Consider the following 178,099-nt stretch of genomic DNA (forward strand, 5'->3'; position numbering starts at 1 on the left):
ACCGCCAAAAATTACTTTGCCGTCGTCACTATTGCCGCAACTCTGCTTTGGTTGCGGTAACTGTCCACACGACCTAGCGCGGAATTCTCGGCGGCCGGCGGCGATGGTCGCCTGGGGACTGGTCATACTGCGGCGCATAGATGATGGGCGGCGCATCGACCGGCGGATTGGACTGCGCCGGCAGCGGCATCGACTGCGCGGACCAGGATTGGTGATAGCTTTCGGCCGGCTTCGGCAGGCGCCGGTTCGACGGCGGCTCGATCTCCAGTCGCCCATAGCCCGGCATGTGGCCGAGGCTCGGATAATAATGGCCGACATTGGGCTCGGGATCGATGTAGCGGCCGCCATAGATGGTTGGCTGCACGTGGACGTTCTTGCCGAGACCCCATTCGCCTTCGATCACGGCATAGGAAGCGTCGATGCCGTTGATGATGATCGGCACGCCCCGGCGATAGGGAACGACGATATCGAAGCCGCCGCCGGAGCCGCCACCGGCAAAGGCCGTTGACGTCATCGCCAAAAGAATCCCCGCTGTAATGCCAACGCGCATTGGTTGCCTTCCTGTCTCGTTCAGCAACCTAATCGAATGCGCGCAGCCAAAGGTTAAAGCGACAGGCCAAACTGCCGGTAAGCCTAACGCGTGAGCATGCCGGCTCGCTCAATTGCGGGCGATCGTGATCAGCATTTGTTAACGCCGTATGCGCGGGCGCTTACACCAGCAGTGTTTCGACGATGGTGTTGATACCGATCGCGATGGTCACGAGCCCGACCGCGCCTTGCAGGCCGCGATTGGCCCAGGTGAGCCAGCGCGCGGAGGCCGCGATCGGCACTGCAATCACCGTGGACAGCGCGCCCATGCCGATCATCGAGCCAATCCCGAACAGCGCGACATAGCCCAGTCCGACGATCGGGCTTGCGGCCTGCGACACCGCAAGCACCAGCAGCGCCGCAGAGCCGGCCATGCCGTGCATCAGGCCGACCAGCAGCGTGCGCCAGCGAAAGCCGTGCGCGTGGACATGCGTCGCGGCACGATGGGGCGTCGTCTCGCCGGCATGGCTGTGGGCGTGGAAATGCACCGTACCGTCGCCGTGGCCATGGCGGTGGAAATGGACGCGGTCGCGCCACAGACGCCACAGCACGTGGACGCCAAGCCCGACCAGCATGATGCCGACGGCTCCTTCGATCGGCTGGGCCACCGTCTCCGGGATCGCGTGTCCGAGCAGGATGGCGGCGCCCGCGAAGCAGAACAGTGTCAGCGTGTGACCGAGTCCCCAGGTCAGCCCGTGCCTGACGATGTCGCCGACATGGGTCCGGCGCGCGGCTATGCTGGAGACGGCGGCGATATGGTCGGGCTCGAGCGCGTGCTGCATGCCCAACAGAAAACCAAGTCCCAGGATTCCAAACATTCCGCCCCGTCCGCTTGATGCCCCTATTTGACACGAAGTGGCGACCCTTGTCAGGCCACTCCTTCCACAATCGGCGGCGTATCAACGTCCGCGAGTACCACTCTCTTGATGCGCTTGCTGCGATCACTTCGGTTTGAAATCGTGTGAACAGGATCGTTGGAACAGGCCCGCCGCGCGGCCGCTTGGTGTCGGTTGCGACTTCAAGGAGAGCTCACCATGAGACCACTCGCTATCGTCGGCACCGCCGCGCTGCTCGCTTCCGCCCTGGCCGCTCCCGCCGGGGCGCAACAGGTGATCTACAATCCCGGCTATTGCGCTCAGTTCTATCCGAACGCCAATTGCCAGAACCAAGGACCGGGAAATCCCTATACCGGCAGCTACCAGCAGCGTCGCGCCGCCGCCTATCAGTACAACAATGGCTGGAACAACAGCTACGCCCGCTGGGACGATCGCAGCGGCTTCTGGCCGGGCAACGTCGCCGCCGGGGTTGTCGGAGGCGCCGTCGGCACGGCGGCCGCTGTCGCCACTGCGCCATTTGCCGGTTTCGATAACGGCTACCGGGGCGGCTACTACACCCAGAGCTACGCCGAGCGTAACGGCCTCGTCTGCACGCCCGGCACCTGGTTCCGCGGCGAGGATGGCCGCCGCCACCCCTGCCAGTAACCCAATCGACCAGTTGGGGAAAAGGTGGCCACCCGGCCGCCTTTTTCCTGCATGCGTCTCGCCTGGCTGCCCTCAGGTTCTGGCCCTCCGCTCCCAAGTCTGATATGCGAGCGGCCGAAATCGCCGGCTTAGCTCAGCGGTAGAGCAGCAGTTTTGTAAACTGAAGGTCGGGGGTTCAATCCCCTCAGCCGGCACCATCCGCTTCATCAAAGCGCCGTGTTTTGCGCCAAGATTGTTTCAATTATTTCCGTTGTCGGAGCGCGTATTTCAGCCGAACAGGATTTTAAGAATGACCTATTTCATCTACGCCCGCGACGGCACCGGGCAGATCGTCCTAAGACGCGAGAGCGAGGATGCCGCGCTGAAGAAGGCGCACGAACTCAAGGAGATGGGCTGGTTCGACGTCGAGATTCGACAGGACAAGAAGCCTGCCGCTGCCTGATGAACCTTTGCGGTTGGTGCCGGACATACGTTCGAGGTACCCACATGTCCGACACGCAGCACTACCGGTTTCAATCCGAGCAAGCGAAGCGGCTGGCCTATCAGGTCATCGATGCAGACGTTCGCGAAAAACTGCTCGAAATGGCCGATGAATATGACCGCTACGCCGACCTGATCGAAGCAAAGGCCGCCGAACGGCTGGCCGAGACGACCGCAACACCACTTCCCGCGAGCTAGGCGGGCCACAAACATTTGATACGTGATGAAGCGGGCCCCTGCCCGCTCTGGCGGCGTCGCCGTGGACCGGGTACATCATCCGCACAATGGCGCATCACGAAACGGCTTATCGGCCCGATATCGACGGGCTGAGGGCAATCTCCATTCTGCTGGTCGTCGGTTATCATGCCCAGCCTTGGCTGGTGCCGGGCGGCTTCATCGGCGTTGACGTCTTCTTCGTCATCTCCGGCTTCCTGATCACGCGGATCATCCTGACGAGGGTCGATGCCGGCACCTTCTCGTTCGGCGATTTCTATGCGCGGCGCGTTCGCCGCATTTTTCCAGCCCTCGTCGTCGTGCTCACCGCGACCTATCTGGTCGGATGGTTCGCGCTGCTGCCCGATCAATTCACCCTGCTTGGCGAGAACATTGCTGCCGGCGTTGCCTTTGCGGCCAATCTGTTCCAGCTCAGGCAGACCGGGTATTTCGCGCCTGCCGCCGCGGACAATCCGCTGCTGCATCTGTGGTCGTTGGGCGTCGAAGAGCAGTTCTATATCTTCTGGCCGCCGCTGATCCTTCTTCTCTCCGCAACCGCAATCCGCGGCCGATGGATCGCGGTCATCGCGCTGGTGTCGTTTGCGTTCAGCCTGAGCATCTTCTTCGGCTACGAGACCGTCGCGTTCTACTCACCGCTCACACGCGCCTGGGAGTTGCTCGCGGGCGGACTTCTTGCCCACCTGGTGCTCGTACGGAAGAGCGTTAGCTGGGACAAGCGGATCGGCGAGTATCTTGCTCTGTTGGGCCTTGCCGCGATCCTTGGCCCGGCGCTGCTGTTGGATCGCGCCAGCGCATTCCCAGGCCTCTACGCCCTGCTGCCGGTGCTCGGCGCGGTACTCCTGATCGCCACGCCAAATTCGGCGGTGAACAAGATGCTGCTGTCGAACCGGCCAATGGTATGGATCGGCCTGATCAGCTATCCGCTCTATCTCTGGCACTGGCCGGTCCTGTCCTATCTCGGCATTCTGCGCAACGGCGTGCCGAACGTGATGGAGATTTGGGCGGCGGTCGCCGTCTCCGTGATTCTTTCCTGGCTGACATTCCGCTTTGTCGAAATTCCGCTTCGCCACTACGACCGGGCAGTCAAGAGACTAGCGCTCGGTCTCGCGCTCGTCGGCCTTGCCGGTATCGTGACCATCGCCGCGGCCGGATTCGATTTTCGTTTTCCTGTGGAGGTGCAGGCGATCGCGCGGACCCAGGCGAAGGACAATGCGGGATTTAGCGACAGGTGTTTCCTGGAAACGCCGGGCGCTGAATTCAACGCAGACTGCATCGAGCAGGGAACGCAGCCGCTCGTATTTTTGTGGGGCGATTCGACGGCGGCAGCGCTCTATCCGGGCTTGAAGGAAGCAGAGGCTGCGAGCGGATCGTTCCGCCTGGCGAGGTTCAGCGCGCCGGGCTGCGCGCCGATCCTGGATTCGGGCGCGAACGCACGCTGCGACGAAGTCCATCGCACCGCCTTCGGCCTACTTCAGTCCGCGCATCCGGACGTCGTGCTGCTCCATGCGATGTGGGGCACGAACAACGATCTCGGCAAGCTGCACGAAACGATCGCGCGGCTGCGCGCCAGCAAGGTCCGGCGCATCGTCATCCTGGGTCCACTGCCGGTCTGGAAGCGAACGCTTCCCCATACGCTCGTCAATCACTACCGGATTTGGCACGAGATTCCGGAGCGGATCGCGGCGGGCGTATCAGGCTTGGACAACGATCAGCGGATGGAGGCTTTCAGCAAAGCCGAAGGCATCGAGTACATCTCTGCCTGGCATACGCTATGCAATGCTGCGGGCTGTCTGACGGGGATCGGGACCGATGCCAACCAGGTGCTGATAACCGATATCGTGCACCTCTCCGACGCCGGCTCGAAGTTTCTCATCAGAGCGATCGGCAAGGAATTGCTGCCGTCTCCATCGCGCCCGTGAGGACTTGCCATCACCCTGTTATGGTAAACGATCTCTTCCGATTGACGCGGTGTTACTCTTTTGTCACCTCGGTGGAAATTGGGACTGCCATAACTTGGGATGCTTGATTCCGAAGGCAACCTTTGCTGCAGTCGAGTAAGGCCGAGGTGTGCCATGAAATGGATGAAGGAACGCGATCTCCTGATCGCTCAGACAATGGCGTTCGTGCAATCGGTGACCGGCAAGAAGCCCGACGCCGAGTTGTTGTCGCCGGCCACCGAGACGACCGTCCGCGCGACCATAACCACCGCCGTGGTTAACGTTGAAGCCGTGCTCGCCGAACCTCCACCGCTCCCGATCGCCGTCCCGCCCAACCCGGCTCAGACGATGCCTGCTCAGACAATGCACCCTGAGGCAAGGCTGTCTCAGGCGAAGCCGCCTCAGATCGCGGGTCTCGACCTCCCCGCCGATTTCCAGGCCGAAATCCGTGCCCGGGTGGCAAGCTTCCGCGCCCACCAGGAGCGGTTTACCCGGGAGCGCGAGGAATACTGCCGTGCCACCATGGCCAAGGTCCGCGCCACCCTGAGCGAGGGTACCTAGCCGCCTCGCTCCGCCGAATAGAATAATCCCCCCGGCTGTCCCGCCAGGTCTTGGCGGTCAGAGCCAGGCCCATACCAGCAGCATATTGGCCACAGAGGCGACCAACAGCGCCGCGGTGAGCGTGACATGCACGCGTTCGCTGGATGTGTGCAGAACCGTTGTCATGGCCTGGAGCATCCGGCGATTCTAGCACCGGAGTCTTGCGGATTCTTTTTTGGGGGATTCACCACTTATTAGGGACTCAAGACGGGGTGACGGACGCCCTCACCTGGGCGTGAAACAAGACGGTTGGCGGTGCTGAAACCCGGGGGCGGGGTTGGCGTTGACTGCCTTTGCGGAGCCACGAGCTAAGAATGCCGTACGCGCTGTTTTCCAACGATGCCAAGCTGAGCAAGGCCTATCCGACCGAGGCGGATGTCTGGAAGGTCGCCCGGAAGAGCGGCCTGGTCGTCGATGTCGCCACGGACGAGGACAAGGCCGCCCCGCGTCCGGTCCTGGACAATGATTACGAGATCAGGCCCTGCCAGGCGGAGCCGAACGAAGATCCCGCCAAGAACAAGGCCGATGCCGAACGCGAGGCGCGGAGCGAGCCGCAGCTCTCGCCGCCCGAGCCGCCGCAGGAAAAAGCCTTACGGCGTCGCGCTCACCAGTGAGGCCTGCTCCGAGGCCAGCGTCACGCACGCCTTACGCCGGTGCAGTCCCCTGATCGCGCCGGTGACCTTGAGCACCTTGCCGACCCCGCAGGCCGGATCCTGGACAAAGGCGACCTCGTAGGGCGCGAGAATCAGCGGTTCGGATTTCAGCACGGTCTGGGCAAGGCATGGCGATATCGCCGCAGAAAAAATCAACGCTAACGCAAAAGCACGCATGTTCGTGTGTCCACCTGGCCCGGCGGCCGGCATAATAAACCATCGAGCGTGAAAGTTCCGTGCACCGCAAAAAAATATTTTCCGCGGCGCCGGTAGCCCTGCAGCAAAAGGGCCGGCGGAAAGCCGGCCCTCGCCCCCCGCGGAAACCCGCGGTCAGTATTTGGAAGCGACCGGCCCGCCCCAGCCGAAGCGGTAGTTCACGCCGACCTTGACCGTATGCTCGTCGTCCCGGAAGCGGGAGCCGACGATCTCGGCCGGACCGGAGGTGAAGGTCGTGTGGCCGAAATTGTAATACTGGTACTCGGCCTTGGCCGACCAGTTCGGCGCGAACATGTATTCGAGGCCTGCGCCCACCGTGTAGCCGTCCTTGCGGTTGCCGTCGGTCGTGAAGGGCTGCGGCACGCCGGCGAAGGCGACGCCGATATTGCTATTCTCACGCCAGGCGTAACCGCCCTTGGCGTAGAGCAGCGCCGGACCCCAAGTGTAGCCGAGCCGGCCGGTCACCGAGCCGAGCTGGTCGGTATTGCCCGTCACCACCGTTCCAGCGGGGAACACGAAGCCATTATTGCTGTTGCCCGGCAGCCAGCTGTATTGCGCCTCGACGCCCACCACCCAGTTCGGCGCGAATTGATAGTCGAAACCGCCCTGCACGCCGCCCAGGAAGCGCGCGTCGCTGCCGAGCAGATTGTTGCCGTCGGTGAAGCCGCCGCCGATATGGCCGCCGATATAGAAACCGGTCCAATTGTAAACCAACGCCGGCGCCGTATAGGCCGGCGGTGCCTTGGTATAGGGCCGTGCCGGCATGTCAGCCGCGAAAGCGGGGCCGGCGAATGCGGCCAGGGCGACTGCGCCAAGCAAAAACTTCTTCATGGTACTTCCCCGTTCACTCCACGACGCGACATCAAACCAAACAACGTGACTTCAATTAGGTTGCTTTGGGGCACCGCCAGAGCATCACTTGTTCGTCACAGTGACAGCGCCGCAACACCCGTTGGTTCCATTGCATGGAAGAATTTTCCCTCCGGTTAATCCGGAGCCGGCCACCAGAACGGATGTCGGATCTGACTAAGCAGAGGTTCACCCCTCGCCGAAAAGTGATCCCATCCCGGTAACCCTGCGGCCACCGAGCCGCCGCTACCGCGACATCTTCTCCAGCTCAGGAAATGGCGCGTAGGTCGCGCTGGCGCAAGGCTCGGTAGCATTTTCCATCATGCGGTCGAGCCGGCCATCGACGTACACGATCGCGCGCTCCCGCGTCGGCCGATAGGCGCCGTCCGAGTCGCGGGCGCTGAAGCGCAGGCAGGTGACGTAGCGCTGCCGCCCACCGACCGTCCGCTGCACCGGCTCAGCCATGGCCGCGTCCCGTACGCCGGTGGGGTCGTTGAGATAGGTGTGCATGAACGCCAGGGTCTCGGCGCGGTAATTATTCGGATACGGCTGGTCGGCGACGCCGCGGTCATCGGTGAAGCTGATCGACCTGTTGTCGTCGCTGCTGAATGCGGAGCACGCCCCGAGCGCGATCGGCAACAGCAGGATTGCCGTAAGTCTTGCTGTCTTCGCCAAGTTCCCTTCGCCCCAAAGTCGACTGCATCGGTCCCGGCAGTTTCTTAGACCGGCCAGCGGCGAAAGGGAATTCGCATCTCGGCGTCGCCTCAATGCACCATCCCACGGCCATTGGGGATGCAATGGCCGTGGGTGGGCCTGATATCCGCCGGCGCGGTGGGGCAATGTGGATCAAAGCCGCGGCGGACGGACCAGTCGTGGAAGTCAGGATTCAGCCGCGCTTGGCGGGCCGCACGATGGGCTTGACCGCGACCTTCGGCGTGACATGCGTCTTGATCACACCGATGTGCTTGTGGTGGCCATGATGGCGGACGTAGCGCTGGTGCTTATGATGATGGCGCGCCATCTTGGCGTTGGCATGCAGCGCCTTCGACTTCGTCAGTTCGGACTTGATCACCGGCGCCTGGGTCGTCTTGCCATAGTTGCCGGCAAACGCGGGCGCCGCCATCACGGAAACTGCAAGCAGCGCCGCGGAAATGGTCTTGAGCATGGTTGTCTCCTCTTCCAGGGATCGCTGAGACTTCCGGTCGGATGGCCGGGCTCGCCGATCAGTGATGACGACCTTAAGTCGGCGGCGCTGAACCCACGCTGAAACGCGCGGACGGAATTCGTTCATCTCCATGACATCCTGTTCATGTCCGCGACCGCGTTAAGTCCTGACCGCGTCACGTCTGCGAGGCGTGAGTTTCAAAATGGCGTGCCGAAGCGGGAATGTTTCCGAGCACTGGGTGTTCAAGGAAACGGGCCGCGGTATAGGATCGCCGGGCTGACCATCAGGAGAGAGGCATGCAGAAATTCGCGATCAGGCTGTTGACGCTCGCCATGTTGTCGCTGACGCTTGCGGCAGCGCCCGTCGTTACCGCGGTCTATGCCGCGCCGGATAACGATCCGCCCCCGCCGCCGCCCAAGGGCAAGAAGAAGTCGGAGATTCGTCCGAACGTCGAACAGGCCGCCTTCGAGAATGGCTATCACACCGCCTATGCCACGATCTACGACCGCCACGATTATGCCAACGCGATCGAGCAATTGAAGGCGCTGCACCGCGACGACACCGCCGCTGTCGCCAACCTGATCGGTTATTCCTATCGCAAGCTCGGCGACTACAAGCTGTCGCAGGTCTGGTACGAGCGCGCGCTGAAGGCCGATCCGAACCACGTCAAGACCTGGCAGTATTACGGTCTGTGGCAGGTCGAACAGGGCAACCGCGACCAGGCACAGTATCATCTCAACCGCATCGCCCAGCTCGCCGGCACGAGCAGCGAGGAATACCGCTCGCTCGCCGCCGCGCTGGAGAAGCCGCCCGGCACCGGGCTGGTGTATTGAGGCGATAGTTGCCGTGTCACGGGCAACGGCGCACGCGCCGTGCCCACCATTCAGTGCCGCGCCACCGAATGATCCCGTAGGATGGGTAGAGCGCAGCGAAACCCATCGCGATGGAGCAGGCGGCACGAATGATGGGTTTCGCTGCGCTCTACCCATCCTACGATGTCGTCCCTGCGAAAGCAGGGACCCATAACCACAAGGAGTGGTTGTGGCGCGAGCAAGCGGTGCGGAGCCGTAGGGTGGGCAAAGGCGCATCAGCGCCGTGCCCACCATCCAACGCCCTGCTCGCGATGGTGGGCACGCTTCGCTTTGCCCACCCTACGGCCTCGCCGCGAGTTGTGATTCAAATTTCAAACAGCGTGGGGATGTGAGTTCGCATTCTCGCGGCATGAGTTGCCCGAGCTTTGCACTAGTTCCCACCCTCCTTGAAGACAGAGGGCGCAGGGAAAGCCGGGTGCCGGCTGCACCCGTGGGTCCCGTGCAACAAAAAGCACGGGGGTAGGACCACAGGTTCAACCGAAGCATTCCGGCTTTCCCTGCGCGGTGGTTTACGGCTTACTTCGTACTCTCCCCGGTGACCGGGCTTTCTTGCCACCGTCATCTCTCGCACGAACTTCTTCGCACAAAAAACTTAGCGCCAGCGTCGGGGCGCCAGGACCACACGACTTCGCCGTCCGTGAGTATCACGCTCGTCAGTCGTGACACCCGCGTCCACCGCATCTCACCGCAACGTTCGTGACGATCGCGAGCCGCCCCTCATCCGCCGTGAGACGCGCGGAGTTAAATCACTGATTTGCCCGACGGCGAAAGCGGAATGTTTTTCGTGTGGGGGCTGGACAGGGTCTTGCTGATTTGCCCCGACGGGTTGATTTATCGCAGCTCGCGCCTCAACACACGCTGTCATTCCGGGGCATCGCGCAGCGATGAGCCCGGAATCCATCGAGCCGCGGGTGCAGGTGGAGAACTGGATTCCGGGCTCGCGCTACGCGCGTCCCGGAATGACGACGGTGGGGCTTGCGGCGAAACAGCTTCGCCAAAAATAAACGCCACCGAGCGCAATGAGTATTGCTTGGTGGCGTTGGTCGTCACTGGGCCCTGAAATCCCCAGCACTGAATTGGTCAGTGCCGCACGTTCTCAGGTTCAATCACGACTCTCAAAAACGTGAATTTTGCATCAGCAAAATGATGCGCGTCATACGACAGAAGCGCTGCCCGATCACGCGAGGCGGCAACTTCAAGTAGACTGCAAAATATTGTCACGTCCCTTGCGCGATGAATGCGACGACCCTCATCCCGAGGAGCCGCGCAAGCGGCGTCTCGAGGCATGGCGCGGGTGAGATCGAGGCCTCATGGTTCGAAACGCGCGAAGACGCGCTCGTCACCATGAGGGTCTCCTAGAGAGCGCGCTGTTTGAATACGCAGGCGGAGAACGTCAATCGCTCTCGCCTACTTCATCACCGCTTCGACCTCGCCTCTGAATGCCTGGCGTGAGGTGTCGCGGGAATAGAACATGTGGCCGCCGGGATAGACGACGAGTTTGACACGGTCCGGGCTCGCAAAGGCCGGCAGTTGGTCGAGCGCCATCGCCGAGCCGAAGTAAGGAGTCGCGAGATCGAACAGGCCGTGGCCGACCAGGAGCTTCAGCTTCGGATCGAGCGCGAGAATCTGCCGGAGCTGTGAGACCGACTCGGCAGGGTTTGTCCCGCGGCCGAAATCCCAGGAGCCGGCGACGCTGCCGTTGAGAAGATGATAGGATCCGTCCGGCTGCCAGTTCAGCCTGCCCCTGGTGAGGTCGACAACCGCGCTCGTCAGCGGCGCAATCAGCGGATCGCCGGACGGATCGCCGAAGCGGGATACGCTCGAATCCGGATTGGGATCGAAGCCTTCGACTGACGCGTCGTAGCGGCCGGTCACTTTGCCGTTGCGGCGATCGAATTCCCTGCGGAATTCGGAGATATCGAAACGCCCCGCGAGGCGGCGGCTTACCGCCGGATCGATATCGGTCAGGGCCGCCACCCTGTTGGCGAGCCGTGCCGTGGCCTCGCTGTCGGCCTGCCCCTTGACAAGGTCGACCAGGAAATCGCCGCGCGCGTATTGTTCGACATCGGCGACGTCGCTGCGCGTCACCGGGCCCTTCCTCTGCCGCGCGACCGCGGCCATGCTCGGAAGGCTCGCGACATATTGCAGCAGGCTCGTGCCCTGGAATTCACGGAAATCGAGCAGCGGCGAGAGCAGGATCAATCCCTTCACGCCGACGCCCTGCTCGGTCTGCAGGTTATGCACGATCTTCGGTCCGCGGATGCCGCCATAGCTTTCGCCCACGACATATTTCGGCGACAGCAGCCGCTCGTGCTTCTCGAGCCAGCGACGGATCACCAGCGCGATCGCATTGACATCGCCGTCGACGGAGAAGAAGCGCTTGCGCACGTCGTCGCCGGTCGCGACAAAACGGCTATAGCCGGTGCCGACGGGATCGATGAAGACGAGGTCGGTGAAGTCGAGCCAGGTTTCCGCATTCGGCACCAGTTCGGGCGACGCCGACGACACCGCTCCCTCGCCGCCCAGCGCAATCCGCCACGGTCCGGCGCTGCCGAGCTGCAGCCAGGCCGACGATGCGCCCGGCCCGCCGTTGAACAGGAAGGTGACCGGGCGATTCGTCCGATCGGTGCCGTCGAGCTGATAGGAGGTATAGGCAATATCGGCCTGCGGCTCGCCCTTCTGGTCGAACAGGCGGATCGAGCCCGCGGTGGCCGTGAACTCCAAGCTATGTCTGGGCAGCGCCAGCGTCTGCTTGGTCGTGGAGTCAGGCGGCAAGCGGTGCTGCTCGGACGCCGACGGTGGATTGGCTGCCGCACTGCGGTCTGCGCCGCCTTTACGACCCGCCGGTGCCTGCGTCGTCGGCGAATCTGACTGTGATGACGGTTTGGGGGTATCGCCCGCGTCCTGCGCCCACGCGCCGCTCACGACTGAAAATGCGAGCAGCGCGACCATCATGCGCGTGCGCGCGTTGCGCTGTGTTCCGACCCAGCTTGCCATGTCCCAGTTCCTTCGTAGCCCGGGTGCAGCCAAGCGAAACCCGGGACATCTGCGTCAACATAGAGAGCGCCCCCGGGTTACGCCGGCGCTCCACCCGGGCTACGACGCGAATTGCGGCGTCCATCGGGGATGCAGCTACACAACGGGAGGAATTGTGTGGAAATCACAATCGCGCCAGCCGGTTTGCACCGCGATGAATGCGACAGGCCTGCGACAATACGCGCCGATCAGGTTGTCCGCGGCGACAATTGAGTGATATCCGTCACATCCACAAGGTTGCCAACCCAACCATTCGATCCACAGAACCAAAACGGCGCCACCGCGACTAACGAAATTCTATCTTCGAGGGGGGTTCCCGAAATGAAACGAGCGATTGCCATTTGTGTCGGCCTGCTTGCGCTGGCTTCGCCGGCGGCGGCCGAGTCACCGGTGGCCGTCGTCGAGGACGTGCAAGGCAAGGTCACCGGCGCCGAGTTCATGGATTATGTAGCCCCGAAGACCGTAATCAAGATCGGGGACGGTGGTTCGATCGTGCTGAGCTATATGACCTCTTGCCGGCGCGAAGCGATCTCCGGGATCGGCACGGTGATCGTCGGCACCGAGGAGAGCGTCGTGCATCTCGCTGACCTCAAGGCCGAAAAGACCGATTGCGATTCCAACCAGACGCACGCCACGACGCAGGCGACCAGCGCGGTCGCCGCCACCGTGTTGCGCAGCGTCGATGCGAACAAGACCTCGTTGCCGCAACCGCAGCTCACCCTCTACGGCGCTTCGCCATTCGTGGAGGCAAGAGGACGCGGCACGCTGATCGTGAAGCGCCTGGACATCCCCGGTGAGCGTCAGCAGGTTGATCTCGGCGGCACCCAGCTCAAGGGCAGGTTCTTCGATTTCGCCCGCGAGAACGGTGCATTGGTCCCGGGCGGCCTCTACGCCGCCACCTTCAAGTCGTCGCAGATCGTCTTCCGCGTCGACCCGCAAGCCAAGCCCGGCCCCACGCCGATCGTCGGCCGCCTGCTGCGGATGAATTAGCTCGTGATGAAACTGCCTTGGGGCCACTGCTGGCGCTTCTCCCTCTCCCCGTTCTTACGGGGCCGAGACGAGCGAAGCTCGCTCTGTGAGGGTTGGGGTGAGGGGCTCTCTCCACGGACACGGTGACAGACGTGTTCGCCGAGATTCCCCCTCACCCGAAATTCAAGCGGAGCCTGTCATCGGGCGGCGCTTCGCGCCGACCCGTTGGCTTGAATTTCGACCTCTCCCCGCACGCGGACCGAGGTGAAGTCGAACACGCCTCACTGTTCGAGAGAAAATCTTCCCGCGCCAGCCAGGATCAGCGACCTTGAGCATCGGGCGCACCGCGCACGAGGTGATCACGATCGCCGCGATCGCGCTCGTCTGCGCCGCCATTTCTATCTCGCCCGCACTCGAGCCGATCCGCGGCCTCTCGCTCGACATCCTGACCGCGCTGCGCTGGAGGATATTCCAGAGCGCACCCGACCCCACCGCTTCCCCCACAGTTGTCGTCGCGATCGACGAGGAAAGCTATCGCGCGGCGCCGTTCAAGGGATCGCCCACGCTGACCTGGACCGGCGAGATCGGCCACGTGCTCGGCGCGATCATCGATGGCGGTGCCAAGGTCGTCGGCTTCGACCTGGTGATCCCGACCTCGATCGAGCTGTCGCAAATTCCGTTCGGCGACGGCGTGCTGGGCGAAAAGGTGCGCGGCTTCGATCGCGACTTCCTGCGCGCCCTCGCCTCCGCCTCCACATCCGGCAAGGTCGTGCTCGGCGAGATCCTGCGCGGGGATCAGCCGATCCTCCCCTCCCCCGGACAGCGCGTTGCCGTCCGCCAGCAGCAGAACATCCGTCCGCTCAATGTCCACACCGACAGCGACGACACGGTGCGGCGGGTGCCGTTGACCTTTGTCGTCGGCGACGCAAGGGTTTCCGGCATGGCGCTCGAACTGGCATCGCGTGCGCTTGGTGCGACGGCCGACAGCGACGCCAGTGGCAACGTGACGCTCGCCGGTTACCGGATTCCGAGCCCGGTGCCGAACACGATGACGCTGAACTTTGCCGGCGGCGCGGACGACATCCCGACCTTTTCCTTCGCCGACCTGCGCGCCTGCGCGGCCAAGGGCGGGAAGGATTATTTCCGGCGTTGGTTCGACGGCAAGATCGTCCTGATCGGCACCGTGCTCGACATCGAGGACCGCCAGGCGACATCCAAACGATTTGCCACCGCAGGCGACGGGAGGCGCCCTCTGCCGCGCTGCGCGCCCGACGCCAGTCCGCCGGCCGTTCCGGGCGTGGCGCGCAGCACCATCGCGGGCGTGTATATCCACGCCACCGCCGTCAACAACCTGATCACCCGCAACGCGGCGCGCGAGCCCGGCCTCCTGCCGACGTTCCTGATCGCCTTCTTGTTTGCCGCGCTGGCCGCAACGGCGGCGCGCCTATTCAGGCCATTCACCGCCGTCCTCTGCTGCGCAGCGGCGAGCGCGCTCGGGCTCGTCGGCGCCACGTTCGCCTTCACCCACGCACTGGCGCTTCCGCTGGTCGAGCCTTTCGCGGCAGGCACGGCTGCGCTCGCGGCGATGGTCGGCCTTCGCTTCGCCGTCACCGATCGCGACCGCCGGCTGTTGCAGAAGAGCTTTGCGCTCTATCTCGCCCCACACGTCATCAACGGCATGCTGTCGTCGAAGAAATTGCCCGAGCTCGGCGGCGAAGCGCGCGAGGTCACCGTGTTCTTCTCCGACCTCGCGGGCTTCTCCGCGATCGCGGAAAACATGCCGCCGGACCGGCTGATGTCGCTGATGAACGAATATCTTTCTGATATGACCGATGTCATCGAGGCCCATGGTGGCTATGTCGACAAATATATCGGCGATTCCATCGTCGCGGTGTTCGGCGCGCCCGCCGACGATCCTGACCATGCTGCGAACGCGGCGCGCGCGGCGCTCGACTGCTGCACACGACTTGCAGAGCTCAACGCCACCTCGCCGGCCTTCCGCGACCATCCGCTCGCGCAGCGCATCGGCATCAATTCCGGCGAGGCGCTGGTCGGCAATTTCGGATCGCGGCGGCGCTTCAATTATTCCGTGATGAGCGATGCGGTGAACCTCGCCTCGCGCCTCGAAGGCGCCAACAAGTTCTACGGCACCACCATCATCGCCTCGGACGCGACGGTGGCGCTCGCAGGCAGCGGCTTTGCCTGGCGCGAGCTCGACGAAGTCCGCGTCAAAGGACGGAATCAGGCGCTGAAGATCTACGAGCTGGTGGCGCGGGCGGATGCGCTGTCGGAAGCGCAGCAGGCGCTGATCAAGACTTACGGCGAAGGACTCGCGCATTGGCGCGCCGGCGAATTCCACCTCGCCACGGAGGCTTTCGGCCGCTCGGCCGCGACCGATAAGCCGGCCGCATTGTTTCGCGAGCGCGCCGAGCAGATGGCCGCGCAGCCGCCGGGCGGGGACTGGGAGCCGATCCGCACGCTGCAGGAGAAATGAGGCACATAGCCCGGGTGGAGCGAAGCGGACCCCTGGTAAACGCGGATGCAGAAGTCCCGGGTTGCGCTGCGCTCCACCCGGGCTACGAGGCCCGATCATTGCGGAATTGTGTCGGGCGGCCCTGCCGAGCGGCCACCCGAGCCGTTTTGTGACCCCGAAATGCCGGTCTTCTGATCTCGACAAGCGCGGCCAAGCTGTATAGACGGGCGCGGCGCGGAACGGCGCGCAACCAGAGCCGAGCTTGTCGTGCCATGACCAGTCCCGAGCGATACGAGAAGATCGCCTTCGTTGCCAGCAGCGGCACCGAGGCGCAGGCGGCGCTGGCGCAACTGACCGCGCTCTACGGCAATTGCGACGCGGCGGACGCCGACGTCGTGGTCGCACTCGGCGGCGACGGCTTGATGCTGCAGACGCTGCACGCCAACATGCGTTCGGGGAAACCGATCTACGGCATGCATCGGGGCACCGTCGGCTTCCTGATGAACGAGTACGCGACCCACAATCTGCGCGAACGGCTGGCGGCCTCGCGGGAATCTTTGATCAGCCCCCTGCTGATGCGCGCCACCGACATTCACGGCGCGGTGCATCTGCATCACGCCATCAACGAGGTCGCGCTGTTCCGCCAGACCTATCAGGCCGCGCGCCTGCGCATCCTGATCGACGAGCACGAGCGGATGCCTGAACTGATCGCCGACGGCATCCTGGTCGCCACCCCCGCCGGCTCGACCGCCTATAACCTCTCGGTGCAGGGCCCGATCATCCCGATCAACGCCGCCCTGCTCGCGCTGACCCCGATCAGCGCCTTCCGCCCGCGGCGCTGGCGCGGCGCGCTGTTGCCGAATTCGGCGTTCGTCGTGATCGAGGTGCTGGAAGGCACAAAGCGCCCGGTGGCGGCGGTCGCCGACCATGACGAAGTGCGCGACGTCAGCCGCGTCGAGGTCTTGACCGACAAGACCATCTCGATACGCATGCTGTTCGATCCCGGCCACAGCCTGGAAGAGCGCATCCTGCGCGAGCAGTTCGGGTACTGATCCTCCCCCCTCCTCGCAACCTTTCCTTAACCGCCACAGCGATATGGTTAACGTCGGGTAATGCCGTTTGGGCCGGGCGGGACATGTATCGCATCGATTTCAACAAGCTGCGGTTTCTGATCTGCGATGACAATCCGCACATGCGCCGCATTCTGCGGACGCTGTTGCATTCGTTCGGCGCGCGCGAAGTCTACGAGGCGGAAGACGGCGCCACCGCGCTGGAAATGTACACCCACTACGTCCCGGACATCGTCATCACCGACTGGTCGATGCCGATTTTCGACGGGCTCGAACTCGCACAGATGATCCGGCAGCCGGAATCCAACGCCAATCCCTACGCGCCGATCATCATGCTGACCGCGCATTCGGAGAAGCGCCGCGTCACGGTGGCGCGCGATGCCGGCGTCACCGAATTCCTGGCCAAGCCGATCTCGGCCAAGGGACTTTACCAGCGCATCCTCAATGTCGTTGCCAACCCCCGCCCCTTCATCAAGACCAAGACCTATTTCGGCCCGGACCGCCGCCGCAACACCAGCAACACCTATATCGGGCCCGAGCGCCGCATCGGCGGCGAGATGGAAGTGATGCAACAGCCGTCGCTGCTCGATAAGGCACGTTCCGCGATCTAGGCGGCGAGGAGATCATCATGGCGCAAGAGAAACCGGGCGCGGTCGAGATCAAGACCTTCGCCACGCATCATGTGATCACGCAACCCAATCCGTTGCGCGGAGTCTTGCGCCGCATCCCCCCGGACATCGATCATGACGACCCCGTTGCGCGCGCCGAGCAGGCGCTTGCGGATCTCTCCGGCGAATTCAAGCAGTGGATGACAATCGAGGCCGACCGGCTGTCGGCCGCGCACGCCACTGTGCTGCGCCACGGCTTCTCGCATGAAACGCGCGAAGAGCTGTTCCGCGCCGCTCATGACATCAAGGGCGACGCCGCGACCTTCGGCTTTCCCTCCGCCGGCGCCGCCGCCGAAAGCCTGTGCCGCATCATCGAGCACGCCCCCGATCTCGACCAGGTGCCGGCGGAGCTGATCACCCACCACATCAACGCGATCCAGGCGATCGTGCGCGAGCGCACCAAGCTCGACACCGCCGTGATGGCAAGCGCGCTCAGCAGGCAGCTCCGCGGCATCGCCGATGAATTCCTGGTCAAGGTCAACCACGACCGCCCAGAACATCTCGAAGCCATCCTCGCGCCGAGCATCGCACCGGCGGAATAGCTCTCTGTCGTCCCGGCCTTGAGCCGGGACCCATAACCACAGGCGCTCATTGGGAAGCGCGCAAGCGGTTGCAGCGGAGCAAACCACAAAGACTCGTGGTTATGGATCCCTGCTTTCGCAGGGACGACATCCGATTTGTGGCGACAGCGCAGCCTACGCCGCGATCAAATCGTGCTCGAGCGGTGCAAGCGCTTCTTCCGCGACCAGCTCTTCGCAGAAGACGCGTGCTTCCTCGCGCGCGGATTCGGTGGCGAAGCGGCGGAGCAGGATCAACAGCGGTTCGGCGGCCTGCCGATCGGTCTCGCAATGGGTCAGCACGCGCTCGACCATGCGGCGGCGCAGCCTGACCGCGCCGTCGATGCTGTCGACATAGCCGGCTTCGTGGCTTGCCTCGAGCGCGGCACGGAAGGCGGCAAAGGTAGATTCCGGCAGGCCGGCGCGGATCAATAGCGCGTCGAGACTGGCGGCGCCGCGGTCATGCAACAGCGCGGCGATGCGCGCCTGCGGCAGATCGGAGAGTTCGGCGAGGGCTGCGCGGAACAGCTCGATATTGCCCGAGAGCAGCGCACGCAGGATCAGACCCGCGGTCAGTTGGCAGGTCGCGCGCAGATGCGCGACGAGGCCGCGCATCTCCTCGCCGCGCGAGCGCGCGGCGATGTGAACGGTCGAGCGCTCGCGCGCTTCGCTGGCGATACGATCAGCCCGATCGGCGGGGAGCCAGTTGCGGGCGACCACGAATTGCGCCAGCGTCTCCGACAGCTTTGCCACCAGCGCCATGCGGGTCGCGGCCGGCAGGCCTTCCAGCACCAGCATCGCCTCGCGGATCGCGGCAAGATGGCCGTGCCGTTCGACGATGCGGTCCCATGAGAACGGCGCGAGTTCCGCATTCGCGTTCTCGATCAATTCGAGCGCCGCGGCGGCACAGCCGACTTCGGCAATCGCCGCACCGACGGATGCAGGCAGATTGATCCGCCGCGCGATCGCGCATTGCATCTCGTTGTTGCCGGTCGCGACAATGTCGACGAGATCGGCATCGATCAGGAGTGGCGAATGTTCCAGCACCGGCATCGCGATTGCGGGCTGGTCGACCGCGAGCGCCTGCACGATGGCCGCCGGCGCCTCGGCGCTGCGCGCGAACACCTCGGCCATCGCCTGCCGCACCAGCGGCGAGGGATCGTCGAGCAGCATCAGCAGCGCGCCCTCGGCGGCGATGCGGTCGTCCTCGGAAAGGTCTGAAATCAACCACGCCCGCGCCAATGCCCGGGTGGCCTCGGCCCGCTCCCCTGCCGAAGCGGTCCTGATCCAATTGATGAACTGCCGAACGATCATGGTGCTTCCGGCTTACGCAACGAGACGACACGGTGATGCAGTGCCAACGTAACCAAAGATAAACCATGACGCTTAACAAAGCGTTCACCATAACTCTTTGGGTTTATTGACGTTTCGTTAATGATGAGCGGCTGCCTCCAAGTACACCGACCTCATCCTGAGGAGCCTGCACGGCAGGCGTCTCGAAGGATGGCCGCGGGCGAGATCGGGGCCTCATGGTTCGAGACGCGCGTGCCGCGCTCCTCACCATGAGGGGCAACCACCCGTGCGGAGCGTCAGCCCGAGAACATGCCGTTGCGGTCGCTGAAGAGGTCGAGGCGGCCAGGCGGCCGCACTTCGGGAGTCTGGCCGGAGAGCGAGGCGACCTGTGACGAGCGACCCCATAGCTCCTGCACAGTCGGCGAGATCGGCTCGGCGCGGTCGCCGGCCTGGAACAGCGAGCGGAACATCGGATCGCCCGGAGCGGACGCCGTCTGCGAGCCGGCCACAGGCGACACCGCGCGGGAATCCGGGAAGCTTGAGAGGTAGGCGGCGTTGTCGATCGCCGGCGCGGGCGCAGCGCTCGCGATCTCGCCGCCGGCCGCGGCAAAAGCAGTGCGGGTCGCGCTGGAATTGGCAGCGCCGGCATAGCGCGCGTTCAGCACCGAATAGACTTCCGACACGCTGAGGGCGCGTCCCGAACCGTCGTAGAAGATCGAACTGTTGGCCGCGGCCGCCTTCGGGAACATCTGCGCGGCACTGGCGTTCGGATTGCCCTCGGCACTCGAGATCAGTTTCGCTGCGCCGCCGACGCCCATGAAATGCGCCATGTAGAGCTCGGCATCGGTCGGGCGACGGCCGATGCTGCCGGTGAGCTTGAAGCTGTTGGACTGCGTCAGCACGCCGGCCATTGCCGACGCGGCATCCGGGTCGTCGCGCAATCGCATGATCGCGGCCCGCGCCTGCGGATCGCTGACCGAATAGCTGCCGTCAGAATTCTTCGTGATGGCGTCGGCATATTTGCCGTAGCCGAGCTTATCCCCCGCCTCCTTCACCGTGCCGAGCCAGGTCTGGTCGATGAATTGAAACAGCCCGCGCGCGGATGAGGTCGACGCGGAAGCCCGCGGGTTGAAGTTGGATTCCATCTTGGCGGTCGTGAGCAGGTATTGAAAGCTCGTGCCGGTGGTGGACGCCGCCTGCTTGATCGAACCCGCGATCTTCGCGCGCGTCGGGTCGACACCTGCCGCCGTCCCGGCGTTGAATGTATCGATCGCCATCGATTGATGCCCCGCTCCTCGCGAAACGCTCGCGTGGGCTTCATGAACGCCGGTAATCGGCGCAGCTCCCTTCAATACCCTGCGGCAGTTATGGTTAATGGGAAGTTAAGGAGGCGGAGCCTTACGGCTGCGCCTCGTAATACCGCGCGACCTGATCGATCTCTTCCGCGGTCATCTGGCGGGCGATATTGCGCATCTGCTCGCTGATGTCGTTGCGGCGGGTGCCCGATGCGAAGGCCTGCAACTGCGATTTGATATAGACGGCGGACTGGCCGCCGAGCCAGGGGCTGCCGGCCTTGATGTCGATTTCGCCGTGGCAGGAGCCGCAGGGCGGGATGTTGCGCATCGGCGCGCCCGTCACCACGATCGCAGGCGGCGGCAGGTTCGGATTGACCTGACTGGAAGGCACACGCGGCAGATAGGCGTAATAGAGCGCGACATCGCGCATGTCCTGGTCGGTCATATTGGCCGCGAACGGGCTCATGACGACGTTGACCCGCGCCCCGGTCTTGAAGTCGTTCAATTCCTTGTACGTCACCGCGGCGTACTGCCCGGCGAGGTTTGGCGAGTTGGCGTCGCTGACGCCCTGCGGCCCATGGCAGATCGCGCAGCGCTGCGCGAGCGTCGCGCCACGGCCGATCGACACCTGATCCTGCCGTGTCAGCATTTCCGGAGTGACCACGACATTCGAGGTCTTGAACGCAGGCGGGACCGCCGCGGCGGGCCTCGGCAGGTTCGGCACGCCGGCTGCGCTGCAGATCGCATCCCAGATGCCGGCAAGCTTCAGATTGGGCTGCAGCAGCGGCAGCCAGATCAATCCCACGACCGCGGACAGCACCGCGATGGCGGCGGTGACGCCGACGCTGATGCTGAACCAGGGGTTACGCGGCGAATAGAACTCCTCCTCGCTCATCTGCTGGCTCCGACATAAACGGCAGGCACGCTGGTATTCTTCACGGCCATCAGTTGGCCCATCGGATAGCCGTAATTGACGACCGTCAGCCCGATCATGAGCGCCAGCCACAATCCAAAACTGTTGAGCGCAACCGGAATGCGCACAGGCATGTGCAAGGGGATGGCAAAGCGATAGGCGCCCGCCTCGCCCCTCGGCGCGAACTGGCCGCGGATCAGCACGATCAGGAACAGGATACCTGACGTCAGCAGGATCAATCCTCCGAACGCCGACATCGTCACCGAGAGGGCCTGCGGCGCGATCGCGGGATTGGCGTAGTCATAGAACGCCATGCGACGCGGCATGCCGAGGATGCCGACATAGTGCCACGGGAACGTTGTGACGATCATGCCGATGAACCACAGCCAGAGCTGGGTGCGCATCATCCCGTAACTATCCAGCGTGCGGCCGGTCAAATGCGGCCACAGGTCATAGGCGATCGCGAAATACATGATGACGATGGCGCCGCCGAAGATCAGATGGAAGTGGCCGGTGATCCATTGCGTGTTGTGGATGCTGGTGTTGAGCTGATAGCTCATGTTGATGAGCCCGCCGGCGCCGCCGAAGCCAAGCATCACGAGCGACAGCGCGGTCGCGAGCATGATCGGATTCTTCCACGGCAGCGCGCCGATCCAGCCGAACGCGCCCCTGCCCCCGCGCAGCCGGCTCGCGATCTCCGCAGACGCGCAGATCGTGAATACCGTGAGCAGCGTCGGCAGCGCGACGAGACCGGTGAACACCGATTGCATGAACTTGAAGCCGGCGCCGACCTGCGGATCGGCAAACAAATGATGCACGCCGATCGGCATCGCGACCACGACGAACATGATGAAGGCAACCCGCCCCATCGCGTCGCTGTAGAGCCGGCCCCCGATCGCCCGCGGGAAGATGGTGTAATATGCGATGTAGGTCGGGATCAGCCAGAAATAGACGATGGCGTGCAATGTCCAGGAAAAGAATACGCGCGCCAGTCCGGCATCGATGGTGGTGGTGAGCCCAAGCGCGGTCGGAATGATCTGGAAAATCAGCTCGACCGCGGCGCCGACCGCGGTCCAGGCCCAGAGATAGGAGCCGGCGACATTGGCGAACATCGCGAGCGGCACCGGCTTGTCGCGGTTGTCGCGCTTCCAGACCGCGAGATTGATCGACATCAGCGCGACCCAGACCCATGAGCCGACCACGACCAGGACCACGCCGATGTAATAGAAGGGATTGCCGATCATCGGCGGATAGAAGGTGTAGAGCACGGAGGCGAGTCCGAGCGAGACCGGGATCATCGCCATCACGCTGCCGATCGCGACCAGCGCGATGCCGGCCCAGGCCCAGCGCCGCCCGATCAGCGGCCGCTCCAGCGCCGCTTCGCTGATGGCGTAGCCAAAGCCCATCGCGATCAGGGTCGGGAAGACATAGCCCATCACCGTGCCGTGCGCGGTGACCGAACGATAATAGAATTCCGGATTGAAGTGCCAGGCGTTCAGTGGGCTGCGCACGAACATCTGCCAGGCGCCGAGCACCAGCGCCGCGCCGAAGACGATGAAGGCGAGCCAGAAATGCGCCAGGATCAGCCGCTTGTTAATCAACACAGGTGAGCCTCCGTTTGCTCGCCGCCATGTTGCGGAACGTAGTCTGGTCGACCACCTTGACCTTGCCCCACATGCCCTGATGGCCGATGCCGCAGAATTCCTGGCACGGCATCATGTGTTCGCCCGGCGTCTTGAAGCTGATCGGCAGATCCGAAACATAGCCCGGCACCAGCATGATGTTGATGTTGGTGCCCTCGATCAGGAAGCCGTGCACGACGTCGGCGCTGGTGGCGCGAACGGTGATCGGCGTTTCCGCCGGCACCACGAGGCATTGCGGGGTGAATGAATATTGCTGCCCGATCGCGCGCACCGTGACGGAGCCGTCGGCCTCCAGCGCGCTGCCCAGGTTGCTTTCGACGAATTCGCCGGAAAGATGCAAGGTCGTGGGATCGGCGGTCTCGACGCGACCCTGCGGCATCGTCGTATGGTAGATGCCGAAGAAGGCGGCCAAGCCGACGAGCACGCCGATGATCACGATCGACAACGTTGCCCAGCGCCGCTCGATGCGCGCGGCAACCGCCTCGCCGAGGCCATGCGCGCCGTGACTATGATCGGTCTCACTGGTCACGATCAGGCGCTCCGCGGCAGGAAGACGAAGAGATAGAAGGCGAACCATAAAGCGACCACGATCGCGGTCGCGATGCCCGCCACCGCAATCGCACCGCCGGGACCTGCGCGCACGATCGCGTCGACCGCCTCGTCATCGGAATGCTGCGCCCGCCCTTGCGAGGATGAATCCGTCATGGCGCACCCCTTCTCCAGATCATGCTCTACTTCAGCGTAGCCGTGCGCAATTCGTTGGCCTGCCGCGCCGATACCGGCGCACCGCGATTGCCCCAGGATGTCCTGATGTAAGTGACGACGGCGGCGACCTCATCGTCGGAAAGGCGCTGCGCGAAGGGCGGCATGCCATAGGGCATCGGGTTGCCCGCGGTGCCCGGCGGATAGCCGCCATTGAGCACCATGCGGATGGCATTCACCGCCGAGGCCATCTGGATCGACTGGTTGCCGGCGAGCGGCGGATAATGCGGCGGCATGCCGAGCCCGGTCGCGCCGTGGCAGCTTGCGCAATCGCGGTCATAGATCTGCTTGCCGAGCGAGAGCAGAAGGCTGCTCTCGGCAGTCGGCAGCGCCGGCGGCGGCTTGTCCGGCGAGGTGCCCTGCGCGAGGCCCTTCAGGTAGACCGCCATCGCGCGGATGTCCTCGTCGTTGAGATATTGCAGGCTGTTGTAGACGACTTCCGCCATCGGCCCGTAGACCGCGCCACGGGCGGAGACGCCGGTGCGCAGATAGTCGACGATTTCCTGGATGCTCCACTCGCCCAGCCCCGCTTCCTTGTTCGAGGTGAGCGACGGCGCGTACCAGTACTGCATCGGAATCAGGCCGCCCTCGAACGCCTGCGATTCCGAGCTGCCGCCGAGCGCGTTGATCGCGGTGTGGCACATGCCGCAATGGCCGAGACCTTCGACCAGATAGGCGCCCCTGTTCCATTCCGCCGACTTGGTCGGATCGGGCTTGAACTCGCCTTCGTTGAAGAACAGCGTGCGCCAGCCGATGATCAGAGAGCGATTGTTGAAGGGAAAGGTCAATTCGTGCGGTTTGTTGACCTGCTTCACCGGCGGGACCGAACGCAAATAGGCGTAGATCGCATCGGAGTCCTCGCGCGTCACCTTGGTATAGGAGCCGAACGGCATCGCGGGATAGACGAGACCGCCGTCCGGGAAGCGGCCATCATGCATCATCCGGTAGAACTGGTCCGAGGTCCAGGTGCCGATGCCGGTCTGCGGATCGGGCGTGATGTTGGAGGTGTAGAGCGTGCCGAACGGCGTCTTCATCGGCAGCCCGCCGGCAAAGGTCTTGCCTTCGCGCGCGGTATGGCAGGCGATGCAGTCGCCGGCGCGGGCGAGATACTCACCCTTCTTGAGCAGCTCGGCATTGGCGGGCGGGTTCTGCTGCGCAGTTGCCGGTATCATGCCGGCGAAGCACAGCGCCAGAAGGAGAATCAGCTTGGTCGAGAGGCGTTGCATCGGCGAGCTCCCTTCAACGCGGCTCGCTGCCGCATGCAAGCGGCATCGGCAGACTGCCTTGCGGCGCGAACGACGGGTCTGCCGGCGCCGGACGCGATGAGAGATAGGCGGCCACCGCCTTCACATCGTCTTCGGTAAGAAGGCTTGCGACGATCTGCATGCAATCGGGGGCGGCCGCGGTGCGCGTGCCGTAGCGCCAGCCGCCGAGCTGGGCGCTGATATAGCTTGCACGCAGACCGAGCAGACCGGGAATCGCGGGCTCCATGCCGCCGAAGCTCGGGCCGTGGCAGCTCGCGCAGGGCGGAATGCCGCGCTGGATATCGCCATGCTTCACGATCGACTCGCCGCGCGCGAGAATCGCATCGCTGACGATCGGAATCGCAGGCTCCGGGAACGGCGGCCGCAACGAGGCGAAATAGTCGGCCATCTTCTTCAGGTAGTCGTCGGGCAAAAATTCCAGGAGATAGTTCATCGGCGGATATTTGCGCCGGCCGTCCCTGAACGCGACGAGCTGATTATAAAGATAGCCTGCGGGCTTACCGGCAAGACGCGGGAAATAGACGTCGCTCGTCCCCTCGCCTTGCGCGCCGTGACAGGAGGCGCAGGCGAGCACGCGCGCGGCCATCGTGTCGGGTGCGCGCTCCGGTGTTTGCGCCACCGCCGGAAGAAATGGCAGCGTGAAAAAAACAAAACACGATCGGATCAGAGAAACGTAACGCGCCACCGCCGCGACCCCCATCTCGACGAAGAGTGGGAACTTTCGCACATCACGCGCGCGCTGGCAACGCAGCCCGCGCGCTGCAGCGCGCCAATGAGAAGTATTGAGTCTATTTGCGATAGACTTTGTATGGATCGACCAAGCGTTCGGCGTCAACGAATGACAATTGTATGTCGCCGGCTTCGCCTTTGATGGCGCGATAGAAGCAGGAACGGCGACCAGTGTGGCATGCAGCGCCAGTCTGCTCGACGCGAATCCATACAGCGTCCTGGTCACAATCCATACGCATCTCGATCACGCGCTGGGTGTGGCCGGAGCTTTCGCCCTTGCGCCACAGCGCATTGCGCGAGCGGCTGAAATACCAGGCTTCGCCGGTCGCAATGGTCTTGCGCAGCGCTTCGTCGTTCATGTGCGCGACCATCAGCACGTCGCCATTGCCGGCGTTGGTCGCGACACAGGTCACGAGACCTGACGCGTCGAATTTGGGCTGGAATGCCAGCCCTTCCTCGCGGTCGTGATCATGTGCTGACACGGGATAAGCCTCGCAATGTTGTGCGAGGCTACCGGGTCGGTCCTCGCACCAGGGACAGGAAACGCTGCTGCTCCGCCGGATTGTCGCGGAACATGCCGGTGAAGCGGCTGGTGAAGGTCGACGCGCCATGCTTGGCGACCCCGCGCACCGACATGCAGGTATGCTCCGCCTCGATCAGGACGGCAACGCCGCGGGGCTTGAGGACCTCGTCGATCGCAGCCGCGATCTGGGCGGTGAGATGCTCCTGCGTCTGCAGCCGGCGGGCAAAGATGTCGGTGAGCCGGGCGAGCTTGGAGAGGCCCACCACCCGCTCGACCGGCGTATAGGCAATATGTGCCTTGCCGTAGAACGGCATCATGTGGTGCTCGCACTGCGAGGTGAACTCGATGTCGCGGACCAGCACGAAATCGTCATAGCCGGCGGTCTCGCCAAAGGTGCGGTCGAGCACCTCGGCCGGGCACTGGTGATAGCCCTGGTAAAGCTCGTCAAAAGCCTCGACGACGCGGCGTGGGGTGTCGAGCAGCCCCTCGCGATCCGGATCCTCGCCGATATAGCTCAGCAGCGTCAGAACCGCCTGCTCGGCTTCAGCACGTGACGGGCGCGGCTGGTCGGCACGGACGGCGGCGGCAAGGAATTCGGACGGATCGAGCTCGGCCGGCCGGGTTTCGACCTTTTTGGGCTCGTTGCTCTTGGCAGGGCGGATCGATTTGATTGCAGCGTCCATTCGACGTCTCTCCGTTCGACCGGTCCCTTCTCGGACCGGGTGTGTCACCGGGCAGACGGCGCGGCCTGGTGCCGCCGGACGCCTGGAGTCCCTTCATCCTAACACCGGCAGCATAGCATTGGCTTCTGAACTGGCCCGCGCCGGTGGCATGGCCGGACTGTATTTCGGCCGATACGGTTCATATATAGGACCATAGAACCCAGCCGCCAAGGGTGCCTTACCCCTCTGCCCACGAGCTCTATTCGCATGCTGAATGACATCTACAACAAGCGGATCATCGAACTGGCCGGGAATATTCCGCGTCTCGGACGCCTTCCCGACCCCGATGCCAGCGCCACCGCGCATTCGAAACTCTGCGGCTCGACCGTGAAGGTCGACCTCAAGATGGACGGCCCCGTCGTCACCGACTTCGCCCATGACGTCAAAGCCTGCGCACTGGGGCAGGCCTCCTCCTCGATCATGGCAAAGCATATCGTGGGCTCGACCGCCGATGAACTGCGCGAATTGCGCGAGATCGTGCGCAAGATGCTCAAGGAAAACGGCAAGCCCCCGGAAGACGGCAAATGGGCCGAGATCGCCCTGCTCGAGCCGGTGCGCGACTACAAGGCCCGCCACGCCTCCACCATGCTGACATTTGATGCCGTGGTTGATGCCATCGGCCAGATCGAGGCGAAGGCCAAGCAGCCGGCGTAAGGGCGGAACGTCGAGGGACTACTTCCCTTCTCCCCTTGTGGGAGAAGGTGGCGCGCATGAAATGCGCGACGGATGAGGGGTTGTCTCCGCGGGCAAGGGTGTTCGTGGAGAGAGCCCCCTCACCCCAATGAGTTAGTTGCCGGCATGGGAGTAGCCCTCTCCCACAAGGGGAGAGGGCGCATCAAGCAGCATCGCGAGGCGTGGCGCGTCCGATACCGTCGTCTCAACGGCTTTGGGTTCATTTCCCCGGCGGGGCCGGGGGCGGCGTGGCGGAGCCGCCGGTGGGAACCAGGGCTTCCGCGGTCTTGGTTGATATCGACTTCGCGGGCTGCGCCGTCGTCTCGCCCTCAGCCGCGCTGGTGGCGAAACGGTCCTGGTTCGGCTTGGTTTTCGCATCCGCGACCGGCACGGTGGCCGCATTATCCTGCGGCGGCAGCACGTCGGCGACCTCTTCGGTGGTGACAAGATTGGTCAGCCGCAACTCGTCGCGCGACAGCTCGTGCAATTCTTCCCAGGGCGGAACGCTCAGCGCCAGCGACAACAGGTCGCCTGCGCCGCCCATGTCGAAAGTGTACTTCGCGAGCCGGCCGATATCGCGCTCCACGATCATCATGTCCTGCGCGGTGTAGTTCGCGGCACGCGCGTCATCGGCGCGGTCGCCCATCCAGATCTGATGAACGCGGACATGCGCGCTTTCCGGCACGTAACGGGTCGTACCCGATAACAGCAGGAACACGCACATCGACTCGCAATAGGCTTCCGGCCTGACGCCGGCGCGCTGGCCCTTTGAGGTCTGGTTGATGACCGTCGTGCCGACGGTGGTCAATGCGCCCAGGCCACGGAAGCGGCGGCCGAGCGTGATGGCGTCGTTGACCGAGCCGCCGCTGGAATCGAGTACGATGGTGGCGCCGCCGAGCTGGCGGCCGCGGGCGAACTCATCGAAGTCGCGCGGGCTGTCGGCGGTGATGATGCCGACGGCGGATACCCAACCTCTGCAGTTGGGCTCGCAAGCCACCCAACTGAATCGCATCGGCGTCTTGCGTTCTTCCAGACTGGCGCCGGCACGGGCCGAATTGCCCAGCGTCGTGACCGAGCCAGGCAGTGTGATGCAAAAGGCGGCGGCGCCGAGAAGTGCCAGACCGCGAAGACGAAGCGACGTCACGAGCCTCAATTTGGTTCCTTCCCCCTAGCCCCATGGGTGAGCAGTGGCAGCGGCCCCATCGCAACGTGACATGATGGTGTCATCGAAGCGTTATCAAAACGGTAACCGTACTGACCTGTGCCGTCCATAGGACCTTTGCTGCAGCGCCGCCCGTGCGGTGCAATAGTTGCGAACTGTGGCGTAAATATCTGCAAAAATTGAGTTCCTTGCTTGGGAACCCCCGCAAGACCACGTAAGTTTGCGGCATGATGCCCATGGAACATCGAACATCACATCAATTTCGATGCACAGACTGTGCCAGCGCAGCCCAGCGGCTGCCACGCAATCTCGGTCGCGCGCTGATCTGGATCTACCGTCATACGCTGTCACCGCTGGTCGGCTACAATTGCCGGCACCTGCCGACCTGCTCAGTCTATGGCGATGAGGCGATCGAGCGCTTCGGCTTGTGGGCAGGTGGTTGGATGACGCTGGCGCGCCTATTGCGCTGCCATCCCTTCGGCACATCGGGCATCGACAACGTGCCGGAGCGGGCGCCGCCCGGCGCGCGATGGTATCTGCCCTGGCGCTACGGCCGCTGGCGCGGCGTCAACGCGCCTTAGACTAGAGAGATCGCCTTCTTCGCCGGTGCTTTCAAGTTATGCATGCATCGCTGGCGTGCGGGAACTGTGGCGGCAGTGCGGCATTGACCTCTTGCGTCCGCAGGAAGGACAGCAACAATGCGCTGGAAAATCAGCCGCCACGGTCATGACCCCCGCCAGATAGATTTACTGGCGATCATCGCACTACTCATTTTGATCGTTTCCGCTTACCTCTATTTCACCCACAAGCCGAACATGGCTAACAACAGCGCCTTCATCGTGCCGAGCCAGAGCGTGCACTGGTGATGCAATGCGACGTGGGTGAATTAGAGCGGCTCACGCAGCCTCGAGCGCCTTGGCAGCTTCGCCTTCGTACACGGGTGTTGCTATTCCGGCCTGCCGGGCTTTGATCTGCAGGGCGAGGATGCGCGAGTAAAATCGCCCCATCCCAACTCCGGCACTGTGAAACCACAGTCCTTTCTGTCGCGTGGGCTTCCACATGTTTCGCAGCTCACCCTGCCACGGGCCGGGATCGCGGCGCGTGCCTGAGCCAAAACCCCAGAGCGGGCCAACCCTTTTTGCCGTCTCCGGCGTCAGGATGGATTCGAACGAGCTGCGTTCGTAGCCGGTTGCGTAGAAGATGATATCCGCGGGAAGTTCGCTCCCGTCGCTCAGAACCACGCTTTCCTCGCGAAGCGCCGTGATGCCGACACCACTTCTCAGCTTTATGCTGCCGTTCGCGACCAGCTCTGATGCGCCGACATCGATGTAGTAGCCACCGGGATCGCGCAGGACCTGAGGAAACACGCCGCTCTCGTCCTCACCGAAAGTTAGTCGAAAGCCGACGCTCTCCAATCGCCGGTAGAAGGCCGCGTCCTTCTCCTTCACGTGCTTCACCAGCTTCTGGTGCACGGCCACCACGGTGCGCAAGGGTGTCGCGGCGAGCAACAAGTCCGCCAGATCGGTCGTCATGCCCTGCGCCTTCGGCTCGCTGCCGTAGAGCCTGGCAAATCCTTCGATCAATCTCTCCAACTTCATCACGATGGTCGGACTGCGCTGAATCATCGTGACATCAGCGCCACCAGCGAAGAGATCCGCAGCAATATCGTGCGCCGTGGTGCCTGATCCCACCACAACGCATCGGCAGTTCCTGTGATGAGGATTGCTACGATACAAGCTTGCATGTTGTTGCGGTCCCTTGAACCGCTCCTTCCCGGGTATGTCAGGGATCTTCGGAGTCCCGAATAGTCCGGTAGCGAGCACAAGCTGCTCCGGGTTGAGCTCGATCGCGCGGTCGCGGCGTTTGACCTGCAGGCGCCATTTCCCGCGCACATCATCGTATGCGGCCCCTACGCACTCTGCCCCGGTCATCACGTCGAGTTGCCCTCCAGCCAGTCGGCGAAGCGTTCCTTCGAGGGATGCAGCGGCCAGTCGTCGGGGTAGGAGAATCCCGGCATCTGATCAAAGTATGAGGGGGTGTGCAGCAACAACGAATCGTGGCGGTTTCGCCAGGTATCGGACGGTCGTTCGCGGCGATCGATGATCAGCGTCGGGACACCCAGCTTTCGGAGCTGCACGCCCAATCCAAGCCCGCAATGTCCGGCTCCAACGATGACACAGTAGGGTTGCTTCGCCATAGCGGCCATATCGCCGCCGCCGTGGCTGACATGGTCGAGGCTCGGCGATGCTTCGAGGCCATTGAGCTCCGCCATCGACGTGAGCAATGTCCAGACCTTGCCCTCTCTCAAGCGGATGACTGCTCGGCAGCGCGCGACCTTCGTCTCGAACTCGACGATTCCTTCGACGATGCCATCTTCGAGACGCGCGGGTCTCGTTTGCCGCCATGCCGTGGGGGCCGTACGCGCAAGGCACGCATCCAACATCTGTCGGATTTCGCCATGACCTTCGACCGTGCGCACGTTCCAGGTGAATGCCAGCAGGTCGCGCCAGAATGCGTCCGGATGGAACAGGATCAGCAGCGCATCAACGTCTTTAGCCGCTACAGCGACATTGAAGAAGCCTAGCCACTTGTTGAATCGGTCGTCGACGTCGGTAGCGATCATATCGATCCCTCGGAACTTGGGTGACAGATCACGAACCTGACGAGGCGCCGCTACGGATGGATTACAGGACGCGCGGTCGATCCCGCTAGTGAGTTACGATCGCAATATTCACTGGATGTTGAAATGCGACCGGAGCTCTAGCGCCCAAACCAGAAGAAACCGCCGGGCTGCGAACTGAAGAATGGCGCCGGCTGCCGGGGCGCCCTGGCACGCGGCGGCGCCGGTTTGGGAGCTGGCGCATCCTGAGCCACCGCATCGGCGGTGCCGAAGCCATCACCCGGCAATTGCACGGCAAGCAGCAGGTTGGTTTCGTGCGTGCGCCAGCGATAGCCGATGCCGAAATCGATCGGCTGCGCGCGGTGGAACAGCTCGGCGTAGGATTCCTGGTAGCGGCCCGGGAATTCGGCGATCGGGCCGGCATAGCGGCCGAACGGGAAGAAGCGCCAGCGGCTGTGGTTGAAGTACACGAGCGGAATCCCGGAATCGTCCTGGATGATGGTGGCACTGTTCTTGAGGATGAAGTCGCGCACAACAGTGAAATTGCCGGCGTGCATGAGATAGGAGGCGCTCTTGATCAGGCTGTTGCCGGGCGCAAGCGTCTCGCAGAATTTCAAAAAGCCGCTCGCCTTGACGCCTGAATTGGAGAGATCGGTCGAGAAGTAATAGAGCGTGCGCTCAACGCCATCATTGCCGGCGAAGGTGATGCGCGCGCCGCGCACCGCGCCCTTCCCTGCCCCTTCCGTGCCGACGATGCCGTTCTCGTCGAGCGCAACCGGCGCGACGCTCCGGATGGTCTTGCCCGAGCGCGCCAGGAACACATAGAGGATCGGCAAGGTGCCGCTGATCTCGCCCGCATGCAGGTCGACCTTCATCTTCTTGGTGATGAAGAAGGAGAAGCTCAGGACCGAAGATAGCGAGCGCTCGACACTGTAGAGCGCGGCACCGACGTCGCCACGCGACAGTCTTGTCAGGTCCGGCACCGAGCCGGCCGGCTCAAGCGCGCTGAGCACATAGGTCGTCGCGCCGGAATAGAAGGCGTCGGCGTAGATGAAGTCGGGCCCGGAGAACATGTAGAACATGGTCGGCCGCGGCGCGGCGAGATTGGTCTCCGCCCAGGCGCGGATCTTCGACAGCTGGCGCTGCTCGAGCTGCGCAAAGGCCTGGTCGAAGAATCGGGCATGCTGTTGCCAGGCAGGATCCCTGGTCAGCGGGACCAGCGGAGAGTCCGCTGACGGCATCATCCCGGCAAGGAAGCGCGCGGTATCGTCTGCGGTCGCCGTGTCGGCGGCACGCGCCGGCAGCGCCGCGAGCAGAATCGCGAAAGCGAGCGCGACAGCTTTCAATGGCAAGAACTTCCTCATTTGCGACCCGATGCTCCGGCGGCCGCCGGGCGCGCCGCCCCTTTGCGGAAAACGGCGTAGATCAAAAGGCCGGAAAGCATGATCAAAGTGCCAAGCGCCGACTGCAGCGGACGGTCGGTCAACAGATAGTACATCATGAAACCGGTCACGAGCAGGAAAACCACGGGGGTGACCGGGTATCCCCAGGCGCGGTAAGGCCTCGGCAGGTCGGGGCGCGTGATGCGCAGCTTGATCACGCCTGCTACCGTGAAGAACGAGCAGAACAGCAGCGCGAACTGGATGAAGTCCAGCACCGCCTCGAAGCTGCGCGTGAACAGCATCAACGTCGCCACCGCAAGCTGGAACAGAATCGCATAGGCCGGCGCGCCGCTGGCCGAGTGGCGGGCGAAGATCCGCAGCGCCGGGATGTCCTCGCCCATCGTCATCATCACGCGCGGACCGATCCACATCATCGCGCTGATCGAGGAGATCAGCCCGACACAGATCATCGCGCCGACAATGCGGCCGCCGAGCTCGCCGAAGATATAGCTGCCAGAAATGCGGGCGACGTCGATCTGGCCGGCAAGCTGGTCGATTGGCGCGGTGTGGAGGAACACCGCGTTCAGGGCGACATAGAGCACGAGCACGATCAACGTTCCCGAGAGCATCGCGCGCGGCAAATTGCGCTCCGGCAGGTGCATCTCGCCGATGATGTAGGTCGCCGCGTTCCAGCCGGAGAACGAATACATCACGAACACCAGGCTGATCGCGAACGGCGCGCTGACGATATGGGAAAGATCGACTGAGGTCGGCGCGAACGAGATCGGCTGCGGCGTCGCGATCAAATATCCGGCGACGAGAAACCCGACGATCAGCACCACCTTCAGGATGGTCGCGACCAATTGGAAGGTCGAGGAATGCTTGACGCCGGTGAGTTGGACGATCGACACCAGCCACACCACGCCGAGCGCCAGCACGAGCGGCGGCGCGTCCGGCAAGACCGACTTGCCGTATTCGCCGAACGCCATGGCGGCGAGCGCGACCGGTGCGGCGAAGCCCACGGTCGCCGACACCCAGCCGGCGACGAATCCGAACGCCGGGTGATAGGCGCGGCTCAGGAAATTGTACTCGCCGCTCGAGCGCGGAAACATCGCACCGAGTTCGCCGTAGGAAAATACGCCGCACAGCGCGACGATGCCACCGACGGTCCACAGCAGGAGGATCGAGAAGCCCGACGGGATGTCCTTGACCTGAAAGCCGAGGCTGGTGAAAACGCCGACGCCCACCATGTCGGCAACCACGATGGCCGTGGCCACGAGGACCGAAACGGTCGAACCGCTGCCGGGGAGCGAACCGGACCATGTCGCGCTGCCCGTGTGTGATGCCGCCATATCGGACCGTACCTTCAGCGCTACGCGCTTCGACGATTCTCATCGTGCAGGCGGAAAACGGCCAATTCAAGCAACGTTAACAAGCACCTAACTCCGGCCAAGATTTGGGTATCATAATACCTAATTGTTGCCTTCAAAGGGCCGACCTTTGTGTAAACACGAGAGACGACCCACAATCGCGACACGATTGGATGGTCTTCTTGCACCTTCCGGATGGGGAAATTTTCCGGAAGCTCAACGTCACCTAAACACCGGTGCGCTCAGATTCGGCGTTTGCCGGGAGTTCGGGGTAGCGGGTGGATGATCGGGGCAGCGAACCCAACATTCCAGAAGTGTGATCGCGCGAACCGGCCAATGCCCCCGGCCGCGCGGTCGCGCTGGCCGAGGTCTCCGTGGCGCTGGGTCGCGACCGCCTCGCTGCTTCTACCGCTTGCGACCGTGCTGGCTCAATGCGGCAGAGCGCCCAGCGCCTCGGCGCTCGCCGCGAACACACACGCGGTTGCGAGCGATACGTTTGTGGATCGCTTCCCGGCACCATCGTTCAAGGAACGCTTCCCGACCGAGCAGGAAAGGCTCGTGCAGCGCCAGGCCACTGCGTCGGCGTCGGCATCCGAGCCGCAGCCGCAGCGTCCCGCGCCGGTCCGGACGGCTTCGCTGACACCCACGCTCAATCTGCCGAAGCCGAGCGAGCGCGAAGAGCTGACCACGCTGGTCAGCATGAAATCCTCCGCCTTCCCTTATTTCGGCAACAACCCGCGCTCGGATGCGCCGTTCCTGAATGTCACGGACGGCGGCCGCAAGGGCCATCGCAGCTATTCGGGCCGCGTCTATTGGCAGGACGAGACCTACAATGACAGCCGCGTCCTGATGCACGTGCCCGAGAATTTCGACGTCAGTAAGCCGGGCGTGATCGTGGTGTTCTTCCACGGCAATGGCGCAACCCTCGAGCGCGACGTGCGCGACCGCCAATTGGTGCCGCAGCAGATCTCGGACTCCGGCGTCAACGCGGTGCTGCTGGCGCCGCAGATGGCGGTCGATGCCGCCGATTCCAGCGCCGGAAAGTTCTGGCAGCCCGGCGGCTTCAAACGTTTCCTCGACGAATCCACCTCCCACCTCGCCCGCCTCTATGGCGATCCCAAATCGGCGGCTGCCTTCGCCAACATGCCGGTCGTGATCGTCGGCTATAGCGGCGGCTTCCTGCCGACCGCCTGGAGCCTCGAGGTCGGCGGCGCCACCAGCCGCGTGCGCGGCGTGGTGCTGCTGGATGCGGTCTATGGCGAACTCGACAAGTTCGCCTCCTGGATCGAGAACAACCGCAGCGGTTTCTTCGTGAGTTCGTATACCCGCTATACCAAGCGGCATGATCAGGAACTGATGACGATGCTCAGGAACAAGGGCATCCGCGTCCGCGAGAGCATGGACGGGCCGTTGCAGCCCGGCAGCGTCGCGTTCGTGCAGACCCCCGACGGCGTCACCCATCGCGATTACGTCACGCTGGCCTGGACGCAGCACCCGGTGAAAGAAGTGCTGGTGAAGATGGCGGGAGGCGCATCGCTTGCGCGGATCGCAAGCGCTCCGGCATCGGCGAGTCGCTAGAGCGTGACGACTTTTCTTCGAATCGTCATCCCGCTCTGGCTCTTTGTTTGAGCATGATCTTTTTCGGAAAACCGGTCTCCACTTTTCCGGATCATGCTCTAGTTCATCACTTCGCCGCCGCGTGGCGCGGCCTGGTCAGCAAGATGGTCGCAAGGGCCAGCGCGACGAAAGCCGCGGACACATAGCCTGCGCCGTGCAGCCAGCCATTTGCGAACAGCGCGCCGCCGATCGCGGAGCCGATCGCCTGCCCGATGTAGAGCACCGAGGTGTTGAGCGACACCGATGCCGATGCAAGCGCCGGCGCCGCCGCGACCAGCCGCACCTGCTGCATCGAATTGGTGGAGGCAAAGCCGAGCCCCCAGATCGCAACCGAGGCGGCCATCAACGCATAGATCCCCGCGCTCAGCGCCCATCCGGCAACGCCGGTCAGCATCAGCGAGGTAAACAGCACCGACGTCCGATACGGCCCCCAGGAATCGACGATGCGGGTTGCGATCATGACGCCGATGAAGCCGCAGACGCCGTAAAGGCCGAAGACGAGCCCGATGGCGTTGGGGCCGGCTCCAGTCAATCTTGCAAGCAGCGGCCCCATGAAGGTGAAGATGACGAACTGGCCTGACATGTGCAGCGTTGTGATCGCCAGGAGCACGAGCACCATCCGGTTGCGGCCGAGCTCGATCCAGGTCTTCAGATCGACGGGCGCGCCGAGCAATTCGTGCGGCAATCGCCACAACAGCAGCGCGCAGCTCACGCAGCCGATCAGCGCGATGCCGCCATAGGCGGCGCGAAAGCCATAGTGGCTTGCAATAAAAGTGATCAGCGGCAGCCCGACAGCAGCCGCGAGCGACCAGCCGAGGAAAATGTAGGCGATAGTGCTGCCGCGCCGCTCGACCGGTACGATCAGCGCGCCGGTGCCGGCCGCTTGCGGCGTATAGAGCGCGCCGATCGCCAGCATGATGAGGCGAATGACCAGAAGGCTCGCGTAGTCAGGCGCCAGGGCGGAGGCAAGATTGGTGACCGTGAGCACCGCGAGCGTGACGCCGAGCAAAGTGCGGCGATCGATACGGCTGGTCAGCCATGCCGTCAGCGGCGAGCCGATGCACAACACCATCGCACCGAAGGTGATCAAGAGCCCCGCGGCGTGGATCGAGATATCAAGTGCACCGGACAGTTCCGGAAGCATCCCCGCCGGCGCCAGCACGGAGCAGCCGGTGACGATATTGCCAAGCATCAGGGAGGTGGGCGCAAAACGGCGCGTGGCGGGCATCCTTTTCATGCAAATGCATGTAAACCAGGCGGGCGAAGAAGAAAAGGCCAGATGTCAGCGCTGGCCATGAAGTTCGTCGATCGGTCACATTCGCGAACGAACTCGCGGCGCGGTTGCTGGAGCGCCATCGAAAACCTCGCAATACCAGCGATTGAAGCGCTCGCGAGCGCGACAATCCGGCCGATTGCCCGCCGATTTCTTGATATTGCCGGATTGCGTCGGCCCAATCGCCTGCTATATCGCTGCTTCAGCTTACCTGCGCTCGTTCGCAGGAGTGAGCCACAGGAGAATGTCATGCCCGACGAGCACAAGTCCGAGTCCGGATTCCAGTACAGCCTCAGCAACCTGAAGCCCGCCCAGCCCGTGGAAAAAGTCACCCTCACCTTCCCTGACGGGGCGAAACGCGAATTCCCCAGGAACACCACCGGGCTCGATATCGCCCAGGGCATCTCGCCTTCGCTGGCCAAACGCACGGTGGCGATGGCGCTGGATGGCGTTCTGTATGACCTCAAGGATCCCATCACCGAGGATGCCAAGATCGAGCTGATCTCGCGTGACGACGCGCGCGCGCTGGAACTGATCCGGCATGATTGCGCCCATGTGCTGGCGGAAGCCGTGCAGTCGCTGTGGCCGGGCACGCAGGTCACGATCGGCCCCGTGATCGAGAACGGTTTCTATTACGACTTTTTCCGCAACGAGCCGTTCACCCCGGAAGATTTTGCCGCCATCGAAAAGAAGATGCGCGAGATCATCGCGCGCGACAAACCCTTCACCAAGGAAGTGTGGTCGCGCGAGAAGACCAAGGAAGTGTTCCGCGACAAGGGCGAGGCGTTCAAGGTCGAGCTGGTCGACGCCATTCCCGGCGACGAGCCGATCAAGATCTATTTCCAGGGCGACTGGTTCGATCTCTGCCGCGGTCCGCACATGACCTCCACGGGGAAGATCGGCAACGCCTTCAAATTGATGAAGGTCGCGGGCGCCTATTGGCGCGGCGATTCCAACAATCCGATGCTGACCCGCATCTACGGCACGGCCTTCGCGAAACAGGACGATCTCGACGCCTACCTCAAGCAGATCGAGGAAGCCGAGAAGCGCGACCATCGCAAGCTCGGCCGCGAGCTCGACCTGTTCCACTTCCAGGAGGAAGGCCCGGGCGTGGTGTTCTGGCACCCCAAGGGCTGGACCATCTTCCAGCAGTTGATCGCCTATATGCGCCGCCGCCTTGCCGGCGACTACCAGGAGGTCAACGCGCCGCAGATCCTCGACAAGGTGCTGTGGGAGACCTCGGGCCATTGGGACTGGTACCGCGAGAACATGTTCGCGGCGCAGTCCGCCGGCGACGAGGCCGAGGACAAGCGCTGGTTCGCGCTGAAGCCGATGAACTGTCCGGGGCATGTGCAGATCTTCAAGCATGGTCTGAAGAGCTATCGCGACCTCCCCTTGCGGCTTGCCGAATTCGGCGTGGTGCATCGCTACGAACCGTCAGGCGCGATGCACGGGTTGATGCGCGTGCGCGGCTTCACGCAGGATGATGCGCATGTGTTCTGCACCGAGGAGCAGCTCGCCGACGAGTGCCTGAAGATCAACGACCTGATCCTCTCGACCTACGGCGATTTCGGCTTCGAAGGCGAACTCACCGTCAAGCTCTCGACGAGGCCGGAAAAGCGCGTCGGCACCGACGCGATGTGGGACCATGCCGAACGCGTGATGGCGACCGTGCTGTCGGAGATCAAGGCCAAGGGCAGCAACCGCATCAAGACCGAGATCAATCCGGGCGAAGGCGCGTTCTACGGGCCGAAGTTCGAATATGTGCTGCGCGACGCCATCGGCCGCGACTGGCAGTGCGGCACGACCCAGGTCGACTTCAACCTGCCGGAGCGGTTCGGCGCGTTCTATATCGACCATGACGGCTCGAAGAAGGCGCCGGTGATGGTGCACCGCGCGATCTGCGGCTCGATGGAGCGCTTCATCGGCATCCTGATCGAGCACTATGCGGGCAATTTCCCGCTCTGGCTGGCGCCGGTGCAGGTGGTCGTCACCACCATCACCTCCGAGGCCGACGAATATGCCAAGCAGGTGGTGGCCGCGGCGCGCCGCGCCGGCCTGCGGGTGGAGATCGACCTGCGCAACGAGAAGATCAACTACAAGGTCCGCGAGCATTCGCTGGCGAAGATCCCGGCGCTGCTCGTGGTCGGCAAGAAGGAAGCCGAGACCCATTCGGTCTCGGTGCGACGGTTCGGCAGCGAAGGCCAGACGGTGATGCCGACTGCGGACGCCCTCGCCGCACTGGTCGACGAGGCGACGGCGCCCGACATCAAGCGGGCGAAGTCGCTGTCCTGATGCTTTAATCCGTCTAAACTCGCTTCCGGTCGCGGGCGTTCGCCCCTATCTCGTGGCAAGAATGTCCGCGACCCGCCAGTTTGAGGAAAGCAGCAGTGCCCGACGCCATTGAATTGTTGAAGACCCGCCGCTCGGTGAAGCCGCGCGAAATGACAGGCCCCGGCCCCTCGCCGACCGAGCTCGAGACCATCTTGACGATCGGCGCGCGGGTGCCGGACCACGGTAAGCTCGCGCCCTGGCGCTTCATTGTGTTCGAAGGCGAGGCGCGCAACCGCGCCGGCGATGTCATCGCGAGCGTGTTCGCCAAGAAGAACCCGGGCGCGCCGACGGCCGATATCGAGGTTGAGAAGCGGCGGCTCACCGATGCGCCGCTGGTGATCGGCATCGTCAGCTTCACCAAGCCGCATCCGAAGGTGCCGCCGTGGGAGCAGGAACTCTCCGCCGGCGCCAGCGCGATGAACATCCTCACCGCGGCGACCGCGCTCGGCTACGGCGCGTGCTGGCTCACCGGCTGGTTCGTCTTCGACCGCGATGTGCTCGACGGTCTGGGCCTCAAGCCCGACGAGAAGCTCGCAGGGCTGATCCATATCGGCAAGCCGACCAAGCCGAACGAAGACCGCCCGCGGCCGGCGCTGTCGGATATCGTGACGCGGTTCTAGCGCTTGAAGTCGAATTGTATCCGCCATGGGCGCTGCCGCTCTTCACCTCTCCCTACGGGAGAGGTGAACCTGGGCCTCGGGCCGATTCAACCAAGTACCATCACGCTCCAGCGCTGCGCGCAGCGCGTCAGAACGAGTTGCGGGTGCAGCCCTTTGGCGGCGGCTCGCCTCCGAAACGCGCCGCGGTCCATGCCATGAGTGGCTCCTCGAGCTTTGAGCCCGGCTGCACCATGCCGTGGTCGAGCCCCACGAAGGTCCAATATTCGAGCCGTTGGCCGGCGGCGCAGCGCTCCTCGACATAGCCTGCGGTCGCCGCCGGCGGCACCACGTCATCCTCCGCTCCTTGCGCGATCACCACAGGCGCCGCGATCGGATGGTCGGCGCCATTCTGCGCAAGCCTTGCGGCAAGCGCCGGGTTGCTGCGTGTCGCCAACGCAGGCCCCTCGAACGTTGCGGTGAGCGCCGCCGCCCGCACCGGCTCCTCCTCCGGCAGGAACCCGCACAGGCCCGCAATCTCGCGCGCGGCCGCAAGCGCCTCCGGCCGAACCGCCTGCTCGAAGCTAATGTCTGGATAGAAGCGGCTATAGGACAGCGCGACATACGGCCCGAGCCGCTTGTCGACCTCCTGGTTCATCGCAAAAATGTCCAGCAGATTGGTGCCCGGCGCGATCGCGGCAACGCCCGCGATCTCGATCTCCGGCGCGTAGCGCGGACCGATGATGCCGGTCCACAACGCGGAGTGTCCGCCCTGCGAATACCCCCACACCACAGTGCGCGGATCGAGCGTCAGTTCGGGCATCTGCCGTGCGGCGCGGACCGAGTCGAGCGCGGCGCGCGCCTCGCCCTCGCCGATGAGATAGGGATGCGGGCCGCCCTTCTCGGCAAATGAGTAGTCGGTGGCGACGATCACCCAGCCTGCTCGCACGATCCGATTGAGCGCCGGAATCCCCACGGCCGGGGCCGATAGCAGCGACGGCATGCATTTCTGCTGCATTCCGATCGTGCCGTGCTCCCAGGTGATCACGGGGCGCGGGCCCGCGGGCGGATCGATCGGCGCAAACACGGTCGCGACGGCGGTTGCACGCGTGGTGTCGTTTACCGTCGTCGTGTGGAGGATGCGCCAGCCCCGCATGCCGGCCGGCAGCGTGACGTTCCGGAGCGGCTCGCTGCGCAGCAGCGCGCCTGGTTTATCCGGCACTTGCGCCGGCGGATCATAGAACGCATCGGGCGCCCGCACCGTGACGCCGGCAAACATCTCTTGAGCCGAGGCTTCGAGCGGCGTGCCAACGGCGCCCGCAAGCAAAAGCAGCGGCACTGCGAGCTGGATTACGCGAGCGATGGTCATGGGCCCGCGCCCAATATCGCCGCGAGCCGACAAATTTGCGGCGGAGGCGGCCACGCGACAAACGGCGTCAGGCCGCCTTCGATGCGCGCTCCGCGAACCCGACCAACAGCGTTGCGATTTCGTCCGCCGGCCGCGCCGCGCTGAACAGGAAGCCCTGCACCTCGTTGCAGCCTTCGGCGCGCAACCAGTCGAGCTGATCAACCGTCTCCACGCCCTCTGCGGTGGTGGTGATATTCAGGCTGCGGCCGAGGCCGGAGATTGCGCGCACGATCGCCACGCAGTCGCTGCGGCGCGCCAGATCCTTGACGAAGGAACGGTCGATCTTGATTTTGTCGAACGGAAAGCTGCGTAAGTAACTCAGGCTGGAATAGCCGGTGCCGAAATCATCCATCGAGATACTGACGCCGAGCTCGCGGAGCTGGTGCAGGATCGCCAGATTGGCCTCGGTCTCGGCAAGGAACACGGACTCGGTGATCTCGAGCTCGAGCCGTCGCGGCGACAGGCCGGAATGCGCCAGTGCCGAGATCACCGCCTGCACCAGATTGCGGCTGCGGAACTGCACCGGCGACAGGTTGACGGCGACCTTGATCTCCTGGGGCCATTTCATCGCTTCCGAACAGGCTTCGCGCAGCACCCATTCGCCAAGCTGGACGATCAGGCCGATGTCTTCGGCGACCGGCACGAACTCGGCCGGCGAGATCATGCCCTTTTCCGGATGGCGCCAGCGCAATAGTGATTCGAACCCGCTGATCTTGTCGGCGGCGATGTCGACCAGCGGCTGGTAATGCAGCTCGAATTCACCGTTGGCGAAGGCGTGGCGCAGGTCGCGCTCAAGATCGCGGCGCTTCTGCGCCTGGCGGTCCATCTCGTGCTCGAAGAAGCGATGCACGCCGCCGCCGTCCGACTTGGCGCGATAGAGCGCCATGTCGGCGTTGCGCATCAATTCCTCCGAGCTGGTGCCGTCGCCCGGCGACAGCGCGATGCCGACGCTCGCGCCGACCACCACTTCGATGCCGTCGATGTCGTAGCACACGCTCAGCGCCCCGATCAGGCGTTCGGCGAAGTCGCTCGCCTCGTTCGGTGTGACATCGGAGAGCACGATCGCGAATTCATCGCCGCCGAGCCGCGCGGCCAGATTGTCGCCGGTGATATCGGCCGTGAGCCGCTCCGCGACCTGCTTCAGAAGCCGATCGCCCATCGCGTGGCCGAAGGAATCGTTGACGTTCTTGAACAGGTCGAATCGACGCACAGCACCGCGACACGCTTGCTCCCCGACTTGCTCCGCTGCAGCGCCTCGCGCAGGCGGTCCTGGAAGAAATCGCGGTTCGCCAGATTGGTCAGGCCGTCATGATGGGCCATGTAGGCGATGCGGGCCTCGGCCTTGCGCCGCTCGGTGATATCGACCAGAGCCACGAGGTAGCCGTCGCGGCCGTCGAACGAAACGCGGCGACCGAAGGTCAGCACATGGATCTCGCTGCCATCCGCCTTGATGTGCCGCCAGTCGCGGCTGGAATGGTAGACGTCGCCGATCTCCTGCAGCGCCTTGCTGTGGGAGGCCCATTCGTCCTCCGGCCAGATCTCGCGCAACTTCATGCTCAGGAATTTCTCGCGCGGATAGCCATAATGCTGAACCGCGGCGTCATTCACCCCAAGGAATTCCATGGTGGCGGCGTCGAACACCCACATCGGCATCGGGTTGTTCTCGAACAGCAGACGGAACGAGACCTCGCGCTGCTTCAGCGCCGTGATATCGGACAAGGTCAGCGACAGCATGTCGCCGAATGCCGTGACGGCAAGCCGCAGGCAGCGGTCCTCGCTCTCGATCTCGAACTGGGTGCCGCTGGTCCTGCGGAGGGTCTCGCGCAGCCGCTCGGTCACGTCGGAGGCGCCGAGCAGGTTTCCACCTGCGCTGAGCCGCTGCCACAACAGCTCGTGCTGGGGCCGCTTCAAGAGCTTCGCCGCGCCCTGATTGAGATGGATGATCTGGAAATCGAACGGCTCGCCGCGCGGATCGCGAATGGCGGCCAGCGACAGCACGCCTTCATCGGTCGCCGCAAAAATCGTATCGAGCAGATTGTACTGGGCGCCGCGCTCGTTGACGTAGGCCCCGATCAGCGTGCCGCCCCAGCGCGAGCAGGTCGGCAGCGCCAGCACGTCATAGGTGCGGACCAGGCCGTCGCGCACGCAATGCGCCGTGGCAAGATAGGGCCGGTCATTGAGGGCCGCGTTGGCGGCGGCTTCGCCGAGCGCGGTCGCGCAATCCGGCGGCAGCTCGTTCAGCGCCATGTCCCAGCGGTCGTCATTCAGCCACTGCTGGATGTAGCGGCCGGGTTGCGAAACGGCGAGCGTGCCGCCCCTTTCTTTGAGCAGGACGATGTGGTCGGCGAGCCGGCCGAGGCTGCCGAGCATCACGTCCTCATAGCGGGGCAACCTGTCGCCCGGACGCAATGCGGCTTGCCACTTGCGCTTGAGCACCGGGACGTCGCCGAACATTTCTGTGTTGAATTTTCCCGACGACTTCTTCGCCGCACTCATGACGCGCCCCGAACCACCAGATCATGGTCCGACGAAGATCGGATCACGACCTCACTTCACATTCGAGCATGATCACGGCGCAAACGCTCCGCGTTTGTCGCGAGGGAAAACCGGCTTCCCCTGTCCGATTTCATGCTCCAGTCCCCGCCCGCATCCAAATCAGGCTCGCTTAAAGCAATGTAAAGATTGCGCGGGCGACGGGACGCCGGCGCTATTATGACAGTTCAAAGTCAGATCTTGGTTAGTGCGCGTTAGAGACTATGACAGTCGCTCAAAATTTTACTCGTATCTAGCGCGCGATGACTTCCACCTCGCCGTCGACGCCGTTGACGACGTTGAAGGGCCGTTCGAACACCTTGCCCTCGTTCTTGGCAATGGCGCGGTACTCGCCTTCTGAGAGCACGACGCGGGGGAAGGCGCCGATCGATTCCTTGATGACGTCGCCGCCCGGCGTGATCACCGACCATGCGGTATTCGCCAGCGCCTCGCCGCCTTTTTCGCCGACGAGCTTCAGCGTGATGACGGCCGCGCGATGCATGACGGTCGCGTCGGTGAGCTTGCCGGCCTGGACGCGGATGTCGGAACGCACCACCGAATTGGCGTCGCCATAGTTGGAGACGATGTGATAGGTCCCCTCCGGCAACAGCGCGACGTCGCCGGCGGCGACATTGGGGACCAGGGCGCCGCGGTCCGCTCCGTCGAACTGGCTGCCCTTGTAGATCGCAAACGAAATCTGGTTCGGCGGAATCTTGCTGGAGCCGACCCGGCCTTCGATCCGCAGGCCGCCGGCCGGCAGGATGAAGGACTCGCGATCGGTCTCCGACTTCAGGCTCACGGCACGCACGGCGCTGACCAGGCCGAGCGCCACATGGACCACGTAATTCCCCGGCGGCAACACGATGTTGGGGGTGGCGCCGCGGTCCTCACGGATCAGCTTGAAGGTGCCGTTGTCATCAGGCTTGTCGGCAAAGACCCGCCATACCAGGCCATTGTTGATAACCGGCAGATCCTTGCCATAGCGGGCGGTCAGCGAGAGCACCGCCTGGTTCGCAGTCTGCACCCCCGGCGGCGGCCCGGCCGGCGGGGCCGCGGCGGTCGAGGGCTGCATGATCGTCGGCTGGGTCAATGGCGCCGGCAGGCTCGGCGCCGATCCCGCCCCGGATGGCGGGGCCAGGTTGATCGCGGGCCCGGCATCGGGGACCGCGGCCGGCGGTACCGGGGGCGGCCGCTCACCAAACCATTGCGCTGAAACGGCCGACGGAACCGCCAAAATCAGGATTACGGCAAGCCAAATTACCGAGCGAAGCAGCACGCCCCGCCCGCATCGTCCGATGCGATCGCCCCAAACAGTCATGGAATGATGCTTTTCAACGAAAACGCGGCAAATTCAAGCCTCCGTAGTCCTGCAGGGTTGCTGTTGTGGAACCCACGCTTCCACCTGGCCTGGCGGTCGCGCTCAAGTCACAATCCCTCCCTACGCGCTATGCTCCTAGGGCATAAACCATGCATGCGAACGATTCTGGCGGCGCCTCGTCGCGGAGCCTAATCTCGCGTCGGCAGGAGAAGTCAGAGTGTTGGATAGCTGGATGGGCCGGAGCCAGAAGAGCGCCGATGGCTCCGAGAAGCTAGGCCTTGGCGCCCAGCGGCGGCCCGTGATCGGGCTGGCGCTAGGCGGCGGCGCCGCACGCGGCTTTGCCCATATCGGCATCGTCAAGACGCTGATCGCGCACGGCATCATTCCGAATGTCGTGGTCGGCACATCGATCGGTGCCGTGGTCGGCGGCGCCTACGCGGCCGGCCATCTCGATACGCTGGAAGCCTGGGCGCGCAGCCTGCAGCCGCGCAACATCTTCGGCTATCTCGATATCCGCCTGAACGGCTCGGGCCTGATCGGCGGCACCAAGCTTGCCGCCGAGCTCGAAGCCTCGATCGGCCAGACCCAGATCGAGGATCTGCTGGTGAAGTTTGCGAGCGTCGCGACCGAGGTGCGGACCGGCCATGAGATCTGGCTGACCCACGGCCGCGTCGTCGATGCGATGCGCGCCTCCTACGCGCTGCCCGGCATCTTCGCTCCGGTCCTGGTCGGCGACCGCTGGCTGGTCGACGGTGCGCTGGTCAATCCGGTGCCGGTCTCGGCGGCGCGGGCCTTTGGCGCGGAGATCGTGATCGCCGCCAATCTTTCCAGCGACGTCTTCAACCATTCCACGACGATCTATTCGCACGGCCAGCCGACCGAGGTCACCGTCGTGCCCGAAGTCGTTCCGGACCCGGTCCCGCCGAAGCGACGCTTTGGCAAGTTCTTCTCGGCCGAGCGCACCATGAAGCGCGAATTCTTCGGCAGCGGCACGCGGCCCGGCATCTCGACCGTGATGGTGGACGCCTTCAACATCATGCAGGACCGCATCACCCGCGCGCGGCTCGCCGGCGATCCGCCGGACCTCTTGATCTCGCCGCGGGTCGGCAAGATCGGATGGTTCGATTTCCATCGCGCGGATGAGCTGATCGCGCATGGCGTTCGCGCCGCCGAGCGCGCGATCGAGTCGATCCAGGAGGCGATCGACATCCTGGTGCCGCCGGCAGCGACTACGGCTACCGGCGCAGCCCCCGACGAGACCAAGGAATAGAGCGTTTTCGAGCGAAGCATGCCCTCGGACTTGATCCGAGGGTGGACACCGGTTCGCATAGCAATCAAGTTTACGCAGATTGCGTAGACTTATCTGCGCAGAAAACGCGTCAAGACAAAAACCTAGAGCTTCGGTTCTGATTCCATCAGAACCGAAGCTCTAGATTTCAGGCCGTCTTGATGTAGTCGCGCAGCGCTTCCTGCTCGGCTTCGTATTCCTGGACCCGGCGCTTGACGATGTCACCGATCGAGATCAAGCCGACCACGCGACCGTCCTCGAGCACGGGCAGATGGCGGAATTTTCCGAGCGTCATCATTTCCATGATGCCGGCAACGGTGTCGGACGGACGGCAACTGACGACCTTCTGCGTCATCACCGCGCTGACGGGCTCCTCGAGCACGCCGGCGCCGCGCTCGCCGAGCACGCGAACGATGTCGCGCTCCGACAAGATGCCTTCGATGCCGCCTTCCTTCATGACCAGCACGGCGCCGATCTTGCGCTCGCCGAGTGTCTTGATCGCATCGGTCAAGGTCACGTCCGGCGGGACGCTCGTGATCTGATGACCCTTGGAATCGAGAATGGAACGTACCGTCATTGCCGCCTCCTGAATCCCTGCCGCGCCTCGACCAGGAGGCGCGACATCGTTCGCGAGTCTTCAATCAACAGTTCCGCGCAGTTTTCGTTTCCGGCGCGGTGGGCAACAAGCGCGGCCATCATGCAGCGCAAGAGGCGGCAGCTTGCGTCACAACTTTCAATCAATGATGGATGAAATCGCCCTCAGCCGCAAGCGGCTATCAGACGCGGTCCGGTCCGTCAGGCGACAACGCATCTGCAGCATGACGGCGTTCCCGCGGCACCGGATCGAACAACGAGAACAGCACGAGCCCGGCCAGAAACCCGCCGATATGCGCCTGCCAGGCTACGCTGGCGCCGTCGGCTCCGATCGCGATCGAGCCGATCCCGAAGATGAGATTGACGCCGAACCAGACCGCGAGAAAGGCGAGCACGCGACCATCGCGCAGCGCGCGCGACAGCGACAGCGCCGGCACCTTTGCCGCCGCCTCCGCGTCGCCGCGGCTGAAGGAGAGGAAGCTGCCCTTCACGAAGGCAAAGCGGATCGCGGCCGCCATGGTGCCGGAGACGGACGCGGATGCGCCGATCATCGGCGCGATCGCATGCTCATGCGTCAGGAGATGCGCGAGCGCACCGGCAGCCGCCGTGACCGCCATGAACAGATAGAAGCGCAGCGCGCCGAACCGCCGCGCCAGCGCGCTGCCGAACGGCAACAGCCAAAGCACGTTGAAAATGATATGGGTGAGGTTGGCGTGCAGCAGCGAATAGGTAACGAAGGTCCAGACCTTGGCGCCCTCGCCGCCGGGGAAGGTGATGTTGAGCAGCGTGGAATCGTAGCGCTTCGGAATGAAGCCGAAGACGTCGATGGTCCAGTTTTCCCACTCCGGCGGCAGCAGCACGCGCAAGTGGATGAGCGCGATCAGCGCGATGTAGGCGGTCAGCGCCGGAGGCAAGGTGAGGATCGGCTCGTGCGGACGATCCGGCGGCGCATCTTGCGGAGGTTCAAACTGCGATTCCAAGGGACTGATGACCTTAGCGCGGCGCGGATGGGCGATCATCCCAGATAGGCGGCTTTGGCCGCATTGTGCAAGTGCACAGGTAAGAAAGAATAAGAGCGGGCCCTGAGAATGCTAGCCTACCCCTGAAATCATTCCACGATTCTAGAAAAACCGGCGGCCTTGGCCCCAACCAGCGCTCATCCCGCACGTGATCGCCAAGGGTTGCGGTGGGGTATGAGCCGATCATAGTTTGGGGTACTCTCTCGAATACCTTGATTTCCTGGAGCTGTGATGGCCAGCACTCGCCTAACCGACACCATTCTCGAAACCTCCGCGGCGGCAATCCCCAATCTGGGGGCGTCGAAAGCCGAGATTCAGGCCCACTACGACCGCGAGCCGCGGCTTTACGAGCGGTTTCTCGGGCCCAATCTTGCGTATTCGGCTGGCATTTGGAACGAGCCCGGAAATCGCGACACGCTTGAGGCGGCGCAACTGCGCAAGCTCGATTGGCACATCGATATGTCTGGAGCGGACAGCGCGCAGCGTGTGCTTGACGTCGGGTTCGGCTGGGGCAGCCTCATCAAGCGGCTGATGGTGCGCAGGCCGGACATCGACTATGTCGGCCTGACGCTTGCCGACAACCAGGCCGAGTACGTGCGAAGCTACGCCCCGCGGAACTTCGTGACCGAGATTTCGGCTTGGCAGGACTATCAGTCGAATCGCCCGTTTGACGCGATCGTGAGCCTCGAGGCGATGGAGCACTTCGCCGGCAAGGCGGCGGATCGTCAGCAGCGTATCGAGGCCTACAGTCTGTTCTTCGAGTTCTGCGCCCGCACGCTCAGGGTCGGTGGCCGGGCTTCGATCCAGGTCAACGGTTGGGGCAACATCGAGCTCGGCAGCGAGGCCCGCCACATCAGCCAAAGCGGAATCGACGGTTTCTGGCTCGAGGGCAACTTGCCTCACGCCAGTGAGATGCTGCTCGCCAGCGAACGCTGGTTTGACCTCGTGCATCTCGAAGGAAAGCCGCGCGATTACATCTACACGCTGCGAGCCTGGTTAAGGAATCTGCGGAGCCAGGAGGCCGATCTGGTTGCGCTCGTGGGGCGCGAGATGGTGAGCGATTACATGCATAATCTCAAGACGTGCCTGGACGCCTATCTCGCCGGCGCCGTGACGCTCTATCGCTTGGTGCTCGAGCGCAAGGGATCGGTCGTCGGCTGAGCGGCCCGCGCTGCAACGAGGTGCTGGGCAGGCACACGCACCTTTGTCGCCCAGCCCATGGCCTCGAAACCACGCAGCGCCCAATAGCCGGGGTCGATCTCGCCCGGGAAGAGCGCGAAGCTTGCCGACCAGGGGAAGGCGTGATGGTTGTTATGCAGCCCCTCGCCGTTCATGGTGAGAGTGTTGACCAGCGCGCTGTTGCGGCTGTCCTCGCGTGTCTCAAAGCGCCGTCGGCCGAAACGATGCGCGATCGAATTCACCGCCCAGGTGCAATTGAGCTGCCAGAGTGTGCGCAGCGGACCGCCCGCGAAGAAGCCGGCCCAGAATCCATCCATCGTCCCGTACCAGGCGAGACCGATGAAGCCGGGTATGATCCAACTGGTGGCAACCCACAGCCAATACCAACGATCGACCCAGCGAACGACCGGATCACGGCGTAGATCGCGCACGTAGTCGACGTACACGCAGTAGGCGTCGGACATCACCCATCCAACATGGCCCTGGAAGAAGCCTCGGATGGCGCCGACAATCCCGGCTCCGCGCGGGCGCGGTGAATGCGGGTCGCCGGGCCGGTCGCTGTATCGATGATGCTTGCGATGGATCGAGACCCATCCCAGGATCTGGCCCTGCATGGTCATCGCACCAAGAATTCCGAGCGCCGCCGCGAGCGGCGCACGGGCGACAAAGGCGCGATGGCAGAACAAGCGATGGTAGCCGAGCGTGATGCCGAGGCCGGTGACGAAGGTCACGGACAGCAACAGCAAAGGCTCAAACCAGGTGATGCCGTGGACCGAGAACCACCATACGCCTGCGATGCTGCCCGCCGCCACCAGGACGAGACTGAGGATCGACAGGACCTGCAGCAGCTCGATGCGCAGAACGGGCCCCCTGGGCGTGCGGCCAATCACAATCGTGGGCGGCCACCGGCGCTCAGCGGCAGGATATATCTCCGATGTGTCCATCATTTGAGTGTTCGCATGAAGCGCGCTCGGTGTCACGCTGCTTTGTGTCGCGCTGTGCTCTCGACGACTTGTCGCAGGTTCCGGGTGCGCTACAGCTTCTTAGAATAACTTCAACTTGACGCGTGGCACTTCAAGCCACCGAATCGTTCAATTCCCCACCTTGGCTATCGAAGATGGCAGATTTCGTTCAACGGAACGCCCGCCACGTTAGCGTGCCCACACCCAGCTCTCCACAATCTGCGGCTCGTAGATTGTCTAGATCGGCATCTGGCCGCACTGCACCGCGTCCTGTTGGTTCTCCAGAACAAACTCGACGGCCTTCGAGATGTCGCTCACAGCTCGTCTTCGTCTCGGAGGTTATAGATCCGCTTGGAACGGCGCTCCAATTCGTCGTACGAACAGACGTGTCGTTGCTGGGTTGTGTGGAGGCACTCACGTTCCCAACTGTGTGCGCCTGCCCCCTGAAGCGCCGCACCGACAACGGCGCAGTACCCGGTACGTCCGGAACGGGGCGAAGGTCATCTGGGCGTTCCCGAGATCGGTTCCCGCCAAGAAGGCGTTCTGGAAAACGGCGGTCCAAACCGGAAACGGAGCCAGGATCGAAGCCAGAAAGTCAGGGAAAAATCAAGCAGATAACGCCTGCTAAAGGCATTGAGGGCGAGCCCTGAGAAGGCCCGCCCTCTGCTGCTGTCGGTCTTGTCGCGCCCAGAGGGAACGGGAGCACATCCCACCCCTCCCCGCCCGATGACCTGATTGTTCGACGCCACCTGTGTACCAACCCGCCGGCCCCTGGAGAACGGCCGGCAAGAACGGGAATGAGCGGACAGTAGAGGGGCATGCGGGCGGCGCCAAGCTCATAGTTAACTTAACGTTAACGCCGCAAAGCTGCCGGAAAGCTTGCGAAAACGTGGCCGCGGCATGGACGCTGCAAAAGTTCCCCTGCACTACTGAGAATGAATGCGCTTGCGCAAAAACCGGGACAGATGTGTCCCGGCGCAGCGAGCGCGAGGCAAGGTTCTTGAATGAAGCATCCGGGAAGCCGCGAATTCTTCGCTTGTTGGGACAAGACGCGTGGCAACGCGCGCGCGCCTGATCGCTGCGACCTCGATCCCGAGGCCGTTCGCGAGCGGCTCGGCGACATTTTTGTGCTGTCCTACGAGCATGAGGCGGGCTTTCCCTTTCGCGTCGCCGGCACGCGCGTCTGCGCGCTGCTCGGCCGCGACCTCAAGGACAAGAGCTTTTCGGAGCTGTTCACCGGTGAGAGCCGCCGCCAGGTCGAGGATGTCGTCGCCTTTGTCGCCGAGGAGATGCTGCCCGCCGTCGCCGGCGTCACGGCTTCGAGCCAGGCCGGCACGCCGGCGCATCTCGAATTGCTGCTCCTTCCCTTCAACAACCGCGCGCACGTGCCGGTGAGCCTCACCGGACTGCTGGCACCATTCGAGACCGTTGCGACCACGCTCTCCGATTTCACATTGACCTCGTGGCGCTATCTGCACCCGCCGGAAAGATTTGTGCCGCGCGCGCTGCGAAAGCTCGCGATCGCGCGCGGATTCATGGTCTATGAGGGACTGCGGTAACCGCTGACGCGGCTGCGCGATCCGGCTATCATCCCTTTGGTTCAACGAAACCGGAGGAACGCCATGGACGCTGCTACGCCGCAGGCGCATCAGACTGCCGACACGCATTCCCATCTCGTGCGCCCGCAGGAAATGGACTGGCAAAAGACCCGTTTCCCTGGCTGCGAGGCCAAGACGCTGCTGTTCGACCGCAAGACCGGCTTGATGACGGCCTTGATGCGCTTTGCGCCAGGTACGGTGCTGCCCGACCACGAGCACGTCAATATCGAGCAGACCTATGTCATCGAGGGTTCGCTGGTCGACAAGGAAGGCCCGGCGCAGGGCATTGCCGCGAAAGCGGGCGAGTTCATCTGGCGTGAGGCCGGCAGCCGCCACGTCGCCTGGTGCCCCGAAGGCGGATTGATCCTCGCGATCTTCCAGGTGCCGAACAAGTTCTTCGAGGCCGACGGCCGCGTCGTCGACGCGGCTGGTGCGGACTGGGACGAGGCGTGGGGACACACGAAATAACGGCCCGCCGACTTCTTTGCATCCCCGCGCGAGGCAGGTGTGCAAGCCAACTAGCGTGAACGGCGGATCATGCTGCGCTGATCCGCCTCTCGCATTATTGCGAGCTCAGCTCATCACGGCTGCGCAAGATGCCAGGCGCCGTTGAGGAAGCCGTCGCCGGTGATGTCGCCGGGCTTCTGATCCTTGGCGAAGGTGTAAAGCGGCTTGCCCTTGTAGGCCCACTGCTTGGAGCCATCATCACGGGTGATGATGGTGTAGCCCTCGCCCGCCTTGTCGCTCGCCTCAGCCTTCAGCACCGGCCAGTTTGTCGCGCAAGGACCATTGCAGGCAGACTTGCCGTCAGTGTCCTTGTCAAAGGTATAGAGAGTCATGCCCTTCGCATCCGTCAGCACACTTCCCTTCGCGGTGGTTCCGGTCTTGGTCGGCGGTGCGGCAAACGCCACGGAGACCGTCGCCAGGGAAATGGCGGTGGCGAGTGCGAAACCAATCGATGGGTTCTTCATGATAGCTCCTGTAAGGAAATAGCTTGCATGAGTAGGACATACGGAGGCGCGTTCTATTCCGCCGGAGAGCACGAGGAATTTTTTCGCTACGTCTGCTTGACGAGGGGAATAATTCGGCAAGTGGCTTTCGACGAAATTCACCGATCCGCCCCTGTCCATTCATTGCCCCCTGTGTCGGTTTTTGCCGGATTTGCGTCATTTCGGAGCGCGGCGTGAGCGAGTAAGTTGCGCGGAGGGGGCGAGGTGACGAATTCGTTGAGCGACGTAAGCAATGAACTGGCGGCTTTTCGCGTGGGGCGGTGTTGCCGCCGCCGCGCTTTTCTTGACCATTGGTGGTGGCTGGCTTCTGACGCTGCCCTCGCGAGCTGCGTCTGCAAACGCGCCGCCGATCGCAAGCCAGGAGGGTGATGCGACCATCGCGGCGTTGAAGCCGCCGAAGCGGCAGCGACCGCTGATCGCGATCGTCGGCATCAATGAGCAGACCGAAACCACCGACTATCTGATGCCCTATGGCATCCTCAAGCGCGCCGACGTCGCCGACGTGGTGACGCTTGCGACGAGACCCGGACCGGTGACGCTGTTTCCGGTGCTGAAGGTCGAGCCGGATGCCACCATCGCAGCGTTCGATGCCGAGCACCCTGATGGCGCCGACTATGTCATCGTCCCCGCCATGAGCCGTGACGACGATCCGGTCGTCGTGCAATGGATCAGGCAACAGGCGCAAAAGGGCGCGATCGTCATCGGTGTCTGCGTCGGCACCATGGTGGTCGCCAGTACTGGACTGCTCGACGGCAAGCGCGCGACGACGCATTGGTACTCCCTGAAAGACCTGCGCGAGAAGCATCCGACGATCCATTACATCAGGGACCGCAGGATCGTGGTCGACCAAAGCGTTGCGACCACAACGGGGATCACAGCTTCGATGCCGATGTCGCTCACGCTGGTCGAAGCGATCGCCGGCCGCGAGAAGGCAGAAGCCGTTGCCCGCGACATCGGCCTGCCCCATTGGGATGCCCGCCACGACAGCGGCGCGTTCCAGTTCACACGACCGTTCGCGCTCACGGCGATCGGGAACACGCTCGCGTTCTGGAACAAGGAGCAGCTCGGCATCGCGCTTGCGCCCGGCATCGACGAAGTCTCGCTCGCGCTCGCCGCCGACGCCTGGTCGCGGACCTATCGTTCGCGCACCGTGACCTTTGCCGCGACGGCGGAGGCGCAGCCAAGCCGCAACGGCCTGCGCATCCTGCCCGATCAGGTCGCGGCCCAGTGGCCCGCCGAGCGATTGCTGCAACCGGTCGGATCACTGGCGCCGGCGCAGGCGCTGGACCAGACCTTGCTGCGGATCGAAGCACGCTATGGCGATCGCACGGCCGATTTCGTCGCCATGCAGCTCGAATATCCGAGGCAACGCGCACCGGATTGAAGCGGCGTCGGCTCGCCACCAACAATTTTCCCCCGCGGGCGCCACCGTCATCTGCCTGTCACGAAATGTGCCGACTTCTCGCTCGGATCATTTCGAGGACACCGATGGACTATTTCCGACGCTTCACCTTCCTGTTCGCGGCGCCCGTATTCGATCCGGAGGATCTCGAGGGCATCCGCTTCAACCAGATCATCGACGAGATCCAGCGCTCCGGCTTCGAGGTCGTGCGCGCCCGCAAGCTCGAGGATGCCGAGATCGCGGTGCAGACCGACGCGGCGATCGGCTGCATGGTGGTGGACTGGGGCAAGAAGGGGCTGGAGGGCAAGACCGCATCGCTGATCAATTTGATGCGGCGGCGCGGCCTCGACTTCCCGATCATCCTCCTGATCCGCCGCAAGCGGTTCGAGGACCTGCCGGTCGAGGTGCTCGACTTCATCGACGGCTACGTGTTCCTGTCCGAGGAAACGCCGCCGTTCATTGCCAAGAATTTGATCAGCCGCCTCAAGCAATATGCCGAGACGCTGAAGACGCCGTTCTTCGGCGCGCTGGTCGACTATGCCGAAGAGGGCAACCAGCTCTGGACCTGCCCCGGCCACAATGGCGGCGTGTTCTACAGCCGCAGCCCGATCGGACGCGTGTTCGTCGAACATCTCGGCGAAGCCGTGTTCCGCGACGACCTCGACAATTCCGTGCTCGACCTCGGCGACCTCCTGACCCATGAGGGCCCGGCACTGCGGGCGCAGAAGGAAGCCGCCAGGATCTTCGGCGCGGAGAAGACCTATTTCGTGCTCAACGGCACCTCCACCTCCAACAAGGTCGCACTCGGCTCGCTGGTTACTGACGGCGACCTCGTGCTGTTCGACCGCAACAATCACAAGGCCGCCCACCATGGCGCGCTGCTGCTCGGCGGCGGCATCCCGGTCTATGTGCCGACCGTTCGCAACGCCTGGGGCCTGATCGGGCCGATGCGCTGGGACATGCTCGACGAGACATCGCTGCGCGAGCGCATCCGCAACCATCCGCTGGTCAAGGACAAGGAGGCCTGGAAGCGGCCCCGTCCCTTCCGCGTCGCCGTGGTCGAGCAGTGCACCTATGACGGCACCATTCATAGTGCGGAAATGATCCTCAAGCGCATCGGTCATCTCTGCGACTACATCCTGTTCGACGAAGCCTGGGCCGGCTTCATGAAGTTCCATCCGATCTATGCCGGCCGCTTCGCGATGGGCCTTGCCGACCTCGGCCCCGAGGCGCCCGGCATCATCGCCACGCAATCGACCCACAAGCAGCTCGCCAGCTTCTCGCAGGCTTCGCAGATCCATGTCCGCGACCGCCACATCAAGCGCCAGAAGCGCCGGGTCGAGCACCGGCGTTTCAACGAGAGCTTCATGCAGCACGCCTCGACCTCGCCATTCTATCCGCTGTTCGCCTCGCTCGACGTCGGCGCGCAGATGATGAAGGGCCGCTCCGGCGAGGTGCTGTGGGACGACACGATCCGGCTCGGCATCGAGCTGCGCAAGAAAATCCGCGCCACCCGCCGCGAGTTCGAGGAGAACGAGGCGCGTCCCGAGCGGCGCTGGTTCTTCGAGCCGTTCGTGCCGGATCGCGTGATGATCCCGGACGTCGCGCGCGAAGGCGGGGCGCACAATGTCGCCTGGGAAACCATCTCTACCGACCAGCTCGCGACCAACCCTGCGTTCTGGCAGCTCAAGCCCGGCGATAGCTGGCATGGCTTCCCGGAGATGACGGCGGGCTTTGCCATGACCGACCCGAACAAGCTGACGCTGCTCACGCCGGGATTCGATCATGCCACGGGTGCGTGTGCCGAACACGGCATCCCCGCCCCGGTGGTAGCGCAATATCTGCGGGAGAACCGCATCGTCGCCGAGAAGAACGACCTCAACTCCCTGCTCTTCCTGCTCACCCCCGGCGTCGAGGCGAGCAAGGCGGGGACGCTGATCTCCGGGCTCGTCGCCTTCAAGAAACTGCATGACGACAATGCGCTGCTCGAAGACGTGATCCCCGAATTCTTCCGCCGCCGGCCTGCCCGCTATGCCGGTGTCCGCCTGCGCGACCTCTGCGGCGACATGCACCGCTTCTTCCGCGCGGCCGATGTGAGCGCGCTGCAGCGCAAGCAATTCCTGCCCGAGCATTTGCCCGAGATCGCGATGTCGCCGCGCGAAGCGTCACGCTACCTCGTGCGCAACGACGTCGATTATCTCCCGATTGGCGAAATTTCGGGCCGCATCGCCGCGACGCCGTTCGTGGTCTACCCGCCCGGCATCGCCACCATCGTGCCCGGTGAACGGCTGTCGGAACAGACGCGGCCGATGATCGATTACCTCAAGATGTTCGAGGCATCGTTCAATGCGTTCCCGGGCTTCGAGGTCGAGATCCAGGGCGTCTACAAGGAAATCGACGATGCGGGCCGCGTGCGCCTGTTCACCTACGTGATTTCCGAGTGACGGCCGATGAACGAAGAGCGGATCATCGTCAGGGCCTCGCGCGAGGCCGATGTCGAAGCCATGCTATCGATCTACCGCCGCCACATAAGGCGCGGCGTCGACGACAGCGTCGAGGACAGCGGAGTGCCGGAGCCGGATGATTTCCGCGACCGGCGCAAGAATTTCCGCAACCATCGCCTGCCCCATCTGGTCGCGACTCGTGACGGCGAGGTGGTCGGCTACGCCTATGTGGTGCTGTTTCGGAAGCGGCCGGCCTATCGCTATGCGGTAAAGCATTCGATCTATGTCCGTCACGACCAGGTCGGCCGCGGCATCGGGCGCCTGCTGCTCGGCGAATTGATCGACGCGTGCGCGGCGGCCGGCTTTCGCCAGATGATCGGCTATATCGACAGCGACAACGCCGCATCGCTGGCGCTGCATCAGCGTTTCGGCTTCGCCCGCGCCGGCCTGTTGCCGGGCGTCGCCTATCGCTTCGGCCGCTGGGCCGACACCGTGATGGTGCAGCGCTCGCTCGGCCCCGGCACCACCGAGCCGCCGCCACCAGCCCCGCTGTCGCGACGCTAAGCTGCGACGGCCGGCTATGTCGGCCGCCAGCGCACGGGGAAGCTCCGCGCCACCGCGAGCGCCGAGCGCTCGTTGGCCTCGAGCGCGATCTTCTGCGCCAGCATGACGTCGCCGGCCACCAGCGTATCCCTCGGCACGAAACACCAGCCCGCATGCAGCCGGCCGAGTTCGTCCAATTCATAGATGTTCATGCCGGTGCCGTGCCGGATCCGGTAGCGTTTGCCGGAGTGGCAGCCAACGACGTCGAAATAGCCGCTCGTCTCGTACTGCACGAGCTGCTCGGGCGTCAGCCATTCCTTCAGCAGCGCCAGACCGCGCGACTGGCTGTCATCCAGTACGCAATATTCGACGAACCGCCGCCAAGCCGCGCGCGAGAGCCGCGCGGCCTCGGCGAACGCCCGCGACAGCCTGCCGGACATGACGGACCGGCCTAGCCGCCGACAAGTCGCGGATAGAACAGCGTCTCTTCGGCCTTCGGATCGAAGGAACGGACCACGGTCGGCTGTCCCGACACGTCCCGCACCGCAGCGGTGTAACCGCTCTTCATCAATGCGTCGAAGCGCAGTTGCGCTTCGCGCAGGGCCTTCTCGTCGGCGGGATTGAAATTGTGCCGGCTGTCGCCAGTGTGATCCATCACGATTTGCGTCGCCATCCCCGCACTCCCTTGCTGGATGAAACTGCAAAGCTAATGAGAGATTAGGGCGAAAGTTCCGACAGCGCCAGTGCAAAGTCGCGAGAGACCTTTCGATTTCGCACGCCGGCATGATCGCCTCAATTTTAGCCACCGCCGAACCGGCCGCGGCGCACCGCCTCATAACGGTGGCGGGTTTGTGGCTTGATGAACAGCGAGACCACTTCGGGATGCGCCGCGCGGATCCGCTTCTCCAGCGCCTCGACGCAGCGCTCGATGTCCGGAGTGCGCAATTCGTCGGAAAATTCCAGGCTGAGGCTTGCCACAATCTGGTCCGGGGCGAGGTGAACGGTGGTGACGCCGTTGACGCCCTCAACGCACGGCTCCTTCTCGGCGAGCGCCACGATCGATGCGTTGATCGCACTGTGTGCGGGTTCGCCGATCAGGAGCTCCTTGGTTTCGCGAGCCAATAGCCAGGCGGTTGCCGCCAGCACCAGGCCGATCAGGATCGAGCCGACACCGTCGATTTCGGGCCGTTGCAGGCGGACCGACAAATAGATGCCGAGCGCGGCGACCGAGATGCCGACCAGCGCGGCCGTATCCTCCAAGAGCACCATGAAAGACGGCGGATCCTTGCTTTTCCGCACTGCCTCCAAATAGCTGCTGCCGCCCTTGGAAGCGCGAAATCCCTTCAGCGCGAACCACCATGAGGCGCCCTCGAACAGAAATGACAGCGCCAGCACGACATAGCTCGCCATCACATTCTCGATCGGGATCGGGGTCATCACATGCGAGACGCCCTCATAGAGGGAGACGCCGGCGCCCAGCGCGAACAGCAGGATCGCGACCACGAAGCTCCAGAAATACAGCTCGCGGCCATAGCCGAGCGGATGGCTTGCATCCGGCTCCAGGCTGGACCGGTGGTAGCCGTAGAGCAACAGCGCTTCATTGCCGGTATCGACCAGCGAATGCACCCCTTCGCTCAGCATCGAGGAGCTGCCGGTGAACAGCGCCGCGGCAAACTTTGTCACGGCGACCAGGAGATTGCCCGCCAGGGCCGCATAGACAATTTTCTTTGATCGCGACGAAACCCGGGCCATGGTTCTCTTTACCGCAATTCCAAACTGCGGATGCCGCAACGCGTTCCGCAGGCTAGAGTGATGTTCCTGGAACCGGCTTCCCCATCGCGGATTTCTAGTGGCGGTGACGGCGAAGGCGGATCGGAAGCGGCGGTACGATGTCCCTCGAAGATTCCGCCCGGCATGTCGTCGAGTTCGTCAGGGATCACCGCGCCTGGGCGGCGCCGATCGTGTTCGCCCTCGCCTTCGCTGAATCGCTCGCCTTCCTCTCGCTGCTCGTGCCGGCCTGGGCGGTGCTGGTCGCCATCGGCGCGATGATGCGGAGCGGCGGCATCGCCTTCCTGCCGATGCTCCTCGCCGGCGCGCTTGGTGCAGCGTTCGGCGACTGGCTGTCCTACTGGATCGGCGGCAAGTTCAAGCATTCGATCGCCAGGATGTGGCCGTTCTCACAGCACCCGCATCTTTTGGTGCGCGGCGAGGCCTTCCTCAAGAAATGGGGCGTGCTCGCGATCTTCATCGGCCGCTTCTCCGGCCCCTTGCGCGCCTCGGTGCCGATCGTCGCCGGCATGCTGCGGATGCCGCAGCAGCCGTTCCAGATCGCGAATTTCGTCTCGGCGTTCATCTGGGTCGCGGTGCTGCTGCAACTCGGCGACATCGGCGGAATCGTGTGGGCGTGGCTGTGGGAGCATGTGCTGCAGCGGTTTTGGCGGTGAGCGGCGCGCTCGCTGACGCCGTCATTGCGAGCGGAGCGAAGCAATCCATCTCGCCACTTGCGGAGGCATGGATTGCTTCGCTCCGCTCGCAATGACGGGTGGTGAGTTCCGATACAAATTTCAAACAGCGAGAGGATGTGCGTTCGCATTCTCGCGGCGCTTTGCGTCCGAGCTTTGCATCACGTTCCGCCCTCTCGAAACACAGAGGGCGCAGGGAAAGCCGGGTGCTGGTTGCACCCGTGGGTCCCGTGCAACAAAAAGCACGGGGGTAGGACCACAGGTTCAACCGAAGCATTCCGGCTTTCCCTGCGCGATGGCGTTACGGCTTACTTCGCGCTCTCCCCGGTGACCGGGCTTTCTTGCCACCGTCGCCTAGTGCGAACTTATTCGCACGAAGCTTAGCGCCAGCGTCGGGGCGCCAGGACCACACGACTTCGCCGTCCGCGAGAAGCTGCGTTCGTCTGTCGCAGCAATCGCGTCCACCGCATCTCACCGCAACGTTCGTGACGATCGCGACCCGCCCCTCATTCGCGTGAGACGCGCGGAGTTAAATCACTGATTTGCCCGACGACGGAAGCTGAATATTTTTGCCAAGAGGGATGGACAGACTTTCGAGTGATTTGCCCGACGGGCACTTTTTGCATAGCTCGTTGCATAGCTCGATAAAATTGCTGACGTGGTTGGAACGTCGCCGCTGCAGCCGCAGTTGAAGGCCAGCGCGCAAGGCACGCCTGAAGCGCGATCGGAAGATGATGCGGTTCAACTCTTCAGCCAAGGTGCGCGCAGCTATGTCTCTGCTCCCCCCAGCCATCGATCGCTCGACTCTCGGTCTGCATTCACTCGAACATTACGCGCCGCTCATCGGCGCCGCGACGGCGGAACGGATCGAACGAAAGGCCGACCGCGTGCGCATGATGCAGGTCGCGCATATCAGTTCGACCTTCTACGGCGGCGGAGTCACGGAAATCCTCACGCCGCTGACGCTGATGATGAATGCGATGGGGATCGAGACCGATTGGCATCTGGTGCAGGGTACGCCGGGCTTCTTCGCCTGCACCAAGAAGCTGCACAATGCATTGCAGGGACAGGAGCTGGAGTTTTCCGAACAGGAAAAGGCGATCTACGAAGAGGTGGTGTTCGAGAATGCCACCAGGCTGCATCTGGAAAAATGCGATGCGGTCATCGTGCATGATCCGCAGCCGCTGCCGCTGGTGCGACACTTTGCCGAGCGGGAGATGCCATGGTTGTGGCAGTGCCACGTGGATCTCTCCTCGCCTCACCCGCCGGTGTGGGATTATCTGCGTGGGTTCGTCGAACCGTACGACGCCGCCATCTTCTCGCTGCCGGAATACGGGCAAGCCCTCGGCACCGATCAGCGGTTCATGACGCCGGCGATCGATCCGTTTTCCGCCAAGAATGCCGAACTGTCCGAGCAGGAGATCAAGGACACGCTGAAGTACCATCGCATCCCGACCGATCGCCCGCTGGTGACGCAGATTTCGCGCTTCGACCGGTGGAAGGACCCGATCGGCGTGATCGAGGCGCACCGGAAAGCGCGCCGGCAGGTGGACTGCACGCTTGTGCTGGTCGGCAACAATGCGAGCGACGATCCCGAAGGCCACGTCATTCTCGAAACCATCAAGCGTTCGATCGACGATCGCGTCATTGTGCTCGCTGTCGATGATCCGATCCTGGTGAATGCGCTGCAACGCCACTCCGCCGTGGTGCTGCAGAAATCGACACGCGAGGGATTCGGCCTCACCGTGACCGAGGCGATGTGGAAAGGCGCCGCCGTGATCGGCGGCGATGTCGGCGGCATCCGCCACCAGATCACGGATGGCGAGAACGGCTTCCTGGTCAGCACGGTGGACCAGGCCGCCGATCGCATGGTGCAACTCCTGAACGATCCACAGTTGCGCCAGCGCCTCGGCGCACGCGCCAAGGAAACCGTGCGCGAGAAATTTCTGATGAGCCGCCTGCTGGAGGACTGGCTCGATCTGCTCACGCGCTACGAACGGCCGGTTTGCCAATAATTCCCGAAAATATCGGTAAGCGCTGGAACGGCATCTGGTTCGTGCAGTTGACGCTTCGGAATTTTGATGGCGGACCCCGGGGGTTGCTGGAGTCGGACGCAACATGCGGATTGCGCAGATCGCGCCTTTGGCTGAGAGCATTCCCCCGAAACTTTACGGCGGCACGGAGCGCGTCGTGGCGTGGCTGGTCGACGAACTGGTCAAGCTCGGACATCAGGTGACGCTGTTTGCCAGCGGCGATTCAAAAACGCTGGCCGAGCTAGTGCCTGCCTGCCCGCGCGCCTTGCGGCTTGGCCGGCCGCGCGTCGACCCTGTGGCGGCCCAGACGGTGCTTCTGGAATCCGTCGCGCGGCGCGCAAGCGAGTTCGACGTGATCCACGCTCACATCGACTGGCTGCCGCTGCCGCTCCTGAAGCGCCTCGGCGTGCCCTTCCTCACGACCACGCACGGACGGCTGGATCTTCCGGGACCTGCCGATGTCGCGCGCCTGTTTCCCCAGGCTCCCTACGTTTCGATCTCGGACAACCAGAACACGGCGCTGCGCGAGGCCAACTGGATCGGCACCGTCTATCACGGGCTGCCCGCCGACCTGTTCCGTCCCTCCTTCGACGAAGGCCGATATCTCGCCTTTCTCGGCCGGCTCACCGCGGAGAAAGGGCCTGAGGTCGCGATCCGCATTGCGCGCGCCGCGAACATGCCGCTTCGTATCGCGGCGAAAGTGCCGCGCGGCGAACGCGCGTATTTCAAGGAGCGGCTCGAACCCCAGATCGATGGCAACAAGGTGCGGCTGACCGGCGAGGTCAATGACGAGACCAAGCAGAAATTTTTGGCCAGCGCCTCGGCGCTGCTGTTTCCGATCGACTGGCCCGAGCCGTTCGGCCTCGTCATGATCGAAGCGATGGCCTGCGGCACCCCCGTCATCGCTTTCCGCTCCGGCTCGGTGCCGGAGGTGATCGACGACGGAATCACCGGGTTCGTCGTGGACGGCGAAGCTGAAGCCATCGAGGCAATCGGCCGGCTCGGCGAACTTGACCGCCGCAAAGTGCGCGCGCGGTTCGAGGAGCGGTTCACCTCCGAGCGGATGGCGAAGGAATATCTCCGTCATTACGAAGCGCTCGCGCGAATGAAGCCCGCCTACGGCCTTGCAGCCCAGTGAGCACAGGGCGGGTGTCTTGCGACGGACGCCCGGCTCGTCGTTCAACCTTCGCCGCCGCGCCGACTTCACATGGAGCAGCGAACATACGGCATTTCCACCGGCACCGGCTGCTTGGAGCTGAGGGTGATCTTGTTCTCTCCGGAGATTTTCACGTCGAACTCTACGTCCGAAATCGCGACGCCGTCCGAGCACGCCGCAATCATTCGCACATTCGATCCATCATCGTGCAACGACTTGATCGTGCATTTTTCAAATGTGCCGGTGATCTGCCTTCCCTGGACGATGATGCCGCCCGCGTGGAGATCGGCATCCGGCTTGAAAGCAAGCCTGTTATTCTCTTTGGTAAACACGTCACCGCAGGCCGAGGCGTCGATCGTCCAGGCTCCGTTCAAATCCGCAGCCTGGGTCGCGGCCGATAGCGTGACGAGAAGGACTGACAGCACCAATCGATTGAAGGTTCTCATGAGACTCTCCGATTAAATGGTTACAAGCGTGATGACTTTTCTTCGAACCGTCATCCCGCTCTCGCTCTTTGTTTGAGCATGATCTTCTTCGGAAAACCGGTCTCCACTTTTCCGGATCATGCTGTAGGTTACCGGGAGCCCGTTCGATCGGACGTGGAATCGTCGCCAAATCGTCTCTTCGACGCGGACGGGCGTAGCACCCCCGACATGGCCTTTCGGATCGCTTTTGCGCAGTATCCGAGTGCGACGAGATGGCGGACCTTTTGTTGATCTAAGTCAATAGTTCTGCCGAGCGCCTGGTCCGGCCGTACCGCGCGACATCTTTCGCTTTTGTGCGGCAGCGCAAAACATGTAGAGATGCACGACCAACAAAGAACAAGCTCAAAGGGAGGCACGACTTGAAACGACTGGCCATGATTGCCGCTGTGCTTGCGATGGCAAGCTCGGCGGCCTCCGCGCAGACCTACCCGGCCCGGCCCATCACCCTGCTGGTGCCATTTGCGGCCGGCGGGCCGACCGACACGGTGGCGCGGATGACGGCGCAATCGATGTCGAAACTCCTGGGCCAGACCATCATCGTCGAGAACGCCACCGGCGCCGGCGGCACCATCGCCACCGCGCGCGCCGCCCGCGCCGAGCCCGACGGCTATACCCTGCTGGTCCACCACATCGGCATCTCGACGGCGGCAACGCTATACCGCAAGCTGCCCTACGACACCAAGACGGCGTTCGCGCCGATCGGCCTCGTCACCAATGCGCCGATGACCATCATCGCCCGGCCCGACCTGCCGCCGAACAATCTTGCCGAGCTGATCACCTACATCAAGGCCAACGGCGACAAGATGACCTTCGGCAATGCGGGCTTAGGGGCCGCCTCGGAAGCCCTCCGCGACCCCGACCTCGTGAAGCGCTTCAACGAGATCAACACCGAGCCGGTAGCCCAGGACGAAGCCACGCCCGAAGCGCTGAAGGTGAAGCTGGTGAGCGAGGTGGACCGGTGGAAGCCGATCATCGAGGCGGCGGGGCAGTTCGCGGATTGAGGTCTATTGGATCAACGCTTTCGATGAGGCGAACAGACGAATCCGGCACCCATAATGCCGCAAGTAAGTAATCGATCACGCGTCGTGCCCTGACCGATCGGCTGCAAAATACATTTGAAAAGTCACGCCGGCCAGATCTTTGGCCGAGTGGATATGTGTCGTCAAGCCAAACTCCTTCTTAATCCTCTCCATCATGTGATAGGGCTCCAATTCCCGAGCAGACAGCAGAATAACGCGACGTTGGTATGGGCCATTCAGAGATCTGGCAAGCGCCACCTCTTCTGAGGAGAACGGCGAAAGCCGTGCTAGCAAGATAAATGTGTTAAACCGATGCTCGGGGATGGCATCAGCGATACGTCGAAGATTCTCAATATCGCGCTGGTCAATCCTATCACCCTCGTCCTTGCACTCACCGATTATCAACTCCGCCTTATCGGGATAGGTTTGCGATCGCACGAGAACAAAATCGACTTCACATGCGGGAAGCTGGACATTGGGAAGGGGTTCGAGGTCGTGCGATGGCAGCTCAATGAGATCGCTTCCGATTCCTGTAAGATTGATTAGAAGCTGTTGGAGAAGAAGCACCACCGGAATCGCGCCTTTAACATTTTTTTCGATCCCGAGCACCCCGGTACGGCGATACTGAAATTTTCGACCGATCATTGCCCTTGTGGCGTCATGGACATTGCCACACAGCTCGCAAACATTGGTTTGACGCAACGCGTCGAGTGGATACCAGCTGGGCAAGTTGCAAGCTGGGCAAGTCAATTCCAAGCCCGTTCGAAAGAGCCCTTTCTCGACCAAATAACCGAACACCATATCTTTGGTCAGTCGTTCGCCGTTTTTGCGAGGCTCAATAAACAAGTGCGAATGATCACTAAAACCGGGTGTTCGGCCTATAATTTGAAGGGCGACGTTTTGTGTAAAAGACTTGTTTGGCCCGAAAGTTTTTAGGAGCTTACGTACTCCTGGAATTTTGAACACGCGTGCGCCATCGATTCCCCCGAGCCGGGCAATCAATTGCCTTGCGATCAGTCCGCTATCACTCAACTTGGACCGCAGACCTGCCAACTCAAATATCTTCTGAACCAAGCCGTACGTCGAAACCGCATTAAGCGTGACGTTATGATCTAGCGCATCAATAATTATCCCGACCCTCTCCGGTTCTACGCGAAGCTTATCGTAGTCAAAGCACATCTTTCTTGCGAGATACTCATTCAATTCGGGCACATACGGAGGTCGGAAGGTCGAGTCTTCACTACGTGGCCCGCCGTAGAAATTCACGGACCCAACGAGACGCTGCGTTTGGAACGATATATTTTCATGAAAAGGTTTATTGTTTAGACTAAACGATACGCGTGGCCGTCCGTCGTACTCTCCAAGCACTCCCAGCGACTGTGCGTCACCGAAGATCATCATCGGCGGCCTAACATTTAAACCATTCCAGGTTTCTGGCGCTACTCGATGATGTGTGCGCTGTACCTCGCCGAAATGATCGCCCGCTCTCTTGAGGAGATCGTCGTTTATCGCCCAAAACATCAATCCTGACGCATCACCTTCGAGCGTCCGTTTCTGCAGATCCCTGCTAAGAACGGGGAGCAAGTGCTCATAGCGGCTAAAGTACGCAAGGTCGATAAAATGGAGCGCTGTGTCCGCTGCACGCAAATTCCAAAATGTGGCGAGATCGTCGATGTTTGCAGCGTCTCCAATGTAGAAGCCAGGAGACTGCGAACCGGGGCGGACCGAGTAATGACGTCGCAGTCCAATTCGAGATAAGAAGCCGAGGCTTGGATGCTCAAGCACGGCCTTGGGAATCGGTTCTGCCGGATCGAGCCGTTCAACCTTAGCTAAGGTAGCGGCGGCCAGCTCTGTTGTATAATCACGTCCGGTATCTACAGCATCGGGAAAAGCGCCGTACTGAACCAGCAGCGAGTCGGCCAAAGGATCGTCTGCCTCCCAGACGATACGCCGGAATCCCTTTTCCTTCAGAGACTGCCACTCAGGCTTATCACGCCAATGCAGCAACGCGTTGTAGACGTCCAAGATGTACGACCTACCGGGAGACCCTCGACTCACTATGAAGAGATCATCCCCAAACAAGGGACTTATCAGATGTGGAAACGCGGCGACGAGCGCCTTCACCTCATCAGAGGTTCCAAAAGGCACAATGAAATCGACTCGGAACACCTCGATTAATCTGCGCGCATCATCGATCTTATCTGCAAAGACTATCGGATTAAACCGACCTCCCGAGAAAGCGAAATTTATGCGAACCGCTCGGCGAAACGAGTCCAAGTCACTCGAATGTACCGCCATTGCAATGCGCAACGGCCGATAGCAGATATTGATCGAGACTGTATCCATCCAAGAGAATCTGATGCTTTGATTTGATGCGATGGTCGCAAGATGTTCGCGGAGAATAGCTTGCGGCCCTCTCCGACACAAACGTCGACTTCCGCTGCACCATGAATCCTATCCTGTTGAACCTAACTCGCGGCTCGGCAGCGAGTGACGGGGTGAGGATTTCGCTCCGGAGGGTCCCGTTATTTGATTTAGCTCACAGGGCGGATTAGCCGAAGGCGTCGTCCGCCGCCTTGTGATACCTGAGTGGCGGATTACGCTGCGCTAATCCGCCTACGCGGTGAGGTGTAGCTGTGACACGCGGGCCCCCATTCCGTGAAGCCCTGCACGCGGTAACGCCTGACTTGATCGTGGACCTTTATCTTTATCCGGTCGAGGCAGGTGGCAGAACTGCGCCGGTCCGTCTTGGCTGGGGCTGCGCGTGCACCAAGGGCAGAAGTGTTGATGAGGGCTGGGATGGTTATCCGCTGCTCGAACGCGCCATGATGCCGGGCGAACGGAGGCGTCTGGGTGTTCTTGTGTCGCGAAGAGGCGACGCGCAGGGCGAATTGGCCGAAGGCGCAATCCGCCGCTTTGTGGTAGGTGAACGGCGGATTACGCTGCGAATCCGCCCTACGGACTGCCCTCCTCCCCGCCAATCCGCGGACTACGCGGAGGCTAGCTTCACTCACCACCTATCCACTCCCCCTTGGTCCAAACATGTCCGCTCAATCTGAGAACACTCGGCCGAAGTCGAATTGGGCGCAAATCGCATCCGCGGTCATTGCTGGCTTCGCCTTCGTCATCGTCGTGGCTCAAGTCTACTTCATCAGCAAGAACTTCAAAGAAGTCGCGGCCCGCCAAGTCTACATGTCGTACAGCGAATCTGCGTTGCGGCACCCGGAATACGCTGAGCCTGATCTGTTGGAGATCAAGGCAGACCGAAAGAAATTCGCCCAATACAAAAATTACGTCGCGCATCTGCTGTTTGCGTACGACGAGATGCTGGAAGCATTCGACAAGCCGGAATGGCGAAAAAGCTTTGATGAAGAGATCAAGTACCATCACCAATACATCTGCGAAGACATGCCCCCGGCTCTCGACGAAATTTACTTTGAGAATATGCGAAAGCTTCTCGGAGAGATTCGGGCCAAGTGCCCCGCCAAGAACTGAGACCTTCCTGCGAAGCGGCGTGGCGGCGCGCAGGGCGGATCAGCCAAAGACGTGATCCGCCGTTTTGTGGTACGTGAACGGCGGGTTACGCGGAGCCTGTCATCGGGCCGCGCGAAGCGCGGACCCGGTGGCTGATCCGCCCTACGCGTTGAGGTGTGGCTGTGACACGCGAGACCGCATTCCGCGAAGCCTTGCACTCCGTAACGCCTGACTTGATTGCGGACCTCTATCTTTATCCGGTCGAGGCAGGTGGCAGGACTGGGCCGGTTCGTCTTGGCTGGGGCTGCCCGTGCACCAAGGACAGAAGTGTCGATGAGGGCTGGGATGGTTATCCGCTGCTCGAACGCGCCATGATGCCGGGCGAGCGGAGGCGGCTGGGTTTCGTGTTCTTGTGTCGCGAAGAGGCAGCGCAAGCGCTCGGGGCAACCGATCGCTTTTATCTCTGGGAGGGACGCTGGATCGGCGAGGCGGCTGTCGTTCGATAGCCGTGCGCGGGCCTTTTCAGGATTTACCAAACGCTGCCGATCGGCGACGCGGAACATCGTCGCCGACTTGCGGGCGGACGGCGCCGCCCGGCAGGTCGTCAAGCTTTGTCTTTTAGCGGTGAGGTCTTGACCCTAGCACCAGCGGCAGCGTCCCCAGCGGGCGCAGCAGCCGCCGCAACCTCCGCAGCCACCACAGCCACGCCAGCCTACTCCGCAACCACGGCAGCCACGGCAGCCGCGGCAACCACCGCAACCTCGGCAGCCTCGAACGACAACGGCGGCCAGTTGCACGCCGGGGTCTGCGTTTTCCTTATCGAACAGATAGAACGTGGCGAGACTGACGTCGGCCATTTCCTCTTCACCAAGGACCAGGCGCTGATTGGGCGAGAAGTCGTCGGACTGCGGGATGTCAGCGGTGGGTATCGCGGACGCAGACGCGCTCCCCGCCAGCGAAAGACCGAGGCCCGCCGTACCGAACGCCGTTACGGCGGCGGCTTTGGTTGTACGCGCCTGCTTTGTAGCTTGGTTCACCCGTGGCATTTTCGCACCCTTTGTAAGTTGTTGTGCAAGGGTCAACTTGCCGCAGCTATGTGCCTGCAGGCCTAGAATTGCGATCTTGCGCATCCGGTTCCCGTCGCGCCGGGCTTTTCTTGATACGCCACCGGCGGGAGGGGAGCGGGAGGGATATTGAGGCAGCAGTGCTGTCCAAACGTGGCGCGCCGAGCCCGCGTCTTCTACGCGCTCGCTCCTGACTGACGACATCGCGCGCTTTCGGATCGGCAAGCCTTGCGGAGAGCGCGCGGCGGGTTGGCTTTAGCGTCATCCGCGCCGCCCGGCACCCGTCCCGGACTTCCATCCCCGCCCAACCTTCTGCTAGGAACATCTTCTGCGAAGCGGCGCCGCAGCGGAATGAACGTCGCGCAAAGGGAGGGACAGGTAGAATGTTCTCGCATGTGATGATCGGAACCAACGACCTCGACAAGTCCAAGGCGTTTTATGACGCGCTGCTCGGCACGCTCGGCGTGAGGCCGGGATTTGTCGACCGGCATCGGGTGTTCTGGCGCACGAAGACGGGGACGTTCTCGGTGTCGAAGCCGATCGACGGCAAGGCGGCGACCTTTGCCAATGGCGGGACGATCGGCTTCAATGCGGAGTCGCCCGCGGCGGTCGATGCATTCCATGCGGCGGGACTTGCCAATGGCGGCACGACCTGCGAGGACCCGCCCGGCATCCGCGAAGGCAACGGGATGAAGATGTATATCGCCTATCTGCGCGATCATGACGGCAACAAGCTGTGTGCCGTGCATCGGATGGCGTAACGTTGATGGGTTTCGCTTCCGCTCTACCCATCCTACGCGCATGATAGCCGCAGCGTCATTGCGAGGAGCGCAAGCGACGAAGCAATCCATCTCTCCCCAAGCGGTGAAATGGATTGCTTCGCGGAGCCTGTCATCGGGCGGCGCTATGCGCCGACCCGGTGGCTCGCAATGACGGTGCGAGCGGATTGACCGCCCTCCCCAGCTACTCTGCCGCCTGCTGCACCGGCTCCTCCAAGCCCGCCAGCACCTTCGGCGGGGACATCGGCAGGGCGTAAAAGCGCTTGCCTGTCGCGCGGTAGATCGCATTCGCTACCGCCGCCATCACTGGCACCAGCGGCACTTCGCCGACGCCCTTGACGCCTTGGGGGTGTTTTGGGTTCGGGACTTCGACCAGGATGGTGTCGAGCATCGGCAGGTCGGAGCAGACCGGCATGCGGTAGTCGAGGAAGCCGGGGTTATCGACCTTGCCGTCGCTGCGGTAGATGTATTCCTCGTTCAGTGCCCAGCCGATCCCTTGCGCGACGCCGCCCTGGAGCTGGCCTTCGACATAGCCGGGGTGGACGGCGCGGCCGACGTCCTGCACCGCCGTGTATCTGATGACACGGGCGATGCCGAGCTCGATGTCGACCTCGACGTCGCAGATGTGGGTGCCGAAGCCGCCGTCGGCGCCTTGGGTGTTGAGCTGCACGCCGGCGCCGATCGGGCCGCCCTGCATGGGGGCCTTCTCGGCGAGCTGTTCGAGCGTGAGCGGCTCGAACTGGCCGGCGTTCGGGCTGGCAGGATGCGCGGTGCCGTTCTCCCATTTCACCGCTTCGGGATCGATCTCCCAGATCTTTGCGGCGCGTTCGCGCAGGGTGTTGATCACCTTCTCGGTCGCCTGCGTCACCACCATCGAGGAAGCAAACAGCACGCGGCTGCCGCCGGTGAGGTTGGAGAAGCCGACCGTCTGGGTGTCGCCGATGATGACGGAGACGCGGCGGTAGTCGATGCCGAGCAGTTCGGCGCAGACATTGGCGATGCCGGCGCGCGAGCCGCCGATGTCAGGATGGCCGGTCGTGACGACGACGTTGCCGTCCTCGGTGATGTTGACCTGCGCCGAGGATTCACCGCCGGCGTTGAACCAGAAGCCGGAGGCGACGCCCCTGCCCTGCAGCTTGCCGAGCGGGATGCTGTAGTGCGGCGAGGTCTTCGCCGCCTCCAGCGTCTCGATATAGCCGATGCGGGGGAAGACCGGGCCGTGCGCGGCTTTCGTTCCTTGCCTCGCCGCGTTCTTCAGGCGGAAGTCGAGCGGGTCCATGTTCAGGCTTTCCGCGACCTCGTCGAGCACGCATTCGACCGCATAGGCGCCGATCGGCGCGCCGGGCGCGCGATAGGCCGCGACCTTGGAGCGGTTGGAGCAGACATCAAAGCCGACCGAGAGCACGTTCGCGATGTCGTAGGGCGCAAAGCTGCAGCCGGCGGCGCCGCGGATCGGCGAGCCCGGGAAGGCGCCGGCCTGCAGATAGAATGTGCCTTGCGCGGCGACGATGGTGCCGTCCTTCTTCGCGCCGATCTTCACTGTGCTCCTCGAGCCTGACGTTGGGCCGGTGGCGCGCATCACCTCCTCGCGCGTCATCACCATCTTGACCGGGCGGCCGGATTTCTTGGCGAGCAGCGTCGCCAGCGGCTCGAGATAGACGATGGTCTTGCCGCCGAAGCCGCCGCCGATCTCGGCGGGGATGGCGCGGATGTCGCTCTGCGGGATGCCCGTCAGCATCGAGGTCATCGCGCGGACCATGAACTGGCCCTGGCTCGAGCTCCAGATCGTGGCCTTGCCGTCGGCGGTGACCGAGATCAGGCAGGCGTGCGGCTCGATATAGCCTTGGTGCACCGGGCGCGTGGTGAAGCTGCGCTCGATGATGATATCGGCCTGTTTGAAGCCCTCTTCGATATCGCCCTTCTTGTGCTCGAGGGTGCCGACGATGTTCGAGGGCCTGCCTTCGAACTTGTTGAACTCGTGCAGGATCGGGGCGTCAGGCTTGATCGCATCCTCGATCTCGATCGAGAAAGGCAAGACCTCGTAATCGACCTCGATCAATTCGCAGGCCTTGGCGGCGATCGCCTCCGTGGTGGCGGCTACCGCGGCGACGGGATGGCCGGGGAACAGCGCCTTGTCGCGCGCCATCACGTTCCGGCACATCCAGCGCATGTCCTGGATGCCGAGCATCACGGATTTATCCAGCGGGAAGTCGACGACGTCGCGCGAGGTGACGACGGCTTTCACGCCGGGCAAGGCTTCCGCCTTGGAGGTGTCGATCGAGCGGATGCGCGCATGCGGGTGCGGGCTGCGCAGCACCTTGCCCCAGATCATGCCGGGCATGGTGGTGTCGGCAGCAAAGGCGGCGCGTCCCGTGACCTTGTCGACGCCATCGGGACGGATGGTGCGCTGGCCGATCCACTTGTTGTTGACGACGATGTTCATTGTGCGGCCTCCCGCATTTCGGTTGCGGTCTCAAGCACCGCGCGGACGATCTTGTCGTAGCCGGTGCAGCGGCAGAGATTGCCGGCGAGCCAGAAGCGGACTTCCTCCTCGCTCGGGTCCGGGTTCTTGGCCAGCAGCGCCTCGGAGGCGACCAGCATGCCGGAGGTGCAGATGCCGCACTGCAGCGCGGCCTGCTCCAGGAATTTCTCCTGCAGCGGATGCAGGCGGCCGCCGCGCGCCATGCCCTCGATGGTCCTGATCTCGCGCCCCTCCGCTTCGGCGGCGAGCATCAGGCACGAACAGACCAATCGATCATCCAGCGTGATCGAGCAGGCGCCGCAATCGCCGGAGGCGCAGCCTTCCTTGGAGCCGGTGAGCGCGAGCTGGTTGCGCAGTGCGTCCAGCATGGTTTCAAAGGGCTCGCAGAGGAATTCCAAGGGCTCGCCGTTGACGGTGGTGGAGACGTGCAGCTTTGCCATTTGTCATTTCCCTTGCGCGCGTTCTGCGGCGATCTTCACGGTGCGCTTGAGCAATACGCCCGCGATTTGGGTGCGGTAGGCGATGGTGCCGCGCTTGTCGTCGATCGGACGGCAGGCGGCGCGGCAGGCATTGGCGGCGGCATTCAGCGCGGCGTCATCGAGGCGGGAGCCGATCAGCGCCTGCGCCGCCGGCGCGACCAGCAGCGCGGTCGGCGCCACGGCCCCTAAGCCGACGCGGGCGTGAGTGCAGACGCCGTCCGTCAGCGTCAGGCTCACGCCGCAACCGACGACTGCGATATCCATCTCGGTACGCGGGATCATGCGGAGGTAGGCGTCGCCGGAGCCTGGCGGGCGCGGCGGCAGCGTGAAGGAGACCAGGATCTCCCCTGGCTTGAGACTGGTGCGGCCGGGGCCGGCGGGAACATCCTCGACCTTCAATTCGCGGCGGCCGCTTGGGCCCTGCACGGTGACGACGGCGCCGGCAGCGATCATCGCCGGGACGCTGTCGCCGGCCGGCGAGGCGTTGCAGAGATTGCCGCCGGCTGAGGCGCGGCCCTGCACCTGGGTGGAACCGATCAGGTTCACCGCCTCCAACACGCCGGGCCAAATCTTGCCAAAGCGCGGATGCTCGGCCAGCACGGCGCCCGGCACCGCGGCGCCGAAGCGGAAACCACCATCGGAAAGTTCTTCGACGGCAGTGAGTTCTTTGATTTTCTTGATGTCGACGATCAGACCCGGTTGCACCGCGCCCGAGCGCATCTGCACCAGGAGATCCGTGCCGCCGGCCAGGATGCGCGCGGCGCTGCCCGCCGCGGCATAAGCGCCGACCGCTTCATCAAGCGTCTGCGGCGCGACGTATCGGATATCGGTCATGCTCGTGTCCGATGCCTCCCTCGTTCCTTGTTGCCTGCCCTCTACGGGGCCTGATCAAAGACTACACGCCGGCACGCCATCGGAACAGCCTCCGAGCCCGGACGAAGCGGCGGGTCCCCATGCGCAAAGGGAATTTGCAGGGACGATCGGCAGGCGTTGACGCTGCGTTTCCCCTCCGCTTCCCCGTTCGTGGAGGCAGGATCCCCACCCGGTTTGTGCGTAACCGCGCAAACCGACCTCCCCTTTTCAAGGGGAGGTGAGATGTCGCCACCTGCGCCGCTGCGCTCCTTCCCCCTGCGGGTCAGCCGCGAGTCACACTGTTCGTGCGTGGGCAGAGAGCGCTCCGGATTGCGCTCATCGGTCGCGTGCGTGCCCATACTTGATGCAACCGCGGCTAACCGCTCATTAACCCTGTCAGCCGTAGGGTCGTGCCGCGCCGGAAGGCCGGTTGTCGGGTGGCGGTGATGTCGTTTGCACAAAAGAAACCTACGGTCTTCCCGGCACAGGAGGAACGGCGGCGCTTCCAGCGCGTCAAGGTGCACCTGCTCGGCCGCTACATGCTGCCCGATCGGCGCGAATTTCCTTGCCAGATTATTAATATGTCTCCCGGCGGGCTCGCGTTGCTGGCGCCCGGCATCGGCAATGTCGGCGACCGCGTGATCGCCTATCTCGACCATATCGGCCGCGTCGAGGGCAAGATCACCCGCATCATCGACAACGGCTTTGCGATGACGATCATCTCGACGCCGCGCAAGCGCGACAAGCTCGCCGCACAGCTCACCTGGCTCGCCAACCGCGACATCCTCAATCTGCCGGAAGACCGCCGCCACGACCGTATCGTGCCGCGCAATCCGATCGCGCTGCTCACGCTGGAGGACGGCAGCAAGATGACCTGCCGCATCATCGACCTCTCGCTGTCGGGTGCGGCGATCGCCGCCGAGAACAGGCCACCGGTGAAATCGCTGGTGATGCTCGGCCGCGTGCAGTCGCGCGTGGTGCGAAACCTCGACGACGGCTTCGCGCTGGAGTTCGTCCACGAGCAGGCCGCCGAGACGCTCGAAGACGCGGTTACCGCGCGGTAAAGCGCGCGAGGCTCAAATCCCCTGATTTTCAGCTCGAACGAGGCGGCATCCGCGATGGCGGACGCCGCCTTTCCCTTGTCTGGCGCCCACTGCGCGCGGTTAACGCGGGCGGATTTGGAGACGCAAAAGACCTTCTGGCATAGCGTCAGGATGTTAACGCGTAAAATTTGAATCAATTGCAGTTGTCTCGAATTTTAGTCGAGTTTGCTTCAAGTATAGATCGAATTCGCTGCTAGCTTTACTTGCATTCGCGTCAAATCACCTTTGCTGACTTAGCCGCACCGCAAAACCTTTGTGCGAAACGTGGTCCCAACGAGAAAAACGGGGGCCACAATGGTTTTCAGGGGACAGGGGAAAGGATGGGCGGTTGCGGCCATCCTGTTCGGACTAAGCGTCACTACCAGCGTCGCGGCGAAAGCGGGCGACGTGGTCTATGCCAGCCTCGGCGACACCACGCGTTCGCCGATCGGCTGGGTCGAATTCTGCGCCGACAATCCGGTCGATTGCCGCGGCGGCGCGACACAACCGCGCGACATCGTGCTGTCGCAGACGGCGTGGCGCGATCTGCTCCGGGTCAACAAATGGGTCAACGAGACCATCAAGCCGATGACCGACATGGATCATTGGGGCGTGATCGAGAAATGGTCGTTGCCGACCGACGGCTACGGCGACTGCGAGGACTACGTGCTCTTGAAGCGCAAGATGCTGATCGATGCCGGCTGGCCGCGCGAGGCGCTGTTGATCACTGTCGTGCGCGACAAGAAGGGCGAAGGCCACGCGGTGCTCACCGTGAAGACCGACAAGGGCGAGTTCATCCTCGACAACCAGAACGAGGACGTCGTCGCCTGGACTGCAACCGGCTACCGCTTCGTCAAGCGGCAGTCGCAGAGCGACCCTAACGTCTGGGTCTCGCTCGGCGACAACCGCCCGGCGGTCGCCACCGCCAGCTCGCGGCAATAAGGGACCATCGAACACGCGACCCGGTCACATCCCCACCCCTCCCCGTCCCAGACCGGTTCGCGCGCGGCCAGGCTTCCCCCAAAGCCTGGCCGCACCTTTTTGGCCCGCACGTGTGTAACGATCACGAAACAATCGGTACGGGTGACGAAACCGTTTTCCGGTTGATCGAAATTCTGCGGAAACGGGCGCGGACTATGTTGGTGTTGGGTGCTGGAGAACGACGATCAGAAGGTATTGCGGGGACTGCTTTTTGAGGTGCGCCATGCGTGAAGAATTTGCCTCTTACAGCTTTCTCGCCGTCACCATTGCCGGGATCGTCCTGTTGTGCTCTGGCCTCGTCGCGCTTGCGCTGACGTGATTGGCGCTGGCGCGCCCTGGGTCAGGGGTCGATGGCGCCAGCCAGATGCGTCGCCCCTGCTGGGGCAACCATCGCCGTACCAAGCCGTGCTTTGATGCTGCCGGACTCAACAAGGCGGTTTGGCGCGCGTGCGCACGATAGCGCTTAGCTGAGGCGCCATTGATTGCAGGAAATGACCGCTTATCCCGCGAAGGCTGGCGGTCGCAATCCCTGATACCGCCAGCCCAATAAAAGCAACCTTCGGGTTGGCAATATTTATTACCCCTTTCTTTTCATTAAACAATTAAATGCTCTTTTATAATAACAACGACCAAGCAGCACGAAACTCTGGTTTCACGGCGATATTCCTGGCGATGCACCTTTCCGTTGAGATTCCAGGGCTCAATCAAACCACCCGCTCCCCAAACCGCGTCCGGACCCAATTGACGGACGCACAGCTCAACAGCCCACGCCGGGATCCGCGTGATTTAATTTGACTTTAAATTATAGTTAAATGATGTTTTTCTTCTTGCGACGTTTGGGGCGCCGCGACCGCCCGAATTGCTGCGGCGTCAGTGCGATTGCACGTGGTCTGATTGAATACCAAGACATGCGAAGGCGTCATACATGCGCCGGCCAATTGATACTGCACCAAGGGACGGACAGGATATCTGGCTCGAGAGCGCGACCGGGACCTTTGACATCGCTCATTGGTCACGTGAGGCAGGCGCATGGGTTTGGAAAAATGGGCATCCCATCAGAATCGCGCCGGCGCATTGGTATCCAATAACCGACGATGTGTTTCAAGAAGACGAATCGAGCAGTCGGTTCCAGATCGGTCGTGCGGGCCAATGGTTAGCGGGTTCTTTGATCGCCGCAATCCTCGTTGCAGCTGCGCTGATCGGTGCGTTCGACCAATTCAGCGGCGCCGAGGTCTCGAAGACGATCGAAGCCGGGCGCGCCGTCGGGCTCAACCTGAAGCCTGAGGTCGCCGAGTGGCAAACGCTCGTCCAGCGCGGAACGACGGCAGTCTTCATGCAGGACACCGACCTTTCGCGACAGGAGCCGTTGGCGGGCACAGTGCAGCGTCGCCAAGCGCTCGGCGACGAGACTTTCTACAGGGACGTACCGGCGCGCGAGCCGGCGACGGCCACGTCCGCGGAATTGCAGCAGTCGCTTGACCAAGAACGCGAAAGATCCACCGCACTGACGGCCGAGCTCACAAAAGTCCGCGGCGACTTGGAGACGATGCTGGCGCTGTCGAGCAAGTTTCAGCACGACGCGATGCAGCGCTGGGAAGCTGCGGAAATTGCAGCAGAAGAGCTGCGGCAATCCCTTCAACAGGAACAGGCCCACGCTGCGACGCTCGCGAACGAACTTGCCGGAACGCGCCGCGAGACCGAAACCCGGGACACACAGTCGCGCAATCCTGACGATGCGACCGCGCAACAGAGACAGACGACGGAGCGCGAGATCGCGGAACTGCGGCAGTCGCTGCGGCAGGAGCAGGAAAAGACCGCCGCCCTCACCCAAGAAGTCGGCGCGGCGCGCCAGGCGATGACGGCGAGTGCCGAGCAACAACGCCGCGCGCTCGACGAGGCGCAAATGCGTGCCGCCGCACTCGCGAGTGAACTTGCCGCAACGAGCAGCGAGATCGAGACCCAGGCCGCGCAGTCGCAGAAGGCCGTTGATGAAGCCGTCCAGCAGAAGCAGACGGCGGAGGCCACCATCGCGGAACTATGGCAATCGCTGCAGCAGGAGCGGCGCAGAACTGAAGCCATGGCACGGGATCTTGCATCGACGCGGCGCCCCGTCGATGAGAGCGTGACCGTCGGCCGCGCAATTGAAGGCCCGATGGTGCCGGTGACACAAACCGTGGCAGCCGCCGTATCGGAGCCGCCAACAGCCGCAGACCAGGACAAGGCGGAGGCGGCCCGATTGATCGCGCGCGCCAGTGCGTTGCTCGGCCAGGGCAATATCGGCGCAGCAAGGATAGTGCTCGAGCGTGCCGCCGAGAACGACAATGCGCGGGCAAGTTTTATGCTCGCGGAGACATATGATCCCGCGGTTTTATCCGCCTGGGGCACCTATGGAACGCGCGGCGAAGCGGCCAAGGCGCGAGAGCTCTACGAGAAGGCGCACAGCGGCGGTATTCGCGAAGCCAAGGACCGGCTCGACGCGTTGCCCCGGTGAGAGAATGAGATTGTTGCGTTCCACATGATGACGCTGGCTGTTGCAGTTGGTGATCAAGAGGGGGACTGACATGAACACGCTGCCAAGGTCACGCTCGTTGCTCCTGCTTGCCGCGCTGGTGCTGGCCGCCATGATGCTTCAACCGGCTGACTTGGACGCACAGACCGCGCAACCCTCCAAGGGCAATGCACAAGTGGCTCGACGGCCCTTGCCGCTGGGGACCGAAAAAGACCGCATGAACGCTTGGACCGTCGGGCTCGCTGGCGGCTTGCTGGAGGGAGCACCAATTCGCCTGGCTGCGGAAATGGCCCGCGTCGTCGATGACGGAGCAAACATGCATCTGCTACCGATCGTCACCCGGGGCGCCACCGAGAATCTGAACTCGCTGCTCTATCTGCGCGGCGTCGATACCGCGATCATCAACTCCGACGCGCTCGAAGAGTACAAGATTCAAGTGCCGCAGATCCGAAACCGCATCACTTACCTGCTCAATCTCTTCCCGTCCGAGCTGCATATTTTCGTCCGACCGGAAATCACAGGTCTGCAGGATCTCGCCGGCAAGAAAGTGAACTTCAACACGAAGGGCACCGCAGCCGCCTATTCGGGACCGCTGATCTTCAGTCGTCTCGGCATCGAGGTCGAGAAGACGTTCATTCCCCATCAGCTCGCCCTCGAACAGATGCGCAAAGGTGAGATGGCGGCGGTGGTGTTCATCACGTCGAAACCGGTCGACGCCTTCGTGCGCGGCCGGTGGGAGGCAGGATTCAGGTTTCTCCCGGTCCAATACGACAGCAAGTTCGAGGACTACTACCTGCCCGCGACACTGGAGACAAATGAGTATCCCAATCTGATCAAGCAGGGCGAGCGGGTGTCGACGATCGCGGTGCCGACCGCGCTTGTCGCGTTCAATTGGCCGCCGCGGTCGAACCATTATCAACGCGTCGCGCGCTTCGTCGACTACCTGTTCTCGCGAGTAGACCGCCTGCAGGCGCCAGGCTTTGACCCGAAATGGCAGTCGATCAATCTCGCAGCGACCGTCCCCGGACTGACCCGTTTCCCGGCCGCGCAGGAATGGCTGGATCGCAAGGCGCGCAGCGCACAGGCGCCTCGATGAAGGTCGCTGCTTTTCCCCTCGCCGTCACGTTCAAAATGGCTTGCAAAATGGCTTGCGGCATCGCCTACGCTCAAAGCACGAACGATCCGATGACAAATCTTCGGGCGTGCTCGGTGATGGAGGGGCCGGCCCGGCTACAATGTCTGGACGATCTATCACGTAAGATAGCGCCGCCTGGTCGCCCGGCGCCGTACGACAACTGGCTGCTCAGCGAGACCACATCGCCGGTGGACTATTCGCCGATCGTCACCGCCACCACATCCGCTCACGGTGAGTCGGATAGCACCGCGACGCAACTCGCGATCCACTGCCGCAAAGGCCGCACCGAGCTCGTGCTCGCAGGACCGGCGGTATCAGGCCGTGCCGAGGAATACACCATCTCCTACCGCGTCAATGCGAATCCGCCGGTGCAGCTTGCGGCCGCCTCGCCATCATTCGGGCCCGGTGCCGCTTTCCGGGGTGACGTCGTGCGCCTGCTGCAATCGTTGCCCGAAGAGGGCGACATCGCCGTCCGTCTTTCCACCCGCACCGGCGCGGCTCAGGAGGCGCATTTCCTGCTCGGCGGATTGAAGACTGTGCGCGAAAAACTCGCGGCGGCGTGCAGATGGCCACATGCCGTCGCCAGACCAGGCGACTGATGGTCATGGGACAGGGAGAAGCAAGATGATCAGAATTGGAAATCTGGCGGTAGCAGCCATTGCCAGCTTGGCGATGTCGCTCCTGATCGCGCCGACCACGCAAGCGCAGCCAGACGATCACGTGAGGCCGCAAGCAAGTAAGCAGTACCGGCTGAGCACGCAGAAGCAGGCGAGCAAGCAGAAACTGGTGCTGATGACAAAACCCACCGAGATCCCCAAGAAGCCGCATCAGCTCCTGCTGCAGGTCAATTCCAACGACCCTGCGATGATGAATCTCGCACTGAACAATGCGACCAACGTCGCGCAATACTACCGCAATCTCGGTGAAGACGTGTCGATTGAGGTTGTCACGTTTGGCCCTGGCCTTCACATGCTGCGCGATGACACCTCTCCGGTGAAGGCGCGCATCGAGGGGCTCGCAATGAGCAACCCGGAAATCTCCTTTAAAGCCTGCGGCAATACCCGGGAAAACATGCGTAAGGCGGAGAACAAGGATATCAATCTCGTTCCACAGGCGACGATTGTGAAATCCGGCGTCGTCCGCGTCCTGGAGCTGCAGGAACAAGGCTGGAGCTACGTCAAACTGTGAGACACCGTCTTGCGTTGACGTGATCGCCGCCCCGGGGCCACCGCTCACGCACTCCATCGTCATGCCCCGCGAAGGCGGGGCATCCAGTATCCGGCGGCCTCTCGGCTTAAGCTCAGTCGCCTCTGGGATACTGGATCGTCCGCCGGAGCCTGTCATCGGGCGGCCATTCGGCCGACCCGGTGGCGGACGATGACAGCGGAGAGCTGTTCACCAGCTATATTTGAGGACGCCCTTGCCGGCGCAACTGGTGACGTTGCCGGAGAACTCGCCTTCGAAGGTTGCGGCGAACGAGAAGCCGTTCAGCCAGTTCTGCTCGGCGCTGGCGCTGACGAGCGCGGAATCGGGAGCCGGCCGCGCGCCGTTCACGACGAAGCTTCTGCCCGGCAGCGACTGGAAGATCGCACTCACCGCGCGATCGGGATTGTAATCATGCGCCCACGCCAGCCGGCCGCGCAGCGTCAGCACGCCGTCCATCATCGCGAGCGATTTGTCGGTGCGCAGCCCGAGCTCGGTGCGGGTGTCGGTCGTGGTCTGGGCGGCATAGTTCAGTGCGAACAGCCCGCCGCCGACAAGGCTCCGCTCGGCGTAGGCCGGCAGGTCAAGGCTGCAATGAACGGCGATCTGGTCACTACCCTAAAGGGTAGATGACCCCTGCCGTGAGCGATTACGTGGACCAGCGAGGCTTTGCTGCAATAGCGGGTTGCCCACGCGGATTCGATAAAGTTCGAAGGAATGGATTCGTGTTTGGAATTGCCATGTCGCCTATGTCGCTTCATGACCCGACTCAGTTCGGCCAGTGTTTCTCCGGCAGGCGCCACGACGTCGGCGCATGTTCGGCGAAATTGGAACCGTCATAGCCGTAGGAGTCGGATCTTCCATAGCCTGTCCCTGATCCTTAGCGTCTGAGTGCGGGTCGTCCTTCCCTCCTCGTCCATAGCTTGCGAGCTGACCAGGCGTCTGCGTTACCGAGCCGTTGCGGACACGGCACGCTTGTTAGGTCCCTCGCGTGCCGCCAGTAGTGGCGGGCAGCACTTGCGGATGCTTGCTCGGGACTCTTTCCTTTTTAGGTGGCGCGGCAATGAGCCCCTCGCGAATGGCCTGTTTCCGAGCAAGCTTGCGGGCACGACGCACGGCGTCAGATTTCTCCCTGGCCTTCTTTTCCGAGGGCTTTTCGTAAGAACGACGACGTTTCATTTCCCTGAATACGCCCTCGCGCTGCATCTTCCTCTTCAGAACTCGAAGCGCCTGGTCGACGTTGTTGTCGCGAACGATTACTTGCACGGTTATTGCTCCATCAAAGTTGCTGCGCCAAGTTGGCCGAAGTCGCGGCAGCCGAAGCGTTACGACGACTCCGTCGAGGTAAATCCCGACCATCTAGCACGCACAAAAGCCCGCTCAATCCCGAGATCGAGCAGGCTGCACAGTCATCCCAGCACGTCCGTGGAATGACGAAAGCTACTTACGCCAGCGAGAGGTTCTCGGCGCTGACCTTGCCACGCTTCGGGTCGGTCTTGACTTCGTAGTTCACTCGCTGCCCTTCAGCGAGTCCAGAAAGCCCGGCCCGCTCGACCGCACTGATGTGAACGAACACATCGTTTCCGCCGTCATTGGGCTGAATAAATCCAAAACCCTTTTGCCCGTTGAACCACTTCACAGTACCTGTAGCCATAACATTTCTCCAAGGCGCAAACGCGCGTCCCGCGTGCATTCGCACGAATCCCGAATTCAATCCGACGATGTCTCTGGAAAAGGGCCGCCTGGACCATTCAACAAGGCACAACGGCTAATCGAACAACAACAACGTATACAGTTTCTCCGAGAACACAAGGGTCCCTTCAAGGGTTCCTTTTCGACTGCGCGAGGGTTGTACGGTTGATGCCATGCATCGCGACGAGCCCATGCGCTCGCCACGCCGGGCAACGTGTGAAGCGCATGCCAAAGGCGGATGTCCGCCATCACTCAGCGTTTATGGATTCAAGCCCTACGTCAACTGCCGCAGCAGCTCATCCGCCTGTCGCAGATCGGCCGATGTCTCGGCAGACGGGAACTTTGCTCGCGCTGACGCTAGCACCTCGCGTGCCTCGGCCAGGCTGCGCCGCCTGTCTTTTCGGTCCATCAGGAGGCGTGCGAGGTCGATTGCGGTCCGCAATTCCCAGCCGACGGCTTCGAGCTTCTTCGCATAGGCGAGCGAGCGCCTGAACAGGCGGAGGGCGGCAGCGTCGTCGCGATGTGGTTCGGCGTGCAGCAGCGAACCGTGGATCCGGTAGATCTCCGGGGCGTGCCAACGTTCGCCGGTCTGCTTGATCAGGGACTCGGCCGAAGTCACCAATGCAAGCGCCCTGTCCTTCTGCCCGATCCGTCCGAGCTCGGTGGCGAGCAGAGCCTTATAGAGCGGCATCTGAATACATCGATTCTCCGCCGGCAGTCTGCCGATCAGGCCGGAGAGCTTCTCGAGCACGACCGGCGCAGGGCCGCGCGCCGCCAGCGCCGAGGTCGCCCATAGCGGACCGATGACCTGGTACATCGGATAGCCGTAGTCGGCGGCGACCTTCATCCCGTGCTCGACGCAGGCCAGATTGGCTGCGAGGTCTCCGTCATACCAGTGATCGCCGACGCCAAGTATGTGGGCGAGCGCGATCATGAAGGGATGACCGATCTCGTTCGCCAGCCGCCTTGCTGATTCACAGCACTCCCTGGCCCGGTTGGGCCGGCCGAGCAGCCATTCGATATGTCCGGAATAGACGAGCGCAACGACCAGAGGATCGTGCTGATAGGTTTGAACCAGCTTGCCGTGCTCACGCGGATTGTAGCGCGCTTCAATCGCGACAGCCAATTCGCGTGCTTCCTTCAAACGGCCGGTGAAGAAATTGACGATCAGTGCCGCGGTGGATGCCATGAGGATGGCCTCACCGTCGCGCCACTCCTCGGCTCGCCGGAGGAAGTCCTGCGAATGCTCGAGCGCTTTGGTGAGTTCGCAATTGACCAGCTCGGCCACCGCGACACCCCAGAGGACAGCGGTCTTCTCGCGGATCGTGCCATGGCTGCCGGAGAGCTTCAGCGCCCGATGATAGGGCTCGTAGACGTTCGGATCGGACCAGCCCGCAATCGCGGTGTAGGCCATCGCAAGGTTGGATTGCAGCGCGATCTCGGCCTCGTAGCGGCGTGACGAAGCTGACAGCTTCGACAGCAAAGAGAGGCCCTCGCGCAGATGCGCCACCGCCTCCTTGGTGGCCGATCGGCTGAGCGCGGACTTGCCCGCCTGCAGCCAGGCATCGATGGCTTCCGGAATGTTTTCTGCCTGCGCGTAATGATAGCCCAGCACGGCAGGATCGCTGCTCTCCCCGATGTCGGTCTGCTGCCGCAGCCAGGACGCCGCGCGCGCATGCAGCTTGCGCCGATCCTCCTTCAGCAGCGAGGAATACGCCGCTTCCTGAATCATCGCGTGCCTGAAAGCGTATAGCGTGCCTTCGTCTTCGTTGATGCGGTACACGATCCCGGCCCGCTCCAGAGCCTCAAGCGCTGATATCAGCGACTCGTCCTGATCCGGAAGCAGGCTGAAAATGCCGCGATAATCGAACTGCCGCCCGAATACGGAGGCGATCTGGGCCACGCGCTTGGCGGTACCCAGCCGGTCAAGACGCTCCATCAGGGAATCGTGGACGCTCGCCGGCACCAGCGGCCCTGGCAATTTGCCATGGTCGGTGGCGCTCTCGATCGCCCCGGAATCCACCACCGCCCGCGTGAACTCCTCGATGAAGAGAGGCACGCCGTCGGTCCTCTCGACGATCTGGCTGGTGATCCGGGGAAGAAACGCGACGCCGGCAACGGCGGCAACCATCCGCTCGCATTCGTCTGCTGCAAGTTTTTGCAGAGTGATGCGCTTGATGGATGGACCCGACAGCCAGCCAGCCTCGTAGTCGTCGCGATGCGTGACCAGGTACAGCACTCGCTCGCGCGCGCAGCGAGTGATCACCCGCGAGAGAAGGTCGACGCTCGTCGGATCAATCCACTGGACGTCCTCGACGATGAACAGGACGGGCTTCCTTCGTGACGCCGCAACGAGAACTTCTGTTATCACCTGGAAGGCACGCGCACGCTCGGAAGGAGAACGGAGATCGGCAGGCTCGTATCCTTCGCACGCCGGGATCGACAGCAGTGACCCGTAATAGGGAAGCGCCTGCCCGACATCGAAACCGGCTCTTCCCAGCAGGTGACGCAATTTCGCCAGCGACAGCCGCGGGTCGTCGGTTTCGTGGATGCCCGTTGCGCGCTTCAACCGCTCGATTTCCGGCGCAAGCGGCGTATTGACGTGGAACGGCGAACACTGAACGGAGAGAACATCAACCGCGGACCGGTCGAGCGAGCTTCTGAACTCGCGGATCAGGCGCGACTTGCCGATGCCAGGCTCGCCGGAGATGACGCCGACGCGTCCTGCTCCGCCGAGGCTCTGCTCCCACAGCTCGGCCAGCAGCGCGCGTTCATCGTATCGGTTGATCATCGGCGGCAGCGGCAAGGTTCGCGCGCGGTCGAACCTGCTTTCGCCCGGCGAAACGCCGTTCACGCGCCAGGCCTCGGCCGGCTCCTCGACGCCCTTCAGCCGGCGCTTGCCCAGGGGCTCGCAATCGAACATGCCGCGGATCAACTCATGGGTGCCTGAACCGATGACCACCGCGTTCTCGCCGGCGAGACCTTGAAGCCGGGCTGCGACGTGCACCGAGCTGCCGAACACTTCCCGCCGCTCGGAGGGCTCGCCCGGCACGCTGCCGACGACCACCGGCCCGGTGTTGACCCCGATCCTCACCCGCAGCCGGAGGAAGCTGCCATCCGACATCTGGAATTCCCGCTCCTTGATGGCGGCGGTGATGGCGAGCGAAGCGCGCACGGCACGCTCGGGATCGTTTTCGTGCGCCTGGGGGACGCCGAAATAGGCGAGCAACCCGTCGCCGATCATTCTGGCGATGTGACCGCCATAGCGGCAAATCTGCTCGTTACAGAGATCGCGATAGGTTCGGATGACCGCGAAGAACTCCTCGGGATCGATCCGCTCGCTCAGCGGCGTCGAGCCGATGAGATCGACAAATACGACGGTAAGCTGTCGGCGCTCAGCGTGGAGCCCTGCCATTTCGTTGTTTGGCAGCGCCGCAACCAGCCGAGGTCCATCAAATTGGTCCGGTTTCGCCTGCCCGCTCAAGGTCCAACCATGTTGAGCTTCCGCCGTACCTGCAGGGATGCAAGGTACACGGCAAGCCGCATCCGGTTGATGCTACCGAGAGGTCGGTGCTGCTGCAAGCAGTTCCACGGGCTGAACATCATGCGTTCGCCATCGAAAACCCGATCCGGCGTCAGGAAATTCTGCCTTGGAATCCTGATCTCTCCGATCGACACGGTCCGATCCTGGGGACGGGTCCACTGCAGGAGAGCGTTCTCGACCTCTTCCGGTTTGGCCGAATGGCGCACCCGCACCGCGAAATCGAACACGATATCATCTCCAGGTGGCGTCGGCCTGAGATCGCGAAGCATCGCCTCCTGGAGAAACTTCTCCGATAGCGATCCGAAAAGGAGACGCCACCACGACGGGACGTCATCCTGACGCTGCACCGGACCGACCATATAGCGCATGACATGCTCCTCACCTAACAAATAAGGTGACATGCTGTGATAGGTCGCAGTCAGCGGATTGCCGATCCTGACGAGAGCGGTGCGAATAAACGTGGCGAACTGGCGACGATTGCGAATGGCAAACACAATCCATTTGAGGAGCCGCTTAAACTTTTCGCGCGAGGTCCCGCTCGGCGCCGCAACGGCTTCCATCAACTCGGAATAATCGACCACATTCTTGCAGAAGAACACCGGGAAGCTGCTCAGCAAGAAATCGTGCTCGCCGGCCCGCGTTCTGCCGGGCTCGAGACCGCGCAGAATGGACTCGCCCGCGACATCGAAGAGTTTGATGGACATGCCGCGACCGTCAGGCTTGCGGTCGCTCTGTGGCTGGCCCTGTCCGTTGGAGAACCGGACAATCGTCGGGTACCGGGCGCCCGGTCGAAACAGCGGTGTCGAGAACTCTGCCGGAAGATCGTCGCGGACGATAAACTCCGCATCGACGCAACCATGGGCCTTTGCATGCTGGTCGCGCATCGCACAGGCGGAAGCGTCCGATGCCTTCATCTCACAGTAGTTCTTGATGACAAGGTTTGCGGCAATACGCGCCATGTTGGCGATCAGGGTTGCCTCGCCCGGCACGGCGCGCTCGAATTTCGTGAGCGGCATCGGTCGATCCTGCAGCTCCAGCGCGTTCGCGAGCTCTTCATATCTTGTCGGCGTCGCCTCCGAGCTCCGCGCCGGCGCCGGAGCGGATTGCGCTGATCCGCGGAGCATTTGCCAGAATCGCTGGAAATCGCGCACCACCCGGAACGACTGAACAGTCGGATCTTCGCGCGGCGCCTGCGCGAAAAAAACCTCACCGTCTCGGCGGCGGCCGCGCAGCCAGTGTTGGATCGTGTCCCGGTTCATGCGACGACTCGGCCAGACGCCAATAGGCCGAGCGCGGCCAGACTCGGAACGAAGAAATAGTCGCCGCCCTTGGTCGTGACGAAGCGCGGGATGTCAAAGCAGATGAAGGGGCGTCGTCCCGTGGCTTCGTCGCCCGGGATCATCATTTGCGCGCTTTGACGACCGCCGATGGTTGGACGATTGCCGGCGATCGGGTCGGTATCGTTGCCCTGCTCGAAATCGTCGCCAAAATTCATCCATTTCTGCTGCACGAACTCGAACTGGTCGAATCCGGAATTGAGCGCAATGAAAATGATGCCACGCTTTTCCTGGCTCTGCGGGCTCTGCTCCTCGCCCTTTGGCAGGAATTTGCCATAGGCGATTCCGCGCCGGATCAAGCGGTGTCGGCTCATCGTCTTGCCGCCGAAGCCAAACGCATCGCGCGGGTTGGCACGCCGCACATGTGCACCAAGCGGACAGCGTGCGCCTGCGGGATCGCCGGCGTAGCCGAATGCATTGCGCCTGTCCTCGCGAGGGGCGTCGGGGTGTTCGATCAACGAAGAGCCATCCTGCCATCGCCCCATCATCTTGGCGGCAAGAAACTTCTGCGGGCTGACGCCATCCGGCAGAGGACCGGGAATGGTGCGGGCAAATGCGTCCGCCTGATCATCAAGGTAGCGACGGAAACGAACGACGTCCTGCTCCAGCTTGCGGTACACGAGATAGGTGCCATCGTGCGCGAGAAGGTGCGGCAGCGGCATTGGAGCCATCTCGCCGCCCTCACCCGGGTGGCCGAGAAGAAACTCCCCAAGCGGGATCTTGCGAAATCGCCCCTTCTCATCCGGATTGCCAACGTCCTGACGATCCCTGCCACCGTCGTCAGGAACCCCCTCGATCGCGGGTTGCTCAAGCCGTCGAGAAAACCGAAGTGCTCCTTTCGAGTCTGTTCACCGTTGATGTGCAGCAGCCCCGCCGGCTGACTGTCCTTCAATTCCTGCACGCCGTGCGGCAGCGAATCCCTGAGCTGTTGACAGTGCGCCGCGAGCGCCGGCTCTGTCCGGCCGTAGATCGAGATCAGCACATGAACGCGATGCGTCTTCCAGGGATCGTCCCAGTGCTCCGGTGAACTTTCGTCGATGTCACCGAGTTCGTTCGCACGAGGTTTCATGCCCTCCTGAAACTCGCAAGGAAACGTCGCGAGACTTTCCGTAGGCAGGCCAAGGGCGCGGAGGCCTTCAAAGGTGAAGGCGATGTTGAGGGTGGCGTCCGGCTTTGCGCGCCAAAGTGCCGGCGTGACGGCGTTGGTCTCGAGCAGCCGCTGGATGAACGCCCTGGCATCATCAGCGTTTTGGATCTCGAAGAACAAGAACTGCGCGTGCGGAAACGAGGCGTAACCGCGAAGAATGTTGCCTTGAATATTGGTAAGGTTGAGCATCGCCAGACCCCTGCTCTGATCGTTGCGTACTCACAAATCTCCCGGGGACAGCCTCTCGTTCTGGAGACCCTCCCACATTTGCCTGAACTCTCGTTGGAGCACTTCGGGAGGCCGTGGATTGGTTTGAACAAGCCTGACGAACTCGCCGAGGCGGCGTCGGCACAGCAGCGCCATGAGAATCTCGCTTACGCTCGCCTCCGGCTGGTCCGCCAGAAACAGAGTGGTCTTGAGCTGGCACCGCCCGAAATATCCGGAGAGCAGATCGCGCCGATGGATACCTGGGAAGCCAAGGCAGCGTCCCCAAATGGTCGCGACTTCGTTCGGGATATTGCCGGCCAGGGCCAGGACCAAAGGATCGACGCTCTCGCCATCGAATTCGCACATGAACACCAGATAGTCCGACTTGAGCGCATCGAACTTCGCCGGCGTGCCTTGATAGGCGAGACGGTCGACAATGAACATTCGCGCCATGTGGATGATCGGCACATGGCTCAAAGGCGAGCCGCGCGGATAGGCTCGCGGGTCATCCAGCGTGCGCAGAAATGCTCTCAGATCGTCCGATTGATTGGTTGCAATCGGAAACAGGCCTGTGAAGCCGTACTTCTCACCGTTTTGATTAGCCACGTCGCGAACTCCGTTCGACCGGCCTGCTACACTGGTCCAAATGTACCGAGCTTGTTCTGCACGCTGATCAGCAAGCGATCGAACTCGACCGCAAACCGTTCGGGAGACAGTCCGCCCGAATTTTGAAAAAGCTTCTCGACTTCGTTGCGCAGTTCGAGTGCTGCGCGCACATCGCGCACGGATGCGCCCGGATAGGCGCTATAGGAATGATCCGACTCGATCTGATTGCGCTGGATATAGGCCTTGAGCGGCCCGACCGGACGGGCGAACGGATATCCGACGCTCCAGAACCAGACCAGGTCGAGCGGTTTGTAGAGCACGTCGGCGAAGGCTTCGATGTAAGGTCCCCAGGGACCGTTGAAGGTGCTCAGAAAGAACAAATAATCGTAGTGCAAATCTTCCGCCGGCTGGCTGTCGCTCACCCGCGGAAAACTGTCGCGCTTGACGACAACCCAGTGAACAAAGGGCAGAAACGCCAGCTCCTTGGCCGTGACTTGGGTCGATTTGAAGCGATCGAAGATCGACAGCAACACTCCGACGACAAGGGTGCCGAAGCGCGTCATCGGCGTTATCACGTTGAAAGTTACGGCTTTGCCCAATCCATACTGATTACGTGCGCGATCAGCCATGCAACGTCTCGCCATGAATCATTGTGGACTCGGCGAGACACGACGCCGGGTCCACCTGTATAACAATACCTTAGGGAATAGTACAACGTCAGGTAATAACGTTATTACTATTATCGAAAGTCACTGCTCCGTCCAGTGCAATGAATGGTGTCGTGCACAACTGACTCTCGCACATTCGTCATGGCTTGCTAATGCCGGCAAGCATCAAAGGTCTGTCATACAGCGTGACTATCCATGTGATCGCGCAGTTCATCGAGAGCGTACCGACAGCTTCGATCACGTGAGCAATCCCGTCTGCGACTGCGCGATGCCGCTCCGGTGAGCAACCTTTCCGGCGCTGGCGTGACCAACCATAGACGTGGTCGGCGCAATCAGCAGGAAACAAGCCGTGGCAACCAATGAAATCGACGCCATTCGCGCGCTGCTTTCGTCAAAACCGCGGCCGGTCGGATGGGCCGAGCGGCGCGAACGCCTCGATGAAGTGGGTTCGGTCTGGCCGGTGGCCGATGACGTGAAGCTTGAAACAGTCGATTGCGACGGCGTGGCAGGCGAATGGTCGCTGACGCCAGGCAGCGAGCCATCGCGCGTGCTGCTCTATTTCCATGGCGGCGGCTACTGCTCCGGATCGATCCTGAGCCACCGCAGATTGGTCAGTGAAGCCGGGCGCGCCGCGCGCGTTCGAACGCTCGCCATCAATTACCGCCGCGCGCCCGAGCACCCCTATCCCGCCGCGCATGAGGATGCGATGAAGGCTTGGCACTTCCTGCGCAGGCAGGGCATTCCGGCGCACTGCATCGCCGTCGGCGGCGACAGTGCCGGCGGCAATCTTACGCTCGGACTGATCGGCCACTTGCTGAGAGACCGCGAGGACTTGCCCGGCTGCGCCTGGCTGCTCTCGCCATGGACCGATCTCACGATGTCCGGCGCAACCCTTGGCACCAAGGACGCTGTCGATCCGCTCATCCACAAGACCTATCTGGAAGAGCTTGCGGACGCCTATGTGCCTGTCACCACCGATCGCAGTTCACCGCTGATCTCGCCCTTGTTTGGCGATTTCACTGGCTATCCCCCGATGCTGATCCAGGTCGGATCGGCGGAGACGTTGCTGGCGGATGCCACGCGGCTCGCTGAGGCGGCCGGCGCTGCCGAGGTCGAGGTGACGCTGGAGATCTGGCCCCACATGATCCACGCGTGGCCGCTATGGAATGCGAAGCTTAGCTCCGGCCGCCACGCCCTTTCCAGGGCGGAGCAATTCATCCGTGCCCGTTTGGCATAGCGCGTCTGGTGGTCGCTTGAGCCAAAAAACCTCGATTTCGCAGGTTTTTAGCGCCAATGCGTACCAATACGGGACAAATCACGGGGTTTTAGGCGCGCTGAGGTTGTGGTATTCGGAACCTTTAGAATTAGTCCGGTTTGGTGTCGAATGATGGACCTCACCCCCGGGAATTCCACCAGCGCCTTGCGCATTGGTGTGCAGCCGATTGCGGTCACCGCCGTCGGGCTCTTTCTGGTCCTGTTCGGGATCGGCGCGATCGCGCTGTACCGGGTCACTACCGGCACATCGCCGGAGTCCGATCGGGTCATCGCCAGCCGGCAATTGCAGGCCCGCACCGCGCAGGTGTCCGAGCAGCTCGTCGAGAAAACCAAGGGGTTGGAAGCGACCCAGCAGGAATCAATCGACCAGCTCCAGATGGTGCAGGACCAGTTGCAGGCCATGCGCCGGATGCTCGCCTCCCAGCAGGCCGATACGAAGAAGCTGTCCGAGCAGGTCACGGCACTGACCGAAGCGGTCGAGGGCTTGAGGCAATCCTTCGCCAGCGCCCAGGCCAATGAGCCGGCGGCCGAACCCGTCCGCAAACGATCCCGGTCGCACGCGATTCGCAGCGGACGCAAGCGCCGCGGCTGAGTCGGTCGAAATCACCGCCAAACCCCTGACCCGCGGGACATATCCACCGTCGCTGCCGAATCTCGATACGGTTTTTTTCGCCGACTTTGTGAACTAGTTCACATTCGGGAACCTGATTCCGGGGCAAGGTGCCGCCTACCGGATGGCGTGAGCCGATTTCAATATCCGGGGCTGGCAAGGTCGTTGGCGGTATACTGCGTCAACGGCCTTGTTCTTTTAGAGGGCCCCGCTTCCGCCACGGGTGGCCCTTTTCACCGATCGCTTTGGCCGCCTCTCACGCTGGTGACTTGCCAGCGGCAGGCTTTGCTTGCTGAATGCCGCCGCTTTTGAACCCGGTCTCGCCCACCCCTCGATCGGGTCGATGGTCTGCAAAACATTTTGAAATGAGGCCCCGCATGCGCGCTGAATCCCTGCCTTCGGATATCATCGGACTGACAAAAACCGCCCCCTTCTCGCGCCGCGGCTTCATGACGGCTTCGGCCGCCGTTGCAGCCGGCTACACCCTCGCCGCCGGTCCCGTGCGGGCCGACGTGATCAAGACCGATCCCGCCGGCCTCACTGCGGGCGAGGCCAAGATCAAGGTGGCCGATGGCGAGATGCCCGCCTATTTCGCGCGGCCAGCCGGCGTCAGCAATCCGCCGGTCATCCTGGTCGCGATGGAGATTTTCGGTCTGCACGAATACATCAAGGACGTGACGCGCCGGCTCGCCAAGCTCGGCGCGTTTGCGGTGGCGCCCGACTACTATTTCCGCAAGGGCGATCTCACCAAGATCACCGACATTCAGCAGCTCCTGCCGCTCGTGAACGCCAAGCCGGACGCCGAGCTCCTGTCCGACCTCGACGCCACCGTGGCCTGGGCGAAATCGCAAGGCGGCGACACCTCCCGCCTCGGCATTGCCGGCTTCTGCCGCGGCGGACGCACGGTCTGGGAATATGCCGCTCACAACCCCGCGCTGAAGGCGGGCGCCTCGTTCTATGGTCCGCCGGTCGATCCGCAGAACCCGGTTTGGCCGAAGAGCCCGATGCAGCTTGCACCCGAGATGAAGGCGCCGGTGATCGGCTTCTATGGCGAAGCCGACACCGGCATCCCGGTCTCGCAGGTCGAAGCGTTCAAGGCGGCGCTCGCCGCGGACAAGAAGACCGCGGAGTTCAAGATCTATCCGGGGGCACCGCACGGCTTCCATGCCGATTATCGTACGAGCTATCGCAAGGAAGCCGCCGAAGACGCGTGGGCGCAGATGCAGGCCTGGTTCAAGAAATACGGCGTGCTGAGCTGAGGCCGCCATCTGCAAAGCGGTGCGCCAAGAGGCGCAGCGCGTTGGCGGTGACGAGCACGGTGGCGCCGGTATCGGCGAGGATGGCCATCCACAAGGTGGTCACGCCGAACAGAGTGGTAGCAAGGAACACCGCCTTCAGGCCGAGCGCGATCGTGATGTTCTGCCAGATGTTGCCGAGCGTCGCTCGCGACAGGGCGATCAGCTCGGCAACACCGACGACACGGTTCTTGAGCAGGGCCGCGTCCGCGGTCTCCAGCGCCACGTCCGTTCCGCCGCCCATGGCAATGCCGACGGAAGCCGTAGCGAGTGCCGGCGCATCGTTGATGCCGTCGCCGACCATCGCAACCGGACCGGCCTCCTTGAGCCGCCCGATCTCCGCGAGCTTGGCGTCGGGCAGAAGCCCGGCACGCGCCTCAAGCCCGACATGACCGGCGATGTCATCGGCGGTGCGGGCATTGTCGCCAGTCAGCATGATCGTGCGGACACCGCTATCGGTCAGCCGTTTGACGCCTTCATGCGCATCCTCTCGCGGCTCGTCGCGGAGCGCGATCAGCCCCTCGACCACCTTGCCGGACAGCAGGACGACCACCGTCTTGCCCTCGCCTTCGAGCGCGCTGATCCTTTCGACGACGCCGGGATCGACGCTCGCCTGCTCGCTCGCGAACCGGGGCGAACCGACCGAGGCGAAGCCGCTTCTCAGACGTGCCGTCACCGCTTTGCCAGGCGTCACGACACCGCCGCCGAAGGTGGCGGGAAGGTCCAGCCCGCGTCTCTCGGCTTCGTCGATGATGGCGCGCCCGAGCGGGTGACTGGTGCTGCGTTCGACCGCCGCCGCCTTGGCCAGAACCATGTGCTCGTCCGCAACCATCGCGACGACATCCGTCACCTGCGGACGACCACGCGTAAGTGTGCCCGTCTTGTCGAAGGCGACCGTCCTGACCTTGCCCAGCGTCTCGAGCGCGGCTCCGCCCTTGATCAACAATCCCTGCCGGGCACCGGAGGCGAGGCCGGACGCGATGGCGGCCGGAGTGGAGATCACCAATGCGCAGGGACAGGCGATCAGCAGCGTGGCGAGGCCACGGTAGGTCCAGGTCATCCAGTCGCCACCGAAGACGAGCGGCGGGATCAGGACGACAAGCAGCGCGACGAGCATGGCGGCGGGCGTATACCAACGGCTGAAACGGTCGATCATGCGCGCCGTCGGCGCCTTCGACTCCTGCGCTTCTTCCACCATGTGGATGATGCGGGCAATGGTGTTGTCGGTGGCGACACGCGCGATCTCGACACGCAGTTCGCCATTGGCATTGATGCTGCCGACATACACGTTCGCGCCGATTTCTTTGAGAACGGGGACGGACTCGCCGGTCACCGGTGACTCATCGACCTCCGAGGAGCCGTCGATCACGGTGCCGTCCGAGGGCACGCGATCACCGGGGCGAACCACCACGACATCGCCGACCGCGAGATCATCGACCGGAACCTCCTCGACATCGAGAGAAGCCGCGCGCTGACGTCTGGCATTGCGCGGCACGAGATCGATCAACGCTTCGATCCCGGCCCGCGCGCGGCGGGCGGCGACCGTCTCGAGCAATTCGCCCACCGCGAACAGGAAGACGACAACAGCCGCCTCCTCGGCTTCGCCGATGGCAACCGCGCCGAGCGCCGCTGTCGTCATGAGGGTCTCGATGGTAAAGGGCGAGCCGGACAAGGTGCCGGCAACCGCGCGCCGCGCAAAAGGCAGGACACTGACCACCGCCGCCGTCGAATAGAGCCAACGCTCCAGCCCTGGGAACAGGCTGGCAAGCACGAATGCCGATGCAAACAGGACGCCTGTGCCGAGGACGAGCCTGCCCTTGGCTCCCCGCCACAGGGGTTGCCGTTCCCGCTTCCGCGGCGCCTTCCCTCCCAGTGACGACGGCATGCCGGCCGGCGTATAGCCCAGCGCCCTGACCTTATCCTCGATGAGACGCGGCGCAGTGCGGTCCTCGTCGAGCCGGAAGGCGAGCGTTCCGGTCGTAAAGCTGACCTCTATGTCGGTGACTCCAGGCAGCCGACGCATCGCGTTCTCGATCTTGAGCGCACACGCGGCGCAATCCATGCCCTCGATACGCAGTCTGTAGGGATTGGCGGTCGGCACAACGTCACCTCGACGAGTTCTAGCCGAGACGATCGCGGTTGCGCGGCCTAGTCAATTGCCGTTCGACTTCCCAGAACATCAGGACAAAGGCGGCGCCCAGGCCGATGACGATGCCCAGGAAGACGAAGGTGAAGGCGGCGGTGGTGAGCGTGTTCAGCATTTCGAAATCGCTGCAATCGACGTTCCAGCCCCTATGCAGAAACGATGCAGCCTCGATGTGGAAAACACCGAGGCTGCAATCATCATCCCGATAAATTCGCTACAGCGCGCCAGGTTCAGTCACAGACATCAACCGACCTGATGCGCCAGCCATATGACGTCAAGACGCGCTGCTGGGCGACGTAGCAGCCGCCGTAGCCGGAATTGTCGTAATAGCCGTAGTAGGGATCGCCGTAGCCGTAAGAGTCATAAGGCCAGTCGCCATAGAGCCCGTAGCCGAGGCCAACACCAACCGCTGCGGCGGCGAACGGAAATCCACGACGATACCCCCAGCCGGAACGATACCCCCAGCCCGGCCGGTAGAAGCCGCCACGAAATCCGGCCGCACGGAAGCCGCCGGCGCCGATCGCGGCCGAACGGAAGCCGCCTCCGCCGAAGGCCGCGCCGCGGAAGCCTCCACCACCAAAACTGCCGCCGCGGAAACCACCGCCGCCAAAACCGCCACCACGAAAGCCACCGCCGCCAAAGCCGCCTCCGTGAAAGCCACCGCCGCCGCCAAACCCGCCGCGCGCGGACGCCGTATCTATCGTCAAAATTCCAAGCGAGGCTACCGCCAGCAAGGCAACCATCGTTTTACGCAACATCACTGCACCTCCATCACGGCCTGCCAATACCGGCGCGGCCTGCGCCAGCCATCGCAAGCGCCCGCCACAATCTAGAGCGAGTTCCGGGAGTGCGGTTGAACAATGCGCTCACTTCTGCGCGACCGAAAGGCCGGGCAGAAGTGATCTAGCAGCCTTTGCAGATGCCCTTGATCTTGCGATCGAGCGGCGCGTCCTCAGCATCGATCGCTGAATCTTCCCCGGTCCTCTGCCGGCCGGCTGCAGAGCCGGTCGTGGTCCCCGGACCGGAGGAGGATTGTGCAGTGCCAGCGCTGTTGGTCCCTGGCGGTGGGTTCGCAGTGGTATTGGTGTTGCCGGGGTTGATGGCCTGGTTGCTCTGGCCGCCGACCGAACCGGACGGCGAGCCACCGGTGCCGGTGGTCCCTGTGGCGCTGCCGGTGCCTCCGGAAGGTCCGCCCGCCGCACCTCCCGCGCTTGCGCCACCGGCGCCACCACCACCTGCTCCGCCCCCACCGCCCCCGCCCCCGCCGCCTCCTCCGCCTTGGGCAAGCGACATCGCGGGCGCCGCGAGAACCGCGAGAGCGGTGATGAAGATCGCAAGCGATTTCCTGGTCATGAGCGTCTCCCTTATCCTGTCGTGCTAACGATGGGATAAGCCGGCCGTTCCTTACCGGAACCAAACGCTCCGGGAGCCATTGGGCCCGGCGCAGTGCGAGGTGCGAGGATGCGCAAACTGATCGCTTTCGACGAGGATACGTTCGACAAGCTCAAGCAGCTCGGGCGCGACAGGATGGCGACATTTCAGGAATTGGCCGATGAAGCGTTCGCAGACCTGCTCAAGAAGCACGGCATTCCGATCGATCTGCGCGACGCGTTACGTAAAAGCGCCGCGAAGTCGAAGACAGATACCGCCAAGTCGGCAGCGCCGAAGTCAAGGAAAGGACGTTCCGAAGCGTGACGCCGCTCGGACCGTTAACCGATCTTGCGGAGGCCCTTTTTGAAGCGCGGCCCGTTGAGCTGATAGAACTTCGCCGCGCTTCCCATCTTCGCGACCTGCGCAGGATCCAGCGCCCGGATCACCCGCGCGGGCGAACCGATGATCAGCGAGTGCGGCGGAAACTCCTTGCCCTCGGTGATCACAGAGCCCGCGCCGACGATGCTCTCGCGGCCGATGCGTGCGCCGTTCATCACGATCGATCCCATGCCGACCAGGGCGCCCTCTTCCAGAGTGCAGCCGTGCAGGATCACATTGTGGCCGACGGTGACGTTCTTGCCGATCACGAGCGGAAAGCCGAGGTCGGTGTGGCAGGTGGAATTGTCCTGGACGTTGGCGCCTTCGCCGACTTCGATCCACTCATTGTCACCGCGCAGCACCGCGCCGAACCACACGCTGGCCCCGCTGAGCAGGCGCACCTTGCCGATTACGGTTGCGGTGTCCGCGATGAAATAGTTGCCGTCGGCCGGCAGATCGGGCCCCTGCCCGTCCAGTTCATAGATCGCCATGGATGTCTCCTCTTTCGAGGCGACATTGGCACAGCGGTCAAAGGCTTTTCAAGCGAGCGACCAAGGCGTTTTCGAGCGAAGTGGATACCGGTTCGCGTGAAGAAAACGCGTCAAAACAAAAATCCAGAGCTTCGGTTCTGATTCCATCAGAGCCGAAGCTCTAGGGAACAATGGTAAAGCAGCGCTCAGACGAGAACGCCGGCGGCGCGCAATGTCATCAGGAAGAAGGTGCCGGACATCAGGCTCCAGAAGCCGGCGATGATGGTCGCCATCATCACGAATTCGAAGCGGCGGCTTTCGATCTTGGCGCCACGCAGCGTGTTGCGCATGATGATGAAGGGCGCGGCGAACACCAGGAACGGCACCGCGGCGAAAGTCCTTGGCGCCGCGCCTTCCTGCAACAGGCCGAAGCCGGCCGGCCGCTGCGCCATCGCTTGATAGCCGCTGGTAAGTGCGCCGGCGAGCGCGAAGCCGAGGCAAAGGGCGAAGAACGAGTTCAGCGCATCGGGCGACATGGCAAACTTCCGCTACTCAACAGACCGCGCGCTTCCTTTGGCAAAATTGCCGCTCCGCCGCCACATCATCCTTAAGAAAGGGTTAACATGGAAGCTACATTGCTACCTTTACGCATGACTCACCGCTTGCCGGATTCCCTGAAATCGTACGGAAATTGGCCGCCGCGTGGCATATTCGCCGGATGATTCGGCATCACGCGAACCCATCCATTCTCGTTCGATGACATTGCTCTCGACGGCCCAGCACCTTGCGCGCGACACGCGCAGGAATCCGCGCGCGCACATCGTGCCGATCCTGATCGCAGCCGCCCTCGCCTGCGGCGCGATCGCGCTGGTCACCTACCTGTTGTGGCCGACCTGGACCACCGTACCCTCAAGCGATCCGTCGAGACTGCCGGTCAGTGTCGGCGGCACGCTGTTCAACGTGCCGACGGCGGCGGTGCGCATGAAGATCCAGCGCCACTCGGGCGCGCAGGAGCGCGTCGATCTCAGCTTTGCCTATCCCTCGCTCGAACCGCCGGCGCGCAAGCATGTCACCGCCGAGACGGTGGAGGACAAGGTGCAGCCGATCGACAGGATCTTTCTTTCGATCGCGGCACATCACGATTCACTTGCGCCCGACACCCGCCTGCGCACAATCTATCCGCGCTATCTCGATCAAGCGGCAAGCACGGACGACGACCTGACGATGCGCGCGTTCCGCGACGGTTCGCCCTATGGCGGCGAGGATTTATTCACGTCGACGTCGCCCACCTTCAGCGCCCGCTGCACGCGCGACGCGCCGACGCCCGGCATGTGCCTGAGCGAACGCCGCGTCGACGGCGCCGACTTCACTTATCGCTTTCCGCGAAGCTGGCTCTCACGATGGCGCGACGTCGCCGCCGCCATGGACCGCCTGACGACGCAATTGCGCGGCCCGAGAGGGTAATGGTGATTTCGTAGAATCTTGTAGGGTGGGCAAAGCGCAGCGTGCCCACCTTTCTTGCATCGCCCGTGGATGGTGGGCACGCTGCGCTTTGCCCGCCCTACGGACTACAGGCCGGCGCAGGCCTACTCAGCCAGATCCTCTTCGAGGATCGCCATCTGGAATTGGAATGAGCGATCGTCGTCTTCATCGTCGACGAAGAGGACGCCGACGAACTCCTCGCCAATATAGACTTCGGCGGAGTCGTCTTTCTTGGGCCGCGGCACGACGCGGATCTTCGGATTACCGAAGACGCGCTTGAGATATGCGTCAAGTTTCCTGACTTCCTGAACGTCCACGGGCGGTCTCCAATCGGATCGATGATTTGGGACGGAGTTTTAGGACGGGACGGCGGCAATCGCCAGAGCCTTTTCGGCTCTGGCACAATCTAATATTTGCAATCGAAACGATCGCGAAACACGAGTGAAATCAAAGCCCGATCGCGTTGAGCATCTGGTCCATGGTGCGCGACGGCTCGGCGCAGCCGGCCTCCCCCACGATCTTCGCCGGTACGCCTGCGACCGTGACATTGTGCGGTACCGGCTTGACGACGACCGAGCCCGCGGCGATGCGCGCGCAATGACCAACCTCGATATTGCCGAGGATCTTGGCGCCGGCGCCGATCATCACGCCATGGCGAATCTTCGGATGGCGATCCTCGTTCTCCTTGCCGGTGCCGCCGAGGGTGACGCCATGCAGGATCGAAACATCATCGTCGATCACGGCGGTCTCGCCGCAGACAAAACCGGTAGCGTGGTCGAGGAAGATACCGCGGCCGATCTTGGCGGCTGGATTGATGTCGGTCTGGAAGACTTCCGACGAGCGGCTCTGCAGATAAGAAGCAAAATCCTTGCGGCCCTTCAGATGGAGCCAGTGCGCGAGCCGATGCGTCTGCAGCGCATGGAAGCCCTTGAAGTAGAGCAAGGGGTCGATGAAGCGCGAGGTCGCGGGATCGCGGTCGTAGACGGCGACGAGATCGGCGCGGAAGGCGTTGCCGATATCGGGCTCATCACGCAACGCCTCGTCATAGGTCTGGCGGATCAGATCGCCCGACAGCGCCGAATGGTCGAGCCGCTCGGCCAGCCGATGCACGATCGAATCTTCCAGGCGCTCGTGATGCAGCACCGCGGAATAGATGAAGGTGGCAAGCTCCGGCTCGCGGCGAACGATCTCCTCGGCCTCGCTCCTGATCCGGTCCCAGATCGGATCGAGCGCGGCGAGCTTGCCGCCTTGCGGATTGACCTGATGCACTGCCATGGCTGGCCTCGCGTGATCTTTGCAGAGCATGATCTTCTTGGAGAACCGGTCCCCACTTTTCCGGATCATGCCCCAGTTTCGGTGTGCGCTATAGCACGGTTGAGCGACGCTTGTCCCGGTGCGGTTCGGCAAAGGATAAGCCTCGCTTAACCGCTATGCGGAGACGTCACATCCAATTGGTCGGCATTTGCCGGAAATCAAGCAGGCTTAAGTTCGATTTCCGTAGAAGAACATTCTCCTGGCGTAGAAGATCATTCTCTTTGCGACAGGAAGTCGATCACGCCGGTCTTGTAGACCTTGTCGCCCACCGCCCGCATGTGATCGCGGTTCGGGATGGCAAGCACTTGCGACCGCGGGATGACGCGGCCGAGCGCTTCGGCCGAGCCCGCGATCTCGTCATTGCTGCCGACCGCGATCAGGACGGGCACGTCGATGTCGGCGGCCTCCTGCCGTGTCATCAGCCGCCTCGAGCCGCGCAGGCAGGCGGCGAGCGCAGAGCGGTCGGAGCGGGTCTGATCGGCAAAGGCACGGAAGGTGCGACCGACCGGATCGGTGACATCCTCCAGCGAGGGCGCCTCCAGCGCGACAGCGACATTCTCCCCGGGACCGCCGCCCTCGATCAGGCCGATGCCGATGCCGCCGAGAATCGCCGAGCGCAACCGCTGCGGCTCGTTGTGCGCCAGCACCGCCGTCATCCGTGAGCCCAGCGAATAACCCATGATATCCGCGCGCGGGATGCCAAGATGATCCATCAGCGCGATCACGTCGCTTGCCATGATGGCGATGTCGTACTCTGCGGGATCGTAGAGCTTGGCGGACTCGCCGTGGCCGCGATTGTCGAGCGCGATCACGCGGCGGCCATCCTTGCGCAGTTCCGAGACCCAGCCGGGATAGACCCAGTTCACGTTCTTGCTCGAGGCAAAGCCGTGCACGAGGAAAATCGGATCGCCCTCGCCTTCGTCGAGATAGGCGATCTCAACAGCGCCGTGATGAAAACTCGGCATCGCGCCTTCCGTTGTTTGAGGGATTTTCTTGGATTGACGACCGGCGAACGATCGCAGAGCTTAGCGGCAGGCGGTAGCGCCCGCCACCGCAGCCTCGGATGCCGCTTGTGCCATCGCGAGTTGTTTCCGCAAGCGCCGCGCCTTGCTCCGGCGCAGCCATGCCAGCGTCAGGCGTTCGGTGGTTGCCTTGATTGAGGACAGGAAGCCGAACAGCGTCAGCAGCGCGCCGAACAGCCACATAGTGAGGTTGAAGGCGCCGGCGGCAAGCAGCAGCGCGCCGCGGCCGAACAGTTTCAGGATCGCGCGGGTCTGGCTGCCCTTTGCTTCCGCGAGCCGCGCGGCGCGCGCGACATCCTTCGGTCCCTCCGCGATCTTGAGCGTCTCCAGCGCGCCGCGGGTGCCGGCTTTTTCGCCGATGCGCCCGACATCCTTGGCAAGGCGAACCAGAGCCCCGGCCTTTTCCACGCGGAACGCCGCCTTGATCGCGGTCATGGTCTGGCCCGGACGGAGCGCCGAAGCCGAGGCCACCGCCTCCTGCAGCATCGGCGCATCCACGACCTGGCGCGCGGAGCGGCCAGCCCAGGCCGAGAGCCCCTCGCTGATCCGGCCGACCTTGCGCGCATCCTTCACCAGCGACAGCCCGGCGCGCACCGGCGCGACACCGCCGACGGAAACATAGGTCGCAGCCGTCACTGCAAGGCCGGCGGCGGCGAGGCCAAGAATGAGATGATCGGTCTCCTCGCCCATCGCCAGATGCTTGCCTTCGCGCACGACATCCCTGACATCGCCGAAAACAAAAAGATCACCCGCGACCGTGCCGGACAGGCTGGCGAGATCGTCCGCGGTGCCGGTGACGAGGCCCGTGGCAAAGCGCTTGGCGACATGCGAGGTCGAGCTCGCTTCCGCAACCGCATCGTTCACGCGCGTGGTCAGTCCATCGCTGATTGCGACATTCTTCTCACGCGCGAGTTCGAGAAAGCTGTTGGCGAGATCGGCGTCATCAGCAGCCAGCGCCTGCTCGATATTCTGCTCGATCAGGCGCTCGTCATTCCGTAAAGCAGAACTGATCTGCAGGTCGGCCAATTGCGCCGGCTCGTCTTGTGCGGCCAGCATGGCATACGCGTCGCTGGCATACGGCCACAGCGCGACGCCGGCGGCGATGCTCACCAGCATCCCTGCCACCCCTATACTGACCCGCGCTCGCTTCATTCGATAAAACCCAGGGTTTTGCTCAACTTGGAAATAGTGTGCCGTTTTTAAGACACAACAGCCCCGACGAAAGAAGGGCTTCTCTCCGACGACAAGATTGTGTCGAATTTGCATGAGCAAATGGATGGTCGGGGCTCTAGGAATCAACTCCACCCGCCAGTATGGTGCCGGGCATTTCGCAGTGCCGCATCGCGTTAATTGCGTCCGTCCGTTATTGCCATCCCAAGGTGAAGATATGTCCGACCACGTCGTCCCGCACTTCCATAACGATGCCGGAGTCTCGGTGATCGAGATCGGCTCGCAGGAGTTCATGTGCGTGGGCGCGAACCCGCCGTTCGACCATCCGCATGTATTCCTCGATCTCGGCAATGACAACGAGATCATCTGCCCCTACTGCTCGACGCTGTATCGCTTCGCGCCCGATCTCGCGGCCGGCGAAGCCCGCCCGCCCGAATGCGTGCTGAAGGACAAAGTCGCCTGACTGCTCATGGCTGATTGATCCGTGGCGATCACGCGCACCGTTGTCGTCGCTGGTGCCGGGATCGGAGGACTGACAGCTTCGCTGGCGCTCGCGGCGAAGGGCTTTCGTGTCGTCATCCTGGAAAAGGCGCCGCGGCTGGAGGAAGTCGGCGCGGGCCTGCAGCTTTCACCCAATGCCAGCAGCGTCCTGGTCGGTCTCGGCCTCGAACCGCGGCTTGCGCCGCGCGCGGTGACGCCGGAAGCGATCAGCGTTCTCAGCGCGCGCGCGGGTGGCGAGATCGCCCGCCTGCCGCTCGGCGAGGCCGCGAGCACGCGCGCCGGCTCACCCTATTGGGTGGTGCATCGCGCCGATTTGCAAGGAGCGCTGCAGGCAGAGGTTGAGGATCATCCCGACATCGAACTCCGCCTGGGCTGGCAGTTCGAGGATGTCGCCGACCACGCCAGAGGACTGACGGTGGCCGCGCGGTGCGGCGACGCGCGGCAGCATGAGTTGGCGGCGGCGCTGATCGGCGCCGACGGCATCCGGTCGTCCGTGCGCAGCCGCCTGTTCCCGGAACTGCATCCACGGTTTTCCGGGCTGATCGCCTGGCGCGGCACGCTCGATGCGAAGGCGCTGCCGCGCGAATCCGCCTCGCCGCGGGTGCAACTCTGGATGGGACCGAACGCGCATCTGGTCGCCTATCCGATCGCCGCAGCACGACGGATCAATGTGGTCGCGATCGTGCCGGGAACCTGGAACCGGCCGGGCTGGAGCGAGGCCGGCGATGCGGGCGAGATCAAGAACGCGTTCTCCGCCGATTGGCCCGACAGCGCGCGGACGCTGATCGGCGCGGTCGAGGAATGGCGGCGCTGGGCGCTGTTCACGATGCCCGAGGTCAGCGAATGGAGCGCGGGCGCGGTCGCCCTGCTCGGCGACGCCGTGCACGGGATGCTGCCCTTTGCTGCGCAAGGCGCGGGCATGGCGATCGAGGACGCCGCCGTGCTTGCCAACTGCCTCTCTGGCTGCACCGGCGAGGACATCTCCGGCATTCCCGCGGCGCTGAAGCGCTACACCAGGCTGCGCCGCGGGCGCGTCGATCGGGTGGCGCGCACCGCGCAGCGACAAGGGCGCATCTATCACCTCACAGGACCGATGGCGCTGACGCGCGATCTCGTCATCCGGGCGATGGGTCCGCAGCGAATGCGGGCGCGGCAGGACTGGATCTATGATTGGCGGGCGTGAAGGCGCGATTCAGCGCGAACGCGCGCCTCGGGCGGGCGCCGGTGGCACGATCGGCGCCGGCGCCGCCACGATCGTCTCATGGCATCTGTTGCGTCGCCAGTTTTCCTCGGCGAGCTTCTGCTGCGCGCGCACCGCGACGTAATCGTTGCGGTAGGCCACCTCCGCCACCACGGCGCCGCCGACCCCGGTCTCCGCCTTCGACATCAGCCCCTGCAACTCCGCCGCGCGCGACGTCAGCGCCGCGCGCTCCGTTTCGAGTTGCTTGCAGTCGTAAAGATCGTATTTCGCGGGATCGACGAAGGCCGGGCTGAGCGTCTCGCCCATCTGGGCGCAGCCGCAAAGCAGGCCGCCAAGCGCAAGCAGCGCGGCGGTCACGGCCGCGCGCGGCGGCAGGTGGCGGAAGGTGCGGATGGACATAGCGCCTTGATAAACGGTTAAGTGTTGAGATTGGCTAAAGCAGCGGGAAATGTCGGGATTGAGGCTGGGCGGCCACCGCGCAGTGCGATACGCAAGACGTGGCGTCGTCGCATTACGCGTTAAACTGTTGAAATAACGTGTATTCGGCAAACAATTATCCTGTTTCCACTTCGTCACCAAACGCGCTAGATATCCTTCTCCCGACGAACGCGGACGTGGCGGAATTGGTAGACGCAAGGGACTTAAAATCCCTCGATGGCAACGTCGTGTGGGTTCGAGTCCCACCGCCCGCACCAATCGAATCAGACGAATCTCGCTTTGGCTAGGACGACGACGACACGACCAGAGCCGGCAAGTCAGCCGGCACATGGCGGTCTGGACCGAGACCATAACCTACCAGGAACGAGGATATCATGATGCGCATTCTGGCTTTGGCTATCCTGGCAGTCGTTATGCTCGGCAAGACAACGCCAGCCCAGGCCCAGACTTACGATCCGAACTATCCGGTCTGCCTGCAGATCTACCAGGGCATGGTGGATTACTACTTCGAATGTCGCTACACCTCGATACCCCAGTGTCAGGCATCAGCCTCCGGCCGGGCGGCTCAGTGCGTGGTCAATCCTTACTATGCCAAGCCCATTCCGCGCAAAAAGCGGCGGACGAGCAGGTCGTAGAGATGAACGTGCGTGCGGTCGCTTGAGCCAGATTTTTTTGAGCGCGCCTTGAGACCATGATGCATCCGATCGCATCACTGCACGCCACTCTCACAAGATCGTCCGAAACAACTCGACGCAAAGCGTAAATCAGCACCGTTTGATTGCTGGCGAGAGCACGAGAACGTTCGAGTTGCGGTGAGGCAACAGCATGCTCGCGCGCGCTCACTCATCACGTTCCCGTCAGGTGTGGCTGGGATCACATCAACGCCTGCCACCGAAACCTAGTCTTTGCGCGCCGACCGCAATCTTGCGGCTGTCAAATCTCAACGCGTATGGATTGGAGATGTGACGATGGCAAGTTCGGAGCGGGATCGGCTTGCGGTGAAGACGGCCTGGATCGGCCGCGTAGCGATCATCATTGGTGTTCTGTTCTTATCGAGGCTGTTTCTCGTCGCGTTGTACGCCGCCTCGATGTCGCCAGGCACGGCACTCGGCGATTTCGCGACGATGACTGTGTTCCCGTAAATTCGGACATTAGAGACCATCGCCGTGCGCGCAGCGGTGCGGAACATTCTCTCGCCGAAAATGTTGTACTGCAGCATTGGAGTGCGATGACATGGCGAAAGACTATCCAGGGGAACAACGGGCGGCGGAACAGCATCCGGAACCGCAAGAGCAGAAGCAGGAGACGCGCGGGCCGGCTTCGCTGCCGGAACCCGCTCCGCCGCTTCTGAACGAAGGGTTGGAACGCGTGCGCGAGAGTCACTGCTGAGCGCGGACGAAACCCGCTCGCTCAATGAAAATGGCCGGGGCTGAGCCCGGCCATTTTGCTTTATCATTCGATGCAGCCCTACTCGCTCTTGTCGATGTTCCAGAAGATCGGGGTCGCCGGGCCGTCGAGCACGCCGGTGAGCGATTTGCGCCAGGCGCTCGGATTCAGGTACTGGCCGAGCGGGATATAAAGCACCTGGTCGTAGGCTTCCTTCTGAAATTCGGCGATGATCTTCTTCTGCTCGTCGAGCGAGGAGGCGCGCGCGAACTTGTCGCGCAGGTCCTCGATCTTGGCGTTCTCAGCCCAGCCGAACCAGCCACCATTCTTGCCGCGGCCGTTGACCGAGGCATTCACGATCGGATTGGCGATGTCGGCCGCGACCCAATTGGTGAAGAACATGTTCCAGCCGCCCTCTTTCGGTGGCTTCTGGCTGGCGCGGCGGGTCACCACGGTCTGCCAGTCGGTGGCCTGCAAATCGACCTTGAAGCCGGCCTCGCGCAGCAACTGCGCGGCGACGATCGGCTGCGCCTTCAGCGTGCTCACATCGCCGGGCGCCATGATCACGATCGGCGTGCCGTCATAGCCGGATTCGGCCAGCAGCTTCTTTGCCTCCGCCATGCCGTTGCCCTTCACCAGCGTCTCGGCACCGACATCGGTCTCCAGCGGCGTGCCGCACCCGAAGATGGCGCCGCAGATCTTATAGTACTGGGGATTGCCCACCAGTGCGTCGAGCACATCCTTCTGCTTCATCGCCAGGAACGCCGCACGTCGGACCTTGACGTTGTCGAAGGGCGGATAGAGGAAGTTCATGCGCCCCAGCGTCTGATAGCCGAACTTGTTGAGAACCTCGATCTTGAGATCCTTGTTCGCCTCCAGCACCGGCAGCATGTCGAGCGGCGCATTCTCCATGAAGTCGATGTCGCCCGACTGTAGCGCGTTCATCGCGGTTTGCGCGTCCGGCATCGTGATCCATTCGACGCGGTCGACCTTCACGACCTTGCCGCCGGCGATCCAGTTCGCCGGCTCCTTGCGCGGCACATAGTCCTTGAACTTCTCATAGACCGCCTTCACGCCGGGCTGGAATTCGGCCTGCACGAATTTGAACGGACCGGAGCCGATCTGCTCGGGGATCGGCTTGTCCGGCGGTGTCTCGGCAAGACGCTTCGGCATCATGAACGGCACGCGCGAGGACGGCTTGCCGATCGCATCCAGCACCAGACCGTAGGGCTCCTTTAGCTTCAGCGTGATGGTCTTGGCATCGGTTGCGGTGAGGCTTTCGGTAAAGTCCTGCAGCTTCTGGCCCATCCCGTCGACCTTGCCCCAGCGCTGCAGCGAGGCGACGCAATCTTCCGCCGTCACCGGCGTGCCGTCATGCCACTTCAAGCCGTCGCGCAGCGTGAAAGTATAGGTGAGCTTGTCGTCGGAGACCTTCCAGTCCGCCATCTGCGGCTGGATCTTGAAATTGGAGTCGGTCGCGAGCAGCGTGTCATAGACCATGTAGCCGTGATCGCGGGTGATGTAGGCCGTGGTCATGATCGGATCGATCACGCGCAAGTCCGAATGCATCACCGCGGTGATGGTCTTGCCGGCCGCGAGCGCCTGCGCGCTCAGCGCCACCGAAAGCGCAACGATTGATAACGCTGACGACAGCGCCCTGCGCTTCCAACTGGACGTTTGGAACATTCCTGTCTCTCCTGACGTGAAACTGATCAAAGCCGGCTTATTCGTTGTGCAGTCGGTCCGTTATTTAGGCGAACCTAACATGCTGCAAGACCTGCAAATTTGAGACTTGCACCAAGCGTGTATTGCGTCAATCCGGTTTGGTCGAGATCGGATGTACACAAACGAATGGTGCGGCTCACCGCGTTTGACGCTACAACTTCGAAAGGCCGATTTCGCCGGTCGCGATCTGACGGCATTACGCGCCTGCAGCAACGAACAGAGGGACCTCATGAATCCAGCCAATCTTCCTTTTGATTCCGAAGTGATGCTGCAGGGCCTGCGTAGCTGGGTGGAGTGCGAAAGCCCGACCTGGGACGCCGCCGCCGTCGAGCGCATGCTCGACCTTGCGGCGCGCGAGATGGCGATCATGGGTGCGACGATCGAGCGCATCGCCGGCCGCCAAGGCTTTGCCGGCTGCGTGCGCGCGCGCTTTCCCCATCCGAAGTTCGGCGAGCCCGGCATCCTGATCGCGGGCCATCTCGACACGGTGCACCCGGTCGGCACCCTCGAGAAGCTGAAGTGGCGGCGCGAAGGCAACAAATGTTTCGGCCCCGGCATCTTCGACATGAAGGGCGGCAATTATCTAACCTTGGAAGCAATCCGGCAATTGATCCGCGCCTCCTTCACGACACCATTGCCGATCACCGTGCTGTTCACGCCGGACGAGGAAGTCGGCACGCCGTCGACGCGCGACATCATCGAGGCCGAAGCCGCGCGCAATAAATATGTGCTGGTGCCGGAGCCGGGCACCGCCGACAACGGCGTTGTCACCGGCCGCTATGCGATCGCCCGCTTCAACCTGGAGGCAACGGGACGGCCGAGCCATGCCGGCGCGACACTCTCTTCCGGCCGTTCGGCGATCCGTGAGATGGCGCGGCAGATCCTCGCGATCGACGGCATGACGACGGAGGACTGCACCTTCTCGGTCGGCATCGTGCATGGCGGCCAATGGGTCAATTGCGTCGCCACCACCTGCACCGGCGAAGCGCTGAGCATGGCCAAGCGCCAGGCCGATCTCGACCGCGGCGTCGAGCGCATGCTGGCGCTGTCGGGCACGTCGAATGACGTCACCTTCACGGTGACGCGCGGCGTCACCCGCCCGGTGTGGGAGCCGGATGCCGGCACCATGGCGCTCTATGAAAAGGCCCGCGCGCTTGCGGAAGGGATGGGCTTGAAGCTACCCCACGGCAGCAAGGGCGGCGGTTCCGACGGCAATTTCACCGGGGCGATGGGCGTGCCCACGCTCGACGGCCTCGGCGTGCGCGGTGCCGATGCACACACGCTCAATGAACATATAGAAGTGGACAGCCTTGCCGAGCGCGGCCGGCTGATGGCAGGGTTATTGGCAACCTTGCAGTGACCTGTAGCCCGGGTGAAGCGAAAGCGTAACCCGGGGGAAGCGAAGACCCCGGATTGCGCTGCGCTCCATCCGGGCTACGCTACTAAAGTGTGGCGGGTCATTCCGGAGCCATCCCGGAATGACGGGAGTTTGAAGACGCATCGGCGCCCGATGGCATGGGAATTGCTGAAATGCTACGCAGGTGACGGAACTCAGGTTAACGGCCGACGTCACTCTTAACTGACCCTAATCTGACGGATCGACATTGCTGGGATATCTGCTTCGCCGAATCCTTGCCGCTATTCCCGTGATGGGCGTGGTGGCGCTGTTCGTGTTCCTCTTGCTGCGGCTGACGCCGGGTGATCCTGCGGCGATCCTCGCCGGCGACAATGCGACGCCGGAGCAGCTCGAACGGATCAGGACCTCACTCGGGCTCAACGAGCCGCTCCACATCCAGTTCTTCACCTGGATCGGAAAACTCCTGCACGGCGATCTCGGCGTGTCCCTGATCTCGAACGTGCCGGTGCTGAAGATGATCAGCCAGCGCATCGAGCCGTCGATCTCGATCGCGCTCTCCACCATTGTGCTTTCGATCGTGGTTGCGGTGCCGCTCGGCGTGATCGCGGCCTGGAAGCACGGCACCTGGATCGACCGCTTCGTGATGGGACTGTCGGTGCTCGGCTTCTCGGTGCCGGTGTTCGTGATCGGCTATGTGCTGATCCAGATCTTCGCGATCGACCTTCGCTGGGTGCCGGTGCAGGGTTTTCGCAGCATCACCGCGGGTTTCGGTCCGTTCTTCGAGCGCATCATCCTGCCGACTTGCGCCCTCTCCTTCATCTATGTCGCGCTGATCGCACGCATGACGCGGGCCTCGATGCTTGATGTGATGGGTGAGGATTACATCCGCACCGCCCGCGCAAAAGGCATCGGCGAGATGGGCGTGCTGCTGCGGCACGGGCTGCGCAACGCCGCGGTGCCTGTCATCACAGTGATCGGCAGCGGCTTTGCGCTGCTGATCTCCGGCGTCGTCGTCACCGAGAGCGTGTTCAATCTGCCCGGCATCGGCCGTCTCACCGTCGATGCGGTGCTGGCGCGCGACTATCCGGTGATCCAGGCCATGATCCTGTTGACGTCGGGCATCTATGTCGCCGTCAACCTGCTCATCGACCTCGCCTATACCCTGCTCGATCCAAGGATCCGCTACTGATGGCGATCGATACCCTTCCCGAGTCGTCGCTTCCGATCACGACACCGCTGCGGCCACGATTCGGATTTTTGACCTCGACGCCGATCATGACGGGCGCCACGATTTGCCTGTCGCTGATCATCCTGATGGCGATCTTCGCGCCATGGCTTGCGCCGCATGACCCGGTGCAACTCGCACCGGCACTGCGACTGAAGCCGCCCAGCGCTGAGTTTCCGCTCGGCACCGACGCCTATGGTCGCGACCTGTTGTCACGGATCATCTATGGCGGCCGGATCTCGCTTCTGATCGGGCTCGGTGCCGCCGTGTTCTCGATCAGCATCGGGCTCGTGCTCGGCCTCGTCTCCGGCTTCTTCAAATGGGTCGACGCGGTGATGATGCGGATCATGGATGGCCTGATGGCGATCCCGAGCATCCTGCTCGCGATCGCCGTGGTCTCGCTGTCGGGCGCAAGCGTCTGGACCGTGCTGGTGGCGATCACCATTCCCGAAGTGCCGCGGGTGGCGCGATTGGTGCGCTCGGTGGTGCTCACCGCACGCGAGGAGCCCTATGTGGAAGCCGCGATCTCGCTCGGCTCCAGCCTGCCGAAGATCATGTGGCGGCACCTGATGCCGAACACGATCGCGCCGCTGATCGTGCAGGGCACTTATGTCTGCGCCTCCGCCGTGCTGACCGAAGCGATCCTGTCGTTCCTCGGCGCCGGCATCTCGCCGGAAACGCCAACCTGGGGCAACATCATGGCCGAGGGCCGCGCCTACTTTCAGATCAAGCCGTCCCTGATCTTCTGGCCCGGCCTCTTGCTATCGATCGCGATCCTCTCCGTGAACCTGATCGGCGACGCCGCACGCGATGCGCTCGATCCGCGCATGAAGCAGCGGGGGAGTGGGAAGTGACGAAGCCATTTGCTCCGTCATTCCGGGGCGCGCGCAAGCGCGAACCCGGAATCCATTTCTCCGCTTGCACTTGTGGCCCGATGGATTCTCTGATGTGCAATTGCACATCATAGCTCGCGCTTCGCGCGCCCCGGAATGACGAGAGAGTAACTGAATGACCGACATCGTCCTCGACATCGACAATCTCGTCGTCGCCCTCGGCAAGAAGCCGGGCGCAAGCCGCATCATCGACGGCATTTCGCTGCAGGTCCGAGAAGGCGAGACGCTGTGCCTGGTCGGCGAAAGCGGCTCCGGCAAGTCGGTGACCTCGCTCACGGTGATGGGCCTGTTGCAGAAGGGCTCGCTGATACCAACCGGTGGCAGCGTCAAGCTGGTGGGCGAGGAATTGCTCACCGCAAGCGACCGCCGCTTGCGGCAATTGCGCGCCACGCGGATGGCGATGATCTTCCAGGAGCCGATGACGGCGCTCAACCCGGTGGTGCCGGTCGGCCGCCAGATCGACGAAGTCCTGCGCGTGCATACCAATCTCGACGCCCGCGCGCGGCGGCAGAAGATCCTGGCGATGATGGAGCATGTGCGGCTGCCCGACGTGGAGCGCATCTTCGCCTCCTACCCGCACCGGCTCTCCGGCGGACAGCGCCAGCGCATCATGATCGCCATGGCGCTGGTGCTGGAGCCGAAGCTTCTGATCGCGGACGAGCCGACCACCGCGCTCGACGTCACCACGCAGAAGCAGATCCTCACCTTGATCCGCGACCTGCAGCGCGATCACGGCACCGCCGTGCTGTTCATCACCCACGACATGGGCGTCGTCGCTGAGATCGCCGACCGCGTCGCGGTGATGCGTCACGGCCGGCTGGTCGAGAGCGGGCCGCTGGACGGCATCCTGCGCAATCCATCGATGGAATATACCCGCAACCTGCTCGCTTCGGTGCCGAGCCTGGTGCCGCGGCCGCCGCGCGAGGAGACCAGGGAGCCGGTGGTGCTGGAAGCCAACGAACTCTGCAAGGTCTATCGCGAGCGCTCCCTCCTCGGCAAAATCCGCGAGGTCGCGGCCGCCAAGGATGTCACGCTGACCTTGCGCAAGGGTCGCACGCTCGGCATCGTCGGCGAAAGCGGCTCGGGCAAATCGACAGTGGCGCGCTGCATCGTGCGCCTGATCGACCCGACCTCCGGCGGCGTGCGGCTGGTGGGCCGCGAAATCTCCGAATTGTCGCGGCGGCTGTTGCAGCCGCACCGCAAGAAGATCCAGATCATCTTCCAGGATCCCTACCGCTCGCTCAACCCGCGCGTCACCGTCGGCGAGTCGATCGCGGAAGGCCCGATCAATTACGGCATGCCGCACAAGGAGGCGCTGAGCAAAGCGCGCGAACTGCTCGAGCTGGTGCATTTGCCGGCGGACGCGATCTCGCGCTATCCGCACCAGTTCTCCGGCGGCCAGCGCCAGCGCATTGCGATTGCGCGCGCGCTGGCGCTCGACCCTGAGGTGCTGGTGGCAGACGAGGCGGTGTCCGCGCTCGACGTCTCCGTGCAGGCGCAGGTGCTGGATCTCCTGGATGAGATCCAGAAGCGGCTCGGCATCGGGCTGCTGTTCATCACCCACGATTTGCGCGTTGCGGCGCAAATCTGCGACGATGTCGTTGTGATGCAGCATGGCCGCGTCGTCGAACAGGGGCCGGCGGCGGAAGTGCTCACTCACCCGAAAGAGGCTTACACCAGGGCGCTACTTGATGCCGCACCCGGCCGCGGCTGGGATTTTGCCAATTTCCGGCCGGTAGCTGAGGCTGCGGAATAGTCGCTATACGCTGTCATTCCGGGGCGCGTCGCAGACGCGAACCCGGAATCTCGAGATTCCGGGTTCGATGCTAGCGCATCGCCCCGGAATGACTGTGTCTTGACCGCTGTCCTTGCAACGACAGCTTGGCCACTTCCCAACGCCCATGCGGCATGCAAATCCGGAATGCTTCGCGGCTTGCGCTGGCCGCAGCGACACGCTTAACGTCGCGCCCCACGACCTCTTTACGAGACCCTGATCAATGACCCGTATCGCCGTCGGCGGCTTCCTGCACGAGACCAATACCTTCGCGCCGACCAAAGCGACCTATGATGATTTCGTGCATGGCGGCGGCTGGCCATCGATGGCGCACGGCGCCGACGTGTTGAAGGTGATGCGCAAGATCAATGTCGGGCTAGCCGGCTTCGTCGAAGCCGCCGAAGCCAATGGCTGGGAATTGATCCCCACGATCTCCTGCGGCGCCAGCCCGTCCGCCCATGTGACCGAAGATGCGTTCGAGCGTATCGTCAAGAAAATGATCGACGGCATCGCCAGTGCAGGCCCGCTCGATGCTGTCTATCTCGACCTGCACGGCGCGATGGTGACCGAGCATCTCGACGACGGCGAAGGCGAGATATTGGCGCGCGTGCGCAACGTGATTGGCAAGGACGTGCCGCTTGTCGCAAGTCTCGATCTGCACGCCAATGTCACGCCTGAGATGGTCGAGCATGCCGATGCGCTGATCGCCTACCGCACCTATCCTCATGTCGACATGGCCGACACCGGCCGCGCATCCGCAAGACATCTCGCGCTGCTGCTGAAGACCAGGCAGCGCTTTGCAAAAGCGTTCCGGCAACTGCCGTTCCTGATCCCGATCAGTTGGCAGTGCACCAATGACCAGCCGACCAGAGGCATCTACGAGAAGCTCGCCGCGATGGAGAGCGATGCGGTGCCGACCCTGTCCTTTGCGCCGGGCTTTCCCGCGGCCGATTTCGAACATTGCGGCCCGAGCGTGTTCGCTTACGGCAGGACACAGGCCGACGCCGATGCCGCCGCCGACAAGCTTGCCGCGCTGATCGCGGACCATGAGGACGATTTCGACGGCCGCATCTATTCACCCGACGACGGTGTGCGCCATGCGATGGAATTGGCAAAGACCGCGACCAGGCCGATCATCATTGCCGACACCCAGGACAATCCCGGCGCCGGCGGCGACTCCGACACCACAGGGATGCTGCGCGCATTGGTGCGCAACAATGCGATCCGCGCCGCAACCGGCGTGATCTACGACCCCCAATCGGCGAAGGCGGCGCATGCCGCGGGCGTCGGCGCCACCGTAACGCTCGCGCTCGGCGGCAAGTCGGGCATCCCGGGCGATGCGCCCTACAAGGAAACCTTCGTCGTCGAGCAGCTCTCGGATGGAAAGTTCGTGGCGCCCGGCCCCTATTATGGCGGCCGCGACATGGACATGGGACCATCGGCGTGCCTGCGCATCGGCGATGTCAGAGTGGTCGTCAGCTCGCACAAGGCGCAGCTCGCCGACCAGGCGATGTACCGCTATGTCGGTATCGAGCCGACCAAGCAGGCGGTCCTCGTCAACAAGAGCTCGGTGCATTTCCGCGCCGATTTCGAGCCGATCGCCGAGAAGCTCTTGATCTGCGCCGCACCCGGCGCGATGCCGGCCGACACCACCTCGCTGCCGTGGACCAAATTACGGCCGGGAATCCGTATCAAGCCGAACGGCCCCGCCTTCACTCCTGTCAACACGTCACGTTCAACCGGATAAGGACCAAATGCCCACCATCGAACGCATCGAAGGCTTTGCCGACGAACTCACGGCGATCCGTCGGGATTTCCATGCCCATCCCGAGATCGGCTTTGAGGAGGTCCGCACCTCCGGCATCGTCGCCGAGAAGCTCGCGAGCTGGGGCATCGAGGTGCATCGCGGCCTCGGCGGCACCGGCGTCGTGGGCGTGCTCAAGGGCAAGGGCAATGGCGGCAAGCGCATCGGCCTGCGCGCCGACATGGACGCGCTGCCGATGGAGGAAAACACCAACCTGAAATGGCGCTCGACCATTCCCGGCCGCTTCCACGGCTGCGGCCATGACGGCCACACCACCATGCTGCTCGGCAGTGCGCGCTATCTCGCCGAAACCCGCAATTTCGACGGCACCGTGCATTTCATCTTCCAGCCGGCAGAGGAAGGCCTTGGCGGCGCCCGCGCCATGATCAAGGACGGTCTGTTCGAAAAGTTTCCCTGCGACGAGATCTATGGCCTGCATAATGCGCCAGATCTGGACCACGGCGAGATCGCGGTCCTGCCGGGGCCGGCAATGGCCGGCGCTGATTTCTTCGACATCACCATCCAGGGCTATGGCGCGCATGGCGCGATGCCGGAGCGCTCCAAGGATGCTGTCGTGATCGCGATGACGCTCGGCCAGGCGCTGCAGACCATCGTCAGCCGCAATGTCGATCCGCTGCAGGCAGCGGTCCTGTCGATCACGCAAATCCACTCGGGCTCGGCCTACAACGTCATTCCCGGCGATGCGAAGCTGTGCGGCACCGTGCGCGCCTTCTCCGACGAGGTGCGCGCGCTGATCCGCGAACGCATGCGGGCGATCTGCGCCGGCATTGCCGCGACATTCCAGGCCGAGATCGCCGTCGACATCCGCGACGGTTTCAGCGTGCTCGTCAACCAGGAGGAACAGTCCAGGGTGGTCGAGCAGGTCGCGCGCACGGTGGTCGATCCGTCGAAGGTGATCACCCACTCGCAGCCGAAGATGGGCAGCGAGGATTTTGCCGACATGATGATGGCGGTGCCCGGTGCCTATTTCTGGGTCGGCCATTATGGCTCGGTGCCGGTGCACAATCCCGGTTATGTCCTCGACGACAAGATTCTGCCTGTTGGCGCCAGCATGTTCGCACGCATCATCGAGACTCGTTTGCCGGTAGGTGCCCATGCATAAACCAGCCCCCGAAGAAGCCGTCACCTCGCTGCACGACCTTTCCGCCACCGACCTGATCGCGGGCTACCGCGCCAAGCAGTTCTCGCCGCTGGAGGTGCTGGACGAGGTGATCGCGCATGTCGCGCAGTGGGAACCGCACATCAAGGCGCTCTACCTGTACGACCCGGATGGCGCGCGCGCAGTGGCCAAGGCCTCGACCGACCGCTGGCAGGCCGGCGAGCCGATGGGCACGCTCGACGGGGTGCCGGTCACGATCAAGGACAATATCGCCACCAAAGGCCAGCCGGTGCCGCTCGGTGCCGCCAGCGTCAAGCACGTGCCGGCGGAGAAGGATGCGCCTCCTGCGGCACGCTTGCGCGAAGCGGGCGCGGTGATCTTCGCCAAAACCACGATGCCGGATTACGGCATGCTGTCCTCTGGGCTCTCTTCGTTCCATCCCCTCACCCGCAACCCCTGGGACCTCAGCAAGAATCCCGGCGGCTCGAGCGCGGGCGCAGGTGCGGCCGCTGCGGCCGGCTATGGGCCGCTGCATCTCGGCACCGACATCGGCGGCTCGGTGCGCCTGCCGGCATGCTGGTGCGGCCTGGTCGCACTGAAGCCGAGCCTCGGGCGCGTCCCGATCGATCCGCCCTATGTCGGCCGCGTCGCGGGCCCGATGACCCGCACCGTCGACGACGCCGCGCTGATGATGAGCGTGCTGTCGCGCCCCGATCGCCGCGACGGCATGAGCCTGCCGGCGCATGAGATCAACTGGAAGACGCTGGAGAAGTCGCCGCGCAAGATGCGCCTCGGCCTGATGCTCGATCTCGACGTCGGCCAGGCGCTCGAGAAGGAAGTGCGCGACGTCGTGGTGAAGGCGGCGAAAACCTTCGAATCCGCAGGCGCCGTCGTCACCGAGATCGACGGCTTCTTCACCCGGCAAATGCTCGAGGGTCTCGACAATTTCTGGCGCGCGCGGATGTGGGACGATCTTTCGAAGCTCTCGGCGGAAGAGCGCGCAAAGGTGCTGCCCTATATCTACAAATGGGGCGAGGCCGGCGCGAAGCTGTCGGGCGTGGACGTCATCCGCGGCTTCAACCAGACCATGGCGATCCGCGCCGCCGCAGCCAAACTGTTCTGCGATTTCGACTACATCATCTCGCCGGTCTCGCCGGTGGTGAACTTCGCGGCCGAGCTCCCCGCTCCGCTCAACGATCCCGACAGGCCGTTCGAGCACATCTGCTATACCGTACCGTGGAATATGTCGGAGAACCCGGCGCTGTCGATCAACGGCGGCTACGACAGAAACGGCTTTCCGATCGGTGTGCAGATCATCGGCCGCCGCTTCGACGACATCGGCGTGCTCGGCATGGGCAAGGCGTTCGAGGCCCTGCGCGGCCCGCAACGCCCCTGGCCGCAGCCGCCTGAGAAATAATCTCCGCACTCCGTCATGGCCGGGCTTGTCCCGGCCATCCACGTCTATACGCTTGCAAGAAAGCAAGAACGTGGATGCCCGGGTCAAGCCCGGGCATGACGATGACTTGCGCTGGGACGCAACGAACAGACACAAGGAAGGAAACAACCACCATGGCGTATGAGACGATCAAGTACGAGGTCGCCGAGCAGATCCTCACGATCACGCTGAACCGGCCGGACAAGCTCAACGCCTTCAACGCGACGATGCAGCAGGAGCTGATCGATGCCTTCGATGCCGCCGACAAGGACGACGACATCCGCGCCATCATCGTCACCGGCGAGGGCCGCGCCTTCTGCGCGGGCGCCGATCTCTCCTCCGGCGCCAACACCTTTGACCGCGATGCGCGGCGCGGACCGGTGAAGCGGCTGCCGAGCGGCGCGGTCGATTACAGCGATCCCAATGTGCGCGACGGCGGCGGCCAGGTGACGCTGCGCATCTTCAAGAGCCTGAAGCCGGTGATCGCGGCGGTGAACGGGCCCGCGGTCGGCATCGGCGTCACCATGCAGCTTGCGATGGACATCCGCATTGCGAGCGAGGCCGCGCGGTTCGGCTTCGTGTTCTCCCAACGTGGCATCGTGCCGGAGGCGGCCTCGAGCTGGTTCCTGCCGCGCATCGTCGGCATCTCGCAGGCGCTGGAGTGGTGCTACACCGGCCGCGTCTTCCCCGCGCAGGAGGCGCTTGCCGGCCGTCTCGTCAGCAAGGTGGTGCCGCCGGACGAGCTGTTGCCGACCGCCCGCGCGCTGGCCAAGGAGATCGCCGCCAAGACCGCGCCGGTCTCGGTGGCGCTGATCCGGCAGATGATGTGGCGCATGCTCGGCGCCGACGATCCGATGGAAGCGCACAAGGTCGACAGCCGCGGCATCTACGCCCGCGGCCGTTCGGACGACGTCAAGGAAGGCGTGGTCTCGTTCCTGGAAAAGCGCCCCGCGCAATTCAAGAACAAGGTCTCGTCCGACATGCCCGACTATTTCCCGTGGTGGCAGGAACGCGAATATAAGTGAGCACACTTGGGACGACGCCAGCACGGGACGGCGTCGTCCTCCTGCACGGCATCAGCCGGACCGCGCGTTCGTTCCGCAAGATGGAAAGCGCGATCGAGCGCGCCGGATATACAACGCTCAATCTCGACTACGCCAGCCGCCGCAAACCGCTTGAGGCGCTGGCGGAAGACATCCATCCCGCGATCGAAACTTTCGCAGGCCGTCTTGGTGGCCGAGTGCACTTCGTCTGCCATTCCATGGGCGGACTGCTGGCGCGCGTCTATCTCGCCAAACACCGGCCGCACAATCTCGGGCGCGTGATGATGCTGGGGACGCCCAACGGCGGTAGCGAGATCGCGGACCGCTTGAAGAATGTCGTGCTGTATCGCGCCTTCTTTGGCCCGGCCGGGCAGCAGCTTGGCACGCTGCGCGATCTTGCGACCATGGCGCTGCTGCCGCCGATCGACTATCCGGTTGGCATCATCGCCGGGAACCGCTCAATCTACCCTGTCGCCTCGGCCTTCCTGCCGCGGCCACATGACGGTCGTGTGTCGGTCGCGAACACCAAGCTCGACGGCATGACCGATCATATTGTCGTGCGCACGTCACATCCATGGCTGGTGCGCAATGACGCGGCGATCGCGCAGACGATTGCGTTCCTGCGGGAGGGGAAATTTACGGCGCATTGGTAAAGTGGGCGTCGATAACGTGCCACCTCGGCTTTTGATCCATGCCGGCCGCGCATGGAGGCGAGCAGCACGTCCACTGCAACGCAAATTCGCAACGCGATATCGTCGCTGCAAATCCAGTCACTGAATCGGTACCGATGCGACTTCGCCTGCGGATGCTTATCCTGGCACCCCTCGTCCTGGCCGGCTGTGCCGAACGGGACGCCGAATGGGCGCGGCGCGGCCGGGAAAGCCTGATCGGACTTAATCAATCGAACATCCGGATGTGCGCGGGGCTGCCGACTGGAACCACCAAGGACGGCACCGGCGAAATCTGGATGTATGAGCATGCCGCCAGTGCGCCCGGCGGTATAGCGCCGCCAGCCCTCACGATCCCACCCGGGCTGAACATCGGCGGCCAGCCGTTGAACGGCTATTGCCGCGTGCAGCTCCGCTTCGTCGGCGGCAAGGTCGCGGAGGTGCAATACGCCGGGAATACCGACATCGGCGACGCGCGGGATGCCGTCTGCGGCCAGATCGTGCGGACATGTCTCGGCTACGCGCAGGCGGGGAAGTAATACTCGTAGGGTGGGCAAAGCGAAGCGTGCCCACCATTCCAAGCGGAGTGTCGATGGTGGGCACGCTTCGCTTTGCCCACCCTACAGGATCTCGCTCGCAATGACGGCTAACCCATCATCAGCGCCACGCGGCCGATCGCCTTGCGCTCCAGCAGCAGGCGCATCGCTTTCGCGACATCCTCCAGCGGCAATCGATGCGAGATGTTCGGGCGCACCTTGCCGGCTTCCGCCCATTCGGTCAGCGCCTTGATGCGCACCTCGCCCAGCGCCGGATTCCGCCGCACGGCTTCGCCGGCGCGGATGCCGAGCACGCTGGCGCCCTTGATCATCAAGAGATTGGTGCGGGCAAGCCCGATGCCGCCGGTGAAGCCGATGACGAGCAGCCGCGCGCCCCAGTTGATACAGCGCATCGAGTTCTCGAACACCTCGCCGCCGACCGGATCGAACACGACATCGGCGCCGTTGCCGTCCGTGATGCGTTTCACGGCATCGCGAAACGGCTCGCGATCGTAGAGCGCGAGATGGTCCGCTCCCCTCGCCTTGGCGATCGCAAGCTTCTCCTCGCTTGACGCGGCAGCGATCACGACGGCGCCGAGCAGCTTGCCGATCTCGACCGCGGCCAGTCCCACGCCGCCGCCGGCTCCATGCACCAGCAGCACCTCGTCGGGCCGAAGCTGGCCGCGGTCGATCAGCGCATGATAGGCCGTGCCGTGCGCGGCAAGAAAGGTCGCGCCTTCCGCATAGTCGAACGTCGACGGCATCCGCGTGAGCTGCGATGGCGTGGCCACCGCCTCGTCGCTGAAGGCGCCGTGGCGCATCTTGACGATGACCTTGTCGCCGACCTTGACGCCCGCGGCATCATTTACCTCGACCACGTCGCCGGCGGCTTCCATGCCCGGCGTGAACGGCAATGGCGGCTTGAGCTGATATTCGCCGGCCGCCATCAGCACGTCGGGAAAATTGATCCCCGCGGCGCGGATCGCGACGCGCACCTCGCCTGCCTTCAATGGCGCGGACGAAAATGTTTCCAGCCGCAGGCGCTCAGGCGGGCCGAGCTCGCGGCAGACAACGGCTTTCGGCATCAGGCTGCGCGCTCCTTCTTGCGCTCCAGCACCTCGCGGATCAGCGGCAAGCGGTCGTTGCCGAAATACATGTCGGTCTCGTCGACGAAGATGGTCGGCGAGCCGAAGCCGCCGCGCGCCATCACTTCATCGGTGTTGGCCTTGAGCTGGTCCTTGATCGCCTGCTGGCTGATGCCGGCGAAGAATTTTGCCGGATCGATGCCGACCTTGTTGCAGATCTCGGTCAGCACCGCATCCTGCGAAATGTCCTTGTCGTCGCCCCAATAAGCCTCGAACACCGCGCGCGCGAACGGCACCATCTTGTCGCTGCCGAGCCAGATGCAGCCGCGCATCGCCTTGACACTGTTCACGGGAAACACGCTTGGCGGCATCTTGATCGCAAGGCCTGCCGAGCGCGCCCAGTCGGAGAGATCCTTCTTCATGTAGCGCGCCTTCAGCGGCACCGGCGTTTCGCGCGAGGCGTAGACGCTCGGGTTGACGGTGTTGAAGATGCCGCCGACCAGGATCGGGCGCCAGGAGATATCGATGCCGAACTCCTTTGCCAACGGCTGGATGTTGTGGAAGGCGAGATAGGTCCAGGGGCTGGAGCAGTCGAAGAAGAATTCGATCATGGTGGCGTTTCCTTTGTTCCTTTTGCTTTCACTTGTGATCACCACTTGCGATGACCTCATCCTGAGGAGCGCGGAACGCGCGTCTCGAAGGATGAGCCACGGGTGAGACTGGGGCCTCATGGTTCGAGATGCTTGCTTCGCAAGCTCCTCACCATGAGGGGTTGGAGTGGTCATTGCTTCTCCAGCATCTCCTTGGCGCGCTGGCCGAACATGTTCTTGCGTGCCTCCTCGTCGAACGGTTCCTTGACGAACTTGCCGATCGCGAGCCCCGCCTGCACCTGCGGCCGGGCGCGCACCTCGGCGTACCAGCGCTTGATGTTCGGGTAGTCGTCGAGCGTAAAACCCTGCGCCTTGTGGGTCATGGTCCAGGGGAAGCAGGCGATGTCAGCAATGGAGTAGTCGCCGGCGATATAGGCGCCGGTCTTGCCGAGTTGGCGGTCGAGCACGCCATAGAGCCGCGCCGCCTCGTCGCGGTAGCGCTCGATCGCATAGGGGATCTTGTCGGCGGCATAGAGCGCGAAATGGCCGTGCTGGCCAAGCATCGGACCGAGCCCGCCCACCTGCCACATCACCCACTGGATGACCCTGGAACGGCCGCGCATATCCGCAGGCAGGAAGCGGCCGGTCTTCTCGGCCAGATAGATCAGGATCGCGCCGGTTTCGAACACAGCGAACGGCTCGCCGCCATCGGCGGGCGCGTGGTCCACGATTGCCGGGATCCGGTTGTTCGGGCTGATCGCCAGGAATTCCGGGCGAAACTGCTCGCCGGCGCGGATATTGACCGGGATGACCTGATAGGGAAGCCCGAGTTCCTCCAGCATGATCGAAATCTTCCAGCCGTTCGGCGTCGGCGCGTAGTGCAGGTCGATCATGGTTTCCCCAAAGGTCGCGTCATAAAGACGCTTGTTGTTCTGTACCTCGATCATAAGACATGGCAGACAGGCGCTCAATCCGAACCGAGGGAGGCCAGACATGCTGTTTCCGACCACGATCGCAGGCTCCTTGCCGAAACCGGAATGGCTGGCGGAGCCCAACACGCTGTGGGCGCCCTGGAAGTCGCAAGGCGACGAGCTGGCGCGCGCCAAGCGCGACGCCACCCTGCTCGCGCTGAAGCTGCAGGAGGATGCCGGAATCGATCTCGTCACCGAGGGCGAGCAGGCGCGGCAGCATTTCGTCCATGGCTTCCTGGAGAAGGTCGAAGGCATCGATTTCGCCCACAAGGTCGAGATGGGTATCCGCAAGGACCGCTATAAGGCGATGGTGCCGCAGGTGGTGGCGCCGCTGCAGCTCAAGGGCCGTGTCCATGCCACCGAGGCCCGTGTCGCCCGCACCCACACGACGCGCAAGCTGAAATTCACCCTGCCCGGCCCGATGACCATCATCGACACCATCGCCGACCAATATTACGGCGACCGGGTCAAGATGGCCTTCGCCTTTGCCGAGCTCCTGAACGAGGAGGCCAAGGCGCTGCAAGCCGACGGCGTCGACATGATCCAGTTCGACGAGCCCGCCTTCAATGTTTACATGGACGACGTCCGCGACTGGGGCATAAGTGCGCTGGAGCGCGCCGCCGAGGGGCTGACCTGCGAGACCGCCGTGCACATCTGTTACGGCTACGGCATCAAGGCCAATACCGACTGGAAAGAGACCCTGGGCAGCGAATGGCGGCAATATGAAGAGACGTTTCCTGTGATCGACAAGAGCACGATCCAGCAGGTCGCGATCGAATGCCGCAACTCGAAAGTGCCGATCGAGCTGCTCGCGCTATTGCCGGGCAAGATCGTCCAGGCCGGCGTGATCGATGTCGCAAGCGACGTTGTCGAGACCGCCGAAGACGTGGCCAATGTGATCGAGGCGGTCGCGAAATTCGTGCCGAAGAGCAACATCGTCGCGACGACCAATTGCGGGATGGCGCCGATGCGGCGCGACATCGCGGAAGCCAAGCTGATGGCGCTCGGCGAAGGCGCCAAGCTGGCGCGGCAGCGGCTCGGCTGATCGCTTCACCTCTCCCCAATGGGGAGAGGTGGTCCTCGCGGCCGCATCGATTCAAGCAAATGAGGTCGCGCTTGGATGCAGCACGGGCCGATAGCCGGCGGCGAATGCGCGAACCGTCGATGGCGGCGTCAGCAGCAGCGCAGCATCGGCGTCGATGTCGGCGCGTGCGTAGCCAGCGAACGACCAGCGCAGCGGTTCGCCGCTTACGATGAGAAAGCTGCGCTCGCCTTCCTGCACCATCGCTCCGTCTGGCAGGCTCGCGAGCGGTATCGGCAATGGATGCAGCCGCTTCCGGCTGCGGTCGAGGCGCTCGCGATGCAGCACGGCGTCGATCTCGGGCGCGTGGAGGTTGTTCGCGCCGTTGCCCTGCTCCCAGGCGGCGCGAAAGCGGTTGGCATCGTCGCGGCGGCAGAAGAAGCAGGGGCGATGGCCCGCGGCGAACGCGGTGGCTTCATCGAGAAAGAACAATTCGGTCCAGCTTCGTCCGCCCATCACCTTGCGACGCCGGCCGCGGAATTCGCACACGCATGTCAGCCAAGCCGGGCTTGACCAGCGCTTTTTCAGGAGCGTTTTGGTCGCGGGATCATGGATGATGCCGCGGTTGCCGGTAAACAACCCGCGGTGCGGCGTGGCGACGATCTCGCCGGTTGGCGTGACGCGGTTCTGCAGGGGCATCTTGCTTCTCCTTCTCCCCGTTCTTACGGGGAGAAGGTCGGGATGAGCGGCTCTATCCGCGAATACGAAAGCAAATGTACTCGCGGAGACTCCCCCTCACCCGGATCGCATCTTCGATGCGATCCGACCTCTCCCCGCAAGCGGGGCGAGGTAAGGACTACGCCGCGCCATCGCGGATCGGAGGTTGGAACGAGAGCGCGGTGTCCCAGGGGAAGAAGATCCAGGTGTCCTGCGACACCTCGGTGATGAAGGTGTCCACCAGCGGCCGGCCCTTCGGCTTGGCATACACCGTGGCGAAATGGGCATCGGGCATCATCTCGCGCACCATCTTGCCGGTCTTGCCGGTGTCCACGAGGTCGTCGACGATCAACAGCCCCTTGCCGGTGCCATTGCCAAGCTTGGCGGTTGCTTCCGAAATGCCCTTCAGGACTTGCAGGTCGCCCTGTTTGTTGTGGTCGTAGCTCGCGATGCAGACGGTGTCGATCACGCGCACGCCGAGCTCGCGCGCCACGATCGCCGCCGGCACCAGGCCGCCGCGGGTGATCGCGATCACCGCCTGGAATGGCCCGACCTCATTGAGCCGCCAGGTCAGCGCCCGGCAGTCCCGGTGGAACTGGTCCCAGGACACCGGGAAGGCCTTGCCTGCCCGTTCCTGTGCGCTGAGGTTCGTATCCGCCATTTTTCTCTCCGAGAAGTCCTTCTCGCCGCTTTAACGCGTCACCTGCAGGTTCGCCAGCATCTCCTTCACCGCCCCCATTGCGGCGGCGAGCTTGTCCGGATCGCGGGAGCGGACGACCAGATTGGTGTTGGGACGCTGCTCTTCGTCCATGAACGGATAGCTGCCGATGATGGTGTCGGGATGGGCGATGGCGATCTCCTTTAAGGGTCCGCCGATGTCGCCTTCCCGCGCATTGGCGCGGACCGAATCAGAAAGCATCCGCACGCCCGATTTCAGGCGCGGCGCGACGATGTCCATCATCGCCTGCATGATGGTCGGGATGCCCGCCATCACGATGACATTGCCGAGCTTGAAACCGGGCGCGAGGATGGTCGCGCTCTGGATCAGGTCGGCGCCGTCGGGGATCCGCGCCATGCGTAGCCGCGCCTCGTTCAGGTCCTGGTCGCTCCAGCGCTCGCGGAAGCGCGCCACCACCTCCGGGTGATGATCGATGCCGACGCCGAACGCCTTTGCCACGGCATCGGCGGTGATGTCGTCGTGAGTCGGGCCGATGCCGCCGGTGGTGAAGACGTAGCTATAGCGATGGCGCAGCGCATTCAGGGCTGCGACAATGTCATCCTCGTCGTCGGCGACGACGCGCACTTCCTTCAGGTCGATGCCGATATTGGTCAGGTATTCGGCAATGAAGCCGATATTCTTGTCCTTGGTCCGGCCGGACAGGATCTCGTCGCCGATCACCAGAAGGCCCGCCGTGACGATCTCGCTCATGGTCTCTTCCTCACCCTTTTCCGCCCCCCGGGCCCTGCCGACGCAGCGCCTTGAAGTCGCAGGTTGTTGCTGCCGAAATAAGCAGGTGGCAGCCGGTTTTTCGAGCAGCCCCTTGAGACACCCATACCAAATGTCGCCAGCCAATGCATATCCTGCTGGCCCGCCCCTTGCTACCATCCCGGCAAGTCATGCACTGTGGCGTATGGTTTCGGAGGACGTTCAGGATTTATGGCAGTTGCATTCGATGAGATGAACGGCCAGGGCGGCACCGAAATCCGCCAAGCCTACCAGGAGCTCTCCCGCTGGCTGACGGAGACGCCCCCGGATGCGCTGGAATATCGGCGCCAGGAGGCGGAGCTCCTGTTCCGCCGGATCGGCATTACCTTTGCGGTCTATGGCGACGCCGCAGCCCAGGAGCGGCTGATCCCCTTCGACGTGATCCCCCGCATCCTGTCGGCCAGGGAATGGGCGCTGCTGGAAAAGGGGCTGAAGCAGCGCGTGCTCGCGCTCAACATGTTCCTGCGCGACATCTATCACGGCCGCGACATCCTGCGCGCCAACATCATCCCGGAAGACATGATCTTCCAAAACCCCGTCTTCCGCCCGGAGATGAACGGCCAGGACGTGCCGCACGACGTCTATGTGCATATCGCCGGCATCGATATCATCCGGACCGATCCGGAAAACTTCATCGTATTGGAGGACAACGCGCGCACGCCCTCGGGCGTATCCTACATGCTGGAAAACCGCGAGATCATGATGCGGCTGTTTCCGGACCTGTTCGCCCGCCACCGCGTCGCGCCGGTGGAGCGCTATCCGGACGAGCTGCTGGCCGCGTTGCGCTCCGTCGCGCCGCGCGGTGCCGCGGCCGAGCCGACGGTCGCGCTGATGACGCCCGGCATCTACAATTCCGCCTATTACGAACATTCCTTCCTAGCCGACAAGCTCGGCATCGAGCTGGTCGAAGGGCGCGACCTCATCGTCAAGAACGATGAAGTCTTCATGCGCACGACCGAGGGATTGAAACGCGTCGACGTGATCTACCGCCGCGTCGACGACGATTTCCTCGATCCCCTGACCTTCCGCCCGGACTCCGCGCTCGGCGTGCCCGGGCTGATGTCGGCCTATGCCGCCGGCAATATCACGCTCGCCAACGCAGTCGGGACCGGGATCGCCGACGACAAGGCGATCTATTCCTACATGCCCGACATCGTGAGATTCTATCTCTCCGAAGAGCCGATCCTGAAGAACGTGCAGACCTGGCGCTGCCGCGAGCCGCAGGATCTCGCCTATGTGCTCGACCATCTCGACGATCTCGTGGTGAAGGAAGTGCACGGCTCCGGCGGCTACGGCATGCTGATCGGACCGGCCGCGACCAAGGCGACCATCGAGGCGTTCCGCGACAAGCTCAAGCGCGAGCCTGAAGGCTTCATCGCCCAGCCGACATTGGCGCTGTCGACCTGCCCGACCTGCACCGAAAAGGGACTGGCACCGCGCCACGTCGATCTGCGCCCGTTCGTGCTGACCGGCAGCGAGCGCGTCACCATCGTGCCGGGCGGACTGACGCGGGTGGCGCTGAAGGAAGGCTCGCTCGTGGTCAATTCCAGCCAGGGCGGCGGCACCAAGGACACCTGGATACTGGACGAGTAGAGGGTTTAGCTTTCGCATGCTGTCGCGCACCGCCGAAAACCTGTACTGGCTCGCCCGCTACGTCGAGCGCGCGGAATATCTTGCCCGCACCATCGACGCCACCTTGCGCGTCACGGCGCTTCCGGCGGCTTATATCGGCAAAACCAATGAATGGGACTCGGCGCTGCTGACCGCCGGCGTCGGCGAAAGCTTTTACGGCCACTATCAGGAAGCCAACGAGGCCAACGTCGTCGAATATCTGTCGTTCGCACCGGACAATCCCTCCTCGATCAGGAACTGCATCGAGGCGGCCCGGCTCAATGCGCGCTCGGTGCGGACAGCGCTGACCAGCGAGATGTGGGACACCATCAATGCCGCCTGGATCGAGCTGCAGGCGGTGTGGTCGAAGGGCACCGGAAATCGAGAGGATCTGGCCAAGTTCCTGCGCTTCGTGCAGGAGACGTCACTGCGTTTCGACGGCTCCGCCTATCGGACCATGCTGCGCAACGACGCCTACTGGTTCTCGCGGCTCGGCGTGCATCTGGAGCGCGCCGACAACACCGCCCGCATTCTCGACGTCAAATACCACGTGCTGCTCCCCGAGGAGGAGCATATCGGCGGCCCGCTCGACTATTATCAGTGGACCTCGATCCTGCGCTCGGTGTCGGCGCTGACGGCCTATCACTGGGTCTACCGCGAGACGCTCAAGCCCTGGCTGATCGCCGACCTCCTGATCCTCAACGACACGCTGCCGCGGTCGCTGGCAAGCTGCTACGGCAATCTGGTGCGCAACCTCGACCAGATCGGCGTCGCCTATGGCCGCCAGGGCGCCGCCCAGCGCCACGCCCGCGGCATCCGCAACCGGCTTGAGCATAGCCATATGGACGATATCTTCCAGCACGGCGTGCATGAATTCATCCAGGAGTTCATCGCAGACAATTCACGCCTGGGTGAGATCATCACCAAGCAATATCTGATTTGATGGGCTAAGATGCCCGCAATCACACGCCCGTCATGGCCGGGCTTGTCCCGGCCATCCACGTCTTGCTATGCCGGCCAAATGACGAGGACGTGGATGCCCGGGACAAGCCCGGGCATGACGATCCCAACCTGATGTTGGTACGCCATGCGCCTGCGAATTGCCCATACCACGACCTATCGCTACGAGCCCCAGGCTTCCGGCGTGATCCAGATCCTCCGGATGACGCCGACGAGCCATGACGGGCAGTATGTGGCGGACTGGCAGATCGACGTCTCGACCGACTCCAGGCTCGACATGCATGAGGACGCGTTCGGCAATGTCACGCATGTGCTGACCCACGGCCCGCTCGCCGACCTCACCATCCATTGCGAGGGGCAGATCGAGACCCACGACACCGGCGGCGTGCTGCGCGGCACCGACGAGCGCTTTCCGCCGAGCCTGTTCCTGCGCTCGACCGCGCTGACCGAGGTCAATCCGGCGATGGCGGCCCTCACCCGCGAGTCGCGCTCGGAGGCCGATGGCGACGTGCTCGGCTTCCTGCACGCGCTGATGGTGCAGATCTATGAAGGCATGGCGTTCGACGAGGACCCGACCAACAGCGGCACCACGGCGGCGGAGGCCTTCGCGCTGAAGCGCGGCGTGTGCCAGGACTACGCGCATATCTTCATCACCTGCGCGCGCTCCGGCGGCGTGCCGGCCCGCTTCGTCTCCGGCCACTTCTTCCGTTCCGATGGCACGGTCAACCAGGCCGCCGGCCATGCCTGGGCGGAAGCCTATGTGCCTGATCTCGGCTGGATCGGTTTCGATGCCGCCAACGGCATCTGCACCACTGATGCCCACGCCCGCGTCGCCGTCGGCCTCGACTATCTCGGCGCCGCCCCGGTGCGCGGCACCCGTTATGGCGGCGGCACCGAGACGCTCACCGTCGCAGTCAAGGTCGAGCAGGCCGGCCGTCCCAGCCAGTGGCAATCGCAGTCGCAGTGAGAGACTCGAGCGGGACTTGATCGATTCGCGCATCGTCGAACTGCTCTCGCGCGACCAAAAATTCCCGCAGTTTTTGCTGGTCATTCCCGACAAGAATCGTGGACGCAAGCATCGTAATACCTGCGCGCACGGCGCCGCCGTGTTCCATGCGCAACAGCGAGCGCCAATTGAGCGCGGTTGCATCACGGCTCGTCTTCTAGCGCGCGAGCCTGCATTCGAAGGATTCAACAGCGTCGTCGATCAGTTAGCCGACATATTAGAAGTCTTCGAAAAAATGTTCTGCCGCAAACTTCGAGCGATTCAAAAACGCGACAACTCGACGCGCGCTGCGTTGACACATAACACGCGTACGGCTGCGATCGTCGCGTGAGGTCAGAACATCAACTCCACCCACGGCGTTCGCCGGATGGGGCACTGACATATGTATTGGAATACGCGCGGCGTTGCGCGCCGTACTATCTCTTTTTCACAACTCACGACTTTCAAGTGTACCGCAAGCATACTGGCGTTAGGCGGCTTGCTGATCGCCGGCTCGCCGGCGGGGGCGCAGAGCGCGGGGCAATCGGGCGCATCGGCGCTACCGCCCGTCAATATCGACGCGCCTGCGCAGCGCGCGCAGCGTCCAACCCAAGTCCGGCGCAACACCGCGGCGCGGCGCGATCCTAACCAGCGGCCGAATCAACGAGCCGACCACGCGGGGGCACAACAGCAGCAGGCGACGCCCGCGCTGGTCTCGACGGCCCAGCGCGTCAACGCCGGCACCAACGGCTTCGTCGCAAGCCGCGCCTCCGGCGCCACCAAGACCGACGCGCCGATCATGTCGACGCCGGGCTCGGTCGCCGTTATCACCCGCAGCGAGATGGATGTGCGCCAGGCGCAGAGCATCCGCGATCTCCTGCGCTATGCGCCCGGCGTCTATTTCAGCAACGATACCGACTTCCGCTTCCAGCCGGTCAAGGCGCGCGGCTTCGACGTCGAGCAATATCTCGACGGTTTGCGCCTGCAGGGCGGGCCGTTCGGTACGCCGCGCGTCGACCCCTATCTGCTCGAGCGCGCCGAGCTCATCACCGGCCCGGCGTCGATCCTTTACGGCGCAGCTTCGCCCGGCGGCATTCTCAATCTCGTCAGCAAGCGCCCGACCGAAAATCCGTTCGGCGAGGTCCAGTTGCAGACGGGCACGTTCGACCGCATCCAGGGCGCGTTCGACGTCGGCGGCCCCGTGGACAAGGACAAGACCCTGCTCTACCGCGTCACCGGCATCGGACTTAGCGCCAACACCCAGGTCGACAATATCGGCGAGGAGAAATACGCGATCGCGCCGGCCTGGACCTGGCGGCCGGATATCGACACCACCATCACCTTCCTCACGAGCTATCGGCAGGACCCGAAAGGCGGCGCCTTTGCGCTGCTGCCGATCCAGGGCACGCTGGTGCCGGGCACCTACGGGCAGATTCCCCGGAACTTCTTCGCCGGCGACTTCAACTATGAGAGCCTGAAGTACAAGCAGGCGACTATCGGCTACGAATTCGAGCACCGCTTCGACGACATCTTCACGGTGCGGCAGAACGTGCGCTATCTGCATAACGAGCTCAACTACATCGAAGTGCAGCCCGGCGCGTTCACGACAACGGGCGCCGGCCCCACCCTCCGCCTGGCCGACGGCCGCACCATCACGCGAAGCTATTTCTCGACCAACGAAAACCTCAACACCTTCGCGGCAGACAACCAGCTTCAGGCCAAGTTCAACATGGGCCCGTTGCAGCACACCGTGCTCGCCGGCTTCGACTATCAGCGCTTCGACTTCAACAACCTGGCGCGCTACGCTCCCACCAACACGCTCAACATCCTGGCGCCGAACTACACCCAGAACATCGCAGTCCCGACGTCGGTGTTCCAGAACCTGGATCAGCACCTGGAGCAGCGCGGGGTCTATGTGCAGGATGAGGCGAAGCTCGGGAAGCTGACCGTGCTCGGCGGCATCCGCTACGACTGGGCCGAAGGCAATACGCTCAATCTCGGCACGCGCGTCCTCAACAATGATGAGAAGTCGAGCGGCCGTATCGGCGCGATCTACAATTTTGACGTCGGGATTGCTCCTTACGTCAGCTATTCGACCTCGTTCCAGCCAACCACCGTGGGCTCGCTGCTCAACGGTCAGCCCTACAAGCCGACCATCGGCGAGCAGATCGAGGCCGGCGTCAAGTACCAGCCGGTGGGCTACAACCTGATGTTCACCGCCGCGGTCTATGACCTGAAGCAGCAGAACGTGGTGAGCGCGATTGCCGGACCTGGCATCCCGCCCAACTCCAACGCCCAGGTCGGCGAGGTCACCTCGCGCGGCTTCGAGGGATCGGTGGTCGGGAGCCCCCTGCCCGGCTTGAGCCTGCGCGGGCAATACTCCTACCTCGACAACCGGATCTCCGCGCCACTGGACGTCAATTACGGCAAGGTGCTCGCCAACACGCCGATGCACACGGCCTCGCTATGGGCCAACTACGTCGTGCAGGATGGTCCGGCGGTCGGCTTCGGCTTCGGCGGCGGTGTCCGCTACATGAGCGAGATGTACACGACCAACGCCAACAATCTCACGGTGCCGACTATCGTCGCAAACAGCCCCGCGCTGGCCAACATCATTCCCGCCAGCACGACCTTTGACGCGGCCCTGTCCTATGATTTCGGGATGCGGTTCAAGGAGTGGAAGGGATTGAGCGCGGCGGTGAACATCAATAACGTGTTCGACAACAGCTACGTCTCGATCTGCACGGCGGCGGGCTGCCGCTGGGCGGTCGGTCGCACGGTGCTGGGGACATTGACCTACCGGTGGTAATGGGATGACTGCGCAATCCGTGAAATGGTGGTCGCTGGTCCATAAATGGACCAGCCTCATCTGCACGCTGTTCATGCTGATGCTGTGCATCACCGGGCTGCCGCTGATCTTTCACGACGAAATCGATGAACTTTTCGAGCCGGAAATTGCCGCGCGAGATTTTCCACCCAACACGCCCGAAGCCCCGCTAAGCAGGCTGATCGAGGCAGCGAAGGCGCGCTTCCCGGAACGCTATATCCAGGTCCTGAACTGGGACGATGACCACGCCAATGTCGTCAATGTCTTTCTGTCCGATGTTCCGACCCCACCGCCAGGACAGCGCTTCTTCAAGCTGTCCTTCGATTCGCGGACCGCCGAGATTCTCGGAGAAGACGCGCAGCAAGGCGGCCTGATGCGGACCATCCGCATCTTCCACCGCGACATGCTGATGGGATTGCCGGGCGAACTGTTCCTCGGCGTTATGGGCTTGTTGTTCGTGACCGCCGTCGTCTCGGGCGTCATGCTCTACGCGCCATTCATGCGGCGGCTCGATTTCGGCGAGGTGCGACGCGCCCGTGCGCGGCGGATCAAATGGCTCGACCTGCACAATCTGATCGGCGCGGTGACGCTGGTGTGGGCGTTCGCCGTTGGCCTCACCGGCGTCATCAACACCATATCGCTGCCGCTGTTCAACGCCTGGCGTGCGCAGGTGATGCCGGAATTGATCGCGCCGCATCTCGGCAAGCCGCCGCTTTCGAAATTCGCCTCCATCGATGACGTCGTTGTCACGGCGCGCCAGGCGCTCGGCGACAACACGCCCGTCAGCCTCGTGCTGCCAACCGAAGCGCGATTCGGCACGCCGCGCCACTTCATCGTCTGGACCAAGGGGACGACGCCGATCACCTCGCGCCTGTTCACGCCGGTGCTCATCGATGCCGAGACCGCGCAACTCGTCACCGCAAAGGGATTGCCGTGGTACTTGCGGACGCTGCAGGTGTCGCGCCCGCTGCATTTCGGCGATTACGGCGGCCTGCCGCTCAAGATCATCTGGGCGCTGCTCGATCTCGCGACCATCGTCGTGCTGGCGAGCGGCATCTATCTCTGGCTCAGCAAACGCAAGCCCGCCCGGGCCGTCTCGGCGGTCTCGCCCCGGCCGGCTGTCGCGGCGACATCCGGGCTTCCCTCGTGAAGCGGCGGCATCACGTTACAACCGTAATCGAGAGCGATCTCGCTGAAACCATGCGGTAGCGCCGCGTCTCCATTCTCTCGTGCGACACCTTTGCCGCAAGAGAGATCGAGACAGATGCTCCATCAAGACCAATTTCGTGACCTTCGTACCCTGACGGCGCCGGACAGCAACAAAACGGTGCTCGCCGGCATCCGGAAACTCGCTCCGGAGATCGCGGCTCGCGCCGCCGAGATCGAAGTTGCACGCTGCGTCCCGCCCGACCTGATCGATCGGCTGAAATCGATCGGTATCTTCAGGATGTTCGTGCCGAGAAGCTATGGCGGATTGGAACTTGCCTTGCCGGAAGGGTTGGAGGTCATCAGGGCTCTGGCCCGGCTTGACGGTTCGATCGGGTGGACCGCGATGGTAGCTACCGGGGGCAGCCTTTTCGCGACCTGGGCAGTACGTGAAACCTACGAGCGCATCTATCGGAATGGACCTGACGTACCCATCTGCGGATCCGCGCAGCCGGGCGGAAAAGCGGAGCCGACGGCGGGCGGCTTCCGGGTGAGCGGCCGATGGCCATTCGCGAGCGGCTGCAAGCATGCCGATTGGATGGCGGGGTTCTGCATCATCACCGACGACGACGGCAAACCGCTCCCCGGTCCGCAAGGGCAGCCGGTGGTTCGCGGCTTTGCATTGCCGGCGCAAAACTGGGAAATCGAAGATACCTGGCATGCGGCCGGTCTCAGGGGAACCGGCAGCCATCACATTGTACTGCGCGATGCACTGGTTCCCGAGGCCAACTTCTTCGATGTCGCAAACGGCACGCCCTGCGTACCGGGCCCGCTCTATCCGGCGGTGCCGCAATTGGTGCCGATGTTTCACGGTGCGAACTCCGTCGGCATTGCCGAAGGCGCCGTCGACGAATTGGTGGCGCTGGCCCATACGGGACGGCAGCAGTTCCGGGCAACCACGCCGATGCGCGACTCCGAGATATTCCAGCTCGAACTTGGCCGCATTTCCGCTGACGTCAATGCAGCGCGGGCCGTTTGCGAAACGCAGATCGCAAGCCTTTGGCACCACGCCTTGGCTGGAACGCTGAACGACGAAAGCCTCGTCGTCGAGAGCACGCAGGCCGCGACCTGGATCGCCGCCACCTGCGTCCGGATCGTCGACGCGTGTTTCGCACTTGCCGGAAGCAGCGCGGTCTATGAGACGTCGCCACTGCAGCGGCGCCTGCGCGACATGCACGTCGCCGCCCAGCACGCCGCTGTGCAGCAACGACAGTATGTCGCGGTCGGCAAACTGCTCCTGGCACGCTCCGCGCAGGATGCCGGACAGACATGATGGTGATAGGCTACGCCGAACACATATCTGTCATCACCATCTGGCTGCAGGGCATCAGGAGCGCGCATCGATCATGAATTTGAATCGACGTCACTTTGTCATCGCTGCTCTCACCAGCCTGGCGGCGCTTAACCGCGCCGCCGCTGCCGAGCGGTGGAAAAGCCTGCCTGCGACACCGCCGCCGGTTGCGGGGCGCAGCGCGCGAGCGCAGGTGAACGGCATCAGCCTCTATTACGTCGAACTCGGCGAAGGAAGCCCGGTGGTCTTTCTCCATGGCGGGCTTTCCAACTCCGATTATTTCGGCCTGCAGGTGCCGGAGGTCGCGCGCCGGCATCGCGTCATCCTGGTCGACAGCCGCGGCCATGGCCGCAGCACGCGCAACGCGCAACCGTTCGGATACGACCTGATGACGGACGATGTCGTCGCGCTGCTCGATCATCTGCAGATTCCGCGCGCCGCGATCGTCGGCTGGAGCGACGGCGCCATCATCGGATTGGACATGGCGATGCGCCATCCCGATCGGGTCGGTCGGGTGTTTGCGTTCGGCGCCAACACCCAGACGTCAGGCCTGAAGCCTGACGTCGACAAGGACCCGACCTTCGCGCAGTTCATCGCACGCGCAAAGACCGAGTATGAGCGCCTCTCGCCGACACCTGGGGAATTCGACCAGTTCCTGCACCAGATCGAGAAGATGTGGGAGACCCAGCCGAACTGGACCGACGATCAGTTGCGCGCGATCCGCGCCCCCGTGCTGATCGCGGACGGCCAGTATGACGAGGGCATCAAGCGCGAGCACACCGAATACATGGCCGCGACCATTCCGGGCGCCGGCCTGCTCATCCTTCCCAATGTCAGCCACTTCGCCTTCCTGCAGGATCCCGTGCTGTTCAACGCGGCGCTGCTAGATTTCCTGGAAGGCTAGCGGCCGGTTGCTTCACCTCTCCCGCTTGCGGGAGAGGTCGACGCGCGAAGCGCGGCGGGGTTCTCTCCCCACGGAAAGTCCCATCGTGGAGACACCCTCACCCCGGCCCTCTCCCGCAAGCGGGAGAGGAGCGCAGCCTCCATCGCGGAGGCAACGCCGTTCCCTGGGGAATTGGGGTTGGATCACATCCCGAAATTGGCTACTAGTTTGGCGCCGAGACGTTCGGACTTTCGGGGACGGAAATGACCTATTGCTGCGGAATCCTGGTGCGCGACGGCCTCGTCATGATCGCCGACACCCGCACCAATGCCGGTCTCGACAATGTCTCGACCTTTCGCAAATTGCACATCTTCGCCCAGCCCGGCGAGCGGATCATGGCGGTCGCGAGCGCCGGCAATCTCGCCATCAGCCAGTCGGTGCTGTCGACGCTGACGGAGGGTATGGAAGATCCTGAAACCGGCGAGGTCGAGACGCTCCTGAACGCGCCGACCATGTTCCAGGCCGCGCAGCGCATCGGCCGCGCCATCCGCGCAGTGCACGCAACCGAAGGCGAGGCGCTGAGGTCGGAAGACGTCTCTTTCGACGTCTCGTTCCTGTTCGGCGGCCAGATCAAGGGCTCGCGGATGCGGCTGTTCATGATCTACACCGCCGGCAACTTCATCGAATGCACCACCGATACGCCGTATTTGCAGATCGGCGAGCACAAATACGGCAAGCCGGTGCTCGACCGCGCCATGCATTACGACGTCGAGCTCTATGAGGCGCTGAAGACCGGATTGATCTCGATGGATTCGACGATGCGCTCCAACCTCGGCGTCGGCCTGCCGATCGACGTGCTTGTGGTGCGCAACGATGCCTGCGAGGCCGACCTCAATCATCGGATCGAGGCCGGCGAACCCTATTTCCACGATCTCCGCTCGCGCTGGTCGGCGGCGCTCCGCGCGGCGCATCAGAACATCCCGAGACCGCCGTACAAGACCGAAACCGAATCCAAGAAACAATAAGGAAGGAAACGATGGCCGAAGCAGGAAAGAGAATAGCCGTGGTCACAGGCGCCGGCACCGGCGTCGGACGCGCCGCATCGCTGGCGCTGATCAATGCCGGCTTCACCGTGGTGCTCGTCGGCCGGCGGCTGGACATGCTGCAGGAGACGCAGAAGCTCGGCGGCGATGCCAGCAAGAGCCTGTGTGTGCAGGCCGACATGACCGATCCCGACTCGATCGCGGCCCTGTTCGCCAAGGTGACAGACAGCTATGGCCGGCTCGACCTGCTCTTCAACAATGCCGGCATGGGCGCGCCGCCGGTGAATTTCGAGGATTTGCCGCTGGCGCAGTGGCAGGCGGTGGTGAACACCAACCTCACCGGCCCGTTCCTGTGCACCCAGCACGCCTTCCGCATCATGAAGGACCAGACCCCGCGCGGCGGGCGCATCATCAACAACGGCTCGATCTCGGCACACGCGCCGCGGCCGTTCTCCGCCGCCTACACCGCGACCAAGCACGCGATCACCGGCCTGACCAAGGCGTCCAACCTCGACGGCCGCATGTACGACATCGCGGTCGGCCAGATCGACATCGGCAATGCCGCGACACCAATGACCGACCGCATGGTCGACGGCGTGCTGCAGCCCGACGGCCGCAAGATGCCGGAGCCGCGGATGGACGCGAAGGCCGTCGGTGATGCGGTGGCCTATATGGCGAACCTGCCGCTGGACGCCAACGTGCTGTTCATGACGGTGATGGCCAGCAAGATGCCGTTTGTGGGACGGGGTTAGACACCCCACTCACCGTCGTTGCGAGCCAACGGGTCGCGCGAATGCGCGCCCGATGACAGGCTCCGCGAAGCAATCCATCTCTCCGCCTGCGGATACAGTGGATTGCTTCGTCGCTTTGCTCCTCGCTATGACGGTGGCGGAAGCAGCGCCCACAGAAACCACATCCACAAGACGAAGTTCACCGCACCTGAACGGAGCGGCATTGCACTTGCAGATCGTGCTGCCATAATCGTTCGGGAGACCTGTGAATGTTACAACTGCAATCGGCGTTCGGCGTGGTGGCGCTGCTTCTGATCGCCTGGGCTTTCAGCGAGAAGCGCAGCGCGGTGTCGATCCGGCAGGCGATCGTCGGCCTCATCGTGACGCTGGTCACTGCGCTGGCCCTGATCAAGGTGCCGCTGGTGGCATCGGCTTTCGGCGCCATCAACGAGGCCGTCGGCGTCATCGCCGCCGCCTCGCGTGCCGGCACCTCCTTCGTGTTCGGCTATGTCGGCGGCGCGCCGCTCCCGTTCGATGTCAAGGCGCCGGGCGCTGATTTCATCCTCGCCTTCCAGGCGCTGCCGATCGTGCTGGTCATGAGCGTGCTGACCACGCTGCTGTTCTATTGGCGCGTGCTGCCGCCGATCGTGCGCGGCATGGCCTGGCTGCTCGAACGGACGCTCGGCGTCGGCGGCGCGGTCGGGCTCTCCACCGCCGCCAATATCTTCCTCGGCATGGTGGAAGCGCCGCTGTTCATCCGGCCCTATCTGGCGCAGCTCACCCGCGCCGAACTGTTCCTGGTGATGACGGGCGGCATGGCCGGGATCGCCGGTACCGTGCTGGTGCTCTACGCCACCCTGCTGGCGCCGCTGATCCCCGATGCGGCGGCGCATTTCGTCATTGCCTCGGTGCTAGGGGCGCCGGCGGCGATCCTGGTGAGCCTGATCATGGTGCCGGAGACATCAGGCGAGCGCACCGGCGGCGCGCTCGACGATCGCAGCGATCCCGAGATGCAGGCGTCCTCGACGATGGATGCCATCGTCAAGGGCACCGCGGCCGGGCTTGAACTGTTGCTCAACATCGTCGCGATGCTGCTCGTGTTGGTGGCGCTGGTCTATCTCGTCAACGCGATGCTCGGGATCCTGCCGGACATCGGCGGCGCCAAGATTTCTCTGCAGCGTCTGCTCGGCTATATCATGGCCCCGGTGTGCTGGCTGATGGGCCTGCCGTGGTCGCAAGCCATCACTGCGGGCAGCCTGATGGGGACCAAGACCGTGCTGAACGAATTGATCGCCTATGTCGATCTGTCGAAGCTTCCCACCGACGCGCTGGATGCGCGCTCGCGCCTGATCATGCTCTATGCGATGTGCGGCTTCGCCAATTTCGCCAGCCTCGGCATCATGATCGGCGGCCTCAACACGATGGCGCCGACGCGGCGCGAGGAGATCAATTCGCTCGGGCTGAAGTCGATCGTGTCGGGCACGCTGACAACCTGCCTGATGGGCGCGATCGTGGGGCTGTTGACGTAGGCGCCTCCGCCCTGCCCCGGGGCAACACCGTCATGCCCGGGCTTGACCCGGGCATCCATCATTCTGCAAAGACTCCTTGCGAAGCAAGATGGATGGCCGGGTCAAGCCCGGCCATGACGAGAAGAGTGGCTTGTCGTTCGGCGGTGGTTACGTCGTCAACTCTACCGTCTTGAACTCGGCGGGCAGGATGATCTCGAGCAGTTCGACATCATCCGAATAGTCGAGGATCATGTGCTTGATCTTCGGCGGCTGGGTCCAGGCGCTGCCTTGCTGCATCAGAGTCTCGCCCTGCCCTTCCATGTAGGTCTTCACCCAGCCCTTGAGCACATAGACCATCTGGAATTGCACGTCGTGATAATGCAGTTTCGAGACCTCTTCCGGATTGCACGGCCCGACCAGCCGGATCACATGCGCCTGCGCAAGCCCGTGCGTGGCGTCGGCAAAGCCGAGATCGCGATATTGCGCATAAGCGCGCAGCCCGTCGGCCTTGAAGTCTTCTTCGCGATGATGGCTCACCGCAATGCGTTGCTTCGGCTGCGCCTTATGTGCCGCCTTGGATACGCGGCCCTTGGACTTGATCGCCTTGCGGGCGGTGGATTTGGCGGCGGTCTTGTGGCCCGTCCATTTCTTCCGGACCGCCGTCTTGGCCGCGGGTCTTGATGTCACCTTCTTAGCCATGGCCTGCCTCCCTGTTGCAGGCGTCCGCGACGCGGACGCGTCCAGGGAACGTTACCACCGTTCCGCCCGGCAGCAATTGGTCTTGGCGCCTCAGTGCAAGCGGAAGACGCCGTCGACGGCACGCAGCTCCGCCGGCTTGATCAGCTTGGAATGCGCAACGGTCACCGAGTGCAGCGGCCCCTCGAGCTGCTCCTGCCAGAAGGCGAGGAAATCCTGCAGCGCAGGGAATTTCGGGAAGAGGTCGTAATTCTGCCAGACGTAGGTCTGCAGCAGTGAAGGATGGTCCGGCATTCGGTAGAGGATCTGTGCCGTCGTCAGCCCATAACCCAGCATCTGCTTCCGGAAATCGTCGGAAGCAACCCCACCAACCCGCGAGACCATATGCCAACCTCCGTTTTTTCGAAGGAGCGCATTCACGGGATGGCCTGCTAGTCGAGCCACCCCCGCGGAGATGCGCTCACATGAGGGAATTGTGACGCATAGGGCCAACTCATCACAAGCCCAAATGTTTAGGTGGCTGTTGAAAAATCGTGCATTAGCAGCAACTTAGCGCATCTGCTAATGCAGGTCTCGCCGTCGCTCGCTGCCCAGGTTAATGATGATAAACGATACTGGCAGGCGGCGATTTCGAGTGCCAATTTTTCTGCTACAAACCCTTGCTCCCACACAAAGTCTGGCCTATCTCCATCGCGGCTGGCTTGGCACTCGCCAAGACAGACTGCTAACGCTCCAGAATTCTACAGCATCCAGAATAGCTTAGGAGGACTGCATGAGTTTCCGTCCGCTTCACGACCGCGTCGTGGTCAAGCGCATCGACGCCGAAGAGAAGACCGCTGGCGGCATCATCATTCCAGACACTGCCAAGGAAAAGCCCTCCCAGGGCGAAGTCGTCGCCGTCGGCCCTGGTGGCCGCGACGAGGCCGGCAAGCTGATCCCGATCGATCTCAAGGTTGGCGATCGCGTGCTGTTCGGCAAGTGGTCCGGCACCGAAGTCAAGATCGACGGCCAGGAGCTATTGATCATGAAGGAAAGCGACATCATGGGCGTCCTCGACGTCCCCGCTTCCAAGAAGAAGGCGGCCTAAGGCCCTCCCTCCCAGGATAAATCCCTCAAGGAAAAACTCACATGGCAGCTAAAGAAGTCAAATTCTCCGTCGAGGCGCGCGACAAGATGCTGCGCGGCGTCGACATCCTCGCCAATGCGGTGAAGGTCACCCTCGGTCCGAAGGGCCGCAACGTCGTGCTCGACAAGTCATTCGGCGCTCCCCGCATCACCAAGGACGGCGTCACCGTCGCCAAGGAGATCGAGCTCGACGACAAGTTCGAGAACATGGGCGCCCAGATGGTGCGCGAAGTCGCCTCCAAGTCCGCTGACGCGGCCGGCGACGGCACCACCACCGCCACCGTGCTGGCCCAGGCGATCGTGAAGGAAGGCGCCAAGTCGGTCGCCGCCGGCATGAACCCGATGGACCTGAAGCGCGGCATCGACCTCGCGGTCGAGGCTGTGGTTGCGGACCTGCAGAAGAACTCCAAGAAGGTCACCTCCAACGACGAGATCGCCCAGGTCGGCACCATCTCCGCCAACGGCGACGCCGAGATCGGCAAGTTCCTCTCCGACGCCATGAAGAAGGTCGGCAATGAGGGCGTGATCACGGTCGAGGAAGCCAAGTCGCTGGAGACCGAGCTCGACGTCGTCGAGGGCATGCAGTTCGACCGTGGCTACATCTCGCCCTACTTCGTCACCAACGCCGACAAGATGCGCGTTGAGATGGACGACGCCTACATCCTCATCAACGAGAAGAAGCTCTCCTCGCTGAACGAGCTGCTGCCGCTGCTCGAGGCCGTGGTGCAGACCGGCAAGCCGCTCGTCATCGTCGCTGAAGACGTCGAAGGCGAAGCCCTCGCCACCCTGGTCGTCAACCGCCTCCGTGGCGGCCTGAAGGTCGCAGCCGTCAAGGCTCCGGGCTTCGGCGATCGCCGCAAGGCCATGCTGCAGGATATCGCGATCCTGACCGGCGGCCAGGCGATCTCGGAAGATCTCGGCATCAAGCTCGAGAACGTCACGCTGCAGATGCTCGGTCGCGCCAAGAAGGTGATGATCGACAAGGAGAACACCACGATCGTCAACGGCGCCGGCAAGAAGGCCGACATCGAGGCGCGCGTGGCGCAGATCAAGGCGCAGATCGAGGAGACCACCTCTGACTACGACCGTGAGAAGCTGCAGGAGCGTCTGGCCAAGCTCGCGGGCGGCGTCGCGGTGATCCGCGTCGGCGGCGCGACCGAGATCGAGGTGAAGGAGCGCAAGGATCGCGTTGATGACGCGATGCACGCGACCCGCGCGGCTGTGGAAGAAGGCATCGTTCCGGGCGGCGGCGTCGCCCTGCTCCGTGCTTCCGAGCAGCTCAAGGGCATCCGCACCAAGAACGACGACCAGAAGACCGGCGTCGAGATCGTGCGCAAGGCGCTGTCGGCTCCGGCCCGCCAGATCGCGATCAACGCTGGTGAAGACGGCTCGGTCATCGTCGGCAAGATCCTCGAGAACAAGACCTACGCTTACGGCTTCGACTCGCAGACCGGCGAATATGCCGATCTGGTCAAGAAGGGCATCATCGACCCGACCAAGGTCGTGCGCGCCGCGATCCAGAACGCAGCCTCCGTGGCGGCACTCTTGATCACCACCGAGGCGATGGTCGCCGAGCTGCCCAAGAAGGGCGGCGCCGGCCCCGCAATGCCTCCGGGCGGCGGCATGGGCGGCATGGACTTCTGAGCAGTCCTCGCGTCCAGTCCACGAAATGCAAAACCCCGGCAGCAATGCCGGGGTTTTTGTTTTGCGGGATATCTCTCCACGCGTGGACTCATTTCGGCGGCTGCAGCTCGACGTCGTAGCGGGCGTAGATTCGCGCGAGTGTGCCGTCGGCCAGCAAGGCCTCCAGCGCAGCGTCGATGCCTTGTCGCAGCTTCTCGTCCGGACTGAGTATCCCGACGGCGACATTCCAGTTCAGGTCCGGCTCGTCCTCGAAGGCAGGGATGCGGCGGACGCGTGCGTCGGGATGGGTGTGGTTGAACCAGCCGATGGTGGCGGGCGTGACCGCCGCGGCATCGATCTCGTCTTTGGCGAGAGCTTCCATGATGTCATCCTCGAACGCAAACGGCGACGCCTTGACCCCTCGCTTGCCGAGCATCATGGACACGATCGAGCCGACCTGCACGCCGACCCGCTGCTCCGATCCCAACTCCGCCAGTGACGCCGCGGTAGAGTTCGGTCCCACCGCCAGCACGACGCCGCTGCGGTGATAGGGCCGCGACATGCGTAAGCCCACCTCTGCCAGCACCGCGCGGTCGGCGATCGCATCGAGGATGACGTCGCAATCGGCGCGGCGGTACTGGAAGCTGTTGATCACCCAGTGCTGCTCCAGCGAGACCTCGAGCCGTTTCGCCAGCTCCCTGGCGATTTCGACCTGGAACCCCGGAACGTCGCCCTGCCTGCTGGCAAACGGCAGCGCGTTGGGATGCGCACAGAGCGTGAGCGCACCGCGCTGCCGGATCGCGTCAAGCGGGCGCGCCGCGGCGTCGGCGGCGCCGCACAAGGCCAGCAGGCTCGCGAGAACGACCAATCGCATTGCCGGCATCACTCCTCGAGCGCCCGGATATAGGCCACGATCGCCATGATCTGGCTCTCCGAAAAAGCGCCGCCGAAGGCCGGCATGGCGCCGGGCTTACCTTTCCTGATCCGCTCCGCGAGGAAGTCGTCGTCACGTTTCGTGCCGGCGAGCTTCGGTCCCCTGCCGGCGGAGCGGCCTCCGTTCTGGTGGCAAAAGCCGCATGAGGTCGCGAACATTACCCCGCCCTCGATGTCGCTCTCCTTGGCCGACTGATCTTGATTTTGAGCCTGGCTTTGCTGCGCGCGGACGCCCAAAGGCCACAGCGACGGCAACAACAGCGCAATGCCAATGGCGAGAATGATTGACTTCGACATTCGCATCAGGATTGCAGCAGTGGGACGCCACGGCGCCCCACCGCCTCCCCGTTCTTATTGTTGTTACTTCAGCGAAAAGACGACGAGCGCACCGGCATCCTTCGGCATGCTCTTGTAGGGTTCGCCGAACAGCGCCGGAAATTCATCGGCCACCATGCCGCCCCATCCGGCCGGCACCGCGATGTACTGCTTGCCGCCGGCAGTGTAGCTGATGATGCCGCCATTATGGCCGACGCCGTTATAGTGCGACCACAATTCCGACCCGGTCTCGGCATTGTAGGCGTGCAGCACGCCGCGCGAGTCCGGCACGAATACCAGATTGCCGCCGGTTGCGAGCACGCTGGCGAGCGGCGGCTCGCTGAAGGTGACCTCCCATTTCTTGTCGCCGGTGACGGGGTCGCGGGCACTGAGATGTCCGCGCGCAGGTCCATCCGGCGGCGGGACCAGCTTGAAGTTGGCGCCGATGTTGAGCTGCGCCATCGGCTCGGTGATCGGCGTGGTCTTCACCACGTCCACGTCCATGCACCATTCCTGTCCGAGCTTGTACCAGAGGCCGGTCTTCGGGTTGTAGGAGCCCGCGTTCCAGCTAATGCCGCCGGCGATCGCCGGGCAGAGCGGCGAGCTCGTCTGGCCAAGCGACAGATCGCGCCGACCGATGAGTTCGCCGGTCTTTGGGTCGATATCGTTCACGAAGTTGATGTTCTTCGCGAGCCGCCACACGTTCTGCACTTTCCCATTGGTGCGATCGTAGACAAAGACGAAGCCGCCCTTGTTCGGATGCACGACGAGCTTGCGACCGTCGCGGTCGATCATCAGGAATTCACCGACCGCCGAATCGAAATCCCAGGCGTCGTGCGGCAGCTCCTGGTGATAGAACTTCAGCTTTCCGGTATCGGGATCGAGCGCGATGACCGAGGTGGTGTAGAGGTTGGTGCCGGGCCGCGGCCCGCTCTTCTGCCAATCCGCGCCCGACCAGTCATACAGCGGTGCGGGGTTCGCCGTGCCCCACCAGATCGTGTTGCTCTCCTGATCGTAGCCGCCCGGCATCCAGGCGCCACCTCCGCCGGTGCGCCAGGACTCATTGCCCCAGGTCGCCTTGGCGTCCTCGGTGCCGGCGACGGTGAAGAACTCCCATTTCTTCTGGCCGGTCTTGATATCGACGCCGAACAGCGGCCCGCGCGAGGTCCACTCGCCGCCCTGGCTGCCGATGATGACGGTGTCCTTCACCACCAGCGGCGCGCCCGTGAAGCCCACGGTGAGCTTCTTGGAATCGACCAGCTTGGTGTCCCACGCTGGCTTACCGGTTTTCATATCAAGCGCGATGAGACGGCCGTCGACGGTGCCGACCAGCACCTTGCCATCGCCGAGCGCGACGCCACGGTTGTACGGCGAGTGCGTTTGCATCGCCACCAGTTGTTCGTCGAGCTCGGGGAAATACGACCAGATCAGCTTGCCGGTCGCGCCATCAAGCGCGTAGACGCGGCTGTAGGAGCCCGAATAGTACAGCACGCCGTCAGCAGCGAGCGGCATCGACTGCAGGCCGCGCGTCGAGCGACCCGGCATGTGGATCCACGCGACCTGAAGATTCTTGACGTTATCGGCGTTGATCTGATCGAGCGCGCTGTAGTGATACGACTTGTAGCCGCCATGGTAGGTCAGCCAATCGTTCGGCGTCTGCTCGGCCGCCTGCAGGCGCGCCGGATCGATCGCCAATGCGGGTGACACAACAGCCACAGCGGCCAGCGCGAATGCCGCACCGCACGTAAGGTACTTGATACCGATTGCCATTGGATTCCTCCCCTTTGATTTTTGGTTTTCATTGATCTCTGCAGCTTATACGCGGCGGTGAATCTTGCCGATCCGCTCGCCGCTTGCTTCTTGCAGCGGTCTCCTCCTCCCTCTTGCTATTGCCGATTGGTCTTGTTGCCGATTTGTCGCCGCGGCGCGCTAGCGAGATATCCGTTACGCGTGCGCGTCAACAACACTCAGGAGCCCGGTCATACGCCAGCGCCCCTCTCAACGCTTATCTCAAGCCTTGCGCGTCCAGATACGGTCGCGACATATCTGTCCTGCGCGAGCCACTCGCGCAAAAGCTATTGTTCACCGCAATCTTCGCGAAATCCTGTGGAGGCGATCTTGTTCCTCCTCTCTATCCCTGGTTGATCAGACCATTCGCTAAGCGACAATGTCGAAGTGCACCCATGGATGGAAAACAGCCTAGATTTCTCTCCGGAACTGTCAAGCTTCAACACGGCCTCTAAGGCGCGGCCTTTTATGTTCCCCGCCGAGATGCGCACCAGCGCCTGCCTCGGTCATGGTTGGCAGCCGGTGTTGCGAGTAACGGGCCGCGCGCAGACGACCCGCCTTGGTTCACACACTCTCCGCGGGCTTCGGCGTGACCAACGATATCATTCGCCGCATCCATGAGCACAAGACCAAGGAGGTCTCCGGCTTCACCAAGCGATATGCGGTCGACAGGCTGGTCTGGTTTGAAATCTACGACGATCCGATTACAGCCATCACGCGTGAGAAAGAATTGAAGAAGTGGCGAAGAGACTGGAAGATTCGGCTCATCGAGGAGAAGAATCCCGAATGGATCGATCTTTACCCGGAAATTGCGACCTGAATTCTCGGATAAATGGATTCCGGGCTCGCGCTACGCACGCCCCGGAATGACGCGGGGATGGGCTTGCACCTCACTCACGCACCAGCGCGTCACTGCACCTTCGCCAGCACCGCGAGCCGGCGAATACCCTTATTCCGGTACGCATCCAGGAACGCATAGTAGTTCTTGAAGGAAACGCAGCCGTTGGAATCGCCGTCGGGTCCGAGCATGTAGGTGTGCGCGAGCAGGCCGGAGCGGCCGTAGATCTTGTCCTCGCCGCCGATCGGCGTCAGGCGCAGCGCGGGCACGCCGTGAAACAGCGCTTCGCGGGGCTTGAGCTCGTAGATGTGCGGCGGCGTCACGCCCTGCATGCGAACGTGCGCATAGCGGACGTCGTCGATCTTGGAGCCGAGGCCGGAATGCGCCTCGAGCCTGGTACCGTCGGGCAGATACACCGTCGCGGCGGAGATGTCGTAGACCGCGGTCTGGCGGTCATAGGGCGGCGAGCCGCCGTTCATCGGGTTCTGGCTCAGCGTCGAGGGAATGCTGGCGGTGACGTTGGCATCCGCAGATGCGAACGACAGCAGCGAGCCCGAGGACTCGCGCTTGCCCCAGAGCTTCTCGACGATCGACTGTTTCTCGCCTGAGGCGATCGACATCACCGCCGCCTTGGCGCGTGCCGCCATGTCGCGGACGCCGGACGATTTTGCCGCGGGCTTGGTGTCGACGGGCGCGGCCGGCGTGTTGAGCGCGACCTGCAATGAGGTCGCCGCTTCCTTCTTCGCCGCTTCAACCCCCTTCGGCGCAGCACCTGACTTGGCTTCAGCGAGTTTGGCCGCGGCGGCCGGCTTCGACGCTTCCGCAACCTTCGGCGCTTCCGCGGGCGGCGCGGCCTCGGCCGCCCGTGACTCCACGCCCTCCGGAGCGGCGGCCGCAAACCTTTCGTTAAACATAATCGAAGCCGAGCTTGGCTCAGGCTTCGACAAGGTCGGCGGCGGTGGCGGCAGCGACGCGAACACGTCGTTGAAGGATGGCGTCGGACGCACGGCGACCGCAGCCTCCCGGTTCACTGCGGGCGTCTCATAGGCGGCACCGCCCATCGTGGGATAGACGTTCGCCGCGAAGATATTGGTGTAGACGGTCCAGGCGCAGCCGACCACGAGCGCCGCGACCGCGGCGCTGCCGATGAAATGGTGAGGGAGGACTTTCCGGGAAGATTTTTTGCGGGAGGGCGCCGCAAAGCCAAACGCACCGATACTCGTACTCATTCGCCTTGCGTCCAGAACAGTTCCACTTCTTCCTCGTGTGAGAGTGCGGGACAAGTTTCGCCGGAGCATCTCGCAGAGGCGCGGAGCGTCATTAAGGCGACTTTTAGTTAAATGCGGATTAAACGCGGGCAGATCTGAGGCGTGAGGAACGGCGGGGAATTTCCTTGTGAATTACCCCGGAATCTTGCGGAAATAAGGCAGGATTTATCTATGTCCCAAAGCGGGATTCGACGGCCCAAGTCGCTGCCCAAGTCGCTGCCCAAAGTCGCTCGCTTCTAAGTCGCGCGCTCAGTAACTCAACTTCGGATACCAGTCCGTGCCGCGGCCTTCTGGCGTGGTGTCGAGGATGGTCCAGAGCGGATCGATGTCGGGCGCGCCGCGCGGGTCCTGGCCCGGGTCGGACATCTTCGATCCCATCTCGCCCGACCAGAAATGACGGATGGTGCCGTCGCGCCGCGTGAAGACGTTGTAGGCGGGCATATCGGCATCATCAGCGCTGACGTAATCGCGCGTGTAGTCGCCGGACATATCCGAGAAGATCTTGTGCGGCGTCCAGCCGCGCGCCTGCTTCGCCGCGACCAGACGCTCGATCGGCGAGCGCGCCACGAACACGAAGGCGATGCGCTGCTCGACATCGGGCAGCTTGGCCTGCCACGTCCCCATGAATGAGGTGCACATCGGGCACGGCTTCTCACGCTGCGGCCCGAACATGTAGCTGTAGATTACGAGCGTCTGCTTGTCGCCGAACAACTCCGGAAAGCCGACCTTGCCGCGCTCGCCGACGAACTCGTAAGCCTTCGTCACCTCGCCGCCCGGCGGCAAGGCCCGGCGCAGCGCGGCGACACGCTCGATCTGGCGGCGCAACTCGATCTCCTCGACGAGCAGCGCCTGCCGCGCCTGGCGATAGTCCGCGCTCTCGTTCGGCTGGCGCGTGGTGTTGGTTGCGGCAAGCTCGGCGGCGGGTTTGAGGATGGAACTGGTCATGACGGAACCTCGCTGGTTGGCGATATCTTCTAGAAGACGTTCCTGGAGGCGCGAAGACGACGTGCGGGCTGAAGTTTTTTCGACCCGCCGCTAACTCACAATCGTCATACGCGGGCTGGACCCCCGTATCCATCGATCTTCAAAGAACTCTTGAAATGATGGATTGCCGGGTCAAGCCCGGCAACGACGGGGCCAGCTCTACTGCAGTTCCGGCGGCGGCGAGCGATCGAAGACATCGCCCTTCGGTCCGTCCAGAACATACAGCGCGTAGCTCTCGATCACGAGCGGGCCGCGCTTGCGCTGCACCTCGGCGATCCTCTCCACATGGGAGAACATCTCCTTCAGGAACGGCGGATCCTCGGGCCTGATTTCATGGACATAGAGCAGCTTTCCGGCAAGCTCCGCCGCGCTCGGCTCTGATGCGTTGACCCAACGGTATCGCTGGGTCTGCTGCGCGACGCACGTGCCCTTCGGCAGATAGAAGACGAGCCAGCTCGTGGTGCCGTAATCCGGCGCCAGCACGCAGGTCGCGCGAGTACGTGCGCGCGCCGCTTCGATTTCCGCCGCCGTCTCGTGCCAGCCGACGCCGACGCTGCGCACGGTGGCATCGCGGCGATAGAGCGAGAGCACGCCGGAATTGGCCTGCACGATCAGCAGCACGAACATCACGATCCCGGTCGGTGCCGCCCAGCGGCGGCAGAAATCGGCAAGCCGCTGCCAGCGTCCCTCCCACGGCACCATCGTCGCCGCTACCGCGGCCGCGACCATGAAGGGCGGATAGACCGGTGCGAACCAGTTGGCTTCGACGCGCGCATGCAGCGAGTGCCAGATGAAATAGACCACGATAATCCAGAACATCAGATTGACGAGCAGGCGCGAGGCGAAGGCGCCCGTGCGGCGGAACGCGAGCGCGTGCAGCCCCATCGCACCGAGGATGAAGACGAGCGGCGTCGCGAACGCGATCTGGGTCGGAATCAGTTCACCGATGAAGGCCAGCCTGAAATCCTCGATGCGCGCCCGCCCCATCTGCTTGATGAAGGAGACCCAGTGGTGATCGGCATTCCAGAGGATGACCGGCGCGAACATCAACAGCGCGAGAAGGCCGCCGAGGTAGAGCCAGGGCGACAAGAACCAGCGCCGCAGCTTCGGCACCACAGCGAGCCAGATCAGGATCGCCGGACCGAAGAACAGCGCGGTGTATTTTGACAGCAGTGCAGCGCCGGCAGCAGCGCCGACCGCAAGCCACCATGCGCCCTGCCCGGTCTGAAGCACCTTCGCGAGCGCGAACAACAAGAGGCTTGCGGAAACCAGAAGCGGCGCATCCGGCGTCACGATCATGGTCCCGACCGCGGCCAGCAGGGTGGCGTTGAGCAGGATCGCCGCGCTCGCCGCCACGCGCGTGCCGCCGAACAGGATTTCCGCCGAGCGATAGACCGCCCAGCTCATCGGCAGCGCCAGCAGGATCGACACCAGCCGCACGCCGAGTTCGGTATCGCCGGCAATCAGCGTGCCGGCGCGGATGACCAGCGCAACCATCGGCGGATGGTCGTAATAGCCGCCGGCGAGACTCTTCGACCACATCCAGTAATAGGCTTCGTCGAAGGTGATCGGCGTAAGAGCGGCGGCGAGCAGCCGCAACAGGACGAGCCCGACGACGGTTACGACGGTCGTGCGGACGAGACTCGTCTCGTTCGGATTCATGTCCCAATCATCGCTTGCGCCAGACGAACAGTCCGGACATCGCGTAGTTCCAGACCACGCCCATCAGCGCACCGGCCGCGCCCGCAAGCCACCAGATCGGTTCCTGGTCATAGACCGAGAAGGCGACGCCGACATTGGCGAGCAGGCCGACGCTGCAGACGAGGTAGAACAGCAACAGGCCGCGCAGGATCGCAAAGCCCTTCAGCCGCTGGTCGCGATAGGTCAGGAAATTGTTGAGGACGAAGTTGCTGGTCATCGCGACGATCGCGCCGGTTGCCTGCGCTTCAGGAAACGGCGCGCCGAATACTTCCAGCGCAACGTATAACGCGGCAAGATGCACGAGCAGACCGACCGAGCCGACCAGGCCGAACAGCACGAAGCGGAGCGAGATGACGTCATGCGTCAGCTTCGCGAGCACGAGGCCGAGGAAATCCAGCGCGACCATGGAATCGAGCTTGCTCTCGCCATGCTGCCGCGAGCCGAACGTATAGGGAATCTCCACCGCGCGCAGCTTGCCCTGGGCGGTGGCGACGACGTCGAGCAGGATCTTGAAGCCTTGGGTCGAAAGGTCTGGCGCCAGCTCCTCGAAGCGGTCGCGGCGGATCGCGAAGAAGCCGCTCATGGGATCGGCAATATCGACCCGCAGCAAACGGCGCGCGATCTCGGTGGCGAAAGCGCTGGCGCCGGCGCGCTGCTTGTCGAACCCCTCGGCGCGGTAGCCCTCGATATAGCGGCTGCCGACCACGAGATCGGCCTTCCCGCTCCGCAGCAGCTCGACCATCTTCGGCAGTTGGGTCTCGTCATGCTGCAAGTCGGCGTCCATCACCACGGCATAGGGGGCGCTGGAGGCGAGGATGCCCTCGATGCAGGCGCCCGACAGCCCGCGCCGTCCGACCCGGCGGAGGCAGCGCACGCGGGAATCCTGCCGCGCCAGGCCGCGCACCACCTCCCAGGTTCCATCAGGGGAATTGTCGTCGACGAAAACGACCTCCCAGGGGATACCAGCGAGCGTCGTCTCCAACCGCCGGTACAGGACGGTGACGTTGTCACGCTCGTTGAAGGTGGGGACGACAACCGAAACAAGTGGCAAACCAACGGCCTGCGACGGGATTTCGGGGCCCGGTTTGATGGCGTCATTCATGGCGGCCAAGCGTATATCCGCGCCGCCAAGCCGCGGGAAGCCCTAAACGCCGGCTGGAATGCGGGAAAACGGGCCTGGGGACGCCCAAAAATGCCAACGACCACGAACAACAGGCGCGCGTACATCCGGCGCTGCCGTGCTATTACGTGGTCGTCCCAGCGCCAGAGCCCTTGCAGGCTGCGACGGCGCCGTTGTCACCTAGATAGGAACCGCTATGCGTTTCCGCAAGGGCTCCTAGGGCGCTTACGCTAGTTCGGCACCTCCCGAATCACCGGCCCCCTCGGCGCCGGCTCGGCGGGTGCCGGTTGCGCCGCAGCCGGGGGCTGCTCCGCGGGCGGCTTAGGGGGCTTGCCCATCTGCCCGATCGGCCCATACACGACCGCCGCCCCCAACACGATGACGGCGACGATGGCGCCCAACAGGCCCCCGACCGATTGCGATGTCATACCCGATTGTCCCAGCAACTGGAGCGCGATCGCCCGACCGCGCCATGGCGGTTCCTGATATCATGAAAGAGGCCGGTCGCGGAATAGGCCGCCTATTTCGCCGCCGCCTTGCGTCGGACGAAAGCGGTGATGATGTCCTTTTGCGCAAGCTCGATGGCGCGGTTGGCGGTGGCCAGATGCGCACTCGCGTCCTGGTTCGGAAATTGCTCGGTGAGGAAGCCGATCAGCGAGGCCCGGAAGTTCTGCCGCTCCGAGGGACATGCGCTCGCCATCAGGGAAGCGAACTCCTGGTCCGACATGGTCTTGTTACTGTCGCGGGGATATTCGCGGGCGAGGCAATTCCAGTAGGCGTCGCGGCCGATCACGGCGAGCTTGTGCGCATCGTCGAGATCGTCATCGGCGATCGCGGCGGAGGATATCAGAATCAGAAGGGCCGCGATCATCATGCGCATTGTTGTTCTCCTTTTTGGGTATCCTAGCGCGGATGACCTGGATCGATAAGCGTGGAAAGCTTGCCGCCGGCCAACTGGCCAATCACGATTTATTTGACTACTCTTGGATGGTCCCCTCCTCACGATGAGTTCTTCTCGTGGCCAAAGCCCCAAAGAAAACTGCAGGCAGCATCTATATCGGCATCGGCGGCTGGACCTTCGAGCCGTGGCGCGGCGTGTTCTATCCGGAAAAGCTCGCGCAATCGAAGGAGCTGTCCTATGCCGCATCGAAGCTGACCTCGATCGAGATCAACGGCACCTATTACGGCTCGCAGAAGCCGGAGAGTTTCCGCAAATGGGCCAGCGAAGTCCCTGATGGATTCGTGTTCTCCGTGAAGGGCCCGCGCTTTGCGACCAACCGCCGCGTGCTGGCGGAGGCCGGCGATTCCATCAAGCGCTTCTATGATTCCGGTGTGCTGGAACTCGGCGACCGGCTCGGGCCGGTGCTCTGGCAATTCGCGCCGACCAAGAAATTCGATGGCGCCGATTTCGGCAAATTCCTCGAGCTGTTGCCGCGCAAGCTCGACGGCCGCGCGCTGCGCCATGTGGTCGAAGTCAGGCACGACAGTTTCTGCGTGCCCGAATTCGTCGCGCTGATCCGCGAGTTCGAGACGCCGGTCGTATTCGCCGAGCACGGCAAATATCCGGCGATTGCCGACGTCGCGAGCGACTTCGTCTATGCGCGACTGCAGAAGGGCAATGACGAGATCAAGACCTGTTATCCTCCGAAGCAGCTCGACGCGTGGGCCAAGCGGTTCGAGGAATGGGCCGGCGGCGGCGATCCGGACGACCTGCCGCATGTCGAGAAGACAAAACCGAAGAAGGCGCCGCGCGATGTGTTCGCCTATGTGATCCACGAAGGCAAAGTGCGGGCGCCGGCCGGCGCGATGGAATTGATCGAACGCGTGAAGTGATCGGGACGCCGGATGGCCAGGGCCAAGAAGCTCTTCACGATCGGCTACGAGCAGACACCGCCCAAAGCGGTGCTCGATGAGCTCGAGCATGCCGGCGTGAAGCTTCTGGTCGATGTCCGTGCGGTCACCTCATCCCGCCGGCCAGGCTTCTCCAAGAAGCAGCTTGCGGCGGCGCTCGACGAGCGCGGCATCGCCTACGTCCATCTCGCAGCGCTCGGCACCCCCAAGGAGGGACGCCTTGCCGCGCGCAGCGGCCAGCACCAGCTTCTCCGCACGATCTACGGAAAGCACCTGAAGACGTCGCAGGCAAAAGAAGAGCTCGACGAATTGTCGTCGCTGGTGAAGAAGGCCGGACCGGTGTGCCTCATGTGCTATGAGCGCGACCACACGCATTGCCACCGCCAGATGATCGCCGAGATCATCGAGGACCGCGACGGCGTGAAGGTGGAGAATTTGGCGGCGCCGCAGGTGTAGGCCGCCTCCCCCGTCATGGCCGGGCTTGTCCCGGCCATCCACGTCTCTCCTCTCGCGACCAAGAACGTGGATGCCCGGGTCAAGCCCGGGCATGACGGCAGAGCGTGGATTATCCCTCCCCCTCCAACTCCAACGTCCCCTCCATCATCTTCACGCAGCCGCCGCCGACATGCACGGACGCCACCGTGCCGCCCTGCTTGCGGACACGGGTGAGCAACAGGCTCGGCCGGCGCATGTCGACGCCCTGGCCGATGCCCAATCTCAATTCACCGTCACGCGTCTCGTCGAGATCGGCAAGGAATGCAGCGGCGGCCGCGGTCGCGCTGCCGGTGGCAGGGTCCTCGGAGAGGCCACTCGAGCCCGGATGGAACATGCGCGCCTGCAGGTCGAGCGGCTGCTCGCTTGCGGGCACGTCGCGCGTGTAGAAATAGACAGCATCCGAACCGTCGCAGGGAAACGTCCGCGCGAAGGCCCCAGCATCCGGACGTGCCCGCTTCAGCGCATCGCGCGAGGCGAGCTCGACCATCAGGAACGGCAGGCCGACCGAGACGATCTGCGGTGGATGCCGGTCCGTCTTCACGTCACTCGCCGAAAGCGACAGGCAGGCCGCGGCCTGTTCGACATCAACGCGCGACAGCCGCTGCAGCGGTTGCGGCGCGGTGAGCTCGGCGCCCGTGACCCTGCCCTGCTCGCTCAGGATCTCGACCGGCACAAGCCCCGCCTTCTCCTCGAACCGCAGCCGCGCCGGCGGCTTGGCCGCGAGCGTCGCCAGCACGAAGGCGGTGCCGACATTGGGATGACCGGCGAACGGGATTTCGGATCGCACCGTGAAGATGCGGACCTGCGCGTCGTTCGCGCTGTCCCGCGGCGGCAGCACGAAGGTCGTCTCGGAATAGTTGAACTCGGTCGCGATCGCCTGCATCTGCGCGGTCGACAGCCCGGCGGCATCGAGCACCACGGCAAGCGGATTGCCGCCGAACGCGCTGTTGGTGAAGACATCAACGGTGATGTAGCGACGCTGCATGAAATCCTCCTATCCCAGTTGCCACACCGCAACCGGCTTCTCGTAGCCGCGGATCGGCACCTCGCCGCGCGACACTGCATCGCCAGCCGCCTCGCCGATCGCCTCGCGCACTTCGGACGAGATCAGGAACTGCGAGTTGAGCTCCTTGTTGAGCGCCTCCAGCCGCGCCGCGAAATTCACGGTATCGCCGATCACGGTGTATTCCTTGCGCCTGGGCGAACCGATATTGCCGGCGACGACCTCGCCGATATGGATGCCGATGCCGATGCGCAGCGGCCAGCTCGTGGTCGCGTTGAAGTGCTCGTTGGCGAGCAGCATCTCGCGTGCCGCGGCCACCGCCTGATGCGCCGCGTCCTCGGCTTCGAGCGGCGCGCCGAACAGCGCGAGGAAACCGTCCCCCAGGAACTTGTTCACGATGCCGCCGTGGCGATCGAGGATATCGACCAGCATGGCAAAGGCACGGTCGAGCCGCTCGACCACTTCCTGCGGCGAGCGCGTCCGCGCACCCGCGGTGAAGCTGCGGAAGTCGACGAACATCACCGCGACGCGGCGGATATCGCTGTCGGTCGAGGCGCCCTCCGTCATCAATCGTTCGACCACCTGCGGCGAGACGTGCTGGCCGAACAGGTCGGTGATGCGGTCGCGCGCCGTCGCCGCCGCGATGCTGGCTTCGAACTGCCGCCGCAACTGCATGCCGACCGCGCCCGCCAGCATGCCGCAGATCAGCACGATGAAGCTGCGCGCCGCATGATAGTAGAGGTTCGGCTCGGCATCGGGATGAAAGAACATCGCCAGACAGAACAACTGAGCTGCGGCAACGAACCCGGTGAAGGTCGAGAGCCAGAAATCCAGTCGCAGCGTCGAGAGGATGATAAAGATGAAATAGAGAAACGGCGCAGCGAATCCGAGCGCAGCGACCGATCCCATGCTGTCGATATGGAGCGCCAGCGCGACCGTGGGCAACGAGGTCTCGATCAGCGCGCCGATGTAGCGCCGCACCACGGGCAGGTCGCGCCCTCTGCGCATATGTCGGGTGATCGCACCATGCACCCACAATTCGAACAGGATGAACGGCACAGTGATGTAAAAGAGAAATGATACCCTGAGATTGCCGTGCCAGACGCGGCTTACGGCCTCGGGCGCAAAGAAGTCGATGCCCAAACCGATGACACCCAGCAGCACCGCTGTCCCGATCAGCGCCTTGATCCGGAGCAGCTCGGTCGTCATCACCTCGCGCATCAAGATCTGGTGGAATTCGGCCGATATGGCCGAATCCTGCGCCTCTTTTTTTCGTCCCCAGAAACCGGCCATTATCTCCGCCTGTCATTCCGGGACGGTCCGAAGGACGGGACCCGGAATCTCGCGCTTCCGGGTTCGATGCTTCATCGCCCCGGACTGACGTGGATAAATTGAGATCGATATATAGCCTCAATCGAGCGTGCGACGGAAGCGTGTCACGGCGATCGTCATCGCCACCAGCATCAGGACAATGAGTGCAATCGTGTCGTATTGCAGGTTGGCTAGGCCGGCGCCCTTCAGCATGATGGCGCGGACGATGCGGACGTAATGGGTCAGCGGCAGGCCCTCGCCGAGATATTGCGCCCATAGCGGCATGCCCGCGAACGGAAACATGAAGCCGGAGAGCAGGATGCTCGGCAGGAAGAACATCATCGAGAGCTGCATCGCCTGCAACTGGTTCTGCACGATGGTGGAGAACGTATAGCCGATCGACAGGTTGGTGGTGATGAATAGCGTGGTCAGCGCCGCCAGGAGCAGCACGCTGCCGAGGATCGGTACCCCGAACAGCAGCACGCCGATGCCGACGATCAGTGACGCCTGGATGAATCCAACGATCACGTAAGGAATGATCTTGCCGAACATCACCTCGATCGGCTTGATCGGCATCGACAAGAGGCTCTCCATGGTGCCGCGCTCGATCTCGCGCGTCACCGACAGCGCGGTGAAGATCAGCATGGTCATGGTCAGGATGGTGCCGACCAGGCCGGGCACGATATTGAGCCGCGACTCGGCGGCGGGGTTGTAGCGGGCGTGCGTCCTGATCTCGAACGGCATGTCCGGGGGATCGCCGACGTGCAGATCGTGCACCAGCGCGGTCTGCACCAGGGCGCCGAGCGCACCGAGCGCCGCGCTTGAGGCGATCGGATCGGTGGCGTCGGCGGCGACCAATAGCGCCGGCTTGTCGCCGCGCCTGACCGCGCGCTCGAAGCCGCGCGGGATCTCGACGCCGAACAGCACCTTGCCGGACTTCAGGAGGTCGTCGAACTCGGCGACGTCGTGCACCTCGCGGGTGAAGCGGAAATAGGCGGTGTTCTCCATCGCCTTCAGGATCGAACGCCCGAGATCGCTGTCCTCCTGGATCAACACCGCCGTCGGCAGATGCCGAGGCGTGGTGTTGATGGCGTAGCCGAACAGCAAAAGCTGCATCACCGGGATCATCACGATCATGGCGAAGGAGACGCGGTCGCGGCGGAGCTGGATGAATTCCTTCACCAGCATCGCATAGCTGCGCTGCCAGAAGCCGAAGGCCGGCTCCCTCGTCTCAACAGCAGGATGGATCGCCTCTATCGCGCTCATTGGAAGTTGTCCCTGGCGCGGCCCATGAGATCGATGAAGACGTCTTCGAGCGACGGCTCGCTGTCCTGCCAGTGCCAGCGCGGATCGTCACGATAGGACGCGACGGTCGCGTCCAGCGCCGCCTTGTCGCGACCGGAGACATGCAGGCTGGTGCCGAACGGCGCCACCATGTCGATGCCGCCCTTGCCGGCGAGCTCGGCGGTGAGAACGTTGAGATCGTCGCCGGTCACCGTATATGTCGAGAGCGCCGAGCCCGCGATCACCTCTTCCACTGTCCCATGTGCCAACAGATGACCATAGGCGATGTACGCGATCTCATGGCAACGCTCGGCCTCGTCCATGTAGTGCGTGGAGACCAGCACGGTCAGGCCGTCGGCGGCGAGCGCATGGATCTCGTTCCAGAAATCGCGCCGCGCCTTGGGATCGACGCCGGCGGTCGGCTCGTCAAGCAGCAGAAGTTTCGGATTGGGCAGCGTGCAGGCGCCGAGCGCAAGCCGCTGCTTCCAGCCGCCGGAGAGATTGCCGGCAAGCTGCTCCTCCCGGCCGCTCAAGCCAATGCGCCCGATCATCTCGCGCGCCGCACTACGTGCGTCAGGCATGCCGTAGAGCCGCGCGACGAATTCCAGATTCTCGCGCACCGAAAGGTCCTGGTACAGGCTGAAACGCTGGGTCATGTAGCCGACCAGGCGCTTGATGCGGTCGGCATCGCGGCGGATATCGTAACCGAGGCAGGTGCCATTGCCGCTGTCGGGCGTGAGCAGGCCGCAGAGCATGCGGATGGTCGTGGTCTTACCGCTGCCGTTCGGCCCCAGGAAGCCGTAGATCGTGCCGCGCCTGACCTGCATCGACAGATCATGCACGACCTCGCGGCCGCCGAACGATTTGGTCAGGCCATGGACATCGATAGCGATCTCAGGCGTATGGTTCGCGACCGTGCTCATCGCCGATCCGCCACCGGCGTCTTCGGATTGAGATAGACGCTGATCGGCTGCCCGACGCGCAAGGCATCGGGCCGGCTCGGCCGTGCCTGGATCAAGTAGACCAGCTTGTTGCGCTCATCGAGGCTGTAGATCACCGGCGGTGTATATTCCGCCGTGGTCGCGATGAAGTAGATCTTGGCGGTGAGATCGGCGGCGCAATTGTCGCAGACGACGCGCACCGGGTCGCCGATCGAGAGCTTCGGCAGTTCGGCCTCGGGCACGAAGAAGCGCAGCTTCATGTTGCCCGGCGGCATGATCGAGAGCACCGGCCGCTGCGCCGCCACCATCTCGCCCTCGCGGAAATAGATCTGCTGGATGGTGCCGGCGACCGGCGCGAAGCCCTTGCGCCGCGCCAGCCGCGTCTCCGACGTGTTGACCTTGGCTTCGGCCACGCGCAGCGCCGAGACCGCGGCGTCAAGATTGGCCTGCGTGCCTGCGCCCGTCCCCCGCAGCGAAGCGGCGCGGTCATAGGTCTGCTGCGCATTGGCAAGCGTGGCCTTGTTCTGGTTGAGATCGGCCTGCTGCAGGTCGTCGTCGACGGAGTAAAGGAGGTCGCCGACCTTCACCTCGTCGCCTTCGCGCACGTTGAGCTTTACCACGCGGCCGGCTTCATCCGGGCTGACAAAGATCATGTCGGCCTCGACCCACCCCTGGAAGCCGGGATCGCGCCGCTCCTGGCAGCCGGCCAGCGCCGCCGCCAGCGCGACCATCGCCAGGATCTTCGCGAGGCGCGTCGAAGTCATGTCGTCCTCCGCTCGCCGAAGATCAGATCGAGATGGACGCGAAACATCTCGATCGCATCCAGTGGCGAATGCCGGCTGAACATGCTCTGCCAGATCACCGCGATCAGTGCCGGCGCGATCATGATCTGCGGATAGTGCGCCAGTTCCTTGTTGCGAATCTCGCCGCGCGTGATCGCAAGATCGATCAAGGCGCGCATGCCGGCCATCCCGCGCGAGACCACTTCGCGGAAATAGAAATCGGCGATTTTCGGAAAGCGCGGCCCCTCGCTGACGATCAGGCGCACGATGTCGCCGCGCGATGTCGAAGCGACCTCCCGGATGAACATTTGCGCAAAGCTCTCCACCGCCTCGCGCACCGATCCGCTCAGCGGCGCCGGCGATGCCATGCGGTCGATCAGCGGCACCAGCGCGGTCCGGATCAATTCCTCGAACATCGATTCCTTGTCCTTGAAATGCAGATAGATCGTGCCCTTGGCGACGCCGGCGCGCTTGGCGATATCGTCGAGCCGGGTCGCGGCAAAGCCGCGCGCGACGAACTCTTCCATCGCCGCCTCCACGATCGCGGCCCGCCGCTCCGCCGCGCGCTCGGCGCGGTTCGCCCCGCTGCCCGCGATCTTCGACGAGACCACTTTTGACACCTTTGCGCGCGCCGCCCTGCTGGCGGTCCGGCGCGCCTTGGGCGGAGCGGATGGTTTGGGGCGCTGCTTCATGCTCAAATAATGACTGACTGGTCAGTCATTGTCAAGAGCCCGTAGCCCGGGTAGAGCGGAACCCCGTCATTCCGGGGCGTGCGCAGCACGAGCCCGGAATCCATTCATCCACGCGTTTTGCGGCCCGATGGATTCCGGGCCTGCGCCTTCGGCGCATCCCGGAATGACGAGGGATAGGCCCTAACCGAAATCAAGCACCATGCGGCCGTCGATCGCCCCTCGCTTCATCCGGTCGAAGATGTCGTTGATCTTCTCCAGCGGCACCTTGGTGATCTCGGCGTGCACCTTGCCGTCGGTGGCGAAGGCGATGGCTTCGTCGAGATCGCGGCGGGTACCGACGATCGAGCCGCGCACGGTGATGCGCTTCAAGACGACGTCGAAGATCGGCGTCGGGAATTCGCCGGGCGGAAGGCCGACGAGGCTGACCGTGCCCTTGCGCCGGACCATCCCCAGCGCCTGCGCGAACGCAGCCGTCGATACCGCCGTCACCAGTACGCCGTGCGCCCCTCCCCCGGTCGATGCCAGCACCTTCTCCACCGCCCTGTCAGACAGCGCGTTGACGGCGAGATCGGCGCCGGTGATGCGAGCGAGCTCCAGCTTGTCCTCGGCGATGTCGACCGCGGCAACCTTGAGCCCCATCGCCTTGGCATACTGGATCGCGACATGGCCGAGGCCGCCGACGCCGGAGATGACGACCCACTCGCCGGGCCGCGCTTCGGTCTCCTTCAGTCCCTTGTAGGTCGTGACACCAGCGCACAGGATCGGCGCCACCTTTGCGAAATCGACATTAGCCGGCAATCGCGCAGCGAAGGCGGCCGATGCGATGACATATTCGGCAAAGCCGCCGTTCACGCTGTAGCCGGTGTTGTGCTGGTGCTCGCACAGGGTTTCCCAACCGGTCTCGCAATATTCGCAGCGCATGCAGGCATCGTGCAGCCAGGCGACGCCGACGGCGTCACCGACCTTCAGATTGGTCACGCCGGGGCCGAGCGCGGCGACGATGCCGGCAGCTTCATGGCCGGGAATGAACGGCGGAACCGGCTTCACCGGCCAGTCACCGGACGCGGCGTGAAGATCGGTGTGACACACGCCGCAGGCTTTCACCTTGACCAGAACTTCGCCCGGCCCCGGTTCCGGCACCGGCACATTCTCGATCTCGAGCGGCTTGCCAAAATTTCGGACAACAGCGGCTTTCATGGTCGGCATCTGTCTACTCCTTCGCTTTGGAAAGCAGACTAGCGGTGACCATCCTCTCGCCCTTTGATCGGTATCAAAGGGCGCGCCGAATGTGCGCGTGTGTCAGCGCGATGACAACTGCGACAAGTTGTAGCCCGGGTGGAACCAAGCGCAACCCGGGAAACTGTACCAGCGGCTCGAGCGCCCCCGGGTTACGCTGACGCTCCACCCCGGGCTACGACGCCACAACGGCCACGCTAACCTTTGGCGTCGCAGGCCCAGGCGCGGATCACGCATTCCTTGCCGCCATATTCATAGCACTTGCGCGTGGCGGCGTTCAGCGAGCGCGAGATCTTCGGCTCCACGGCGTAGCCGTGGGCGCCGCACGGATTCATCATGTCGATGGAGAGCGCAGCGCAGGCCCGCTTCATCGTGACGGTGGTGCATTCGCCCTTGCACTGCTTCAGCGCCGCGGCGCGCGCCTCTGCTTCGGCGGGATAGTCATAGGCCTGACCGTAGGCGCCGCATTTGCCAACGGCAAATGCGCCCGCCGCCCAGCTCTCGGTGATGAAACGCGTTAGTGCCAACAGCAACGTCAGCGCAAGAATGAACAGCGCGCGGCGTTGCGCGCGCCTCGTCGAGACAATCACTTTCCCCATCCCCCAGACAGCCGGCGGAACTCTAGCCGCCGGACGTTTCCACTTGGTGAACGGGAGGTTGAGAGCGGCGCTCGCAATGATGTGGAGAGAGCGGAGACCCGCACGCGGAATCGTAGGGTGGGCAAAGCGAAGCGTGCCCACCATCAAGAGCACAGCGTGTGACGGTGGGCACGGCGCTGGCGCGCCTTTGCCCACCCTACGCAGCGGCGCTTATCCGCCGCGCGCGGCTTCGAGGGCTTGCGGGGTGTCGATGTCGAGAAAGGCGCTTTGGCCGTCGACGGGCACTTCGGCTACCGCTTCGGCATGCTTGGCGATCAGGTGGCGCGCGCCGATGTCGCCGTCGAGCGTCATCAATTCCTTGAAGAAGCGCCGCGACCACAGCACGGGATTGCCGCGCCTGCCTTCGCTGACGGGCACCGCGATCAAATGGCCGCGGTCGGGTGCAAAGGTGTCGATGAGCCGATCGATCAAGGACGCGTCGATCAGCGGCATGTCGCCGAGGCAGATCACGGCGCCGTCGACGCTGTCGGATACCGCCGAGACACCCGCTTTCACTGAGCTCGCGAGCCCGCCGGCGAAATCCGGATTGCGCACGAATTTCACCTTCAGCCCCTGCAGCGCCTGCTCGACCAGTTCGGCCTGATGGCCGGTGACGACGATCACCTCGGAGGCCTTCGACGCCAGCGCCTGCTCGGCCGCGATACGCACGAGCTTCTTGCCGTCGATCTCCGCAAGCAGCTTGTTGGGGCCGCCCATCCGCGTCGAACGGCCGGCGGCGAGCACGATGGCGGCGACGTTGCGATTGCCTTCGGTGTCGGAGCCCGTGCGCGGCTGCGGCCGCGTCACGATCTCCATCAAGAGCCCGCCGACGCCCATGCCGGTGAGCTCGGCCCGCGTGACCTTGATGCCCGCAAGCAGGCGCATCAGCACCCAGTCAAATCCGTTCTCGACCGGAGAGCGCGCGCAGCCCGGCGCACCCAGCACCGGCACCTTCCCCGCGCTGCCGATCAGGAGCAGATTGCCCGGATCGACCGGCATGCCGAAATGCTCGACCGCGCCGCCGATCCCGGTGATCGCGGCCGGGATCACGTCGCGCCGGTCCGCGATCGCGGAAGCACCGAACACGATCACGAGTTCGGCGCCAAGCGCGAGCAATTCCTTGATCGAGGCGGCCAGGGCCTTCTCCTCATGCGGCACGCGGCGCTCGGCGATAATGCCGGCGCCCGCGGGGGCGAGCCGCTCGGCGGTCACGCGGAGCGTCTTCTCGATCACCTTTGGCGACAGGCCCGGCAGCATCGTCGAGACGATGCCGACCTTCTTGATGACGTAAGGCGCAACCCGCAGCGTCTCACGCGCGGCGACGGCGACTGCCGCGTCGCGCAAGCTCGCTTCGACACCGAAAGGAATGAGCTTGACGGTGGCGATCATCTCGCCTTCGACCACCGGCTTGAACGCAGTCAGCGTGGCGAGCGTGATCGCCTCGTCAACGCCATTGATGCGATCGACTGCGGCACGGTCGACCACCAGCACGCCGGCGCGTCCCGCGAACAAATTGGCGCGGCCGGTAAAGGCGCGCTCGACATTGACGCCGTCGCCGGCAATGGCCTGCGCGATGCTGGCCGCGGCAACATCTTCGGAGACGTCACCCTCATCGAGCCGCACGACGACGATTTCCTTCACCCCGGCCTTATCCAAGGCCTCCACTTCGGCAGGGCCGATCGTGGTGCCCTTCTTCAGCACCAGCGATCCCTGCCGCAGGGTGTGAACGGTGACGCCGCCAATCGCGTCACGCGGACTGGCAGGCCCGAACTTCATGCTGCAACTTCTTTCTCTTTCGGCGGCAACCGCAGCGTCGCGGTGATCTCCGCCATGATGGCGACCGCGATCTCCGACGGCGATACCGCACCAATGTCGAGTCCGATCGGCGCATGGATGCGCGCGATGTCACTTTCCTTCGCGCCCTGGGCGCGCAGCCGTTCGCCGCGCTTGGCATGCGTCTTCCGCGAACCGAGCGCCCCGATATAGAAGCACTCGCGTTCGAAGGCGTGCAGCAGCGCGGGATCGTCGATCTTCGGATCGTGGGTCACCGCGACAAAAGCGGTGTAGTGATCGACATTGAGCGGCGGCAGTGCGACGTCGGGCCATTCCGCGACCAGGGGCACGTCAGGAAAACGTTCGGGGCTCGCAAATGCCGTGCGCGGATCGACGACGGTGACGTCATAATCCAGCGACCGCGCCAGCGGCGCCAAGGCCTGGCTGATATGGACGGCGCCGATGATCACGAGCTTTGCGGTCGGCGCATAGACGTTGAGGAACAGCTTCTTGCCGCCGACTTCGACATTGGTGCTCTTGCCCATGCGCAGTGCTTTGGAAAGCTCGGCATTGAGCGGATCGGCGGCAAAGTCCTTTGCCTTCACCAGCCGCTGCTCGCCATTGGCGGTATCGGTGACGACGATCACCGGGCGCCGCGCGGCGCGCTCGGCATTCAGCTCTTTCAGGGTTTCGAGCTTCACGGCTAGCCCACCTTCTCGACGAAGACGCGGATGGTGCCACCGCAGGACAGGCCGACATTCCATGCGGTCTCGTCAGCCACGCCGAATTCCAGCATCCTCGGCTGGCCGCTCGAGATCACGTCGAGCGCCTCAGTCACCACGGCGCCTTCGACGCAGCCGCCCGAGACCGAACCCAGGAACGTACCCTCGTCATTGATGACGAGGCTCGATCCAGCCGGACGCGGCGCCGAGCCCCAGGTCTCCACCACGGTGGCCAGCGCCACCCCATGGCCGGCCTTCTGCCAGTCCTCAGCCGCCTTCAGGATGTCTTCGTCGCGATTGAGCATTTGAGAACCCTCTTCAAGCTACGGAGCGGATCAGGCTGCGATGATGAGGCGGCGGCGGGGCCGAAAGCGCCTCGATCAGCCCCTGGATGGAACTCAAGTTATGCACCGGGCGGAATTCGTCAACGTGGGGCAGCATCATTTTGATGCCCTGCGCCTTGGGCTCGAAGGCGCTGTAGCGCAGCAGCGGGTTGAGCCAGATCAGGCGGCGGCAGGAACGATGCAGCCGGTCCATCTCGAAGGCAAGCTTGGCATCCGCCTCGCGCTCCAGCCCGTCGGAGATCAGCAGCACGATCGCGCCCTGCCCCAGCACCCGGCGAGCCCACAGCTTGTTGAAGGTGTGCAGCGAGGTCGCGATCCTTGTGCCGCCGGCCCAGTCCTCGACGCTCGAGGAGCAGCTTGCCAGCGCCTCGTCGGGATCGCGCTGCCGCAGCGCCCGCGTCACGTTGGTCAGGCGGGTGCCGAACAGGAACACCGAGACGCGCTTGCGGGCATCGGTGATGGCATGCAGGAAGTGCAGGAACAGGCGGGTATATTCGCTCATGGATCCCGAGATATCGAGCAGCGCCACGATCGGCGCCGGCTTGTCGATGCGGCCGAGCTTGCGGATGTCGACGATCTCGCCGCCGGTGCGCAAGGAATTGCGGATGGTGCGGCGCATATCGAGCCGGAGGCCGCGGACGTCCGGCCGGTAGCGGCGCGTCTCCAGCTCGGCCTGCGGCAAGCTCATCTTGGCGATGGCGCGGGTGACCTCGGCGATCTCGGCCGCGCTCATCTGCGCAAAGTCTTTCTTCTGCAAGATCTCGCGGTCGGAGACCGAGAGCTTGAGTTCCTGCGCCTGCTCCTGCGGCCGCTCCTCGCGGCTCGCGGGCTGCGACAGCGCTTCCTGCACGCGGCGCGAGGCCGGCGGCGGCTTCTTCTTGGCGTGGTCGGGCAGCGGCACCGAGTCCAGCATGCTCTTCCACTCCTCGGCGGCGCGGAAGAACAGGTCGAAGGCCTGGGCAAAGATCAGCGCATGCTCATGGCGCTTGACGAAGATCGCTTCCAGCGTGGCGTAGAAATCGGCGCGGTTGCCGACTTCGATGAGCTGCAGCGCATTGAGCGCGTCGATCACCGAGCCCGGCCCGACCGGCAACCCGGCCGCCCGCAGCGCGCGGGCAAAGCCGACGACATTGTCGGCCATGTGCCCGGTCGGCGGCGCAAGGTGGTTGATGGGCATCGGCTCTCTCCCGTCGTCATTCCGGGATGCGCCGCTAGGCGCAGGCCCGGAATCCATCCCGCCGCATAACAAGTGGTGAAATGGATTCCGGGCTCGCGCTGCGCGCGCTCCGGAATGACGAGTGTCGTGTATGACGCGCGAGCAGCTACGTCTCGCTCGTCGCTTCCTTCAAAACCTTCTGCAGCGTATCGCCCTGCATGCGCGCGATGTCATCCTGGTACTTTAGGAGCGCACCGAGGGTCTCGCCGACCACTTGCGGCGTCAGCGAGCGGGCATCGAGCTCAGAGAGCGCGGTGGCCCAGTCGATGGTCTCGGCGACGCCGGGCGACTTGTAGAAATCCTGGTTGCGCAGCGCCTGCACGAAGCGGACCACCTGCTGCGACAGCTTGGCCGAAATATTCGGCACCCGCGACTTGACGATCGCGAGCTCGCGCTCGGCTGTGGGATAGTCGACCCAGTGATAGAGACAGCGCCGCTTCAGCGCGTCGTGGATCTCGCGGGTGCGGTTGGACGTGATGATCACGATCGGCGGCGCCGGCGCCTTCACGGTGCCGAGCTCGGGGATCGTCACCTGGAAGTCCGACAGGATCTCCAGAAGATAGGCCTCGAACGCCTCGTCCGCGCGGTCGAGCTCGTCGATCAGGAGCACCGGCGGGCCGGCGACGTCAGGCTCCAGCGCCTGCAGCAGCGGCCGCTTGATCAGGAAGCGCTCGGCGAAGATGTCGCTCGCAAGCTGGTCGCGGTCGGTGTCGCCGGATGCTTCCGCGAGGCGGATCGCGATCATCTGCGCCGCGCTGCTCCACTCGTAGACCGCGGAGGCGACGTCGAGGCCCTCATAGCATTGCAGGCGGATCAGCTTCCGCCCGAGCGCTGAAGACAGCACCTTGGCGATCTCGGTCTTGCCGACGCCGGCCTCGCCTTCCAGGAACAACGGCCGGCCCATGCGCAGCGCGAGATAGGTCACGGTCGCGAGCGACCGCTCGGCGAGATAGCCGCGCGAGGTCAGGAGCTCGAGCAGCACATCGACGGATTTCGGGAGCGTCGATGCGGTCATGGGAAAGCCGGTGTTGGAGCCAAAGCAGCCTGCACTATCACGCTTTAGCGTTAGCAGCTTCGACCGCCCGGCGCGCCAGCACCCCGATCAAATGCGCGCGATATTCGGCACTGCCATGCAGGTCGCTGTTCAGCCCTTCCGGGGATACGTTGATCCCCTCCAGCACCTTGGGCGAGAAGCGCTTCTGCAGGGCCTCCTCGAAAGCGGTGACGCGGAACACGCCGTCCGAGCCGGCGCCGGTAACGGCGACGCGGACGTCCGACGGCCGCCGTGCCACGAACACGCCGACCAGCGCATAGCGCGAGGCCTGGTTGCGGAACTTGACGTAAGCCGCCTTCTTCGGAACCGGAAACTGCACCTTGGTGATGATTTCGTCGGCCTCGAGCGCGGTCGAGAACAGGCCCTGGAAGAACTCCTCGGCCTTGAGCCGCCGCTTGTTGGTGACGATCGTCGCGCCCAGCGCCAGCACGGCGGCCGGATAGTCCGCGGTCGGGTCGTTGTTCGCCAGCGAGCCGCCGATGGTGCCGCGATGGCGCACGGCGGGATCGCCGATCCCTCCCGCGAGGTCGGCGAGCGCCGGGATCGCCTCGCCGACGACGGCGGAGCTGGCGACCTCGGCATGCTTGGCGGTGGCGCCGATCGCAAGCGCGCGGCCTTTCATCTCGATGGTGTCGAGGCCTTCGACATGAGAGAGGTCGACCAGATGCGGCGGGCTCGCGAGCCGCTGCTTCATCACCGGCACCAGCGTGTGGCCGCCGGCGATCAGCTTGGCATCCTCGTTCTTCACCAGCAGATTGGCGGCCTGTCGCACGGTCGCCGGACGATGATACTTGAATTCATACATTGGAATGCCCCGGAATTTTCAACAGCGATCGCGATGCAATGCGCTGAGGTTCAAGCGAGATCGGACTTCGCCATCGCCTTGGCGCCGGCGGCGATCGAGGCGACGATGTTCTGATAGCCGGTGCAGCGGCACAGATTGCCTTCGAGCTCTTCGCGGATCACCTCATCGGAAAGCTCGTTTCCCTTGCGGTGCACCATGTCGACCGCGGTCATGATCATGCCGGGCGTGCAGAAGCCGCACTGCAGGCCATGATTCTCGCGGAACGCTTCCTGCATCGGATGCAGCGGCCCGCCATCCGGCGCCAGTCCCTCGATGGTCTTGACCTCATGGCCGTCGGCCATCACCGCAAGCGTGGTGCACGACTTCACGGCCTTGCCGTCGAGATGCACGACGCAGGCGCCGCATTGCGAGGTGTCGCAACCGACATGGGTCCCGGTCAACCGCAGGTTTTCACGCAGGAATTGAACGAGAAGGGTACGGGGGTCGACGTTAGCGGTGACGGGATTGCCGTTCACGATCAGGGAAATCTTGGCCATCAGCACTCTCTTGATCTGCTCTGCCGCATATCGACAGAACAGGCGTTTATAACCGTTCCAAAAGCCATAATATGGGCCATCACCGCAATGGGCAACCTCGCCCCTCGCATGGCCGGATGACGTCGGGCCGTTCTGGCGCCGTTGTGCGGCGCCACTAGTCTTTATTTATTTGACTCAGCCCTGCACGGCCTTGGCGAAATTCGCGAAGAATTCATCGGCCAGTTTCTTGGCCGCGCCGTTGATCAGGCGCTGGCCGAGCTGGGCGAGCTTGCCGCCGATCTGCGCCTCGACGTTGTAACTCAAGAGTGTGCCGCCATCCTTCTCGGCAAGCGCGACCGTCGCGCCGCCCTTGGCGAATCCGGCAACCCCGCCCTCGCCTTCGCCCGAGATCTTGTAGCCGTTGGGCGGATCGAGATCAGACAGCATGACCTTGCCCTTGAAGCGCGCCGAGACCGGGCCGACCTTCATCTTGGCAACGGCGCGAAAGCCGTTGTCCTCGGTCCTCTCCAATTCCTCGCAGCCGGGGATGCAGACCTTCAGCACCTCGGGATCGTTGAGCTTGGCCCACACGGCCTCGCGCGACGCCGCAAGCTGGACTTCGCCGGTCATTGTCATTGCCATGAGAGCCTCCCCGATCGCATCGAACCAACACCCAAGTAAAGCACGGCGGCCACAAAGGAAAGACCGGCATCTGACCACGAGCGATGCATATTCGCAGCGCAGCAAAACGGAGACCGCCCCTTGTGATGGCGCCGGGCTCGATCAAGAAGGGCCATTGGCAGCGGCAGCCGGGAATGATTAGGTCGCGCGCGATGAACACATCCCTTTCCCCTCTGCTGGCACCGATGCTGTCAAGCGCCGCGATGCGCGCGGTGTGCGACGATGCCGCTTGCTTGCAGAATATGCTTGATTTCGAGGCAGCGCTGGCGCGCGCCGAAGCAGCGGTCGGCGTGATTCCGAATGCCGCGGCCGGCCCGATCGGCGTGGCCTGCAAGGCCGAATCATTCGACCGCGCGGCGCTCGCGGAAGCCGCCGTTCGGTCGGGCAACCTGGCGATCCCGCTGGTCAAGGCGCTTACCGCCGAGGTGGCCAAGGCCAGCAAGGAGGCCGCGCGCTATGTGCATTGGGGCGCGACCAGCCAGGACGTCATCGACACCGCGACGATGCTCACTCTGCGCGCCGGCATCGATGTGTTGCTCGCCGAACTCGACCGCGCCATCACAGGCTTTGCCAAACTCGCCCGCGAGCATCGCGACACCGCGGTGGTTGCGCGCACCTGGCTGCAGCACGCGCTGCCGATGCCGTTCGGCTTCAAGCTCGCCGAATATGCCGCAAGCCTGCACCGCTCGCGGAGGCGCCTGCAGCGGCTGCACCGCGAGGCACTGGCGCTGCAATTCGGCGGCGCGGCCGGCACGCTGGCTGCGCTCGGCGACAAAGGCATGGCGGTGGCGGAAAAACTGGCGCAGGAGCTTGGCCTGCCGCTGCCGGAGGCGCCCTGGCACACCCACCGCGACCGCATCGCGGACATCGCCTCCGGCTTTGCCATCGTCTGCGGAAGCTGCGGCAAGATCGCCCGCGACGTCTCCTTGATGATGCAGACCGACGTCGCCGAGGCGTTCGAGCCATCGGGCGAAGGCCGCGGCGGCTCCTCCACCATGCCGCACAAGCGCAATCCCGTTGCTGCCGCAACCGCGCTCGCCGCCGCCACCATGGCCCCCAATCTCGCCGCGACGATCCTTGCCGCGCAGATCCAGGACCACGAGCGCAGCGCGGGGCCGTGGCATGCAGAATGGCCGACCTTGCCGACGCTGATGCTGGTCACCTCAGGCGCGCTCGCCGCCACCGTCGAACTCGCCGAGGGCCTGGAAGTCGACGCCGCGCGCATGCGCGTCAACCTCGATGCCACCCGTGGGCTGATCATGGCCGAAGCGGTGTCCATGGCGCTCGCCGAAAAGCTCGGCAAGAGCGAGGCGCATCACCTGATCGAAGCCGCCAGCAAGAAGGCGGTCGCCGAGCAGAAGCATTTGCGCGACGTGCTGATGGCGGATCCTCAGGTCACCGCGCAGCTTGCCGCGGACCGGATCGAAAACCTGTTCGCGCCGATGTCCTATCAGGGCGCCTCGCAGGCGCTGATCGACCGCCTGCTCGCCTCGCTGAGCGACAAATGAAAGTGCCGATGAGTCTCTCGGATGTCATTGCCGGGCTTGCCCCGGCAATCCATCTTCTTCGATAGACTCTCTTTTGGATGGATGCCCGGATCAAGTCCGGGCATGACAGCGGAGTTTTAGAACCATGCCGATGATCGACGCCGACGGATGCCTGCTCAACGTCCAGGTCGAAGGCCGCGACGGCGGACCGACGCTGATGCTGTCGAATTCGCTGGGCTGCACGTTGCAGATGTGGGAACCGCAGATGAAGGCGCTGACGCAGGTGTTCCGCGTCATCCGCTACGACCGGCGCGGCCATGGCAAGTCGCAGGTCCCTCCCGGCCCCTATTCGATGGAGCGTTTCGGCCGCGACGTGCTGGCGATCCTCGACGACCTCAATATCGAAAAGACGCATTGGTGCGGCCTGTCGATGGGCGGCATGGTCGGGCAATGGCTGGGGGCCAACGCGCCCGAACGCTTCGGCAAGATCATCCTCTCCAACACCGCCTGCTACTACCCGGACCCGACCAACTGGCACAATCGCATCAAGGCGGTGAAGGAAGGCGGCCTCGCCGCGGTCGCCGACACCGTGATCGCGGGCTGGCTGACGGCGGATTTCCGCGAGCGCGAGCCGCAGATCGCAGCCCGGATGAAGGCGATGCTATTGGCCTCGCCAGCGGAGGGTTACATCGCCTGCTGCGAAGCCTTGAGCACGCTCGACCAGCGCGAGCTGCTCCCGAAGATCAAGAGCCCGACGCTGGTGATCGCCGGCCGTCACGATATGGCAACGCCGATCTCGGCTGGGGAATTCATCCGCAGCCGCATTCCCGGCGCCAGCATGACGATCCTCGATGCCGCGCATATTTCCAACGTCGAGCAGTCGCACGCCTTCACGGACGCCGTGGTCGGCTTCCTGACGCAACGCTAGTGCAGCGCACTCTGCACCACCTCTCCCATCGGGAGAGGTGAAGAGACGCCCGAGCAAGGAGAGGCATCATGGACGACGACAAGCGCCGCGACGAGGGCATGACCCAGCGCCGCAAAGTGCTCGGCAATGAATGGGTCGATAAATCGATTACCAATCGCAACGCCTTCAACACCGACTTCCAGGACCTGATCACGCGCTATGCCTGGGGCGATATCTGGACGCGGCCGCATTTCGATCATCGCACGCGGCGGGTACTGGTCATCGGCACCATGGTCGCGCTCGGGCAGTGGGACGAATTCCGCCTGCATGTGCGTGCCGCCCTCACCGAAGGCGGCTTTTCGCCTGACGATATCAAGGAGATCCTGCTGCAGCAGGCGATCTATTGCGGCGTCCCCGCCGCCAACCATGCGGTGAAGGAAGCCTCGGCGATTATCGCCGAGCTAGGGCTGTTGAAGGGATAATTTGCCGGCCGGCACGCTGGTATCGGTCTCGTCGCGCACCTCGGCCAGCCGCGGCGCGGCGCCCTCGACCACCAGCACGATGCCGATGCCGACCAGCATCAACAGTTCGGTCGCATGCAGCCGCAGCGCCTCGGCCTCGCCGGCCACGGACGCCGCCAGCATGCTGACGAAGCTGAGCACGCTGCCGAGCACGAGCGCCATACCGAGCGTCTCATCGCCGCCGCCGCGCTCGCGCACCGAGCGAAGCGAAAGCAGCACCAGATACAGCGTGAAAAAGGCAACTGTGGTGATCCGCACCAACGCCAGCAGCCAGGCGATACGCACGCTCGCGATGCCCGACAGATGCAGATGATCGCTGATGAAGAACCCGATCGACACGCTCGGCCGTTCATAGAGACCGCGGACCGGCGAGGCCATGATCTGGAAGGCGATGCTCGCCCACGCCGGGATGAAATAGGCCGCAAGCAGCGCGCCGCAAAATGAGCTGATCCGCCAGTTCGTCGACATCTGCCGCTCCCTGCTTGTTCCGCTCGCCCGACGCCGCGATGGCGGGTATGTCGCGAGGTAACTTCGTTGGAACTGAAGCGGCAATCTAAACCCTTTATTAACCTTAATTGGGGCGGGCCGCTGTGGACGGCGTCCAAAAGAAAGTCCCGCCTTTCGGCAGGACTTCCCTTTTGCTCTCGCTTGGACGGGAAACTAGCGCACCTGACCCGGGTCCTGCGGTTGGCCGGGTTTCTGGCCCTGACGGTTCGGGTCTTGCTGCTGCTGGCCGGGCTTGCTGCCGCCGCCCTGCTGCTGGCCGGGCTTCTGGCCCGGATTTTGATTCTGCTGACCCGGGTTCGGGTTCTGATTGGCCATTCACAAATCTCCCTGGTTGGACCTGGTCCCTTCGAACCAGGCACGAGCCAACGCGGGAACCAGGACGCTGTTTCGGTGGGAACCGTCACGTCACGGTGAGGCAAATGCTGGATCGGGAACCGCCGGTAAAACTACCTCTGTACAAGCCCTTGATGCCGCAGCTAGCGCTGTTGCCGCCCAAGGGGTTCCACTGTTAGAAAATGATACGACGCGTCGGACAAGGCTGCCGGGAGCCCTCGCCGCGTCGCTCTCTCACAAGCGGCAGCGCATGGATTATTTCGCCCAGCAACTCATCAACGGCCTCGTGCTCGGCTCGATCTATGGGCTGATCGCGATCGGCTACACCATGGTCTATGGCATCGTCGGCATGATCAATTTCGCCCATGGCGACATCTTCATGATCGGCGGTTTCATCGCGCTGATCTCCTTTTTGGTGCTGGTCTCGCTCGGCCTCACCGCGATCCCGCTGGTGCTGTTCATCGTGCTCCTGGTGTCGATGGCGATCACCGCGCTCTATGGCTGGACGGTGGAGCGTATCGCCTACCGGCCGCTGCGGCATTCGTTCCGCCTGGCGCCGATGCTCTCAGCCATCGGCATGTCCTTCGTGCTGACGAATTTCTCGCAAGTCGCGCAAGGCGCGCGCGTGAAACCGGTGCCGCCGATCATCACCGGCGGCTACACGCTGCATGAGGGTGAAAGCGGCTTCGTGGTGCAGCTCTCCAACATCCAGATCATCGTCGTGCTCGCCACCGTGGTGCTGCTCGCGCTGTTCACCTGGCTGGTGTCGCGCACGCGGCTCGGGCGCGACATGCGCGCCTGCGAGCAGGACCAGACCATGGCGGCGCTGCTCGGCGTCGACGTCGACCGCACCATCTCCATGACCTTCGTGATCGGCGCCGCGCTCGCCGCCGTCGCCGGCATGATGTACCTGCTCTACTATGGCCTGGTCGATTTCTTCATGGGCTTCGTCGCCGGCATCAAGGCGTTCACCGCCGCGGTCCTCGGCGGCATCGGCTCGCTGCCCGGCGCGATGCTGGGAGGACTGGCGATCGGGCTGATCGAGACATTCTGGTCGGCCTATTTCTCGGTCGAGTACAAGGACGTCGCCGCCTTCTCCATCCTGATCGTGGTTCTGATCTTCCTTCCGACCGGCCTGCTCGGCCGGCCTGAAGTCGAAAAAGTCTGACGGGCGGCCGCGTGACCACGTCAGCGCTCGAGAAGAAGCCGGCGTCGCGCGCGAGCGGCGCCGCCTTCATCCTCAAGAAAGCCACCATCAGTGCCTTGGTCGCGCTGGTGCTGTTCTCGTTGATGATCGGCGTCCGCACCGAGGCCGGCCCGCAAGGCGGGCTGATCTACTGGACGCGGTTCGGCGATCTCGCCGCCATCGTCGCTGCCGTGTTCGGCGGCAGCATCGTCATCGAGCTGCTGCGGCAATGGTGGGGTCCCGCCGACAAAGTCCGCGTCGTTCCGCCGGCGGTACAAAATGCGCTGTCGCTCGCCGGACGCCTGATCGCGCCGGCGCTGCTGATCTTCACCTTCCTGGTGCCGGTGATCTTCTATGATCAGCGCTACATCCTCGATCTCGCGATCCTCGTGCTCACCTATGTGATGCTCGGTTGGGGACTGAACGTGGTCGTCGGCCTCGCCGGCCTGCTCGATCTCGGCTATGTCGCCTTCTACGCCGTCGGTGCCTATTCCTACGCGCTGCTCGCCACCAATTTCGGACTGTCGTTCTGGGTCTGCCTGCCGCTCGCCGGCATCCTCGCCGCGTTCTGGGGCGTGCTGCTCGGCTTTCCCGTGCTCAGATTGCGCGGCGACTATCTCGCGATCGTGACGCTGGCGTTCGGCGAGATCATCCGCCTCGTCATCATCAACTGGCAAAGCCTCACCGGCGGGCCGAACGGCATCTCCGGCATCCCACGACCGACCCTGTTCGGCATTCCGCTCTCGCCGGGCGAAGACGGGCTCGCGGCGCGGCTCGGCATCGAGTTCTCGCCGACGCACCGCATCGTGTTCCTGTTCTATTTGATCCTGGCGATGGCGCTGCTGACCAACTGGGTCACGATCCGCCTTCGCCGCCTGCCGATCGGCCGCGCCTGGGAGGCGCTGCGCGAGGACGAGGTCGCCTGCCGCGCGCTCGGCATCAACACCACTACGACCAAACTCACGGCCTTTGCCACCGGCGCGATGTTCGGCGGCTTTGCCGGCGCGTTCTTCGCGACGCGCCAGGGCTTCATCAGCCCGGAATCCTTCACCTTCCAGGAATCGGCGCTGGTGCTCGCCATCGTCGTGCTCGGCGGCATGGGCTCGCAGCTCGGCGTCGCGCTGGCTGCGCTGGCGATGATCGGCGGCTTCGAGCTGTTCCGCGGCCTCGACCAGTACCGCATGCTGGTGTTCGGAATGGCGATGGTGCTGCTCATGATCTGGCGGCCGCGCGGACTGATCGGGCATCGTGCCCCGACCGTCTATCTCGAACGCAACCAGGCGATCTCCTCCGACCTCGTCAAGGAGGGACACGGATGAGCGGTGAGACCATCCTCTCCGTCAAGGGCCTGTCGATGCGGTTCGGCGGCATCGTTGCCGTGAACGATCTCTCCTTCGATGCCGGACGGCGCAAGATCACCGCGTTAATCGGCCCGAACGGCGCCGGCAAGACCACCGTCTTCAACTGCATCACCGGCTTCTACAGGCCGAGCGGCGGCTCGATCGCGCTGACCCATGACGACGGCAAGACGATCCAGCTCGAACGTCTGAACGATTTCCGCATCTCCAAGCAGGCGCGCGTGGCGCGCACCTTCCAGAACATCCGCCTGTTCCCCGGCATGACGGCGCTGGAGAATCTGATGGTGGCGCAGCACAACGCGCTGATGCGCGCCTCCGGCCTGACCTTCCTCGGCCTGATCGGCGCGCCGTCCTGGCGCAGCGCGGAAGCACGCGCGATCGAGCTGGCGCGCACCTGGCTGACGCGCGTCGGCCTGCTCGACCGCGCCGACGATGCCGCCGGCAACCTTCCCTATGGCGACCAGCGCCGGCTCGAGATCGCGCGCGCGATGTGCACCGAGCCCGCGCTGCTCTGCCTCGACGAGCCCGCCGCCGGCCTGAACGCGCGCGAGAGCGCCGCCTTGAGCGAGCTCTTGCTCTCGATCCGCACCGAACAGGGCACCTCGATCCTCTTGATCGAGCACGACATGTCCGTGGTGATGGAGATTTCCGACCACGTCGTGGTGATGGATTACGGCGTCAAGATCGCCGAAGGCACGCCACAATCCGTCCGCGACGATCCCAAGGTGATCGCCGCCTATCTCGGCGCCGACGAGGAAGAAGCCATCGCCGTCATGGAGGGCGGCACGTGATTGGACGCTCCGACAAGAGTTCACACTGCAAAGTGCTTGTAGCCGCGCGTTCTCTGTCCCCGTCATGCCCGGGCTTCTCCCGGGCATCCACGCCCTTTCTGCGACACCACCGGAACGTGGATGGCCGGGACAAGCCCGGCCATGACGGCTGCGAGGTTGCCCTATGACCTCAACCTCTCCCCTCCTCGCGATCCGCGGACTGCGCGCGGCCTACGGCAAGATCGAAGCCCTCAAGGGCGTCGATCTCGAGATCAATGCCGGCGAGATCGTTGCGCTGATCGGGGCCAACGGTGCCGGCAAGTCGACGCTGATGATGACGATCTTCGGCAAGCCGCGCGCCCGCGCCGGGGCGATCGAGTTCGACGGCGATGACATCACCGGCGTGCCGACGCACGAGATCGCGCGGCTTAGGATCGCGCAGTCGCCCGAGGGGCGCCGGATCTTTCCGCGCATGAGCGTCGCGGAAAACCTGCAGATGGGCGCTGACGTGACCGAGTGCAGCGAAGCGGAACGCGCCGCCGTGCTGGAACGCGTGTTCACGCTGTTCCCCCGGCTCAAGGAACGCGTCAACCAGCGTGGCGGCACGCTCTCCGGCGGCGAGCAGCAGATGCTGGCCATCGGCCGCGCGCTGATGAGCCGCCCGCGCCTGTTGATGCTGGATGAGCCTTCGCTCGGCCTCGCGCCGCTGATCGCACGCCAGATCTTCGACGCGATCCGCACCCTGAACCGCCAGGATGGCCTGACCGTCCTGATCGTCGAGCAGAACGCCAACCACGCACTGAAACTCGCCCATCGCGGTTACGTCATGGTCAACGGGCTGATCACGCTGTCTGGAACCGGCGGCGAGCTGTTGCAGCGGCCGGAGATCCGCGCTGCCTATCTGGAAGGCGGCCGGCGGGGCTAGCTGATCGGCGCCCGTCCTGCGGCAAGATGCTGCGAAGGGCGCGTGCATTTGCCTGAAAAATGCCGATGACTTCACGGCAAATTCAGTCGACAATGCCGTCTTCGTATCCGGCGGCGCGCCGGATGCTTCCCTTAAGCGATGACCACGGGGACTCCACATGAAATCACTCAAGCTGATTGGCCTTGCACTCGGCGCTTCGCTCGCACTGTCGGCGAGCGCATTCGCGCAGGATATCACCATCGCAGTGGCGGGCCCGATGACGGGCTCCGAATCCGCGTTCGGCCGGCAGATGAAGAACGGCGCCGAACAGGCGGTTTCCGATCTCAATGCCGCGGGCGGCGTGCTCGGCAAGAAGCTCAAGCTCGAGGTCGGCGACGATGCCTGCGATCCCAAGCAGGCGCGCTCGGTCGCGGAAAAACTCTCCAGCGCGCGGATCCCCTTCGTCGCCGGTCACTTCTGCTCGTCGTCGTCGATCCCGGCATCGGAAGCCTATGCCGACGGCAACACGCTGCAGATCACGCCGGCCTCGACCAACCCGCTGTTCACCGAACGCAAGCTCTGGAACGTCGCGCGCGTCTGCGGCCGTGACGACCAGCAGGGCCTGGTCGCCGCCGAGTACATCCTGAAGAATTTCAAGGGTAAGAACGTCGCAATCCTCAACGACAAGACGACCTACGGCAAGGGCCTCGCGGACGAGACCAAGAAGGCGCTGAACAAGGCCGGCTTCCAGGAGAAGATGTTCGAGTCCTACAACAAGGGCGACAAGGATTTTAACTCCATCGTCTCGCGGCTCAAACGCGACAACATCGATCTCGTCTATGTCGGCGGCTATCACCAGGAGGCCGGCCTGATCCTGCGCCAGATGCGCGACCAGGGCCTGCAGACGGTGCTGATGGCGGGCGATGCCATGAACGACAAGGAGTTCGCCTCGATCACCGGCCCCGCCGCCGAAGGCACGCTGTTCACCTTCGGTCCCGATCCGCGCAACAAGCCGACCGCGAAAGCCATCGTCGAGAAGTTCAAGGCCAAGAACATCGATCCCGAAGGCTACACACTCTACACCTACGCCGCGATGCAGGTGTGGTCACAGGCGGTCGCCAAGGTCGGCTCCACTGATCCGAAGAAGGTGATGGACGCGATCAAGGCCGGCGAGTGGGACACCGTGCTCGGCAAGATGGCCTTCGACGCCAAGGGCGATATCAAGGCGATCGACTACGTCGTCTACAAGTGGGACGCCAAGGGCAACTACGCCGAAGTGAATCCGAAGGGATCGTAAGACCAATCACCGCCGTCATTGCGAGCGGAGCGAAGCAATCCACTCTTCCGCTTGCGGCGCTATGGATTGCTTCGCTTCGCTCGCAATGACGCTGTGGATGCCTTGGGTGCGACAAACCAACCCGACGGGCAAATCACCTAAAAGTCTGTCCAGACTATCAGCGAAAAATAAACCGCTTAACCCGTCGGGCAAATCAGTGATTTAACTCCGCGCGTCTCACCCGAGAGAGGGGCGGCTCGCGATCGTCACGAACGTTGCGGTGAGATGCGGTGGACGCGGCTGTTGCGAGCGACGAACGCAACATCAGCGGACGGCGAAGTCGTGTGGTCCTGGCGCCCCGACGCTGGCGCTAAGCTTCTTGTGAAGTGACGGTGGCAAAAGAGCCCGGTCACCGGGGAGAGCACGAAGGAAACCGTAACACCATCGCGCAGGGAAAGCCGGAATGCTTCGGTTGAACCTGTGGTCCTACCCCCGTGCTTTTTGTTGCACGGGACCCATGGGTGCAACCGGCACCCGGCTTTCCCTGCGCCCTCTGATGTCGAGGAGGGTGAAACGAGACGCAAAGCTCGGGCAAATCATGCCGCGAGAATGCGAACTCATATCCTCACGCTATTTGAAATTTGAATCCGAACCCCACCCACGTCGTCCCGGGCTTGACCCGGGACCCATAACCACAGGGCTTTGTTATGTGCTCCGCCGCAACCGCTTGCTCGCGCCACAACGCCTCCCTGTGGTTATGGGTCCCTGCTTTCGCACTAGGGCATGCACGGATCTCTGAGGCTCCATCCGACTGCGACGGCATGGAAGTATTCAAGGCCGGTTTTGAAGG

General features: G+C 63.5%; 174 protein-coding genes, 2 tRNA genes and 3 pseudogenes. 85 read left to right on the forward strand and 94 right to left on the reverse strand.

Annotated elements, in window-relative coordinates; translation table 11 throughout:
- Positions 1 to 73: 73 nt before the first annotated feature.
- Positions 74 to 550, reverse strand: a complete 477-nt coding sequence (locus ACZXDY_RS06415; RefSeq protein ID WP_456644644.1) for a hypothetical protein — start codon at positions 548 to 550, stop codon at positions 74 to 76.
- A gap of 160 nt (positions 551 to 710) precedes the next feature.
- Positions 711 to 1,406, reverse strand: a complete 696-nt coding sequence (locus ACZXDY_RS06420) for a HoxN/HupN/NixA family nickel/cobalt transporter (RefSeq protein WP_028163285.1) — start codon at positions 1,404 to 1,406, stop codon at positions 711 to 713.
- 216 nt (positions 1,407 to 1,622) lie between these two features.
- Here ACZXDY_RS06420 and ACZXDY_RS06425 point away from each other — a divergent pair, with 216 nt between their 5' ends.
- From ACZXDY_RS06425 to ACZXDY_RS06455, 7 genes are all read left to right on the forward strand, one after another.
- On the forward strand, positions 1,623 to 2,069 hold the full coding sequence (locus tag ACZXDY_RS06425) for a hypothetical protein (RefSeq protein WP_464344907.1): 447 nt from the start codon (positions 1,623 to 1,625) through the stop codon (positions 2,067 to 2,069).
- A gap of 122 nt (positions 2,070 to 2,191) precedes the next feature.
- Positions 2,192 to 2,266, forward strand: a tRNA-Thr gene (locus tag ACZXDY_RS06430).
- 92 nt (positions 2,267 to 2,358) lie between these two features.
- Complete coding sequence (locus tag ACZXDY_RS06435) at positions 2,359 to 2,511, forward strand: hypothetical protein (RefSeq protein WP_464344908.1); 153 nt, start codon at positions 2,359 to 2,361, stop codon at positions 2,509 to 2,511.
- A gap of 44 nt (positions 2,512 to 2,555) precedes the next feature.
- Positions 2,556 to 2,747, forward strand: a complete 192-nt coding sequence (locus ACZXDY_RS06440) for a hypothetical protein (RefSeq protein WP_028163283.1) — start codon at positions 2,556 to 2,558, stop codon at positions 2,745 to 2,747.
- An 86-nt stretch (positions 2,748 to 2,833) separates the two neighbouring features.
- Complete coding sequence (locus tag ACZXDY_RS06445) at positions 2,834 to 4,702, forward strand: acyltransferase family protein (RefSeq protein WP_464344909.1); 1,869 nt, start codon at positions 2,834 to 2,836, stop codon at positions 4,700 to 4,702.
- A gap of 153 nt (positions 4,703 to 4,855) precedes the next feature.
- Positions 4,856 to 5,281 carry a hypothetical protein gene (locus ACZXDY_RS06450; protein WP_464344910.1) on the forward strand — a complete coding sequence of 142 codons (426 nt, stop codon included), beginning with the start codon at positions 4,856 to 4,858 and terminating at the stop codon, positions 5,279 to 5,281.
- Between the two features lie 353 nt (positions 5,282 to 5,634).
- Positions 5,635 to 5,934, forward strand: a complete 300-nt coding sequence (locus ACZXDY_RS06455; RefSeq protein ID WP_051396658.1) for a hypothetical protein — start codon at positions 5,635 to 5,637, stop codon at positions 5,932 to 5,934.
- Here ACZXDY_RS06455 and ACZXDY_RS06460 read toward each other — a convergent pair.
- The 4 genes from ACZXDY_RS06460 to ACZXDY_RS06475 form a co-directional block, all read right to left on the reverse strand.
- Positions 5,911 to 6,150 carry a hypothetical protein gene (locus tag ACZXDY_RS06460; protein WP_028163280.1) on the reverse strand — a complete coding sequence of 80 codons (240 nt, stop codon included), beginning with the start codon at positions 6,148 to 6,150 and terminating at the stop codon, positions 5,911 to 5,913. The two genes, ACZXDY_RS06455 and ACZXDY_RS06460, sit on opposite strands and share 24 nt — an antisense overlap.
- 153 nt (positions 6,151 to 6,303) lie before the next feature.
- Positions 6,304 to 7,020: an outer membrane protein gene (locus tag ACZXDY_RS06465; RefSeq protein ID WP_208827245.1), complete on the reverse strand. Its 717-nt coding sequence runs from the start codon at positions 7,018 to 7,020 to the stop codon at positions 6,304 to 6,306.
- 264 nt (positions 7,021 to 7,284) lie between these two features.
- Positions 7,285 to 7,713, reverse strand: coding sequence for a hypothetical protein (locus ACZXDY_RS06470; protein WP_464344911.1), 429 nt, complete (start codon positions 7,711 to 7,713; stop codon positions 7,285 to 7,287).
- Positions 7,714 to 7,924: 211 nt separating this feature from the next.
- Positions 7,925 to 8,203 carry a His-rich protein BRANT gene (locus ACZXDY_RS06475; RefSeq protein WP_464344912.1) on the reverse strand — a complete coding sequence of 93 codons (279 nt, stop codon included), beginning with the start codon at positions 8,201 to 8,203 and terminating at the stop codon, positions 7,925 to 7,927.
- Between the two features lie 296 nt (positions 8,204 to 8,499).
- Here ACZXDY_RS06475 and ACZXDY_RS06480 point away from each other — a divergent pair, with 296 nt between their 5' ends.
- Entirely contained in the window at positions 8,500 to 9,036 is a 537-nt protein-coding gene (locus ACZXDY_RS06480) for a tetratricopeptide repeat protein (protein WP_464344913.1), read from the forward strand.
- Positions 9,037 to 10,482: 1,446 nt separating this feature from the next.
- On the opposite strand, the gene ACZXDY_RS06485 is transcribed toward ACZXDY_RS06480, so the two are convergent.
- Entirely contained in the window at positions 10,483 to 12,072 is a 1,590-nt protein-coding gene (locus tag ACZXDY_RS06485) for a S10 family peptidase (RefSeq protein WP_464344914.1), read from the reverse strand.
- 360 nt (positions 12,073 to 12,432) lie between these two features.
- Here ACZXDY_RS06485 and ACZXDY_RS06490 point away from each other — a divergent pair, with 360 nt between their 5' ends.
- The 5 genes from ACZXDY_RS06490 to ACZXDY_RS06510 all read left to right on the forward strand — a co-directional run bounded on the left by ACZXDY_RS06490 (position 12,433) and on the right by ACZXDY_RS06510 (position 17,833).
- The gene (locus tag ACZXDY_RS06490; RefSeq protein WP_028163275.1) at positions 12,433 to 13,101 is read left to right on the forward strand and encodes a hypothetical protein; all 669 of its coding nucleotides are present in this window, start codon (positions 12,433 to 12,435) and stop codon (positions 13,099 to 13,101) included.
- 307 nt (positions 13,102 to 13,408) lie between these two features.
- Positions 13,409 to 15,574, forward strand: a complete 2,166-nt coding sequence (locus tag ACZXDY_RS06495) for a CHASE2 domain-containing protein (protein ID WP_464344915.1) — start codon at positions 13,409 to 13,411, stop codon at positions 15,572 to 15,574.
- Between the two features lie 251 nt (positions 15,575 to 15,825).
- Positions 15,826 to 16,605, forward strand: a complete 780-nt coding sequence (locus tag ACZXDY_RS06500) for an NAD kinase (protein WP_028163273.1) — start codon at positions 15,826 to 15,828, stop codon at positions 16,603 to 16,605.
- Positions 16,606 to 16,688: 83 nt separating this feature from the next.
- Complete coding sequence (locus tag ACZXDY_RS06505; RefSeq protein ID WP_028163272.1) at positions 16,689 to 17,234, forward strand: response regulator; 546 nt, start codon at positions 16,689 to 16,691, stop codon at positions 17,232 to 17,234.
- Positions 17,235 to 17,251: 17 nt separating this feature from the next.
- Positions 17,252 to 17,833, forward strand: coding sequence for an Hpt domain-containing protein (locus tag ACZXDY_RS06510; RefSeq protein WP_464344916.1), 582 nt, complete (start codon positions 17,252 to 17,254; stop codon positions 17,831 to 17,833).
- 153 nt (positions 17,834 to 17,986) lie between these two features.
- Here the strand turns inward: ACZXDY_RS06510 and ACZXDY_RS06515 are convergent, their stop codons facing one another.
- The 10 genes from ACZXDY_RS06515 to folE all read right to left on the reverse strand — a co-directional run bounded on the left by ACZXDY_RS06515 (position 17,987) and on the right by folE (position 26,954).
- Positions 17,987 to 19,162: a DUF2336 domain-containing protein gene (locus ACZXDY_RS06515; RefSeq protein WP_464344917.1), complete on the reverse strand. Its 1,176-nt coding sequence runs from the start codon at positions 19,160 to 19,162 to the stop codon at positions 17,987 to 17,989.
- A 275-nt stretch (positions 19,163 to 19,437) separates the two neighbouring features.
- Positions 19,438 to 20,418: a transglycosylase SLT domain-containing protein gene (locus tag ACZXDY_RS06520; RefSeq protein WP_464344918.1), complete on the reverse strand. Its 981-nt coding sequence runs from the start codon at positions 20,416 to 20,418 to the stop codon at positions 19,438 to 19,440.
- Between the two features lie 121 nt (positions 20,419 to 20,539).
- A complete protein-coding gene (locus tag ACZXDY_RS06525) occupies positions 20,540 to 21,331 on the reverse strand; it encodes a c-type cytochrome (RefSeq protein ID WP_464344919.1) in 792 nt (263 codons plus the stop codon).
- Positions 21,328 to 22,953: a cbb3-type cytochrome c oxidase subunit I gene (locus ACZXDY_RS06530; RefSeq protein ID WP_464344920.1), complete on the reverse strand. Its 1,626-nt coding sequence runs from the start codon at positions 22,951 to 22,953 to the stop codon at positions 21,328 to 21,330. Before ACZXDY_RS06530 ends, ACZXDY_RS06525 begins: the two co-directional genes overlap by 4 nt.
- Positions 22,943 to 23,521, reverse strand: coding sequence for a cupredoxin domain-containing protein (locus tag ACZXDY_RS06535; RefSeq protein WP_463327915.1), 579 nt, complete (start codon positions 23,519 to 23,521; stop codon positions 22,943 to 22,945). Before ACZXDY_RS06535 ends, ACZXDY_RS06530 begins: the two co-directional genes overlap by 11 nt.
- Before the next feature lie 2 nt (positions 23,522 to 23,523).
- Positions 23,524 to 23,697 carry a hypothetical protein gene (locus ACZXDY_RS06540; RefSeq protein ID WP_028163266.1) on the reverse strand — a complete coding sequence of 58 codons (174 nt, stop codon included), beginning with the start codon at positions 23,695 to 23,697 and terminating at the stop codon, positions 23,524 to 23,526.
- Positions 23,698 to 23,723: 26 nt separating this feature from the next.
- Positions 23,724 to 24,926 (reverse strand): c-type cytochrome, encoded by a 1,203-nt coding sequence (locus tag ACZXDY_RS06545; RefSeq protein ID WP_464344998.1) that lies wholly within the window; start codon positions 24,924 to 24,926, stop codon positions 23,724 to 23,726.
- 67 nt (positions 24,927 to 24,993) lie between these two features.
- On the reverse strand, positions 24,994 to 25,746 hold the full coding sequence (locus tag ACZXDY_RS06550; RefSeq protein WP_464344921.1) for a c-type cytochrome: 753 nt from the start codon (positions 25,744 to 25,746) through the stop codon (positions 24,994 to 24,996).
- Positions 25,747 to 25,807: 61 nt separating this feature from the next.
- A complete protein-coding gene (gene hisI, locus ACZXDY_RS06555; protein ID WP_464344922.1) occupies positions 25,808 to 26,230 on the reverse strand; it encodes a phosphoribosyl-AMP cyclohydrolase in 423 nt (140 codons plus the stop codon).
- Positions 26,231 to 26,258: 28 nt separating this feature from the next.
- A complete protein-coding gene (gene folE, locus ACZXDY_RS06560; RefSeq protein ID WP_028163262.1) occupies positions 26,259 to 26,954 on the reverse strand; it encodes a GTP cyclohydrolase I FolE in 696 nt (231 codons plus the stop codon).
- A 246-nt stretch (positions 26,955 to 27,200) separates the two neighbouring features.
- On the opposite strand from folE, the gene ACZXDY_RS06565 reads away from it, so the two are divergent.
- On the forward strand, positions 27,201 to 27,647 hold the full coding sequence (locus ACZXDY_RS06565) for an iron-sulfur cluster assembly scaffold protein (protein WP_464344923.1): 447 nt from the start codon (positions 27,201 to 27,203) through the stop codon (positions 27,645 to 27,647).
- 238 nt (positions 27,648 to 27,885) lie between these two features.
- On the opposite strand, the gene ACZXDY_RS06570 is transcribed toward ACZXDY_RS06565, so the two are convergent.
- On the reverse strand, positions 27,886 to 28,818 hold the full coding sequence (locus ACZXDY_RS06570; RefSeq protein ID WP_464344924.1) for a COG3904 family protein: 933 nt from the start codon (positions 28,816 to 28,818) through the stop codon (positions 27,886 to 27,888).
- Positions 28,819 to 29,063: 245 nt separating this feature from the next.
- Between ACZXDY_RS06570 and yidD the strand changes: the two genes are divergently transcribed.
- Together yidD and ACZXDY_RS06580 are read left to right on the forward strand one after the other, a co-directional pair.
- Positions 29,064 to 29,408, forward strand: a complete 345-nt coding sequence (gene yidD, locus ACZXDY_RS06575) for a membrane protein insertion efficiency factor YidD (protein WP_028163259.1) — start codon at positions 29,064 to 29,066, stop codon at positions 29,406 to 29,408.
- A gap of 117 nt (positions 29,409 to 29,525) precedes the next feature.
- Positions 29,526 to 29,693, forward strand: a complete 168-nt coding sequence (locus ACZXDY_RS06580) for a hypothetical protein (RefSeq protein WP_165435402.1) — start codon at positions 29,526 to 29,528, stop codon at positions 29,691 to 29,693.
- 30 nt (positions 29,694 to 29,723) lie between these two features.
- On the opposite strand, the gene ACZXDY_RS06585 is transcribed toward ACZXDY_RS06580, so the two are convergent.
- From ACZXDY_RS06585 to ACZXDY_RS06600, 4 genes are all read right to left on the reverse strand, one after another.
- Positions 29,724 to 30,758 (reverse strand): FAD-dependent oxidoreductase, encoded by a 1,035-nt coding sequence (locus ACZXDY_RS06585; protein WP_464344925.1) that lies wholly within the window; start codon positions 30,756 to 30,758, stop codon positions 29,724 to 29,726.
- Positions 30,758 to 31,450: a nuclear transport factor 2 family protein gene (locus ACZXDY_RS06590; protein WP_464344926.1), complete on the reverse strand. Its 693-nt coding sequence runs from the start codon at positions 31,448 to 31,450 to the stop codon at positions 30,758 to 30,760. Before ACZXDY_RS06590 ends, ACZXDY_RS06585 begins: the two co-directional genes overlap by 1 nt.
- A 137-nt stretch (positions 31,451 to 31,587) precedes the next feature.
- Positions 31,588 to 32,811: a hypothetical protein gene (locus ACZXDY_RS06595; RefSeq protein ID WP_464344927.1), complete on the reverse strand. Its 1,224-nt coding sequence runs from the start codon at positions 32,809 to 32,811 to the stop codon at positions 31,588 to 31,590.
- Positions 32,808 to 34,181: an APC family permease gene (locus ACZXDY_RS06600; RefSeq protein WP_464344928.1), complete on the reverse strand. Its 1,374-nt coding sequence runs from the start codon at positions 34,179 to 34,181 to the stop codon at positions 32,808 to 32,810. The genes ACZXDY_RS06595 and ACZXDY_RS06600 overlap by 4 nt, the downstream gene beginning before the upstream one ends.
- A gap of 354 nt (positions 34,182 to 34,535) precedes the next feature.
- On the opposite strand from ACZXDY_RS06600, the gene ACZXDY_RS06605 reads away from it, so the two are divergent.
- Positions 34,536 to 35,777 carry an alpha/beta hydrolase gene (locus tag ACZXDY_RS06605; RefSeq protein WP_464344929.1) on the forward strand — a complete coding sequence of 414 codons (1,242 nt, stop codon included), beginning with the start codon at positions 34,536 to 34,538 and terminating at the stop codon, positions 35,775 to 35,777.
- 106 nt (positions 35,778 to 35,883) lie between these two features.
- On the opposite strand, the gene ACZXDY_RS06610 is transcribed toward ACZXDY_RS06605, so the two are convergent.
- Positions 35,884 to 37,053 (reverse strand): MFS transporter, encoded by a 1,170-nt coding sequence (locus ACZXDY_RS06610; protein WP_464344930.1) that lies wholly within the window; start codon positions 37,051 to 37,053, stop codon positions 35,884 to 35,886.
- 285 nt (positions 37,054 to 37,338) lie between these two features.
- Between ACZXDY_RS06610 and thrS the strand changes: the two genes are divergently transcribed.
- The gene (gene thrS / locus ACZXDY_RS06615) at positions 37,339 to 39,384 is read left to right on the forward strand and encodes a threonine--tRNA ligase (RefSeq protein WP_130228201.1); all 2,046 of its coding nucleotides are present in this window, start codon (positions 37,339 to 37,341) and stop codon (positions 39,382 to 39,384) included.
- A gap of 95 nt (positions 39,385 to 39,479) precedes the next feature.
- Positions 39,480 to 40,043, forward strand: coding sequence for a nitroreductase family protein (locus ACZXDY_RS06620; protein ID WP_028163253.1), 564 nt, complete (start codon positions 39,480 to 39,482; stop codon positions 40,041 to 40,043).
- 127 nt (positions 40,044 to 40,170) lie between these two features.
- Here ACZXDY_RS06620 and ACZXDY_RS06625 read toward each other — a convergent pair whose 3' ends face one another.
- The 3 genes and pseudogenes from ACZXDY_RS06625 to ACZXDY_RS06635 form a co-directional block, all read right to left on the reverse strand.
- On the reverse strand, positions 40,171 to 41,388 hold the full coding sequence (locus ACZXDY_RS06625) for a lipase family protein (protein WP_464344931.1): 1,218 nt from the start codon (positions 41,386 to 41,388) through the stop codon (positions 40,171 to 40,173).
- A gap of 67 nt (positions 41,389 to 41,455) precedes the next feature.
- Positions 41,456 to 43,923, reverse strand: a pseudogene (locus tag ACZXDY_RS06630) (putative bifunctional diguanylate cyclase/phosphodiesterase).
- Between the two features lie 289 nt (positions 43,924 to 44,212).
- Positions 44,213 to 45,277 carry a hypothetical protein gene (locus tag ACZXDY_RS06635; protein ID WP_464344932.1) on the reverse strand — a complete coding sequence of 355 codons (1,065 nt, stop codon included), beginning with the start codon at positions 45,275 to 45,277 and terminating at the stop codon, positions 44,213 to 44,215.
- Positions 45,278 to 45,494: 217 nt separating this feature from the next.
- Here ACZXDY_RS06635 and ACZXDY_RS06640 point away from each other — a divergent pair, with 217 nt between their 5' ends.
- On the forward strand, positions 45,495 to 46,547 hold the full coding sequence (locus ACZXDY_RS06640; protein WP_028163250.1) for a patatin-like phospholipase family protein: 1,053 nt from the start codon (positions 45,495 to 45,497) through the stop codon (positions 46,545 to 46,547).
- A 166-nt stretch (positions 46,548 to 46,713) separates the two neighbouring features.
- Here ACZXDY_RS06640 and ACZXDY_RS06645 read toward each other — a convergent pair whose 3' ends face one another.
- Both ACZXDY_RS06645 and ACZXDY_RS06650 read right to left on the reverse strand, forming a co-directional pair.
- Positions 46,714 to 47,142 (reverse strand): CBS domain-containing protein, encoded by a 429-nt coding sequence (locus ACZXDY_RS06645; RefSeq protein ID WP_028163249.1) that lies wholly within the window; start codon positions 47,140 to 47,142, stop codon positions 46,714 to 46,716.
- A 199-nt stretch (positions 47,143 to 47,341) separates the two neighbouring features.
- Positions 47,342 to 48,139, reverse strand: a complete 798-nt coding sequence (locus tag ACZXDY_RS06650; RefSeq protein ID WP_028163248.1) for a rhomboid family intramembrane serine protease — start codon at positions 48,137 to 48,139, stop codon at positions 47,342 to 47,344.
- 270 nt (positions 48,140 to 48,409) lie between these two features.
- Between ACZXDY_RS06650 and ACZXDY_RS06655 the strand changes: the two genes are divergently transcribed.
- Positions 48,410 to 49,339, forward strand: a complete 930-nt coding sequence (locus ACZXDY_RS06655; protein ID WP_028163247.1) for a class I SAM-dependent methyltransferase — start codon at positions 48,410 to 48,412, stop codon at positions 49,337 to 49,339.
- On the opposite strand, the gene ACZXDY_RS06660 is transcribed toward ACZXDY_RS06655, so the two are convergent.
- Positions 49,297 to 50,304, reverse strand: a complete 1,008-nt coding sequence (locus ACZXDY_RS06660; RefSeq protein ID WP_464344933.1) for an acyl-CoA desaturase — start codon at positions 50,302 to 50,304, stop codon at positions 49,297 to 49,299. The genes ACZXDY_RS06655 and ACZXDY_RS06660 overlap by 43 nt on opposite strands.
- Before the next feature lie 1,019 nt (positions 50,305 to 51,323).
- On the opposite strand from ACZXDY_RS06660, the gene ACZXDY_RS06665 reads away from it, so the two are divergent.
- Both ACZXDY_RS06665 and ACZXDY_RS06670 read left to right on the forward strand, forming a co-directional pair.
- On the forward strand, positions 51,324 to 51,878 hold the full coding sequence (locus tag ACZXDY_RS06665; protein ID WP_028163246.1) for a PAS domain-containing protein: 555 nt from the start codon (positions 51,324 to 51,326) through the stop codon (positions 51,876 to 51,878).
- Positions 51,879 to 51,941: 63 nt separating this feature from the next.
- A complete protein-coding gene (locus ACZXDY_RS06670) occupies positions 51,942 to 52,385 on the forward strand; it encodes a cupin domain-containing protein (protein ID WP_028163245.1) in 444 nt (147 codons plus the stop codon).
- 113 nt (positions 52,386 to 52,498) lie between these two features.
- Here ACZXDY_RS06670 and ACZXDY_RS06675 read toward each other — a convergent pair whose 3' ends face one another.
- Positions 52,499 to 52,888, reverse strand: a complete 390-nt coding sequence (locus tag ACZXDY_RS06675) for a COG4315 family predicted lipoprotein (protein WP_028163244.1) — start codon at positions 52,886 to 52,888, stop codon at positions 52,499 to 52,501.
- A gap of 271 nt (positions 52,889 to 53,159) precedes the next feature.
- Between ACZXDY_RS06675 and ACZXDY_RS06680 the strand changes: the two genes are divergently transcribed.
- The 3 genes from ACZXDY_RS06680 (at position 53,160) to ACZXDY_RS06690 (ending at position 57,337) form a co-directional block, all read left to right on the forward strand.
- Positions 53,160 to 54,311 carry a DJ-1/PfpI family protein gene (locus ACZXDY_RS06680; RefSeq protein WP_464344934.1) on the forward strand — a complete coding sequence of 384 codons (1,152 nt, stop codon included), beginning with the start codon at positions 53,160 to 53,162 and terminating at the stop codon, positions 54,309 to 54,311.
- A gap of 104 nt (positions 54,312 to 54,415) precedes the next feature.
- Positions 54,416 to 56,773, forward strand: coding sequence for an Orn/Lys/Arg family decarboxylase (locus tag ACZXDY_RS06685; protein ID WP_464344935.1), 2,358 nt, complete (start codon positions 54,416 to 54,418; stop codon positions 56,771 to 56,773).
- Between the two features lie 6 nt (positions 56,774 to 56,779).
- On the forward strand, positions 56,780 to 57,337 hold the full coding sequence (locus ACZXDY_RS06690; protein WP_464344936.1) for an N-acetyltransferase family protein: 558 nt from the start codon (positions 56,780 to 56,782) through the stop codon (positions 57,335 to 57,337).
- A 14-nt stretch (positions 57,338 to 57,351) separates the two neighbouring features.
- On the opposite strand, the gene ACZXDY_RS06695 is transcribed toward ACZXDY_RS06690, so the two are convergent.
- The 3 genes from ACZXDY_RS06695 to ACZXDY_RS06705 all read right to left on the reverse strand — a co-directional run bounded on the left by ACZXDY_RS06695 (position 57,352) and on the right by ACZXDY_RS06705 (position 59,068).
- Positions 57,352 to 57,756 carry a hypothetical protein gene (locus ACZXDY_RS06695; RefSeq protein WP_245287252.1) on the reverse strand — a complete coding sequence of 135 codons (405 nt, stop codon included), beginning with the start codon at positions 57,754 to 57,756 and terminating at the stop codon, positions 57,352 to 57,354.
- 11 nt (positions 57,757 to 57,767) lie between these two features.
- Positions 57,768 to 57,989, reverse strand: a complete 222-nt coding sequence (locus ACZXDY_RS06700) for a hypothetical protein (protein ID WP_130229773.1) — start codon at positions 57,987 to 57,989, stop codon at positions 57,768 to 57,770.
- 125 nt (positions 57,990 to 58,114) lie between these two features.
- Positions 58,115 to 59,068: a cation diffusion facilitator family transporter gene (locus ACZXDY_RS06705; protein WP_464344937.1), complete on the reverse strand. Its 954-nt coding sequence runs from the start codon at positions 59,066 to 59,068 to the stop codon at positions 58,115 to 58,117.
- 137 nt (positions 59,069 to 59,205) lie between these two features.
- On the opposite strand from ACZXDY_RS06705, the gene ACZXDY_RS06710 reads away from it, so the two are divergent.
- The 3 genes from ACZXDY_RS06710 to ACZXDY_RS06720 all read left to right on the forward strand — a co-directional run bounded on the left by ACZXDY_RS06710 (position 59,206) and on the right by ACZXDY_RS06720 (position 62,949).
- Positions 59,206 to 59,760, forward strand: coding sequence for a DedA family protein (locus ACZXDY_RS06710; RefSeq protein WP_464344938.1), 555 nt, complete (start codon positions 59,206 to 59,208; stop codon positions 59,758 to 59,760).
- 788 nt (positions 59,761 to 60,548) lie between these two features.
- Positions 60,549 to 61,793, forward strand: coding sequence for a glycosyltransferase (locus ACZXDY_RS06715; RefSeq protein WP_464344939.1), 1,245 nt, complete (start codon positions 60,549 to 60,551; stop codon positions 61,791 to 61,793).
- A gap of 103 nt (positions 61,794 to 61,896) precedes the next feature.
- Entirely contained in the window at positions 61,897 to 62,949 is a 1,053-nt protein-coding gene (locus ACZXDY_RS06720) for a glycosyltransferase family 4 protein (protein ID WP_464344940.1), read from the forward strand.
- A 65-nt stretch (positions 62,950 to 63,014) separates the two neighbouring features.
- Here ACZXDY_RS06720 and ACZXDY_RS06725 read toward each other — a convergent pair whose 3' ends face one another.
- The gene (locus tag ACZXDY_RS06725; protein WP_028163234.1) at positions 63,015 to 63,413 is read right to left on the reverse strand and encodes a hypothetical protein; all 399 of its coding nucleotides are present in this window, start codon (positions 63,411 to 63,413) and stop codon (positions 63,015 to 63,017) included.
- A gap of 413 nt (positions 63,414 to 63,826) precedes the next feature.
- Here ACZXDY_RS06725 and ACZXDY_RS06730 point away from each other — a divergent pair, with 413 nt between their 5' ends.
- Positions 63,827 to 64,453, forward strand: coding sequence for a tripartite tricarboxylate transporter substrate-binding protein (locus tag ACZXDY_RS06730; protein ID WP_464344999.1), 627 nt, complete (start codon positions 63,827 to 63,829; stop codon positions 64,451 to 64,453).
- 75 nt (positions 64,454 to 64,528) lie between these two features.
- Here the strand turns inward: ACZXDY_RS06730 and ACZXDY_RS06735 are convergent, their stop codons facing one another.
- Positions 64,529 to 66,496, reverse strand: coding sequence for a hypothetical protein (locus ACZXDY_RS06735; RefSeq protein WP_464344941.1), 1,968 nt, complete (start codon positions 66,494 to 66,496; stop codon positions 64,529 to 64,531).
- A 1,017-nt stretch (positions 66,497 to 67,513) separates the two neighbouring features.
- Here ACZXDY_RS06735 and ACZXDY_RS06740 point away from each other — a divergent pair.
- From ACZXDY_RS06740 to ACZXDY_RS06750, 3 genes are all read left to right on the forward strand, one after another.
- The gene (locus ACZXDY_RS06740) at positions 67,514 to 67,966 is read left to right on the forward strand and encodes a hypothetical protein (protein ID WP_464344942.1); all 453 of its coding nucleotides are present in this window, start codon (positions 67,514 to 67,516) and stop codon (positions 67,964 to 67,966) included.
- Between the two features lie 161 nt (positions 67,967 to 68,127).
- Complete coding sequence (locus tag ACZXDY_RS06745) at positions 68,128 to 68,451, forward strand: hypothetical protein (RefSeq protein WP_463327934.1); 324 nt, start codon at positions 68,128 to 68,130, stop codon at positions 68,449 to 68,451.
- A gap of 941 nt (positions 68,452 to 69,392) precedes the next feature.
- Positions 69,393 to 69,770, forward strand: a complete 378-nt coding sequence (locus tag ACZXDY_RS06750) for a VOC family protein (RefSeq protein ID WP_028163227.1) — start codon at positions 69,393 to 69,395, stop codon at positions 69,768 to 69,770.
- A gap of 202 nt (positions 69,771 to 69,972) precedes the next feature.
- Here ACZXDY_RS06750 and ACZXDY_RS06755 read toward each other — a convergent pair whose 3' ends face one another.
- Genes ACZXDY_RS06755 through ACZXDY_RS06765 form a run of 3 tightly spaced genes read right to left on the reverse strand, consistent with a single transcriptional unit; the run spans position 69,973 to position 73,574 of the window.
- Entirely contained in the window at positions 69,973 to 72,231 is a 2,259-nt protein-coding gene (locus tag ACZXDY_RS06755) for a xanthine dehydrogenase family protein molybdopterin-binding subunit (protein ID WP_464344943.1), read from the reverse strand.
- Complete coding sequence (locus tag ACZXDY_RS06760; protein WP_208829995.1) at positions 72,228 to 72,710, reverse strand: (2Fe-2S)-binding protein; 483 nt, start codon at positions 72,708 to 72,710, stop codon at positions 72,228 to 72,230. The genes ACZXDY_RS06755 and ACZXDY_RS06760 overlap by 4 nt, the downstream gene beginning before the upstream one ends.
- Positions 72,711 to 72,713: 3 nt before the next feature.
- Entirely contained in the window at positions 72,714 to 73,574 is an 861-nt protein-coding gene (locus ACZXDY_RS06765; RefSeq protein WP_464345000.1) for an FAD binding domain-containing protein, read from the reverse strand.
- Between the two features lie 473 nt (positions 73,575 to 74,047).
- Here ACZXDY_RS06765 and ACZXDY_RS06770 point away from each other — a divergent pair, with 473 nt between their 5' ends.
- The 6 genes from ACZXDY_RS06770 to ACZXDY_RS06795 all read left to right on the forward strand — a co-directional run bounded on the left by ACZXDY_RS06770 (position 74,048) and on the right by ACZXDY_RS06795 (position 80,496).
- On the forward strand, positions 74,048 to 74,665 hold the full coding sequence (locus ACZXDY_RS06770; RefSeq protein WP_028163223.1) for a PilZ domain-containing protein: 618 nt from the start codon (positions 74,048 to 74,050) through the stop codon (positions 74,663 to 74,665).
- Between the two features lie 333 nt (positions 74,666 to 74,998).
- Entirely contained in the window at positions 74,999 to 75,625 is a 627-nt protein-coding gene (locus ACZXDY_RS06775; protein WP_130229022.1) for a transglutaminase-like cysteine peptidase, read from the forward strand.
- A 1,204-nt stretch (positions 75,626 to 76,829) separates the two neighbouring features.
- A complete protein-coding gene (locus ACZXDY_RS06780) occupies positions 76,830 to 78,155 on the forward strand; it encodes a hypothetical protein (RefSeq protein ID WP_464344944.1) in 1,326 nt (441 codons plus the stop codon).
- 70 nt (positions 78,156 to 78,225) lie between these two features.
- Positions 78,226 to 79,269: a TAXI family TRAP transporter solute-binding subunit gene (locus tag ACZXDY_RS06785; RefSeq protein ID WP_028163220.1), complete on the forward strand. Its 1,044-nt coding sequence runs from the start codon at positions 78,226 to 78,228 to the stop codon at positions 79,267 to 79,269.
- An 89-nt stretch (positions 79,270 to 79,358) separates the two neighbouring features.
- Positions 79,359 to 79,907 (forward strand): hypothetical protein, encoded by a 549-nt coding sequence (locus ACZXDY_RS06790; protein ID WP_464344945.1) that lies wholly within the window; start codon positions 79,359 to 79,361, stop codon positions 79,905 to 79,907.
- Positions 79,882 to 80,496 (forward strand): DsrE family protein, encoded by a 615-nt coding sequence (locus ACZXDY_RS06795; RefSeq protein WP_245287251.1) that lies wholly within the window; start codon positions 79,882 to 79,884, stop codon positions 80,494 to 80,496. Before ACZXDY_RS06790 ends, ACZXDY_RS06795 begins: the two co-directional genes overlap by 26 nt.
- Before the next feature lie 207 nt (positions 80,497 to 80,703).
- On the opposite strand, the pseudogene ACZXDY_RS06800 reads toward ACZXDY_RS06795, so the two are convergent.
- The 9 genes and pseudogenes from ACZXDY_RS06800 to ACZXDY_RS06840 form a co-directional block, all read right to left on the reverse strand.
- Positions 80,704 to 81,102: pseudogene (locus ACZXDY_RS06800) on the reverse strand (autotransporter outer membrane beta-barrel domain-containing protein); the annotation flags it as partial.
- Positions 81,103 to 81,489: 387 nt separating this feature from the next.
- Positions 81,490 to 81,777, reverse strand: coding sequence for a 30S ribosomal protein S21 (gene rpsU, locus ACZXDY_RS06805; protein ID WP_130229026.1), 288 nt, complete (start codon positions 81,775 to 81,777; stop codon positions 81,490 to 81,492).
- Positions 81,778 to 81,955: 178 nt separating this feature from the next.
- Positions 81,956 to 82,165, reverse strand: a complete 210-nt coding sequence (locus ACZXDY_RS06810; protein WP_028163216.1) for a cold-shock protein — start codon at positions 82,163 to 82,165, stop codon at positions 81,956 to 81,958.
- Between the two features lie 312 nt (positions 82,166 to 82,477).
- Positions 82,478 to 85,618, reverse strand: coding sequence for an AAA family ATPase (locus tag ACZXDY_RS06815; protein ID WP_464344946.1), 3,141 nt, complete (start codon positions 85,616 to 85,618; stop codon positions 82,478 to 82,480).
- Positions 85,619 to 85,683: 65 nt separating this feature from the next.
- Positions 85,684 to 86,763 (reverse strand): catalase, encoded by a 1,080-nt coding sequence (locus ACZXDY_RS06820; RefSeq protein ID WP_464344947.1) that lies wholly within the window; start codon positions 86,761 to 86,763, stop codon positions 85,684 to 85,686.
- 239 nt (positions 86,764 to 87,002) lie between these two features.
- Complete coding sequence (locus tag ACZXDY_RS06825) at positions 87,003 to 87,746, reverse strand: Dyp-type peroxidase (RefSeq protein ID WP_464345003.1); 744 nt, start codon at positions 87,744 to 87,746, stop codon at positions 87,003 to 87,005.
- 236 nt (positions 87,747 to 87,982) lie between these two features.
- A pseudogene (locus tag ACZXDY_RS06830) lies at positions 87,983 to 88,420 on the reverse strand (hypothetical protein); the annotation flags it as partial.
- A 30-nt stretch (positions 88,421 to 88,450) separates the two neighbouring features.
- Positions 88,451 to 89,044, reverse strand: coding sequence for a hypothetical protein (locus tag ACZXDY_RS06835; RefSeq protein ID WP_464344948.1), 594 nt, complete (start codon positions 89,042 to 89,044; stop codon positions 88,451 to 88,453).
- Positions 89,045 to 89,070: 26 nt separating this feature from the next.
- A complete protein-coding gene (locus ACZXDY_RS06840) occupies positions 89,071 to 89,673 on the reverse strand; it encodes a hypothetical protein (protein ID WP_155255119.1) in 603 nt (200 codons plus the stop codon).
- Between the two features lie 388 nt (positions 89,674 to 90,061).
- Here ACZXDY_RS06840 and ACZXDY_RS06845 point away from each other — a divergent pair, with 388 nt between their 5' ends.
- The 3 genes from ACZXDY_RS06845 (at position 90,062) to ACZXDY_RS06855 (ending at position 92,856) form a co-directional block, all read left to right on the forward strand.
- Positions 90,062 to 90,949 carry an alpha/beta hydrolase gene (locus tag ACZXDY_RS06845; RefSeq protein WP_464344949.1) on the forward strand — a complete coding sequence of 296 codons (888 nt, stop codon included), beginning with the start codon at positions 90,062 to 90,064 and terminating at the stop codon, positions 90,947 to 90,949.
- 147 nt (positions 90,950 to 91,096) lie between these two features.
- Complete coding sequence (locus ACZXDY_RS06850) at positions 91,097 to 91,579, forward strand: hypothetical protein (RefSeq protein WP_028163210.1); 483 nt, start codon at positions 91,097 to 91,099, stop codon at positions 91,577 to 91,579.
- Between the two features lie 467 nt (positions 91,580 to 92,046).
- Positions 92,047 to 92,856 carry a dienelactone hydrolase family protein gene (locus ACZXDY_RS06855; protein WP_464345001.1) on the forward strand — a complete coding sequence of 270 codons (810 nt, stop codon included), beginning with the start codon at positions 92,047 to 92,049 and terminating at the stop codon, positions 92,854 to 92,856.
- Here the strand turns inward: ACZXDY_RS06855 and ACZXDY_RS06860 are convergent.
- From ACZXDY_RS06860 to ACZXDY_RS06875, 4 genes are all read right to left on the reverse strand, one after another.
- Positions 92,831 to 94,993 carry a heavy metal translocating P-type ATPase gene (locus tag ACZXDY_RS06860; protein ID WP_464344950.1) on the reverse strand — a complete coding sequence of 721 codons (2,163 nt, stop codon included), beginning with the start codon at positions 94,991 to 94,993 and terminating at the stop codon, positions 92,831 to 92,833. The two genes, ACZXDY_RS06855 and ACZXDY_RS06860, sit on opposite strands and share 26 nt — an antisense overlap.
- A gap of 19 nt (positions 94,994 to 95,012) precedes the next feature.
- On the reverse strand, positions 95,013 to 95,153 hold the full coding sequence (locus ACZXDY_RS06865; protein WP_155255118.1) for a hypothetical protein: 141 nt from the start codon (positions 95,151 to 95,153) through the stop codon (positions 95,013 to 95,015).
- A gap of 115 nt (positions 95,154 to 95,268) precedes the next feature.
- The gene (locus ACZXDY_RS06870; RefSeq protein ID WP_155255117.1) at positions 95,269 to 95,796 is read right to left on the reverse strand and encodes a hypothetical protein; all 528 of its coding nucleotides are present in this window, start codon (positions 95,794 to 95,796) and stop codon (positions 95,269 to 95,271) included.
- A 145-nt stretch (positions 95,797 to 95,941) separates the two neighbouring features.
- Positions 95,942 to 96,391 carry a hypothetical protein gene (locus ACZXDY_RS06875; protein ID WP_464344951.1) on the reverse strand — a complete coding sequence of 150 codons (450 nt, stop codon included), beginning with the start codon at positions 96,389 to 96,391 and terminating at the stop codon, positions 95,942 to 95,944.
- A gap of 108 nt (positions 96,392 to 96,499) precedes the next feature.
- Here ACZXDY_RS06875 and ACZXDY_RS06880 point away from each other — a divergent pair, with 108 nt between their 5' ends.
- Entirely contained in the window at positions 96,500 to 96,733 is a 234-nt protein-coding gene (locus ACZXDY_RS06880) for a hypothetical protein (RefSeq protein ID WP_028163206.1), read from the forward strand.
- Between the two features lie 14 nt (positions 96,734 to 96,747).
- On the opposite strand, the gene ACZXDY_RS06885 is transcribed toward ACZXDY_RS06880, so the two are convergent.
- Positions 96,748 to 97,278, reverse strand: a complete 531-nt coding sequence (locus ACZXDY_RS06885) for a gamma carbonic anhydrase family protein (protein ID WP_028163205.1) — start codon at positions 97,276 to 97,278, stop codon at positions 96,748 to 96,750.
- Positions 97,279 to 97,463: 185 nt separating this feature from the next.
- Positions 97,464 to 97,793 (reverse strand): DUF6949 family protein, encoded by a 330-nt coding sequence (locus tag ACZXDY_RS06890; RefSeq protein ID WP_028163204.1) that lies wholly within the window; start codon positions 97,791 to 97,793, stop codon positions 97,464 to 97,466.
- A gap of 220 nt (positions 97,794 to 98,013) precedes the next feature.
- On the opposite strand from ACZXDY_RS06890, the gene ACZXDY_RS06895 reads away from it, so the two are divergent.
- On the forward strand, positions 98,014 to 98,721 hold the full coding sequence (locus tag ACZXDY_RS06895; RefSeq protein ID WP_464344952.1) for a hypothetical protein: 708 nt from the start codon (positions 98,014 to 98,016) through the stop codon (positions 98,719 to 98,721).
- A gap of 122 nt (positions 98,722 to 98,843) precedes the next feature.
- Here the strand turns inward: ACZXDY_RS06895 and ACZXDY_RS06900 are convergent, their stop codons facing one another.
- The 4 genes from ACZXDY_RS06900 to ACZXDY_RS06915 form a co-directional block, all read right to left on the reverse strand.
- Positions 98,844 to 99,056: a DUF3126 family protein gene (locus ACZXDY_RS06900; RefSeq protein ID WP_027583509.1), complete on the reverse strand. Its 213-nt coding sequence runs from the start codon at positions 99,054 to 99,056 to the stop codon at positions 98,844 to 98,846.
- A 130-nt stretch (positions 99,057 to 99,186) separates the two neighbouring features.
- A complete protein-coding gene (cysE, locus tag ACZXDY_RS06905) occupies positions 99,187 to 100,014 on the reverse strand; it encodes a serine O-acetyltransferase (RefSeq protein WP_028166277.1) in 828 nt (275 codons plus the stop codon).
- A gap of 251 nt (positions 100,015 to 100,265) precedes the next feature.
- On the reverse strand, positions 100,266 to 101,018 hold the full coding sequence (locus ACZXDY_RS06910) for an alpha/beta fold hydrolase (RefSeq protein ID WP_464344953.1): 753 nt from the start codon (positions 101,016 to 101,018) through the stop codon (positions 100,266 to 100,268).
- A gap of 60 nt (positions 101,019 to 101,078) precedes the next feature.
- Positions 101,079 to 102,227 (reverse strand): hypothetical protein, encoded by a 1,149-nt coding sequence (locus tag ACZXDY_RS06915; RefSeq protein WP_464344954.1) that lies wholly within the window; start codon positions 102,225 to 102,227, stop codon positions 101,079 to 101,081.
- A 235-nt stretch (positions 102,228 to 102,462) separates the two neighbouring features.
- On the opposite strand from ACZXDY_RS06915, the gene ACZXDY_RS06920 reads away from it, so the two are divergent.
- Both ACZXDY_RS06920 and ACZXDY_RS06925 read left to right on the forward strand, forming a co-directional pair.
- Positions 102,463 to 102,708: a zinc-finger domain-containing protein gene (locus ACZXDY_RS06920; RefSeq protein WP_021077734.1), complete on the forward strand. Its 246-nt coding sequence runs from the start codon at positions 102,463 to 102,465 to the stop codon at positions 102,706 to 102,708.
- A gap of 21 nt (positions 102,709 to 102,729) precedes the next feature.
- On the forward strand, positions 102,730 to 103,929 hold the full coding sequence (locus ACZXDY_RS06925) for an FAD-dependent monooxygenase (protein WP_464344955.1): 1,200 nt from the start codon (positions 102,730 to 102,732) through the stop codon (positions 103,927 to 103,929).
- A gap of 9 nt (positions 103,930 to 103,938) precedes the next feature.
- Here the strand turns inward: ACZXDY_RS06925 and ACZXDY_RS06930 are convergent, their stop codons facing one another.
- On the reverse strand, positions 103,939 to 104,346 hold the full coding sequence (locus tag ACZXDY_RS06930; RefSeq protein WP_464344956.1) for a twin-arginine translocation pathway signal: 408 nt from the start codon (positions 104,344 to 104,346) through the stop codon (positions 103,939 to 103,941).
- Positions 104,347 to 104,555: 209 nt separating this feature from the next.
- Between ACZXDY_RS06930 and ACZXDY_RS06935 the strand changes: the two genes are divergently transcribed.
- The 4 genes from ACZXDY_RS06935 (at position 104,556) to ACZXDY_RS06950 (ending at position 105,774) form a co-directional block, all read left to right on the forward strand.
- Positions 104,556 to 104,642, forward strand: a tRNA-Leu gene (locus tag ACZXDY_RS06935).
- A gap of 117 nt (positions 104,643 to 104,759) precedes the next feature.
- Positions 104,760 to 105,020 (forward strand): DUF3551 domain-containing protein, encoded by a 261-nt coding sequence (locus ACZXDY_RS06940; RefSeq protein ID WP_080663895.1) that lies wholly within the window; start codon positions 104,760 to 104,762, stop codon positions 105,018 to 105,020.
- Positions 105,021 to 105,353: 333 nt separating this feature from the next.
- Positions 105,354 to 105,527: a hypothetical protein gene (locus ACZXDY_RS06945; protein ID WP_464344957.1), complete on the forward strand. Its 174-nt coding sequence runs from the start codon at positions 105,354 to 105,356 to the stop codon at positions 105,525 to 105,527.
- Positions 105,528 to 105,618: 91 nt separating this feature from the next.
- On the forward strand, positions 105,619 to 105,774 hold the full coding sequence (locus tag ACZXDY_RS06950) for a hypothetical protein (RefSeq protein WP_464344958.1): 156 nt from the start codon (positions 105,619 to 105,621) through the stop codon (positions 105,772 to 105,774).
- Between the two features lie 78 nt (positions 105,775 to 105,852).
- On the opposite strand, the gene ACZXDY_RS06955 is transcribed toward ACZXDY_RS06950, so the two are convergent.
- Positions 105,853 to 107,457, reverse strand: coding sequence for an ABC transporter substrate-binding protein (locus ACZXDY_RS06955; protein WP_464344959.1), 1,605 nt, complete (start codon positions 107,455 to 107,457; stop codon positions 105,853 to 105,855).
- Between the two features lie 268 nt (positions 107,458 to 107,725).
- On the opposite strand from ACZXDY_RS06955, the gene ACZXDY_RS06960 reads away from it, so the two are divergent.
- From ACZXDY_RS06960 to ACZXDY_RS07005, 10 genes are all read left to right on the forward strand, one after another.
- Positions 107,726 to 108,856, forward strand: a complete 1,131-nt coding sequence (locus tag ACZXDY_RS06960) for a M20/M25/M40 family metallo-hydrolase (protein WP_464344960.1) — start codon at positions 107,726 to 107,728, stop codon at positions 108,854 to 108,856.
- A gap of 244 nt (positions 108,857 to 109,100) precedes the next feature.
- A complete protein-coding gene (locus ACZXDY_RS06965) occupies positions 109,101 to 110,042 on the forward strand; it encodes an ABC transporter permease (protein ID WP_028166285.1) in 942 nt (313 codons plus the stop codon).
- Positions 110,042 to 110,932, forward strand: a complete 891-nt coding sequence (locus tag ACZXDY_RS06970; protein WP_464344961.1) for an ABC transporter permease — start codon at positions 110,042 to 110,044, stop codon at positions 110,930 to 110,932. The genes ACZXDY_RS06965 and ACZXDY_RS06970 overlap by 1 nt, the downstream gene beginning before the upstream one ends.
- A 154-nt stretch (positions 110,933 to 111,086) precedes the next feature.
- The gene (locus tag ACZXDY_RS06975; protein WP_464344962.1) at positions 111,087 to 112,727 is read left to right on the forward strand and encodes an ABC transporter ATP-binding protein; all 1,641 of its coding nucleotides are present in this window, start codon (positions 111,087 to 111,089) and stop codon (positions 112,725 to 112,727) included.
- A 241-nt stretch (positions 112,728 to 112,968) separates the two neighbouring features.
- Complete coding sequence (locus tag ACZXDY_RS06980) at positions 112,969 to 114,492, forward strand: M81 family metallopeptidase (protein ID WP_464344963.1); 1,524 nt, start codon at positions 112,969 to 112,971, stop codon at positions 114,490 to 114,492.
- A 7-nt stretch (positions 114,493 to 114,499) separates the two neighbouring features.
- Positions 114,500 to 115,672 (forward strand): M20 aminoacylase family protein, encoded by a 1,173-nt coding sequence (locus ACZXDY_RS06985; RefSeq protein ID WP_464344964.1) that lies wholly within the window; start codon positions 114,500 to 114,502, stop codon positions 115,670 to 115,672.
- Positions 115,665 to 117,086: an amidase gene (locus tag ACZXDY_RS06990; protein ID WP_464344965.1), complete on the forward strand. Its 1,422-nt coding sequence runs from the start codon at positions 115,665 to 115,667 to the stop codon at positions 117,084 to 117,086. The genes ACZXDY_RS06985 and ACZXDY_RS06990 overlap by 8 nt, the downstream gene beginning before the upstream one ends.
- Before the next feature lie 152 nt (positions 117,087 to 117,238).
- On the forward strand, positions 117,239 to 118,129 hold the full coding sequence (locus ACZXDY_RS06995; protein ID WP_208828527.1) for a crotonase/enoyl-CoA hydratase family protein: 891 nt from the start codon (positions 117,239 to 117,241) through the stop codon (positions 118,127 to 118,129).
- Positions 118,126 to 118,800 carry an esterase/lipase family protein gene (locus ACZXDY_RS07000; protein ID WP_028166292.1) on the forward strand — a complete coding sequence of 225 codons (675 nt, stop codon included), beginning with the start codon at positions 118,126 to 118,128 and terminating at the stop codon, positions 118,798 to 118,800. The genes ACZXDY_RS06995 and ACZXDY_RS07000 overlap by 4 nt, the downstream gene beginning before the upstream one ends.
- Positions 118,801 to 118,934: 134 nt before the next feature.
- Positions 118,935 to 119,354 carry a hypothetical protein gene (locus tag ACZXDY_RS07005; RefSeq protein WP_130229421.1) on the forward strand — a complete coding sequence of 140 codons (420 nt, stop codon included), beginning with the start codon at positions 118,935 to 118,937 and terminating at the stop codon, positions 119,352 to 119,354.
- 107 nt (positions 119,355 to 119,461) lie between these two features.
- Here ACZXDY_RS07005 and ACZXDY_RS07010 read toward each other — a convergent pair whose 3' ends face one another.
- The 3 genes from ACZXDY_RS07010 to ACZXDY_RS07020 form a co-directional block, all read right to left on the reverse strand.
- Complete coding sequence (locus ACZXDY_RS07010) at positions 119,462 to 120,436, reverse strand: NADPH:quinone oxidoreductase family protein (protein WP_464344966.1); 975 nt, start codon at positions 120,434 to 120,436, stop codon at positions 119,462 to 119,464.
- Complete coding sequence (locus ACZXDY_RS07015) at positions 120,436 to 121,047, reverse strand: DsbA family protein (RefSeq protein WP_464344967.1); 612 nt, start codon at positions 121,045 to 121,047, stop codon at positions 120,436 to 120,438. The genes ACZXDY_RS07010 and ACZXDY_RS07015 overlap by 1 nt, the downstream gene beginning before the upstream one ends.
- A gap of 170 nt (positions 121,048 to 121,217) precedes the next feature.
- Complete coding sequence (locus tag ACZXDY_RS07020) at positions 121,218 to 121,919, reverse strand: glutathione S-transferase N-terminal domain-containing protein (RefSeq protein ID WP_028166296.1); 702 nt, start codon at positions 121,917 to 121,919, stop codon at positions 121,218 to 121,220.
- 100 nt (positions 121,920 to 122,019) lie between these two features.
- Between ACZXDY_RS07020 and ACZXDY_RS07025 the strand changes: the two genes are divergently transcribed.
- A complete protein-coding gene (locus tag ACZXDY_RS07025) occupies positions 122,020 to 123,042 on the forward strand; it encodes a methionine synthase (RefSeq protein WP_464344968.1) in 1,023 nt (340 codons plus the stop codon).
- A gap of 51 nt (positions 123,043 to 123,093) precedes the next feature.
- Here the strand turns inward: ACZXDY_RS07025 and ACZXDY_RS07030 are convergent, their stop codons facing one another.
- The 3 genes from ACZXDY_RS07030 to ACZXDY_RS07040 form a co-directional block, all read right to left on the reverse strand.
- Positions 123,094 to 123,717 carry a hypothetical protein gene (locus ACZXDY_RS07030; RefSeq protein ID WP_464344969.1) on the reverse strand — a complete coding sequence of 208 codons (624 nt, stop codon included), beginning with the start codon at positions 123,715 to 123,717 and terminating at the stop codon, positions 123,094 to 123,096.
- A gap of 157 nt (positions 123,718 to 123,874) precedes the next feature.
- Positions 123,875 to 124,396: a xanthine phosphoribosyltransferase gene (gene gpt, locus ACZXDY_RS07035; RefSeq protein ID WP_028166299.1), complete on the reverse strand. Its 522-nt coding sequence runs from the start codon at positions 124,394 to 124,396 to the stop codon at positions 123,875 to 123,877.
- A gap of 30 nt (positions 124,397 to 124,426) precedes the next feature.
- Entirely contained in the window at positions 124,427 to 125,164 is a 738-nt protein-coding gene (locus ACZXDY_RS07040; RefSeq protein WP_464344970.1) for a competence/damage-inducible protein A, read from the reverse strand.
- Between the two features lie 228 nt (positions 125,165 to 125,392).
- On the opposite strand from ACZXDY_RS07040, the gene ACZXDY_RS07045 reads away from it, so the two are divergent.
- From ACZXDY_RS07045 to ACZXDY_RS07095, 11 genes are all read left to right on the forward strand, one after another.
- Positions 125,393 to 126,814 (forward strand): circularly permuted type 2 ATP-grasp protein, encoded by a 1,422-nt coding sequence (locus ACZXDY_RS07045; RefSeq protein WP_130228380.1) that lies wholly within the window; start codon positions 125,393 to 125,395, stop codon positions 126,812 to 126,814.
- A gap of 16 nt (positions 126,815 to 126,830) precedes the next feature.
- Positions 126,831 to 127,775 (forward strand): alpha-E domain-containing protein, encoded by a 945-nt coding sequence (locus ACZXDY_RS07050; protein ID WP_028166302.1) that lies wholly within the window; start codon positions 126,831 to 126,833, stop codon positions 127,773 to 127,775.
- 144 nt (positions 127,776 to 127,919) lie between these two features.
- A complete protein-coding gene (locus ACZXDY_RS07055; protein ID WP_464344971.1) occupies positions 127,920 to 128,759 on the forward strand; it encodes a transglutaminase family protein in 840 nt (279 codons plus the stop codon).
- 16 nt (positions 128,760 to 128,775) lie between these two features.
- On the forward strand, positions 128,776 to 129,129 hold the full coding sequence (locus ACZXDY_RS07060; protein ID WP_464344972.1) for a hypothetical protein: 354 nt from the start codon (positions 128,776 to 128,778) through the stop codon (positions 129,127 to 129,129).
- Positions 129,130 to 129,276: 147 nt separating this feature from the next.
- The gene (locus ACZXDY_RS07065; protein ID WP_464344973.1) at positions 129,277 to 131,586 is read left to right on the forward strand and encodes a TonB-dependent siderophore receptor; all 2,310 of its coding nucleotides are present in this window, start codon (positions 129,277 to 129,279) and stop codon (positions 131,584 to 131,586) included.
- Between the two features lie 4 nt (positions 131,587 to 131,590).
- Complete coding sequence (locus ACZXDY_RS07070) at positions 131,591 to 132,754, forward strand: PepSY-associated TM helix domain-containing protein (RefSeq protein ID WP_464344974.1); 1,164 nt, start codon at positions 131,591 to 131,593, stop codon at positions 132,752 to 132,754.
- Positions 132,755 to 132,868: 114 nt separating this feature from the next.
- Positions 132,869 to 134,083, forward strand: a complete 1,215-nt coding sequence (locus ACZXDY_RS07075) for an acyl-CoA dehydrogenase family protein (protein WP_464344975.1) — start codon at positions 132,869 to 132,871, stop codon at positions 134,081 to 134,083.
- 73 nt (positions 134,084 to 134,156) lie between these two features.
- Positions 134,157 to 135,005 carry an alpha/beta fold hydrolase gene (locus ACZXDY_RS07080; protein WP_464344976.1) on the forward strand — a complete coding sequence of 283 codons (849 nt, stop codon included), beginning with the start codon at positions 134,157 to 134,159 and terminating at the stop codon, positions 135,003 to 135,005.
- A 242-nt stretch (positions 135,006 to 135,247) separates the two neighbouring features.
- Positions 135,248 to 136,009 carry a proteasome-type protease gene (locus tag ACZXDY_RS07085; RefSeq protein ID WP_028166309.1) on the forward strand — a complete coding sequence of 254 codons (762 nt, stop codon included), beginning with the start codon at positions 135,248 to 135,250 and terminating at the stop codon, positions 136,007 to 136,009.
- Positions 136,010 to 136,020: 11 nt separating this feature from the next.
- On the forward strand, positions 136,021 to 136,779 hold the full coding sequence (locus ACZXDY_RS07090; RefSeq protein WP_028166310.1) for an SDR family oxidoreductase: 759 nt from the start codon (positions 136,021 to 136,023) through the stop codon (positions 136,777 to 136,779).
- 248 nt (positions 136,780 to 137,027) lie between these two features.
- On the forward strand, positions 137,028 to 138,287 hold the full coding sequence (locus ACZXDY_RS07095) for a NupC/NupG family nucleoside CNT transporter (RefSeq protein ID WP_464344977.1): 1,260 nt from the start codon (positions 137,028 to 137,030) through the stop codon (positions 138,285 to 138,287).
- Between the two features lie 147 nt (positions 138,288 to 138,434).
- Here the strand turns inward: ACZXDY_RS07095 and ACZXDY_RS07100 are convergent, their stop codons facing one another.
- Positions 138,435 to 138,965, reverse strand: coding sequence for a cupin domain-containing protein (locus ACZXDY_RS07100; protein ID WP_028166312.1), 531 nt, complete (start codon positions 138,963 to 138,965; stop codon positions 138,435 to 138,437).
- A gap of 90 nt (positions 138,966 to 139,055) precedes the next feature.
- The gene (locus ACZXDY_RS07105) at positions 139,056 to 139,346 is read right to left on the reverse strand and encodes an usg protein (protein ID WP_028166313.1); all 291 of its coding nucleotides are present in this window, start codon (positions 139,344 to 139,346) and stop codon (positions 139,056 to 139,058) included.
- A gap of 388 nt (positions 139,347 to 139,734) precedes the next feature.
- On the opposite strand from ACZXDY_RS07105, the gene groES reads away from it, so the two are divergent.
- Both groES and groL read left to right on the forward strand, forming a co-directional pair.
- A complete protein-coding gene (gene groES / locus ACZXDY_RS07110) occupies positions 139,735 to 140,049 on the forward strand; it encodes a co-chaperone GroES (protein ID WP_028166314.1) in 315 nt (104 codons plus the stop codon).
- Between the two features lie 41 nt (positions 140,050 to 140,090).
- Positions 140,091 to 141,731, forward strand: coding sequence for a chaperonin GroEL (gene groL / locus ACZXDY_RS07115; protein WP_028166315.1), 1,641 nt, complete (start codon positions 140,091 to 140,093; stop codon positions 141,729 to 141,731).
- Between the two features lie 88 nt (positions 141,732 to 141,819).
- Here the strand turns inward: groL and ACZXDY_RS07120 are convergent, their stop codons facing one another.
- The 3 genes from ACZXDY_RS07120 to ACZXDY_RS07130 all read right to left on the reverse strand — a co-directional run bounded on the left by ACZXDY_RS07120 (position 141,820) and on the right by ACZXDY_RS07130 (position 144,728).
- Positions 141,820 to 142,584 (reverse strand): substrate-binding periplasmic protein, encoded by a 765-nt coding sequence (locus ACZXDY_RS07120; protein WP_464344978.1) that lies wholly within the window; start codon positions 142,582 to 142,584, stop codon positions 141,820 to 141,822.
- A gap of 8 nt (positions 142,585 to 142,592) precedes the next feature.
- Positions 142,593 to 142,940 carry a c-type cytochrome gene (locus tag ACZXDY_RS07125; protein WP_464344979.1) on the reverse strand — a complete coding sequence of 116 codons (348 nt, stop codon included), beginning with the start codon at positions 142,938 to 142,940 and terminating at the stop codon, positions 142,593 to 142,595.
- Between the two features lie 63 nt (positions 142,941 to 143,003).
- The gene (locus ACZXDY_RS07130) at positions 143,004 to 144,728 is read right to left on the reverse strand and encodes an outer membrane protein assembly factor BamB family protein (RefSeq protein WP_464344980.1); all 1,725 of its coding nucleotides are present in this window, start codon (positions 144,726 to 144,728) and stop codon (positions 143,004 to 143,006) included.
- A 577-nt stretch (positions 144,729 to 145,305) separates the two neighbouring features.
- Here ACZXDY_RS07130 and ACZXDY_RS07135 point away from each other — a divergent pair.
- On the forward strand, positions 145,306 to 145,566 hold the full coding sequence (locus ACZXDY_RS07135) for a GIY-YIG nuclease family protein (protein ID WP_464344981.1): 261 nt from the start codon (positions 145,306 to 145,308) through the stop codon (positions 145,564 to 145,566).
- Between the two features lie 89 nt (positions 145,567 to 145,655).
- On the opposite strand, the gene ACZXDY_RS07140 is transcribed toward ACZXDY_RS07135, so the two are convergent.
- From ACZXDY_RS07140 to ACZXDY_RS07165, 6 genes are all read right to left on the reverse strand, one after another.
- On the reverse strand, positions 145,656 to 146,813 hold the full coding sequence (locus tag ACZXDY_RS07140; protein ID WP_464344982.1) for a DUF2778 domain-containing protein: 1,158 nt from the start codon (positions 146,811 to 146,813) through the stop codon (positions 145,656 to 145,658).
- Between the two features lie 288 nt (positions 146,814 to 147,101).
- Positions 147,102 to 147,797 (reverse strand): DUF899 family protein, encoded by a 696-nt coding sequence (locus tag ACZXDY_RS07145; protein ID WP_464344983.1) that lies wholly within the window; start codon positions 147,795 to 147,797, stop codon positions 147,102 to 147,104.
- Positions 147,798 to 147,995: 198 nt separating this feature from the next.
- The gene (locus tag ACZXDY_RS07150; protein WP_464344984.1) at positions 147,996 to 149,498 is read right to left on the reverse strand and encodes a glycosyltransferase family 39 protein; all 1,503 of its coding nucleotides are present in this window, start codon (positions 149,496 to 149,498) and stop codon (positions 147,996 to 147,998) included.
- 7 nt (positions 149,499 to 149,505) lie between these two features.
- Entirely contained in the window at positions 149,506 to 150,639 is a 1,134-nt protein-coding gene (locus ACZXDY_RS07155; RefSeq protein ID WP_464345002.1) for a glycosyltransferase, read from the reverse strand.
- Between the two features lie 248 nt (positions 150,640 to 150,887).
- On the reverse strand, positions 150,888 to 151,085 hold the full coding sequence (locus ACZXDY_RS07160; protein ID WP_028166323.1) for a hypothetical protein: 198 nt from the start codon (positions 151,083 to 151,085) through the stop codon (positions 150,888 to 150,890).
- Between the two features lie 92 nt (positions 151,086 to 151,177).
- Positions 151,178 to 151,537 carry a hypothetical protein gene (locus tag ACZXDY_RS07165; protein ID WP_464344985.1) on the reverse strand — a complete coding sequence of 120 codons (360 nt, stop codon included), beginning with the start codon at positions 151,535 to 151,537 and terminating at the stop codon, positions 151,178 to 151,180.
- Between the two features lie 137 nt (positions 151,538 to 151,674).
- On the opposite strand from ACZXDY_RS07165, the gene ACZXDY_RS07170 reads away from it, so the two are divergent.
- Positions 151,675 to 152,490 carry a DUF72 domain-containing protein gene (locus ACZXDY_RS07170; RefSeq protein WP_028166325.1) on the forward strand — a complete coding sequence of 272 codons (816 nt, stop codon included), beginning with the start codon at positions 151,675 to 151,677 and terminating at the stop codon, positions 152,488 to 152,490.
- 12 nt (positions 152,491 to 152,502) lie between these two features.
- Complete coding sequence (locus ACZXDY_RS07175) at positions 152,503 to 152,964, forward strand: DUF488 domain-containing protein (protein ID WP_028166326.1); 462 nt, start codon at positions 152,503 to 152,505, stop codon at positions 152,962 to 152,964.
- Between the two features lie 109 nt (positions 152,965 to 153,073).
- On the opposite strand, the gene ACZXDY_RS07180 is transcribed toward ACZXDY_RS07175, so the two are convergent.
- The 16 genes from ACZXDY_RS07180 to ACZXDY_RS07255 all read right to left on the reverse strand — a co-directional run bounded on the left by ACZXDY_RS07180 (position 153,074) and on the right by ACZXDY_RS07255 (position 167,961).
- The gene (locus ACZXDY_RS07180; RefSeq protein ID WP_028166327.1) at positions 153,074 to 153,988 is read right to left on the reverse strand and encodes a PhzF family phenazine biosynthesis protein; all 915 of its coding nucleotides are present in this window, start codon (positions 153,986 to 153,988) and stop codon (positions 153,074 to 153,076) included.
- Positions 153,989 to 153,997: 9 nt separating this feature from the next.
- Positions 153,998 to 155,299 (reverse strand): adenylate/guanylate cyclase domain-containing protein, encoded by a 1,302-nt coding sequence (locus tag ACZXDY_RS07185; RefSeq protein ID WP_464344986.1) that lies wholly within the window; start codon positions 155,297 to 155,299, stop codon positions 153,998 to 154,000.
- A 117-nt stretch (positions 155,300 to 155,416) separates the two neighbouring features.
- Positions 155,417 to 156,583 (reverse strand): ABC transporter permease, encoded by a 1,167-nt coding sequence (locus ACZXDY_RS07190; protein ID WP_464344987.1) that lies wholly within the window; start codon positions 156,581 to 156,583, stop codon positions 155,417 to 155,419.
- Positions 156,580 to 157,524 carry an ABC transporter ATP-binding protein gene (locus ACZXDY_RS07195; RefSeq protein WP_464344988.1) on the reverse strand — a complete coding sequence of 315 codons (945 nt, stop codon included), beginning with the start codon at positions 157,522 to 157,524 and terminating at the stop codon, positions 156,580 to 156,582. Before ACZXDY_RS07195 ends, ACZXDY_RS07190 begins: the two co-directional genes overlap by 4 nt.
- Positions 157,521 to 158,306, reverse strand: a complete 786-nt coding sequence (locus tag ACZXDY_RS07200) for an HlyD family secretion protein (RefSeq protein ID WP_464344989.1) — start codon at positions 158,304 to 158,306, stop codon at positions 157,521 to 157,523. The genes ACZXDY_RS07195 and ACZXDY_RS07200 overlap by 4 nt, the downstream gene beginning before the upstream one ends.
- The gene (locus ACZXDY_RS07205) at positions 158,303 to 159,016 is read right to left on the reverse strand and encodes a TetR/AcrR family transcriptional regulator (protein ID WP_464344990.1); all 714 of its coding nucleotides are present in this window, start codon (positions 159,014 to 159,016) and stop codon (positions 158,303 to 158,305) included. Before ACZXDY_RS07205 ends, ACZXDY_RS07200 begins: the two co-directional genes overlap by 4 nt.
- Before the next feature lie 180 nt (positions 159,017 to 159,196).
- On the reverse strand, positions 159,197 to 160,222 hold the full coding sequence (adhP, locus tag ACZXDY_RS07210; protein ID WP_464344991.1) for an alcohol dehydrogenase AdhP: 1,026 nt from the start codon (positions 160,220 to 160,222) through the stop codon (positions 159,197 to 159,199).
- Positions 160,223 to 160,449: 227 nt separating this feature from the next.
- Positions 160,450 to 160,842: a DUF4189 domain-containing protein gene (locus ACZXDY_RS07215; RefSeq protein WP_456644428.1), complete on the reverse strand. Its 393-nt coding sequence runs from the start codon at positions 160,840 to 160,842 to the stop codon at positions 160,450 to 160,452.
- Between the two features lie 219 nt (positions 160,843 to 161,061).
- The gene (locus ACZXDY_RS07220; protein ID WP_464344992.1) at positions 161,062 to 162,666 is read right to left on the reverse strand and encodes an NTP transferase domain-containing protein; all 1,605 of its coding nucleotides are present in this window, start codon (positions 162,664 to 162,666) and stop codon (positions 161,062 to 161,064) included.
- A complete protein-coding gene (locus ACZXDY_RS07225) occupies positions 162,663 to 163,364 on the reverse strand; it encodes an XdhC family protein (protein ID WP_464344993.1) in 702 nt (233 codons plus the stop codon). The genes ACZXDY_RS07220 and ACZXDY_RS07225 overlap by 4 nt, the downstream gene beginning before the upstream one ends.
- A 2-nt stretch (positions 163,365 to 163,366) precedes the next feature.
- Positions 163,367 to 163,690: an XdhC family protein gene (locus ACZXDY_RS07230; RefSeq protein ID WP_027582816.1), complete on the reverse strand. Its 324-nt coding sequence runs from the start codon at positions 163,688 to 163,690 to the stop codon at positions 163,367 to 163,369.
- A 13-nt stretch (positions 163,691 to 163,703) separates the two neighbouring features.
- On the reverse strand, positions 163,704 to 164,906 hold the full coding sequence (locus ACZXDY_RS07235; protein ID WP_464344994.1) for a vWA domain-containing protein: 1,203 nt from the start codon (positions 164,904 to 164,906) through the stop codon (positions 163,704 to 163,706).
- A gap of 145 nt (positions 164,907 to 165,051) precedes the next feature.
- Positions 165,052 to 165,960 carry an AAA family ATPase gene (locus ACZXDY_RS07240; protein WP_028166338.1) on the reverse strand — a complete coding sequence of 303 codons (909 nt, stop codon included), beginning with the start codon at positions 165,958 to 165,960 and terminating at the stop codon, positions 165,052 to 165,054.
- Positions 165,961 to 165,997: 37 nt separating this feature from the next.
- On the reverse strand, positions 165,998 to 166,804 hold the full coding sequence (locus tag ACZXDY_RS07245; protein ID WP_130229677.1) for an FAD binding domain-containing protein: 807 nt from the start codon (positions 166,802 to 166,804) through the stop codon (positions 165,998 to 166,000).
- A gap of 50 nt (positions 166,805 to 166,854) precedes the next feature.
- Positions 166,855 to 167,340, reverse strand: a complete 486-nt coding sequence (locus tag ACZXDY_RS07250; protein ID WP_028166340.1) for a (2Fe-2S)-binding protein — start codon at positions 167,338 to 167,340, stop codon at positions 166,855 to 166,857.
- Positions 167,341 to 167,514: 174 nt separating this feature from the next.
- A complete protein-coding gene (locus ACZXDY_RS07255; protein ID WP_028166341.1) occupies positions 167,515 to 167,961 on the reverse strand; it encodes an SRPBCC family protein in 447 nt (148 codons plus the stop codon).
- A gap of 191 nt (positions 167,962 to 168,152) precedes the next feature.
- Between ACZXDY_RS07255 and ACZXDY_RS07260 the strand changes: the two genes are divergently transcribed.
- The 3 genes from ACZXDY_RS07260 (at position 168,153) to ACZXDY_RS07270 (ending at position 170,876) form a co-directional block, all read left to right on the forward strand.
- Positions 168,153 to 169,508: a 3-carboxy-cis,cis-muconate cycloisomerase gene (locus ACZXDY_RS07260; RefSeq protein WP_464344995.1), complete on the forward strand. Its 1,356-nt coding sequence runs from the start codon at positions 168,153 to 168,155 to the stop codon at positions 169,506 to 169,508.
- 124 nt (positions 169,509 to 169,632) lie between these two features.
- Entirely contained in the window at positions 169,633 to 170,415 is a 783-nt protein-coding gene (pcaD, locus tag ACZXDY_RS07265; protein ID WP_028166343.1) for a 3-oxoadipate enol-lactonase, read from the forward strand.
- 68 nt (positions 170,416 to 170,483) lie between these two features.
- A complete protein-coding gene (locus ACZXDY_RS07270) occupies positions 170,484 to 170,876 on the forward strand; it encodes a carboxymuconolactone decarboxylase family protein (RefSeq protein WP_028166344.1) in 393 nt (130 codons plus the stop codon).
- Here the strand turns inward: ACZXDY_RS07270 and ACZXDY_RS07275 are convergent.
- Both ACZXDY_RS07275 and ACZXDY_RS07280 read right to left on the reverse strand, forming a co-directional pair.
- Complete coding sequence (locus ACZXDY_RS07275; protein WP_028166345.1) at positions 170,856 to 171,383, reverse strand: hypothetical protein; 528 nt, start codon at positions 171,381 to 171,383, stop codon at positions 170,856 to 170,858. The two genes, ACZXDY_RS07270 and ACZXDY_RS07275, sit on opposite strands and share 21 nt — an antisense overlap.
- A 192-nt stretch (positions 171,384 to 171,575) precedes the next feature.
- On the reverse strand, positions 171,576 to 171,737 hold the full coding sequence (locus ACZXDY_RS07280; protein WP_464344996.1) for a hypothetical protein: 162 nt from the start codon (positions 171,735 to 171,737) through the stop codon (positions 171,576 to 171,578).
- A 268-nt stretch (positions 171,738 to 172,005) separates the two neighbouring features.
- Between ACZXDY_RS07280 and ACZXDY_RS07285 the strand changes: the two genes are divergently transcribed.
- From ACZXDY_RS07285 to ACZXDY_RS07305, 5 genes are all read left to right on the forward strand, one after another.
- A complete protein-coding gene (locus ACZXDY_RS07285) occupies positions 172,006 to 172,923 on the forward strand; it encodes an ABC transporter permease subunit (protein WP_028166346.1) in 918 nt (305 codons plus the stop codon).
- Between the two features lie 11 nt (positions 172,924 to 172,934).
- Positions 172,935 to 174,260, forward strand: coding sequence for a high-affinity branched-chain amino acid ABC transporter permease LivM (livM, locus tag ACZXDY_RS07290; RefSeq protein ID WP_028166347.1), 1,326 nt, complete (start codon positions 172,935 to 172,937; stop codon positions 174,258 to 174,260).
- Complete coding sequence (locus ACZXDY_RS07295) at positions 174,257 to 175,090, forward strand: ABC transporter ATP-binding protein (protein ID WP_464344997.1); 834 nt, start codon at positions 174,257 to 174,259, stop codon at positions 175,088 to 175,090. The genes livM and ACZXDY_RS07295 overlap by 4 nt, the downstream gene beginning before the upstream one ends.
- Before the next feature lie 163 nt (positions 175,091 to 175,253).
- On the forward strand, positions 175,254 to 175,994 hold the full coding sequence (locus ACZXDY_RS07300; RefSeq protein WP_028166349.1) for an ABC transporter ATP-binding protein: 741 nt from the start codon (positions 175,254 to 175,256) through the stop codon (positions 175,992 to 175,994).
- A 157-nt stretch (positions 175,995 to 176,151) separates the two neighbouring features.
- Entirely contained in the window at positions 176,152 to 177,270 is a 1,119-nt protein-coding gene (locus ACZXDY_RS07305; RefSeq protein ID WP_028166350.1) for a branched-chain amino acid ABC transporter substrate-binding protein, read from the forward strand.
- The last annotated feature ends 829 nt before the right edge of the window (positions 177,271 to 178,099 follow it).

It is taken from the genome of Bradyrhizobium sp. LeoB3 (assembly GCF_055456055.1).

Excerpts from the sequence above, each read along its gene's own strand:
- pcaD (WP_028166343.1), top strand. The coding sequence starts at position 169,633 with ATGCCGATGATCGACGCCGACGGATGCCTGCTCAACGTCCAGGTCGAA.
- ACZXDY_RS06910 (WP_464344953.1), bottom strand. The coding sequence starts at position 101,018 with ATGCCGAGTTTTCATCACGGCGCTGTTGAGATCGCCTATCTCGACGAA.
- thrS (WP_130228201.1), top strand. The coding sequence starts at position 37,339 with ATGCCCGACGAGCACAAGTCCGAGTCCGGATTCCAGTACAGCCTCAGC.
- ACZXDY_RS07090 (WP_028166310.1), top strand. The coding sequence starts at position 136,021 with ATGGCCGAAGCAGGAAAGAGAATAGCCGTGGTCACAGGCGCCGGCACC.
- ACZXDY_RS06930 (WP_464344956.1), bottom strand. The coding sequence starts at position 104,346 with ATGTCCATCCGCACCTTCCGCCACCTGCCGCCGCGCGCGGCCGTGACC.
- ACZXDY_RS07160 (WP_028166323.1), bottom strand. The coding sequence starts at position 151,085 with ATGACATCGCAATCGGTCGGGGGCCTGTTGGGCGCCATCGTCGCCGTC.
- ACZXDY_RS06655 (WP_028163247.1), top strand. The coding sequence starts at position 48,410 with ATGGCCAGCACTCGCCTAACCGACACCATTCTCGAAACCTCCGCGGCG.
- gpt (WP_028166299.1), bottom strand. The coding sequence starts at position 124,396 with ATGGCGGATACGAACCTCAGCGCACAGGAACGGGCAGGCAAGGCCTTC.
- ACZXDY_RS07235 (WP_464344994.1), bottom strand. The coding sequence starts at position 164,906 with ATGCCCATCAACCACCTTGCGCCGCCGACCGGGCACATGGCCGACAAT.
- ACZXDY_RS06500 (WP_028163273.1), top strand. The coding sequence starts at position 15,826 with ATGACCAGTCCCGAGCGATACGAGAAGATCGCCTTCGTTGCCAGCAGC.
- ACZXDY_RS06775 (WP_130229022.1), top strand. The coding sequence starts at position 74,999 with ATGGTTTTCAGGGGACAGGGGAAAGGATGGGCGGTTGCGGCCATCCTG.
- ACZXDY_RS06440 (WP_028163283.1), top strand. The coding sequence starts at position 2,556 with ATGTCCGACACGCAGCACTACCGGTTTCAATCCGAGCAAGCGAAGCGG.
- ACZXDY_RS06540 (WP_028163266.1), bottom strand. The coding sequence starts at position 23,697 with ATGACGGATTCATCCTCGCAAGGGCGGGCGCAGCATTCCGATGACGAG.
- ACZXDY_RS07020 (WP_028166296.1), bottom strand. The coding sequence starts at position 121,919 with ATGATCGACCTGCACTACGCGCCGACGCCGAACGGCTGGAAGATTTCG.
- ACZXDY_RS06975 (WP_464344962.1), top strand. The coding sequence starts at position 111,087 with ATGACCGACATCGTCCTCGACATCGACAATCTCGTCGTCGCCCTCGGC.
- ACZXDY_RS06465 (WP_208827245.1), bottom strand. The coding sequence starts at position 7,020 with ATGAAGAAGTTTTTGCTTGGCGCAGTCGCCCTGGCCGCATTCGCCGGC.
- ACZXDY_RS07165 (WP_464344985.1), bottom strand. The coding sequence starts at position 151,537 with ATGCGCATGATGATCGCGGCCCTTCTGATTCTGATATCCTCCGCCGCG.
- ACZXDY_RS06435 (WP_464344908.1), top strand. The coding sequence starts at position 2,359 with ATGACCTATTTCATCTACGCCCGCGACGGCACCGGGCAGATCGTCCTA.
- ACZXDY_RS06840 (WP_155255119.1), bottom strand. The coding sequence starts at position 89,673 with ATGGCTGATCGCGCACGTAATCAGTATGGATTGGGCAAAGCCGTAACT.
- ACZXDY_RS06690 (WP_464344936.1), top strand. The coding sequence starts at position 56,780 with ATGAACGAAGAGCGGATCATCGTCAGGGCCTCGCGCGAGGCCGATGTC.
- ACZXDY_RS06445 (WP_464344909.1), top strand. The coding sequence starts at position 2,834 with ATGGCGCATCACGAAACGGCTTATCGGCCCGATATCGACGGGCTGAGG.
- ACZXDY_RS07050 (WP_028166302.1), top strand. The coding sequence starts at position 126,831 with ATGCTGTCGCGCACCGCCGAAAACCTGTACTGGCTCGCCCGCTACGTC.
- ACZXDY_RS07055 (WP_464344971.1), top strand. The coding sequence starts at position 127,920 with ATGCGCCTGCGAATTGCCCATACCACGACCTATCGCTACGAGCCCCAG.
- ACZXDY_RS07275 (WP_028166345.1), bottom strand. The coding sequence starts at position 171,383 with ATGTCGACGAACTGGCGGATCAGCTCATTTTGCGGCGCGCTGCTTGCG.
- ACZXDY_RS06755 (WP_464344943.1), bottom strand. The coding sequence starts at position 72,231 with ATGAACATCGTCGTCAACAACAAGTGGATCGGCCAGCGCACCATCCGT.
- ACZXDY_RS06895 (WP_464344952.1), top strand. The coding sequence starts at position 98,014 with ATGACATTGCTCTCGACGGCCCAGCACCTTGCGCGCGACACGCGCAGG.
- ACZXDY_RS06605 (WP_464344929.1), top strand. The coding sequence starts at position 34,536 with ATGCCCCCGGCCGCGCGGTCGCGCTGGCCGAGGTCTCCGTGGCGCTGG.
- ACZXDY_RS06415 (WP_456644644.1), bottom strand. The coding sequence starts at position 550 with ATGCGCGTTGGCATTACAGCGGGGATTCTTTTGGCGATGACGTCAACG.
- ACZXDY_RS06520 (WP_464344918.1), bottom strand. The coding sequence starts at position 20,418 with ATGGCGATCGATACATTCAACGCCGGGACGGCGGCAGGTGTCGACCCG.
- ACZXDY_RS06490 (WP_028163275.1), top strand. The coding sequence starts at position 12,433 with ATGAAACGAGCGATTGCCATTTGTGTCGGCCTGCTTGCGCTGGCTTCG.
- ACZXDY_RS06875 (WP_464344951.1), bottom strand. The coding sequence starts at position 96,391 with ATGACCAGGAAATCGCTTGCGATCTTCATCACCGCTCTCGCGGTTCTC.
- ACZXDY_RS06625 (WP_464344931.1), bottom strand. The coding sequence starts at position 41,388 with ATGACCATCGCTCGCGTAATCCAGCTCGCAGTGCCGCTGCTTTTGCTT.
- ACZXDY_RS06825 (WP_464345003.1), bottom strand. The coding sequence starts at position 87,746 with ATGCCGCTGCCGCACCTTCTCGCGCACGATGGCACCTATCTCGTGTAC.
- ACZXDY_RS06505 (WP_028163272.1), top strand. The coding sequence starts at position 16,689 with ATGTATCGCATCGATTTCAACAAGCTGCGGTTTCTGATCTGCGATGAC.
- ACZXDY_RS07200 (WP_464344989.1), bottom strand. The coding sequence starts at position 158,306 with ATGACTTCGACGCGCCTCGCGAAGATCCTGGCGATGGTCGCGCTGGCG.
- ACZXDY_RS07100 (WP_028166312.1), bottom strand. The coding sequence starts at position 138,965 with ATGGCTAAGAAGGTGACATCAAGACCCGCGGCCAAGACGGCGGTCCGG.
- ACZXDY_RS07255 (WP_028166341.1), bottom strand. The coding sequence starts at position 167,961 with ATGGCAATGACAATGACCGGCGAAGTCCAGCTTGCGGCGTCGCGCGAG.
- ACZXDY_RS06715 (WP_464344939.1), top strand. The coding sequence starts at position 60,549 with ATGTCTCTGCTCCCCCCAGCCATCGATCGCTCGACTCTCGGTCTGCAT.
- ACZXDY_RS06945 (WP_464344957.1), top strand. The coding sequence starts at position 105,354 with ATGGCAAGTTCGGAGCGGGATCGGCTTGCGGTGAAGACGGCCTGGATC.
- ACZXDY_RS07155 (WP_464345002.1), bottom strand. The coding sequence starts at position 150,639 with ATGAATGACGCCATCAAACCGGGCCCCGAAATCCCGTCGCAGGCCGTT.
- ACZXDY_RS07010 (WP_464344966.1), bottom strand. The coding sequence starts at position 120,436 with ATGCCGAAAGCCGTTGTCTGCCGCGAGCTCGGCCCGCCTGAGCGCCTG.
- ACZXDY_RS06485 (WP_464344914.1), bottom strand. The coding sequence starts at position 12,072 with ATGGCAAGCTGGGTCGGAACACAGCGCAACGCGCGCACGCGCATGATG.
- ACZXDY_RS06820 (WP_464344947.1), bottom strand. The coding sequence starts at position 86,763 with ATGCCGCTCACGAAATTCGAGCGCGCCGTGCCGGGCGAGGCAACCCTG.
- ACZXDY_RS06815 (WP_464344946.1), bottom strand. The coding sequence starts at position 85,618 with ATGGCAGGGCTCCACGCTGAGCGCCGACAGCTTACCGTCGTATTTGTC.
- ACZXDY_RS06595 (WP_464344927.1), bottom strand. The coding sequence starts at position 32,811 with ATGAGGAAGTTCTTGCCATTGAAAGCTGTCGCGCTCGCTTTCGCGATT.
- ACZXDY_RS06685 (WP_464344935.1), top strand. The coding sequence starts at position 54,416 with ATGGACTATTTCCGACGCTTCACCTTCCTGTTCGCGGCGCCCGTATTC.
- ACZXDY_RS06970 (WP_464344961.1), top strand. The coding sequence starts at position 110,042 with ATGGCGATCGATACCCTTCCCGAGTCGTCGCTTCCGATCACGACACCG.
- ACZXDY_RS06960 (WP_464344960.1), top strand. The coding sequence starts at position 107,726 with ATGAATCCAGCCAATCTTCCTTTTGATTCCGAAGTGATGCTGCAGGGC.
- ACZXDY_RS07140 (WP_464344982.1), bottom strand. The coding sequence starts at position 146,813 with ATGAGTACGAGTATCGGTGCGTTTGGCTTTGCGGCGCCCTCCCGCAAA.
- ACZXDY_RS07300 (WP_028166349.1), top strand. The coding sequence starts at position 175,254 with ATGACCTCAACCTCTCCCCTCCTCGCGATCCGCGGACTGCGCGCGGCC.
- ACZXDY_RS07005 (WP_130229421.1), top strand. The coding sequence starts at position 118,935 with ATGCGACTTCGCCTGCGGATGCTTATCCTGGCACCCCTCGTCCTGGCC.
- ACZXDY_RS07240 (WP_028166338.1), bottom strand. The coding sequence starts at position 165,960 with ATGACCGCATCGACGCTCCCGAAATCCGTCGATGTGCTGCTCGAGCTC.
- ACZXDY_RS07175 (WP_028166326.1), top strand. The coding sequence starts at position 152,503 with ATGGCCAGGGCCAAGAAGCTCTTCACGATCGGCTACGAGCAGACACCG.
- ACZXDY_RS07045 (WP_130228380.1), top strand. The coding sequence starts at position 125,393 with ATGGCAGTTGCATTCGATGAGATGAACGGCCAGGGCGGCACCGAAATC.
- ACZXDY_RS07250 (WP_028166340.1), bottom strand. The coding sequence starts at position 167,340 with ATGGCCAAGATTTCCCTGATCGTGAACGGCAATCCCGTCACCGCTAAC.
- ACZXDY_RS06585 (WP_464344925.1), bottom strand. The coding sequence starts at position 30,758 with ATGACCGGGGCAGAGTGCGTAGGGGCCGCATACGATGATGTGCGCGGG.
- ACZXDY_RS06850 (WP_028163210.1), top strand. The coding sequence starts at position 91,097 with ATGATGGACCTCACCCCCGGGAATTCCACCAGCGCCTTGCGCATTGGT.
- ACZXDY_RS06955 (WP_464344959.1), bottom strand. The coding sequence starts at position 107,457 with ATGTTCCAAACGTCCAGTTGGAAGCGCAGGGCGCTGTCGTCAGCGTTA.
- ACZXDY_RS06730 (WP_464344999.1), top strand. The coding sequence starts at position 63,827 with ATGATTGCCGCTGTGCTTGCGATGGCAAGCTCGGCGGCCTCCGCGCAG.
- ACZXDY_RS06865 (WP_155255118.1), bottom strand. The coding sequence starts at position 95,153 with ATGCTGAACACGCTCACCACCGCCGCCTTCACCTTCGTCTTCCTGGGC.
- ACZXDY_RS06885 (WP_028163205.1), bottom strand. The coding sequence starts at position 97,278 with ATGGCGATCTATGAACTGGACGGGCAGGGGCCCGATCTGCCGGCCGAC.
- ACZXDY_RS06480 (WP_464344913.1), top strand. The coding sequence starts at position 8,500 with ATGCAGAAATTCGCGATCAGGCTGTTGACGCTCGCCATGTTGTCGCTG.
- ACZXDY_RS06705 (WP_464344937.1), bottom strand. The coding sequence starts at position 59,068 with ATGGCCCGGGTTTCGTCGCGATCAAAGAAAATTGTCTATGCGGCCCTG.
- ACZXDY_RS06700 (WP_130229773.1), bottom strand. The coding sequence starts at position 57,989 with ATGGCGACGCAAATCGTGATGGATCACACTGGCGACAGCCGGCACAAT.
- ACZXDY_RS07295 (WP_464344997.1), top strand. The coding sequence starts at position 174,257 with ATGAGCGGTGAGACCATCCTCTCCGTCAAGGGCCTGTCGATGCGGTTC.
- ACZXDY_RS06785 (WP_028163220.1), top strand. The coding sequence starts at position 78,226 with ATGAACACGCTGCCAAGGTCACGCTCGTTGCTCCTGCTTGCCGCGCTG.
- ACZXDY_RS06980 (WP_464344963.1), top strand. The coding sequence starts at position 112,969 with ATGACCCGTATCGCCGTCGGCGGCTTCCTGCACGAGACCAATACCTTC.
- ACZXDY_RS06545 (WP_464344998.1), bottom strand. The coding sequence starts at position 24,926 with ATGATACCGGCAACTGCGCAGCAGAACCCGCCCGCCAATGCCGAGCTG.
- ACZXDY_RS07180 (WP_028166327.1), bottom strand. The coding sequence starts at position 153,988 with ATGCAGCGTCGCTACATCACCGTTGATGTCTTCACCAACAGCGCGTTC.
- ACZXDY_RS07145 (WP_464344983.1), bottom strand. The coding sequence starts at position 147,797 with ATGACCAGTTCCATCCTCAAACCCGCCGCCGAGCTTGCCGCAACCAAC.
- ACZXDY_RS06725 (WP_028163234.1), bottom strand. The coding sequence starts at position 63,413 with ATGAGAACCTTCAATCGATTGGTGCTGTCAGTCCTTCTCGTCACGCTA.
- ACZXDY_RS06855 (WP_464345001.1), top strand. The coding sequence starts at position 92,047 with ATGACGGCTTCGGCCGCCGTTGCAGCCGGCTACACCCTCGCCGCCGGT.
- ACZXDY_RS06565 (WP_464344923.1), top strand. The coding sequence starts at position 27,201 with ATGCTGAATGACATCTACAACAAGCGGATCATCGAACTGGCCGGGAAT.
- ACZXDY_RS06695 (WP_245287252.1), bottom strand. The coding sequence starts at position 57,756 with ATGTCCGGCAGGCTGTCGCGGGCGTTCGCCGAGGCCGCGCGGCTCTCG.
- ACZXDY_RS06635 (WP_464344932.1), bottom strand. The coding sequence starts at position 45,277 with ATGACTGTTTGGGGCGATCGCATCGGACGATGCGGGCGGGGCGTGCTG.
- ACZXDY_RS07260 (WP_464344995.1), top strand. The coding sequence starts at position 168,153 with ATGAACACATCCCTTTCCCCTCTGCTGGCACCGATGCTGTCAAGCGCC.
- ACZXDY_RS06590 (WP_464344926.1), bottom strand. The coding sequence starts at position 31,450 with ATGATCGCTACCGACGTCGACGACCGATTCAACAAGTGGCTAGGCTTC.
- ACZXDY_RS06795 (WP_245287251.1), top strand. The coding sequence starts at position 79,882 with ATGCCGTCGCCAGACCAGGCGACTGATGGTCATGGGACAGGGAGAAGC.
- ACZXDY_RS07130 (WP_464344980.1), bottom strand. The coding sequence starts at position 144,728 with ATGGCAATCGGTATCAAGTACCTTACGTGCGGTGCGGCATTCGCGCTG.
- ACZXDY_RS06890 (WP_028163204.1), bottom strand. The coding sequence starts at position 97,793 with ATGTCGCCCGATGCGCTGAACTCGTTCTTCGCCCTTTGCCTCGGCTTC.
- ACZXDY_RS07075 (WP_464344975.1), top strand. The coding sequence starts at position 132,869 with ATGCTCCATCAAGACCAATTTCGTGACCTTCGTACCCTGACGGCGCCG.
- ACZXDY_RS06995 (WP_208828527.1), top strand. The coding sequence starts at position 117,239 with ATGGCGTATGAGACGATCAAGTACGAGGTCGCCGAGCAGATCCTCACG.
- folE (WP_028163262.1), bottom strand. The coding sequence starts at position 26,954 with ATGGACGCTGCAATCAAATCGATCCGCCCTGCCAAGAGCAACGAGCCC.
- ACZXDY_RS07070 (WP_464344974.1), top strand. The coding sequence starts at position 131,591 with ATGACTGCGCAATCCGTGAAATGGTGGTCGCTGGTCCATAAATGGACC.
- ACZXDY_RS07150 (WP_464344984.1), bottom strand. The coding sequence starts at position 149,498 with ATGAATCCGAACGAGACGAGTCTCGTCCGCACGACCGTCGTAACCGTC.
- ACZXDY_RS06870 (WP_155255117.1), bottom strand. The coding sequence starts at position 95,796 with ATGTTGCGTAAAACGATGGTTGCCTTGCTGGCGGTAGCCTCGCTTGGA.
- ACZXDY_RS06680 (WP_464344934.1), top strand. The coding sequence starts at position 53,160 with ATGAACTGGCGGCTTTTCGCGTGGGGCGGTGTTGCCGCCGCCGCGCTT.
- ACZXDY_RS07220 (WP_464344992.1), bottom strand. The coding sequence starts at position 162,666 with ATGAAGTTCGGGCCTGCCAGTCCGCGTGACGCGATTGGCGGCGTCACC.
- ACZXDY_RS06920 (WP_021077734.1), top strand. The coding sequence starts at position 102,463 with ATGTCCGACCACGTCGTCCCGCACTTCCATAACGATGCCGGAGTCTCG.
- ACZXDY_RS07080 (WP_464344976.1), top strand. The coding sequence starts at position 134,157 with ATGAATTTGAATCGACGTCACTTTGTCATCGCTGCTCTCACCAGCCTG.
- ACZXDY_RS06475 (WP_464344912.1), bottom strand. The coding sequence starts at position 8,203 with ATGCTCAAGACCATTTCCGCGGCGCTGCTTGCAGTTTCCGTGATGGCG.
- ACZXDY_RS07030 (WP_464344969.1), bottom strand. The coding sequence starts at position 123,717 with ATGCCCCTGCAGAACCGCGTCACGCCAACCGGCGAGATCGTCGCCACG.
- ACZXDY_RS06420 (WP_028163285.1), bottom strand. The coding sequence starts at position 1,406 with ATGTTTGGAATCCTGGGACTTGGTTTTCTGTTGGGCATGCAGCACGCG.
- ACZXDY_RS07245 (WP_130229677.1), bottom strand. The coding sequence starts at position 166,804 with ATGTATGAATTCAAGTATCATCGTCCGGCGACCGTGCGACAGGCCGCC.
- ACZXDY_RS06950 (WP_464344958.1), top strand. The coding sequence starts at position 105,619 with ATGGCGAAAGACTATCCAGGGGAACAACGGGCGGCGGAACAGCATCCG.
- ACZXDY_RS07270 (WP_028166344.1), top strand. The coding sequence starts at position 170,484 with ATGGACGACGACAAGCGCCGCGACGAGGGCATGACCCAGCGCCGCAAA.
- ACZXDY_RS06525 (WP_464344919.1), bottom strand. The coding sequence starts at position 21,331 with ATGAGCGAGGAGGAGTTCTATTCGCCGCGTAACCCCTGGTTCAGCATC.
- yidD (WP_028163259.1), top strand. The coding sequence starts at position 29,064 with ATGGAACATCGAACATCACATCAATTTCGATGCACAGACTGTGCCAGC.
- ACZXDY_RS06425 (WP_464344907.1), top strand. The coding sequence starts at position 1,623 with ATGAGACCACTCGCTATCGTCGGCACCGCCGCGCTGCTCGCTTCCGCC.
- ACZXDY_RS07105 (WP_028166313.1), bottom strand. The coding sequence starts at position 139,346 with ATGGTCTCGCGGGTTGGTGGGGTTGCTTCCGACGATTTCCGGAAGCAG.
- ACZXDY_RS06750 (WP_028163227.1), top strand. The coding sequence starts at position 69,393 with ATGTTCTCGCATGTGATGATCGGAACCAACGACCTCGACAAGTCCAAG.
- cysE (WP_028166277.1), bottom strand. The coding sequence starts at position 100,014 with ATGGCAGTGCATCAGGTCAATCCGCAAGGCGGCAAGCTCGCCGCGCTC.
- ACZXDY_RS06790 (WP_464344945.1), top strand. The coding sequence starts at position 79,359 with ATGACAAATCTTCGGGCGTGCTCGGTGATGGAGGGGCCGGCCCGGCTA.
- ACZXDY_RS06720 (WP_464344940.1), top strand. The coding sequence starts at position 61,897 with ATGCGGATTGCGCAGATCGCGCCTTTGGCTGAGAGCATTCCCCCGAAA.
- ACZXDY_RS06580 (WP_165435402.1), top strand. The coding sequence starts at position 29,526 with ATGCGCTGGAAAATCAGCCGCCACGGTCATGACCCCCGCCAGATAGAT.
- ACZXDY_RS07025 (WP_464344968.1), top strand. The coding sequence starts at position 122,020 with ATGCTGTTTCCGACCACGATCGCAGGCTCCTTGCCGAAACCGGAATGG.
- ACZXDY_RS07195 (WP_464344988.1), bottom strand. The coding sequence starts at position 157,524 with ATGAGCACGGTCGCGAACCATACGCCTGAGATCGCTATCGATGTCCAT.
- ACZXDY_RS06660 (WP_464344933.1), bottom strand. The coding sequence starts at position 50,304 with ATGATGGACACATCGGAGATATATCCTGCCGCTGAGCGCCGGTGGCCG.
- ACZXDY_RS06515 (WP_464344917.1), bottom strand. The coding sequence starts at position 19,162 with ATGATCGTTCGGCAGTTCATCAATTGGATCAGGACCGCTTCGGCAGGG.
- ACZXDY_RS06600 (WP_464344928.1), bottom strand. The coding sequence starts at position 34,181 with ATGGCGGCATCACACACGGGCAGCGCGACATGGTCCGGTTCGCTCCCC.
- ACZXDY_RS07190 (WP_464344987.1), bottom strand. The coding sequence starts at position 156,583 with ATGAGCGCGATAGAGGCGATCCATCCTGCTGTTGAGACGAGGGAGCCG.
- ACZXDY_RS06455 (WP_051396658.1), top strand. The coding sequence starts at position 5,635 with ATGCCGTACGCGCTGTTTTCCAACGATGCCAAGCTGAGCAAGGCCTAT.
- ACZXDY_RS06880 (WP_028163206.1), top strand. The coding sequence starts at position 96,500 with ATGCGCAAACTGATCGCTTTCGACGAGGATACGTTCGACAAGCTCAAG.
- ACZXDY_RS07040 (WP_464344970.1), bottom strand. The coding sequence starts at position 125,164 with ATGAGCGAGATCGTCACGGCGGGCCTTCTGGTGATCGGCGACGAGATC.
- ACZXDY_RS06940 (WP_080663895.1), top strand. The coding sequence starts at position 104,760 with ATGATGCGCATTCTGGCTTTGGCTATCCTGGCAGTCGTTATGCTCGGC.
- ACZXDY_RS06710 (WP_464344938.1), top strand. The coding sequence starts at position 59,206 with ATGTCCCTCGAAGATTCCGCCCGGCATGTCGTCGAGTTCGTCAGGGAT.
- ACZXDY_RS07285 (WP_028166346.1), top strand. The coding sequence starts at position 172,006 with ATGGATTATTTCGCCCAGCAACTCATCAACGGCCTCGTGCTCGGCTCG.
- ACZXDY_RS06810 (WP_028163216.1), bottom strand. The coding sequence starts at position 82,165 with ATGGCTACAGGTACTGTGAAGTGGTTCAACGGGCAAAAGGGTTTTGGA.
- ACZXDY_RS07230 (WP_027582816.1), bottom strand. The coding sequence starts at position 163,690 with ATGCTCAATCGCGACGAAGACATCCTGAAGGCGGCTGAGGACTGGCAG.
- ACZXDY_RS06740 (WP_464344942.1), top strand. The coding sequence starts at position 67,514 with ATGTCCGCTCAATCTGAGAACACTCGGCCGAAGTCGAATTGGGCGCAA.
- groES (WP_028166314.1), top strand. The coding sequence starts at position 139,735 with ATGAGTTTCCGTCCGCTTCACGACCGCGTCGTGGTCAAGCGCATCGAC.
- ACZXDY_RS07125 (WP_464344979.1), bottom strand. The coding sequence starts at position 142,940 with ATGTCGAAGTCAATCATTCTCGCCATTGGCATTGCGCTGTTGTTGCCG.
- ACZXDY_RS07120 (WP_464344978.1), bottom strand. The coding sequence starts at position 142,584 with ATGCGATTGGTCGTTCTCGCGAGCCTGCTGGCCTTGTGCGGCGCCGCC.
- ACZXDY_RS07085 (WP_028166309.1), top strand. The coding sequence starts at position 135,248 with ATGACCTATTGCTGCGGAATCCTGGTGCGCGACGGCCTCGTCATGATC.
- ACZXDY_RS07185 (WP_464344986.1), bottom strand. The coding sequence starts at position 155,299 with ATGGCCGGTTTCTGGGGACGAAAAAAAGAGGCGCAGGATTCGGCCATA.
- ACZXDY_RS07305 (WP_028166350.1), top strand. The coding sequence starts at position 176,152 with ATGAAATCACTCAAGCTGATTGGCCTTGCACTCGGCGCTTCGCTCGCA.
- ACZXDY_RS06985 (WP_464344964.1), top strand. The coding sequence starts at position 114,500 with ATGCCCACCATCGAACGCATCGAAGGCTTTGCCGACGAACTCACGGCG.
- ACZXDY_RS07280 (WP_464344996.1), bottom strand. The coding sequence starts at position 171,737 with ATGGCCAATCAGAACCCGAACCCGGGTCAGCAGAATCAAAATCCGGGC.
- ACZXDY_RS06510 (WP_464344916.1), top strand. The coding sequence starts at position 17,252 with ATGGCGCAAGAGAAACCGGGCGCGGTCGAGATCAAGACCTTCGCCACG.
- ACZXDY_RS07095 (WP_464344977.1), top strand. The coding sequence starts at position 137,028 with ATGTTACAACTGCAATCGGCGTTCGGCGTGGTGGCGCTGCTTCTGATC.
- groL (WP_028166315.1), top strand. The coding sequence starts at position 140,091 with ATGGCAGCTAAAGAAGTCAAATTCTCCGTCGAGGCGCGCGACAAGATG.
- ACZXDY_RS07205 (WP_464344990.1), bottom strand. The coding sequence starts at position 159,016 with ATGAAGCAGCGCCCCAAACCATCCGCTCCGCCCAAGGCGCGCCGGACC.
- ACZXDY_RS06770 (WP_028163223.1), top strand. The coding sequence starts at position 74,048 with ATGTCGTTTGCACAAAAGAAACCTACGGTCTTCCCGGCACAGGAGGAA.
- ACZXDY_RS06610 (WP_464344930.1), bottom strand. The coding sequence starts at position 37,053 with ATGAAAAGGATGCCCGCCACGCGCCGTTTTGCGCCCACCTCCCTGATG.
- ACZXDY_RS06460 (WP_028163280.1), bottom strand. The coding sequence starts at position 6,150 with ATGCGTGCTTTTGCGTTAGCGTTGATTTTTTCTGCGGCGATATCGCCA.
- ACZXDY_RS06665 (WP_028163246.1), top strand. The coding sequence starts at position 51,324 with ATGAAGCATCCGGGAAGCCGCGAATTCTTCGCTTGTTGGGACAAGACG.
- adhP (WP_464344991.1), bottom strand. The coding sequence starts at position 160,222 with ATGCCGACCATGAAAGCCGCTGTTGTCCGAAATTTTGGCAAGCCGCTC.
- ACZXDY_RS06990 (WP_464344965.1), top strand. The coding sequence starts at position 115,665 with ATGCATAAACCAGCCCCCGAAGAAGCCGTCACCTCGCTGCACGACCTT.
- ACZXDY_RS07015 (WP_464344967.1), bottom strand. The coding sequence starts at position 121,047 with ATGATCGAATTCTTCTTCGACTGCTCCAGCCCCTGGACCTATCTCGCC.
- ACZXDY_RS06450 (WP_464344910.1), top strand. The coding sequence starts at position 4,856 with ATGAAATGGATGAAGGAACGCGATCTCCTGATCGCTCAGACAATGGCG.
- ACZXDY_RS06675 (WP_028163244.1), bottom strand. The coding sequence starts at position 52,888 with ATGAAGAACCCATCGATTGGTTTCGCACTCGCCACCGCCATTTCCCTG.
- ACZXDY_RS06670 (WP_028163245.1), top strand. The coding sequence starts at position 51,942 with ATGGACGCTGCTACGCCGCAGGCGCATCAGACTGCCGACACGCATTCC.
- ACZXDY_RS06915 (WP_464344954.1), bottom strand. The coding sequence starts at position 102,227 with ATGAAGCGAGCGCGGGTCAGTATAGGGGTGGCAGGGATGCTGGTGAGC.
- ACZXDY_RS06645 (WP_028163249.1), bottom strand. The coding sequence starts at position 47,142 with ATGACGGTACGTTCCATTCTCGATTCCAAGGGTCATCAGATCACGAGC.
- ACZXDY_RS06760 (WP_208829995.1), bottom strand. The coding sequence starts at position 72,710 with ATGGCAAAGCTGCACGTCTCCACCACCGTCAACGGCGAGCCCTTGGAA.